General features: G+C 59.9%; 215 protein-coding genes, 1 tRNA gene and 2 riboswitches (1 of these 218 only partly in view). Of the genes, 138 read left to right on the top strand and 78 right to left on the bottom strand.

All coding sequences use genetic code 11. The annotated features are described in order from the left end of the window. The first annotated feature begins 129 nt into the window (after nucleotides 1–129). The 3 genes from AC1DF8_RS08885 (at nucleotide 130) to AC1DF8_RS08875 (ending at nucleotide 3,732) form a co-directional block, all read left to right on the top strand. Nucleotides 130–1,059, top strand: coding sequence for a sugar ABC transporter substrate-binding protein (locus tag AC1DF8_RS08885; protein ID WP_478152995.1), 930 nt, complete (start codon nucleotides 130–132; stop codon nucleotides 1,057–1,059). A 69-nt stretch (nucleotides 1,060–1,128) separates the two neighbouring features. Beyond that, the gene (locus AC1DF8_RS08880) at nucleotides 1,129–2,670 is read left to right on the top strand and encodes a sugar ABC transporter ATP-binding protein (RefSeq protein ID WP_478152993.1); all 1,542 of its coding nucleotides are present in this window, start codon (nucleotides 1,129–1,131) and stop codon (nucleotides 2,668–2,670) included. Between the two features lie 36 nt (nucleotides 2,671–2,706). Beyond that, on the top strand, nucleotides 2,707–3,732 hold the full coding sequence (locus tag AC1DF8_RS08875) for an ABC transporter permease (RefSeq protein ID WP_029869141.1): 1,026 nt from the start codon (nucleotides 2,707–2,709) through the stop codon (nucleotides 3,730–3,732). A 53-nt stretch (nucleotides 3,733–3,785) separates the two neighbouring features. Here the strand turns inward: AC1DF8_RS08875 and AC1DF8_RS08870 are convergent, their stop codons facing one another. Further along, nucleotides 3,786–4,337 (bottom strand): NUDIX hydrolase, encoded by a 552-nt coding sequence (locus tag AC1DF8_RS08870; protein ID WP_112544865.1) that lies wholly within the window; start codon nucleotides 4,335–4,337, stop codon nucleotides 3,786–3,788. 211 nt (nucleotides 4,338–4,548) lie between these two features. Here AC1DF8_RS08870 and AC1DF8_RS08865 point away from each other — a divergent pair, with 211 nt between their 5' ends. The 8 genes from AC1DF8_RS08865 (at nucleotide 4,549) to AC1DF8_RS08830 (ending at nucleotide 11,537) form a co-directional block, all read left to right on the top strand. Next, nucleotides 4,549–5,607, top strand: coding sequence for a dipeptidase (locus AC1DF8_RS08865; protein WP_112544864.1), 1,059 nt, complete (start codon nucleotides 4,549–4,551; stop codon nucleotides 5,605–5,607). A gap of 44 nt (nucleotides 5,608–5,651) precedes the next feature. Next, complete coding sequence (locus AC1DF8_RS08860; RefSeq protein WP_478152990.1) at nucleotides 5,652–7,292, top strand: ABC transporter substrate-binding protein; 1,641 nt, start codon at nucleotides 5,652–5,654, stop codon at nucleotides 7,290–7,292. Nucleotides 7,293–7,313: 21 nt separating this feature from the next. Continuing rightward, the gene (locus tag AC1DF8_RS08855; RefSeq protein ID WP_478152989.1) at nucleotides 7,314–8,381 is read left to right on the top strand and encodes an ABC transporter permease; all 1,068 of its coding nucleotides are present in this window, start codon (nucleotides 7,314–7,316) and stop codon (nucleotides 8,379–8,381) included. Continuing rightward, complete coding sequence (nikC, locus tag AC1DF8_RS08850) at nucleotides 8,378–9,313, top strand: nickel transporter permease (protein WP_478152988.1); 936 nt, start codon at nucleotides 8,378–8,380, stop codon at nucleotides 9,311–9,313. The genes AC1DF8_RS08855 and nikC overlap by 4 nt, the downstream gene beginning before the upstream one ends. Continuing rightward, entirely contained in the window at nucleotides 9,310–10,143 is an 834-nt protein-coding gene (locus tag AC1DF8_RS08845) for an ABC transporter ATP-binding protein (protein WP_478152986.1), read from the top strand. The genes nikC and AC1DF8_RS08845 overlap by 4 nt, the downstream gene beginning before the upstream one ends. Continuing rightward, nucleotides 10,140–10,889: an ABC transporter ATP-binding protein gene (locus tag AC1DF8_RS08840; RefSeq protein ID WP_478152984.1), complete on the top strand. Its 750-nt coding sequence runs from the start codon at nucleotides 10,140–10,142 to the stop codon at nucleotides 10,887–10,889. Before AC1DF8_RS08845 ends, AC1DF8_RS08840 begins: the two co-directional genes overlap by 4 nt. Nucleotides 10,890–11,051: 162 nt before the next feature. Then, nucleotides 11,052–11,240: a hypothetical protein gene (locus tag AC1DF8_RS08835; RefSeq protein WP_478152982.1), complete on the top strand. Its 189-nt coding sequence runs from the start codon at nucleotides 11,052–11,054 to the stop codon at nucleotides 11,238–11,240. Nucleotides 11,241–11,372: 132 nt separating this feature from the next. After that, nucleotides 11,373–11,537, top strand: a complete 165-nt coding sequence (locus tag AC1DF8_RS08830) for a hypothetical protein (RefSeq protein WP_167669464.1) — start codon at nucleotides 11,373–11,375, stop codon at nucleotides 11,535–11,537. A gap of 78 nt (nucleotides 11,538–11,615) precedes the next feature. On the opposite strand, the gene AC1DF8_RS08825 is transcribed toward AC1DF8_RS08830, so the two are convergent. Next, entirely contained in the window at nucleotides 11,616–11,876 is a 261-nt protein-coding gene (locus AC1DF8_RS08825) for a hypothetical protein (RefSeq protein ID WP_478152979.1), read from the bottom strand. 217 nt (nucleotides 11,877–12,093) lie between these two features. Here AC1DF8_RS08825 and AC1DF8_RS08820 point away from each other — a divergent pair, with 217 nt between their 5' ends. The 4 genes from AC1DF8_RS08820 (at nucleotide 12,094) to AC1DF8_RS08805 (ending at nucleotide 23,372) form a co-directional block, all read left to right on the top strand. Next, nucleotides 12,094–20,631, top strand: coding sequence for a glycoside hydrolase family 94 protein (locus tag AC1DF8_RS08820; RefSeq protein WP_478152977.1), 8,538 nt, complete (start codon nucleotides 12,094–12,096; stop codon nucleotides 20,629–20,631). A gap of 81 nt (nucleotides 20,632–20,712) precedes the next feature. Beyond that, a complete protein-coding gene (locus AC1DF8_RS08815) occupies nucleotides 20,713–21,942 on the top strand; it encodes an OpgC family protein (RefSeq protein WP_478152975.1) in 1,230 nt (409 codons plus the stop codon). Nucleotides 21,943–22,175: 233 nt separating this feature from the next. Beyond that, nucleotides 22,176–22,946 carry a 2-keto-4-pentenoate hydratase gene (locus AC1DF8_RS08810; protein ID WP_478152973.1) on the top strand — a complete coding sequence of 257 codons (771 nt, stop codon included), beginning with the start codon at nucleotides 22,176–22,178 and terminating at the stop codon, nucleotides 22,944–22,946. Nucleotides 22,947–23,132: 186 nt separating this feature from the next. Next, nucleotides 23,133–23,372 carry a hypothetical protein gene (locus AC1DF8_RS08805; RefSeq protein WP_113204291.1) on the top strand — a complete coding sequence of 80 codons (240 nt, stop codon included), beginning with the start codon at nucleotides 23,133–23,135 and terminating at the stop codon, nucleotides 23,370–23,372. A gap of 134 nt (nucleotides 23,373–23,506) precedes the next feature. On the opposite strand, the gene AC1DF8_RS08800 is transcribed toward AC1DF8_RS08805, so the two are convergent. Continuing rightward, nucleotides 23,507–25,270: a glucan ABC transporter ATP-binding protein/ permease gene (locus AC1DF8_RS08800; RefSeq protein ID WP_478152971.1), complete on the bottom strand. Its 1,764-nt coding sequence runs from the start codon at nucleotides 25,268–25,270 to the stop codon at nucleotides 23,507–23,509. 317 nt (nucleotides 25,271–25,587) lie between these two features. Between AC1DF8_RS08800 and AC1DF8_RS08795 the strand changes: the two genes are divergently transcribed. The 3 genes from AC1DF8_RS08795 to AC1DF8_RS08785 all read left to right on the top strand — a co-directional run bounded on the left by AC1DF8_RS08795 (nucleotide 25,588) and on the right by AC1DF8_RS08785 (nucleotide 30,651). Further along, the gene (locus AC1DF8_RS08795; RefSeq protein WP_112544853.1) at nucleotides 25,588–26,328 is read left to right on the top strand and encodes a LuxR family transcriptional regulator; all 741 of its coding nucleotides are present in this window, start codon (nucleotides 25,588–25,590) and stop codon (nucleotides 26,326–26,328) included. A gap of 119 nt (nucleotides 26,329–26,447) precedes the next feature. After that, nucleotides 26,448–29,912: a pyruvate carboxylase gene (gene pyc / locus AC1DF8_RS08790; protein ID WP_478152969.1), complete on the top strand. Its 3,465-nt coding sequence runs from the start codon at nucleotides 26,448–26,450 to the stop codon at nucleotides 29,910–29,912. 166 nt (nucleotides 29,913–30,078) lie between these two features. Further along, entirely contained in the window at nucleotides 30,079–30,651 is a 573-nt protein-coding gene (locus tag AC1DF8_RS08785; protein ID WP_477995764.1) for an NADPH-dependent FMN reductase, read from the top strand. A 42-nt stretch (nucleotides 30,652–30,693) separates the two neighbouring features. Here the strand turns inward: AC1DF8_RS08785 and AC1DF8_RS08780 are convergent, their stop codons facing one another. The 4 genes from AC1DF8_RS08780 to AC1DF8_RS08765 all read right to left on the bottom strand — a co-directional run bounded on the left by AC1DF8_RS08780 (nucleotide 30,694) and on the right by AC1DF8_RS08765 (nucleotide 34,109). After that, on the bottom strand, nucleotides 30,694–31,455 hold the full coding sequence (locus tag AC1DF8_RS08780; RefSeq protein ID WP_112970739.1) for an amino acid ABC transporter ATP-binding protein: 762 nt from the start codon (nucleotides 31,453–31,455) through the stop codon (nucleotides 30,694–30,696). After that, nucleotides 31,452–32,132: an amino acid ABC transporter permease gene (locus tag AC1DF8_RS08775; protein ID WP_112970740.1), complete on the bottom strand. Its 681-nt coding sequence runs from the start codon at nucleotides 32,130–32,132 to the stop codon at nucleotides 31,452–31,454. The genes AC1DF8_RS08780 and AC1DF8_RS08775 overlap by 4 nt, the downstream gene beginning before the upstream one ends. A gap of 103 nt (nucleotides 32,133–32,235) precedes the next feature. Further along, nucleotides 32,236–33,009 (bottom strand): amino acid ABC transporter substrate-binding protein, encoded by a 774-nt coding sequence (locus AC1DF8_RS08770; RefSeq protein ID WP_112970741.1) that lies wholly within the window; start codon nucleotides 33,007–33,009, stop codon nucleotides 32,236–32,238. A gap of 152 nt (nucleotides 33,010–33,161) precedes the next feature. Continuing rightward, the gene (locus AC1DF8_RS08765; RefSeq protein ID WP_477995762.1) at nucleotides 33,162–34,109 is read right to left on the bottom strand and encodes a DMT family transporter; all 948 of its coding nucleotides are present in this window, start codon (nucleotides 34,107–34,109) and stop codon (nucleotides 33,162–33,164) included. Nucleotides 34,110–34,240: 131 nt separating this feature from the next. Here AC1DF8_RS08765 and AC1DF8_RS08760 point away from each other — a divergent pair, with 131 nt between their 5' ends. The 3 genes from AC1DF8_RS08760 to ispG all read left to right on the top strand — a co-directional run bounded on the left by AC1DF8_RS08760 (nucleotide 34,241) and on the right by ispG (nucleotide 37,614). Next, nucleotides 34,241–35,017, top strand: coding sequence for a DeoR/GlpR family DNA-binding transcription regulator (locus AC1DF8_RS08760; RefSeq protein WP_478153154.1), 777 nt, complete (start codon nucleotides 34,241–34,243; stop codon nucleotides 35,015–35,017). Between the two features lie 61 nt (nucleotides 35,018–35,078). Further along, nucleotides 35,079–36,272, top strand: coding sequence for an MFS transporter (locus AC1DF8_RS08755; RefSeq protein ID WP_477995760.1), 1,194 nt, complete (start codon nucleotides 35,079–35,081; stop codon nucleotides 36,270–36,272). A gap of 94 nt (nucleotides 36,273–36,366) precedes the next feature. Continuing rightward, nucleotides 36,367–37,614 carry a flavodoxin-dependent (E)-4-hydroxy-3-methylbut-2-enyl-diphosphate synthase gene (gene ispG, locus AC1DF8_RS08750; RefSeq protein ID WP_029869171.1) on the top strand — a complete coding sequence of 416 codons (1,248 nt, stop codon included), beginning with the start codon at nucleotides 36,367–36,369 and terminating at the stop codon, nucleotides 37,612–37,614. A 21-nt stretch (nucleotides 37,615–37,635) separates the two neighbouring features. Here ispG and AC1DF8_RS08745 read toward each other — a convergent pair whose 3' ends face one another. Further along, nucleotides 37,636–38,550, bottom strand: coding sequence for a polyprenyl synthetase family protein (locus AC1DF8_RS08745; protein ID WP_477995758.1), 915 nt, complete (start codon nucleotides 38,548–38,550; stop codon nucleotides 37,636–37,638). A gap of 134 nt (nucleotides 38,551–38,684) precedes the next feature. Here AC1DF8_RS08745 and mtgA point away from each other — a divergent pair, with 134 nt between their 5' ends. The 5 genes from mtgA to AC1DF8_RS08720 all read left to right on the top strand — a co-directional run bounded on the left by mtgA (nucleotide 38,685) and on the right by AC1DF8_RS08720 (nucleotide 41,793). Continuing rightward, a complete protein-coding gene (mtgA, locus tag AC1DF8_RS08740) occupies nucleotides 38,685–39,422 on the top strand; it encodes a monofunctional biosynthetic peptidoglycan transglycosylase (RefSeq protein WP_113144953.1) in 738 nt (245 codons plus the stop codon). A gap of 95 nt (nucleotides 39,423–39,517) precedes the next feature. Beyond that, nucleotides 39,518–40,240, top strand: a complete 723-nt coding sequence (locus tag AC1DF8_RS08735; RefSeq protein ID WP_477995756.1) for a DUF1868 domain-containing protein — start codon at nucleotides 39,518–39,520, stop codon at nucleotides 40,238–40,240. Between the two features lie 12 nt (nucleotides 40,241–40,252). Next, on the top strand, nucleotides 40,253–40,900 hold the full coding sequence (locus AC1DF8_RS08730; protein WP_477995754.1) for a glutathione S-transferase family protein: 648 nt from the start codon (nucleotides 40,253–40,255) through the stop codon (nucleotides 40,898–40,900). Nucleotides 40,901–41,055: 155 nt separating this feature from the next. Continuing rightward, nucleotides 41,056–41,241, top strand: a complete 186-nt coding sequence (gene rpmF / locus AC1DF8_RS08725) for a 50S ribosomal protein L32 (protein ID WP_003543812.1) — start codon at nucleotides 41,056–41,058, stop codon at nucleotides 41,239–41,241. 144 nt (nucleotides 41,242–41,385) lie between these two features. Beyond that, entirely contained in the window at nucleotides 41,386–41,793 is a 408-nt protein-coding gene (locus tag AC1DF8_RS08720; protein ID WP_112970746.1) for a hypothetical protein, read from the top strand. Here AC1DF8_RS08720 and phaR read toward each other — a convergent pair. Beyond that, nucleotides 41,788–42,360, bottom strand: a complete 573-nt coding sequence (phaR, locus tag AC1DF8_RS08715) for a polyhydroxyalkanoate synthesis repressor PhaR (RefSeq protein ID WP_112544842.1) — start codon at nucleotides 42,358–42,360, stop codon at nucleotides 41,788–41,790. The two genes, AC1DF8_RS08720 and phaR, sit on opposite strands and share 6 nt — an antisense overlap. A gap of 233 nt (nucleotides 42,361–42,593) precedes the next feature. On the opposite strand from phaR, the gene AC1DF8_RS08710 reads away from it, so the two are divergent. Together AC1DF8_RS08710 and phbB are read left to right on the top strand one after the other, a co-directional pair. Next, a complete protein-coding gene (locus tag AC1DF8_RS08710) occupies nucleotides 42,594–43,775 on the top strand; it encodes an acetyl-CoA C-acetyltransferase (protein ID WP_477995752.1) in 1,182 nt (393 codons plus the stop codon). A 65-nt stretch (nucleotides 43,776–43,840) separates the two neighbouring features. After that, nucleotides 43,841–44,566 carry a beta-ketoacyl-ACP reductase gene (gene phbB, locus AC1DF8_RS08705; RefSeq protein ID WP_112544840.1) on the top strand — a complete coding sequence of 242 codons (726 nt, stop codon included), beginning with the start codon at nucleotides 43,841–43,843 and terminating at the stop codon, nucleotides 44,564–44,566. Between the two features lies 1 nt (nucleotide 44,567). Here phbB and AC1DF8_RS08700 read toward each other — a convergent pair whose 3' ends face one another. The 4 genes from AC1DF8_RS08700 to AC1DF8_RS08685 all read right to left on the bottom strand — a co-directional run bounded on the left by AC1DF8_RS08700 (nucleotide 44,568) and on the right by AC1DF8_RS08685 (nucleotide 45,536). Beyond that, nucleotides 44,568–44,693 (bottom strand): hypothetical protein, encoded by a 126-nt coding sequence (locus AC1DF8_RS08700; RefSeq protein ID WP_281413437.1) that lies wholly within the window; start codon nucleotides 44,691–44,693, stop codon nucleotides 44,568–44,570. Between the two features lie 67 nt (nucleotides 44,694–44,760). Beyond that, nucleotides 44,761–44,907, bottom strand: a complete 147-nt coding sequence (locus AC1DF8_RS08695; protein ID WP_477995749.1) for a hypothetical protein — start codon at nucleotides 44,905–44,907, stop codon at nucleotides 44,761–44,763. Between the two features lie 192 nt (nucleotides 44,908–45,099). Further along, nucleotides 45,100–45,354, bottom strand: a complete 255-nt coding sequence (locus tag AC1DF8_RS08690) for a glycine zipper domain-containing protein (RefSeq protein ID WP_112544839.1) — start codon at nucleotides 45,352–45,354, stop codon at nucleotides 45,100–45,102. Nucleotides 45,355–45,380: 26 nt separating this feature from the next. After that, nucleotides 45,381–45,536, bottom strand: coding sequence for a DUF3309 family protein (locus AC1DF8_RS08685; protein WP_007825451.1), 156 nt, complete (start codon nucleotides 45,534–45,536; stop codon nucleotides 45,381–45,383). Nucleotides 45,537–46,394: 858 nt separating this feature from the next. Here AC1DF8_RS08685 and AC1DF8_RS08680 point away from each other — a divergent pair. From AC1DF8_RS08680 to AC1DF8_RS08660, 5 genes are all read left to right on the top strand, one after another. Then, nucleotides 46,395–49,526, top strand: a complete 3,132-nt coding sequence (locus AC1DF8_RS08680) for a helicase-related protein (protein ID WP_112544838.1) — start codon at nucleotides 46,395–46,397, stop codon at nucleotides 49,524–49,526. A gap of 2 nt (nucleotides 49,527–49,528) precedes the next feature. Continuing rightward, nucleotides 49,529–49,933: an RNA-binding S4 domain-containing protein gene (locus AC1DF8_RS08675; protein ID WP_112544837.1), complete on the top strand. Its 405-nt coding sequence runs from the start codon at nucleotides 49,529–49,531 to the stop codon at nucleotides 49,931–49,933. Nucleotides 49,934–50,129: 196 nt separating this feature from the next. Further along, complete coding sequence (fdxA, locus tag AC1DF8_RS08670) at nucleotides 50,130–50,468, top strand: ferredoxin FdxA (RefSeq protein WP_029868974.1); 339 nt, start codon at nucleotides 50,130–50,132, stop codon at nucleotides 50,466–50,468. A gap of 397 nt (nucleotides 50,469–50,865) precedes the next feature. Then, on the top strand, nucleotides 50,866–51,438 hold the full coding sequence (locus AC1DF8_RS08665) for a CarD family transcriptional regulator (protein WP_007825443.1): 573 nt from the start codon (nucleotides 50,866–50,868) through the stop codon (nucleotides 51,436–51,438). A 379-nt stretch (nucleotides 51,439–51,817) separates the two neighbouring features. Beyond that, nucleotides 51,818–52,681: an RNA polymerase factor sigma-32 gene (locus AC1DF8_RS08660; RefSeq protein WP_029868975.1), complete on the top strand. Its 864-nt coding sequence runs from the start codon at nucleotides 51,818–51,820 to the stop codon at nucleotides 52,679–52,681. A gap of 53 nt (nucleotides 52,682–52,734) precedes the next feature. Here AC1DF8_RS08660 and AC1DF8_RS08655 read toward each other — a convergent pair whose 3' ends face one another. Both AC1DF8_RS08655 and AC1DF8_RS08650 read right to left on the bottom strand, forming a co-directional pair. Beyond that, nucleotides 52,735–54,279, bottom strand: coding sequence for a M48 family metalloprotease (locus tag AC1DF8_RS08655; protein ID WP_477995747.1), 1,545 nt, complete (start codon nucleotides 54,277–54,279; stop codon nucleotides 52,735–52,737). A gap of 382 nt (nucleotides 54,280–54,661) precedes the next feature. Continuing rightward, nucleotides 54,662–56,203 carry an MDR family MFS transporter gene (locus AC1DF8_RS08650; protein ID WP_113209759.1) on the bottom strand — a complete coding sequence of 514 codons (1,542 nt, stop codon included), beginning with the start codon at nucleotides 56,201–56,203 and terminating at the stop codon, nucleotides 54,662–54,664. 115 nt (nucleotides 56,204–56,318) lie between these two features. Here AC1DF8_RS08650 and AC1DF8_RS08645 point away from each other — a divergent pair, with 115 nt between their 5' ends. The 6 genes from AC1DF8_RS08645 to AC1DF8_RS08620 all read left to right on the top strand — a co-directional run bounded on the left by AC1DF8_RS08645 (nucleotide 56,319) and on the right by AC1DF8_RS08620 (nucleotide 61,427). Beyond that, nucleotides 56,319–56,846 (top strand): MarR family winged helix-turn-helix transcriptional regulator, encoded by a 528-nt coding sequence (locus AC1DF8_RS08645; protein WP_112544834.1) that lies wholly within the window; start codon nucleotides 56,319–56,321, stop codon nucleotides 56,844–56,846. 93 nt (nucleotides 56,847–56,939) lie between these two features. Next, nucleotides 56,940–57,605, top strand: a complete 666-nt coding sequence (locus AC1DF8_RS08640; protein WP_477995746.1) for an OmpW/AlkL family protein — start codon at nucleotides 56,940–56,942, stop codon at nucleotides 57,603–57,605. A 60-nt stretch (nucleotides 57,606–57,665) separates the two neighbouring features. Continuing rightward, a complete protein-coding gene (locus tag AC1DF8_RS08635; protein ID WP_246715627.1) occupies nucleotides 57,666–58,322 on the top strand; it encodes a thiamine diphosphokinase in 657 nt (218 codons plus the stop codon). Nucleotides 58,323–58,325: 3 nt separating this feature from the next. Further along, complete coding sequence (locus AC1DF8_RS08630; protein ID WP_477995745.1) at nucleotides 58,326–60,149, top strand: ABC-F family ATP-binding cassette domain-containing protein; 1,824 nt, start codon at nucleotides 58,326–58,328, stop codon at nucleotides 60,147–60,149. A gap of 102 nt (nucleotides 60,150–60,251) precedes the next feature. Further along, on the top strand, nucleotides 60,252–60,650 hold the full coding sequence (locus tag AC1DF8_RS08625) for a VOC family protein (RefSeq protein WP_112544830.1): 399 nt from the start codon (nucleotides 60,252–60,254) through the stop codon (nucleotides 60,648–60,650). 147 nt (nucleotides 60,651–60,797) lie between these two features. Further along, complete coding sequence (locus AC1DF8_RS08620) at nucleotides 60,798–61,427, top strand: hypothetical protein (protein WP_183889032.1); 630 nt, start codon at nucleotides 60,798–60,800, stop codon at nucleotides 61,425–61,427. A 52-nt stretch (nucleotides 61,428–61,479) separates the two neighbouring features. Here AC1DF8_RS08620 and AC1DF8_RS08615 read toward each other — a convergent pair whose 3' ends face one another. Further along, nucleotides 61,480–63,321, bottom strand: a complete 1,842-nt coding sequence (locus tag AC1DF8_RS08615; RefSeq protein WP_112544828.1) for an ABC transporter ATP-binding protein/permease — start codon at nucleotides 63,319–63,321, stop codon at nucleotides 61,480–61,482. A gap of 147 nt (nucleotides 63,322–63,468) precedes the next feature. Continuing rightward, nucleotides 63,469–63,546, top strand: a riboswitch (SAM riboswitch). Nucleotides 63,547–63,593: 47 nt separating this feature from the next. On the opposite strand from AC1DF8_RS08615, the gene metA reads away from it, so the two are divergent. The 6 genes from metA (at nucleotide 63,594) to AC1DF8_RS08585 (ending at nucleotide 69,491) form a co-directional block, all read left to right on the top strand. Further along, on the top strand, nucleotides 63,594–64,517 hold the full coding sequence (metA, locus tag AC1DF8_RS08610) for a homoserine O-acetyltransferase MetA (protein WP_112544827.1): 924 nt from the start codon (nucleotides 63,594–63,596) through the stop codon (nucleotides 64,515–64,517). A gap of 140 nt (nucleotides 64,518–64,657) precedes the next feature. After that, entirely contained in the window at nucleotides 64,658–65,680 is a 1,023-nt protein-coding gene (locus AC1DF8_RS08605) for an aldose epimerase family protein (RefSeq protein ID WP_112544826.1), read from the top strand. Nucleotides 65,681–65,796: 116 nt separating this feature from the next. After that, nucleotides 65,797–66,570, top strand: coding sequence for a GntR family transcriptional regulator (locus tag AC1DF8_RS08600; protein WP_477995743.1), 774 nt, complete (start codon nucleotides 65,797–65,799; stop codon nucleotides 66,568–66,570). Next, nucleotides 66,567–67,598, top strand: a complete 1,032-nt coding sequence (locus AC1DF8_RS08595) for an SIS domain-containing protein (protein WP_477995742.1) — start codon at nucleotides 66,567–66,569, stop codon at nucleotides 67,596–67,598. The genes AC1DF8_RS08600 and AC1DF8_RS08595 overlap by 4 nt, the downstream gene beginning before the upstream one ends. Next, nucleotides 67,598–68,749: an N-acetylglucosamine-6-phosphate deacetylase gene (gene nagA / locus AC1DF8_RS08590; protein ID WP_477995741.1), complete on the top strand. Its 1,152-nt coding sequence runs from the start codon at nucleotides 67,598–67,600 to the stop codon at nucleotides 68,747–68,749. Before AC1DF8_RS08595 ends, nagA begins: the two co-directional genes overlap by 1 nt. Before the next feature lie 13 nt (nucleotides 68,750–68,762). After that, the gene (locus AC1DF8_RS08585; protein ID WP_113206121.1) at nucleotides 68,763–69,491 is read left to right on the top strand and encodes an SIS domain-containing protein; all 729 of its coding nucleotides are present in this window, start codon (nucleotides 68,763–68,765) and stop codon (nucleotides 69,489–69,491) included. Nucleotides 69,492–69,602: 111 nt separating this feature from the next. On the opposite strand, the gene efp is transcribed toward AC1DF8_RS08585, so the two are convergent. Beyond that, the gene (efp, locus tag AC1DF8_RS08580) at nucleotides 69,603–70,172 is read right to left on the bottom strand and encodes an elongation factor P (protein ID WP_112544821.1); all 570 of its coding nucleotides are present in this window, start codon (nucleotides 70,170–70,172) and stop codon (nucleotides 69,603–69,605) included. A gap of 149 nt (nucleotides 70,173–70,321) precedes the next feature. On the opposite strand from efp, the gene epmA reads away from it, so the two are divergent. The 9 genes from epmA to AC1DF8_RS08535 all read left to right on the top strand — a co-directional run bounded on the left by epmA (nucleotide 70,322) and on the right by AC1DF8_RS08535 (nucleotide 83,133). Continuing rightward, the gene (gene epmA, locus AC1DF8_RS08575) at nucleotides 70,322–71,386 is read left to right on the top strand and encodes an EF-P lysine aminoacylase EpmA (RefSeq protein ID WP_183849613.1); all 1,065 of its coding nucleotides are present in this window, start codon (nucleotides 70,322–70,324) and stop codon (nucleotides 71,384–71,386) included. Then, entirely contained in the window at nucleotides 71,383–72,435 is a 1,053-nt protein-coding gene (locus tag AC1DF8_RS08570) for a lysine-2,3-aminomutase-like protein (RefSeq protein WP_113115455.1), read from the top strand. Before epmA ends, AC1DF8_RS08570 begins: the two co-directional genes overlap by 4 nt. Nucleotides 72,436–72,699: 264 nt before the next feature. Next, nucleotides 72,700–72,951, top strand: a complete 252-nt coding sequence (locus AC1DF8_RS08565; protein WP_112544818.1) for an acyl carrier protein — start codon at nucleotides 72,700–72,702, stop codon at nucleotides 72,949–72,951. Continuing rightward, on the top strand, nucleotides 72,951–74,132 hold the full coding sequence (locus AC1DF8_RS08560) for an acyl-CoA dehydrogenase family protein (RefSeq protein ID WP_113206123.1): 1,182 nt from the start codon (nucleotides 72,951–72,953) through the stop codon (nucleotides 74,130–74,132). Before AC1DF8_RS08565 ends, AC1DF8_RS08560 begins: the two co-directional genes overlap by 1 nt. Nucleotides 74,133–74,136: 4 nt before the next feature. Continuing rightward, a complete protein-coding gene (locus AC1DF8_RS08555; protein ID WP_477995738.1) occupies nucleotides 74,137–75,045 on the top strand; it encodes an amino acid--[acyl-carrier-protein] ligase in 909 nt (302 codons plus the stop codon). Nucleotides 75,046–75,053: 8 nt separating this feature from the next. Beyond that, nucleotides 75,054–76,016, top strand: coding sequence for a DUF1839 family protein (locus tag AC1DF8_RS08550; protein WP_477995736.1), 963 nt, complete (start codon nucleotides 75,054–75,056; stop codon nucleotides 76,014–76,016). Nucleotides 76,017–76,032: 16 nt separating this feature from the next. Then, entirely contained in the window at nucleotides 76,033–78,507 is a 2,475-nt protein-coding gene (locus AC1DF8_RS08545) for a glycoside hydrolase family 2 protein (protein ID WP_477995735.1), read from the top strand. Between the two features lie 46 nt (nucleotides 78,508–78,553). After that, complete coding sequence (locus tag AC1DF8_RS08540; RefSeq protein ID WP_478153152.1) at nucleotides 78,554–79,732, top strand: glycosyltransferase family 4 protein; 1,179 nt, start codon at nucleotides 78,554–78,556, stop codon at nucleotides 79,730–79,732. 89 nt (nucleotides 79,733–79,821) lie between these two features. After that, nucleotides 79,822–83,133, top strand: a complete 3,312-nt coding sequence (locus AC1DF8_RS08535; protein WP_477995733.1) for an oligosaccharide flippase family protein — start codon at nucleotides 79,822–79,824, stop codon at nucleotides 83,131–83,133. Between the two features lie 15 nt (nucleotides 83,134–83,148). Here the strand turns inward: AC1DF8_RS08535 and AC1DF8_RS08530 are convergent, their stop codons facing one another. From AC1DF8_RS08530 to AC1DF8_RS08520, 3 genes are all read right to left on the bottom strand, one after another. After that, complete coding sequence (locus AC1DF8_RS08530) at nucleotides 83,149–84,315, bottom strand: glycosyltransferase family 4 protein (protein ID WP_477995731.1); 1,167 nt, start codon at nucleotides 84,313–84,315, stop codon at nucleotides 83,149–83,151. A 103-nt stretch (nucleotides 84,316–84,418) separates the two neighbouring features. Continuing rightward, on the bottom strand, nucleotides 84,419–84,655 hold the full coding sequence (locus AC1DF8_RS08525) for an Lrp/AsnC ligand binding domain-containing protein (RefSeq protein WP_112545015.1): 237 nt from the start codon (nucleotides 84,653–84,655) through the stop codon (nucleotides 84,419–84,421). 70 nt (nucleotides 84,656–84,725) lie between these two features. Continuing rightward, the gene (locus AC1DF8_RS08520) at nucleotides 84,726–85,634 is read right to left on the bottom strand and encodes a LysR family transcriptional regulator (RefSeq protein WP_477995730.1); all 909 of its coding nucleotides are present in this window, start codon (nucleotides 85,632–85,634) and stop codon (nucleotides 84,726–84,728) included. Nucleotides 85,635–85,739: 105 nt separating this feature from the next. Between AC1DF8_RS08520 and hglS the strand changes: the two genes are divergently transcribed. From hglS to AC1DF8_RS08490, 6 genes are all read left to right on the top strand, one after another. After that, nucleotides 85,740–87,146: a 2-oxoadipate dioxygenase/decarboxylase HglS gene (gene hglS / locus AC1DF8_RS08515; protein ID WP_477995728.1), complete on the top strand. Its 1,407-nt coding sequence runs from the start codon at nucleotides 85,740–85,742 to the stop codon at nucleotides 87,144–87,146. Nucleotides 87,147–87,215: 69 nt separating this feature from the next. Then, nucleotides 87,216–88,499: an NAD(P)/FAD-dependent oxidoreductase gene (locus tag AC1DF8_RS08510; RefSeq protein ID WP_477995727.1), complete on the top strand. Its 1,284-nt coding sequence runs from the start codon at nucleotides 87,216–87,218 to the stop codon at nucleotides 88,497–88,499. Between the two features lie 25 nt (nucleotides 88,500–88,524). Then, nucleotides 88,525–90,063 (top strand): L-piperidine-6-carboxylate dehydrogenase, encoded by a 1,539-nt coding sequence (amaB, locus tag AC1DF8_RS08505; protein ID WP_477995726.1) that lies wholly within the window; start codon nucleotides 88,525–88,527, stop codon nucleotides 90,061–90,063. 205 nt (nucleotides 90,064–90,268) lie between these two features. Next, complete coding sequence (locus tag AC1DF8_RS08500; RefSeq protein ID WP_477995725.1) at nucleotides 90,269–91,294, top strand: iron ABC transporter substrate-binding protein; 1,026 nt, start codon at nucleotides 90,269–90,271, stop codon at nucleotides 91,292–91,294. A gap of 63 nt (nucleotides 91,295–91,357) precedes the next feature. Next, nucleotides 91,358–93,025, top strand: coding sequence for an ABC transporter permease (locus tag AC1DF8_RS08495; RefSeq protein ID WP_183881170.1), 1,668 nt, complete (start codon nucleotides 91,358–91,360; stop codon nucleotides 93,023–93,025). Further along, the gene (locus AC1DF8_RS08490; protein ID WP_112970766.1) at nucleotides 93,022–94,059 is read left to right on the top strand and encodes an ABC transporter ATP-binding protein; all 1,038 of its coding nucleotides are present in this window, start codon (nucleotides 93,022–93,024) and stop codon (nucleotides 94,057–94,059) included. The genes AC1DF8_RS08495 and AC1DF8_RS08490 overlap by 4 nt, the downstream gene beginning before the upstream one ends. 2 nt (nucleotides 94,060–94,061) lie before the next feature. Here the strand turns inward: AC1DF8_RS08490 and AC1DF8_RS08485 are convergent, their stop codons facing one another. The 10 genes from AC1DF8_RS08485 to AC1DF8_RS08440 all read right to left on the bottom strand — a co-directional run bounded on the left by AC1DF8_RS08485 (nucleotide 94,062) and on the right by AC1DF8_RS08440 (nucleotide 107,102). Continuing rightward, complete coding sequence (locus tag AC1DF8_RS08485; protein ID WP_477995724.1) at nucleotides 94,062–95,393, bottom strand: glucoamylase family protein; 1,332 nt, start codon at nucleotides 95,391–95,393, stop codon at nucleotides 94,062–94,064. Between the two features lie 255 nt (nucleotides 95,394–95,648). Then, nucleotides 95,649–97,487: an ABC transporter ATP-binding protein gene (locus tag AC1DF8_RS08480; protein WP_183849593.1), complete on the bottom strand. Its 1,839-nt coding sequence runs from the start codon at nucleotides 97,485–97,487 to the stop codon at nucleotides 95,649–95,651. Between the two features lie 52 nt (nucleotides 97,488–97,539). Further along, nucleotides 97,540–98,295 carry a DUF1028 domain-containing protein gene (locus AC1DF8_RS08475; RefSeq protein ID WP_477995723.1) on the bottom strand — a complete coding sequence of 252 codons (756 nt, stop codon included), beginning with the start codon at nucleotides 98,293–98,295 and terminating at the stop codon, nucleotides 97,540–97,542. A gap of 2 nt (nucleotides 98,296–98,297) precedes the next feature. Then, nucleotides 98,298–100,082: a gamma-glutamyltransferase family protein gene (locus AC1DF8_RS08470; protein ID WP_477995721.1), complete on the bottom strand. Its 1,785-nt coding sequence runs from the start codon at nucleotides 100,080–100,082 to the stop codon at nucleotides 98,298–98,300. A gap of 21 nt (nucleotides 100,083–100,103) precedes the next feature. Next, nucleotides 100,104–100,988: an ABC transporter permease gene (locus AC1DF8_RS08465; protein WP_112545695.1), complete on the bottom strand. Its 885-nt coding sequence runs from the start codon at nucleotides 100,986–100,988 to the stop codon at nucleotides 100,104–100,106. Continuing rightward, entirely contained in the window at nucleotides 100,985–101,932 is a 948-nt protein-coding gene (locus AC1DF8_RS08460; RefSeq protein WP_112545694.1) for an ABC transporter permease, read from the bottom strand. Before AC1DF8_RS08460 ends, AC1DF8_RS08465 begins: the two co-directional genes overlap by 4 nt. Nucleotides 101,933–101,995: 63 nt before the next feature. Beyond that, a complete protein-coding gene (locus tag AC1DF8_RS08455; protein ID WP_477995719.1) occupies nucleotides 101,996–103,504 on the bottom strand; it encodes an ABC transporter substrate-binding protein in 1,509 nt (502 codons plus the stop codon). Nucleotides 103,505–103,584: 80 nt separating this feature from the next. Next, nucleotides 103,585–104,310 (bottom strand): FadR/GntR family transcriptional regulator, encoded by a 726-nt coding sequence (locus tag AC1DF8_RS08450; protein ID WP_113115443.1) that lies wholly within the window; start codon nucleotides 104,308–104,310, stop codon nucleotides 103,585–103,587. 207 nt (nucleotides 104,311–104,517) lie between these two features. Further along, nucleotides 104,518–105,960, bottom strand: coding sequence for a M81 family metallopeptidase (locus AC1DF8_RS08445; RefSeq protein WP_477995717.1), 1,443 nt, complete (start codon nucleotides 105,958–105,960; stop codon nucleotides 104,518–104,520). Between the two features lie 8 nt (nucleotides 105,961–105,968). Then, entirely contained in the window at nucleotides 105,969–107,102 is a 1,134-nt protein-coding gene (locus AC1DF8_RS08440) for an ROK family transcriptional regulator (protein WP_113013329.1), read from the bottom strand. A gap of 387 nt (nucleotides 107,103–107,489) precedes the next feature. On the opposite strand from AC1DF8_RS08440, the gene AC1DF8_RS08435 reads away from it, so the two are divergent. Further along, complete coding sequence (locus AC1DF8_RS08435; protein ID WP_477995715.1) at nucleotides 107,490–109,178, top strand: ABC transporter ATP-binding protein/permease; 1,689 nt, start codon at nucleotides 107,490–107,492, stop codon at nucleotides 109,176–109,178. 91 nt (nucleotides 109,179–109,269) lie between these two features. Here AC1DF8_RS08435 and AC1DF8_RS08430 read toward each other — a convergent pair whose 3' ends face one another. The 4 genes from AC1DF8_RS08430 to AC1DF8_RS08415 form a co-directional block, all read right to left on the bottom strand. Beyond that, nucleotides 109,270–110,589: a glucoamylase family protein gene (locus AC1DF8_RS08430; RefSeq protein ID WP_112545714.1), complete on the bottom strand. Its 1,320-nt coding sequence runs from the start codon at nucleotides 110,587–110,589 to the stop codon at nucleotides 109,270–109,272. 95 nt (nucleotides 110,590–110,684) lie between these two features. Then, complete coding sequence (locus tag AC1DF8_RS08425; RefSeq protein ID WP_477995713.1) at nucleotides 110,685–113,147, bottom strand: phosphoketolase family protein; 2,463 nt, start codon at nucleotides 113,145–113,147, stop codon at nucleotides 110,685–110,687. Nucleotides 113,148–113,227: 80 nt separating this feature from the next. Then, nucleotides 113,228–113,899 (bottom strand): CBS domain-containing protein, encoded by a 672-nt coding sequence (locus AC1DF8_RS08420; RefSeq protein WP_477995712.1) that lies wholly within the window; start codon nucleotides 113,897–113,899, stop codon nucleotides 113,228–113,230. Between the two features lie 340 nt (nucleotides 113,900–114,239). After that, nucleotides 114,240–114,314, bottom strand: a tRNA-Gly gene (locus tag AC1DF8_RS08415). Nucleotides 114,315–114,572: 258 nt separating this feature from the next. Between AC1DF8_RS08415 and AC1DF8_RS08410 the strand changes: the two genes are divergently transcribed. From AC1DF8_RS08410 to AC1DF8_RS08395, 4 genes are all read left to right on the top strand, one after another. Then, the gene (locus AC1DF8_RS08410) at nucleotides 114,573–115,082 is read left to right on the top strand and encodes a prolyl-tRNA synthetase associated domain-containing protein (RefSeq protein WP_113013498.1); all 510 of its coding nucleotides are present in this window, start codon (nucleotides 114,573–114,575) and stop codon (nucleotides 115,080–115,082) included. Nucleotides 115,083–115,138: 56 nt separating this feature from the next. Then, entirely contained in the window at nucleotides 115,139–116,110 is a 972-nt protein-coding gene (gene trxA / locus AC1DF8_RS08405; RefSeq protein ID WP_112545686.1) for a thioredoxin, read from the top strand. A gap of 102 nt (nucleotides 116,111–116,212) precedes the next feature. Continuing rightward, a complete protein-coding gene (locus AC1DF8_RS08400) occupies nucleotides 116,213–116,884 on the top strand; it encodes an LON peptidase substrate-binding domain-containing protein (RefSeq protein WP_477995710.1) in 672 nt (223 codons plus the stop codon). Between the two features lie 8 nt (nucleotides 116,885–116,892). Further along, a complete protein-coding gene (locus AC1DF8_RS08395) occupies nucleotides 116,893–117,081 on the top strand; it encodes a Trm112 family protein (protein ID WP_112545684.1) in 189 nt (62 codons plus the stop codon). A 9-nt stretch (nucleotides 117,082–117,090) separates the two neighbouring features. On the opposite strand, the gene AC1DF8_RS08390 is transcribed toward AC1DF8_RS08395, so the two are convergent. Beyond that, complete coding sequence (locus AC1DF8_RS08390) at nucleotides 117,091–118,305, bottom strand: ubiquinone biosynthesis hydroxylase (RefSeq protein WP_477995707.1); 1,215 nt, start codon at nucleotides 118,303–118,305, stop codon at nucleotides 117,091–117,093. An 84-nt stretch (nucleotides 118,306–118,389) separates the two neighbouring features. Here AC1DF8_RS08390 and tesB point away from each other — a divergent pair, with 84 nt between their 5' ends. The 6 genes from tesB to AC1DF8_RS08360 all read left to right on the top strand — a co-directional run bounded on the left by tesB (nucleotide 118,390) and on the right by AC1DF8_RS08360 (nucleotide 125,933). After that, nucleotides 118,390–119,274 carry an acyl-CoA thioesterase II gene (tesB, locus tag AC1DF8_RS08385; RefSeq protein ID WP_113013325.1) on the top strand — a complete coding sequence of 295 codons (885 nt, stop codon included), beginning with the start codon at nucleotides 118,390–118,392 and terminating at the stop codon, nucleotides 119,272–119,274. 213 nt (nucleotides 119,275–119,487) lie between these two features. Then, entirely contained in the window at nucleotides 119,488–119,838 is a 351-nt protein-coding gene (locus AC1DF8_RS08380) for a P-II family nitrogen regulator (protein ID WP_007814595.1), read from the top strand. Between the two features lie 28 nt (nucleotides 119,839–119,866). Next, entirely contained in the window at nucleotides 119,867–121,300 is a 1,434-nt protein-coding gene (locus AC1DF8_RS08375; protein WP_112970783.1) for an ammonium transporter, read from the top strand. Nucleotides 121,301–121,538: 238 nt separating this feature from the next. Next, nucleotides 121,539–124,211, top strand: coding sequence for an FtsK/SpoIIIE family DNA translocase (locus AC1DF8_RS08370; RefSeq protein WP_477995706.1), 2,673 nt, complete (start codon nucleotides 121,539–121,541; stop codon nucleotides 124,209–124,211). A gap of 135 nt (nucleotides 124,212–124,346) precedes the next feature. Beyond that, nucleotides 124,347–125,030, top strand: coding sequence for an outer membrane lipoprotein carrier protein LolA (locus tag AC1DF8_RS08365; protein ID WP_112545679.1), 684 nt, complete (start codon nucleotides 124,347–124,349; stop codon nucleotides 125,028–125,030). 99 nt (nucleotides 125,031–125,129) lie between these two features. Next, on the top strand, nucleotides 125,130–125,933 hold the full coding sequence (locus AC1DF8_RS08360) for an exodeoxyribonuclease III (protein WP_112545678.1): 804 nt from the start codon (nucleotides 125,130–125,132) through the stop codon (nucleotides 125,931–125,933). Nucleotides 125,934–125,939: 6 nt separating this feature from the next. Here the strand turns inward: AC1DF8_RS08360 and AC1DF8_RS08355 are convergent, their stop codons facing one another. Both AC1DF8_RS08355 and AC1DF8_RS08350 read right to left on the bottom strand, forming a co-directional pair. Continuing rightward, nucleotides 125,940–126,395: a cyclic nucleotide-binding domain-containing protein gene (locus tag AC1DF8_RS08355; protein WP_112545677.1), complete on the bottom strand. Its 456-nt coding sequence runs from the start codon at nucleotides 126,393–126,395 to the stop codon at nucleotides 125,940–125,942. 1 nt (nucleotide 126,396) lies between these two features. Beyond that, nucleotides 126,397–127,080 (bottom strand): response regulator transcription factor, encoded by a 684-nt coding sequence (locus AC1DF8_RS08350; RefSeq protein WP_112545676.1) that lies wholly within the window; start codon nucleotides 127,078–127,080, stop codon nucleotides 126,397–126,399. 141 nt (nucleotides 127,081–127,221) lie between these two features. Here AC1DF8_RS08350 and AC1DF8_RS08345 point away from each other — a divergent pair, with 141 nt between their 5' ends. Then, entirely contained in the window at nucleotides 127,222–127,770 is a 549-nt protein-coding gene (locus tag AC1DF8_RS08345) for a L,D-transpeptidase family protein (RefSeq protein WP_477995703.1), read from the top strand. A 146-nt stretch (nucleotides 127,771–127,916) separates the two neighbouring features. Beyond that, a complete protein-coding gene (locus AC1DF8_RS08340) occupies nucleotides 127,917–128,747 on the top strand; it encodes an aldo/keto reductase (RefSeq protein ID WP_477995701.1) in 831 nt (276 codons plus the stop codon). Between the two features lie 83 nt (nucleotides 128,748–128,830). On the opposite strand, the gene leuC is transcribed toward AC1DF8_RS08340, so the two are convergent. The 9 genes from leuC to ffh form a co-directional block, all read right to left on the bottom strand. Continuing rightward, on the bottom strand, nucleotides 128,831–130,240 hold the full coding sequence (gene leuC / locus AC1DF8_RS08335; RefSeq protein ID WP_112545673.1) for a 3-isopropylmalate dehydratase large subunit: 1,410 nt from the start codon (nucleotides 130,238–130,240) through the stop codon (nucleotides 128,831–128,833). Nucleotides 130,241–130,483: 243 nt separating this feature from the next. Beyond that, nucleotides 130,484–131,302: an amino acid ABC transporter permease gene (locus AC1DF8_RS08330; protein ID WP_113013320.1), complete on the bottom strand. Its 819-nt coding sequence runs from the start codon at nucleotides 131,300–131,302 to the stop codon at nucleotides 130,484–130,486. Nucleotides 131,303–131,319: 17 nt separating this feature from the next. Then, on the bottom strand, nucleotides 131,320–132,117 hold the full coding sequence (locus AC1DF8_RS08325; RefSeq protein WP_112545671.1) for a basic amino acid ABC transporter substrate-binding protein: 798 nt from the start codon (nucleotides 132,115–132,117) through the stop codon (nucleotides 131,320–131,322). 147 nt (nucleotides 132,118–132,264) lie between these two features. Then, nucleotides 132,265–132,801: a 50S ribosomal protein L19 gene (gene rplS, locus AC1DF8_RS08320; RefSeq protein ID WP_112545670.1), complete on the bottom strand. Its 537-nt coding sequence runs from the start codon at nucleotides 132,799–132,801 to the stop codon at nucleotides 132,265–132,267. Between the two features lie 199 nt (nucleotides 132,802–133,000). Next, nucleotides 133,001–133,702: a tRNA (guanosine(37)-N1)-methyltransferase TrmD gene (gene trmD / locus AC1DF8_RS08315; RefSeq protein WP_477995699.1), complete on the bottom strand. Its 702-nt coding sequence runs from the start codon at nucleotides 133,700–133,702 to the stop codon at nucleotides 133,001–133,003. Nucleotides 133,703–133,707: 5 nt separating this feature from the next. Next, a complete protein-coding gene (gene rimM / locus AC1DF8_RS08310; RefSeq protein ID WP_112545711.1) occupies nucleotides 133,708–134,277 on the bottom strand; it encodes a ribosome maturation factor RimM in 570 nt (189 codons plus the stop codon). Nucleotides 134,278–134,403: 126 nt separating this feature from the next. Next, nucleotides 134,404–134,772 carry a 30S ribosomal protein S16 gene (gene rpsP, locus AC1DF8_RS08305; protein ID WP_112545668.1) on the bottom strand — a complete coding sequence of 123 codons (369 nt, stop codon included), beginning with the start codon at nucleotides 134,770–134,772 and terminating at the stop codon, nucleotides 134,404–134,406. 48 nt (nucleotides 134,773–134,820) lie between these two features. Continuing rightward, entirely contained in the window at nucleotides 134,821–135,141 is a 321-nt protein-coding gene (locus tag AC1DF8_RS08300; RefSeq protein ID WP_112545667.1) for a chorismate mutase, read from the bottom strand. A gap of 16 nt (nucleotides 135,142–135,157) precedes the next feature. After that, on the bottom strand, nucleotides 135,158–136,741 hold the full coding sequence (gene ffh, locus AC1DF8_RS08295) for a signal recognition particle protein (RefSeq protein ID WP_112545666.1): 1,584 nt from the start codon (nucleotides 136,739–136,741) through the stop codon (nucleotides 135,158–135,160). Nucleotides 136,742–137,228: 487 nt separating this feature from the next. On the opposite strand from ffh, the gene AC1DF8_RS08290 reads away from it, so the two are divergent. The 6 genes from AC1DF8_RS08290 (at nucleotide 137,229) to AC1DF8_RS08265 (ending at nucleotide 142,630) form a co-directional block, all read left to right on the top strand. Continuing rightward, a complete protein-coding gene (locus AC1DF8_RS08290) occupies nucleotides 137,229–137,456 on the top strand; it encodes a hypothetical protein (protein ID WP_183881184.1) in 228 nt (75 codons plus the stop codon). 168 nt (nucleotides 137,457–137,624) lie between these two features. Then, a complete protein-coding gene (gene dapF, locus AC1DF8_RS08285; protein ID WP_477995697.1) occupies nucleotides 137,625–138,527 on the top strand; it encodes a diaminopimelate epimerase in 903 nt (300 codons plus the stop codon). Continuing rightward, on the top strand, nucleotides 138,524–139,798 hold the full coding sequence (gene mtaB / locus AC1DF8_RS08280; RefSeq protein ID WP_113204329.1) for a tRNA (N(6)-L-threonylcarbamoyladenosine(37)-C(2))-methylthiotransferase MtaB: 1,275 nt from the start codon (nucleotides 138,524–138,526) through the stop codon (nucleotides 139,796–139,798). The genes dapF and mtaB overlap by 4 nt, the downstream gene beginning before the upstream one ends. 15 nt (nucleotides 139,799–139,813) lie before the next feature. Next, entirely contained in the window at nucleotides 139,814–141,343 is a 1,530-nt protein-coding gene (gene ftsY / locus AC1DF8_RS08275) for a signal recognition particle-docking protein FtsY (RefSeq protein ID WP_477995694.1), read from the top strand. Between the two features lie 58 nt (nucleotides 141,344–141,401). Next, on the top strand, nucleotides 141,402–142,046 hold the full coding sequence (locus tag AC1DF8_RS08270; protein ID WP_477995692.1) for a septation protein A: 645 nt from the start codon (nucleotides 141,402–141,404) through the stop codon (nucleotides 142,044–142,046). After that, nucleotides 142,043–142,630 carry a DUF2585 domain-containing protein gene (locus tag AC1DF8_RS08265; protein ID WP_112545660.1) on the top strand — a complete coding sequence of 196 codons (588 nt, stop codon included), beginning with the start codon at nucleotides 142,043–142,045 and terminating at the stop codon, nucleotides 142,628–142,630. The genes AC1DF8_RS08270 and AC1DF8_RS08265 overlap by 4 nt, the downstream gene beginning before the upstream one ends. On the opposite strand, the gene AC1DF8_RS08260 is transcribed toward AC1DF8_RS08265, so the two are convergent. The 5 genes from AC1DF8_RS08260 to ccmA are packed head-to-tail and all read right to left on the bottom strand — an operon-like array spanning nucleotide 142,627 to nucleotide 145,515. Beyond that, complete coding sequence (locus tag AC1DF8_RS08260; RefSeq protein ID WP_112545659.1) at nucleotides 142,627–143,235, bottom strand: DsbE family thiol:disulfide interchange protein; 609 nt, start codon at nucleotides 143,233–143,235, stop codon at nucleotides 142,627–142,629. The genes AC1DF8_RS08265 and AC1DF8_RS08260 overlap by 4 nt on opposite strands. Then, a complete protein-coding gene (gene ccmD, locus AC1DF8_RS08255) occupies nucleotides 143,232–143,402 on the bottom strand; it encodes a heme exporter protein CcmD (RefSeq protein WP_112545658.1) in 171 nt (56 codons plus the stop codon). Before ccmD ends, AC1DF8_RS08260 begins: the two co-directional genes overlap by 4 nt. 2 nt (nucleotides 143,403–143,404) lie before the next feature. Then, complete coding sequence (locus AC1DF8_RS08250; protein ID WP_113204331.1) at nucleotides 143,405–144,166, bottom strand: heme ABC transporter permease; 762 nt, start codon at nucleotides 144,164–144,166, stop codon at nucleotides 143,405–143,407. Between the two features lie 48 nt (nucleotides 144,167–144,214). Then, nucleotides 144,215–144,874: a heme exporter protein CcmB gene (ccmB, locus tag AC1DF8_RS08245; RefSeq protein WP_112545656.1), complete on the bottom strand. Its 660-nt coding sequence runs from the start codon at nucleotides 144,872–144,874 to the stop codon at nucleotides 144,215–144,217. Next, complete coding sequence (gene ccmA, locus AC1DF8_RS08240; protein WP_477995689.1) at nucleotides 144,871–145,515, bottom strand: heme ABC exporter ATP-binding protein CcmA; 645 nt, start codon at nucleotides 145,513–145,515, stop codon at nucleotides 144,871–144,873. Before ccmA ends, ccmB begins: the two co-directional genes overlap by 4 nt. Nucleotides 145,516–145,775: 260 nt before the next feature. Between ccmA and acnA the strand changes: the two genes are divergently transcribed. The 3 genes from acnA (at nucleotide 145,776) to AC1DF8_RS08225 (ending at nucleotide 150,114) form a co-directional block, all read left to right on the top strand. Beyond that, nucleotides 145,776–148,466 carry an aconitate hydratase AcnA gene (acnA, locus tag AC1DF8_RS08235; protein ID WP_112545654.1) on the top strand — a complete coding sequence of 897 codons (2,691 nt, stop codon included), beginning with the start codon at nucleotides 145,776–145,778 and terminating at the stop codon, nucleotides 148,464–148,466. Nucleotides 148,467–148,698: 232 nt separating this feature from the next. Continuing rightward, nucleotides 148,699–149,439 carry a DUF1223 domain-containing protein gene (locus tag AC1DF8_RS08230; protein ID WP_112970795.1) on the top strand — a complete coding sequence of 247 codons (741 nt, stop codon included), beginning with the start codon at nucleotides 148,699–148,701 and terminating at the stop codon, nucleotides 149,437–149,439. Between the two features lie 273 nt (nucleotides 149,440–149,712). Continuing rightward, a complete protein-coding gene (locus tag AC1DF8_RS08225) occupies nucleotides 149,713–150,114 on the top strand; it encodes a DUF2794 domain-containing protein (protein ID WP_477995686.1) in 402 nt (133 codons plus the stop codon). A 6-nt stretch (nucleotides 150,115–150,120) separates the two neighbouring features. Here the strand turns inward: AC1DF8_RS08225 and AC1DF8_RS08220 are convergent, their stop codons facing one another. The 4 genes from AC1DF8_RS08220 to AC1DF8_RS08205 all read right to left on the bottom strand — a co-directional run bounded on the left by AC1DF8_RS08220 (nucleotide 150,121) and on the right by AC1DF8_RS08205 (nucleotide 154,945). Then, nucleotides 150,121–150,678, bottom strand: coding sequence for an N-acetyltransferase family protein (locus AC1DF8_RS08220; protein WP_477995685.1), 558 nt, complete (start codon nucleotides 150,676–150,678; stop codon nucleotides 150,121–150,123). A gap of 111 nt (nucleotides 150,679–150,789) precedes the next feature. Continuing rightward, the gene (locus tag AC1DF8_RS08215; protein WP_113013307.1) at nucleotides 150,790–151,518 is read right to left on the bottom strand and encodes a Bax inhibitor-1/YccA family protein; all 729 of its coding nucleotides are present in this window, start codon (nucleotides 151,516–151,518) and stop codon (nucleotides 150,790–150,792) included. Between the two features lie 179 nt (nucleotides 151,519–151,697). Continuing rightward, nucleotides 151,698–154,241, bottom strand: coding sequence for an ABC transporter permease (locus AC1DF8_RS08210; RefSeq protein ID WP_477995683.1), 2,544 nt, complete (start codon nucleotides 154,239–154,241; stop codon nucleotides 151,698–151,700). Continuing rightward, the gene (locus AC1DF8_RS08205; protein WP_477995682.1) at nucleotides 154,238–154,945 is read right to left on the bottom strand and encodes an ABC transporter ATP-binding protein; all 708 of its coding nucleotides are present in this window, start codon (nucleotides 154,943–154,945) and stop codon (nucleotides 154,238–154,240) included. Before AC1DF8_RS08205 ends, AC1DF8_RS08210 begins: the two co-directional genes overlap by 4 nt. Before the next feature lie 73 nt (nucleotides 154,946–155,018). On the opposite strand from AC1DF8_RS08205, the gene AC1DF8_RS08200 reads away from it, so the two are divergent. Together AC1DF8_RS08200 and thpR are read left to right on the top strand one after the other, a co-directional pair. Continuing rightward, the gene (locus AC1DF8_RS08200) at nucleotides 155,019–155,663 is read left to right on the top strand and encodes an arylesterase (protein WP_477995680.1); all 645 of its coding nucleotides are present in this window, start codon (nucleotides 155,019–155,021) and stop codon (nucleotides 155,661–155,663) included. Between the two features lie 68 nt (nucleotides 155,664–155,731). Continuing rightward, nucleotides 155,732–156,325 (top strand): RNA 2',3'-cyclic phosphodiesterase, encoded by a 594-nt coding sequence (gene thpR, locus AC1DF8_RS08195; RefSeq protein WP_112545646.1) that lies wholly within the window; start codon nucleotides 155,732–155,734, stop codon nucleotides 156,323–156,325. On the opposite strand, the gene AC1DF8_RS08190 is transcribed toward thpR, so the two are convergent. Further along, nucleotides 156,232–156,732, bottom strand: a complete 501-nt coding sequence (locus AC1DF8_RS08190; protein ID WP_477995679.1) for a low molecular weight protein-tyrosine-phosphatase — start codon at nucleotides 156,730–156,732, stop codon at nucleotides 156,232–156,234. The genes thpR and AC1DF8_RS08190 overlap by 94 nt on opposite strands. Nucleotides 156,733–156,766: 34 nt before the next feature. Between AC1DF8_RS08190 and AC1DF8_RS08185 the strand changes: the two genes are divergently transcribed. Continuing rightward, on the top strand, nucleotides 156,767–157,072 hold the full coding sequence (locus tag AC1DF8_RS08185) for a 4a-hydroxytetrahydrobiopterin dehydratase (RefSeq protein WP_112545644.1): 306 nt from the start codon (nucleotides 156,767–156,769) through the stop codon (nucleotides 157,070–157,072). Nucleotides 157,073–157,123: 51 nt separating this feature from the next. Beyond that, entirely contained in the window at nucleotides 157,124–157,516 is a 393-nt protein-coding gene (locus tag AC1DF8_RS08180; protein WP_477995676.1) for a YkvA family protein, read from the top strand. Nucleotides 157,517–157,598: 82 nt separating this feature from the next. Here AC1DF8_RS08180 and AC1DF8_RS08175 read toward each other — a convergent pair whose 3' ends face one another. Continuing rightward, on the bottom strand, nucleotides 157,599–158,159 hold the full coding sequence (locus AC1DF8_RS08175; RefSeq protein WP_112545643.1) for a sigma-70 family RNA polymerase sigma factor: 561 nt from the start codon (nucleotides 158,157–158,159) through the stop codon (nucleotides 157,599–157,601). Nucleotides 158,160–158,496: 337 nt separating this feature from the next. Here AC1DF8_RS08175 and AC1DF8_RS08170 point away from each other — a divergent pair, with 337 nt between their 5' ends. The 5 genes from AC1DF8_RS08170 (at nucleotide 158,497) to AC1DF8_RS08150 (ending at nucleotide 163,348) form a co-directional block, all read left to right on the top strand. Beyond that, nucleotides 158,497–159,012 (top strand): invasion associated locus B family protein, encoded by a 516-nt coding sequence (locus AC1DF8_RS08170; RefSeq protein WP_029868777.1) that lies wholly within the window; start codon nucleotides 158,497–158,499, stop codon nucleotides 159,010–159,012. A 260-nt stretch (nucleotides 159,013–159,272) separates the two neighbouring features. Further along, nucleotides 159,273–160,508: a dual-specificity RNA methyltransferase RlmN gene (rlmN, locus tag AC1DF8_RS08165; protein ID WP_477995674.1), complete on the top strand. Its 1,236-nt coding sequence runs from the start codon at nucleotides 159,273–159,275 to the stop codon at nucleotides 160,506–160,508. A gap of 94 nt (nucleotides 160,509–160,602) precedes the next feature. Further along, nucleotides 160,603–161,556: an ABC transporter substrate-binding protein gene (locus tag AC1DF8_RS08160; protein WP_029868779.1), complete on the top strand. Its 954-nt coding sequence runs from the start codon at nucleotides 160,603–160,605 to the stop codon at nucleotides 161,554–161,556. A gap of 122 nt (nucleotides 161,557–161,678) precedes the next feature. Further along, nucleotides 161,679–162,557, top strand: coding sequence for an ABC transporter permease (locus tag AC1DF8_RS08155; RefSeq protein ID WP_477995671.1), 879 nt, complete (start codon nucleotides 161,679–161,681; stop codon nucleotides 162,555–162,557). Then, entirely contained in the window at nucleotides 162,554–163,348 is a 795-nt protein-coding gene (locus AC1DF8_RS08150) for an ABC transporter ATP-binding protein (protein WP_477995669.1), read from the top strand. Before AC1DF8_RS08155 ends, AC1DF8_RS08150 begins: the two co-directional genes overlap by 4 nt. 23 nt (nucleotides 163,349–163,371) lie before the next feature. On the opposite strand, the gene AC1DF8_RS08145 is transcribed toward AC1DF8_RS08150, so the two are convergent. Further along, the gene (locus AC1DF8_RS08145) at nucleotides 163,372–164,013 is read right to left on the bottom strand and encodes a LysE family translocator (RefSeq protein WP_029868782.1); all 642 of its coding nucleotides are present in this window, start codon (nucleotides 164,011–164,013) and stop codon (nucleotides 163,372–163,374) included. A gap of 86 nt (nucleotides 164,014–164,099) precedes the next feature. Continuing rightward, on the bottom strand, nucleotides 164,100–164,951 hold the full coding sequence (locus AC1DF8_RS08140; RefSeq protein WP_477995667.1) for an SDR family NAD(P)-dependent oxidoreductase: 852 nt from the start codon (nucleotides 164,949–164,951) through the stop codon (nucleotides 164,100–164,102). Nucleotides 164,952–165,140: 189 nt separating this feature from the next. Here AC1DF8_RS08140 and AC1DF8_RS08135 point away from each other — a divergent pair, with 189 nt between their 5' ends. Beyond that, entirely contained in the window at nucleotides 165,141–166,364 is a 1,224-nt protein-coding gene (locus tag AC1DF8_RS08135; protein ID WP_029868784.1) for an argininosuccinate synthase, read from the top strand. Nucleotides 166,365–166,504: 140 nt separating this feature from the next. After that, nucleotides 166,505–167,146 (top strand): LysE family translocator, encoded by a 642-nt coding sequence (locus tag AC1DF8_RS08130; RefSeq protein WP_029868785.1) that lies wholly within the window; start codon nucleotides 166,505–166,507, stop codon nucleotides 167,144–167,146. Here the strand turns inward: AC1DF8_RS08130 and AC1DF8_RS08125 are convergent, their stop codons facing one another. Next, a complete protein-coding gene (locus AC1DF8_RS08125) occupies nucleotides 167,147–167,593 on the bottom strand; it encodes a hypothetical protein (RefSeq protein WP_029868786.1) in 447 nt (148 codons plus the stop codon). A 204-nt stretch (nucleotides 167,594–167,797) separates the two neighbouring features. Between AC1DF8_RS08125 and AC1DF8_RS08120 the strand changes: the two genes are divergently transcribed. The 4 genes from AC1DF8_RS08120 to ppa all read left to right on the top strand — a co-directional run bounded on the left by AC1DF8_RS08120 (nucleotide 167,798) and on the right by ppa (nucleotide 173,255). Next, nucleotides 167,798–169,885: a M3 family metallopeptidase gene (locus AC1DF8_RS08120; protein WP_477995664.1), complete on the top strand. Its 2,088-nt coding sequence runs from the start codon at nucleotides 167,798–167,800 to the stop codon at nucleotides 169,883–169,885. Nucleotides 169,886–170,044: 159 nt separating this feature from the next. Continuing rightward, nucleotides 170,045–171,865, top strand: coding sequence for a translational GTPase TypA (typA, locus tag AC1DF8_RS08115; RefSeq protein WP_112545634.1), 1,821 nt, complete (start codon nucleotides 170,045–170,047; stop codon nucleotides 171,863–171,865). A gap of 198 nt (nucleotides 171,866–172,063) precedes the next feature. Then, the gene (locus tag AC1DF8_RS08110; protein ID WP_112545633.1) at nucleotides 172,064–172,570 is read left to right on the top strand and encodes a GNAT family N-acetyltransferase; all 507 of its coding nucleotides are present in this window, start codon (nucleotides 172,064–172,066) and stop codon (nucleotides 172,568–172,570) included. A gap of 148 nt (nucleotides 172,571–172,718) precedes the next feature. Beyond that, complete coding sequence (gene ppa / locus AC1DF8_RS08105; RefSeq protein WP_112545632.1) at nucleotides 172,719–173,255, top strand: inorganic diphosphatase; 537 nt, start codon at nucleotides 172,719–172,721, stop codon at nucleotides 173,253–173,255. A 58-nt stretch (nucleotides 173,256–173,313) separates the two neighbouring features. Here the strand turns inward: ppa and AC1DF8_RS08100 are convergent, their stop codons facing one another. Beyond that, nucleotides 173,314–173,625 carry a DUF167 domain-containing protein gene (locus AC1DF8_RS08100; protein ID WP_477995661.1) on the bottom strand — a complete coding sequence of 104 codons (312 nt, stop codon included), beginning with the start codon at nucleotides 173,623–173,625 and terminating at the stop codon, nucleotides 173,314–173,316. Then, the gene (locus AC1DF8_RS08095) at nucleotides 173,622–174,011 is read right to left on the bottom strand and encodes a YggT family protein (protein WP_112545630.1); all 390 of its coding nucleotides are present in this window, start codon (nucleotides 174,009–174,011) and stop codon (nucleotides 173,622–173,624) included. Before AC1DF8_RS08095 ends, AC1DF8_RS08100 begins: the two co-directional genes overlap by 4 nt. Nucleotides 174,012–174,076: 65 nt before the next feature. On the opposite strand from AC1DF8_RS08095, the gene AC1DF8_RS08090 reads away from it, so the two are divergent. After that, nucleotides 174,077–175,321 (top strand): MFS transporter, encoded by a 1,245-nt coding sequence (locus AC1DF8_RS08090; protein ID WP_112970811.1) that lies wholly within the window; start codon nucleotides 174,077–174,079, stop codon nucleotides 175,319–175,321. Here AC1DF8_RS08090 and AC1DF8_RS08085 read toward each other — a convergent pair. The 6 genes from AC1DF8_RS08085 to hemC all read right to left on the bottom strand — a co-directional run bounded on the left by AC1DF8_RS08085 (nucleotide 175,302) and on the right by hemC (nucleotide 181,142). Beyond that, entirely contained in the window at nucleotides 175,302–176,054 is a 753-nt protein-coding gene (locus AC1DF8_RS08085; RefSeq protein ID WP_112970812.1) for a glutamine amidotransferase, read from the bottom strand. The genes AC1DF8_RS08090 and AC1DF8_RS08085 overlap by 20 nt on opposite strands. Then, the gene (locus AC1DF8_RS08080; protein ID WP_112545627.1) at nucleotides 176,044–176,529 is read right to left on the bottom strand and encodes a tellurite resistance TerB family protein; all 486 of its coding nucleotides are present in this window, start codon (nucleotides 176,527–176,529) and stop codon (nucleotides 176,044–176,046) included. Before AC1DF8_RS08080 ends, AC1DF8_RS08085 begins: the two co-directional genes overlap by 11 nt. A gap of 17 nt (nucleotides 176,530–176,546) precedes the next feature. Continuing rightward, on the bottom strand, nucleotides 176,547–178,154 hold the full coding sequence (locus AC1DF8_RS08075) for a heme biosynthesis protein HemY (RefSeq protein ID WP_113206165.1): 1,608 nt from the start codon (nucleotides 178,152–178,154) through the stop codon (nucleotides 176,547–176,549). 2 nt (nucleotides 178,155–178,156) lie between these two features. Further along, on the bottom strand, nucleotides 178,157–179,431 hold the full coding sequence (locus tag AC1DF8_RS08070) for a COG4223 family protein (protein ID WP_477995658.1): 1,275 nt from the start codon (nucleotides 179,429–179,431) through the stop codon (nucleotides 178,157–178,159). 68 nt (nucleotides 179,432–179,499) lie between these two features. After that, complete coding sequence (locus AC1DF8_RS08065) at nucleotides 179,500–180,207, bottom strand: uroporphyrinogen-III synthase (protein WP_477995656.1); 708 nt, start codon at nucleotides 180,205–180,207, stop codon at nucleotides 179,500–179,502. 5 nt (nucleotides 180,208–180,212) lie between these two features. Next, nucleotides 180,213–181,142, bottom strand: a complete 930-nt coding sequence (gene hemC, locus AC1DF8_RS08060) for a hydroxymethylbilane synthase (protein ID WP_477995654.1) — start codon at nucleotides 181,140–181,142, stop codon at nucleotides 180,213–180,215. A gap of 72 nt (nucleotides 181,143–181,214) precedes the next feature. Between hemC and tsaD the strand changes: the two genes are divergently transcribed. From tsaD to AC1DF8_RS08035, 5 genes are read left to right on the top strand one after another with little or no spacing between them, the layout of a single operon-like run. Beyond that, a complete protein-coding gene (gene tsaD / locus AC1DF8_RS08055) occupies nucleotides 181,215–182,312 on the top strand; it encodes a tRNA (adenosine(37)-N6)-threonylcarbamoyltransferase complex transferase subunit TsaD (RefSeq protein WP_477995652.1) in 1,098 nt (365 codons plus the stop codon). After that, nucleotides 182,309–183,292 (top strand): NAD(P)H-dependent glycerol-3-phosphate dehydrogenase, encoded by a 984-nt coding sequence (locus AC1DF8_RS08050; RefSeq protein WP_477995650.1) that lies wholly within the window; start codon nucleotides 182,309–182,311, stop codon nucleotides 183,290–183,292. The genes tsaD and AC1DF8_RS08050 overlap by 4 nt, the downstream gene beginning before the upstream one ends. A gap of 9 nt (nucleotides 183,293–183,301) precedes the next feature. After that, the gene (locus AC1DF8_RS08045; RefSeq protein ID WP_113209722.1) at nucleotides 183,302–183,595 is read left to right on the top strand and encodes a YciI-like protein; all 294 of its coding nucleotides are present in this window, start codon (nucleotides 183,302–183,304) and stop codon (nucleotides 183,593–183,595) included. A 5-nt stretch (nucleotides 183,596–183,600) separates the two neighbouring features. After that, on the top strand, nucleotides 183,601–184,032 hold the full coding sequence (locus AC1DF8_RS08040; protein WP_037101755.1) for an EVE domain-containing protein: 432 nt from the start codon (nucleotides 183,601–183,603) through the stop codon (nucleotides 184,030–184,032). Nucleotides 184,033–184,038: 6 nt separating this feature from the next. Next, on the top strand, nucleotides 184,039–184,686 hold the full coding sequence (locus AC1DF8_RS08035; RefSeq protein ID WP_477995647.1) for a class I SAM-dependent methyltransferase: 648 nt from the start codon (nucleotides 184,039–184,041) through the stop codon (nucleotides 184,684–184,686). Here the strand turns inward: AC1DF8_RS08035 and AC1DF8_RS08030 are convergent. Next, nucleotides 184,683–185,177, bottom strand: coding sequence for a hypothetical protein (locus AC1DF8_RS08030; RefSeq protein ID WP_477995646.1), 495 nt, complete (start codon nucleotides 185,175–185,177; stop codon nucleotides 184,683–184,685). The two genes, AC1DF8_RS08035 and AC1DF8_RS08030, sit on opposite strands and share 4 nt — an antisense overlap. Before the next feature lie 302 nt (nucleotides 185,178–185,479). Between AC1DF8_RS08030 and sdhC the strand changes: the two genes are divergently transcribed. The 19 genes from sdhC to AC1DF8_RS07935 all read left to right on the top strand — a co-directional run bounded on the left by sdhC (nucleotide 185,480) and on the right by AC1DF8_RS07935 (nucleotide 204,302). After that, on the top strand, nucleotides 185,480–185,872 hold the full coding sequence (sdhC, locus tag AC1DF8_RS08025) for a succinate dehydrogenase, cytochrome b556 subunit (protein WP_112545617.1): 393 nt from the start codon (nucleotides 185,480–185,482) through the stop codon (nucleotides 185,870–185,872). 11 nt (nucleotides 185,873–185,883) lie between these two features. Further along, complete coding sequence (gene sdhD, locus AC1DF8_RS08020) at nucleotides 185,884–186,264, top strand: succinate dehydrogenase, hydrophobic membrane anchor protein (protein WP_112545616.1); 381 nt, start codon at nucleotides 185,884–185,886, stop codon at nucleotides 186,262–186,264. A gap of 7 nt (nucleotides 186,265–186,271) precedes the next feature. After that, nucleotides 186,272–188,113, top strand: coding sequence for a succinate dehydrogenase flavoprotein subunit (gene sdhA, locus AC1DF8_RS08015; protein ID WP_477995644.1), 1,842 nt, complete (start codon nucleotides 186,272–186,274; stop codon nucleotides 188,111–188,113). A gap of 15 nt (nucleotides 188,114–188,128) precedes the next feature. Beyond that, nucleotides 188,129–188,908 (top strand): succinate dehydrogenase iron-sulfur subunit, encoded by a 780-nt coding sequence (locus tag AC1DF8_RS08010; RefSeq protein ID WP_112545614.1) that lies wholly within the window; start codon nucleotides 188,129–188,131, stop codon nucleotides 188,906–188,908. Beyond that, nucleotides 188,905–189,729, top strand: coding sequence for a nucleotidyltransferase domain-containing protein (locus AC1DF8_RS08005; RefSeq protein WP_477995643.1), 825 nt, complete (start codon nucleotides 188,905–188,907; stop codon nucleotides 189,727–189,729). Before AC1DF8_RS08010 ends, AC1DF8_RS08005 begins: the two co-directional genes overlap by 4 nt. Before the next feature lie 137 nt (nucleotides 189,730–189,866). After that, on the top strand, nucleotides 189,867–190,373 hold the full coding sequence (locus AC1DF8_RS08000; protein WP_112970822.1) for a protease inhibitor Inh/omp19 family protein: 507 nt from the start codon (nucleotides 189,867–189,869) through the stop codon (nucleotides 190,371–190,373). A 48-nt stretch (nucleotides 190,374–190,421) separates the two neighbouring features. Continuing rightward, a complete protein-coding gene (gene zapE / locus AC1DF8_RS07995; RefSeq protein ID WP_477995641.1) occupies nucleotides 190,422–191,585 on the top strand; it encodes a cell division protein ZapE in 1,164 nt (387 codons plus the stop codon). Between the two features lie 174 nt (nucleotides 191,586–191,759). Next, a complete protein-coding gene (gene mdh, locus AC1DF8_RS07990; RefSeq protein WP_477995639.1) occupies nucleotides 191,760–192,722 on the top strand; it encodes a malate dehydrogenase in 963 nt (320 codons plus the stop codon). Between the two features lie 36 nt (nucleotides 192,723–192,758). Further along, nucleotides 192,759–193,952 (top strand): ADP-forming succinate--CoA ligase subunit beta, encoded by a 1,194-nt coding sequence (sucC, locus tag AC1DF8_RS07985; protein WP_112545612.1) that lies wholly within the window; start codon nucleotides 192,759–192,761, stop codon nucleotides 193,950–193,952. Between the two features lie 8 nt (nucleotides 193,953–193,960). After that, nucleotides 193,961–194,452, top strand: coding sequence for a DUF1579 family protein (locus tag AC1DF8_RS07980; RefSeq protein WP_113115403.1), 492 nt, complete (start codon nucleotides 193,961–193,963; stop codon nucleotides 194,450–194,452). Between the two features lie 13 nt (nucleotides 194,453–194,465). After that, nucleotides 194,466–195,368 (top strand): succinate--CoA ligase subunit alpha, encoded by a 903-nt coding sequence (gene sucD, locus AC1DF8_RS07975; RefSeq protein WP_477995636.1) that lies wholly within the window; start codon nucleotides 194,466–194,468, stop codon nucleotides 195,366–195,368. A 167-nt stretch (nucleotides 195,369–195,535) separates the two neighbouring features. Then, nucleotides 195,536–198,520 carry a 2-oxoglutarate dehydrogenase E1 component gene (locus AC1DF8_RS07970; RefSeq protein ID WP_112545609.1) on the top strand — a complete coding sequence of 995 codons (2,985 nt, stop codon included), beginning with the start codon at nucleotides 195,536–195,538 and terminating at the stop codon, nucleotides 198,518–198,520. 18 nt (nucleotides 198,521–198,538) lie between these two features. Continuing rightward, the gene (locus AC1DF8_RS07965) at nucleotides 198,539–198,856 is read left to right on the top strand and encodes a YciI family protein (RefSeq protein WP_112545608.1); all 318 of its coding nucleotides are present in this window, start codon (nucleotides 198,539–198,541) and stop codon (nucleotides 198,854–198,856) included. Nucleotides 198,857–198,887: 31 nt separating this feature from the next. Further along, nucleotides 198,888–200,138: a 2-oxoglutarate dehydrogenase complex dihydrolipoyllysine-residue succinyltransferase gene (odhB, locus tag AC1DF8_RS07960; protein ID WP_183889121.1), complete on the top strand. Its 1,251-nt coding sequence runs from the start codon at nucleotides 198,888–198,890 to the stop codon at nucleotides 200,136–200,138. Nucleotides 200,139–200,153: 15 nt separating this feature from the next. Then, nucleotides 200,154–200,894, top strand: coding sequence for a DUF4241 domain-containing protein (locus tag AC1DF8_RS07955; RefSeq protein ID WP_477995633.1), 741 nt, complete (start codon nucleotides 200,154–200,156; stop codon nucleotides 200,892–200,894). A gap of 14 nt (nucleotides 200,895–200,908) precedes the next feature. Next, the gene (locus AC1DF8_RS07950) at nucleotides 200,909–201,421 is read left to right on the top strand and encodes a hypothetical protein (protein WP_477995632.1); all 513 of its coding nucleotides are present in this window, start codon (nucleotides 200,909–200,911) and stop codon (nucleotides 201,419–201,421) included. Continuing rightward, nucleotides 201,418–202,170 carry an SDR family oxidoreductase gene (locus AC1DF8_RS07945; RefSeq protein ID WP_477995630.1) on the top strand — a complete coding sequence of 251 codons (753 nt, stop codon included), beginning with the start codon at nucleotides 201,418–201,420 and terminating at the stop codon, nucleotides 202,168–202,170. Before AC1DF8_RS07950 ends, AC1DF8_RS07945 begins: the two co-directional genes overlap by 4 nt. Before the next feature lie 125 nt (nucleotides 202,171–202,295). Further along, on the top strand, nucleotides 202,296–203,699 hold the full coding sequence (lpdA, locus tag AC1DF8_RS07940) for a dihydrolipoyl dehydrogenase (protein WP_477995628.1): 1,404 nt from the start codon (nucleotides 202,296–202,298) through the stop codon (nucleotides 203,697–203,699). Between the two features lie 102 nt (nucleotides 203,700–203,801). Continuing rightward, nucleotides 203,802–204,302, top strand: coding sequence for a cytochrome b/b6 domain-containing protein (locus AC1DF8_RS07935; protein ID WP_113144886.1), 501 nt, complete (start codon nucleotides 203,802–203,804; stop codon nucleotides 204,300–204,302). Nucleotides 204,303–204,308: 6 nt separating this feature from the next. Here AC1DF8_RS07935 and AC1DF8_RS07930 read toward each other — a convergent pair whose 3' ends face one another. Beyond that, a complete protein-coding gene (locus AC1DF8_RS07930; protein ID WP_477995626.1) occupies nucleotides 204,309–205,385 on the bottom strand; it encodes a TraB/GumN family protein in 1,077 nt (358 codons plus the stop codon). A gap of 87 nt (nucleotides 205,386–205,472) precedes the next feature. Beyond that, a complete protein-coding gene (locus tag AC1DF8_RS07925; RefSeq protein ID WP_113206178.1) occupies nucleotides 205,473–206,408 on the bottom strand; it encodes a tyrosine recombinase XerC in 936 nt (311 codons plus the stop codon). 143 nt (nucleotides 206,409–206,551) lie between these two features. Here AC1DF8_RS07925 and AC1DF8_RS07920 point away from each other — a divergent pair, with 143 nt between their 5' ends. From AC1DF8_RS07920 to AC1DF8_RS07875, 10 genes are all read left to right on the top strand, one after another. Further along, complete coding sequence (locus tag AC1DF8_RS07920; protein WP_113013279.1) at nucleotides 206,552–207,496, top strand: GNAT family N-acetyltransferase; 945 nt, start codon at nucleotides 206,552–206,554, stop codon at nucleotides 207,494–207,496. Nucleotides 207,497–207,521: 25 nt separating this feature from the next. Beyond that, entirely contained in the window at nucleotides 207,522–208,667 is a 1,146-nt protein-coding gene (locus AC1DF8_RS07915; RefSeq protein ID WP_477995623.1) for an AAA family ATPase, read from the top strand. Between the two features lie 54 nt (nucleotides 208,668–208,721). After that, nucleotides 208,722–210,938 carry a primosomal protein N' gene (locus AC1DF8_RS07910; protein ID WP_477995622.1) on the top strand — a complete coding sequence of 739 codons (2,217 nt, stop codon included), beginning with the start codon at nucleotides 208,722–208,724 and terminating at the stop codon, nucleotides 210,936–210,938. 78 nt (nucleotides 210,939–211,016) lie between these two features. Further along, nucleotides 211,017–211,406 carry an AGROH133_08824 family phage infection protein gene (locus AC1DF8_RS07905; RefSeq protein ID WP_112970837.1) on the top strand — a complete coding sequence of 130 codons (390 nt, stop codon included), beginning with the start codon at nucleotides 211,017–211,019 and terminating at the stop codon, nucleotides 211,404–211,406. 255 nt (nucleotides 211,407–211,661) lie between these two features. Then, nucleotides 211,662–212,228: a F0F1 ATP synthase subunit delta gene (locus tag AC1DF8_RS07900; RefSeq protein WP_113013275.1), complete on the top strand. Its 567-nt coding sequence runs from the start codon at nucleotides 211,662–211,664 to the stop codon at nucleotides 212,226–212,228. Next, nucleotides 212,228–213,757, top strand: coding sequence for a F0F1 ATP synthase subunit alpha (gene atpA / locus AC1DF8_RS07895; protein WP_112545595.1), 1,530 nt, complete (start codon nucleotides 212,228–212,230; stop codon nucleotides 213,755–213,757). Before AC1DF8_RS07900 ends, atpA begins: the two co-directional genes overlap by 1 nt. 27 nt (nucleotides 213,758–213,784) lie before the next feature. After that, nucleotides 213,785–214,669 (top strand): F0F1 ATP synthase subunit gamma, encoded by an 885-nt coding sequence (locus tag AC1DF8_RS07890; RefSeq protein WP_112545594.1) that lies wholly within the window; start codon nucleotides 213,785–213,787, stop codon nucleotides 214,667–214,669. Between the two features lie 23 nt (nucleotides 214,670–214,692). After that, complete coding sequence (gene atpD, locus AC1DF8_RS07885; protein ID WP_112545593.1) at nucleotides 214,693–216,129, top strand: F0F1 ATP synthase subunit beta; 1,437 nt, start codon at nucleotides 214,693–214,695, stop codon at nucleotides 216,127–216,129. Next, nucleotides 216,129–216,368, top strand: a complete 240-nt coding sequence (locus tag AC1DF8_RS07880) for a hypothetical protein (protein WP_112545592.1) — start codon at nucleotides 216,129–216,131, stop codon at nucleotides 216,366–216,368. Before atpD ends, AC1DF8_RS07880 begins: the two co-directional genes overlap by 1 nt. Then, the gene (locus AC1DF8_RS07875) at nucleotides 216,368–216,775 is read left to right on the top strand and encodes a F0F1 ATP synthase subunit epsilon (protein ID WP_477995619.1); all 408 of its coding nucleotides are present in this window, start codon (nucleotides 216,368–216,370) and stop codon (nucleotides 216,773–216,775) included. The genes AC1DF8_RS07880 and AC1DF8_RS07875 overlap by 1 nt, the downstream gene beginning before the upstream one ends. Before the next feature lie 159 nt (nucleotides 216,776–216,934). Here AC1DF8_RS07875 and AC1DF8_RS07870 read toward each other — a convergent pair whose 3' ends face one another. From AC1DF8_RS07870 to AC1DF8_RS07840, 7 genes are all read right to left on the bottom strand, one after another. Continuing rightward, a complete protein-coding gene (locus tag AC1DF8_RS07870) occupies nucleotides 216,935–217,672 on the bottom strand; it encodes a sugar transferase (RefSeq protein WP_477995617.1) in 738 nt (245 codons plus the stop codon). Nucleotides 217,673–217,855: 183 nt separating this feature from the next. Further along, nucleotides 217,856–219,046 (bottom strand): acyltransferase family protein, encoded by a 1,191-nt coding sequence (locus AC1DF8_RS07865; protein WP_477995615.1) that lies wholly within the window; start codon nucleotides 219,044–219,046, stop codon nucleotides 217,856–217,858. Between the two features lie 65 nt (nucleotides 219,047–219,111). Further along, a complete protein-coding gene (locus tag AC1DF8_RS07860; protein ID WP_113204431.1) occupies nucleotides 219,112–220,119 on the bottom strand; it encodes an ABC transporter substrate-binding protein in 1,008 nt (335 codons plus the stop codon). A gap of 7 nt (nucleotides 220,120–220,126) precedes the next feature. Then, nucleotides 220,127–220,882, bottom strand: a complete 756-nt coding sequence (locus AC1DF8_RS07855) for an ABC transporter ATP-binding protein (protein WP_477995613.1) — start codon at nucleotides 220,880–220,882, stop codon at nucleotides 220,127–220,129. Then, nucleotides 220,879–221,670 (bottom strand): ABC transporter permease, encoded by a 792-nt coding sequence (locus tag AC1DF8_RS07850; RefSeq protein ID WP_477995611.1) that lies wholly within the window; start codon nucleotides 221,668–221,670, stop codon nucleotides 220,879–220,881. The genes AC1DF8_RS07855 and AC1DF8_RS07850 overlap by 4 nt, the downstream gene beginning before the upstream one ends. A 13-nt stretch (nucleotides 221,671–221,683) precedes the next feature. Further along, nucleotides 221,684–222,292 carry a YkoF family thiamine/hydroxymethylpyrimidine-binding protein gene (locus AC1DF8_RS07845; RefSeq protein ID WP_112970841.1) on the bottom strand — a complete coding sequence of 203 codons (609 nt, stop codon included), beginning with the start codon at nucleotides 222,290–222,292 and terminating at the stop codon, nucleotides 221,684–221,686. Beyond that, a riboswitch (TPP riboswitch) is annotated at nucleotides 222,283–222,396 on the bottom strand. (Overlaps the previous gene by 10 nt.) 188 nt (nucleotides 222,397–222,584) lie before the next feature. Then, nucleotides 222,585–223,160, bottom strand: a complete 576-nt coding sequence (locus tag AC1DF8_RS07840; protein WP_112970842.1) for an NADPH-dependent FMN reductase — start codon at nucleotides 223,158–223,160, stop codon at nucleotides 222,585–222,587. Between the two features lie 81 nt (nucleotides 223,161–223,241). Between AC1DF8_RS07840 and soxR the strand changes: the two genes are divergently transcribed. The 6 genes from soxR to AC1DF8_RS07810 all read left to right on the top strand — a co-directional run. Next, nucleotides 223,242–223,706 (top strand): redox-sensitive transcriptional activator SoxR, encoded by a 465-nt coding sequence (gene soxR / locus AC1DF8_RS07835; protein ID WP_477995609.1) that lies wholly within the window; start codon nucleotides 223,242–223,244, stop codon nucleotides 223,704–223,706. Nucleotides 223,707–223,793: 87 nt separating this feature from the next. Continuing rightward, nucleotides 223,794–224,564: an SDR family oxidoreductase gene (locus tag AC1DF8_RS07830; protein WP_112970843.1), complete on the top strand. Its 771-nt coding sequence runs from the start codon at nucleotides 223,794–223,796 to the stop codon at nucleotides 224,562–224,564. 101 nt (nucleotides 224,565–224,665) lie between these two features. Further along, complete coding sequence (locus AC1DF8_RS07825; protein WP_112545583.1) at nucleotides 224,666–225,007, top strand: ArsR/SmtB family transcription factor; 342 nt, start codon at nucleotides 224,666–224,668, stop codon at nucleotides 225,005–225,007. Between the two features lie 71 nt (nucleotides 225,008–225,078). Next, nucleotides 225,079–225,972: a LysR family transcriptional regulator gene (locus AC1DF8_RS07820; RefSeq protein WP_112545582.1), complete on the top strand. Its 894-nt coding sequence runs from the start codon at nucleotides 225,079–225,081 to the stop codon at nucleotides 225,970–225,972. 137 nt (nucleotides 225,973–226,109) lie between these two features. Beyond that, on the top strand, nucleotides 226,110–226,589 hold the full coding sequence (locus AC1DF8_RS07815; RefSeq protein ID WP_112545705.1) for a formate dehydrogenase subunit gamma: 480 nt from the start codon (nucleotides 226,110–226,112) through the stop codon (nucleotides 226,587–226,589). After that, nucleotides 226,586–226,873, top strand: the 5' portion of a protein-coding gene (locus AC1DF8_RS07810; RefSeq protein ID WP_477995606.1) for a formate dehydrogenase beta subunit. 1,269 nt of this gene lie beyond the right edge of the window; the window shows 288 of its 1,557 coding nt (coding positions 1–288); its start codon is at nucleotides 226,586–226,588; its stop codon lies beyond the right edge, outside the window. The genes AC1DF8_RS07815 and AC1DF8_RS07810 overlap by 4 nt, the downstream gene beginning before the upstream one ends.

Genomic DNA, 226,873 nt, shown 5'->3' with positions numbered 1-226,873 from the left:
CGGTTTGTTTGTTCCGTTTTAACGGAACCGCCACGGGAGGGGCGGCATGGGATTGAGGTTCGCAGACGGATGTCTGGGACCCCGGCGTGAGGAGGGTGCAGCCGGGCACCGCTTTGTGGAGGAAATGCAATGAAAAGATTTATCCTGGGCACCGCGATGGCGCTCGTCCTGTCGACGACCGCACATGCGGAAACCGTTGGCGTTTCGATGGCGAAATTCGACGACAACTTCCTGACCGTTCTGCGCAACGGCATGACCGATTATGCAAAGACGCTGAATGGCGTCACCCTGCAGGTTGAAGACGCGCAGAACGACGTTTCCAAGCAGCAGAGCCAGATCCAGAATTTCATCGCCTCCAAGGTCGATGCAATCATCGTCAACCCTGTCGATACCGATGCGACGACGGCAATGTCGAAGCTCGCTGCCGATGCCGGCATTCCGCTGGTTTACGTCAACCGTCAGCCGGTCAACGTCGACACGCTGCCCGAAAAGCAGGCTTTCGTCGCTTCCAACGAACAGGAATCCGGCACGCTGGAAACCAAGGAAATCTGCCGTATTCTCGGCGGCAAGGGCAAGGCCGTCGTTATCATGGGCGAGCTTTCCAACCAGGCTGCGCGCATGCGCACCCAGGACGTTCATGATGTCGTCAAGACAGACGAATGCAAGGGACTGGAGATCGTGGAAGAGCAGACGGCCAACTGGGATCGTACCCAGGGCGCCGACCTGATGACCAACTGGCTCTCCAGCGGCATCGAGTTCGATGCCGTGATCTCCAACAACGACGAAATGGCGATCGGCGCCATCCAGGCGCTGAAGGCAGCCGGCAAGGATATGACCAAGGTCGTCGTCGGCGGCGTCGACGCCACGCAGGACGCGCTTGCCGCAATGCAGGCCGGCGACCTCGACGTCACCGTGTTCCAGGATGCCGCGGGCCAAGGCAAGGGCGCGCTCGACACGGCACTCAAGATTGCCAAGGGCGAAAAGGTCGAGAAGAAGGTCTACATCCCCTTCCAGCTCGTCACGCCTGCCAACGTCAAGGACTTTGTCTCCAAGAACTGAGGCGAACGCCAAGCAGGATGCGGGTTCTGCCCGCATCCTTTCAGCCTGTCCGTATCCGGAGGAGATGATATGGTCGTCAGCCCGTCAACCATGGCCGCCGTGCGCGCAAGCGGCGCAGTTCCGAATGCGGAATATCTCTTGAGCGCAGAGGGCGTTCGCAAGGAATTTCCGGGGGTCGTCGCGCTCGACGATGTGCAGTTCCGGCTGAAGCGCGCTTCCGTGCATGCGCTGATGGGTGAAAACGGCGCCGGCAAGTCGACTCTGATGAAAATCCTCGCCGGCATCTACACGCCCGACAAGGGCGATATCCGCCTGAAAGGGGCGGAAATCCGGTTGAAATCTCCGCTCGATGCGCTGGAGAATGGGATCGCCATGATCCATCAGGAGCTGAACCTGATGCCGTTCATGACGGTTGCAGAAAATATCTGGATTCGCCGCGAGCCCAAGAACCGCTTCGGTTTCGTCGACCACGGCGCGATGCATCGCATGACCGAGGCGCTGTTTGCCCGGCTCAATATCGCGATCGATCCCGATATCGAGGTCCGCTACCTCTCGGTCGCAAACCGGCAAATGGTCGAGATCGCCAAGGCAGTTTCCTACAATTCCGACGTCCTCATCATGGACGAGCCGACCTCGGCGCTGACGGAGCGCGAGGTCGAGCATCTTTTCCGCATCGATCGCGACCTGAGATCCCAGGGCATCGGCATCGTCTACATCACCCACAAGATGAACGAGCTCTTCGAGATCGCCGACGAGTTCTCCGTGTTCCGTGACGGCAAATATATCGGCACGCATGCCTCCACTGATGTCACCCGCGACGACATCATCCGCATGATGGTCGGCCGCGAGATCACCCAGATGTTCCCGAAGGAAGAGGTGCCGATCGGCGAGGTGGTACTGTCGGTGAAGGACCTCAGCCTGTCCGGCATCTTCCGCGACGTTTCCTTCGAGGTGCGTTCGGGCGAAATCCTCGGTGTGGCAGGCCTCGTCGGCTCCGGCCGATCGAATGTCGCCGAAACGCTGTTCGGCGTGACACCGGCAAGCTCCGGCACGATCGAGCTTTTCGGCAAGCAGGTACAGATCACTTCGCCGACGACAGCGATCCGCAATCGCATGGCTTTCCTCACGGAAGATCGCAAGGATACGGGCTGTCTTCTGATCCTCAACGTGCTCGAAAACATGCAGGTCGCCGTGCTGCACGACAAATTCGTCAAGGGCGGCTTTGTTCAGGAAGGCGCGATTGAGGAAACCTGCGAGGACATGGCGCGCAAGCTGCGTGTCAAGACCCCGACCCTCTATGAGCGGGTCGAGAACCTCTCGGGCGGCAATCAGCAGAAGGTGCTGATCGGCCGCTGGCTGCTCACCAATCCGAAAATCCTGATTCTCGACGAGCCGACACGCGGCATCGATGTCGGGGCCAAGGCGGAAATCCATCGGCTGGTCACGGAAATGGCGCGCAACGGCGTCGCCGTCATCATGATCTCTTCGGAGATGCCCGAGGTTCTCGGCATGAGCGACCGTATCATGGTGATGCACGAGGGGCGCGTCACCGGTTTTCTCAATCGCGACGAAGCAACGCAGATCAAGGTGATGGAACTCGCCGCGCAGTGATTGCGCGTGACAACGATCGCCAAAGGGAGGTTTGACATGACTATCAAGGCAGCAGAGGGTACAGCACCCCTCGCAACCCGGCCGAGACGGCGGCGTGTGCCGCCGGAACTCAGCATCTTCCTCGTGCTGGTCGGTATTGCGCTCGTTTATGAAATTCTCGGCTGGATCTTTATCGGCCAGAGCTTTCTTCTGAACTCGCAGCGCCTGACGATCATGATCCTGCAGGTCTCCGTCATCGGCATCATCGCTGTCGGCGTCACCCAGGTCATCATCACCGGCGGCATCGATCTTTCGTCGGGCTCGGTCGTCGGCATGACGGCGATGATCGCAACCAGCTTCGCCCAGTCCTCTACCTGGGGACGAGCCGTCTTCCCCTCGCTGACCGACCTGCCCGCTCTCGTGCCGATCATGATCGGCCTGCTGATCGGGTCGGCTGCCGGTCTCATAAATGGCGCGCTCATCGCCTATACGAAGATCCCTCCCTTCATCGCAACGCTTGGCATGTTCGTTTCGGCGAGAGGCGTGGCGAAGTGGTATACGAAGGGGCAGCCGGTTTCCGGGATCACCGAGCAATTCCATTTCATCGGAACCAAGGCGTGGCCCGTCGTCGTTTTTCTGGTTGTTGCGCTGATCTTTCACATTGCGCTGCGCTACACCCGCTACGGCAAGTTCACATACGCCATCGGTGCGAACCCGCAGGCCGCGCGCGTCTCGGGCATCAATATCGAGGCGCATCTCGTCAAGGTTTATGTGATTGCGGGATTGCTTGCCGGTCTTGCCGGTATTGTTACGGCGGCTCGCGCTGAAACCGCCCAAGCCAGCATGGGTGTCGGATATGAACTCGACGCGATTGCCGCGACCGTCATCGGCGGCACTTCGCTCACCGGCGGCGTCGGACGCATCACTGGCACCGTCATCGGTACCGTCATTCTCGGCGTCATGACGTCAGGCTTCACCTTTCTCAGGATCGACGCTTACTACCAGGAAATCGTCAAGGGCGTCATCATCATCGCGGCCGTCGTTATCGACGTCTACAGGCAGAAGAAACGAACCAAGCACTGAACCGGGAAAAGGGGGCTTCGGCCCCCTTCACTGTTTATGGAGAACGGCTGTGGTCACAACGAAGGATCCAGGGCTCCGGATATCTTCAGATGGTGCACGAGTTTCTGGCGATCCCCCAAAATCATCTCGGGAGGGATATCGGCCGGATAGAAGAGATCGATTTCCAATCCCTCGGCGAGAGCGTCATCTGTCGGTCCGGGCAATTGTCTCTCACCTATGCGCGCTTCGAAGACCGCAAGCAGGAAGTCGAAGGTTTCGCCTTTCGGTGAAATAAACTTTTTTCGCTCGAGTTCGATCAGATCCACGCGATCCAGGGAAACGCCAATCTCCTCTGATATCTCGCGGCGAAATGCGACCGAAAAATCCTCGCCTTCTTCGACCGTTCCACCCGGCAGGGACCAGCCCGCGTGCATGCCGCTTCTCTTCGCGAGGACGATTTGACCGCTGGCATTGTGGATGATGCCGATCGCTCCGCCCCGCGCCCGTCGGGAAAAGTGCTTGTGTTTCTGTGCCTCAAAATCAGCTTCCGGTAGGGGCTGATCGGTCGCCGTCAGCCTGGCATTCGGGTGTCGTCGAGTAAGCGCGTGGAAAATTTCCTCACTCATGGAGTTCTTTCAGATCATTGGCAGAAAAGACTGTCTGCGCTGATTGAGGCTGCGGACCGCAGCATGCAAGGTATCTGCGGCGCCGCCGGTTTGCATCGCAAAAATGCATGGTTTCCACATTGCGCATTTGTAAAAAAAGAGGTGGCGCTTTCTGTCAGCTTTTCTATTGTTGCCGCTTCGGTCCGCCCGTTCGGGCAGTGCAGGAAAGCAGATGCAACTCGTATTCGACGGTCATAACGACGTTCTCCTTCGACTCTGGTCCCATGCGAAAGACGGAAGCGATCCGGTCGCGGAATTCGCAAATGGTACGACGGCAGGCCATATAGATGCCATCAGGTCTAAGGCTGGCGGTCTGGCGGGTGGCCTTTGTGCCATTTACGTTCCATCGGGCGATCTCGTGTTTGCCGATCCTGATGTGAACGGCCACTATGCGACGCCGCTTGCTGCTCCCCTCGACCCGCTGCCCTCGCTTGCTATCGCCACGGAGATGGCGGCGATTGCGCTCAGGCTCGACCGTGCCGGCGCCTGGCGGCTCTGCCGAACGGTGAAAGATATCCGCAAGGCGATGGCATCAGGCGTTTTTGCTGCTGTCCTGCATATCGAGGGCTGTGAAGCAATTGGCGCCGATCTCGCTGCTCTGGATGTTTTTTATGCTGCCGGGTTGCGTTCGCTCGGCCCGGTGTGGAGCCGGCACAATATCTTCGGGCATGGCGTGCCCTTTGCCTTCCCGAGCTCGCCGGATACGGCGCCGGGTTTGACGGAAGCCGGCTTCGCGCTGGTGCGCGAGTGCAACCGCCTCGGCATCATGATCGATCTTGCCCATATCACCGAGAAGGGTTTCTGGGATGTGGCGGAGACGAGCGACCAGCCGCTCGTCGCCAGCCATTCCAACGCCCATGCTCTGACACCGGTCGCCCGCAACCTCACCGACAGGCAGCTCGACGCGATCCGTGAGCGTCGCGGTCTTGTCGGTGTGAACTATGCGACGGCAATGCTTCGTCCGGATGGCCGCTCCGATGCCGATACGCCGCTTTCCGACATGATCCGCCATATCGATTACCTCGTGAACCGGGTCGGAATCGATTGCGTGGCGCTCGGTTCGGACTTTGACGGTGCTACCATTCCGGAAGAAATCGGTGATGCCTCGGGCAACCAGAGGCTGATTGCCGCTCTCCGGCAAGCTGGCTATGGTGCGGAGGACTTGACCAAAATGGCCAGCGAAAACTGGCTTCGCATTCTGGCTTCGGCGTGGAGGGAAGAGGACGCCTGAGACCAAATAATACTTAGTAATCAATCAAAACAGGGGAACAAACCATGATGATTACCAAACTGAACCGTAGCTTCCGCCTTCTTTCCGCAGGGGCGGCCCTTTCGCTCCTGATGGTAGCAGCGCCTGCTGCCTTCGCAGAGACGCCGAAGGACACGCTCGTCGAAGGTTTCGCCATCGACGACATCATCTCGATGGATCCGGGCGAGGCTTTCGAGCTTTCGACGGCCGAGGTTACCAGCAACACCTACAGCCTGCTTGTTCGTCTCGACATGAACGACACCTCGAAGATCAAGGGTGACCTCGCCGACAGCTGGACGGTTTCCGATGACGGCCTGACCTACACCTTCAAACTGAAGCCGGATCTGAAGTTTGCGTCCGGCAATCCGATCACCGCCGAAGACGTTGCCTGGTCCTTCGAGCGCGCCGTGAAGCTCGACAAGAGCCCGGCCTTCATTCTCACGCAGTTCGGCTTGACTGGCGACAACGTCGCCGAGAAGGCCAAGGCTGTCGACCCGACCACCTTCACCTTCACTGTCGACAAGGCCTATGCGCCGAGCTTCGTGCTGAACTGCCTGACGGCAACGGTTGCTTCGGTCGTCGACAAGAAGCTGGTGGTGGACCATGTGAAACCGGTCACGGTCGATGCCGATCACAAGTACGACAACGATTTCGGCAATGACTGGCTGAAGACGAATTATGCCGGTTCCGGCGCTTACAAACTGCGTGAGTGGCGCGCCAACGAAGTTGTCGTCATGGAGCGCAACGACAATTATTACGGCGAGAAGGCAAAGCTTAACCGCGTCATCTATCGCTACATGAAGGAAAGCTCGGCTCAGCGGCTGGCGCTCGAGGCCGGTGATATCGATATCGCCCGCAACCTCGAGCCCAATGATCTCGACGCTGTTGCCAAGAACGCAGATCTGGCGACGACCAATGCGCCGAAGAGCACCGTCTATTACGTCAGCCTCAACAGCAAGAACGAGAACCTGAAGAAGCCTGAGGTCCAGGAAGCCTTCAAGTATCTCGTCGACTATGACGCGATCGGTGCGACCCTCATCAAGGGCATCGGCGAAATCCACCAGACCTTCCTGCCGACCGGCCAACTTGGCGCATTGAACGAGAACCCTTACAAGCTCGACGTTGCCAAGGCGAAGGAGTTGCTTGCCAAGGCCGGCCTGCCGGACGGTATCTCGGTCACCATGGACGTGCGCAACACGCAGCCGGTCACCGGTATTGCCGAATCCATGCAGCAGACGCTCGCCCAGGCCGGCGTGAAGATGGAGATCATCCCCGGCGACGGCAAGCAGACGCTGACGAAGTACCGCGCCCGCACGCACGACATGTATATCGGCCAGTGGGGCTCGGACTATTTCGACCCGAACTCCAACGCCGATACCTTCACCTCCAATCCGGACAATTCCGACGCGGGCACGGTGAAGACCCTTGCATGGCGCAATACCTGGGAAGCGCCCGAGCTTGACAAGGAAACCAAGGCTGCCCTGCTCGAACGTGACGCCGCCAAACGCGCCGGCATGTACGAGGACGTGCAGAAGAAGTTTCTCGCCAACAGCCCCTTCGTCATCATCTTCCAGCAGATCGAAGTGGCCGGCTATCGCAAGAGCCTTAAGGACTTCAAGTTGGGTCCAAGCTTCGATACCAACTATGTAGGCCCGATCTCGAAGTGATGAGCCGGTCAGGCTGATCCAGTGAGTATTGTCGAAACAAGACAGGAGGCGCGGCCCCGCAAGGGCCGTGCACTCTCCTTCGCAAAGGCGTTGGGGCGTTTCCTCTTCGCCGCAGTCACCACCTATCTCGGCCTTCTGGCCGTCACCTTCTTCATCGGCCGCGTCGTGCCGATCGATCCCGTGCTCGCCATACTCGGCGATCGCGCGCCGACCCATGTCGTGGAGCGCGTTCGCCGCGAGATGGGATTTGACCTGCCGCTTTACGAGCAGTTCTACGTCTATCTGAAAGGCATTCTCTCCGGGGATTTCGGCAATTCCGTCCTGACCACCAATCCGGTCATGGTCGATATCCGCCGCGTTTTCCCCGCTACGCTGGAGCTTGCGACCGTCGGCACGATCATCGGTTCGGTCATCGGTGTCCCGCTTGGCGTACTCGCTGCCGTGCGCCGCGGCAGCATTGTCGATCAGATCGTGCGCGTCATCGGGCTTGTCGGATATTCGGTGCCGATCTTCTGGCTGGCGCTGATCTCGCTCGTCGTCTTTTATGCGCAGCTGCGCTGGGTGGCGTTCCCTGGTCGCATCGACATCGTCTACGAATACAGCTTCACCCCGGTTACCGGCTTCTACCTTCTCGACAGCGCCTGGCAGGGCCAATGGGATGTCTTCTACGACGTCTTCCGTCACATCATCCTGCCGGCCTCGCTGCTCGGTTATTTCTCGCTCGCCTATATCAGCCGTATGACCCGCAGCTTCATGCTGAACGAGCTGTCGCAGGAATATGTGGTGGCGGCCCGCGCGAAGGGACTTTCGGAAACGCGGGTGATCTGGGGCCATGCATTGAGGAATGCGGCGGTGCCACTCGTGACGGTGATTGCGCTTTCCTATGCAGGCCTGCTTGAGGGCTCGGTGCTGACGGAGACGGTCTTTTCCTGGCCCGGGATCGGCTTCTACATCACCAACTCGTTGCAAAGCGCAGATATGAACGCCGTGCTCGGCGGCACGATCGTCATCGGCACGGTTTTTGTCGGCATCAATCTCATTTCCGATCTTCTCTATCGGATACTCGACCCGAGGACGCGAAACCGATGACGGTTCCGACCACGCCTTCCACGCCGATCAGCCGCCGTGAGTGGCTACTGTCGGATCGACCGCAGTCGCGCACGCAGGCCCGGCTCGGCCGCGCCTATGTTACCTGGCGGCAGTTCACCGCCAACAGGCTCGCCGTCGTCGGTCTGCTCATCATTTTGGCGCTGCTGCTTGTCGCTGCTTTTGCCGATGTCATCGCCACGCATAATCCGGTCATGGGGGACTTGAAAAATGCCCGCCTGCTGCCGCCCGGCAGCGCCGGTTATCTGCTCGGCACCGACGACCAGGGTCGCGATATCTTTTCGCGCGTCGTCTACGGCTCCAGGCTGACGCTCCTCGTCGTCGTGCTGGTCGCCATCATTTCCGCGCCGATCGGACTCATCGTCGGTACGGTATCGGGTTATGCGGGCGGATGGGTGGATGCGACGCTGATGCGCATCACCGATATCTTCCTTGCCTTTCCGAAGCTCGTGCTGGCGCTCGCCTTCGTCGCGGCCCTCGGGCCTGGCATCCAGAACGCCATCATTGCGATCGCCATCACCTCCTGGCCCCCTTATGCGCGTATCGCCCGCGCCGAGACCCTGACCGTGCGGCGGTCCGACTATATTTCGGCGGTCAAGCTCATGGGCGCCTCGCCCCTGCGCATCATTGTGCGGCACATCATGCCGCTCTGCATTTCCTCGTTGATCGTGCGCGTGACGCTCGACATGGCCGGCATCATCCTGACGGCCGCCGGCCTTGGTTTCCTCGGTCTTGGCGCTCAGCCGCCGCTGCCGGAATGGGGCGCGATGATTGCTTCCGGCCGCCGCTTCATCCTCGACCAATGGTGGGTCGCGGCCATGCCCGGCATCGCCATCCTCGTCGTCAGCCTCGGCTTCAATCTCCTGGGTGACGGCCTGCGCGATGCGCTCGATCCGAAGGAGGCTGGTCAATGAGTTCGCTTCTAACCGTGAAAAACCTGCGCGTCAGCTACCCGACCCGGACCGGCGTCATCGAGGCCGTGCGTGGTGTCTCCTTCACGCTCGGCAAGGAGCGGCTGGGCATCGTCGGCGAATCCGGCTCCGGCAAGTCGCAGACCGGCCGCGCCATCATGGGCCTGACGCCGAAGCACGGTGTCGTCACCGCCGACACACTGGATTTCAGCGGCATCGATCTGCTGAAGGCATCGGCGGCCGAACGGCGCAAGCTGCGCGGCAAACGTATCGCGATGATCCTGCAGGATCCGAAATATTCGCTCGATCCGGTCATGACCATCGGCAAGCAGATTTGCGAAACGCTGCGCACGCATGAGAGGATCGGCAGAGGCGAGGCGCGACACCGTGCGGTCGACATGCTGGAAGCGGTGCAGATCCGCGATCCCCATCGCGTCTTTGATCTGTATCCCCACGAAGTTTCGGGTGGCATGGGTCAGCGTGCAATGATCGCGATGATGCTGATCGCCGGGCCGGAACTCCTGATCGCCGACGAGCCTACCTCGGCCCTCGACGTAACAGTCCAGCTCGATGTGCTGAGGATCATGGACCGGCTGGTGTCCGAGCGTGGCATGGGATTGATTTTCGTCTCTCACGACCTGAGGCTCGTTTCCTCCTTCTGCGACCGCGTCATCGTTATGTATGCTGGCCGCATTGTCGAAGAGATAGCCGCATCTGAGCTTCGCAATGCGAAGCATCCCTATACGCAGGGCTTGTTGAACTGCATGCCGCAGATCGGTGAAGATCGGCATCCGCTGCCGGTCCTTGACCGTAAGCCGGAGTGGGCAGCATGAGTACAGCGCTGTCTGCAGACCATCTCGGTGTCGTCTATGACCATTTCCATGCGTTGAAAGACGTGAGCGTTTCCATCGAGAGCGGCGAATCCTTTGGCCTCGTCGGTGAGTCCGGCTCGGGCAAGTCGACGCTGCTGCGCGCGGTCGCCGGGCTTGCGCCGGTCAGCGAGGGAACGATCCACATCCATGGCGAGGTGCTTAAAGGCTCGAAGCGAAGCAGAAGCTTCTACCGAGGCGTCCAGATGGTCTTTCAGGATCCCTATGGCTCGCTGCATCCCCGCCAGACGGTCGACCGGCTGCTTCTGGAGCCGCTCGCCATCCACGGTATCGGCGACGGCGAGAAGCGCATTGCCAGGGCGCTCGACGAGGTCGGGCTCGGCAACGGTTTTCGCTTCCGCTACCCACATCAGCTTTCCGGAGGCCAGCGGCAGCGCGTGGCGATCGCCCGCGCCCTGATCGTCGAGCCGTCGATCCTGCTGCTCGATGAGCCGACGTCGGCGCTCGACGCCTCCGTCCAAGCCGAAGTCCTCAACCTTCTGGAACAGATCCGCCGTGACAGGAAACTGACCTTCGTCATGGTCAGCCACGATCTCGGGGTCATCGCCCACATGTGCGAGAGGCTTGCCGTGATGCGCGGTGGCGCTGTTGTTGAACGGCTGACATCGGCCGAACTTGCCGCCGGGAGCGTTCACGAGGAGTACACGCGAAATTTGATGATCGCGAGCAAGGGTTTCGTGAAGGCTTGAAAGCCAATGTTTTCAAGCCTTTGAAAAACCTCGCACGGCATCGGCGTTAAGGATAATGTTTTCCTAAAACACGACCATTCGACTAGACTATTGACAGCTGCCTTGGTTCTGTCATGATCCCGTTAACGACCGTTAGCTTTCGTGATCGATGGAGGTTGAGGCATGTTCTTTCTCGGTGGGATGACCATGGGTTACCTCGATCCTCCGGTTAAGGCCGAGCGGAGGGATACCTCCTCCGTGACCATACCGGCGGAAAAGGATCGCCGGTTGATCGAAGCATCCCCCAATGCACCCCAGAGCGATGGCGCCGTTGAGCGCTCCTGGATCTGGGCATGGCGCACGCTCTGCTGAGCTGACGCCTGGGTGGATTTTCTCTTCCGTCTGCTCTGGACGGAATTTTATCTCTACCTACCTTATAGGGAATATAAGAATATAAATGCGAGCCAGCAATTCGGCCGCAAAACAAACAGACGGAGGCGACACATGGCAAATCTGGGTATTTCGCATACTCACGTGAACCAGTACGGATCCGTACCGGCGAAGAAGCCGGTCACCACGCGGCACAGAATCCAGACCGCGATCCATGCAACACTTTTCACGGCGGCTTTCCTTTTCGTCGTCGCCATGGTTTGCGGCGTCGTCGGCTGATGCCGGCACGTCCTCGAGCGCCACTCTGATGGTGCTCGTCTGATCGAGCATATGTCCGTCCGGAACAATTAGGATGCATCAGCATTCTCCTGACACTTCGGTGTTCATAGGAGAATGGTCATGAAAGGCATCCTGCTGTGGTTGCTCGGTATACCGATCCCCATCATCATCCTTCTTTACCTGTTCCACGCAGTCTAGCCCATTGCCGAAAGTAGGCGTGGGGCGCGGATCGTGCCGGGAACGCCGCGCAGGCGCATGGATATGTCCATGCGCCTTTTTCATGCCGACGGCGGAAAGCGCGAGATGGTCATTGCCTTGATTTATTTCGATCGTGTCCAAGTTTCCCCAGTGGCTTCGCAGGGGCGTCGGATAGCCATGACCATCCGCAAAGTCATGCCATGGAGCCGGACGATTTATCGCCGAAAACTGTGCGAACCGTCTGATGATCCTGCTTTTGCCGGCCGTCGAAGATGACTGACCCGTTCATGCGACAGTCATCGCAAGCAGTGCAGACCTAGCCAAAATCGCAGAGTTGTTTGGATCCAGAACCGAACCCATGAACATTTCCAGCCCGTCTCCAAGCGTGTCGCGCGAGTCCGACAAGAAGCAGATCGACCAAGGCGACTCGATCCGCTCGACCTATCTGTCCAACGAAGACATCAGGGTGCTGGGCGAAGATGTAGCCCGCAATGCCGTCAGCGCGCTGCCTGCCTTCGCACGTTTCGACTTCTTCGCGCGCAACAGGGAGAACGAGAAGGAAATCCTGCGCGTCTACCGCACGACCGCAACCGATGTCGAAGCCGGGGAGACGATTACGCCAGCGGCCGAATGGCTGCTCGACAACCATTATATCATCGAAGAGGCCATTCACGAGGTCCGCCGCGATTTCCCGCGCCGCTTCTATCGCGAACTGCCGTTGATGAAGGTCGACGGTGTCGGGATTCCACGCACGCTTGTCCTCGCCTGGCTCTATGTCGCCCATACCCACAGCACTGTCTCAGAGGAAAGCCTGACGGCGCTGGTCGAAGGCTTCCAGCAGCATGAGACGCTGAAGATCGGCGAGCTTTGGGCTTTGCCGACGCTGGTACGCTTCGTGCTCGTCGAAAATCTCCGGCGTATTTCGAGCCGCGTCGAGCGTAGCCGCCGCCTGCGCCGCCGTGCCAATGAGGCCGCGGACGAGCTGGTGCGCCTTGCCGACACGGCAAAGGCCGCTGCCTATCTGAAGACGCTCGAAGAGTTTGCCGAGGACAATACGTTTTCGACGCAGTTTCTCTATCGCATGCGTGATGGCTCGCGGACTTCGAGCCTCGCCCTTTCCTGGCTCGATGAGCGGCTCGAAAAACTTGGTCGTGACAGCGAAGAAACGCTGATGGCGGAACACAGCCGGCTTTCTTCCGGCAATGTCATGATGGGTAACATCATCCGCAGTCTGCGGGAGATAAACGATGCGGACTGGTCCGTCTGGGTCGAGCAGGTCAGTCATGTCGACAGGCTGCTCTGGGATCATTCGGATTATGGCGATCTCGATTCCGGCTCGCGCAATACTTATCGCAAACAGATCGAGAAGCTTGCCATGCACTCGCCGCTGAGCGAAGTGGAAATCGCCAAGCTTGCCGTGGACATGGTCGCGGAATCGAGGCTTTCCGATGAGCGACCACTGCAGCAGCCAAATGTCGGCGAGTTCATAGCAGGCACTCAACGCCTGAAGCTCGAGGCGCGCGCAAACTATCGTCCAACGCTGTCGCAACGTCTCGCCCGCTCGGTGCGAAAGTTCAACTGGATGGCTATCGCCGTTCCGATCGTGCTCGTCACCATCGCCGCCATGACCGTCATTGGAAGCTTCATGGTCAGTGCCGGCATGGGGCCGATTGAAATCGCCTTGCTGCTGATCCTCTTCTCGCTGCCCGCTTCCGATGGAGCGAGCGGCCTGTTCAATACGGTCCTCTCTTTCTTCGTCACGCCGGCGCGGCTTGTCGGCTATGAATTCAAGCACGGCATTCCCGATGATGCACGCACGCTCCTCGTCGTGCCGTGCTTGATTTCCAATCGCGATAGTGTCGACGAGATGGTACGCAATCTCGAGGTCCACTATTTCGCCAATCCGCGGGGTGAGATCTATTTTGCGCTGCTGAGCGACTGGCCGGATAGCGAGGTTGAGGAAACTTCGGCCGATCTTGAAGTGCTGGAATATGCGCGTCGAGAAGTCGCCAATCTCTCGGCCCGTTATGCCCATGACGGCAAGACGCGCTTTTATCTGCTGCACCGCCGCCGCCTCTATAATCCCTCCGAAGGCGTATGGATGGGCTGGGAGCGCAAGCGCGGCAAGCTGCACGAGCTGAACCTGCTATTGCGTGGTGATCGCGATACGACCTATCTGCCGGGCGCCAACACCGTCCCGGCTGATGTCGAATATGTCATGACTCTCGATGCCGATACGCGCCTGATGCGTGACAGCGTCACTAAACTCGTCGGCAAGCTCCACCACCCGATCAATCGCCCTGTCATCGACCCGGAAAGCGGACGCGTCGAAAGCGGCTATGGCATCCTGCAGCCGCGCGTCACGCCGTCACTGACGACAGGCAAGGATGCGTCGGTCTTTCAACGCATCTTTTCGATCAATCGCGGCCTCGATCCCTATGTATTTACGGTTTCGGATGTCTATCAGGATCTTGTCGGGGAAGGCACGTTCACCGGAAAAGGCCTCTATCACGTCGACGCCTTCGAGGGTTCACTGAAGGGGCGGATCGAAGAGAATTCGGTGCTCAGCCATGATCTTCTCGAAGGTTCGATGGCGCGTTGCGCGCTCGTCACAGATCTCGAACTCGTCGAGGACTTTCCCATACGCTACGAAGTCGAGACCTCGCGCCAGCACCGCTGGGCGCGGGGCGATTGGCAGCTCCTGCCTTACCTTTTCAATCCGAAATACGGCGTCACCGCGCTTGGGCGCTGGAAAATGTTCGACAATCTGCGTCGGTCGCTGACACCGATCGCCTGGTTTCTTGCATCAGTGCTCGGCTGGTATCTGATGGGGCCTTTCGGGGCATTGATCTGGCAGATCCTTTTGATCTTCTGCCTGTTTGTGGCCCCGACCCTGTCGCTCATCAGCGGCATCATGCCGCGCAGCAGCGATACAGTCGCCAGCGCCCATCTTTATACTGTCTGGTCGGATATCGCTGCCGCCAACGCTCAAGTGGCTTTGCGCATCATCTTCATCGCCGACACCGTCTGCATGACGGTGGATGCGATCGGCCGATCACTCTACCGCCTCTTCGTCAGCCGCAAGCTACTCTTGCAATGGCGTACCGCTGCCAGTGTCGGGGCCGGGAAGCAGGGCACCATCCTCTCCTATTACAGAGCGATTTGGCACGCTCCGGTTCTGGCGATTTTGTCGGTCGCCCTCGCCGCATTGTCCGGCAGTGACTCTTTCCTTGTCGGCATTCCGTTCGCGCTGCTCTGGATCTGTTCGCCGGCTGTCGCCTGGTATGTGAGCCAGTCGGCCGAGACGGAAGACCGGCTCGACGTGCCGGATGCGGTTTCCAGCGAGTTGCGCAAGATCGCGCGCCGCACGTGGCGCTACTTCGAGACTTTCACGACGGCGGAGCAGAACTATCTGCCGCCCGACAACGTGCAGGAAACGCCCCACGTCATCGTCGCGACGCGCACTTCGCCCACAAATATCGGCGTTTATCTGCTGTCCGTCATTTCGGGACGCCATTTCGGATGGTTCTCCTTCCATGAGACGATCGAGCGCTTGGAGCAGACCATCTCCACGGTCGACCGCATGGAGAAGTTCCGTGGCCATCTTTTCAACTGGTATCACACCGATACGCTTGAGGCGCTTGCACCGCGTTATGTCTCTGCAGTCGACAGCGGCAATCTCGCCGGTCACCTGATTGCCATTTCCTCAGCGTGCCGCGATTGGGCGGAAGCGCCTTCGGCGCATGTCCAGGGCAATCTCGACGGTGTGGGTGACACCGTCGGCATTCTCGGTGAAGTGCTGGCCGACCTGCCTGATGATCGCAAGACCGTGCGGCCGTTGCGTCGCCGTCTGGAAGAGCGCATAGCCGGCTTCCAGAATGCGCTTGCCGCCGTCAAACGCGAGCATGAATTTGCCTCCATCCGTGTGATCAACCTTACGGTCCTGGCGCGCGACATTCAGAACCTCGCCGGCAACCTGCATCACGAAGTGAAGGCGAAGCAGACGGAAGAAGTCACGGCCTGGGCGGTGTCGCTGGTCAAGGTCTGTGAGGCACATATCGCCGACAGTACCTTCGACCTTTCCAATATCGATGCATTGCGGCCCCGCCTGGTAGCGCTCCGCGACAAGGCTCGCGATCTCGCCTTTTCGATGGATTTCGGCTTTCTGTTTCGTCCGGAGCGTCGCCTTCTGTCGATCGGTTACCGCGTGGAAAGCGGCGAGCTCGATGCGGCATGCTATGATCTTCTGGCTTCGGAATGCCGTCTTACCTCGCTCTTCGGTATCGCCAAGGGCGATCTGCCGACGGAGCATTGGTACAAGCTCGGCCGCCAGGTCGTACCGGTTGGTGCTCGTGGCGCGCTGGTCTCCTGGTCCGGCTCGATGTTCGAATATCTGATGCCGCCACTCGTCATGCAGGAGCGCGGTGGAGGCATCCTCAACCAGACCAATAATCTCGTCGTTGTCGAGCAGATGAACCATGCCCGCAAGCTCGGCACACCGTGGGGCATCTCGGAAGCGGCCTTTAATGCCCGCGACCGCAACCTCAACTATCAGTACACGAACTTCGGCGTGCCGACGCTTGGCCTGAAGCGCGGTCTCGGCCACAATGCCGTCATCGCACCCTATGCTTCGCTGCTCGCCAGCCAGTACTATCCGGAAGCATCGCTCGAAAACCTGCAAAGGCTTCGCAAGCTTGGCGCTCTCGGCAAGTTTGGCTTTCACGACGCCGTCGACTTCACGCCGACCCGCGTACCCGAGGGCAAGAAGTGTGCGGTCGTCTACAATTACTATGCCCACCACCACGGCATGTCGATCGCGGCTGTCGCCAACGTTGCCTTCAACGGCCACCTGCGTGAACTCTTCCACTCTGATCCGGTCATCGAAGCGGCTGAACTGCTGCTGCAGGAAAAAGCACCGCGCGACATTCCGGTCATGAGCGGTAAGGATGAATCCAATACGCCTGCCAGCATCCAGGACGATCTGATGCGCCCCGTGATCCGCAAAGTCGACGATCCGGCTTCGCGCGAACGAGAGCTCGTTTTCCTGTCGAACGGTCATTATTCCCTGATGTTGACGGCAACAGGTGCGGGTTACGCCCGTTGGAACGGCCTATCCGTTTCCCGTTGGAAGCCAGATCCGACCGAAGACCGCTGGGGTAATTTCATTTTCCTGCGCGATACGGCGACCAATGAATGGTGGTCGGCGACAGCGGAGCCGAAGAGCGTGGAAGGTGAGGCGGTCAGAGTGGAATTTGCTGACGAGAAGGCCGTGTTCACAAAGGTTCTTGGCGAGCTCCTGAGTGAGGTCGAATGTATCGTTGCCACCGAGCATGATGCGGAGGCCCGCCGCCTGACATTGTTCAACATGGGTGCCGAAGATCGCTTCATCGAAGTAACCTCCTATCTGGAGCCGGTCATCACGTCCGACGAGACGGACAACGCGCATCCGGCTTTCGCTCGCATGTTCGTCAGAACGGAGATCGATAAGCGCGGTGATGTCATCCGCGCCGAGCGAAACAAGCGTGATCCGAACGAACCGAACATGAGTATCGCGCATCTTATCGTCGACAACGCCGGCGACACCCGTCACACCGAATTCGAAACCGAGCGGCGGGCGTTCATCGGTCGTGGCCGCAGCCTTTCGAATGCCGCTGCCTTTGATCCGGGTGTCCGCCTTTCCGGCACTGACGGTTTCACGCTGGATCCCGTCCTGTCGTTGCGCCGGACAGTGCGCGTGCCGGCCGGCAAGAAGATCAGCGTGATCTTCTGGACGATTGCAGCACCTGATCGTGCCGAGGTGGACAAGGCCGTCGAACGCTACCGCCACCCGGATGCCTTCAATCATGAGCTCATCCAGGCCTGGACGCGCACACAGGTGCAGATGCGCCATGTCGGTGTCAGCTCGCAGCAAGCGGTAGCATTCCAGCATCTCGGCCGTCATCTCGTCTATCCCGACATGCAGCTTCGCGGCGACTACGGCGCCGTCAGTGCGGGCATGCAGTCGCAGTCGGCGCTCTGGCCGCTGGCAATTTCGGGCGATTTCCCGATCTTCACGCTGCGCATCGATGACGACATGGATCTTGAAATCGCCCGCGAAGCGCTGCTGGCGCAGGAATATCTGCGTTCGCGCGGGGTGGCCGCCGATCTTGTCATCATGAATGAGCGCGCCTCGTCCTATGCGCAGGATATGCAGCACGCTCTCGACGCCATGTGCGAGAACGTGCGGCGCCTCGGGCAGGCCGACGGGTTGCGTCAGCATATTTTTGCGGTCCGCAAGGACTTGATGGAAGACAGTACCTATGAGGCGCTGATCGCCGCCTCACGCGTGACGCTACATGCAAAGAACGGCAAAGTGGTCGACCAGATCAACCGTGCCCGCGTCCTGTCTGTGCCCCTTAAGGAAATGCCGGAGATCGCGGAAAAAGCCGAGCGTGCCCTAACGCCGGTCAAGCGCATACCGCCACTGTCGGCTCCGTCCGTCAAGACCGTTGCCATCGAGGACGAGGGCGATCTCGACTTCTGGAACGGTATCGGCGGCTTTGCCCGCGACAGCAATGAATATGTCGTGCGCCTGCCGGGTGGACAGGTAACGCCGCAGCCTTGGATCAATGTCATCTCGAACGAGCGGTTCGGCTTCCATGTATCGACGGAAGGTGCCGGTTTCACCTGGAGCGTCAATTCGCGCGATTACCAACTCACTCCCTGGTCGAATGACGCAGTCATCAACCGTCCCGGCGAGGCTCTCTACCTAACGGATCTCGAAAGTGGCGCGGTTATGACGCCATTTGCGGGCCTTTCCCGTCGTAACGATATTCGTTTCGAAGCGCGTCATGGTCTCGGTTATTCCACCTTCTCCACCACGCAGCACGAGATCGCGCTCGAGGTGACGCAGACCGTAGATCGCGAAAAGCCGGTGAAGCTGCAGCGCCTGCGCCTGCGCAACGCCGGTTCTGCAAGCCGCAAGCTCAGGCTCTACGCCTATGTCGAATGGATCCTTGGGAATAATCCGCAGAAGACCGCTTCTTTCATCCTGTCGAAACTTGACGAGGAGACAGGGGCGCTGTTTGCGACGAACCCCTACAGCATCGACTATTCGGGTCGCACCGCTTTCTTCGCCGCAAGCGAGACGATTTCGAGTTTCTCGGCAAGCCGTCGCGAGTTCATAGGCAGAAGCGGGAGGATTGAGGCGCCTGTTGCCGTGACGACAGCTACCGCCCTTTCCGGCTCGGTAAGCCTCGACGGCGATCCGGCGGCGATCCTTGCGATCGATATCGAACTCGGCGCCGGCGAGGAGCGCAACATCACTTTGTTCCTGGGTGATGCCTCCACCGAAGAGGATGCTCGCACCCTGCTTACCAATATCAGAGAGTCCTCGTTCGATGAGGCGGTGAAGGCAAACCGGGATTTCTGGCAGGAATTCACCGGCAAGCTGCAGATTTCGACGCCGGATCAGGGCATGAACAAGCTCATCAACATCTGGCTGCCCTATCAGAGTCTCGGCTGCCGCATCATGGCCCGCACGGCCTTTTACCAGGCAAGCGGAGCCTTCGGCTTTCGTGACCAACTGCAGGATGCGCTGGCCTTCGTGCTGCAGGAGCCTGAGCTTGCACGAAGACAGATTATCAATGCGGCCTCCCGACAGTTCCGCGAGGGCGACGTGCAGCACTGGTGGCTGCCGGGGACTGGAGCTGGCGTACGCACCACTATCTCCGATGATGTCGTTTGGCTCGCCTATGCGGTTGATCATTATTGCCGCGTCAGTGGCGACAAGAGCGTGCTCGACGAACAACTCGCTTTCCTCGAAGGTCCGGCGCTGCTGGAAGGCCAACATGACTCATTCTTCAAACCTGAACTATCCGAGGATACGGCAAGCATATATGAGCATACAGCTCTGGGGCTCGATCTTGCCATCGCCCGCAAGGGGACGAACGGCCTGCCGCTCTTCCTCGGCGGCGACTGGAACGATGGGATGAACCGTGTCGGCATCGACGGCAAGGGTACGAGCGTCTGGCTCGGCTGGCTGCTTGCCGGCACGCTGCGCTCCTTCATTCCTTATGCCGAGGAGCGGGGCGACAAAACCCGTGTCGAGCGTTGGAACGCGCATCTCGTCGACCTCAAAAAAGCGCTCGAAACCGTTGCCTGGGACGGCGACTATTATCGTCGCGGCACTTTCGACGACGGTACGCCGCTCGGCTCGAAGGAGAGCCTGGAATGCCAGATCGATTCGATCGCACAATCCTGGAGCGTGCTCTCAGGTGAAGGTGATCCAGGGCGGGCTGCCAAGGCGATGGATGCGTTGCTCGATCGGCTGGTTGACGAAGATGCCCGGATCATTCGCCTTTTCACACCGCCTTTTGAAAGATCGCTGAAGGATCCAGGCTATATCAAGGCCTATCCGCCCGGCGTTCGCGAGAATGGTGGCCAGTATACGCATGCCTCGACCTGGGTGGTCATGGCGCTGGCGGAATTGAAGCGGGGCGACGATGCCTTGCGCTGTTTCCAGATCCTCAACCCGATCACCCATTCGCTGAATAAGGCGGCCGCCGAACGCTATCGCGTCGAGCCATATGTCGTGGCGGCCGATGTCTATGGACATGCCCCCTATGTCGGGCGCGGCGGCTGGACCTGGTACACCGGCTCGGCCGGATGGCTCTACCGCGCGGCTGTGGAAGGTATCCTCGGTATCCGGCTAAAGGGTGGACAACTTTTTGTGAACCCGTCGCTCCCTTCCAATTGGGACGGGTTTGCGGCAGAGATCGAACGCGACGGAAGCAAATACCGCATTTCGGTCTCAAAAGCGTCCAATGCTGGCGGCTACAGTGTGTCGATAGACGGCAGCGAAGTCGCCAATCCCCAGGAGGGATATCCGGTCGGGCAACAGCAATCTCCAAGCTGATTTTCCGGCGATTCGTGCGGCCAAACGGGGAACCCTTTTGGCCGGCGTAGCGTTTGCAAAACGGATAACAGGAGAGACACCATGGCAGGTATGCCGACCAAAGCCATTGGCGCCCAACGAACTTCCATGTCAGTAGCGGCGTCCAAGCGTGATACGAGGCTCGACGTCATTCGTGGTCTTGCACTCATAACGATCTTCATCAATCACGTTCCCGGGCAAATTTTCGAATATATTACGACCAAGAATTTTGGTTTTTCAGATGCCGCCGAAGCCTTCGTGCTGATCTCCGGCATCGCAGTCGGCCTTGCCTATGGTTCGCGCTTCAAGGCGGGTAAGCGCCTGGAGGTGGCGATCAAGGCGGCAAAGCGTGCGTTCACACTTTATCTTGCCCATATGATCACCACTTTCGTGACGCTCGCGCTCTTCATCTGCGGCGCCTGGCTGTTTCACCGGCCGGGCCTGTTGGTCGAGATCAACATTCTGGCGGTGCTCATGAACCTGAAGGAGGGCATTCCAGCGCTGCTCCTGCTCGGCCATCAGATCGGCTACAACAATATCCTGCCGATGTACGGTGCGCTTATGCTGATGGTGCCGCTGATCCTGCTTCTGAACGAGAAAAGCACGTTGCTGGCGCTTGCCGTTTCCGGAACGGTCTGGCTTCTTGCAGGTATCTATCAGATCGCGCCGCAGAACATGCTGTTCGAGGGAGACTGGTTCCTCAATCCCTTCTCCTGGCAGTTCCTTTTCACGATCGGCATCGTCTCGATGATGCATATAAAGCGCGGCGGCACGCTTCCCCACCATCCGCTGCTTTTCGCGTTGTCGCTGGGCTATGTCGTGCTCTCTTTCATCTGGGTGACGGCACGTCTCTGGGATCTCGGCAACTATCTGGCCGCGCTTGGCCTGCCTGCAGTGCTGACCGGTTTCGACAAGACATTTCTGTCGTTGCCACGTCTTCTGCACATACTGGCGCTGGCCTATCTGGTGATCAACATTCCAGCGGTGTCACAGGCTTTCCGTCGCCCGGCCGATCACCCGCTGACAATCCTCGGCCGCCACTCGCTGAACATCTTCGTCGCCGGCACCATCCTTGCAATGGTCGGCCAAGTGCTGCTCTACATCACCAATCGCGACCAGATCATCGGCCCGATCTTCGTGCTTGCCGGCATCGCAGCGCAGTTCGCCTATGCCTATTATCTTGAATACAAGCGCGAACAGGAAAAGGCCCGGCCACTCGCCGGCGGCGCCATCCCGGTGCCGGTCCACGTCAACCGCACCGTGGATACTTACGGCCACAACAAACGGAAATAGGCAAGGCTTCCTGGGGTCTGAATAAGCCGGCAGTCGAGAGGCTGCCGGTTCGATGCAGACGGCCACGGGCCTGCCGCGAGACGCGTGCAAGGCTACGATAGAAACCGTGATGACGATCCCTCGGCGATCACTATGAGATTTTGATTTTTTCGCTGTTCATCAGGAATGGAACGGCTACGAGCCTCGATCCATCTTTGCTCCCAAAGGCAATGCCAATGATAGGGAGCACGACGATGTACTTCGAACTCAAGGACGCCACCGCCGACATTCTCGCCAAGAGCCGTTGGCGCAACGAGCTCTGCGACCTTCCGCTTGACCTGATCTCCTCCGAACGTGAAGCTTACGACATTCAGGCGATTGCGCAGGATGCGCTGGGCTTTGAGCGCAAGGGCTATGCGCTTGTCGGCACCAGCGAGGAATCGCGCCGCGTCCTCGGCCTTGAGAGGCCGATCTACTCCGAGATTCCCGCTTCCGCTCTGCTTGCCGCTACCAAGGAATTCCGGCTTCCGACCGGCACAATCGGTGTCCAGTGCGAACTGGTTTTCAAGATGTTGCGGGCCTATCCGGAGGCCGGAGAACCGATCAATCTCGATACTGCTGCCGACGCCGTGCTCGACTGCCGGCCGGCCATCGGCATCCTCGGGCGGCGGACGCGGCGTGTCTTCGTGGGAGACAACGCCGCGATCGCCGATTTCGGCCTGCATGTCGCGACCATCTGTGGTGATCATACCGGAACGTTGTCGCCCGCTGACTTTGCTGCCATCGAGATTACGACTTTCCTATTCAAGCAGACGGTCTTTGCCGGGACAGCAGCTTCAGTCATGGGCAATCCGCTCAATGCGATTGCCTGGCTGGCAGATCGGCTCTCTGCAAACGGCAGGCAGCTTCAAGCCAACGATATTGTCGCCACGGGATCGTGCACCGCCATTCTCCAGGTCTGGCCCGGCCAGCATCTGGCCGCCGATTTCGGGCCACTTGGACAGGTCGAATGCATCTTCGGGTGACACTCACTTCAATCTGAAAGGACAGATCATGAGGCCGCAGCGAAAGCCATTCGTTGTCGAGATCAAGAAGACGAAACAGTTTGTCCGCAAGCCCGCTTCGACTGAGACTGGACGGGTAGATGCCGTGCTGCACGCGGGAACCAAGACGACCGCGAGCACGATCATCCGGGGCGGGGGCCGGTCCTGATGGTCAGCCGTAATGTCCCACACGAATATTTCCTGATAGACGCGGCCAAGACTGACGGCCCTGTGGTCGGCCATCTTCGCGGCAAACCGATTTCCGCTCTGGTTATAGACAGGAACGGCAGCCGCTACCGCTTCGTCGGCGTCGCTGCGAGAGACGGCAGCGGCAGACTGGATGTCCTGTCTCTCAAGCAGGGTGAATGGATCGTCGCGCCCGATCTTGTCTATGAAGAGGCAGCCTAGGTCAGCTCGGTACTGCGATCGGCGTCGCATATGACGAGTGGGCCTGACGTCAGTGTTTCACGTGGAATTCCAGCCAACAAAAAAGCCGGAAGAGCGATGCCCTTCCGGCTTTTTGTCATTCGCTTGCGAGCCGATCAGGCTGCTTCCGTCGCATGAGCCTTGCGGACTTCGTCGTCCGTCAGGATGCCACTGGCTCGGAGCAGAGCAGCGAAGCGGCCGTTCGAATGGCTAAGCTCATCGAAGCTGCCGTGCTCGACGATGCGGCCATTGTCGAGGAACAGCACCATATCCGCCTCGCGGACCGTCGAGAGACGGTGAGCGATGATGAAGGTGGTGCGGTTCTGGCGCAGGTTGTCGATTGCGGCCTTGACGCGCGCTTCCGTCTCGACGTCGAGAGCGGAAGTCGCCTCGTCCAGCACCAGGATCGGCGCATCCTTGAGGATGGCGCGGGCAATCGCAATACGCTGGCGCTCACCACCGGAGAGCTTGTTGCCGCGCTCGCCGACATGGGTTTCGTACTGTTCGTCGCGATTCTCGATGAAGTCGGCAGCGGCAGCGGCTTCTGCGGCACGGCGCATATCCTCTTCCGAAGCGTTCTCGCGGCCGAGGCGGATGTTGTCACTGATCGAGCGGTTCAGCAGGCCTGCGTCCTGGAAGACGGTAGCGATATAGCGGCGCAGCGACTTGCGCGTGACCTTGCTGATATCATGGCCGTCGACGAGGATCTGGCCGCCCTGCGGGTCGTAAACGCGCTGGAGCAGGTTGACGAGCGTCGTCTTGCCGGCGCCGGTCGGGCCGACGATCGCAACCGTCTGGCCGGCCTTCACCTTGAAGGAGACGTTGTGCAGGCCCTGCGAGCTGTTGGCGAAGCCGAAGGAAACGTCGCTGAACTCGACATCGCCCTTGACGTCCTTGATCTCACCGTTGCCGGCCGGTTCCTCGCGTTCACGAACGGAATCTTCCAGATTGTAGAAATCTTCCAGCTTCGAACGGGCTTCGAAGATCTGCGTGGCGAACTGGCGCATCAGGTCAAGGCGGGCGATCAGCAGGTTGGCAAAGCCGATGAAGGCAATGACGTCGCCGACACGCAGTTCGCCGTTCTGAACAAGCACGGTGCCAATGACGAGCACGATCATCATGGCGATCGTGGAGGCCATGCGGTTCAGCGCGCTCGCAAGCGCCCACCAGTCGAGCACCGGATACTGCGCCTGCAGCAGGCGGTCGGCAAAGGACTTCAATGCACGCGTTTCAGCATCGATGCGGTTATAGCTATGCAGCACCGATACGTTACTGATGGAATCGCTGACGTGGCCGAAGACGGTATGATAGTGGTTTTCGACCGAAGCCTGGCCGTCCTTGGTGCGGCTCATGACCACGCGGCCGATGATCCAATAGGCGATACCGAGTACGATCAGGACTGCGGAGAGGCGCAGATCCATGGACATTGCAGTCGGGATGAGCAGGCCAAGCGCAATGACCGTCGAAAGATGGTTGCGCATGAATTCCAGCCACAGGCCGAACAGGGTTTCACAAGCGCGCAGCAGCGTATGCAGCGCGTTGGATGTGCCCCGCTGGTGGTGCCAGGAAAGCGGCATGGAGATGATGCGACCGAAAGCCTCCGTCAGAAGCGTTGCGCGGCGGCCATGGGCCAGCCTGTCGGCTTCACGCGCCACGAGAACGAAAGCTATGGTGTTGAAGACGGCAAATGCCGCCCACATCATCAGGATCGGCTTGACTTCACCCTTGCCGGAAATCGCGTCGATGATACGACCGAACAGGATCGGCTCGGCGATGGTGATGGCCGCCAATACGATATTCGCGATAACGACGAGGGATACGCGGAGCTTGTAGGCGCCAAGATAGCGCAGAGCCCTTGCATAGACCTTGAATAACGACACGTCGGGACCTCTTTTGCATCTGCGAAAAACGGGATGGTGCGATGCTACAGAAATCTACCTGAACCGACGATTAACAGGATATTCAGGTTTGGGATCCGGCTTCGAAATTTGCCTTCTGGCGCAGTCGCCAGTGCGATAACTGGCCATAGTTTCGAAATTGTTGCTTAGGCTTAGATCGTAACAATTTGCGCTTGCATTACCTGGAGCGTCTAGCGCACCATCCAGTTTGTGAACTGTAATTTTTTGTAAAGACCGTTCAGTGGCGGGTTATCAAGGCCTGCTCCGGCGGCCTCATTGGTCCGGGCAAGGGGCATTTTGTGCAAATTCATTCTTTAATTCAATTGCTTGTCACTCTAGAGGAACATTCCGACAGCGAACGTGCTGTCGATGAACTCGACAAGGTGATCCGCGCGAGCGGATTCGATTTCTATGGGCTGCTTCGCCATCCCAAGCAGGGAGACAACCCATGGAGTGTGACTATGGCCAGTCGATGGCCGGACAGGTGGTCACACGTTTATGCGGTAAAAAAATATGTGCTCGTCGATCCGACCGTGCGGTATCTTGCTCGCGCGCAACGGCCCTTCCGCTGGCGTGACAGCATGGCTGCCTTTCGTGATGATCCGCATCAGCGCCGCATGGAGCAGATGATGGTCGACGCCTTCGGCCATGGTCTGGAAGACGGCTATGTGTTCCCGATCTACGGACGAAACGGCATCCTCGGCAGCCTCAGCCTCGCTGGCAAGCCCGTGGAGTTCTCACCAGCGGAAATCTCCCTTTTCGAGGCGATTGCCCGCAAGGCCTTCTGGCGGCTGCTCGATCTGCAGGGAGAGGCCGCAGCACTGGAAACGGTGCCGATAACCGATACGCAGCTGACCCGGCGCGAAATGGAAATCCTGCATTATCTCGCCGAAGGCATGACCTCGATGGAAATCAGCAAACATCTGAAGATCTCCAACCATACGGTCGACTGGTACATGAATGGCCTGCAGGATAAGCTCAGGGCCAAGAACCGGCAGCAGGCCGTGGCACTTGCTTTCCGATATGGTCTGATTACCTGAGATCTGGAGAAATTCTATTTCCTCGAGATGAGGGAAATTGAACTTTCTGTAACAGCACGTTAAGAATTCTCTTCGCGGGTGCAGCATTGCCCGTTTTTTCGTGCTTTGAGGAGAGTACATTGCCCATATCGAAGATCCTTGTCGCCAACCGTTCCGAAATCGCCATCCGCGTCTTCCGCGCGGCCAATGAGCTCGGAATAAAAACGGTCGCGATATGGGCTGAGGAAGACAAGCTAGCGCTGCACCGCTTCAAGGCCGACGAGAGCTATCAAGTCGGCCGCGGCCCGCATCTTTCCCGCGATCTCGGACCGATCGAAAGCTACCTTTCGATCGACGAAGTGATCCGTGTTGCCAAGCTTTCCGGCGCTGATGCCATTCATCCCGGCTACGGCCTGCTTTCGGAAAGCCCCGAATTCGTCGATGCCTGCAACGCTGCGGGCATTACCTTCATCGGTCCGAGGGCCGATACGATGCGTCAGCTCGGCAATAAGGTGGCGGCACGCAACCTTGCCATTTCCGTCGGCGTTCCCGTTGTTCCGGCGACCGAGCCGCTGCCGGACGACATGGCGGAAGTTGCCAAGATGGCCGGTGTGATCGGCTATCCCGTGATGCTGAAGGCATCCTGGGGCGGCGGTGGCCGTGGCATGCGCGTCATCCGCTCCGAAGCCGATCTGGCCCGCGAGGTAACGGAAGCCAAGCGCGAGGCGATGGCCGCATTCGGCAAGGATGAGGTCTATCTCGAAAAGCTCGTCGAGCGCGCTCGTCACGTCGAGAGCCAGATCCTCGGCGACACACATAACAATGTCGTGCATCTCTTCGAGCGCGACTGCTCCATCCAGCGCCGCAACCAGAAAGTCGTCGAACGCGCCCCTGCGCCATATCTTTCGGAAGCGCAGCGTCAGGAGCTTGCTGCTTATTCATTGAAGATCGCGCAGGCGACCAACTACGTCGGCGCCGGCACCGTGGAATACCTGATGGATGCCGATACCGGCAAATTCTACTTCATCGAGGTCAATCCGCGCATCCAGGTCGAGCACACAGTCACCGAAGTCGTCACCGGCATCGATATCGTCAAGGCGCAGATTCATATCCTCGACGGCTTTGCGATCGGCACTGAGGAATCCGGCGTGCCGAAGCAGGCGGATATCCGGCTCAACGGCCACGCGCTGCAGTGCCGTATCACGACGGAAGACCCGGAGCACAATTTCATTCCGGATTACGGCCGCATCACCGCCTATCGCTCGGCATCGGGCTTCGGTATCCGTCTCGATGGCGGCACCTCCTATACGGGCGCGATCATCACGCGTTACTACGATCCGCTGCTGGTGAAGGTGACGGCCTGGGCGCCGAATCCGCTGGAAGCCATTTCGCGCATGGACCGCGCACTGCGTGAATTCCGTATCCGTGGCGTTGCTACCAACCTGACCTTTCTCGAAGCGATCATTACGCATCCGAAGTTCAGGGATAACAGCTATACGACCCGCTTCATCGACTCGACGCCCGAACTTTTCCAGCAGGTCAAGCGTCAGGACCGCGCCACCAAGCTTCTCACCTATCTCGCCGATGTCACCGTCAACGGCCACCCGGAAGCAAAGGACCGCCCGCGCCCGTCGGAGGGCGCTGCCAATCCGATCGTGCCCTATATTGATGGCGGCAAGATCCCCGATGGCACGAAGCAGCTTCTCGACCAGCTTGGCCCGAAGAAATTCGGCGAGTGGATGCGCGAGCAAAAGCAGGTGCTGCTGACGGATACGACAATGCGCGACGGCCACCAGTCGCTGCTCGCCACCCGCATGCGCACCTATGACATTGCCAAGATTGCCGGCACCTATGCGCATGCGCTGCCGAACTTGCTATCGCTGGAATGCTGGGGTGGCGCCACCTTCGACGTCTCGATGCGTTTCCTGACCGAGGATCCGTGGGAGCGCCTGGGGCTGATCCGCGAGGCGGCACCGAACCTGCTTCTGCAGATGTTGCTGCGTGGCGCAAACGGCGTCGGCTACAAGAACTATCCCGACAATGTCGTCAAATACTTCGTCCGTCAGGCCGCCAAGGGCGGCATCGATCTCTTCCGCGTCTTCGACTGCCTGAACTGGGTGGAGAACATGCGCGTGTCGATGGATGCGGTGGCTGAGGAGAACAAGCTCTGTGAGGCAGCGATCTGCTATACCGGCGATATCCTCAATTCGGCCCGCACGAAATATGACCTGAAATATTATACGGACCTTGCCGTCGAGCTCGAAAAGGCCGGCGCACATATCATCGCGCTGAAGGACATGGCAGGTCTTCTGAAGCCGGCCGCGGCCAAGGTGCTGTTCAAGGCGCTGCGCGAAGCGACCAGCCTGCCGATCCATTTCCACACGCATGATACGTCAGGCATTGCCGCGGCCACTGTTCTGGCAGCCGTGGATGCCGGCGTCGATGCTGTCGATGCGGCGATGGATGCGCTTTCAGGCAATACCTCGCAGCCCTGCCTCGGCYCTATCGTCGAAGCGCTGCGCGGTTCCGAGCGGGATCCGGGCCTCGATCCGGAATGGATCCGCCGCATCTCCTTCTACTGGGAAGCAGTTCGCAACCAGTATGCAGCCTTCGAGAGCGATCTGAAGGGCCCAGCATCGGAAGTCTACCTGCACGAAATGCCGGGCGGTCAGTTCACCAACCTCAAGGAACAGGCTCGTTCGCTGGGGCTCGAAACCCGCTGGCACCAGGTCGCCCAGGCTTATGCCGATGCCAACCAGATGTTCGGCGATATCGTCAAGGTAACGCCATCCTCCAAGGTCGTTGGCGACATGGCGCTGATGATGGTGAGCCAGGACCTGACGGTCGCCGATGTGGTCAGCGCCGAGAAGGAAGTTTCCTTCCCGGAATCGGTCGTCTCCATGCTGAAGGGCGATCTTGGCCAGCCGCCGTCAGGATGGCCGGAAGCGCTGCAGAAGAAGGCTCTGAAGGGTGAACAGCCCTATACGGTGCGCCCCGGATCGCTGCTTGATGATGCCGATCTCGATGCGGAGCGCAAGACTATCGAGACCAAGCTGGAACGCGAAGTCAGCGACTTCGAGTTCGCCTCCTATCTCATGTATCCGAAGGTGTTCACCGATTTCGCGCTGGCTTCGGACACTTATGGCCCCGTGTCGGTTCTGCCGACGCCTGCCTACTTCTACGGTCTCGCCGATGGCGAAGAGTTGTTTGCCGATATCGAGAAGGGCAAGACGCTCGTCATCGTCAATCAGGCAATGAGCGGCACCGACAGCCAGGGCATGGTCACCGTCTTCTTCGAGCTCAATGGCCAGCCGCGCCGCATCAAGGTGCCGGATCGGGCCCATGGTGCTTCGGGCGCTGCTGCCCGCCGCAAGGCGGAGCCGGGCAATGCTACCCATGTGGGTGCGCCGATGCCAGGCGTCATATCACGCGCCTTCGTTGTACCGGGCCAGGTCGTCAGTGCCGGTGACGTACTCGTCTCCATCGAGGCGATGAAGATGGAAACGGCACTGCATGCGGAGAAGGACGGGACCGTTTCGGAAGTCCTCGTCAAGGCCGGCGACCAGATCGATGCCAAGGATCTGCTCGTCGTCTACGCGGGATGAGCTCGGAACGGGCGACCGTTTCCGCGATCACCCGAAAGTGTGCGATCAGCCGATCAAAAAGCTGATTTTTCGATAAGTTAGCAGCCTTCTCGCCTTGTCGGGCGGGGAGGCTTTCTCATAGACTTCGGCTCCCCTCACCGCCCCCAAGACCAATCAGGATCATTTCATGAGCAAGTTGAAGATTGCCGTCATCGTCGGCAGCACGCGTATTGGCCGTTTTGCCGAGCATCCGGCCAATTGGATCGCCGAGCTCGTCGGCCAGCGTTCCGATCTCGAAGTCGAAGTTCTCGATCTTCTCGACTACCCCATGCATTTCTTCGGCGAAGAGCGCGCAACTACGGCGGAAAGCGAAACCGCCGAGCGTTGGAAGAAGAAGCTGCGCGAATTCGAGGGCTTCATCTTCACGGTCGCCGAATATAACCATGCTCCGACGGCCGTTCTGAAGAACGCGATCGATCTCGGCGAATTCATCCAGAAGCCGGTCGGCTTCGTCGGTTACGGCGGCGTCGGCGGCGCACGCGCCGTCGAGCAGCTTCGCCTGGTCTTCGTCGAAATGAGTGCAGCTTCCGTCAGGACGGGGGTTCACATCGCGTTCAGCGAATATCTTGCCGTTCTGAAGGAAGGCAAGAGCCTCGGCGATTACGCGCATCTGAATGAAGCCGCCAAGAACCTGCTCGATCAGCTGACCTGGTGGGGCAATGCGCTGAAGGCAGCGCGTGCCGTCGTTACGTCCGCCTGATCGGAATTCCGTATGCCGGGATGCTCACATCCCGGCATTGGCTCAGATATCGTAGGTATGAGCGGCGTTGATGGTGGAGATGAAGCGCTTGGTGCGTTCCTTCTCCGGTGTATTGAAGATCGCCCTGGCGCTGCCGGTTTCGACCACACTACCGGCCTCGAGAAAAACCACGTCATTGGCGATCTTGGAGGCGAGGCGAAGATCATGGGTCGCCATGACCATGGTCGTGCCCTCGCGGGCAAGCTGGCCCAGCACGTCTACTACTTCGGCCGAAAGTTCCGGATCGAGCGCGGATGTCGGCTCGTCACAGAGCAGGACACGCGGTGACGGCGCAAGCGCGCGGGCGATTGCCACGCGCTGCTGCTGGCCGCCGGAGAGTGTCGAGGGCCAGGCGTCGGTCTTGTGCGCCATGCCGACCTTGGTCATCAGCTCCATGGCGCGTTCGCGCGCCCTTTCCTTTGGCCATTTCAGGACCGTGACCAGACCTTCCATGACGTTTTCGATCGCCGTCTGATGCGGAAACAGCTGAAAGTTCTGGAACACCATGCCGGTCTGGCGACGGATCTTCTGGATCGCCTGCCAGCCGACACGCTTGCCGGGCGTGAAAGAGAGCGTTTCTTCGCCGAGGCGGATGGTGCCGACGGTGGGGATCTCCAGGAGATTGATGCAGCGGAGCAGGGTGCTCTTGCCGCCGCCGGAGGGGCCGACGAGGGCGGTGACGCTGCCTTCAGGGATGCGGATACTGATATCCTTCAGGATGACCGCGTCGCCGAAGCGCTTTTCGATATTGGAAAGCTCGATCATGCATTTGCCTCCAGCATCCCACCATAACGCGCGAAGCGGCGCTCCAGCCGCTGCTGCAGCGCCGAGAGTACGGAGCTCAAGGCGAGATAGATCAGCGCCGCTTCAATATAGAGGATCAGCGGTTCGTAGGTGGTCGCGACGATGCGCTGGGCGGCCTGGAAAAGCTCCGGCACGGTAATGGCGGCAGCGAGCGAGGTGTCCTTCACCAGCGAGATGAAGGTATTCGAGAGCGGCGGCACTGCGACACGGGCGGCCTGCGGCAGGATGGTGCGGCTCATGGCCTGGCGCCAGCTCATGCCGATCGAATAGGCTGCTTCCCATTGACCCTTCGGCACGGAAGAGATGACGGCACGGATGATTTCGGAGCTGTAGGCGCCGATATTCAGCGTGAAGCCGATGAGTGCTGCCGGAAAGGCGTCAAGCAGGATGCCGATGCTCGGCAGGCCGTAAAAGATCACGAAGAGCTGGACGAGCAGCGGCGTGCCACGGATGACCCAGACATAGAAGCGGGCAATGGCTGCAACGGGTCCAGGGCCGAACAGGCGGGCAATCGCAGTGATCAGGCCCAGGATCAGCCCAAAGGCGAAGGAAAGCAGAGTGAGGGGAATGGTGAAGATCAGCCCAGCCCAAAGGAGCGAGGGAAGCGATTCCGCCATCAGTTGGAGCCAGTGCGGCAAGGGCGTATCCTCAAGAAAAGATGCGTCCGGCGAGGGTTCGCCGGACGCTTTTCATGCAGCTATAAAGGATATGGCGGCGGCGGGAAACCGCCTGTGTCGCGACTTACTTGGAAACGTCCTGACCGAAATACTTGTCAGCGATCTTCTTGTAGGTGCCGTCGGCCTTGATGTCGGCGAGCGCCTTGTTGATCGCTTCGACCAATTCCGGTTCGCCCTTGCGGATGATGATGCCGGAGTAATCGGCATTTTCCTGCTGAGCGACGATCTTTACGGGAGCGTCCGGCTTGTGCTTCTTGAAGTCGAGGAAGGAGAGGCTGTCGTTGATCGTTGCGTCGGCGCGCTTTGTCAGCACGAGCTGGATCGACTGGTCGAAACCGTCGGTGCCGACAAGTTCTGCGCCGGCTTCGGTCGCCAGCTTGCCGAAGTTGCTGGTCAGCGACTGGGCGGACTTCTTTCCCTTGAGATCGGCAAAGGACTTGATGCTGTCGTCGCCGTCGCGGACGATCAGAACGGCCTTGGAGGCGATGTAAGGCTCGGAGAAGTCGTATTTCTGCTTGCGCGCATCGGTGATGCCGACCTGGTTGATGACCGTGTCGTAGCGGTTGGCGTCGAGGCCGGCGATCAGACCGTCCCACTTGCCCTCGACGAACTGGGCTTTAACGCCGAGCTTGGCAGCGACCGCTTCGCCGATCTCCACGTCGAAGCCAACCAGCTTGCCGCTTTCGTCATGATAAGTGAACGGGGCGTAGGTGCCTTCCGTCCCGATCTTGAAGACACCGGCAGACTTGATGGCGCTGAGGTTTTCACCTGCATGGGCGGGAATAAGGGCTGCGGCCTGAATAAGGGCTGCTGCGGCGACGGTTTTCAACCAGTTCATTGTTCTTTCCATCCTTGGGAAAAGCTGTTCGGATGGCGATACATCGCAGAAAATTGCGGCGACGGAAGCGTAGAAAACTGCAAATAAAAGCGGCAACTGCGAATATTTTTCTCAAGCAGTCGTTCTGGTCCCGAATTCCGCAGAAACCGGTCTCAGGCCGCGACGCGGCGGCGCAGTTTTTCGCTGACGATAATGATGAAACCCGCGCCAAGGATCATGATCGCTCCGACGATAACGTTGTGCGTCGGAATGTCGGCCCAGATCAGATAGCCAAGGATGAAGGCCCAGACGAGCGATGTATATTCGAATGGTGCAAGCACCGAGACCGGTGCCTGACGCATGCCTTCAAAGAGGGCGAATTGGGCACAGCCGGCCACGACACCGGTGCCGACGAGCAAGCCGAGTTGCGTCAAGGTTGGTGTCTGCCAGGTGTAGACGACAGCGGTGCCTGTCATAATGAGAAAGAAAACATTGGAGACCACAAGCTGGATGATTGTCTTTTCATGCAGCGAGGTCTTGCGCAGCAGCACCATGGCGGAGGCCCAGAGTACGGCTGCCTGCAGCGCCAGATAGACGGACCAGGAGATCGTGAGGCCGGCGGGATTGCACGCAATGAGAACGCCCACGAAGCCGATGCCAACGGCGAGCCAACGCGCGGGTGTCACCTCTTCTCTCAGGATGAACCAGGCAAGTACGGTGCCGACGACGGGAGCGGCGTAATAAAGTGTGGTGACTTCAGCGAGCTGCAGATGGCTTGCGGCGGTATAATAGGAAAGCCACGCGCAAAGCAGCAGAATGCTTCGGGCGATCATCGGCTTGATGATCGGTGACGTAATTGTCTTATGGACAAGCTGCCCGCGGCCATAGGCGAGGCAGCCGACGAGAATGGTTAGGCTGCGGAAAAACAGGATCTGCCAGACGGGAATGCTCGCCGTCAAAACCTTGACGATCGCATCATGGAAAGTGAACGCCATGTAGGCTGATGTCGTGAGCACAATGCCCAGGCTGATGGAGTTTTTCACGGAGAAGTACCAGAGGCGGGTAACGCCGGCGGGAATCGAGGATGCCCGATCGATAATCCCGCCCTCGGAGGCGGTCAATATGCGAGATTTCGCCTGTCGGCGGCACTTTGTTTCAGAGCGTCAGAAAATGTGTGGCTGTGCATGTTGCATGCATGATTATCAGTGTTTATGCATGATTTCAGATTCTGAGAAATTGATCCGGTATGAACATGCAAGATTTCCTGTTGCGGGAACGCCAGACTGTGATTTCCGAGCGGCTCAAGACGCATGGTCGGGTGCTGGCCGCAGAATTGGCGCTCGAATTCGGCGTCTCGGAGGATACGGTGCGGCGCGACCTTCGCGAGATGGCTGCAGCAGGGCTCTGCGAGAGGGTATATGGCGGAGCCTTGCCGATTTCGCCGGCGCACGGAAGCCTGACCCAGCGCATGCGCTTTGCCACTGAGCGAAAGCAGGCACTGGCGCGTGCTGCTGCGGAGGAAATCGTCGCAGGGACGACGGTGTTCTTTGATGCGGGCAGCACCAATCTGGCGATTGCCAACGCTTTGCCGACTGATCTTGCGCTGACGGCGGCAACCAATGCCCCGGCGATTGCTGCCGCGTTGATCGAGAAGCCCGGTGTCAATGTCATCCTGATCGGTGGTCTGGTGGATCGCCAAACCGGCGGTTCGCTTGGCGCCAAAGCATTGCGGGACATGGAGCAGCTGGCACCCGATCTCTGCATCCTGGGCGCCTGCGGCGTCGATATCGAGGCGGGATTAACGACATTCGGCTTCGAGGATGCGGAGTTCAAGAGATTCGCCACCTCTAGAAGCAAGCGGGTCATGGTCGCTGCGACATCGGAAAAATTCGGCACGGCTGCACCACACAGCGTCCTGCCGGTCGCTCATTGCGAATGCCTCATCGTCGAGCACGATGCGGATGCCACCATGCTTCGGGAATACCGTGCACGCGGGTGCCGGACGATCATTGCGGACAAGACTGCCTGAGGCCGTTCCGCCTGTTATGGGGATCGGGCACGCATGCCCGATCAAGAGGAAAGACAAGGAAATGGATAGTAGCGTGGGTGCAGTGCCGAGGGCACGGAGCGGCTTCATCACCAAGAGCAGAGCGGCGGTCTCGCTGCTCTTTCTCATGAATGGTTTCGTCGTCGGCTGCTGGGCGCCAAAGATTCCCGACTTTGCCGAGCGGCTGGGACTGACCAAGTTCGAGCTTGGGCTGATGATCCTCGTCTTCGGTATAGGCTCGCTGGTCATGATGCCGATCGCCGGTGCGCAGATCGCCAAACATGGTTCGCGCGTTGTCGTGCGGGTGCTGGCCCTCTGCGTGCTGCCGCTGCTTCTGGCGCTGACGCTTGCACCGAACGTCATAACCGGGGCGATCTCGCTCTTCCTTTTCGGCGGTTTCATCGGGGCAATGGACGTGGCGATGAATGCCAATGCCGTGGCAGTGGAAAAATCCATGCGCCGCGCTATCATGTCGTCCTGCCACGCTTTCTGGAGCCTCGGCGGCTTGATCGGGTCCGGCCTCGGCGGCCTGGTGATTTCCAAACTCGGTATTCTTGGTCACGCGGAACTGGCAACCGTGCTTGCCGCGATCTTCGTTGCTATCGCATGGCCGATGATCCTGGCCGACCCGCCGCATCCCGAAGACAAGAAGGAAAAGACGCGGTTGCCGATGGTGCCGCTCCCTTGGCTGCTCGGTCTGATGGCCTTGTTCTGCATGGTACCGGAAGGCGCGGTGCTCGACTGGGGTGCGCTTTATCTCCGGCAGGAAATGGACGCATCGGTCGCGCTGTCCGGCCTCGGCTTTGCGGCCTTCTCGGCGACCATGGCGATCATGCGCTTTGCCGGCGACCTGGTCCGCGATCGTCTCGGTGGTGTGAAGACGCTGCGTATCTGCACGCTGTTCGCGATTGCCGGTATGCTGCTTGCAAGCCTTGCGCCTGACGCCGAGATCGCCATCCTCGGCTTCGCACTCTGCGGCATCGGTATTTCCAACATGGTGCCGATCGCCTTTTCGGCAGCGGGCAACATCCCCGGCTTGAAGCCTGGCATTGGTATCTCCGTCGTCACGACCATGGGCTATTCCGGCATGCTGGTGGCGCCCTCGGTAATCGGCTTCGTCGCCGAGCATGTGGGTTTTGCTGCCGTCTTTATGGCGCTGCCGGTGCTGCTGCTCGTGGTTCTCGCATTCTCCAAACTTGCGCATTATGCCGACGGTGTCTCGGGTGGCGGCCACTGAGCCGCCTCCAAACAAAAGTGATATACGGGGCGGTTGACAAGCTCGCGGGCTTGATCCACCTGAAAGGCTCTGTTTTCCGCGTGTAGAGCTCTTCATGTCTGCTTTCGATTTCGATCCGAAACCGCGCCGCGCCTCCGTTGCTGTCGAGGTCGGCGGCGTCATTGTCGGCGGTGGCGCGCCGGTCGTCGTGCAATCCATGACGAACACCGATACGGCTGACGTGGATTCTACCGTCGCCCAGGTGGCCGCACTTCATCGTGCAGGTTCGGAGCTCGTCCGCATCACCGTCGATCGCGACGAAAGTGCTGCCGCCGTGCCGAAGATCCGCGAGCGCCTCTTGCGCCTCGGCATGGATGTGCCGCTGATTGGCGACTTCCACTATATCGGCCACAAGCTGCTTGCCGATCATCCGGCCTGTGCCGAAGCACTGGCGAAGTACCGCATCAATCCTGGTAATGTCGGCTTCAAGGACAAGAAGGACAAGCAGTTCGCCGAAATCATCGAGATGGCGATCCGCTATAACAAACCAGTGCGCATCGGCGTCAATTGGGGTTCGCTGGACCAGGAACTGCTGACGCAGCTGATGGACAAGAACCAGGCCGAGGGTTCGCCGCTTTCTGCCCGGCAGGTGACGCATGAGGCGATCGTGCAATCGGCGCTACTGTCGGCACAGCTTGCCGAAGAGATCGGCCTGCCGCGCAATCGTATCATCCTGTCGGCCAAGGTCAGCCAGGTTCAGGACCTGATTGCCGTCAATTCCATGCTCGCCGAACGCTCAAACCATGCGCTGCATCTCGGCCTGACCGAAGCGGGCATGGGCACCAAGGGCATTGTCGCATCCTCGGCCGCCATGGGCTATGTGCTGCAGAATGGCATCGGCGATACGATCCGCATTTCGCTGACGCCGGAGCCGAATGGCGACCGCACCCGCGAGGTTCAGGTGGCGCAGGAACTGCTTCAGGTCATGGGCTTCCGTCAGTTCGTGCCCGTCGTTGCGGCCTGTCCCGGTTGCGGGCGTACGACCTCGACGGTGTTCCAGGAGCTCGCACAGAACATCCAGAACGACATCCGCAAAAACATGCCGATCTGGCGTGAGAAATATCCGGGCGTGGAAGCGCTCAATGTCGCGGTCATGGGCTGCATCGTCAACGGACCGGGTGAAAGCAAGCACGCTGATATCGGTATCTCGCTCCCCGGCACCGGAGAGACGCCGGCTGCCCCCGTCTTCATCGACGGCAAGAAGGCCCTGACGCTGCGCGGCCCGAATATTGCTTCGGATTTCGAAGCCCTCGTCATCGACTATATCGAGAAGCGCTTCGGCCAGAAGACAGCAGCGGAATAATCACTCCGCCTTTCATCAGCCTCAGCTCTTGCGCTCGGCTATGAAGTGGGCCGCCGTAATCAATAATGCGGCGTGCTCGCCATAGGGGGCGAGCAGTTCTTCCGCGTCCTCGACATGCCGGCGCAGCTGTTTTTCTGCCCATTCCATGCCGTGAAGCGCCACGAGCGTTCCCTTGCCGCGCGCCGCATCCTTGCCAGTCGCTTTGCCCATGGTCATGGAATCGGAAGTCAGATCGAGAATATCGTCGGCAAGCTGGAAGGCGAGGCCGATTTTCTCACCGAAGCGGCGTAGGCGCTGACGGTTCTCTGCAGATGCTCCGGCGATGATGGCGCCGGCCTCGCAGGCAAAGCGGATCAGCGCCCCTGTCTTCATCGCCTGCAGGCGGACGATGCCTGCTTCGTCCGGCGCCTGCTTTTCTGCGGCAAGATCGAGCGCTTGGCCGCCGGCCATTCCGCCGAGACCGGCCGCGCGGGCAATTGCCAGCACGAGTTCCGTCTTGCTGCGGTCCGGTAGATCGGTTTCCGGTGCGGCGATGATGTCGAAGGCGTAGGTCAATAGACTGTCGCCGGCCAGAATGGCAGTCGCTTCGTCGAATTTGATGTGTACGGTCGGCTTGCCGCGGCGCAGATTGTCATCATCCATGGCCGGCAGGTCATCGTGAACAAGCGAATAGCAATGGATGCACTCAAGGGCCGCACCGACGCGCAGCGCCGCCTGCCTGTTGCCGCCGAGAAGCGTGGCGCTTTCGACGACAAGAAAAGGACGCAGTCGCTTGCCTCCGTTGAGCACTGCATAGTGCATGGCATTCCGCAGCAGGTCCGGGCGGGCAATCTCATGAGGTAACACGGCGGGAGAGAGCAGGAGATCGAGCAGCGCCTCGATCTCGGCGGCGCTGTTTTTCAACCGTGTCTCGAATGTTTCCCGTTTGGCGTCCATGCGCGCTCTTTGGCACGGCGGAATGGCTGCTGGCAACGGAATTGTCGATCACTGAGCCAAGATTTCCGCTGCACTCTGGCAATGCGGGTTTTCAGGCGGTATGACAGCGAAGAGGGCGAAAACGGACTGGGACATTGGATATAGCGCCGCAGACAGAGGAGAGCGTCGAGGCGCCGGTTCGCCGGCGCTGGCTTGGAGACCGCCAGGTGCTGAAACGCGTTGTTCTTACCGTTCTGGCGGTGCTGCTTTTGCCCTATGTGCTGATTTTTATCTATCTGCTGCCCTTCATCCATCCCGTTTCGACGCTGATGCTGCGTGATCTGGTGCTTCTGCGCGGTTACGACCGGCAGTGGGTGTCGATCGACGACGTTGCGCCCGTTCTCGTGCAGTCGGTGATGATGTCGGAAGACGGGCAGTATTGCTTCCACGGCGGTGTCGACTGGGACGAGATGCGCATGCTGGTCGAAGACACGCTGAAGGGCCAGGAGACGCGCGGCGGCAGCACGATCCCCATGCAGACTGCGAAGAACTTGTTCCTCTGGAACAGCCGCTCCTTCATCCGCAAGGGATTGGAATTGCCGCTGGCTGTCGGTTCCGACTTCGTCTGGTCGAAGCGACGGCTGATGGAGATCTATCTCAATATCGCCGAATGGGGGCCGGGCATCTACGGCATCGAGGCGGCGGCACAGTATCACTTCAAGGTGCCTGCCTCGAAGCTGACACGCCGGCAGGCATCGCTGCTTGCGGTTTCGCTGCCGAACCCGATCGACCGCAACGCCGGAAAACCCGGGCGAGGGCTGCGCAGGCTCGCGGCGATCATCGAGCGGCGGGCGCAGGGTTCGGGCGATTACATCAAGTGCATCTATGAATGATATCAGAACTTGTCGTTGGAAGCGGCAAGCGTCATCTGACATTCTTGGTTCTGCCATATGGGCGATGCATCAGCAACCAAAGCCCCGAGTCGCCCATGAGATCTACGACGCTTTCGCCCGAGCTTCTCCACTATTCGAAGACGCACAATCCCGCTCCGCCAGTGCATCTCGGCTCCCGCTACCACAAACTCGGGGGCTTCCTGCCGGAGCAGGGCAACACGATTGTCTGCCATCCCCCGAGGAGCTCACAAACGCTGCAGGTGCTCATCGAAGCGCGTGAGAAATATCTGGCGATGCCGGAGGCCGCGCAATTCATCTTCACGCCGATTACCAGTCTCCATATGACGCTTTTCGAAGGCGTGATCGAGACCGGCCGCAAGAAGAACCACTGGCCCGATGACATTCCACACGATGCGCCGATCGATGACATGACGGAGCTCATGGCGGCGCGGCTCGAAGGCTTCACGATGTTCGATCCCTTCAAGGTGGCAATCGTCGAAGCTCGTCCGTCCGGCCTGCTTCTCGAGGGGGCGACAGAGGGTGACCGCAAGGTGATGCGCGCCTGGCGCGACGCATTCGCAAATCTCCTGGGTTATCGTCAGCCCAACCATGAGAACTATAAGTTCCATATGACTTTTGCCTACCCGATCGAGCGGCTGGAAGACGAGGCGCTGCCGCGCTGGCAGGCGATGCTTGACGAGGTGACAGATCATATCCGCACCAGGGCGCCTGTGCTGGAGCTCAATCCGCCCGCCTTCTGTGTGTTCGAGGATATGAACCACTTCCACGAAGTGCTGATTTTCGATTTCGAATCCTGACAGGAAAACACCATGGACAAGCTGACGCTTTACATCGCCAACAAGAACTATTCTTCCTGGTCGTTCCGGCCGTGGATGGCGCTAGCGGGCGTCGGCATTGATTTCGAGGAGGTGTTGATCCCCTTCGACTATCCTGGTGGTAATCCCAACATCAAGGCGGTCTCGCCGAGCGGCCATGTGCCCCTGCTGCAGCATGGTTCCCTTAAGATCTGGGAATCCTTCGCGATCATCGAATATGTGGCCGAGCTTTATCCCGAAGCAGGATTGCTGCCCGGCGATCGTGCCGAGCGGGCGCTTGCCCGCTCGGTTTCCATGGAGATGCTTTCGAGCTTCCGGGCATTGCGCAGCGCCTGCCCTATGAATATCCGCCGGCCGAAGGGTAAAATCGCGCTTCCCGACGGGGTTTCCGCCGATATCAGCCGTATCGAGACGATCTGGCGCGATCTTCTGCAGAAATCCGGTGGGCCGTTCCTCTTCGGTGAATTMAGCGGGGTGGATGCGATGTTTGCGCCTGTCGTCAACCGCTTCGATATCTATGATCTCGTCAGTAGTGCCGATATACTGCCTTACATGAATGCGATGAAGGCGCATCCCGCCTGGCGGAAGTGGGAAGAATCTGCCCGTGCAGAGCCGTGGATCGTCCCGGAAGACGAAGTCTGAGCGGAGAATCAGAGGCATCGCAAAAAATACATATGGGGACTGGTCAAGGCGGCCCCTTGCATGTATAAGCGCGCAAAATTCCGAAATCGCGACATGTCCGTTTCGGCCGCCAGTCTGGCCGTGGATATGTTTTGCCCGCAAGTGGAGTAAGAGAAATGGCTGTACCGAAGAGAAAAACGAGCCCATCCAAGCGCGGCATGCGCCGTTCGGCCGATGCACTGAAGGCTCCGACCTATGTCGAAGACAAGAACTCCGGCGAACTGCGCCGCCCGCACCATATCGATCTGAAGACCGGTATGTACCGTGGCCGTCAGGTTCTGACGCCGAAGGAAAGCGCATAATTCTTTATGCGGCTTGTCCGATGAAGTTTTGAAGGCCGGCTCAACGCCGGCCTTTTTCTTTTCGAGATATTATAATCTTCGGTGTCTTGAAGTGAGACGCTGATATCAGGCAGTATTCCCGCGAGATCGGGGAGATATTTCTGCATGATTAACACAATACCGCTGATGGTTATTCCATTTATTCTTTACAATCTGGCGATGTTGGGCCTGATGGGGGGTGGCGGCATTCCGTCGCTCCAGCATGACGTGATCGTACTGTCGATGCTTTCGGGCGCAATCTGGAGCATGGCGCTCGGCGACCTCTTTATCGTCGTGGCGCTCGTCGTCCTCTTCTTCGAGATCCTGAAGGCAACCCGGAATGGTTCCGGCAACCTCATCAACCATATGCTGTCGATGTTGGTCTTCATCGCCTTCCTGGTCGAGTTTCTCCTCGTCCAGGACGCGGCGACCCAGGTCTTCTTCATCCTGATGACCATTGCGCTGATCGATGTGATTGGCGGCTTTGCGGTATCGATCCGCAGTGCCAACCGGGACGTTTCGATCGGCCTATAGGCTGTCGAGCTTGTTCTGTAGCGCGCGAAGCTGTTCCTTCAGCTCATCGATGTCCTTGGCCTCCGCCTTGCGGGTTTCCTTGGGCGGCGGCGTCATGAAGGGCGAGAACATCTGCATGGCCTGCTGAAACATCTCGGTATTTCGGCGGACCTGATCTTCGACCATCTGCATGGGAAGCTGCAGGTTCTTGCCGAGCGGTGTTTCGCCAAAGGCGCGGTTTACCTGCTCGCGGATCTGTGACTGCTGCTCCGTGAAGGCGCGCATGGAATGTTCGAGGAAGCTCGGTACGACCATCTGCATCTGGTCGCCATAATAGGTGATCAGCTGACGCAGGAAAGAGATCGGAAGCAGCGTGTTGCCGGTCTTCGATTCCTGCTCGAAAATAATCTGGGTCAATACCGAATGCGTGATGTCGTCACCGCTTTTGGCGTCCTGAACGACAAAATCCTCCCCCTTCTTCACCATCTCCGCCAGGTCTTCCAGCGTCACATAGGTGCTGGTGCCCGTATTGTAGAGGCGGCGATTGGCATATTTCTTGATTACGATCTGACCCTCAGTCTTCGCCATATCAGTCTCCCAAACCCCGTCTGATTGTATGGATACTCCCCCGCCAGAGACTGTAGACGCAAAAGAAGGGCGGTGACAATCTCTTTGTGCGATGCGGCAAGCCCTTTCCCTGTACGGATAAATCCATTCGAGGGCGCTGCAGCAAAAGGTGGAACGGTGTTGGCATTTGACTTGCGCCTGCAGCTTTGTCAGTTTCCACTTATATGTGTGACGAGAAACGAGGAAACCACCCCATGAGCAGTTCATCCGTCGTCATCGCCTCTGCAGCGCGCACCGCTGTCGGTTCCTTCAACGGTGCTTTCGGCACAATTCCCGCTCACGAGCTCGGCGCAGCCGCCGTCAAGGGCGCGCTCGAGCGGGCAGGTGTTTCCCCTGAAGATGTGGACGAGGTCATTCTTGGCCAGGTCCTGCAGGCCGGCGAAGGCCAGAACCCCGCTCGTCAGGCAGCAATGAAGGCAGGCGTTCCCAAGGAGGCGACGGCCTGGAGCGTCAACCAGCTCTGCGGTTCAGGTCTGCGTGCCGTTGCCCTCGGCATGCAGCAGATTGCGCTCGGTGATGCGAAGATCATCGTCGCCGGCGGTCAGGAATCCATGTCGATGGCGCCGCATGCGGCGCATTTGCGCGGCGGCGTGAAGATGGGCGACATGAAGATGATCGACACCATGATCAAGGATGGTCTGACCGACGCCTTTTACGGCTATCACATGGGCGTTACCGCCGAAAATATCGCACGCCAGTGGCAGCTTTCGCGTGACGACCAGGACCAATTCGCCGTCGGCTCGCAGAATAAGGCCGAAGCCGCGCAGAAGGCTGGCCGCTTCAAGGACGAAATCGTTCCCTTCATCATCCAGGGCCGCAAGGGTGACGTAACCGTTGATGCAGACGAATATATCCGCCACGGCGCGACGCTGGAGGCGATGACGAAGCTGCGGCCGGCGTTCGACAAGGACGGCACGGTGACGGCGGCAAATGCCTCCGGCCTCAACGACGGCGCTGCTGCAGCCGTCCTGATGAGCGAAGCGGAAGCGTCGCGACGCGGCATCCAGCCGCTCGCCCGCATCGTTTCCTGGGCAACAGCAGGTGTCGATCCCCAGGTCATGGGCACTGGCCCAATCCCTGCTTCCCGCAAGGCGCTGGAAAAGGCCGGCTGGTCTGTCGCCGACCTCGACCTTGTCGAGGCCAATGAGGCCTTTGCGGCCCAGGCCTGTGCCGTGAACAAGGATCTCGGATGGGATCCTGATATCGTCAACGTCAATGGCGGTGCGATCGCGATCGGTCATCCAATCGGTGCTTCGGGTGCCCGCGTTCTCAACACACTGCTCTTCGAGATGAGGCGCCGCGGCGCCAAGAAAGGCCTTGCCACATTGTGCATCGGCGGCGGCATGGGCGTCGCCATGTGCTTCGAAGCAATGTAAATAGCACACGATGTATGTTCATCGAGTGCGACTGAGGGCGAGTTGACAACAAGAGGGAGCGAAGCATGAGCAGAGTGGCTTTGGTCACTGGGGGTACGCGCGGCATTGGCGCGGCGATTTCGATGGCTCTAAAGAATGCCGGCTACAAGGTTGCTGCCAACTATGCCGGCAATGATGAAAAGGCCAAAGCATTTCATGGCGTTACCGGCGTACCCGTCTTCAAGTGGGACGTCTCAGACTATGTTGCCTGCGGCGAAGGCATTGCAAAGGTCCAGGCCGATCTCGGCCCGGTCGAAATCCTCGTCAACAATGCCGGCATCACTCGTGATGCTATGTTTCACAAGATGACGGCCCAGCAGTGGCACGAGGTGATCAATACCAACCTCACCGGCCTCTTCAACATGACGCACCATGTCTGGAGCGGCATGCGCGACCGCAGCTTCGGCCGCATCGTCAATATCTCCTCCATCAACGGCCAGAAGGGCCAGATGGGGCAAGTGAACTATTCTGCCGCGAAAGCGGGCGACCTCGGATTTACCAAGGCACTTGCCCAGGAAGGGGCGGTCAAGAATATCACCGTCAATGCTATTTGCCCCGGCTATATCGGGACGGAGATGGTGCTTGCGGTGCCCGAAAAGGTACTGAACGAGAAGATTATTCCGCAAATTCCGGTCGGGCGCCTCGGCGAACCCGAGGAGATCGCGCGCTGCGTGACCTTCCTCGTTTCCGACGATGCCGGCTTCATTACCGGTTCGACTTTGACCGCCAATGGCGGTCAGTTCTTCGCCTGAATTATTTCTTGTGGCTGTGAGCGTAGTTGCTCGGGAAACTGCCGGTTCCGTCATAGGGGCCGGCAGATGCTCCATAGGCGGCAAGCACAATGGTGATGAGGGCGGCGATCGCGATGATCCTGTTCATGGTGATGTCTCCCCGCGGATGAGCGCTCGGATAGTTGCCGTCCGCGGCTTCGGTTTCGTTGATGCTGTCAGGCGTTTGGATTGCGCCGTCTATTGGCTCTGACGGGCACTTGCTGAATGGCGCGGTCGTGGCTGCGGAGAGCGGCGATTGCCATCGTCAGGAAGGCTGAGGCGATTAGGATAGCGACGGCGGAATTCAAGAAAATCGGGGCCATGGTAAGCGCTCCTTTCCATTCGCGGGCGGCACATGCTCTGCCGGCGATCTTGAAAGGAATATGGGCTCAGGTCTGCCAGGGCGGTAGATTTGACTTCAGCGACCGATTGTCAACGCCGCGTTGACGACAATAGCGGGCAACAAAAACGGGCGCCGAAGCGCCCGTCCAAAAATTCCGATGGGCCAGGATCGATCAGCGGCAACGCGCTTCGTAGCGGCGACCGTAACGGTCGCGATAGATGCAGTAACCCTGGCGTTCGACCGAATGGCCGATCAGCGCGCCTGTCAGACCGCCGGCGACTGCGCCAACTGCCGCGCCACCCCAGCTGTTGGTGACAGCGCCACCGATGATTGCGCCCGTGCCGGCGCCAATCGCCGTGCCCTGCTCCGTCGGAGTGCAGGATGCGAGAGCGCCAATGAGAGCGCAGCTAAGGATGATCTTCTTCATGTCTAAACTCCCCAGGTTATCGGCCTTTAAATTCGGCCCATCAGCACAAGAATGATAATGATGACGAGAACTAACCCCAAACCACCTGAAGGTCCATAGCCCCATCCGCGGCTATAACCCCAATTCGGCAAGGCGCCGACCAATAACAGTATAAGGATAATAAGAAGTATCGTGCCAAGCATGGTATTTGTCCTGCCTCATCCTCATTTCGACTGGACTAGAAACCCACATCGGCGAATTTTGTTCCCGGCTAAGCTCTCAGAATATCACGGCGGCGTTATCAGCTGTTGCAACGGAAGCCGACTTTAGCCGGTTTCGTGGAAAGCAAGTCGGCGAAATGCCATCGGACATTTTCTAAGTATGGTTAAAAATATCTTTTAATACAATATGTTGCGGTGAACAAAGCGGGAAAATGGAGATGTCTCCGATTCGTCAGCGATTCGTTCCGGCTTTGATCGGCCATGACCTTTACCGGATCGTCGGCACCGGCCGGTTTAATGCTCCGTAAATTTGGCATGTAAAAGATTAATGGCTTCCGGCGGTCCGGAGTGGCCATAGCAAATCCGGAATCCGTATCTTGGGATCGGTGCGAAAATGCGCACAAGATCTCGCCGTGAACGAAAAGGGAAAGCCTCGACTTTAGCGATTCGTCTCCGGTTCGTTCCGGCTTTGGTCGAAGCGTTAATTTCAGGCTTGACCTTTGCGCCTTTACGATTCGGCAACAAGCGTTAACGGCAGCTGCCGCCACCAGTCCTCAGGTAATGCTGCAGATTCAGTATCTAGTGTAAAAAAGCGATTCAAAATCAATACTTAGCCGTGAACAAAAGCTGAATCAGCCGGAGTCAGCGATTCGTCTCCGATTCGTTCTCAAGCTGTTCCGAATCTTAAATCAAGGACTTAGCGGGCTGTGACTTCTGTGCTCAATCCAAAGTCTATTTCAAATCCGCCCTTGCGTTTGGAGCTTTGGCTGTCCATGTGTTCTTTGCCTCATCCGAAGCTCCGACTTGACCCTGGGCGCTATCGCCTCACTTGCATGGACCATGACCCTGACTTCGCAGCCGATGATACTGAGCGGGCGCGGTGTGACCGCGGTGCTCGGACCGACCAATACCGGCAAGACCCATTATGCAATCGAACGCATGGTGGCGCATGGCACTGGTGTGATCGGCCTGCCGCTCCGATTGCTGGCGCGTGAGGTCTATACGCGCGTGGTCGAAAAGGTCGGCGCCCAGAACGTGGCGCTGGTGACCGGCGAAGAAAAGATCTCGCCGCCGAACGCGCGTTTTTCCGTTTGTACAGTCGAGGCGATGCCGCGGGAAACCAAGGCTGCCTTCGTCGCCATCGACGAAGTGCAGCTTGCGGGCGATCTCGAGCGCGGTCACATCTTTACGGACCGGATCCTGCATCTGCGCGGCCGCGAGGAGACGCTTCTATTGGGCGCCGGCACCATGCGGCCGATCCTGCAGCAGCTCCTGCCGGGAATTACGGTCACGGAGCGGCCGCGGCTTTCTCATCTTCTCTATGCCGGGCAGAAGAAGATTACTCGGTTGCCGCAGCGTTCGGCGATCGTCGCTTTCTCGGCCGATGAAGTTTATGCGATCGCGGAATTGATCCGGCGCCAGCGCGGCGGTGCGGCCGTCGTGCTCGGAGCGCTCAGCCCGCGTACCCGCAATGCCCAGGTAGCGCTTTATCAGGCGGGCGACGTCGAATATCTCGTTGCGACCGATGCGATCGGCATGGGCCTCAATCTCGATGTCGATCATGTGGCCTTCGCGCAAGACCGGAAGTTCGACGGCTATCAGTTCCGTAATCTCAATCCAGGCGAACTCGGCCAGATCGCCGGCCGCGCCGGTCGCCATGTGCGTGATGGAACCTTTGGTGTTACCGGCCAGGTTTCACCCTTCGACGAGGAGCTCGTGCAGCGCATCGAGGGCCACGAGTTTGACAACGTCAAGGTTCTGCAATGGCGGACCAAGGATCTCGATTTCTCGACGATACAATCCCTGCGGGCAAGCCTTGAGACCGGTCCCCGCGTGCCGGGCCTGACGCGGGCGTTGCCCGCTGTCGACCAACAGGCGCTTGAACATTTGTCGCGTTATCCGGAAATCGTCGACCTCGCCAATACGCCTGCGCGGGTCGAAAAGCTCTGGGAGGCTTGCGCTTTGCCGGACTATCGGCGCATAACGCCTGCGCAACATGCCGATCTTATTTCTACCCTCTTTTCCGATCTGGTGCGCTATGGCACGGTGAATGAGCAGTTTCTCGCCGAACAAGTTCACCGTTCGGATCGGACAGATGGAGAAATTGACACGCTTTCGGCGCGAATCGCGCAGATAAGAACCTGGACCTATGTATCGAATCGGCCCGGCTGGCTTGCCGATCCGACACACTGGCAGGAAAAGACGCGGGAAATCGAAGATCGATTGTCCGATGCGTTACATGAAAGGTTGACGAAACGCTTTGTTGATCGCAGGACATCTGTGCTCATGAAGCGCCTGAGAGAGAATGCGATGCTGGAAGCTGAAATCAGTGTGAATGGCGATGTCTTTGTTGAGGGACATCATGTGGGGCAGTTGACCGGGTTCCGCTTTACGCCTGTCGGTGGAACGGACGGGCCGGACGCCAAGGCGGTTCAGGCTGCGTCGCAAAAGGCGCTTGGGCTCGAATTCGAAGCTCGCGCCGCGCGCCTGCATGCCGCGGGCAATGCCGATCTGGCGATCGGCTCGGATGGACTCGTGCGTTGGCTCGGCGATCCCGTTGGCCGTCTTTCGGGCAGCGACCATGTGATGCGTCCGCGCGTCATCCTGCTTGCCGACGACCAGCTTACGGGCAACGCGCGCGACCATGTCGCCGCCCGTATCGAACGTTTCGTCAATCATCATATCAGCACGGTCCTGAAGCCGCTCGACGATCTGTCGCGTGCCGAAGACCTGCAGGGTCTTGCCAAGGGGCTTGCCTTCCAGCTCGTCGAGAATCTCGGCGTGCTCTTCCGCCGCGACGTGACGGAAGAAGTGAAGTCTCTGGATCAGGATGCGCGCGCCTCCATGCGTCGCTATGGTATCCGCTTCGGCGCTTATCATATCTTCGTGCCGGCGCTTCTGAAGCCGGCACCGGCAGAGCTCATCACCCTGCTTTGGGCGCTAAAGAACGATGGCCTCGACAAGGCAGGTTACGGCGACCTCATTCCGGTGCTCGCTGCCGGCCGCACCTCAGTGGTCACGGATCCGAGCTTCGAGCGCATGTTCTACAAACTGGCGGGCTTCCGTTTCCTCGGCAAGCGCGCCGTGCGCATCGATATTCTCGAGCGTCTGGCCGACCTCATCCGTCCGCTCCTGCAATGGAAGCCGGGTCAGGGCACGCGCCCGGAGGGCGCATATGACGGTCGCCGCTTCACGACGACGACGGCGATGCTGTCTATTCTCGGCGCGACGCTGGAAGATATGGAAGAGATCCTGAAGGGTCTCGGCTACCGCGCCGATGCCGTGAAGGCTGAGGAAGCGGCCGCGTTCCTTGCAACACAGGATGCATCATCTGCTCCGGCGGCGACGGCGGAACCCGCGGCAGAAGAAACGGCTGAAAAGGCCGACCATGACGACGCAGACGGCGCTTCGGAAGAAACGCCGGTCGTCGAAGCTGCACCTGTGGCCGCGGAAACGCCTGCTGTCGCCGAAGGTTCGGCAGAAGCCGGCGAGACCGAGGCTGCAGAACCGAAGCCGGTTCTCCTGTGGCGCCTCGGTGGCCGCAACGAGAACCCGCGGCAGGCCCGCGGCCACGGCGATCGCCGTGGCGGACAGAGCCAGGGCCAAGGCCAGGGTCAGGACCGCGGTGAGCGCAACAATCGCCGTCAAGGTGGTGAAGGCGGCGAGGGCCGGGACGGCAATCGCAATCAAAACCGCAACCGGGATGGCGGCAATCGCGACGGCAACCGGGACGGCGGCAATCGTGATGGGGGCAGGCCTCAGAACGCGCGTAATGACCGCAACGAGCAGCGCGGCGATCGCCAGGACCGTGGTGACCGCAAGGATCGCGGTGATCGCAATGACCGTAACAACAATCGCGGCAATTCGCAGCCGCTGCGCTTCGAAGCCAAGCCGCCGCGCAAGGAGAAGCCGATCGATCCGGATTCACCCTTCGCCAAGCTTGCAGCTCTCAAGGAGCAGATGAAGAAGTAATCATGGGCGCAGAGACACAGCCAGGAAGCGGTTCGCGCCAGCGCATCGACAAATGGCTGTTCTTCGCGCGCATGGTGAAATCGCGCTCGCTGGCGCAGAGCCACATCCAGTCCGGGCACGTTAGCATTAACGGTACGCGCTGTGGGCAGCCGAGCCAAACGGTCAAGGTAGGCGATCGGGTGGAGCTGACGCTGGAGCGAAGGGACGTCATTCTCATCGTTCGCCTGCCGGGCGACCGGCGCGGACCCTATGAGGAGGCGAAGCTGCTCTATGAGGATCTGTCGCCGCCTCCGGATGAGGCAAAACGCCTCACCCCCTATGAGCAGGCCATTCGGGCCACCGGCTCCGGAAGACCGACGAAAAAGGAACGGCGCGCAATTGACAGGCTTATGTCGGATGAGGATTAGAAAACTCTTCCTGCCGTGGGCTTTTCGAAGATCGTTTGTCCTTGAAATCCTGCCGTAAAGTCGATACGTCACACACAACCTGCCGGGTAGCGTGCTTGCCTCCCAAGCCTGTACACGCTTTATCTCCGGCTTGGGGGACAGGCGCGACGTTCCAGGTTGCCCGGCCCCGCCCGCATGGAAAATCCTGGAGTTCTTCATGACCTATGTCGTGACCGACAATTGCATCCGCTGCAAATACACCGATTGTGTTGAAGTCTGCCCTGTCGACTGTTTCTACGAGGGCGAGAATTTCCTCGTCATTCATCCCGACGAGTGTATCGACTGTGGCGTTTGCGAGCCGGAATGTCCCGCTGAGGCGATCAAGCCCGATACCGAGCCGGGTCTCGACAAATGGCTGAAGATCAACGCCGAATATGCGAGCATCTGGCCGAACATCACGGTCAAGAAAGAGCCGATGGCCGAGGCCAAGGAACTGGATGGCGAGGCTGGAAAATTCGAGAAATACTTCTCGGAAAAGCCTGGCAGCGGCGACTGAAAATCGCGGCGTGCACTGCTGTTGAAACCGGGTTCAGCGGCAGGTTAAACGTTTCAGATTACGCGTGAGTCACATGGAGGCTATGTGTTGCCGACATGACTCACGTTAAGCAAATTATTGATTTCCTCATATTTTTGTGATACGTTCACCACACTGTTCCATTTGTGGCATGACGCATGCCCAAAACCATCACGAAAGTAAAACAAATCCGCACGCGGTTTCCGTGACATATCAATAACTTGAGCTGTCGGATCCCAAGATCGCGCGCAAGGAGAGCTTTTGCTTCTGTCTGGTGGAACCAGAGTGAAGTCACCCGACGGATTTAACCGTCTCATCCGGGCCTGACTGACCCGGCTCCGGCCGCCGCCGGAAGCGTAACAGGGAGTTTTTGATTAGAATGACCACCCAGCAGAAAAAACCTTCTACCGCACGTCACGGCTTCAAGACTGGTGAATCGATCGTGTACCCCGCACACGGCGTCGGTACCATCACGGCTATCGAAGAGCAAGAAGTCGCCGGCATGAAGCTTGAACTTTTCGTCATCGATTTCGAAAAGGACAAGATGCGTCTGAAGGTTCCGGTCGCGAAAGCCATGAGCATCGGCATGCGCAAGCTTTCCGAGACCGATTTCGTCGAGCGCGCTCTCAAGGTCGTGCAGGGCAAGGCTCGCGTCAAGCGCACCATGTGGTCCCGCCGCGCCCAGGAATATGATGCCAAGATCAATTCCGGCGACCTGATTTCCATCGCAGAAGTCGTTCGTGACCTCTACCGTGCTGAGAACCAGCCGGAGCAGTCCTATTCCGAGCGCCAGCTTTATGAAGCAGCTCTCGACCGCATGGCTCGCGAAATCGCTGCCGTCAACAAGATGTCTGAAACCGAAGCTGTTCGCCTCGTCGAGACCAACCTTAACAAGGGTCCGAAGCGTGGCAAGGTAATCGAGGAAGACGACTCGCAGGACGAAGCCGCTTGATAGAGCTTTGTTTTTGCTGACAAAAAAACCCGGCCTTGGAGCCGGGTTTTTTATTGGAACTTTTTTGCCGTTGCGACGTTCATACACAGTAATGCGGACTCACCAGAGCTCATGAAGCTCGGTCTGAAGCCGCTGGAGCTGTCAGCGTTCGATGAGGAGCGGATCATGATTTCCAGAATTTGCCTTTGCGGCAACCTCAAGAAACAGATCCAACCCTGCCGTCTTGCCGGCACATGAAGAGAGATAGGGCCTCCTCCTGAAAAGTCCAGGAGGAGGCCTTTATGCATTCAAGACCCTGTTTTGCTCTGGTGCAGTGATGTTCCGGAAACGGTGTTTGCTTGTTCATTTTTAGGCACGTGGCCCATTTAGGAGAGCGATTATGAAGAACATGTCTGCAGATCGGCGCATGATCAAAATAGCAATGGCGGCTCCCTATCTTGCCCGTGAAGAAGAGCACAATCTGGCGATCCGCTGGAAGGATCACGAAGACCGGGGCGCTCGCAACCAGATTGCCATGGCGCATATGCGCCTCGTCATTTCCATGGCAGGCAAGTTCCGCAATTTCGGCCTGCCGATGAGTGACCTCGTACAGGAAGGTTATGTCGGGCTTCTGGAGGCAGCAGCTCGTTTCGAACCGGCACGCGATGTTCGCTTTTCCACCTATGCAAGCTGGTGGATCCGCGCCTCGATCCAGGACTATATCCTGCGCAACTGGTCGATCGTGCGCGGTGGCACGAGTTCGGCTCAGAAGGCGTTGTTCTTCAATCTGCGCCGTCTGCGCGCCAAGCTCGCCAAAGGCGATACGCAGCTGACGCTGCAATCCATTCATCAGGAAATTGCCGCTGCTCTCGGTGTCAGCCTCGCCGACGTGCAGACCATGGATGCGCGCCTTTCTGGAAACGACGCCTCGCTGCAGGCGCCTTCCGTTTCGGGTGATGCCGACAGTGCCGAGAAGATGGATTTCCTCGTCAGCGACGAACCGCTGCCGGATGAGCAGGTCTCCAACATGATCGATGGCGAACGTCGCCGGATCTGGCTTGCATCTGCCCTCAAGCATCTCAACGAGCGTGAAATGAAGATCATCAGCGCGCGCCGGTTGGCCGAAGACGGGGCGACACTCGAAGAACTCGGCGCTGACCTTGGCATTTCCAAGGAGCGCGTGCGCCAGATCGAAAGCAGGGCGATGGAAAAGCTTCGTACAGCACTCGTCAGCGCCGATCCGCACATGGCAGCCTATGCCTGACCAGTAATTACTCCCCAGCAGCACAGACTGGCCCGGTATAAGCCGGGCCTTTTTTATTCGGAGATGATCTTCACGCGGTCGCCAGGAGAAACGGCAGCGCCCGTCGGCAGGGCGTTGATCAGCTTGAAGAGATCGAGCTTGCGATCGGTGCCCATCATGCGGGAGGCGAGCGTAGTAATATTGTCGCCGGGGCGGACCGTGACCACCCGCACGCGCAGGGGTTTCAGCGAAGCGGCCTCATCCGGCGTCATACGGCGGAAGCTCGTGCGCAGAACGTTTGCCGTCGGCTCCAGTGAAGGGTTTCCCTTCGGCACTGCTGTCAGAAAGCGGAAGATCTGGTTGTTGTTTCTGATGACAGTGACGTCGAAGTCCCAGCGGTCGGCAGTGGCGCGCGCGGTCGCAGCCTCCATGCCATTGACGTTGATCGGCTGGATGGTCGAAGGATCGAGGCCGGTAACCCAGCCGCTGGAAATGTAATTCGTCAGGCTCTGGTTCTGGTTGTCCGCCACACCGTCAAAGCGGATGGCGATATCGTTCGGGCCGGTTGCCATGACGGCCTCGACCTTGTTGTCGATGCTGAAGTCGGGCGGCACGTCAAAGCGGATGCCGAGGCCGCCGTGCAGGAATGTCTGGCCGCGCACATATCCCTCTTCCGGGCTGTCGCCATAGAGAAGGCCATCAATGCCATCGAGATAGTAGTTACGGCCCTTGTCGCCGACCGAGCCCTCCTGGCCGAAGGCGCGGGCATGGCTGCGGGCAAGCTCGATGCGCTGGGCGGAGTTCGGATGGCTCGACAGGAAGTCCAGGCTCTGGTCGGCCTCGGGATCGACCGACATGAAGCGGCTATAGGCAGCCATGGAATCAAGGAATCGGGCTGCGGCATAGGGATCATAGCCGGCTTCGCCGAGCATGCGTACACCGATAACGTCTGCCTGCAGTTCCTGCTGACGGGAGAATGCGGCGAGACGCAGCTTGCCGCGGGCAAGCGCCTGTTTGCCGGCTATATCACTCGATAGCACTTCAGCGACGACGCGGCTGGCGATGACTTCCGCCTCTTCGCGCTTTTGCCGTTCGATGCCGTGGTTTGCAGTGACGTGGCCCATTTCGTGCGACAGCACGGCCGCGACTTCCGAGGCGTCGTTGGCGAGCGCCAGCAGGCCGCGGGTGACGTAGAGATAACCGCCTGGCAGCGCGAAGGCGTTGATGGCGGGTGAATTCAGGATGGTGATACGGTAGGACTGGCTCGGATTTTCCGACACCGCCGTCAATGCGCCGGCGATGCGGGCAACAAGACGTTCGGTCTTGGCATCCTTGTATTCGCCGCCATAGCTCGCAACGATGCGCGGATGCTCGCGGGCGCCCATGGCGGCCCGCGGGTCATTCTTCTGCACTTCATCGACGATTTGCGGATTGGACGAAGGACCGACGGTCGGCTGATAGGATTGTTCGATCAGCGATTCGCAGCTGTTCAGTGCGACTGCACAGGCCGACAGCAACAGAAGACGGCGCCCCCAACGGAGCGGCACAAAAATGGCATCACTGGAAAGCGCGGGCGATTTCCACGTCGTCATGCTGTCCAGTCTGTCTCTCCGCACCATCTTAAGTCGCCGGTCTGCCGCGTCTTCGGGCCGGCCGTTGCCAGGAAAATTCAATAGGCTTCCGCCTCGGTTCTCGCACTGCACAATCGGCCCATCCAAGTCTTTGCTGTAGCCGATTTCCGCATGGGTTGCATAGCGAGACTCTATCTAAATGTGGCGCCGTTGCATTTCGGCAATGCCTCGCTTGTCGAGGCACTTCTGGCTCCGATGAAATTATGGCGAAAGTTCCATCGCAAGTGCAGATTCCGGCCGCACTGCGGAAAAAATCGGTCAGTACGGCGACCGATACGGGCAACTATAACGCCTGCGCGAAGAATGCAATTAATGGTTGCTCTGATTTGACTGAGTTGAGCAGACTCAGGGCCGGTCGTGCGCCTCCTGCTTATTCCGCAGCTTCGGCGGTGGCGCTGGCCGGGCTGGCCTTCTGTTCTCCGGCGCGGGGCAACTGTACAGGCTTCAGCATGATGGCGGCGACCAGACCGATCAAAGCAATGCCGCACGAGGTCATGAACAGCGGCGAGAAGGCGGAGGCATAGGCGTCTGCCACGGCCTGACGGCTGGCGTCGGGAAGCGCTGCCATCATTTTCGGTGTCAGTTCCTCGATATTGGCTACACCCGGTATGGAGGAGCCGAGTCTGCCGAGCTGCGATGCAATGATCGCACCGTAGATGGAGATGGCAATCGATGCGCCGCCCATGCGCGACAGCGTCACCGAGCCGGTCGCAGCACCCACATCGCGGGCCGGTGCGGCGTTCTGAACGCCGATGACTGGAACCTGCTGGGCAAGACCGATGCCAATGCCGTGCAGCAGCATGATCGCGCCGATGAAGACAATCGGCGTACCGGCATGAACCTGAGAGATCAGCGCAAAGGCGATGGCGCTGCAGGTCATGCTGGCGATCGCAAAAGGCTTGTAGCGGCCGGTCTTCGAAATGATGCGGCCGGCATTCAAAGAGCCGACGACGAGACCGCCCGTCAGCAGGATGAAGAGCAGACCAGCGCCCGAGGGTGTTAGACCCGTCGTCGTCTGCAGGAAAAGGGCGAGGTAATTGACCATGCCGATGGCAATGCCACCACCCATGATCGAGATCACCAGCAGCAGACTGAACGTGGAATTGCGGAAAAGCGGCAGCGGCACGATCGGCTCCGACGCGCGGCGCTCGACGAAAACCCAGGTGATGGCGCAGATCACGCCGAAGGTGACGATGCCGATGCTCTGCGGCGAGATCAGCGCACCGAAAAGCTCGCTGCTGTCGGTCGCAAGTACGATGCTGGTTGTCGTCAGCGCCAGCAGGAGCGCGCCGGCATAGTCGATCTTCGGTCGGCGATGCGGCTTGCGGTAGGGCAGCATGAAGGCAAGGCCGGTAAGCACGATGAAGCCAATCGGGACATTGACGAGGAAAATCGAGCGCCAACCGAAGAGATCGCTCATCGTGCCTCCGAGGACCGGGCCGATCGCGCCTGAAGCCATCAGTACAAGGCTGGAATAGCTTTGATAACGGGCGCGTTCGCGTGGCTCGAAGAGGTCGGCATTGACGGCGAAGATCGAAACCATGATGCCGCCGCCGCCGAAACCTTGAAGCACGCGCGCAGCGATCAACGTGTTCATGGATACAGCGAGACCGCAGACCGTCGACCCGATCGTGAAGATCGCGATTGCCGTCATCATCACATATTTGCGGCCGAAGAGATCACCGAGCTTGCCATAAAGAGGCATAACGGCACTCAATGAAAGCAGATAGGCCGAACCGACCCAGCCGAAGCGATCCAGGTGACCGAATTCGCCGACGATGGTCGGCAGTGCGGTCGACACGATCTGATTATCCAGCGTGGCCATGAACATGGCGGTCATCAGGAAGAAGAAGAGGATGAGCCGTCGACGAGGATCCGTTACGAGCGGTGCGGGGGTGAGTTGCATATCCATCGGATGCCATTTTCATTAGGTCGGCTTTTTATGTGCTAATGTCATGTATTTGTCAATGGCACGTTATTGACATTGGCATATTTTAATTTTGATTCCCGTCTGATATGGTTCCGTCATGAATGAAACCTTGACCAAGACAAGAACGACTGAGCTTGATGATCCTTCCATGGATAGCGTGCCGCGCATCGGCCGCACCATGACACGCATGCGCATGATGACGGGCCGCCGGCTGATTGGCCGGCTGGCGATTCAGAGCGTGGCGCCCGATCTGGAGCTCTCGCATCTCGATGTGCTCGATGCCGTGAGGCGGGCTCAGGCAAACGGCGAAGCAACCGTTGGTGCCATTGCCGAGACGCTGCGCATCGATCCATCGCGGGCGAGCCGGGTCGTGTCGGACATGGTCGGCCGCAACGTCCTGCGCCGCGAGGCCTCACAGGCGGATGCACGACGGATCGTCGTCGTCATGACGCCGGTCGGGCAGAATTTGCTGGCAGAAATCCAGGCTCAGAAACTCGCCTTCGTTTCCGAAGTCGTGCGGGACTGGCCACAGGAAGAAATCGACAGCTTCTCGCGGCTGTTCGAGAAATTCATCGGCGGCTACGAGACGATATTCCTTTCCCGCGACAAGGATACGCCGGGCTGAAGAAAATAGTCCGGGCGTTTGATCTCGCTCAAGCTGACCCGTCCGAGGCAAGCCTAAGTCTCTCCCCGTTCGACGAGATCAGGAGAGATTCACATGAAACATCATCAGCTTCGGCTGCGGGGTATTTTCGCCACCATCGTTTTCGTGTCCTTCGGGCATGCGGCGCTTTCCGCCGATCTGGCGCCTCCATCGGCCGCTGTACAAAGCGCATGGCAGATACGCCTGCGTGCGCTCGGCGTGATCACGCGCGACAATGGTTCGGTCGATGGCATTTCCGGATCCGGTCTGTCCTATTCGGACACAGTGGTTCCGGAAGTGGATATCTCCTATTTCTTCACCGACAATATTTCGGCGGAGCTCATTCTCGGCACGACCTATGCCAATGTGCAAGGCGAAGGCTCGATTGCCGGCCTCGGAGAAATCGGCAAGGCGTGGCTTTTGCCGCCAACGCTGACGCTTCAATATCATTTTACCGATTTCGGTGCCTTCCAGCCCTATCTCGGTGCCGGTGTGAACTATACGGTCTTCTACAACCAGTCCGGCAAGAGCGCCGACAGGCTCGACGTGAAGAACACGTTCGGCGTGGCGCTGCAGGCGGGCTTCGACTACATGTTCGATGAACACTGGGGGGCGAACCTGGACGTGAAGAAGATTTTCCTACGCCCGGATTTCGATGCGACAGTCGGCGGCGCCGATGTCAGCGGCAAGGCAAAACTCGATCCCTGGCTGATTGGCGCCGGTGTAACCTACCGCTTCTAAACTGAAGGCGCCGGATTCGCGCCGCCTCTTCCCCTTCACCCCCCGTTTGCGCTATGGGCAATGCCCATGAGCCAATCCACCTTCACCATCCTGCTCGGCGGGGCACTCAGCCTGACGGATCGTCTGCGTGACGCCGTGCGGGACAGCCGCTTCATCGCGGCTGACGGCGGCATGCGCCACGCAGCGGCGTTGGGGGTGGTGCCAGAATTATGGGTTGGCGATTTCGATTCCACACCGCCGGATCTCGACGGTGCATTTCCTGACGTGCCGCGCCAGCCCTATCCGGCCGCAAAGGCCGCGACTGACGGTGAAATCGCCGTCTCCGCGGCGATCGATCGTGGCGCCAAACGCCTGATCCTTGCCGGCGCCCTGGGTGGCGAACGCTCCGACCATGCGCTTCAACATTTGCTATACGGCGTCGAACTGGCCCAGGAGGGCTTTGACGTCCTGCTCACGTCGGGCAGTGAGGAGGCAGTGCCTTTGCTTCCCGGCTCGCTGGAGATCGATCTTCCCCAAGGCAGCCTGTTTTCCGTGCCAGGTTTCAGCGAATTGAAGGGCCTATTCATAGAGAATGCCCGCTATCCGCTCGCGGACTTCCATTTGCCCTTCGGCTCGTCGCGCACCATTTCCAACGTGGCGGAGGGCCCTGTGCGCTTTTCGCTCGCCAGCGGCAGGGCCATCGTGCTCGCGCGGCCTTATGATCTTTCCGGAGTCTGATACTTGGCGCCCCCCATTCTGAAACTTGACGACATCTTCCTAAGCTTCGGCGGGACACCGCTCTTGGCAGGCGCCGCCCTGCAGGTGGAAGCCGGCGACAAAATCTGCCTTGTCGGCCGCAACGGCTCGGGCAAATCGACGCTTTTGAAGATCGCTGCCGGCCTCGTCGATGCCCAGTCGGGCGACGTTTTCCGCCATCCGGCGTCGACGGTGCGCTACCTGGAGCAGGCGCCGGATTTCGCCGGTTTCCAGACTGTGCAGGCCTATGCCGAGGCTGGGCTTGGACCGGGCGACGATCCCTATCGCGTTACTTACCTGCTATCGCATCTCGGACTGACCGGAGAAGAGGACCCGAATAACCTTTCCGGCGGTGAGGCGCGCCGCGCGGCCCTCGCTCGCGTGCTGGCGCCGGAGCCCGATATCCTGCTGCTTGACGAGCCGACCAACCACCTCGACCTGCCGACCATCGAATGGCTGGAAGGCGAGCTGCAGAAGACGCGCAGTGCGCTGGTCCTGATATCGCATGACCGTCGCTTCCTCGAAAAAGTCTCGACGGCGACAGTTTGGCTGGATCGCGGCACATCGCGGCGGCTCGACAAGGGCTTTGCGTTTTTCGAAGCCTGGCGCGATCAGGTGCTGGAGGCGGAAGAGCTGGAACAGCACAAGCTCGGCAAGGCGATCGAACGTGAGGAGCACTGGCTGCGCTACGGCGTAACCGCGCGGCGCAAGCGCAATATGCGCCGCCTCGGCGAATTGCAGACGATGCGCGCGCAATATCGCGGTCACAAAGGGCCGCAGGGAACGGTCCAGGCGAGTGCTTCCGACGCGCAGGAATCAGGCAAGTTGGTCATCGAAGCGGACAAGATCACCAAGAGTTACGATGACAGGCCGATCGTCACGCCATTTTCGATCCGCGTGCATCGTGGCGATTGCATCGGTCTCGTCGGGCCGAACGGCGCCGGCAAGACGACGCTCCTGAAGATGCTGACGGGACAGCTTTCGCCTGACAGCGGCACGGTGAAACTCGGCACCAATCTCGAAATCGCCACCCTCGACCAGAAGCGCGAGGATCTGAATCCTGACGATACGCTTGCCAATTACCTGACGGACGGGCGCGGCGAGAATCTGCTGGTCAATGGCGAGCAGCGGCATGTGACCGGCTATATGAAGGAATTCCTGTTCCAGCCGGAGCAGGCGCGCACGCCGATCAAGAACCTCTCCGGCGGCGAGCGCGCCCGGCTGATGCTGGCGCGCATCCTGTCACGACCGGCAAACCTGCTCATTCTCGACGAACCGACCAACGACCTCGACATTGAGACGCTGGATCTGCTGCAGGAGATCGTCACGGGCTTTGTCGGCACCGTCATCCTCGTCAGCCACGATCGCGATTTCCTCGACCGCACGGTGACCTCGACGATTGCACCTGCCAATCCGGAAGCACCGGATGGGCGCTGGATCGAATATGCCGGCGGTTATTCCGACATGCTGGCACAGCGCAAGGGTGCGGCCGAGGAGCGTAGGCGGGCCGAGAAAGCGGCGGAAAAGCCGAAGGCGCAGGAGGCTGCGGCTGCCGCTCCTTCGGCTTCAAAGGGCAAGCTCTCCTATAAGCAGAAATTCGCGCTCGAAAACCTGCCGAAGGAAATGGCCAAGGCGGAAGCGGAGATTGGCAAGCGGGAGGAGAGGATGGCTGATCCGAACCTCTTCACCAAGGATCCGGCGGCCTTCAATCGGCTGGCTGCCGAGATGGAGAAGCTGCGCGAAAGTCTGGTCAAGATGGAAGAGGAATGGCTGGAACTCGAAATGTTGCGCGAGGAACTGGAAGGCTGATCCGAAAAAATTCTTCCGTTTGTCGGATCGGGTGGTTTTCGTCCGTCCTTGAGCAGAACGTGATCAACGGCATGGCGCCGTTACACCAAAGGGAGATTTTTCATGCGCATGATTTTCGTGAACCTGCCGGTCAAGGATCTCGTCAAGTCGAAGGAATTCTTCTCGGCGCTCGGCTTTTCCTACAATCCGAATTTTACCACTGACGATGCCGCCTGCATGATCGTCGAGGAAAATATCTATGTGATGCTGCTGACCCACGCCCACTTCCAGCAGTTCATCGAAGGCGATATCGCCGATACGTCGAAGGGTAAGGAAGTCCTAACCTGCCTTTCGGCCGGCAGTCGCGGCGAAGTGGATGACTACTTGAAAAAGGCATTAGCGGCCGGCGGCAAGCCCTGGAAGCCGATCCTCGATATGGGGCCAATGTATGGATGCAGCTTCCAAGACCCCGACGGCCATGTCTGGGAAATCATGTATATGGATATGTCCGCGGCCGGCTGAGGCGGTCTCTGCGGACTCGGGCAACGATCGGTTTGCCGGGGTCCGCTCCCTCACTTTTCCTTGATTCGCACGTGTCGCGACACGCGGCATACACTGCTTTCCGGCAGCCGGGGATTGTGCCGATCAATGGCGATAAGGAAGAGTCACATGTCTCGCAAATCCTATACCAGAATAATCATGGCGCTTGCAGCCAGCAGCTTCCTCGTGCTTGGCCTTTCGCAGGCGGCGAGTGCGCAGGAAAGCCAGCGCTTGCGCGTGCGGGGCACGATCGAGAGCCTCAACGGCGATACGCTTGTCGTCAAGACCCGCGAAGGCAGCGATGCGACGGTTGCGCTCAAATCGGGCTGGAAAGTCGCCGGTATCAAAAATGCATCGGTCGACGACATCAAGGTCGGCGATTTCGTCGGAGTTGCCTCGCTGCCGAAAGGCACCGGTCCCGATGGTGCCATCGAAGTACTGATCTTCCCCGCGTCGATGAAAGGCACCGGAGAAGGCAACCGTCCGTGGGATCTGCAGCCGAATAGCTCGATGACGAATGCGACCGTCAGCAACGCGGTGAAGGCCGTCGATGGACATACGATCACGCTGACTTATCAGGGCAAGGAAAAGACCGTCTCGATTGCCGACGGCACGCCGATCGTCACCTTTGCTCCGGCGACGAAAGCTGATCTGAAGCCGGGTGCCGGTGTCATCGTCATGGCGGAAAAGGCAGCCGACGGCGCCATCTCGGCTTCGCAGGTCACCGTCGGCGTGAATGGTGTGACGCCGCCAATGTGAGCTCGTCCGGAGCTCCCGGACACCAAACGCCGCACATTTTGCAGGAATTTTGCTAGAGCGCCGGGGCAGGAGCTGCCGCGGCGCTCGATCCGGCAGCAGTTGCCGCTGATTGCTCCTCCGGTTTGGAAGGCAATGCCTGCAGGTGCAGCGTGCGCGGATGCAGTGCCTCCATATAGGTTTCTGAACGGCCGATATAGATCATGCTGGTCTCCGGCATGGTGGTGAGCAGCCTGGTCATCGTGTGCTGCCATTCGGGCTCCATGCCTTCGAGCACTTCGTCGAAAACGACCCAGCGCGGCTTCACCAGCAGCAGGCGGGCAAAAGCGATTGCCTTCTGCTCATCGGCATCGAGAAGCTTGTCCCAGCGTGCGCGGCTATCAAGGCGGGCTACAAGCGAATGCAAGCCCGCAGCCTCAAGCGCGGCTTCGATGGCCGTCCTATCAAAGGCCTCGGGTTTTCCCGGGAAAGCGATTGCCTCGCGCAGCGTGCCGCCCGGTACATAGGCAACCTGGGGGATGAACAGAATGTCGTCAATCGGGGGCAGGCCGATCGTGCCCTTGCCGCAGGGCCAAAGGCCTGCCATGGCCTGGAAGAGCAGGCGGCGGTTCACGCTGTGATCGCCGTTGATCATGACCTTTTCCCCGGCCTTGATCACCACGTCCGTCTCACGCAAGCGGAAGCCGCCGCAATCATCGATCTCCTCGCCAAGCTTGGCGACGATGACGATATCCTTCAGAGTCAACGTATCAGGTGCGGTTTTCTCATAGACGATGGAATCCTTCAAATCGAAGCCATCATCCATCTCCTGAAGCGCCTGGCGGAAGTCGGTGACACGCATCAATGTCGCGCGCCATTCGGCGATCGGGCCGAAATTCGCTACATACCAGCGCAACGCGGTATTGACCTGGTTGAACGCGCCGACCGACATCATCAGCTGCCCGAAGGTCAGGCCGCCGGAAAAATAAGCGGGCGCGGCGACGATGATCGGAATGACGATGACCAGCCAGCCATAGCCTGCCGAAACCCAGGTCAGGTTGGTATTGGCCATGGCGAGCCGCTTGATGACCGCGAGAACGTTGCTGATATCGTTGTTGATCCGCTTGCGCTCGTTCTCTTCGCCGCGCGCTACTGTGATCGCCGGCATGTTTTCGTTGGCATGCATCAGCGCAAAGCGCAGCTCGGCTTCCTTGGAAAACCGGTCGGCATTGAGCTTGACGAGCTTGCGGCCGACGACCTGGCTCAATACCGAGGCCGATGCAGCATAAAAGATTGCCGCCCAGACCATATAGCCGGGGATGGTGAAGTTGTAGCCGCTGATCCGGAAGATGAAGCCGCTCGAAAGCTCCCACAACACGCCGATGAAGCTGACGAGCAGAATGGTCGACTGCAGGAGGCCAAGGGCGAGGTTGGTCGTGCTTTCAGCGAGATTGCGAGAATCTTCGTGCAGGCGCTGGTCGGGATTAACGCCGAGGATGCCGATGGTGGAGAGTTTGAGGGCACGCTTGCGCTCCAGCCACTGATCGACGAGATCTCGCGAAAGACCTTCGCGCATGTAAAGGGCCGTCATCTGGTTCAGCCATGCCTGCAGCACGTTGAGCAGCAGCAGCGCACCGGCAATCATCGCGAAGACTTCGAGCTGGCGGAAAAACTCGCCAAGATCACGACGCTCGAGGGAATCGTAGAAAGGGGCGTTCCATTCGTTGAGGATCACCTGTCCATAGGCGGTCGCCAGGATGATGACCACCAGCAGGATCGCAAGCGCGACGACCTTGCCGCGGACCTGCGAATTCCAGAATGCGGAGAACATTACTCCGAGCCGATATGTCAGGCTGAGATCGTATCCCACCCGGTCCTGATTCTGGATGCCCTTCCCCCCTTTGACGTCAGTTTTCATTATTTTTTCCAAAATCGCCCATCACACCATTAATACCATGGGGGCGTTACTGGTCCATCAACAGATTCCACCACCCATAAAGAAAGCGTGATGGATTGGACAGTTGTTCTTATTGACAGTTGATTCGCGGGCGCACTGGCGTTAATTATGATGTCTCGTGGTGATTTGGCCGGCCGGCTTGCAGCCACGTTAAATAAGTCGCTAAAGGGCCGCGTGCGGACCGGTAGCGATTCTTTCGCCGCCGGTTTTTTATTTTGATCGAGTTGACCGCAATGCCCATCAAGATCCCCGATACGTTGCCAGCCTTCGAAACCCTCGTCAACGAGGGCGTGAGGGTGATGACCGAAACGGTGGCGATCCGTCAGGATATCCGCCCGCTGCAGATCGGGCTGCTCAACCTCATGCCGAACAAGATCAAGACAGAAGTGCAGATGGCGCGCCTCGTCGGCGCTTCGCCGCTGCAGGTGGAATTCTCGCTGATCCGCGTCGGCAACCACAAGGCCAAGAATACGTCTGAAGAACATCTGCTCGCCTTCTACCAGACCTGGGAGGAAGTGAAGCACCGCAAGTTTGACGGCTTCATCATCACGGGCGCGCCAATCGAGACGCTGCCTTACGAGGACGTTACCTATTGGAAGGAAATGCAGCAGATTTTCGACTGGACGCAGACAAATGTCCACTCGACCATGAATGTCTGCTGGGGCGCGATGGCGGGGATCTATCATTTCCACGGCGTGCCGAAGTATGAACTGAAGGAAAAGGCCTTCGGCGTTTACCGCCACCGCAATCTCAAGCCGTCTTCCGTTTATCTCAACGGTTTCTCCGACAATTTCGAGGTTCCGGTGTCGCGCTGGACCGAGGTGCGCCGGGCCGACATCGAGAAGATCGACGGCCTCGAGATCCTGATGGAATCGAGTGAGATGGGTGTCTGTCTCGTGCACGAGCCGAAGGGTCGCCGGCTTTATATTTTCAATCACGTCGAGTATGATTCCACGTCTCTCTCGGACGAATATTTCCGCGACGTGAATGCCGGCGTGCCGATCAAAATGCCGCACAACTATTTCCCGCATAACGATCCGGCGATCGCGCCGCAGAACCGCTGGCGCAGCCATGCGCATCTGCTTTTCGGCAACTGGATCAACGAGATCTACCAGACGACATCCTACGATATCGAAGAGATCGGCTCGGACATCTGAGCGTCACCAGTCAGGTTTAGAAATGACGCCGTCGCATTTCTGCGGCGGCGTTTTGTTTTCCGGCCCTGCCCGGTTGCGGTTTGCGGCGAATGGGGGCRGGTTCCGGTTCCTGAATCCTAGGGATGGAGTGAGCGTCGATCATGGCGGACAAATTGGAACGGGAAGTTTTCGGACAGACGAAGGACGGAGAGACCGTCCATCGTGTCGTCATCCGCGGCGGCGGACTGACGGTCAAGGTATTGAGCTGGGGCGCGGTCATCCAGGATGCGCGGCTGGAGGGTCATGACGCACCGCTCGTGCTCGGCTTCGAGGATTTCGAAGGCTATCTTGCTCATTCGCCCTTCTTCGGCGCGACGCCGGGACGCTGTGCAAACCGTATCGGCGACGGAAAGTTTTCGCTCGACGGCAAGAACTACCAGCTCGAACTGAACGAGAAGGGCGTTACGCATCTTCACGGCGGCAGCAACAATATCGGTACACTTGTCTGGACGATCGTCGAGCACGAGAGCGACCGTGTCGTGCTGAAGATCGTCGATCCTGATGGTCGCGCCGGTTATCCCGGCAACTGCACGATCCAGGCGACCTATCGCGTGCATGGCAACGGCGAGCTTTCTGTCAACTACGAGACGGTGACGGATAAGCCGACGATCGCCAATGTCTGCCAGCACTCCTATTTCAATCTCGACGGCCGGGACGATGCACTGGCGCATGACATCATGATCGCCGCCGACCACTACCTGCCGACCAACGAGAAGCAGATACCGACCGGCGAGATCCGCTCCGTCGAGGGCACCGCGTTCGACTTCCGGGTGATGGCGCCGATGAAGCGTTTCGACGGTCAGGAGCAGGCGCTCTATGACCATAATTTCTGCTTCTCGCGCGAGCGCACGGCCAAGCGCTCGGTCGTGCTTGCCCGCAGCCTGCACTCCGGCGTCTCGCTGGAGGTGCGCACGACCGAGCCGGGCGTACAGTTCTATGCCGGTTTCAAACTCGGTGTGCCGGTGCCTGGTCTTGGCGGCCGCAAATATGGTCCTTTCGCCGGCTTTTGCCTCGAGACGCAGATCTGGCCTGACGCCATCAACCATGCGGGCTTTCCGAACGCGGTTCTGCGTCCCGGTGAGGTGCTGCGGCAGGAAACGGACTACATCTTCACGAAGAGCTGAGCTCAGCCTTCCGGCCTAGATCAATGAAACCCTCGCGGTGTCTCGCGAGGGTTTTTCTTTTTCGGCGGAATGAATCTGCTTGCCGATTGGTTCTAAATAGGTTCTATTGTGTGTCCATGGATAGAACCAGTCTGATAGCGGAACTGAATGGCCGTGGGCTGCGCGACGAGGCGGCGACTGGACCGCTTTACAAGCGGCTGGCACAGGCGCTCACCGGTCTCATCCAGGAAGGTCTGCTGAAACCCGGAACAGCGCTGCCCGGCGAACGCGACCTGGCGGAAGCCCTGAAGCTTGGCCGGGTGACGGTTCGGACAGCCTATCGCGACCTCATGACATCGGGCGCGCTGGAATCGCGCCATGGCAGCGGCACTTTCGTTTCCAGCAGGGTGGAGCGCATGGAGCAGTCGTTGTGGCGGCTTTCCTCCTTCTCCGCGGACATGCGCTCGCGCGGGCGCTCGCCGGCGGCGAAGATCCTGTCGCGCACCATCAACAATCCCTCCCCGGAAGAATCCTTCCTGCTTGGTCTCGGTGTGGATGAGCCGGTTTTGCGGCTCGATCGCCTTCGTCTGGCCGACGGGCTGCCGCTTGCGATCGAACGCGCCGTCGTGCCGGTCAAATTTCTCGCCGAGGATGCCGGCGGCGAAGGCTCGCTCTATGATGCGCTTGCCCAGAGCGGCCACAAGCCGGTGCGCGCCATGCAGCGCCTGACCGCCGTCACGCTCGATCCTTCATCGGCGGCTATTCTTGCCGTGAAGGCCGGTGCGCCGGCGCTTCTGATCGAACGCGTTTCACGCCTGGAAGACCAGCGTGTCGTCGAATACACCCGCTCGCACTATCGTGGCGACGCCTATGACTTCGTTGCCGAATTGAGAATTGGAGATGACCTATGAGTGAGAACCAGTCGCTGATGCTGCAGGAAGCGGGCCAGTCGCCCGAGGTGGTCGCCACCCTGCTCGAAAAGGAAAAGCCGGCCTTCGCCGAAATCGCCCGGCTGTTCTCGTCCGCTCGCCCGAGCGTCGTGACGACGGCGGCGCGCGGTTCTTCCGACCATGCCGCGACCTTCTTCAAATATCTGTTCGAGATTACTTGCGGCGTGCCGGTCGCCTCGATCGGCCCGTCTATCGCCTCTGTTTATAACGCGCCCCTGCATCTGAAGGGCGGCATCCATTTCACCGTCTCACAGTCGGGCGCGAGCCCTGACATCGTGGCGCTGCAGGATGCGGCCAAGAAGGGCGGCGCAACGACGATTGCCGTGGTCAACGTCACGGACAGCCCCCTTGCGAACCAGGCCGATATCGTGCTCGGCCTCAATGCCGGCGCCGAAAAGAGCGTTGCAGCGACCAAGTCCTTCATTGCATCTGTCGCAGCCCTCACCGGCGTGACGGCTGCGATCGGCAGCAAGGCCGATCTGCAGGCGGCGCTCGAAAAACTGCCGGCCGCACTCGCTGCGACATCGGGCATCGATACGGCTGCTGCCGAGGACGTTCTGTTCAACGCCGCCTCGCTCTATACCGGCGGCCGCGGCACGGCTTTCGCCGTTGCTCTCGAAGCTGCGCTGAAGGCCAAGGAGACAGCCGGCCTTCATGCCGAAGCCTTCTCTCTTGCGGAACTGATGCACGGGCCGATGCGCCTGGTGCAGCCGGGCTTCCCGATCGTCGGCTTCGTGCCTGAAGATGCGGCCTTCGACAACAACGTGAAGGCCCTCGATCGGCTGCAGAAGCTCGGCGCTACCACCGTGCCCTTCTCGACGAAGCCTCTTGCCGGCGTTAATCTGCAGGTTCCGACGACCGGCAACGGTCTCGTTGATCCCCTGGTTTCGCTGCTCGTCTATTACCGTCTGATCGAGTCCGTCACGCGTCGCAAGGGTTTCGACCCCGACAAGCCGGCAAACCTGCTCAAGGTGACGGAGACCGTCTGATGCCCCACAAGATCTTCACCGGCGCTCGTATCTTCGATGGCGAACGCTTCCATGACGAGCGGGCGCTGATCGTCAAGGACGGACGCGTCGAGGCGATCGTCGGCCTGAATGATCTGCCCGAGGGCGATGTCGTGACATTGGCAGGCGGCGTGCTATCTGCCGGTTTCATCGATGCGCAAGTCAATGGCGGCGGCGGCCGTATGCTGAACGACGAGCCGTCGCCGAACTCGATGTACATGATTGCCGACGGACATCGGCCGTATGGAACGACGGCGCTGTTGCCGACGCTGATTACCGATACGGCAGAAGCGACGGCTGCCGCGATCGCGGCGGCAAAGGTAGCGGTGAAGACGAACCGGGGCGTTGCCGGCCTGCATCTCGAAGGTCCGCATCTGGCGCCGGCGCGCAAGGGTGCGCATCTCGCCGAGCTGATGCGTCCGGTCGAAGACAGGGATGTCAAATCCTTCATCGCCGCGCGCGAGGAAATCGGCACGCTGCTCGTCACCATGGCCGCGGAGCAGGTGACGGTTTCCCAGGTGCGCGAACTCAGCGAAGCCGGGGTCATCGTCAGCATCGGCCATTCCGACAGCACGAGTGAGGCAGCCGAAGCGCGTTTCGATGCGGGCGCACGTGGTGTCACGCATCTTTTCAACGCCATGAGCCAGCTGGCGCACCGCGCGCCGGGTCTTGTTGGTGCCGCGATCGATCATCCGTCCGTCTGGTGCGGCATCATTGCCGATGGACATCACGTCGATCCGAAGGCGTTGCGAACGGCACTGCGTGCCAAGCGCGGCGAAGGCAAGCTTTTCTTTGTGACTGATGCCATGTCGCTGGTCGGTTCCGAGATGGATACGTTCACGCTGAACGGCCGTACCGTGCGGCGCGAAAGGGGCGGTTTCTGCTCCAAACTCGTGCTGTCGGACGGCACGCTGGCGGGTTCGGATGTCGATATGGCTTCGACGATCCGTTACGGCGTCACCTATCTGGAGCTGACGCTTGCCGAAGCACTGAGGATGGCGACGCTGTATCCGGCGCGTTTCCTGAAGCTTGCCGATCGTGGTCAGCTCTCGCCGGGCGCGCGCGCCGATCTCGTGCATTTCACCGATGCGATAGAAGTGACGGCAACCTGGCTCAACGGCGAAATGGCGTGAAGGAGAGTGGCCGATGACTGACATTACGGACGCCTATTTCACCAATCTCATCGGCCGGCTTGAGGAGCTGAAGCGGGCGCTTGCCGCGCCGATGGCGCAGGCTGCCGCTGTAATCTTTGAGGCGGCCCGTGGCGACAAGCGCGTCTATGTCTTCGGCACCGGCCATTCGCATATGCTGGCGGAAGAGGTGCATTATCGGGCTGGCGGGCTCGCCTTCACGGTGCCGGTTCTCGTCGGCTCGGCCATGCTGCATGAGGGGGCGGTCATCAGCTCGGTCTATGAGCGCACGCAGGGCCTGGTGCGGCCGATGCTGGAGCGCTACGGCATGCAGCCGGGCGATGTCATCATCATCGCCTCCAATTCGGGTGTGAATGCCGCGCCGATCGAGGCGGCCGACTATGCGCGCGAGATCGGCGCAAAGGTGATAGCCATTACCTCGATCGCCTATTCGACGGCGATTGCCAATGGGCGCCGGCGGCTTGCCGATGTGGCCGACGTGGTTCTGGATAACGGGCTGCCGCCGGGTGACGCCGTCCTCGATCTCGAAGGCACGGGTCTTCGTGTCGGTCCGGTGTCTACGGCGGTCGGGGTGACGGTCATCAACGCCATCTTCGCAGATGTTGCTTCGCAGCTTTCGAAATCCGGTGACGCGCCCGTCTATCTCAGCGCCAATATGCCGGGTGCCGCTGAGATCAATCAGAAGCTGGTGAAGAAGTACCGGCCGCGTAATCCTCATCTCTGAGCAAAGAGGCCGGCATGTTGCTGGCCTATTTGCTGTCTCGCCATCGGGCAAAAATGAAAACGGCCCGAAGCGGTTGCCTCAGGCCGTTTTAAACTCTGAAAACTGATGCAATCAGTCCTTGGCGCGTTCGACGTAGGAATTGTCTTCCGTCGCGATGACGACGCGGGTGCCGGCATCGATATGCGGCGGGACCGAGGTGCGGATGCCGTTCGAAAGCATGGCCGGCTTGTAGGAAGAAGAGGCCGTCTGGCCCTTGACGACCGGTTCGGTCTCGACGATCTCAAGCGTGACGTGACGCGGCAGTTCCAGCGCCAGCGGATTGCCTTCGTGGATCGACAGGATGCAGGTCATGCCCTCCTGGAGGTAAGCCTTCTGGTCGCCCATGGTTTCGGCGCTGACGACGACCTGGTCGTAGGTGGCCGGGTTCATGAAGTGGAAGCCTTCGCCATCTTCGTAGAGGTACTGGAAATTGACGTCTTCCACGAAGGCGCGCTCGACCTGTTCGGTCGTACGCCAGCGTTCGGAAACCTTCACGCCGTCGACGATGCGACGCATGTCGACCTGGGTGACCGGCGTGCCCTTGCCCGGGTGGAAATTCTGAGCCGTGAGAACGACGTAGAGCTTGCCGTCGACATCGAGAACGTTGCCCTTGCGGACCGAAGAGGCGATGACCTTGACCATAAGACTTCCTTGTAAGTCGGCTTTCGGCGTCGTAGAGGACAGTCAGAATAGTCCTGAAGACGCAAAATGTTTTTTCTTCGGGGCGGCACTAACCTAAAATCGCGGAAATAGCCACCCCATCCCCGCCGAATCCGGCAAGGAAGCGTTGTATGAACCTCACGAGCGCCAAGGCGTCTCCCTGGTGGACACCATCAGTGCATGCCGATCGCCGTCCGTTCCTTATCGGGCGCAACGCGATCCAGTCAGCGCTGCGGGGTTATTTTGCTCGTGAGGACTTCATCGAGGTCGATACGGCGACGCTGCAGGTGTCTCCCGGCAATGAGGCGCATCTGCATGCCTTTGCAACGCAGGCGTTGACGACGGACGGACAGGCTGCGCCCTTTTACCTACACACATCGCCGGAATTTGCCTGCAAGAAGCTTCTTGCCGCCGGTGAAGAACGCATTGCCTGCTTTGCGCATGTCTACCGCAACCGCGAGCGCGGGCCGCTGCACCATCCTGAGTTCACTATGCTCGAATGGTATCGGGCGGGTGAAAGCTATGAGAGCCTGATGATGGATTGCGTGCGCATGCTTGCGCTCGCTGCCGAGACGGTCAAGACCGCAATGCTTGCCTATCGCGGGACCGAGTGCGATCCCTTCGCCGGGCCGGAGCGTATCAGCGTCGCAGAAGCGTTCGCCCGCCATGCCGGCATCGATCTTCTGGCTTCTGTATCTGCTGACGGCTCGACCGATCGCGCGCATCTTGCCGCCGAAATGCGGCGGATCGGCATGCGCGTTGCCGATGACGATCATTGGGCCGATCTTTTCAGCCGGGTACTGGTGGAAAAGGTTGAGCCGCATCTCGGCTTCGGCCGCGTCACCATTCTCGACGAATATCCTGTTTCGGAAGCGGCTCTCGCGCGACCTTCGGCAGGCGATCCGCGCGTGGCGGAGCGCTTCGAGCTCTATGCTTGCGGCGTCGAGCTTGCCAACGGCTTCGGGGAACTGACCAATGCCGCCGAACAGCGGCGGCGTTTCGAGATCGAGATGAGCGAGAAGATGCGCGTCTATGGCGAGACCTATCCGCTCGACGAGGATTTTCTGGCTGCGCTGGCGATCATGCCGGAAGCGAGCGGCATCGCGCTCGGCTTCGACCGGCTTGTGATGCTGGCGACGGGAGCGTCGCGGATCGATCAGGTGCTCTGGGCGCCTGTTGCGGAGTATGGCCGATGAACGTCTTGCGGCCGATCAAGAGTGTCGACGATCTCGTCAGGTCAGGCCTGATCGAGGACGCTGAGCGACTGGCGCTCGATGAGGTTGCTGCCCGCTATGCCATTGCGCTGACGCCTGCCATGGCAAGATTGATCGATCATGCCGATCCGGCCGACCCGATTGCCCGGCAGTTCGTACCCGACGCCGCGGAACTGGTGACCACGCCGGAGGAACGGGCCGATCCTATCGGCGACCATGCGCATAGCCCGGTGGAAGGCATCGTGCATCGCTATCCGGACCGCGTGCTGTTGAAAGCCGTGCATGTCTGCCCGGTCTATTGCCGCTTCTGCTTCCGGCGCGAGATGGTGGGGCCGCAGGGGCTCGGCACTCTCGAGCCGGCGGCATTGGCTGCCGCCTTCGACTATATTCGCGGCCACAGCGAGATCTGGGAGGTGATCCTGACCGGTGGCGATCCGCTGGTGCTTTCACCACGTCGTCTCGGCGACATTCTAAGCGAGCTTGCGGCAATCCAGCATGTAAAAATCGTGCGTTTCCACACGCGGGTGCCGGTTGTCGACCCGCAGAAGATCAATGGGGCGCTGATCGCCGCACTGAAGGCGAGCGGCAAGACAGTTTATGTCGCGCTGCACGCCAACCATCCGCGCGAGCTGACTGCGGAAGCGCGCGCCGCCTGTGCCCGTCTTGTGGATGCCGGCATCGTCATGGTCAGCCAGTCGGTGCTTCTGAAAGGCGTCAACGATGATCCCGATGTTCTGGCGGAACTGATGCGAGCCTTCGTCGAGGCGCGGGTGAAGCCCTATTACCTGCACCATCCGGATCTTGCGCCCGGCACCAGTCATTTCCGCCTGTCGATAGAGGAGGGGCAGAAAATCGTCTCCTCGCTTCGCGGTCGTATCTCCGGTCTTTGCCAGCCCACCTATATTCTCGATATTCCCGGCGGCTACGGCAAGGCCGTGATCGGCGAAAGCGCCGTGCAGGCAACCGGCGAGGGTTGCTATTCGATTTCGGACTATCGTGGCAACGAGCATCCCTATCCGCCCGCAGATTGACGTAGCAGCGGGCTCCTGGCGTACCATTTCTGCACTTCGCACGGCTTGAGCGACTTGCTGCCCGATTTCTCGGGCTATATCAAACTATTGATAGAAATGAAGTATTAGGCCCCAACTAAGCATAATCCGTAAAATGCAAAGTATGAGTCTTAGTCATATTTAACTAATTATATTAGCGGAATGTTCTGTTTTCCGCACTAAAAGCACTCCCATGAAAAGGCGATGCATGCCGGCTCAGGATCATGAAAATCTGGAGTGAATGGGATGAACAAGACAGTCCGCGACCTCGTAGCCAAGTTCGGTAAGCTTCCTGTGCCCGTTGATCAGGTTGCCGACGATGCGGATCTCTACGCCGCGGGTCTGACGTCCTTTGCTTCCGTGCAACTCATGCTCGGCATCGAAGAGGCCTTCGACATCGAGTTTCCCGATAATCTCCTGAACCGCAAGTCCTTCGCGAGCATCTCGGCGATCGTCAAGACGGTCGATCTCATCCAGGATAGCCGAAAGGTCGCCTGATGAATTTCCCGGTCAAGATCACGGAAGACAGCCTGGTCGCAAGGGCTGCCCGCGTCGCCGAAATTGCGGCAAGACATGCGGATGCCGTCGATTTCGAAGGCCGGTTCCCGCAGGAAGCCGTCAACGCGATGAAGGCCGAGCGGCTGCTCGGTATCCAGATCCCCCGCCATCTTGGCGGCGAGGCTGCTTCCACGACCGATATTGCCGAATTGTGCTCGATGCTCGGCCAGGCCTGCGCGGCAAGCGCGATGGTCTTCGCCATGCACCATATCAAGCTTTCGAGCCTCGTCGAACACGGCGTCGACAGCGAGTGGCATAGCGCCTTCATGCGCCGTATCGCCGCCGAACAGCTTCTGATCGCTTCCGCCACCACCGAAGGGGGGATCGGCGGCAACCTGCGCAACAGCATCTGCGCGATCGAAATCGACGGCGATATCTGCAGGCTGCAAAAGGACGCGACCGTCATTTCCTATGGCTCGCATGCCGACGCTATTCTCATCACTTCACGCAGCCATCCGCAGGCCGCCTCTTCCGATCAGGTCCTGACCGCCTTCCTGAAAGATCAGTACACGCTCGAAAAGACGCATGCCTGGAACACGCTCGGCATGCGCGGTACCTGCTCCGACGGCTTCCTGTTCAAGGGCGAAGCACCGGCTAAACAGATCCTGCCCAAACCCTTTGCTGAGATTGCTGCCCAGTCGATGCTTGCCTCTTCGCATCTGCTCTGGAGCGGCGTGTGGTATGGTATCGCGGTTGACGCCGTTTCCCGCGCGCAGGCTTTCGTGCGCGCTGCTGCCCGCAAGTCTCCCGATGCTACCCCGCCCGGCGCGCTTCGCCTCGCTGAGGTTTCCAACCTCCTGCAGATGGTGAAGTCGAATGTGGTTGCCGGCCTCAAGGCCTATGAGGACGCCAAGGCTGACGGCGACAAGCTTTCCTCGATGGGCTTTGCCGTGGCGATGAACAACGTCAAGATCGCCTCCTCGGAAACGATCCTGGAGATCGTCAATCATGCCATGCTGATATGCGGCATCATGGGCTACAAGAACGGTACGCCCTTCAGCCTCGGGCGCCATCTGCGCGATGCGCATTCGGCGCAGCTCATGATCTCGAACGACCGCATCCTCGGCAATACGTCGAGCATGCTCCTTGTCCATAAGCAGGACACTAGCCTACTGGGGTAAAGCCATGGATATGCAGACTTCGTTTCTGGACCGGCTCTTCGAGTCCGGCCTGCTGATCGATACCGGCGTTGACGGTCTTTATGGCCGCAGCGGCCAGTTCGAAGACGTCATCGCCGCTTTCGAACGGCTGATCGACAGGTTCGGTGGCGCCGATGGCGCCGAAGCGATGCGTTTCCCGCCCGGCATGAACCGTGCGCTCTTCGAAAAGAGCGGCTACATGAAGAGCTTCCCGCAGCTTGGCGGCACGGTGCACAGCTTCTGCGGCAGCGAACTCGACCATATGAGCCTGCTGCAATGCATGGAAGTCGGCGAGGACTGGACCAAGGATCAGAAGGCAACCGATATCGTTCTGACGCCGGCCGCCTGCTACCCGCTTTATCCGACAGTTGCCAAGCGCGGCAACCTGCCGGCCAAGGGTGGCCTCTTCGATCTCCAGTCCTACTGCTTCCGCCACGAACCCTCGAAGGATCCGGCCCGCCAGCAGCTTTTCCGCATGCGCGAATATGTCTGCATGGGCACAGAGCAGCATGTGACCGATTTCCGTCAGAGCTGGATGGACCGCGGCGTCGAAATGATGAAGCAGGTCGGCCTCGATGTGACGATCGATGTTGCCAACGACCCGTTCTTCGGCCGCGCCGGCAAGATGATGGTCAACAACCAGCGCGACCAGAACTTGAAGTTCGAGCTGCTGATCCCGATCACCTCGTCGGCAAACCCGACCGCGTGCATGAGCTTCAACTACCATCAGGACTCTTTCGGTGTGAAATGGGGCCTGAACCTCGAAGATGGCAGCGTGGCTCACACGGCTTGCGTCGGCTTCGGCCTCGAGCGCATCGCGCTCGCGCTCTTCCATCACCACGGCCTCGACGTCAAGGAATGGCCGGCCAGCGTACGGAAAGTCCTGTGGGGCTGAGCGGTTCCATGACCTCGGTTTTTGCGGGTATCGATCCCGATACCTACAAGCCGCATGCGCTGCATTCCGGCGAGCGCATGTGGCCGGAGACCAATTGTTATATCGATCTCTGGATCGAGGTGCTCTCGACTTTCGGCGTCGTACCCGAAGCGATGCTCGGCTTTACGCTGACGCAGGATTTCGAGGGCGACCAGTTCACCTTCTTCAAGGTACCGCTGGAGGATCTCGAAGCGCTCTATGGCATCCGCACCACCGAACTTGCGATCTATGACCGCGTGGAGCGGCATGCCGAAGTGCAGATCGCCCGCGGGCGGCTCTGCCTGATCGAGATGGATTCCTTCTATATGCCGGATACGCGGGGCACCGCCTACCGGCAGGAGCACGGCAAGACCACGGTTGCGATCAACCGGCTGGACTTTGCCGGCAAGCGCGTCGACTATTTCCACAATGCCGGTTATTTCCGTATCGAGGGCGAGGATTTCGACGGGCTGTTCCAGTCGCATCTGACAGCTGAGGATGCGCCATTCCTGCCCTATACGGAATTCGCCAAGTTTCCGGAGCAGCCAGTAGGTGAAACGCATCTGCGTGAGGTTTCTCGCCGACTCCTTCACTTCCATTTCGCCCGCCGCCCGGGTGCCAATCCAATCCGCGCCTTTGCAGAAGTCTTCCCGCTGCAGGTTGAAGCGGTGGCTGATCGGCCCTTCGGCTTCTTCCACAAATATGCCTTCAACACGCTCAGACAGGTGGGGGCGAATTTCGAATTAGCGGCCGATCATCTGACCTGGCTTTCGGCCGGCGAGTTCGGGGTCGCGATCGAGGAGGCACGCCGCATCTCGGAGGTGGCGAAGTCTGTTCAGTTCCAGCTGGCGCGTGCTGTCACCCGCCGCAAGTTCGAGCCGTTGAAAGCGGCCCTTGATCCGGCTGCCGATGCATGGGATTCGATGATGGCATCGCTCGCGGAGCGGGCCTGAAGCCGGAGATCTGACCATGCGGGGGCGGTTGGCAAGCATAGGGGCTGAGGAAAGCCTTCTTACCGAAGGCTGGAATCTGGTTCTGACCGAGCCTGATGCTTGTGCGACGCCGCACGATATCCATCTGTCGGCGCAGTTCATTCCGGCATCCGTACCGGGCACTGTCGCAGCTGCGCTGGAAAGAGCCGGGCTTTTCGATCGGGAAAATCCTCAGGCGCTCAACACCAGGGACGCCTGGTATCTGACCCGCCTCTTCGATGCGGAGCTGGGCGAGGCGCTCCTGCGTTTTCAGGGGCTGGCGACGATCTGCCATGTTTTTCTGAACGGCGTTGAGATCCTTTTCTCCGAGAGCATGTTCACCGCCCATGAAATACCGGTGACGCTCGCAGGCGGTGATGAACTGGCGCTCTGCTTCCGGGCGCTCGCCCCGCGCCTTGGAGAACCCGGACCGCGAGCCCGCTGGCGCCCGCAGATGATCACGCCGCAAGGGCTCAAGAACGTCCGCACGACGCTGCTCGGGCATATGCCCGGCTGGTGCCCGGAGATCCATGCGGTCGGGCCATGGCGGCCGATCTCGCTCGTGCGCCGAAGCGTTGCCTCTGTCGACAATGTCACGGTGCGTGCCGTTCTGGAGGAAAACGGAACAGGACGGCTCAGCGTTTCTCTTCATGCCGATGGCGAAGAGCCTGTGATGCTGCTGCGCTGCGCCGGTATCGAGCAGGGTTTCGAGAAGATCGGTGACAGGCATTATTCGGCAATCCTCAAGCTGCCCGAGGTCGAGGCCTGGTGGCCACATACGCATGGCGCGCCGCATCTCTATGATGTGACGCTGGTTCTTGACGGCGAGGAACAGTCGCTCGGCAGGACGGGATTTCGGCGTATCGAGGTCGACCACGGCGCTGACGGCAGTGATTTCGCGCTTTGCGTCAACGGCGAACGGATCTTCTGCCGTGGCGCGGTCTGGACGACAGCCGACATAGCGCGACTGCCAGGCGAGCGTGCCGATTATGAGCCCTTCCTGCGGCTTGCTGCCGAGGCCGGCATGAACATGATCCGCATCGGCGGGACCATGGCCTATGAGACGCCGGAATTCTTCGCGCTCTGTGACGAACTTGGGCTGATGGTCTGGCAGGACTTCATGTTCGCCAATTTCGACTATCCGAAGAACGACAAGGCCTTTATCGGCCATGTGCATGCCGAGGTGGAGGAATTCCTCCACGGCGTACAGCTTTCGCCGTCGCTCGCCGTGCTCTGCGGCGGCAGCGAAATCCACCAGCAGGCGGCGATGTTCGGCCTGCCCTCGGATTTCTGGAGCGGGCCGATTACCGACGAGATCATCCCGGCGATCTGCCAGCGCATGCGGCCTGACGTCCCTTACGTGCCGAATTCGCCTTATGGCGGAGCGATGCCCTTTTCGCCCAATGCGGGCGTCACGCATTATTACGGCGTCGGCGCCTATATGCGGCCGCTTGAGGATGCGCGCCGCGCGGAGGTGCGCTTTGCGGCGGAAAGCCTCGCCTTCGCGCATGTGCCACAGCAGAAGACCTTGCAACGGCATCTCGACGTGCCCTCAGTTCACAGTCCGCTCTGGAAAGAGCGGGTGCCGCGCGACCGCGGCGCTTCCTGGGATTTCGAGGATGTCAGGGATTTCTATCTCGGGCTTCTCTATGATGTCGACCCCGCGAAGCTTCGCCGTGAAGATCCCGAACGTTATCTCGACCTGTCGCGCGCCGTCACAGGTGAGGTGCTGGAGGAAACCTTTGCCGAATGGCGGCGCAAGGGATCGACCTGCAATGGCGCGCTTGTCTGGACCCTGCAGGATCTGTTGCCGGGTCCCGGCTGGGGCGTGATCGATTCCACTGGCGAGCCCAAACCTGTCTGGCATGCGATGCGCCGGGCCTTCCGTCCTGCGCAGGCAGTCTTTACGGACGAGGGGACGAATGGCCTCTATGTCCATGTCATCAATGAAACCGACAAGGTCGTGGCTCTCGAACTCGACGTCGCCTGCCTCCGTGAGGGGCGCCAGCAGGTCGCGAGCGGTAGCAAGGCCTTCAATCTCGATCCAAGAAGCGTGGAGCGGATTGCCTGCACCGATCTCTTCGGCGGCTTCTTCGATGCCACTTATGCCTTTCGTTTCGGTGCGCCATCGCATGACGTCAGCGTTGCGTGGCTGCGCTCGGCGATGGACGGCGCCCTGCTGGCGCAGGCTTTTCATTTCCCGCGTGGCCGGGCGAAAGCCTTCCACGACCCGACGATCGAGGCGTCCTTCCTGCGTGAGGGCGATGATTGGTTTATCACGCTTACGACCGACAGGCTTGCCCAGTCGGTGCATATCGACGTCGAAGGCTACCGGGCCGAAGAGGACTGGTTCCATCTGGCGCCAGGCCCTGCCAAGCGAGTGAAGCTCATCGCCGCTGCGGGCATTGATCGCGATGCATTGCCGGCAGGCGAAATCAGGAGCGTCGGCGCCTTGCGCCGTTTCGCGCTTTAGGGACCAGGGAGCGGTCATGACGATCAGGGTGCAGGCGGAAGAGGCTTTGCGGGGCGTCTATCGAAGCGTGCGCGGGCATCTGTTGCAGCGGCTGATTGTCAAATCGCGGCTTGCCTTCAATCCGCGCCGACCGGTCGAGATCGTCGGTTATCTGTCGATGGCGGCAGGTGTGGGCGAATCCGCACGGCTTTGCGCTGCCGCGCTCTCCCAGGCAGGCCGTGAGATCATGCTTGCGGATGTCAGCACACATCCGGACGAAGGCAAGCTGGTCGAATGGACGTCCGAGCAAATCTCCGGCGGGCAGCCCGGAAGCCGCATATGGCATCTCAATCCGCCCATGCTGCCGCGCGCGATCCTGAAGAAAGGTCTCGGCAATTTCACCCGTGCCTTCAATATCGGCTATTGGGCCTGGGAGCTGGAAATTGTGCCGGCGGAATGGCGCAATGCCATGCATTATATGAACGCTGTCTTCGTTCCCTCGGAATTCACCAGGCGGGCAATCGCGCCACATACGACTGCGCCTGTCATTGTCGTGCCGCACCCGGTGACCGAGCGGCCGGCTGCTGACGGCATCAGGCAGAAGTTCGGGATTGCCGAGGATGCTTTCCTCGTATCGTTCGTCTTCAGCGCCGGTTCCTCGATCAACCGCAAGAACCCGCAGGCGGCGATCAAGGCCTTCAGGCTCTTCAGCGCCGAATGCCCCCATGCCTTCCTGCTGATGAAGGCGAGTGGCAATCCGGTCCGGGACGAGGCACTTCGCGCGCTCATGCAGTCCGTGGAAGGCGACCGCAACATCAGGATCGTTACCGACAATCTGGCGAGTTCGGAGATCAACGGCATCATTCGCGATTCCAATGCCTATCTTTCGCTGCATCGTTCGGAGGGTTTCGGCCTGACGGTGGCTGAAGCGATCATGCATCACACGCCCGTCATCTCGACCGCTTGGTCAGGCACGGCTGATTTCTGCGATCCCGGCAATACATGGCTGGTCGAGCCATCGCTTATTCCCGTCGTCGACAGCCATCCGGAATTTGCCGATCTCACGAATGCCGTCTGGGCCGATCCTTCACCCGCGACCGCGGCGGCGCATTTGAAGAGCATCTATTCCAATCCCGAGGCTGCGAAGCAGAAAGCAGAGGCGGCGCGGACCTATCTGGTGCGCCACCTCGCCGAGCATAGTTACGACAAGGCGCTTTCACGGCTTTCTGCGATGCAAGCGAGCTAAGCTGAGCGCTTTACTCCCCTTTATTTTAACATTTCCAATTTAGTGATGACTTGTTTTCGGCCGCGGTGCGGCTTCTGGCGGATGGACGGATGTCGAAGGGCATTATTGCAAATTCGGTGATGAATGCGGCGGCGGGCATGCTGCTTCTGGTAACGGGGTTCGTTTCCTCGATCATAACCGCGCGTCTGCTCGGTCCGGAGGCGAACGGCATCGTTGCCTTTTCGCTCTGGCTCGTCGTCACGGGTGCCTCGATTGCCGAACTCGGCTCCAGCATCACGCTGCTGAAGACGCTGCCGCAGCTTTCGGCACAGGGCTACAGTTTCGAGCAACGCAGGGGGTTTGCCTCGATCCTGGTCGCCTTCATGGTCTGTTCCACGTTGGTGCTGCTGGGGCTCTACGCCCTGTTCTTCCTGACATCGGAGGAAATGCACTGGGCCGACACCGCGCCGTCTGTGGCGCTTGTGACAGGTATGCTCTTCTTCATCCAGGCGATCGGCTCCTTCGTCAAATTCTACCTGATCGGTGAAAAACGGCTCGGCACGTTCTTCCAGCTGACGCTGATCGTCTCGGTTTTCCAGCTTGCGGGCGTGGCGGTCGGTGCCGTCTTCTACGGGGTGGAGGGCGTGCTCGTCGGCTATGCGCTCGGCCAGTTGGTGCTTTTCGTTGCTACTTTGCCGATTCTTTTTGCCCGGCGCGATCGCTGCGGCGTATCGCTCAAATATCTGGCCTCGTCTTCCGTGATCCTGTCGATGCAATTCATCATCGACTCGATCTTCCTCAATCGTATCGAACTGCTTTTCCTGCAGCAGTTCTGGTCGGTGGAAATGGTCGGCTTCTATGCGGCGGGTCTGTCGATCGCCAATATAGCGTTGCAGCTTCCGATCCAGATGAGCGGCAGCCTGCTGCCCTATTATTCGGAACGGCGGCATACCAGCGCCGACTCGAAGTTTCCGGTCGAGGCCTTTGCAGCCGTCATCCGCAGCATGGCCTATATCGTGCTGCCCATGAGCCTCGGGCTCGCCGCAATCTCCAGCGAACTGGTGCACGTGGTCTTCGGCGAAGCCTTCGACCGAAGCGGCGGAGTTGTTGCGCTGCTTGCGCTTGTCGCGCCAGCCTACACGCTCATGCAGGTTCTCAGCCTATACCTGCTTTCAATCGACAAGGCCAATGTACGGTTGAAAATCAGTGTGATAGGTGGCCTTCTTATGGTAGTGGGTTGTTTACTCATCGTACCTAGGCTGGCCGCCGAGGGTGCTGCACTTGTGCGCATCGCCGTATTTGTTGCGATGTCGGTAATGATGGTCAGACAAACGGGCTTCGGAACTCAGCTTTCGGGTCTTTATCTCAGCCTTGCGAAGATTGCGCTTGCGGCGGTATTTTGTGCTTGCGGCGCCATCACTGCGCTTGAGCTCATCCAGGGTCCGATCGGTCTTATTGCTGCGATGATCGCCGGCGCGTTTGCTTACTTCGCTGCGTTGAAAGTCCTCCGTGCCGTTCCGGTCGAAGATATCCAGGTGCTACGCTCGATCCTCGACAAGATACCGGCTCTCCTGCAGGGACCAGCAAGGCGTGTCGTCAATTTCATCTCTACGCCGACCCCCGAACGTGGGGAGAAGAAGCCTGATAACGAAGAGTTCTCGCGCGAGCCGGCCGAAGGTGCCGGCCGTGCCGCTGCCCTTCCTGTTGTGTTCGACGGGACGATCGGTCTCTTCATGCCGGAAAAGGCTGATGTTGAAAAACGCTCGGCTGCCGTTCTTTTCGTGAGCCCCTGGGGCTTCGAAGAAATGTGCACGCGGAAATTCTATCGCGTCGCGGCGGAGCATTTCTCTGACATTGGCGTGCCGAGCCTGCGTTTTGACTATACGGGGACGGGTGACGCGCTCGATTTCGGCGATCAGGCACCCGGTCTGGAAATCTGGAAGAATTCCATCCGCGCGGCAGCTTCAAAATTGAAGACGCTCAGCGGTTGCTCGCAGATCATTCTTGTCGGCCAGGGTCTTGGCGGCACGCTTGCTCATCTGACCGGCCACACGATCGAGGGCGTCGACAGTATCGTGCTGCTTGCGCCTGTCCTCAGCGGCAGGGGGCATCTGCGCGAAATCAACATGTGGTCGCGGATCATTCATGCCGACCTCGGTCTCGGCAAGGAGCATGCGCAAAGCGCCCAGGTTCAGATCGCCGGCCTGAGCCTGCCGGACACGATTGCTGCCGAAATCGGCAAACTCTATATCGGTTCGCCGCAGGAGCTTGCGGCGCCGAATTACCTTATCCTCGAACGCCCGGCTCGGGTTGACGACACGAGTTTCGCTGACGCCCTGAAGGCACTCGGCGGCAATGTCGAGCAGCGCGTTTTCGAAGGTTATGACGAGCTGGTCACGAACCCGCTCTTTGCCAAGACGCCAATGGCAGTCATCAAGCTGCTTGCCGAATGGCTTGTCGAGACAACCGCGCCCGCCCCGTCCGTCGGTCACTCTTCGCAGGAGGTTGAAAACCGGCCGCTCGCAGGTGACGGTTTTGAGGAGATCCCGGTTCGTTTCGGCGCCTTCCAGCATCTGATCGGCGTCGTCAGCCGGCCGCAGGGCGAGATCAAGGGCAACGCCGTGCTCTTCATGTCGACGGCCTATGACCGCCATGCAGGCTGGGGGCGGACGACTGTCGATATGGCGCGCGAGCTCGCTCGCCAGGGCGTCGTTTCGCTGCGCTTCGATTCTGCCAATGTCGGCGACAGCGTTCCGCGTCCGGATGCCCCGGAACAGGTTCTCTATTCAGTGACACAGACGGACGATGCACTGGCCTCCATCGATTTGCTGGAAAGCTTCGTCGCCGGCCCGATCATGGTCGCGGGTCGCTGCAGCGGCGGTTATGTGGCTTTTCGCGCGGGTATCGAGGACGAGCGCCTGAAGGCGATCGTTTCCATCAATCCCTTTGTTTACTACTGGGATCCGGAAATGCCGGTGCGGCGCGAGCATGTTGTCTCGGTTCCACGCAGCGTCGACGATTACGGCCAGCGGATGATGCGGCTCGACACGGTCAGGCGGCTGTTCCGCGGGGAGGTCGATGTTTTCGCTGCTCTGCAGAATATCTTTATCGCGGTCGGCCGCCGGCTTTCGCCGCGCATCGCGCCGCTTGTGGAACTCATTCCGGGCCGTCGTCATATCGCACGCCAGGTGCGTCAGTCTTTTGCGGCGCTTGGCAAACGCAAGGTGCCGCTGACGCTGATCTACAGCGAAGGCGATGTCGGTCTCGACCACATGTATTTCCACTTCGGTCCGCGTGGCCACAAGTTCGCCCGGCATCCGAACGTGCGTCTGGTGATGCTGCAGGATGCAGACCACAATCTGACGCCGCCGGAATCGCGCAAGCTGGTACTGGACGAGATCGTCCGGCTGGCGAAAGCCTAGGAATTTCCGGATCTTTTAAGTGGCAATGCCGATTGAGCGGTAGAGGTCGATATAACGGTCCGCAACGGCATCCCACGAATAGGCGTGGGCGGCCTGCATGAGGCTCTCCCGCAAGGACGAACCCTCGACGGTGACGTCGCGATAGGCTTTCTCGATCGCATCCGCCGCGAGTTCCGGCTTCGTGAAGTCGGCAAGGATGATTTCCTCATGCCGTCCTGCGAGCGCGCGATAGGCCTCGTTGATGTTGAGGACCGGCTGCAGGCCAGCGCTCATCGCTTCCAGCGCAACGATGCCGAAGCCTTCATATTCCGATGCCGAAGCCATGAGTGATGCCTTGGCAATGATGCCGCGGATCGCGTGATTGTCCGGCGAAATGGTCAGGGTTACGGATGCTTCCAACGATCTTGCGGCAATCTCCCGCCTGACGTCAGCAGCATCAAGATCGGATTCGGCGCCGACAACGTCCAGATGCCAATCGGAATTGCGTTTTACGAGTGCTGCCATCGCATCCAGCAGAAGATCGAGCCGTTTGTTTACCGAGAAGCGCCCGATCGTGATGATGCGTCGCTCGGGCGTGCGCGAGGCGGCATCGGCGAATTTGCCGATGTCGGCGCCATTCTCGATGGTCATGCCATCGGGAATGATCTGGATGAACTGGCTGAGGTCCGACGCGCTGCAGCAGACGACGCGGCGATAGGCGATCGCCGAGAAGCGTGTCAACGTTCGGAACCATATCTTCTTGATAACAAGGAATTTCTTCGTATGAAAGAAACCGCCATGGGTCGTGACGACCATGGGCCTGCGGTGCAAAAGCCTGCCCCAAGCGAGGGCGTCGAAGAAGAAGTCGATCGCATGGACATGGATAAGATCGGCGTCTCCGATATGGCGGAAGACCTGTGGTGCTATCGGATAGCGGCTGCTGCCGGACCAGGGGATACGAACAACCTCGATGCCGTCGATGGTTTCGCGCGCCGGAAGCTTGTCGTCGGGAGCGGTGAAGAGGGAATCAAGCGTGACAACGCGGACGCGGTATCCGCGTTTCAACGTTTGCCGGGCAAGATTGGCGACCACATCCTCAAGGCCGCCACGGTTGGGCAGAAACTGCCGTACGACGTGCACGATGAGGGGCGCAGCTTTCGGCTGCGGGATGTTCTCGACGGTCTCTACCACGGAGAGGGACATTTCCCACCTGTTCTCTATGGGAATGACCAGCCATACCGAGCCTTAAGGTGCGGTATATGAGGAAGTGACCCTTCCGGCTTTATTGGGGGGATGGTTAATCGCTTCAGAATGCCTTGAAGGTCAATGTCGTCAGCGAGCGTACGATGCCGGAGATATTGGCGATGTTGTCGTTGATGAACTTGCCGATATCCTGGCCTTCCTCGATGTAGACCTTGAGCAGCAGGTCGTAGTTGCCTGATGTCGAATAGAGCTCCGAGACCAGCTCGGTCTTGTAGATGGCGTCGGCGACCTCGTAGGTCTTGCCGGGCGCGCATTGGAGCTGGACGAAAATCGGCTTCATGGGAATTTCCTGCATCGAATTCTGATGGCACGCATAATGGTCGAAAGCGCGTCCGCGATGCAAGCTTTCCTTACGCCTTGGGACCCGAATGGGCTTCGGAGACGATCCAGTCGCGGAAAGCGGCAAGCGGGGCGTAATCGGCACGCTCCGGCGGAAAGGCGAGATAATAACGCTCGCGGCTCTCCATCTCGCGGTCGACGGCAGCAACGAGATCGCCGCGCTCCAGCTCATCCTGGATGAGGAAGGTTGGCAGAAGGGCGACGCCTAGGCCGGCAATGGCCGCCTGTGCTGCGGTGGCAAACTGGTCGAACAGCATGCCATGCACGCTTTCGAAGGCAACGCCGTTATCGGCAAACCAGCGCTCCCAGGCGTCGGAACGGGTCGTCAGATGCAGAAGCGGCACCGAGAGCAGATCTTCCGGCCGGGTGATCTCATTGCGCTTGAAGAAATCGGGACTGCAGGCAGGCAGCGTGCGCTCCGACATCAGAAAGGCGAGTTCGGCGCCCGGCCAGTGCGGATGGCCGAAGTGGATGGCTGCATCGATGGAATCGAGACGGAAATCGAAGGAGGAGAGCCGGGTGACGAGGTTGATCGTGACACCGGGGTTGGCACCAAGAAAACGGCCCAGGCGTGGCGCCAGCCAGCGTGTGCCGAAGGTTGGCAGGATCGCAAGGTTCAGCGTGCCGCCGTGCGGGTTGGCGCGCAGGTTCAGCGAGGCGCTGGAGATGCGTCGCAGCGCTTCCCGGATTTCGCGGGCATAGGCATCGCCGGCAAGGGTAAGGCGCACGGTCTGGCGCTCGCGCAGGAACAGTTCTACCCCAAGATGTTCCTCAAGCGCCTTGATCTGGCGGCTGACGGCGCTCTGTGTCAGGTCAAGCTCGCGGGCGGCAGATGTTACGCTGCCGGTGCGGGCGACCGCTTCGAAGGCGGCAAGATGAGCAATCGATGGCAGAAAGCGCCTTGGTGCAAGCATGATCATTCCATTTTAGAATGAGCTGTTTCCGAAACGTCGATATTCACGGGCTAAGAGCCCTTGTAAAGAACTTCATCCTGCAAAATCGGAATGAACGCGGAGTTTTCTTCAATGCCCGGCGCTTTCGTCTCCACGGACCGCATCCGTTCGCTTTTCACCGAAGCCATGTCACAGATGTACCGGACGGAGGTGCCGCAATACGGGACGCTGATCGAGCTTGTGGGGGAGGTCAACGCCGAAGTCCTCGCGAAAGACCAGGAACTTAGCGAGCGGCTTCGGCGTGCAGGTGAGCTCGAGCGCATCGATGTCGAGCGCCACGGTGCGATCCGTCTCGGAACGGCTGAGGAACTCTTCACCATCCGACGGCTCTTTGCCGTTATGGGCATGCAGTCGGTCGGTTATTACGATCTCTCGGTCGCCGGTGTTCCCGTGCATTCTACCTGCTTCAGGCCTGTCGAAGAAAAGGCGCTGAACGTCAATCCGTTCCGTGTCTTTACCTCGCTGTTGCGGCTGGAATTGATCGAGGACGCGGAATTGCGCGCCGAAGCCGCTGATATCCTGGCCAAGCGGCAGATCTACACGCCCCGCGCCATCAAACTCATCGAGCAGCATGAGAAGGCTGGTGGACTGACGGAAGCGGAAGCTGCAGAATTTGTCGCCGAGGCGCTGGAAACCTTCCGCTGGCATGGCGAGGCAACCGTCAGTGCCGAGACCTACAAGCGCCTGCATGACGCACACCGCCTCATTGCCGATGTCGTCAGCTTCAAGGGCCCGCATATCAACCATCTCACTCCGCGCACGCTCGATATTGATGAAGTGCAGCGGCGCATGCCGGAGCGCGGCATCACGCCGAAGGCCGTCATCGAAGGACCGCCGCGGCGCAGTTGCGATATCCTGCTCCGGCAGACGAGTTTCAAGGCGCTGGAAGAGCCGATTGCCTTCACGGATGCTGCCGGCACGAAGGCAGGCACGCATACGGCTCGATTTGGCGAGATAGAACAGCGTGGCGTTGCGCTGACGGCCAAGGGCCGCGTGCTCTACGATCGTTTGCTCGCCTCGGTGCGCGGCGAAGTGCAGGTCGGCGCATCCGGGGCCAAGGCCGGTGACTATGGCGTCGAGCTCGCGGAACGATTCAAGGCATTGCCGGACGGTTGGGACGAGTTGCGGCGCGAAGGACTGGCCTTCTTCCACTATTCGGCGACGCCTGAAGGTCTTGCTGCGAAGGGCCAATTGCCGTCCGATCCGGAGGCCCTGATCGCCAAAGGTTATCTGCGTTTCGATCCTGTCATCTACGAGGATTTCCTGCCCGTCAGCGCGGCCGGTATTTTCCAGTCGAATCTCGGCACGGACCAGCAGCAGAATTATGCGACACGTTCGAACAGGGCGGCTTTCGAGGAGGCGCTTGGCGCCGACGTGCAGGACGAGCTCGCGCTTTATGCCGAGCGGCAGGCCGCATCGCTTGATATGGCCATGGAAGAGCTCGGCCTTTCGGGCCTGAAGCTGAAGACGGTCGCCTGACAACAGGCCGCTTCCGCAGGGGCGGGAGCGGCGCTAGAGTACCGATTTCGATCCAGACTGGACTGTCCGATGCTCAATGATCCGCGCTCCCACGGCCTATGGGAAAAGACTGCTCCCCAGCCACCCGTCGCGTCTGCACTGTCAGGTGCCGTTGATGCCGATGTTGTCATTGTCGGCGGCGGCTATACCGGCCTTTCTTCCGGCCTGCATCTGGCCGAGGCAGGATCGCGGGTTGTGCTCCTGGAGGCGAAGGAGATCGGCTTCGGCGGCGCAGGCCGCAATGTCGGGCTCATCAATGCCGGCATGTGGGTCATGCCCGATGATCTGCCCGGGGTGCTCGGCCCCGTCTATGGCGAGCGGCTGCTCGACCTGCTCGGCAATGCACCGCGGCTGGTGATGGAGCTGATCGAAAAGCACGGGATCGCCTGCGAGCTCGAAAAGCAGGGTACGCTTCATTGCGCCGTCGGCGCCGATGGTCTGAAGGAAGTCGAGGAGCGCTTCAAGCAGTGGTCGGTGCGAGGTGCGCCTGTCGCACTGCTCGATGCCGATGAGACTGCAAAACGCATTGGCACGAATGCCTACGCCGGCTCGCTGCTCGACATGCGGGCCGGCACGCTGCAGCCGCTTGCCTATGCGCGCGGGCTGGCGCAGGCTGCCCAAAAGGCGGGCGTTGCGCTGCACACGGCAAGCTCCGTCATTGCGACCGAGCGGCAAGGCAGCCGGTGGGTGGTGAAGACGGAGCATGGGCAGGTAACGGCTGATTGGATCATCGTGGCGACGGATGCCTACAGCACCGGCCCGTGGGAACAGGTGCGCAACGAACAGGTATTTCTGCCCTATTTCAATTTCGCCACCGTCCCACTCGGCCATAATCTGCGTCAGTCGATCCTGCCCAATCGCGAGGGCGTATGGGATACGAAGGAAATTCTCTCGTCTTTCCGGATGGATCAGGCCGGCCGACTCGTCTTCGGCAGCGTGGGCGCTTTACGCAACACCGGCCTGTCCGTGCACAAGGGCTGGGCCAAGCGCGCGCTCAAGCGGCTCTTCCCCGAGATCGGCGATGCCGAATTCGAGTGCGAATGGTACGGGCAGATCGGTATGACTGACAACGCCCTGCCGCGTTTCCATAAATTCGCCCCCAATGTCATCGGCTTTTCGGGCTATAATGGCCGCGGGATTGCGCCCGGCACGGTGTTCGGCCGCACCTTGGCGGAGCATATCCTTGGCCGGATTGGCGAAGCGGATCTGCCTTTGCCGCTGACCGACCCCCGTGAGCAGAGCTTCCGCGCGCTTAGGGAACTATGGTACGAAGCCGGCGCTCAGGTCGCCCATTTCGCCGATGCCCGTTTCTGAGAACAACAAGACTGGAACCACGACAATGAACATCGCCGTCCTCGATCTCGCCACCGAAACTGCCAAGCTGCTCGCCGATCTCGGCGTCGATGCCAGGAGCTATACGGGCGGCACGCTGTCCGTCACCTCGCCGATCACAGGCAAGGAAATCGGCAAGCTGAAGGAGCATTCCGTCGCCGACGCCAAGGCGGCGATCGATGCGGCACACAAGGCTTTCCTCGAGTGGCGGGCCGTTCCGGCTCCGAAGCGCGGCGAGCTGGTCCGCCTGCTCGGCGAGGAACTGCGCGCTTCCAAGGTCGCGCTCGGCCGCCTGGTTTCGATCGAAGTTGGAAAGATCACCTCCGAAGGTCTCGGCGAAGTACAGGAAATGATCGATATCTGCGATTTCGCCGTCGGTCTTTCCCGCCAGCTTTACGGGCTGACGATTGCTACCGAGCGGGCCGAGCACCGCATGATGGAAAGCTGGCATCCGCTTGGCGCCATCGGTATCATTTCGGCCTTCAACTTCCCGGTTGCCGTCTGGTCGTGGAATGCGGCTCTCGCCCTCGTCTGCGGCAATTCCACCGTCTGGAAGCCTTCCGAAAAGACGCCGCTGACGGCTCTTGCCGTGCAGGCCCTGTTTGAGAGGGCGTTGAAGCGTTTCGTCGCCGAAGGCGGCAAGGCACCGGCAAATCTCTCTACTCTGTTGATCGGCGGCCGCGAGATCGGCGAAGTGCTGGTCGACCATCCGAAGATCCCGCTGGTTTCGGCCACCGGCTCCACCGCCATGGGCCGCGCCGTCGGCCCGCGCCTGTCGCAGCGCTTTGCCCGCGCGATCCTGGAACTTGGCGGCAACAATGCCGCGATCGTCTGCCCAACGGCCGATCTCGACCTGACGCTGCGCGGTGTTGCCTTCGCGGCCATGGGCACGGCCGGCCAGCGCTGCACGACGCTGCGCCGTCTCTTCGTGCATGAGAGCGTCTATGACCAGCTCGTTCCGCGGCTGAAGAAGGCCTATGGCTCCGTGACGATCGGCAATCCGCTGGAAACCGGTACACTGGTCGGCCCGTTGATCGATGGTCAGGCCTTCGAGAAGATGCAGACGGCCCTCGGCCAGGCAAAGGCTGCCGGTGGCGCCGTCGTCGGTGGTGAGCGTGTCGACAATGGTTCGGCAGAAGCCTTCTATGTTCGCCCCGCGCTCGTCGAAATGCGGGAGCAGACCGGCCCGGTGGAGCACGAAACCTTCGCACCGATCCTGTACGTCATCAAGTACAGCGATTTCGATGCCGTGCTGGAACTGCACAACGCTGTCCCACAGGGCCTGTCGTCCTCGATCTTCACCAACAATATGCGCGAAGCGGAAACCTTCCTCTCCTCGCGTGGCTCGGATTGCGGAATCGCCAACGTCAATATCGGTCCATCCGGTGCTGAAATCGGCGGAGCCTTTGGCGGGGAGAAAGAGACGGGCGGCGGCCGTGAATCGGGTTCGGACGCCTGGAAGGCTTACATGCGCCGTTCCACCAACACCATCAATTACGGCAAGACCTTGCCGCTGGCGCAGGGCGTCAAGTTCGACGTCGAATAAGCTGACGCATTGGAACCACAAAAGCGACGCCTCACCGGCGTCGCTTTTTTTAACGAAATCCGGATTTATTCCCTGCGAAGATGAAAAATTGAGTCAAGATAATGTGATGATTTTTTTGACTTCGAAACTTGAACTATCCAGTCAACAAAAATATACGCCTGCCATCACCCTTGGGAGCTCGGGTGACATCGCCACGGAGGCCATCATGAAAATTGCTCTTAATCGTCTTTCCGGCGCGTTCGCGCTTGCCGCTTCACTTCTCGCCGCCACCGCGCTCGCAGGCAGCGCCTATGCGCAGGAGTCTGAAGGTATCGTCGTTTACAATGCCCAGCACGAAAGCCTGGGCCGTGAATGGATCGACGCCTTCACCAAGGAGACCGGCATCAAGGTCACCATGCGCCAGGGCAGCGACATGCAATTCGCAAACCAGATCATCCAGGAAGGCGATGCTTCACCGGCCGACGTATTCCTGACGGAAAATTCGCCGGCGATGACGCTGGTCGACGGTGCCGGCTTGTTTGCGCCGATCGAGCAGGACACGCTGGATCAGGTTCCCGAGCAGTATCGACCGGCTGACGGCATGTGGACCGGCATTGCTGCCCGCACCACGGTTTTCGCCTATGACAAGACGAAGCTGACGGAAGACAAGCTGCCGAAGTCGATGCTCGACCTGCAGGATCCGGCCTGGAAAGGCCGTTGGGGCGCGGCTCCCGCCGGCGCCGACTTCCAGGCCATCGTTGCCGCTCTGCTGCAGCTGAAGGGCGAAGACGCCACCAAGGCCTGGCTAAAGGGTCTCAAGGACAATGCCACGCCTTACAAGGGCAACAGCGTCGCCATGAAGGCGGTCAATGCCGGCGAAGTCGAAGGCGCGATCATCTATCACTACTACTGGTTCGGCGATCAGGCCAAGACCGGCGAAAACAGCAAGAATGTCGGCCTGCATTATTTCAAGAACCAGGATCCGGGCGCTTTTGTTTCCGTTTCCGGCGGCGGTGTCCTGAAGTCCACGCAGCACATGAAGGAAGCTCAGGCTTTCATCAAGTATCTGACCAGCAAGGCCGGTCAGGCGGTTCTCAAGGATGGCGATTCCTATGAATACGCCGTCGGCAAGGACGCCGCTTCCAACGACAAGCTCACTCCGCTTGCCGACCTTGACGCGCCGAAGGTCGAAGCCTCGACGCTGGACAGCAAGAAGGTCGTGGAGCTGATGACGGCCGCCGGCCTCATCTAACCTTTCTGCCGCAGGCTTCTGCCGGCCAAAACTATTGCTTTTGGCTCAAGAAAACCTTAGGGCATGACGAAATCCGGCAACCGCTCTTCAAAAGCGGTTGCCTTCCTTTTTCAGCGTGTGAAGGCATCGGCCTTGCTGCAGGACAATAGATTGCTTGCATCCGGCAAGAAGGCGCCGGTGACGCCAGGGGCCGCGCGAATGAGTTTGCCGCGCGGACGCATGCCGCACGCTTCCGTCGTTCTCCTCGCCTCCATCGTCGCGGTCTTCAGCCTTGTGCCGCTCGGCTTCATTGCCTGGGTGACCTATGATGTCGGCTGGGAAACGGTGAAGACGCTGGTTTTCCGCCCGCGCGTCGGCGAGCTTCTCGTCAATACGGTTCTCCTGGAATCGATCACCATTCCGCTATCGATCGTGCTTGCCGTCACCCTCGCCTGGCTGACGGAGCGGACGGACATCCCTTTCGCACGGTTCTGGGCATGGCTGGCGATCGCCCCGCTCGCCGTGCCGGCCTTCGTGCATTCCTATGCCTGGGTGAGCCTGCTTCCGGGCATGCGAGGGTTGCAGAGCGGCGTCTTCGTTTCGGTGCTCGCCTATTACCCTTTTCTCTACCTGCCGGTTGCCGCCGCCCTTCGCCGGCTTGATCCGGCAATCGAGGATGCTGCGGCCTCGCTTGGCCTTGATCCATGGCGCGTCTTCTTCCGCACGATCCTGCCGCAGCTGCGCCTTGCCATCTGCGGCGGCTCGCTGCTGATCGCGCTGCACTTGCTGTCGGAATACGGCCTGTTCGTGATGATCCGCTTCGACACGTTTGCAACCGCAATCGTCGACCAGTTCCAGTCTTCCTACAACAGCCCGGCTTCCAACATGCTCGGTGGCGTGCTCGTCGCCTGTTGCCTGTTCCTGCTCGGCCTCGAGATCCTGTTGCGCGGCAATGAGCGATATGCGCGCGTCGGCTCCGGTTCGGCGCGCCCCGCCGATCGCCGCCGGCTCGGCTGGTTCGTGGCGCCTGCCTTGGCACTGCCGATCATCCTCGCAGTGCTGACGCTCGGCGTGCCGCTGATTACGCTCGGTCGCTGGCTTTATCTCGGTGGGCTCGGCATCTGGCGTCTCGAGGTCGTGAGCGCCTTTGTGCAGACGATCGTTCTCGCCATTGCCGGCGGCGTGCTGACGACAATCGCCGCTGCCCCCATGGCCTGGCTCTCGGTGCGCGCGCCGGGCCGCCTCCAGCGTATTCTCGAAGCCTGCCACTATTATGTCGGTTCGCTGCCGGGCGTCGTCGTGGCGCTCGCGCTGGTTTCCATCACCGTCCGGCTTATTCTGCCGCTCTACCAGACCTTTGCAACGCTGCTCGTTGCCTATGTGCTGCTGTTCCTGCCGCGCGCCATGGTGGGCTTGCGCGCCAGTATCGCGCAGGCGCCTGTCGAGCTGGAGCGCGCCGCAATGGGACTTGGCCGCACGCCGGGACAGGCAGTGCGCCAGATCACCATGCGTCTTGCAGCGCCTGGAGCTGCCGCCAGCATGGCCCTTGCCGCGCTCGGCATCACCAATGAATTGACGGCCACGCTGATGCTGTCGCCGAACGGCGTCGATACACTCGCGACGAAATTCTGGTCGCTGACCAGCGAGATCGATTATGTCTCGGCAGCACCCTACGCCTTCATGATGGTCGTGTTGTCGCTGCCGCTCACCCTCATGCTCTATGCCCAATCGAAACGGACTGCCGGCCAATGACGCTGCTTACCATCGACACTATCAGCAAGCGTTATGGCCCAGTTCAGGCCCTGAAGGATATTTCGCTCGAAGTTCAGGCAGGCAGCCGCACGGCGGTCGTCGGTCCCTCCGGTTCCGGCAAGACGACGCTGCTGCGCATCATCGCCGGTTTCGAACAGCCTGATGTCGGCCGGGTGATGCTCGATGGCGAGGTGCTCGCCGACGGGCCGGCCTGTGTTCCCGCCCACAAGCGCGGCATCGGCATCGTTTCGCAGGATGGCGCTCTCTTTCCGCATCTGAGTGTCGCTGAAAATATCGGTTTCGGTTTCGAGCGCGGGGCGCCCGATCGCGAAAAGCGTATTCGCGACCTTCTGGAAATGGTGGAGCTGGAAAACAGCATGCTGGATCGCCGGCCGCATCAGCTTTCCGGCGGCCAGCAGCAGCGTGTGGCGCTTGCCCGCGCTCTCGGTCGTCGTCCGCGGCTCATGCTACTCGACGAACCCTTTTCCGCGCTGGATACAGGCCTTCGGGAAAACATGCGCAAGGCGGTTGCCCGCGTCCTGCAGACGGCTGGCATCACCGCGGTTCTCGTGACCCATGATCAGGGCGAGGCCCTCTCCTTTGCCGATCAGGTTGCGGTACTGCGCGAGGGCAAGCTGGTGCAGGCCGGCACGCCGCAGACGCTCTATCTCAAGCCGCGGGATCGCGAGACGGCGCTTTTCCTTGGTGATGCGGTGATGCTGCCCGCTATCATCAAGAACGGCTTTGCCGATTGCGCGCTTGGCAGTGTGCCGGTTGAGGGGGCCCATCAGGGCAAAGCGGAAATCATGTTGCGGCCGGAGCAGATCCGTGTCGTCGTCGACGAGGCCAACGCGAAATACGGCGGGCGTGTCGTGGATGTGGAATTCGGCGGCGCGACCTGCACGGTGGCAGTGTCGCTTGCGGCTGTCGCCCTGCCGCCGATCCTGATCAAGACATCAAGCGTGGCATTGCCGACGCGAGGCGATCTCGTTCGCCTCGATATCGCCGGCAAGGCGCATGTCTTCGTGCGGTAAGTTCAGCCCGCCTTCAGAACCAGCTCTTCGGATCCCTCACCGGCCAGCCAGCCACCGGTAAAGCCGGCACGCTCGAGACCGAGACGGATGACCGGATTCTTGCGCATCAGCTTCCAGATGAAGTCGGAGCGGTCGTTCTCGACCGTCATGACGAGGAGGCCTTGGTCGATAGCCACGGTGCGGTCGTCGACCCAGCCTTCCGGCCGCTTGGTCTGGACCGTCGGGTTGAAGCCGCCGGGGAAGCCGCCTTCCAGAAGCAGGTTCGGATAGGTGGTCAGCAGAGCCTTGGTGCCATCGAGGGCGGCCTGCCGGTCGTAGGGCAGGCAGCCGAGTGGCGCCCAGGGTGCGATCGTGCCGTCATCGGGGCCGAGCGGAGCACCGCGTGCTGCATAACCCAATACTTTCGGGCTACGGCCACCGCGCATGCGGCGTGTCGGTGGCGGGCCATCGCAGGCCGTGAAGCCCCAGATGTCCTTGCTATAGCCGACGAACTGACCGGGATTGCGTTCCGCATAATCGCGCTGGACGTTGATGACGACCTGCGTATTACGGAAATAATCCCAGTTCCGCTCGGCCATCGGCTTGTCCTGGATGCCGCGGAAATCGATCCAGGCATGGGAGAAGAGATGAATGAAGAGCGGGCCGGCATAGAGATAGGGCTGTTCGTTGAAGATCATCCACGAATAGCTTGCCGTGAAGGCATCGTAAGACGACTGCGGGATCGGATGCGTCGGCGATGCCAGCGCCAGCGTATAGAGGATGATCGCCTCGTCGAAACCGTGATAGCGCCAGCGCAGGAAGCCGGAAGAAGGCTTCCAGCCCATCGAGATGCAATCGCCCTTGTTCAGAGCCCAGCGCCAATCGACGCGCTCGTAGATGAATGTTGCGAGCGCGCGGATTTCGGTCTCGGTTTGATCCTCGCCGTCGAAATATTGGGCGRCGGTCAGGATGCCTGCAATGAGCAGAGCAGTGTCGATCGTCGAAAGCTCGCTATTCCAGGCGCGGTTGCCGGTATCCACGTGCAGGAAGTGATAGAAGAAGCCGCGATGTCCGGTCGCGTGACGTTCCGTACCCTGCTTGGCATTGGCGAAGAAATGCAGCGTATTGAAGACGCGCTCGGCGGCTTCCTCACGGCTGATCCAGCCGCGTTCCACACCAACGGGATAGGAGGAAAGCCCGAAGCCGACCGCGGCGATGCTTGCCGGCACGCCAGGGATCGAGGTATCCGGCACGAGGCCGTTTTCGGGATTGGAATATTTCAGGAAATACTTGAACGCTGAGTGCTGCAGCCTGTCGACTAGCGCGGCATCAATGTCTTCAATCCGTTGCAGCATGTGCTCCTGCCCAACTGTTTGATCGCCCCATGCTTCAACATGGTGGCTGTCCCCATGCAAATCAAACCTTTTTGATTCGCAGGGATAAGAGATCACAAACGGCCGCAGTTGGCGTTAATAATCGTCAGTGAAATAATATCTGGAATAAATAATATAAGCGATGCAGCAAAATGGATTAACCGCACCCCCTCGGATGCTATCCACTTCCTGCAATACTTGCGCTCTTTGGCCGTCGCCTAAACCTCCCGGACTAGCTCAAGCGGCTTGCTCTAGGCGCACCAGATGGCCTGCAGCGACCTCGCGATATTGACGCTTGGGCGGAATATAACCCACAGGGCGGACCGGGCTTTTCAATTCGTCGGTGCCGAGGTTGCGGCGGATCCCGCGGCGAGCAGGATCCGGCACGGGCACAGCCGCCATCAGCTTCCTGGTATAGGGATGCTGGGGATTGCGGAAGAGCTCTTCGCGCGGACCGATCTCGACGATCTCGCCGAGATACATGACCGCGACGCGATGACTGACTCGTTCGACCACCGCCATGTCGTGAGAGATGAAGAGGAAGGCGAGGTTCAGGCTCTGCTGCAGATCCATCAGGAGATTGCACACCTGCGCCTTGATGGAAACATCGAGTGCCGACACGCTCTCGTCGGCGACGATCACCTTCGGGTCGAGCGCAAGGGCACGGGCGATGCAGATGCGCTGGCGCTGGCCGCCCGAAAACTCGTGCGGGTAGCGCTTCATCATATCGGGCTTCAGGCCAACTCGTTCGAGCAGGTCGGCAGCCTTTTCACGGGCCTGGGCGCGGGTGCCAAGCCCGTGTTCGGTGAAGGGCTCGGCGACAGCGGCACCGATTGTCATACGCGGATTGAGGCTCGCGAAGGGGTCCTGGAAGATCATCTGGATGCTGCGGCGCATATTGCGCAGGCTGACCGCATCGAGGTTCAGGACATCATAGCCATCAAGGCTGACGGAGCCTGCATTTGGTTGCACCAGACGGGTGATCGAGCGGCCCGTCGTGGATTTGCCGCAACCGGATTCGCCGACGAGCGACAGGGTCTCGCCCTGAAAGAGCTCGAAGGAGACGTCCTCAACAGCATGGATGGCGCCGGTTCTGCGGCCGAAGAGACCGCCGCGAATATCGAAGCGGGTGACGAGGTTCTTCACTTCGAGGATCGGCGTCTTTCGGCGATCGACGGTTTCGGCGACTTCCACCGGATCGCATCGTTCGCCGGTCATCGTGTCGACGACGGGGAAACGCAGCGGCCATTTGCGGCCATCCATCGAGCCCAGGCGCGGCACGGCGGAGAGCAGGGCACGCGTATAGGGGTGTTTGCCGCGATTGAAGATATCGTCCGTCGTGCCGGTTTCGACAGCTTCGCCGCGATACATGACGATGGTGCGGTCGGCGATCTCGGCGACCACACCCATGTCATGGGTGATGAAGAGAACGGACATGCCCTCTTCTTCCTGCAGCACTTTGATGAGATCGAGGATCTGGCCCTGGATGGTGACGTCGAGCGCGGTGGTTGGCTCGTCGGCAATCAACAGCTTGGGCCGGGAGGCGAGCGCCATGGCGATCATGACGCGCTGGCGCATGCCACCTGAAAACTGGTGAGGATATTCGTCGAAACGGGATGCGGCATTGGGAATGCGTACCTTCTCGAGAAGGCGGATTGTTTCGGCGCGCGCGTCGGCTTTGCTGATATCACCATGGCATGTCAGCGCTTCGGAAATCTGCCGGCCGATGGTGAAGATCGGGTTCAGGCTGGTCATCGGCTCCTGAAAGATCATCGCGGCATCCTTGCCGCGCACGGCCCGCATCTCCCGATCAGAGAGGGAGAGGACATCGCGGCCGGTCAACGTGATGCTGCCTTCGACGCGGCTTGAGCCCTTGGCGAGCAGGCGCATGATGGAAAGCGAGGTGACGCTTTTGCCGGAACCGCTCTCTCCGACGATGGCGACCGTTTCCCCCGGCATGACATCGAAGGAGACATTACGAACAACCGATCTCCATTCGCCATCGGAGAGAAAGGAAGTTGTCAGGTTCCGGACGGAAAGGACCGGAGAGACGGATGCTGCAGGCTGATCACTCATATCGTTCCCGTGTTCTTTTTGTGCCGGAGGCAGGTTCTTTGCCGGAGAGGCTTCAGGTCTTCAAAGGCGTGGCAAGTGAGGCGGACGGTCGTCCTTTCGCAATGCGCGCGGCTTCCAGCGCCGCGATCTTTTCATCGATCTCGCGCCTGTCGATCATTCCATTGGGATTGGCCTTCGTCGCCATCGTCTCGGCAACGTGCATGTAGCGTTCCTGCGCTACTGCATAGAGCCGGCGCAATTCCGCGAGCGGATCGGGATGATCGTCTGCCCTGATGCTGAGCCAGGGATAATCCTGATCACGGTGGACGAGGAGGGCGGCAGACTGTTTGCCACGCTTGTCGCCACCGGCATCCTCGCCGGCCTGCATGGATTCCAGCAGGCGCTCGATGAAAGGCTTGTCCATTGCCTTCTTGTAGGTCGCAAGCGTCTCGGCGACGACTTGAGGACCTGCCAGCATATTGCCGGCGACGGAAACATTATCGTCGACCAGGTGACCGGCCCAATCGATGCATTTGGCGCCGGTGAAGGCCGCGTTGCGGCCCTGGGCATCGATCAGATGAAGCTGGCGCTGATCGTGGCCGGCGTCACGGCCGGTCAGTTCGGCGATGATCTCATCCGGCGCCTTGCCCTCGGCAAGCATGGCAAGCCCGTCGGTGCCGTAGAGCGGGCTGACGAAGGCCTGGGTGGCGACCGCGCCGATAGCGCCGCGGATATGCGGCACCAAGCCGCCGACCGCAAAGAAGCGGGTAGCGACGGCAATGCCGAGATAGCCTGTGCCGGGATCACGGGCGACGATGGACCATGTCATGCCTATCTCCCGATCGCATAGGCCTGCATGAGGCGTGGCGTTGCAGCGGCACGCAGCAGTCCATCTGCATCGCGGCGCGCGGCGGTCAGGCGGCCGATAGTCCAGGGGTCGGATACTGTGAGCGCGTGGCCGCGGGCGCGCAGGCTCTCGAGCACGTCGGCGCTGAAATTGCCTTCCACCATCAGGCCGCCCGGCTCACGTGTGCGCGGATAGAAGGAGCCAGGGAAATGCGAAGTGTGGAAGAGCGGCTGGTCGATCGCCGCCTGCAGGTTCATCTTGTGGTGCACATAACGCAGGAAGAAGGAAAGCTGCCACTGTTCCTGCTGGTCGCCGCCGGGGGTACCGAAGGCGAGTGTCGGCCGGCCTTCGTAGAGGGCAAGTGAGGGCGTCAGCGTCGTGCGCGGGCGTTTGCCGGGAGCGAGCGATGTCGGCAGGCCGGGCTTCAGCCAGAACATCTGGGCGCGCGAATTCAGGCAGAAGCCAAGACCCGGGATGATCGGCGAGGACTGCAGCCAGCCGCCCGAGGGCGTGACAGACACCATGTTGCCTTCGCGGTCGATGACGTCGATATGAACAGTGTCGCCGCGCTTTTCCCTCAGGTGCGCCATGGTCGGCTCGTAGACGGCGCCGGTCTTGGAATCGGCGCCGAGCATGTCCATCGTCACATCGTATTGCTGCTCGAAGTCGGGCAGCTTCCCGGGACGCAGGTCGAAGGAGGCCTCGTCTGTGATGAGTTTGCGGCGGGCGGCGGCGTAGGTGTCCGACAGAAGCTGATCGAGCGGCACCTCGGCGAATTTGGGATCACCATAGTAGATCTCTCGATCGGCGAAGGCGAGTTTCATGGCTTCGGTCACGGTATGGACGAAGTCGGCTCCATCAGGCGCCATTGCGGCGATGTCCATGCCCTTGAGGATCGACAGGGTCTGCAGGAAGACCGGACCCTGGCCCCAGGGGCCGATCTTGGCAACCGTCCAGCCGTGATAGTCGTAGGTCTGCGGTTCTTCGATCGTTGCCGACCAATTCGCCATGTCGTCGGCCGTCAGCACCGCCTTGTGGCTGTTGCCGCTCGCATCCATCACTTCGGCGGTCTTCACGTAGTTTGCGATCTTTTCGGCGACGAAACCGCGGTAGAAGGCGTCGCGGGCGGCTTCAATCTGGGCCTCGCGACCCTGCTTGGCTTCGGCCTCGGAAATGATGCGCTTCCAGGTCTCGGCCAGAACCGGGTTCTTGAAGTTGGAATTGGGTTCGGGAACGGAACCTCCGGGTACCCAGGTTTCGTAGGAGGTCGGCCATTCCTTTTCAAAGAATTCGGCAAGACCCTTGATGGTTGCGGAGACGCGCGGCAGCAGCGGATGGCCGTTTTCGGCGTAATAGATCGCCGGTTCCAGAACGTCACGCACGCTCAGCCGGCCGTAATCGCGTAGCATCAGCATCCAGCCATCGAAGGAGCCGGGAATGACAGTTGCCAGCAGGCCGTCGCCTGGGATCAGTTTCAGGCCCTCGGACGTATAGTGTTCGATAGTGGCGCCGGCGGGCGCAGGACCTTGGGCACAGATAACCTCGACCTTGTCCTTTTTCTTGGAATAGATGATCGCCGGCATGTCGCCACCCGGGCCGACGAGATGCGGCTCCAGGATCTGCAATGTGAAGCCGGTAGCAACCGCCGCATCGAAGGCGTTGCCGCCCTTTTCCAGGATGCTCATGCCAACGGCGGAAGCGATCCAGTGCGTTGAGGTAACGACGCCGAATGTGCCCAGAATTTCGGGGCGGGTCGTGAATACGGTCATTTCATATGTCCTTTCGAGAGGTCATGCTTCGCGCGGATCGAGCGCATCGCGCAGGCCGTCGCCCAAGAGATTGAAACCGATAACGACGAGGAAGATGGCAATGCCTGGCCACATCGCCATCCACGGTGCCTGGCTCAGGAAGTTCTTGGCAACGTTCAGCATCGAGCCCCAGCTTGGAGCCGGTGGCTGCTGGCCGAGACCGAGGAAGGAGAGACTGGCTTCGGCGATGATCGCGGTTGCGATCGTCAACGTCGCCTGTACGAGGATCGGCGCGAAGACATTTGGCAGGATGTAGCGGGTGATGATGCTGGAGTGACGCAGACCGATGGACCGCGCACCTTCGATGTATTCCTCGGTCTTGACCGCCAGCACTTGCCCGCGCGTCAAGCGCACGAAGATCGGCATGGCCGAAAGGCCGATCGCGATCATCGCATTGCTCAGGCTCGGGCCAAGAAAGGCCGCGAGCGCAATCGCGGTGATCAGGAAAGGCATTGCCAGAAAGGCTTCGGTAATGCGGGAAATGATCATGTCGATCCAGCCACCGAAATAGCCTGAGATCAGGCCAAAGGGTACGCCGATGAGGACGGCAATCGCTACGGAAAAGACGCCCGCCATCAACGAGGCCTGGGCGCCCCAGATCATTCGGGAGAGGATGTCGCGACCGATGTCGTCCGTGCCGAGCCAGTGGGCGGCCGACGGGGCCTTGCGGATCGTCGACCAGCTTGTGGCATTCGGGTCGGGGAGCGGCAGGAGTGGCGCGATGATGGCAAGGATTGCGAAGAAGGCGATGATGGCGAGGCCGACGAGCGCGCCTTTGTTGGCCTTGAGCTTGCGCCAAGCGCGGCTTGGCGAGCGTTGCTCGGTCGAGACAACGGGTGTGGCCGCGACTTGATCGATGGCGGTCATAGCGAAGCCCTCATGCGCGGATTGAGGAGAACGTAGAGGATGTCAGCCACGAGGTTCATCAGAATAAAGCCGATCGCCGTGCAGATGACGACGCCCTGGACGACGGCGTAATCGCGATTGAAGACGGCATCGACAATAAGCTTGCCGAAACCGGGAATGGTGAAGATCTGCTCGGTGAGAACCGCACCAGCGAGCAACTCGCCGAAGAGCAGGGCGCTGAGCGTTACGATCGGCAATACGGCATTGCGAAAACTATGCTCCAGCACCACCGAACTCTCCGGCAGCCCCTTGGCGCGGGCCGTGCGGATATAATCAGCGCTCAGGACGCTCAGCATGGCCGAACGGGTGTGGCGCATCAAGGTGGCGGCGAGCGCATTGCCGAGCACGAAGGAGGGCATGATCATGGTTTCGATCGAGCGCAGCGGATTGGAGAAGAAGGGCTCGTAACCCGAAGCCGGAAGCCAGCCGAGGTTCACCGAGATCAGCAGGATCAGCATGATGCCGAGCCAGAAATTCGGGATCGACAGGCCTGAGAGAGCGATGATGTTGGCGAGATAATCGATGATCGTGTTCTTCTTGACGGCTGCCAGAATGCCCATCGGCACGCCGATCACGAAGGCGAAGATCATCGACATGATCGCGAGCTGAATGGTGACCGGCAGTTTCTCGGCCACGAGCTCGAGAACCGGCTGGTTGGTACGCAGTGATATGCCGAGATCGCCCTGAAGCGCGGAGCCCAGCCAGTAGAAATACTGATAGGGAACAGGGTCGTTAAGATGATATTTTTCCCTCAGGAATTCCAGCACCTGCGGATCGCGCTCTTCGCCGGCCATGGCCAGAACCGGGTCGCCCGGCAGAAGTTTCTGCAGGGAGAAGACGAAGACCGAAATGATCAGCAAAGTTGGAATGGCGACCAGCAGCCGCTTGGCGATGAACCTGTACATAGGCGCTCCGATACCATCAGCGGTACGCGGCGACAGGCGCCGCGTACCTGACGCGTGTGGCTGTCAGCCTTCCTTCTTCACCCCGACGAGGCGGATCATGCCGTCGGGAGAAGCAACGAAGCCGGTGATGTTCTTGTGCAGCGCCCAGATCCAGGACTGGTGGCCAATGAAGATGATTGGCAAATCGTCGTTGAGGATTGCGGTCGCGGCATCGTATTTCTGCTTGCGCACGGAGTCATCCGTGGACTGGCGCGCTTCGGTCAGAAGCTTGTCGACGTCAGCGTTGCAATACTTGCTGTCGTTCAGGCCGGCGCCGCAGGTGACGAACTGCTGGATATTGCCATCGGGATCGACGCGGCCGGACCAGTCCGAGCGGCTGAGCTGGTAGTTGCCCGCGGTCTGCTCATTGAGCAGGGTCGCAAATTCCGTCGCTTTCAGGCTGACATCGAAACCGGCTTCGGCAACCATCGACTGGATGATCTGCATCATCTGCATCGTGACCGGGCTGTTCGGAACCTGCATTTCGACCGGCACACGGTCGAAGCCTGCAGCCTTTACAAGGGCCTTCGCCTTTTCGACGTCACGAGCGGGTACCGGGACATCCTTGTCGAACCAGGGGCTGCTCGGCGGGAAAGGCTGGTTACCAGCAACGCCCGTGCCTTCGAAAACGATCTGCATGGCGGCATCACGGTCGATTGCCAGCGAGAAGGCCTGGCGCAGGCGCTTGTCCTTGCCGATCGGATTGTCCGCACGCGCGCCATTGCCGACATTGGCATAGATGCCGAGCCAGCCGGTGTTGACAACATCCTTGTAGACGAGGTTGGCGTCGCTCTTGACCGTCTCGGCGTCGGTGGCGGCCAGGCGTTCGATCATGTCGAGATCGCCCGAGCGCAGATTGGCCAGGCGTACGGTCGAATCCGGGATCGGCAGGTAGGTCAGCTTGTCGATGAAGACATTGTCCTTGTTCCAGTAGCCCTGGAACTTCTCGAGCACGATACGGTCCTGTTGGACACGTTCGACAAATTTGAACGGGCCGGCGCAAACAGGATGGTCGCCGAACTTCGCGCCGAGTTCCTTTGCAGCCTTCGGCGAGACGATCATGCCCGCGCGGTCAGAAAGCTGGGCGAGCAAGGTGACATCTGGGCTCTTCAGCGTGAACTTGACTTCATATTCACCTGACGCCTCGACCTTCTGCACGGAGCTCAATTCGCTCTTGCGACGCGATTCCGGCAGGGTCATGTTGCGCTCGATGGTGGCGACGACGGCTTCGGCGTTAAAGGGCGTTTCGTCCTGGAACTTCACGCCCTGGCGGAGCTTCATCGTGAGCTCCTTGCCGTCAGCCGACCAGTTCCATTCGGTTGCGAGCTGCGGCACGATCTTCAAGTCCGGCGAGACGTCAACGAGCTTGTCGCACATGGCGGTATAGACGATGCGACCGACGAAGGTGCGCGACTGTGCGGGATCGAGCACGTCGGCGTCGTCCTGGAGGCCGATCTTCAGTTCGACCGCGAAAGCGGGAAGCGCAAAAAGCGCTGCTGCTGCGGCGGTCGTCAGCAATTTGGCGAGTTTCATTCCATTCTCCTCTTTTATGTTTTTGTTTCACGTCTGTCGTGTCGAGCCGGCGGTTATCTCTGCCGTGCCGATTTCTCCGCTCAGCTGGGCTCCTTCTCGGCCACCAATTCGCCATGGTCGAGAGAGGTGATGCGGATGAGGCTTTCCTGCAGCGTCAGCAGGTGTTGGCGCATGGCTTCGCCGGCCTTTCCTGGGTCACGCGCGGCGATAGCGTCGACGATGGCCGTATGCTGGCCATGGGTGACTTCGCGCGTGCGGCTGGCGCTGCGGGCGCGCTCGCGGATCGCCTGCCAGGCTTCGTCCTGGCGCACGCGATTGATGACGTCGAAGATCGTGAGAAAGAATGAGTTGCCGGCGCATTGGGCAATCTGGCGATGCAGCGCGCCATCCCAGAGTTCGCGGCCGTCGGCGTCCGTGCTTTCGTAGATCTTTTTCACCAGATCATACATGCGCTCTATATCGGCTGCCTTGGCGCGTATGGCGGCAAGCTGTGCGAGCTGCGGCTCGACGCGCAAGCGCACTTCCATGATCTCCATGAGATCGGTGTCGGCGATGATGGAATCGACATGGTTGCTCCAGCCATCCGGCCGCTTGCCGGCAAAGGTGCCGGAGCCTTGCCGGCGCCAGATGCGGCCTTCGGCTTCCAGTACTTCCAGTGCACGGCGGACGGAGCGGCGACTGACCCCGAGGATTTCGGAGAGCGTACGTTCGGTTGGCAGCTTGCCATCGGCATCGAGACTATCCGACTGCAGGAGAGCCCTCAGCTTCTCCAGCGCATAGTTCGAATTGCCTTGTGCTTCGTCCATGGCCGTCTGAACCAATTTGATATTGGTTCAATGCAAACCAAATCCATTGCATCGTCAAGCGCTTTTTTGTGCAGATAAATACCTGCACGTTTTTTGATCGCATCGCGCAGATTTAGAGCAGACATAAGGAGTGGATGCACGTTTTCCTGCGTGCTGGATGCTGAGCAAGCCCCGATACCAAAAATCAATTGGTTCGCTTGTCGTGGTTCAGCGGTTCGTGGAGCGCGCGGAAAGGAAGGCCTGCGGGTCGAAGCTGAAATCCTTGTCGAAAGGATAGGTCGGGTGCGCTTTGCGCAGGCGCGGAAGTCGCTCGACGAACTGATCGACAACGCCGGGGGACAGTGCCATGAGGCTCGGATTGGCAATCGGCGCGATTTCCGGCGACAGGTAGCCTGACTTGACGACAACGATGCTTGCCGTGCGCGGATCGAGCCCGAGGCGGGTGAAATTGACGATATTGTGGTAGGGGCGGCGCTTGGCCGAGAGGACCAGATCGATGCCGCCGATGGAGACGACGGCCTGGCGGTCGGTAGCGTCGGTGGTCTCGTGCAGGAACTTCACCGTGAACTGTCCCGTCACCGGCTTGCTGTCTTTGGCATCGAGCGAAGCGCCGACAGTCAGCTCCAGCGTCGTACCGATACCCGCCGCATAACATCTCTCCGTTGCTGCCTTGTCGGCGATGCCGGCAAAAACCACACCGGTGGCGCCTCTTGCGATCAGCTCGGCCAGTACGTCCGCTCGGTCGCCGACGCCGCCGCCGGTCGGATTGTCTCCGGATTCGGCGAGCACGACGGGGCCGGTCGGGCTGGTGATCGCCTTGGCGACGCATTCCTCGACCGAACCGGTTTCGCAGCCGAAGACGAATTCTTCGCGCACATCCCAATAAGCCTTTGCCAGACGTTTTGCCTCGCGCTCCAGTATCGCGCGGTCCGTGYCGGTCATGATGGCGGCAGCCGTGGCCCGCGGCTCGTCGGCCCAGACATAGCCGACCATCAGCGAGGCATCCCAGACGCCGTCCAGCGCATCGATGCCGGGCAGTTCGGCATAAAGGCTCTTTGCCGGTTGATCGACGGTGCTGGTGCGTTCACCCGGCAGGACGACCGGGATCGGCGCCCAGAGTAGGGTGGGTTTTTCCCCCGTCTTCAGGCTCTTCACCAGCATGGAGACAGAGCGGCGCATCGTTTCTTCGACATCGATATGCGGCGCAGTGCGGTAGGTGGAATACATGTCGAGCGCGTCGATGATGCGCTGGGTAACATTGCCATGCAGGTCGTAACTTGCCGAGACCGTACAATCATCGCCAACGAGCGCACGGGCTGCGCTGATCCAGTCGCCTTCCGCATCTTCCATGCCTTCGACATACATGGCGCCATGCATTGCCAGATAGAGTCCGTGGAGCGGCAGGAGCGGCTTCAAGCGCTCCAGGAATTCAGCCTTGAAGGCTTCGTAGGTGTGACGGGCGACAGGGCCGCCGGCAATGGCGCGGGCATGGATCGTCGGCAGGAATTCAGCCTCGTAATCCTTCAGAAAGGCAAAATAGGGGGCTGCCAGCAGGTCCTCGCCGCGTACCACCCGGAAGTCTGCCTCTTGGTTCAGGACGGGGTTGTACGTGCTGCATTCAATGTGAATGCCACCGACAGCGATGCGCATGGGAAACCTCAGCTTATATTGGGACCAATCAGAAAATTGTGAGCGGCAATGCTGGCTGCGCCGCGCGACCAGACGTCGCTATCCACGCGACGGGTGCGGATCGGGGTCTGACCTGCATAACGCGGAAGAACATTGGCTTCGATCGCCTGCTGCACGACCGTGCCGAACAGGCCGTCGAACGAGCCGTCGACATGGGTCACCAGGATCATGCCCGGGTCGTTCATCTGGATCAGGTGCGAGATAGCAAGGCCGAGGGCTGCGCCGGCCTTGTGGATGATGGAGATCGCCTCGGCTGTGCCGAGCGAAGCTTCCGCTTCCAGATCGGAGAGTGACGTGCATTTCAGGCCGGCGGCCCGCGCCATCTCCTTGATCGCCTTCATGGAGGCGATCGTATCCAGGCAGCCGCGCTTGCCGCAGCGGCAGGGGGCGCCGCCGGGCTCGATCGTCGCATGAGCGATTTCGCCCGCACCGCCATGATTGCCGCGATAAAGCCTGCCGTCGATGACGTGGGCGCAGCCGATGCCGTCTCCGAGCGACACGACCGAGAAATTCGGGGTGTCGCGAGCAATGCCGAAGAGCTTTTCGCTGACAGCAACCGCCTTGGCATCGTTCTCGATAAAGGTATCGACGCCGCTTGCGTGGCGGATGATTTCGGCAAGCGGCACATCCTGCCAGCCGAGCAGGGTCGACTGTACGCAGGTTGCCTGCCTTTCATCGACGAAGCCCGATAGCGCCACACCGATGCCGGCCAGTTTCGAGCTTGCCTGAGGATGGGCCCTGAGGATTTCCGGCAGGCCATAGGCGATCGCGTTGGCAATGACCTTGGGATCCCGGGAGTAGGGCAGCTGCTGACGGGCGATGATGTTGCCGTTAAGATCGCTGAGGATCATCGGGGCCGGATCTTCCAGAAGCGAAATGCCGATGAAGAACGCGCATTCCGGTTTCAGGTCGAGCAGCACGGAGGGCCGGCCCTGACCGTAGACGGTTTCCGTCTCGTGCAGAACGCCGCGATCAATGAGCTCGCGGGCAATGCCGCTCATCGCCGCTTTGCTGAGCCCGATCGCAGAGGCAAGATCGGTCCGGCTGAGGGGACCGGACTCACTTATGACCCGCAGAAGCTCGCGCTGCGATGAATTGAACATAAAAATCCTGATCCTGTCGCCCGTGATCTCACACTGACAATAAGTTCACAAAATGAACTAATCAACTGAAATAAATTACGAAAAATTGATCAAGCCATCGATTGGCCGGTTTCAAGAATCAACGACAGAGTGAACCAATGGAAATCATTCGCAAGAGATTTGTTCGCACGCCAATTCATATTGAGCTGTGCCGTCGCTGGAGCGCGGACATCAAACGGCCTGGTGGGTTGAACGTCGGCGCGATCTGCTTGAGACGCGAAATAGCAAATAGATGCAGCGCGTAACATATCGCGCTGGTTCGGTCGCCCTCGCGCGCCATCCTGACGTCTCTCCGTCGCCTGCATTTCACGCTATAATTCGTTCCAGGGGTAAGCGGGGGAGACGAGCATGGGCCAGCAGGAAATTCCGCTCAGGGTGACGGCAATACGGTTCGTCCGCGCGATCAAATTGTTCATGACATCCGATGTCGCCGGGAGCGCCCGGTTCCTGCTTGTCTCCCTGATTGTTCTTTTTGGCAGTATTAGTGCTTTGAATGTCGTCAACAGTTTCGTCGGGCGGCACTTCATGACTGCGATCGCGGAACGGCAGACTGCCGAATTTGTTCGCCAGGCTATCCTCTACACTGGCGCTTTTGCTGCTTCGACGATCGCGTCGGTGATTGCCCGCTTTGCCGAAGAGCGACTGGCCTTGCTTTGGCGAGAATACCTCACCCGTCGTGCGGTCGGCGTCTATATGGCCGACGGTACTTTCTACCGGCTCGGCGTTCAGGGCAAAGTCTCCTATCCTGATCAGCGGATTGCCGAAGATATCAAAGCGTTTACGACGACGACGCTCTCCTTCCTGCTCATGCTGCTCAGCAGCGTGCTGACGGTCTTCACCTTTTCGAGCGTCTTGTGGCTAATCAGCCCGCTTCTTTTCTTCACGGCTGTTATCTACGCGGCTTTCGGATCGTTTATGACGATCGTGTTGGGGCGGCCCTTAATCAACTTGAACTATAATCAGCTCGACAGTGAAGCCGCCTTCCGGTCCGGGCTGATCCAAGTTCGGGAAAACGCAGAATCAATCATGGTCGAGGGCTCACAGCAACGCCACGCAGATCGGCTGCTGAGGCAGTTTGATAGCCTTGCCACTAACTTCAGGCGGATCATTGGCATCAATCGCAATGTCGGCTTCTTCGCCACCGGCTACAACTGGATGATACAGATCATTCCGGTCGTCATTATCGCGCCGGCCTTCATGCGCGGTGACATAGAATTTGGCGTCATCACGCAGTCGGCGGCAGCATTTGCCATGCTTGTCGGTGCATTCTCGTTTATTGTCGCACAATTCAACTCGATCTCGAACTTCGCGACCGTCGTCGCGCGTATCAGTTCCTTTTTGGAAGCGGTCGAGGAGACCCGCCGCCAGTCCGATCACAGTGTCGAACTCATCGAGGCTGAAGGGAACCTTGGCTATGAACGCCTGACGCTGACGTCGCGGACAGGAACGGTACTGGTGAAGGATTTGTCCCTTGTCATCCCGCCCGATACACGAGTGATCGTTGCCGGAGAAGACGATGCTGCGGGCGCTGCTTTGTTTCGGGCCACGGCAGGACTGGGTACACCGGGGACTGGGCGCATCGTCAGCCCACCTCGTCAGCATGTGCGGTTTCTCGGCCAGCGGGCCTGTGCGGGTCCGGGAACTCTCCGCCAGATTCTTGCGCCACCGAAGCGCTCGATCGAGACAACGGATGAGCAAATCCTGGCTTTGCTGAGAGATCTCGGCCTTGCACACGATTTGACACTCAGCGACCTGGATAGCGAGCAGGACTGGTCCACATTGCTGTCACCGCGCGAACAGCAACTCGTCATACTTGCAAGCGCAATCATAGCCGCTCCGTCACACATTGTTCTGGAAAAGGCCGATACCATTTTCGGTCACGAGCTTCTGCTCGCAATCCTCGGGCTCTTGGCTGAAAGAAGGATCGCGTGCGTCAACTTCGCCGAGCCGGGTGCGCCGCGCTCGGCCTACGATGCAGTTCTCGAATATGGTTCTGACGGCTCCTGGACGTGGACCGATCAAAAACAGAAGGCCTGACTGCAACGCAGTTGAAGACCTGAGCCGCCCAAGACCTATCGTTCACGGCAAGTCCGTTGCGCGTCGGGAAGCTCGGGCGACTGTACGGCCGTCACAACCAGCCGCCTGAGAACCCTGCTCGTCTTAGTCCGACGACCACCGGCTCGCATCGACGCATAATGTTCCACAGCAAGCCGGTTCGATAGTTTTCGATCATCAGGACGACGGGGCCTTGGTCGATCCCGAAATGGTAGGGGCTGACCCACCACCCTTCGTTCCTGTCTTCCATCGCAAAGGTCTGGTTGAAGGATGGCCTGAAGCCATAAAGGCGCGTCATGCCAAGCTGCATTCGAGCGAAATTTCGTACCGTCGGGATGACGATTTCCGGAGCGAATGGCAGTGAGGCGACCACGGCCCAGGGAGATACGGTTCCGTCATCCGGCCCATAGGGTGCGCCGCGCGCAACATAGTCGAAGAATTCCCTGTCGATCCCATCGACAGTCCGCTTCGTCCAACCCGGCCCGTCACTTGCCGTGAAACCCCAGCAATGTTCGCCGTAGCCTTTGAAGTTCAGCGGATTGCGGATTGCGTATTCCTGCTGAACGAAAGTGGCGTGGCGGCTGTTGCGAAAATAGTCGCTGTCATGCTCGCGCATGAATTCGTCGCGAATTTCACGGAAATCGATCCACATATGCGAGAGCTGGTGTGTAAAGAGCGGCCCGGAATAAAGTAGTTCGCGACCGAAGATATTCCGCCATTCGTAGCTCTCGGTATACGCTTTGAAGCTTTCCGGAGGCAGCGGGTGGCTCGGTGAGCCCAGACCAAGAATGTAAAGAAGCAGGCCTTCGTCATAGCCGCGCCAACGATAGGGAATGAAGCCGTTTTCCGGTCGCCAGCCGTGGGTAAGCGTGGCGCCGTTGTCGCGCGCCCAGTTCCAGTCCACGCGCTCGTAGAGCGACATGGCAAGTGCGCGTACCTTCGCCTCGTCCTCGGTGTCCGCATCGAAATATGCCGCGACGGTCAAAGCGCCGGCGAAGAGAAAGGCAGAATCGATCGTCGACAATTCGCACTGCCAGACCCGCCGTCCCGTTTCGATGTCCAGGAAATGGTAGAAAAAGCCCTTGTAACCTGATGCGTCCGGTTCCGGCCCTTGATGGCAGGAGATCAGGAATTCCAGTCGCCGCCGGGCGATCTTGGCGGCAAACTCACGAATGACGATACCGCGTTCCACGACGACGGGAATGGTGGCAAGCGCCATACCTACAGCCGCAATGCTTGCCGGGGCGCCGGCCTGCGTCTTGTCGCGCACCAACCCGTTATCCGGATTCGTGCATTGCAGATAGTAGAGCAACGTCGTGAACTGAAGGCGACCGAGATCTTCATCCGTCGGCATCCGGTTCAGTTCGGGATCGGTGGACAGCAGTTCCGACATCATAAGCAAACCGAGGAAGTCAGATGGTTTCGTCGAGCATCCGGAGGCGCCTCTGATCGGACGCCTGCCGGCATGATTTGTGCGCAACGTGTCGTCTAGGCATTGTCTCCCTCAGTGGAGGTCGCTGCCTTCACTTTTCCCGTGCTCTTGACGCCCCATGTCCAGCCGCTGATCTGCGGCATGTCATCGCCATGCGCCTCGATATATTGCCGGTGCTCGATCAGCCTGCCGCGGATTGCCTGCTTGAAATAGGCCGCACGGGCTCCGAGCTGTGGCAGCCGATCGATGACATCCTCAACGAGATGAAAGCGATCGAGCTGGTTCAGAACGACCATGTCGAATGGGGTCGTGGTCGTTCCCTCTTCCTTGTATCCCCGGACATGCAGATTTTTGTGGTTGGTTCGCCGGTAGGTCAGCCGGTGGATCAACCAGGGATATCCGTGGAATGCGAAGATGATCGGTTTGTCCTTCGTGAAGAGCGCATCGAAGTCGGGATCCGAAAGCCCGTGGGGATGTTCGCTCGAGGGCTGCAGCTTCATCAGATTGACGACATTGATGACGCGCACCTTCAGATCAGGAAGGTGCTCACGGATCAGTTGCACAGCGGCGAGCGTCTCCAGCGTCGGCACATCGCCGCAGCAGGCCATGACGACATCCGGTTCCGAGCCGCGATCATTGCTTGCCCATTCCCAGATGCCGAGACCTTCGGCGCAATGTTTGATCGCCTCATCCATCGTCAGCCATTGCGGTGCCGGCTGCTTGCCTGCGACAACGACGTTCACATAGTTGCGGCTGCGCAGGCAATGATCGGTAACGGACAGGAGCGTATTGGCATCCGGCGGTAGATAGACCCGGATGACCTCCGCCTTCTTGTTGATCACGTGGTCAATGAAGCCCGGATCCTGGTGAGAGAAGCCGTTATGATCCTGCCTCCACACATGCGAACTCAGGAAATAATTGAGCGATGCGACCGGCCGTCTCCAGGGAATGTGGTTGCACACTTTCAGCCATTTGGCGTGCTGGTTGAACATCGAGTCGATGATGTGAATGAAGGCTTCGTAGCAGGAGAAGAAGCCATGCCGCCCCGTCAACAGATAGCCTTCGAGCCAGCCCTGGCATTGATGCTCGCTTAACACCTCCATGATGCGTCCGTCGGGCGACAGGTGATCGTCCTCTGGATAAATCTCGGCCATGTAGCAGCGATCCGTCACTTCCAGCACGTCCTGCCAGCGATTGGAATTGTTCTCATCAGGGCTGAACAGCCGGAAGTTCTTGCTGTTAAGATTGAGCTTCATCACATCGCGCAGGAACTTGCCCATGACACGAGCGGATTCCGCGGTCACCGATCCGGGTTTGGGCACCGAGACGGCATAATCGCGGAAATCCGGCATCTTGAGGTCGCGAAGCAACAGGCCGCCATTGGCGTGCGGATTATCGCTCATCCGTCTATGTCCTGCCGGCGCCAGCGAGGCCAATTCAGCTCGCAGCCTGCCTTCGTCATCGAAAAGCTCTTCGGGTCTATAGCTCTTCATCCAGTGCTGAAGCACCTTGATATGCTCCGGCTTGTCCATGTCGCCCATCGGGACCTGGTGCGAGCGCCAGTAGTCTTCGCATTTCTTGCCGTCGATTTCGGCGGGGCAGGTCCAGCCCTTCGGTGTGCGGAAAACGATCATCGGCCACGCCGGACGGCGGGCAATCTTCTTATCCCGCGCTTCTGCCCAGATCTTCTTGATCGTCGCGACGGCAGTATCCATGGCTTCGGCAAGCTGCTGCTGTACCTGATCGGGCTCATGGCCCTCCACGAAGAGGGGTGCATACCCCATGCCCTCGAAGAATTTCATCAATTCTTCCTTGGGAATACGCGCAAGGAAGCAGGGATTGGCGATCTTGTAGCCATTGAGGTGCAGGATCGGCAGAACACATCCGTCGCGGGCCGGATTGAGGAATTTGTTGCCATGCCATCCGGTGGCAAGAGGGCCGGTTTCGGCCTCGCCGTCACCGACGACGCAGGCGACGATCAGGTCAGGATTGTCGAAGGCTGCACCATAGGCATGGCTGAGCGCATAACCGAGTTCGCCACCTTCATGGATGCTCCCCGGTGTTTCCGGAGCGACGTGGCTCGGGATGCCGCCTGGAAAGCTGAACTGTTTGAACAGCCTTTTCATGCCCTCTTCGTCCTGGGCAATATTCGGGTAGAATTCGCTATAGGTTCCCTCCAGATAGGCATGCGCAACGAGCGACGGTCCGCCGTGGCCAGGGCCGATCACATAGATCATGTTGAGATTGTCGCGCTTGATCACCCGATTGAGGTGCACATAAAGCATGTTCAGGCCGGGAGACGTTCCCCAATGGCCGAGCAACCGCGGCTTGATATGCGCGCGCGCCAGAGGCTTTTTGAGCAGGGGATTGTCGAGCAGATAGATTTGTCCGACCGACAGATAGTTCGATGCCCGCCAGTAGGCATCCATCAGGCGGAGTTCCTCGGACGAAAGCGGTGCTTTTCCATGCGCTGCCGCCGAGGCGGTTTTTTTCATCACTGCCGTTTCAGGTGAAGCCATCTGAGTCTCCGATCAAAATGACATTGCTGAATTCGCCGGCCCGCTTCGGGCCGGTGCAGTCTCCGGTCGTTACGGCTGCACTATTGAGGAGGAGATTCCGGGAAATGCTCCACCACGCCGCGGACACYGTTGACGCCCTCCGCCAGGATCCGCGCGGCCCTGCGGCGAGCTGCTGTCTCGAGGTTGCCCCAAAAATGCACGATACCGTCAGCCACCGTGACGGACAGATCCAATCCCTCCAGGCCGGTGTTTTCGCCGAGCCGAACGAGAATGCTGCGTCGAATCGCTTCGTCACCAGTTGCCGTATCGTCCGGCTTTGCCGAATAAATCACCTGCAGGAGATCGGCGCGGCCGACGATGCCGATCAGCTTGCCGGCCCGAAGAACCGGAATGCGCTTGATGTTGCGGTTCTGCATGAGCTCGGCAACACGGGAAAGGGGGGCATCTTCGTCGATCGTGATAGCGTCGGGTGTCATGACATCCCCCACTCTCCATGCGCATCGCTTAACGAAAGCGTTTGCCCTGTCGTCGGGACCAAGTTCCATGTTCGCATTCGGGGCGAACGCGCCGCTTGAGAGTTCCGTTCGACGGATCAGATCACCCTCGCTGATGACGCCTGCCAAACGCCCTTCATTGTCGACCACGGGAAGACCGCTCACCCGCTGGTCGGACATCAGCTTGGCCGCATGCCGAACGCTATTGTCAGGTGACAATGTGACGACCGCTGTCGTCATGACATCTTTGACAAGCATGTCGATCTAGCTCCGGCTACATTAAACTCATCTCGGCGATCTGGCAAAAATGTCTGCAACGCCTCTCGAGGCCGAACGATGTGAACCTCATTCGCCAGCGCCAGGAAAACCTAGCCAGATACTGGCGTGGTTTGCATTGAGTAAGATCAATCGGGCGCCGCAACTTGTACCGGGAGCGATAGCCGATAACGCGATGAGGAGTGATTTGGGCGGACGTTGTCAGGGAGATCGGCGTCGCCAATATCTCGCGAAGGCAGAAACGGACCGCCGGTGATGAAAACACCGGATGCATCACAAGATCATGTGACGCAACAGCACTTACCGACGTAAAAGGAGAAACTGGAGCGGGCGAAGGGATTCGAACCCTCGACCCCAACCTTGGCAAGGTTGTGCTCTACCCCTGAGCTACACCCGCTCAAATCCGCACCGGTCCGGGGTAGTAAGTAGCGGACCGTGGGCGCCACCTTGCGGCGACGGGCGCTATATCGCCCAAACGATTTTCAAATGCAACAGGGAAATGACGGAAAAACGAAGAAAAGTTCTGGCGGTGGAAAACAGGCTTCGAAAACGCCGCGAATGCAGGGCAAAGCGTCGGTCCTGATGATTGCCAAGCGCATGAGGCGGACGTAAGCAGACAGTCCAATCTGCTTTTCTCCTGTCTGACGGAATGACGATGACCGAAAACAAGCCCAGGACTCGCCAGGATCTTCTCGCTTTTCTCGATGGCCTCGGCATCGTCCACACGACCAAGGACCATGCACCAGTATTTACGGTGGCCGAATCGGTGGCGCTGCGGGACGAGATCCCGGGCGGCCATACCAAGAACCTGTTCGTGAAGGACAAAAAGGACCGTTACTTCCTGCTGACGGTGGAGGAAAATGCCGTTGTCGACCTCAAGCAGGTCCATACGCTTATCGGCGCTTCCGGCCGGGTCTCCTTCGGCAGGGCCGAGAAGCTGATGGAATATCTTGGCGTCGTTCCGGGTGCGGTTACCGCGCTCGGCGCGATCAACGATACCGGCAACGATGTCACTTTCGTGCTCGATGCGGATCTGATGCATGACGAGATCATCAACTGCCATCCGCTTTCCAATGACGCGACGACTTCGATTGCCAGCGCCGATCTGATACGATTCATGGAAGCGACAGGGCATAAGCCGCTTGTCTTGAAAGTGACGTCCTGACATACGATTTTAGCGCTATCAAAGACGCCGGCAGATCGGCGCGGCGGGAGATACCTATGAGCGGCAGCGACAATCCTTACAACGGTTCCTTCGGCAACCAGATGTCGGCAACGGCAAGTTATGGCGCAGTATCCCAGCCTGAGGCGGGCGGCAGCCATATCAAGGACACGACGACGGCGAATTTCGGGAAGGACGTCCTAGAGGAATCGCGCAATCAGCCGGTTCTGGTCGATTTCTGGGCGCCATGGTGCGGCCCGTGCAAGCAGCTGACACCGGTTCTGGAAAAGGTCGTCAATGAGGGTCAGGGCCGCGTCAAGCTGGTCAAGATGAACATCGACGATCATCCCTCAATCGCTGGCCAGCTCGGCATCCAGTCCATTCCGGCCGTCATCGCCTTCGTCAACGGCCGTCCGGCCGACGGCTTCATGGGTGCGGTGCCCGAAAGCCAGGTTCGCCAGTTTATCGATCGGCTCGCAGGTCCTGCGGATGCCGACCAGACTGCAGAGATCGAGGCTTATCTGACGCAGGCTGGCGAATTGCTCGCTGCCGGAAACATCAATGAAGCGGGCCAGCTTTATGGTGCCGTCATGCAGGCCGATCCGGAAAATGCCAAGGCTCTCGCCGGCATGGCCGAATGCCTGATCGCAGCCGATCAGCACGGTGAGGCCCGCCAGATGCTGAGCGAGCTGCCGGAAGAGCTTGGCAAGGATGCCGGCATCCAGGCGGTCCTGAAGAAGCTCGACCAGATCGAAGAGGCCCGCAAGCTCGGCGATCCCGTCGCCCTGGAGCGCGAGCTGGCATCGAACCCCGATCATCACGAGGCTCGGCTGAAGCTTGCCAAGATCCTCAATGTAGAGGGCAGGCGTGAGGAGGCGGCTGAACACCTCCTCACCATCATGCGCAAGGATCGTGCCTTCGATGATGACGGTGCGCGTCGCCAGCTTCTGCAGTTCTTCGAGGTCTGGGGCTTCAAGGACCCGGCGACCGTTTCTGCCCGCCGGAAGCTGTCCTCGATCCTGTTTTCCTGAGTTTGCCGCATCCACCCTTGCGTTTTTGCGCAAGGGCACCACATTTCTCGTGAGGACGGGCGCCGAAGATGCGCCCGCCGAAAGAGTGCGGGACTAGTCTTCATGCAAGTCGGCAATGCGAGATACCTGAAGCCCGGCGATCTACCGGATGAAATTGCAGTTTTTCCCTTGACCGGCGCGCTTCTCCTGCCCGCCGGCCAGTTGCCGCTCAATATCTTCGAGCCGCGTTATCTTTCGATGTTCGATTCCGCCCTGACTGGAAACCGTCTGATCGGCATGGTGCAGCCGGCACACGGCGAGCATGAAGACAAGACGCATGCTCCGGAGCTTGCGGCTGTGGGTTGCCTCGGCCGGATTACCTCTTATGCCGAAACCGGTGACGGGCGTTATATCGTCTCGCTGACGGGCGTCTGCCGCTTCCGGCTGCTGGAGGAGCGATCGCATGGCCAGCCGTTTCGCAGCTTCCGTATCGCGCCGTTCATATCGGATCTTTCTGCCGAGGATGAAGAAGAAGCCGTCGACCGCGGCGCGCTGCTGACGGCCTTCAAGGCCTATCTCGACGCCAACAAACTCGAGGCGGACTGGGAGAGCGTGGAGCGGGCTAGCAACCTTACCCTCGTCAATTCGCTTGCCATGATGTCGCCATTCGGCCCGGCCGAAAAGCAGGCGCTGCTGGAAGCGCCGGACCTCAAGACGAGAGCGGAAACCCTGATCGCCATCACCGAAATCGTGCTTGCCCGCGTCTTTGGCGATTCCGATACCGTGCTGCAGTAGAGGGCGGGATGGACGAAAAACTCAGTCGGGTCGATCCCAAGCTTCTCGAACTTCTCGTCTGCCCGCTCACCAAGGGGCGGCTTTCCTACGACCGCGAGCATAATGAGCTGGTCTCGGAAAAGGCGCGTCTTGCCTATCCGATCAGGGACGGCATTCCGATCATGCTGGTCTCGGAAGCCAGAAGCCTCGAAGACTAAGCTTCAGCTCTAGATCGCCTCACCTGCGAGCAGCTTCGGATTGTCCTTGGCAGTCGTTCCTGCCGCCTGGCCGATGAAGAAGGACTTCAGGCGGGGCAGGCGATCGACAATGCCGAGGCCGAAATCGCGGGCGATGCGGATCGGCGTCGCGTCATTGGAAAACAGCCGGTTCAATACGTCCGTGGTGACGCCCATGCGGAACGTGTCGAAACGGCGCCAGCTCTGGTAACGCTCCAGGATGTTGATGGCGCCGATATCGAGCCCAAGGCGATCAGCTTCCACGATGGTTTCAGCAAGGGCGGCCACATCCTTGAAACCGAGATTGAGACCTTGGCCGGAGATCGGGTGAATGCCGTGTGCGGCATCGCCGGCAAGCGCAAAGCGCGGGGCGACGAAGGAGCGGGCGAGTGTGAGACCAAGCGGGAAGGCGCGCTTGCCGCCGACTACCTTGAGGGGGCCGAGTTTGTGACCGAAGCGGCGTTCCAGTTCCTCCTCGAAAACCAGATCGTCGGCGGCAACAAGGCGGTTTGCGTCATTTGTCCGCTCGGTCCAGACCAGCGACGAGCGGTTGTTGCGCAGCGGCAGGATGGCAAAGGGGCCGGATGGGAGGAAATGTTCTTCGGCGCAGCCGTGGTGCGGGCGCTCGTGCTCGACGGTGGTGACGATGCCTGATTGGCCGTATTCCCAGGTCACTGTCTTGATGCCGGCAAAATCGCGCAGCCTGGAACGTACACCGTCGCAGGCAACCAGCAGGCGCGATTGCAACGCGCTGCCATCGGACAGGCTGACTTCGATATCGATATCGCTCGTCTTCAGGCCGGTGGCGCTCAGGCCATGGCGGATCTCGATGCCGAGCCGCTCGCAGGCGCTGCGCAGGGCGCCGACCATAACAACATTCGGGATCATGTGGGCAAAGGGCCGGCCATCGGCAACTTCGCCGTCGAAGGTCAGGAAGATCGGGCGAACAGGATCGGACATCTTGGAATCTGTCACGATCATCTTGGTGATCGGCTGAGCCTCCGGCTGGATCTCGTCCCAGATGCCGAAGACTTCGAGCATCTTCGTTGCGGCCGCGATAATGGCGGAAGCGCGCATATCTTTCTTCCAGGCATGTTCGGGAGCGGCCTCGACGACCGCGACAGCGAGATGCGGCGCTGCCTGCTTGACCGCCACGGCCACGGACAGGCCGACATAACCTCCGCCTACAACCAGCATGTCCAGCATAGCCCGCTCCTCTTACTTTCTGCGATCAGATGCGATCTATATAGAGCATCAGGTTACCACTTCCTACCGCCGGGAGCCGAACAAATGACGGAGCAAACGGGCAAGTCCACCGCCATGGAAACATTGATTTCGACGCTCGATATCGAGCCGATCGAGGTCGATATCTTCCGCGGCCGTAGCCCGCAGGTGGGGTGGCAGCGGGTGTTTGGCGGGCAGGTGATCGCGCAGGCGCTGATGGCGGCGCAGCGCACTGTGGACGGCGACCGGTTCATTCACTCGCTGCATGCCTATTTCATGCGTCCTGGCGACCCCTCCGTGCCGATCATCTACCAGGTCGAGCGCATCCGGGATGGGGCGAGCTTCAACACACGCCGGGCCGTCGCGATCCAGCACGGCAAGGCGATCTTCGCGCTCTCCGCCTCATTCCAGGTGGAAGAGCCGGGATTCCACCACCAGATCCCGATGCCGCCAGTGCCGATGCCGGAAACGCTGCTCGGCGAACAGCAGATCAAGGAGCAGTATCTTGCTCACGCTCCGGCGGCGGTGCGCAAATATTGGGAGCGCGAAAGGCCGATCGAAATCCGTCCGGTCTCGCTCAAGCACTATTTTACGCGTGAGAAGCTCGAACCGCGGCAGGACGTCTGGGTTCGCGCCACCGGGCCGGTGCCGGACAGCAGGCTCTATCAGGCTGCGGTGCTTGCCTATCTCTCGGACATGACGCTGCTTGATGCATCGCTGCATGCCCACGGAACGTCCATCTTCGACCAGAACCTGCAGGTTGCGAGTCTCGACCATGCCATGTGGTTCCACCGTCCCGACAAGCTCGATGACTGGCTGCTCTACACGCAGGACAGTCCGTCGGCTTCGGGCGCACGGGGATTGACCCGCGGCAGCCTGTTTACCCGATCCGGCGTCCTGATCGCGTCGGTGGCGCAGGAGGGCCTGATTCGGAAAAAGGCAAATGAATAAATAGTGTGCATCTTTATAAATTTGCGCATTATTTGTGCGCTTATTGGCCAATCATTTGCCTGTTTATTGGCGTCTTCAATTATAGTCTTTATATTTCAATAACTTATGTCGTTGTCACGAATCTGGCACGCCCTTTGAATGTCTATCGCCGGTCGCTGGTCAGGAAACCGTCAGCGGCAAGGAGAGTCGGCTCCGCGCCGAGGATAACGAAGGATGGGAAACCAGATGAAAATTGTGATGGCCATTATCAAGCCGTTCAAGCTCGATGAGGTCCGCGAAGCCCTCACGGCGATCGGCATCCAAGGCCTGACTGTGACCGAAGTGAAGGGCTACGGTCGTCAGAAGGGGCACACTGAAATTTATCGCGGCACTGAATATGCGGTCAGCTTCCTGCCGAAGCTCAAGATCGAAATCGCGGTCGCATCGGAGATCGTCGACAAGGCGGTCGAGGCCATCGCAGCATCTGCCAAGACCGGCCAGATCGGTGACGGCAAAATCTTCGTCTACTCGATCGACCATGCCGTGCGCATCCGTACGGGCGAGACCGATTCAGAAGCGCTGTAAAGAACGGCAGATCAAGGAGCCATTTCCAATGTCAATTTCGAAGTTTTCCTCCAACATCGCACGGATAGGCGCCCTTTCGGCCGCCCTCCTGGCGCCGGTCGTCGCTTTCGCGCAGGAAGCCGCCCCGGCCGCCGCCGATGCTGCAGCCGCTGCTGCTCCGGCCATGACGATGGATAAGGGCGACAATACGTGGATGCTCATCTCCACGGTGCTCGTTCTGCTGATGACCATCCCGGGCCTTGCGCTGTTCTACGGCGGTCTCGTCCGCGCCAAGAACATGCTGTCGGTGCTCATGCAGGTCTTCATGATCACGGCTGTCGTCATGATCATCTGGGTCACATACGGCTATTCGCTCGCCTTCACCGATGGCGGCTCGCTGAACAGCTTCGTCGGCGGCTTCTCCAAGGCTTTCCTGGCCGGCGTCACACCGTCTTCGCTGGCTGAAACCTTCACGAAGGGTGTAGCCATTCCGGAACTCACCTTCATCTGCTTCCAGATGACCTTCGCCTGCATCACGCCGGCCCTGATCGTCGGCGCCTTCGCCGAGCGTATCAAGTTCTCGGCTGTCATGCTCTTCGTCATCCTGTGGGTCACCTTCGTCTACTTCCCGATGGCGCATATGGTCTGGTTCTGGGGCGGTCCGAGCGCTTACACTGCTCCGGCGGGCTTCATTTACTCGCTTGGCGCGATCGACTTCGCGGGTGGCACGGTCGTTCACATCAATGCCGGTATCGCTGGCCTCGTCGGCGCTATCATGCTCGGCAAGCGCACGGGCTATAAGAAGGAAATCATGGCTCCGCACTCCATGACCCTGACCATGGTTGGTGCCTCGCTCCTGTGGGTCGGCTGGTTCGGTTTCAACGCGGGCTCCAACCTAGAAGCCAACGGCTATGCATCGCTCGCCATGATCAACACCTTCGTCGCAACGGCTGCTGCCGCTGTTTCCTGGTGCATTGTTGAAAGCTTCTCTCGCGGCAAGGCTTCCATGCTCGGTGCTGCTTCTGGTGCCGTCGCCGGTCTCGTCGCCGTCACCCCGGCAGCCGGTTTTGCCGGCCCGATGGGTTCGATCGTTCTTGGCCTCATCGTCTCGCCGGTCTGCTACTTCTTCGTCGATGTCGTGAAGAACAAGTTCAACTATGACGACTCGCTCGATGTTTTCGGCGTCCATTGCGTTGGCGGCATCTTTGGCGCCATCGGCACCGGCATCCTCGTCAACCCGGCTCTCGGCGGCGCTGGTATCGTTGACTATGGGACACCGGACTTTGCGGCAACCTATCTCGGCACCGGAGCTCAGGTATTCAAGCAGCTTCAGGGCGTTCTGGTCACGCTCCTGTGGTCGGGCATTGGCTCTGCGATCCTCTACAAGATCGTCGATGTCATTATCGGGCTGCGCGTTTCGGTCGAAGCCGAGCGCGAAGGTCTTGACCTCGCAACGCACGGCGAAGCTGCCTATCACGCCTAATCAATGGGTTTGCGGCGCCCGGCACAAGGGCGCCGCCGAACAGCCCGTCGCGGCCTATCTAACCATAAGCCGCTCTTGGCCCGGACCCCTCAAGGTTCGGGCCCTTTTCTTTTTAGCGATCCGGCATATGCATGGTTAACATCGCTTTAACCCTACTTTGATTAGGTAGAGCGGACGCATTTGGCGCAGCGAAGCATTGGCGATTCGCGTGCCCCCAGGCATTGGACGGGTTTGACATATGGCAAGAAGCACGTCGCCGGCGATGGACGGCCGTCCTGACCGGTTCTCCTTCTCGGCATTCATGCTGCGACAGATCCAGGCTCTCGCCGGCTTTGCGGTCTTCCTCGTCTTGGCGCTCGCGGTTGCAGCGCTTGCGACATGGAACGTCACCGATCCCAGCTATTCCTACGCCACCGGCAACCTGCCGACCAACATTCTCGGTTATAGCGGCGCTGCCTTTGCGGATGTCGCCATGCAATTCCTTGGGCTTGCCAGTGTCGTTTCGATGCTGCCGATCGTCGCCTGGGCGCTGGCGCTGATATCCGGCCGCCGCATCAGCCGCATTCCGGCGCGCGCCGGTGCCTGGCTTCTAGGCACCGTACTTTCCTCCGCCGTCATCGGCTGTTTTCCACCGCCGCTCACCTGGCCGATCCCGAATGGCATCGGCGGCGTCATAGGTGACATGATCCTGCGTTTTCCGGCACTCTTCGTCGGCGCCTATCCGACCGGTGTCTTCGCAACCGCCATCGGCTGCATCTTCTCTGTCCCGACGGCGTGGATGATGCTCTTTGCGGCCGGTATCGTCGGCCGCAGCGAGCTCGATGAAGAGGACGAAGAAGAGGATTATGTCGAGACGCGCAGCAAGGTGCGTGTCGTCGGCGACGAGGATGAGGACGACGATGGATCCCGCTGGATGGCCTTTAGCGGTGCGATGACGCATGCCTGGTATATGAACCAGGCGCGTTTCCGGCGGCTCTTCGGCATGGGACCGCGCAAGCGGCGCCAGAGTGACTTCGAATCGCCCTATGATTTCAACGATGACGAATTCGGCACGTTGAACGAACCGGTGCGCGCCAAGCCCGCAGCGCGTGGCGAGCGCACGGATCCTTCCATGGAGCCGCGTGCCGTATCCGCCCGCCGCGTCGTTTCTGCGCCTTCCATCTCGCTGAATGACGATGAGGACGAGGATGACGATCCGCCGTTCGATACCGACTTGCCTCCGCGTCCGGCCGATATCCTGCCAGATGACGATGATGACGACTGGATGATCCGCGCGCCGGCCAAGTCGGCCGGCAAACCCGAGCCGCGCGTCATTCCCGCTTCATCTCGTCCGAAGCCCGGCGCCCGCGTCGAACGCGAGGCGCAAGGCTCGTTCATCCGGCCGGAGGGCTTCCAGCTTCCCTCCATGCATCTGCTTGCCGAGCCGAAGAATGTGGTGCGCGATTCCACACTCTCGGCTGATGCACTGGAGCAGAATGCCCGCATGCTGGAAGGCGTGCTCGAGGATTTCGGCGTCAAGGGCGAGATCATCCACGTTCGCCCCGGCCCCGTCGTCACGCTCTACGAACTGGAACCGGCACCCGGCATCAAGTCATCCCGGGTCATCGGTCTTGCCGACGACATCGCCCGCTCGATGAGTGCGATTGCTGCCCGCGTCGCCGTCGTGCCAGGCCGCAATGCGATCGGCATCGAGCTGCCAAACCAGTCACGCGAGACCGTCTATCTGCGCGAGCTCGTTGCCTCGCGTGATTTCGAAAGCTCCAAGGCGAAACTCGCCATGGCGCTCGGCAAGACGATCGGCGGCGAGGCCGTGATCGCCGATCTTGCGAAGATGCCGCATCTGCTCGTTGCCGGTACCACCGGCTCGGGCAAATCGGTCGCCATCAACACGATGATCCTGTCGCTGCTCTACCGCATGACGCCGGAGCAGTGCCGTTTGATCATGATCGACCCGAAGATGCTGGAACTCTCCGTCTATGACGGCATTCCGCATCTGCTTTCGCCTGTCGTCACCGATCCCAAAAAGGCTGTCGTTGCGCTGAAATGGACCGTCCGCGAGATGGAAGAGCGCTATAAGAAGATGTCGAAGATCGGCGTTCGTAATATCGACGGCTTCAATACGCGTGTCGAGCAAGCACTTGCCAAGGGGGACACGATCTCGCGCACGGTGCAGACCGGCTTCGACCGGCAGACCGGCGAGGCGGTCTACGAGACCGAGGAATTCGATCTGCAGCCGATGCCCTATATCGTCGTCATCATCGACGAAATGGCCGACCTGATGATGGTCGCCGGCAAGGATATCGAAGGCGCCGTGCAGCGTCTTGCCCAGATGGCGCGTGCGGCCGGTATTCACGTCATCATGGCAACGCAGCGCCCGTCAGTCGACGTCATCACCGGTACGATCAAGGCGAACTTCCCGACCCGCATCTCCTTCCAGGTCACGTCGAAGATCGACAGCCGCAYGATCCTCGGCGAGCAGGGCGCCGAGCAGCTGCTCGGCATGGGTGACATGCTCTACATGGCCGGTGGCGGTCGCATCCAGCGTGTCCATGGTCCGTTCGTATCCGACGTCGAGGTCGAAGAGATCGTCTCCTATCTGAAGACGCAGGGCTCGCCGCAATATCTCGATGCCATCACTGCTGATGACGACGAGGATGGTGATTATGGTGGCGGTTCGGCCGGCACCGCAAATCTCGCCGATTCGGAGGATCCCTACGATCAGGCCGTTGCCATTGTCTTGCGCGACGGAAAGGCCTCCACTTCCTATGTTCAGCGCAGGCTCGGCATCGGTTATAATCGTGCTGCTTCGCTGATTGAACGCATGGAGCAGGAGGGCATTATCGGCCCTGCCAACCATGCCGGAAAACGCGAGATTCTCGTGCCCACGGACGGGGATATTCTCGACCGCTGATACAGGAAAATTTTGCGGCGCCGCCCGTCCGACGGAAACCCTGGGCCGTGTAATCCGTTACCTTTCACCGGGCGATCGCGGCGCCTTGAAGACGCCGCCTTTCGGCGGCATGCAGATCGCATACAGGAGGTTCATATGACCAACTCCGCATCCATTTTTTCCGGCCTGCCGGTAAGCCGCCGCGACGTCCTTGGCGTCTTTGCCGCTGCGGCCGTTGCAAGCGCCGTCCCGTTTCCCGCTCTCGCTCAGGTCGCACAGGCGGCCGCACCCGCTGGCAACAACGCTACGGCACAGGCGATCGCCGATCATTTCTCCGCCGTTGCCACGATGCAGGGCGAGTTCGTCCAGTTTGGTCCTCGGGGTGAACAGACTGGTGGCAAATTTTTCATCGAGCGTCCCGGCAAGCTGCGCTTCAACTATGACGATCCGTCGCCGATGCGCGTCATTGCCGACGGCAGGAATGTCGCGATCGGCAACATTAAGCTGAAGACCTGGGATCTCTATCCGCTTTCCAAGACGCCGCTCAGCCTGTTGCTTGCGCCGCGTATTGACCTTTCTGCCGGCATGGTGAAGGGCGTGAAGCAAGAGTCCGATCTGACGACGATCTCGCTCGGCAACAATACGGTGTTCGGCAACTCGACCATCACCATGATGTTCGACCCGAAGACCTATGACCTGCGCCAGTGGACGATCACCGATAATCAGGGCAAGGATACGTCGGTCATGATCTTCAACGTAAAAACCGGCATGGCCTTCGACGAGCGCGTCTTCCGTGTGCCCTACGAGGATATCAAGGGCACCTCGGCGAACCGCGACTGATCCTTTTCGGTTGATCGCCGGCCGCTTTTGCCTGTGGCCGGTTTTCTCGCTTGCACCTTTGCTCTAAAGCCTTTTCAGAGGGATCTGAAAGGGCATGGCATGAGCTTTTCCATTACCACCTGGAACATCAATTCGGTGCGGCTGCGCATGCCGATCGTCGAGCAGTTGGTGCTGAAGCACCGGCCCGACATTCTCTGCCTGCAGGAAACGAAGGTTACGAACGATCTCTTCCCGTTGGCACCGCTGCGCGCCATGGGCTACGAGCACATCATCATCCACGGCCAGAAGGGTTATCATGGCGTCGCGATCGCTTCCCGCGTGCCGCTGACCGAGGATCACCGGCAGGATTACTGCAATGTCGGCGATGCACGCCACATCTCGGCGGTCTTCCAGCGCGGCAACCGGCGCATCCGCCTGCATAATTTCTATGTTCCTGCCGGCGGCGACGAGCCGGACCGCACGATCAATCCGAAATTCGGCCACAAGCTCGATTTCATCGAGGAGATGAAGAACCTCAAGGCGAGCGCCGAGCCGAACACATCTGCCATCCTTGTCGGCGATCTCAATATCGCGCCGCTTGAGCATGATGTCTGGTCGCATAAGCAGCTTCTGAAGATCGTCAGCCATACGCCTGTCGAAACCGACGGGCTGCTCGAGGTGATGAAGCGCGGCGGCTGGCATGATCTCATGCGCCAGCACGTGCCTGCGAATGAGAAGCTTTATACCTGGTGGAGTTACCGCGCGAAGGATTGGGAAGCTGCCGACAAGGGCCGGCGTCTCGACCACATCTGGTCCTCGCCCGACCTTGGCCCGCTTCTGCAGCGCATCGAGGTGCTGAAGGAAGCACGCGGCTGGGACCGGCCGTCCGACCATGTGCCGGTGACCGTGCATCTTAATCTCTGAGACGCTTCAACTGAATCGGTGAAATTGGCTTGCGGCCTGCGCCGCAAGATCGGCAATGCTATCGCGGATGCGGTTTTCGATAATGCGTGCCGCCGAGGGATATTCTTCGATTAGGCGATGGAACAGGGCCCGCGTGATGCGAATGATGCCGGTATCTTCGCGCGCGATCGCAGTGAATTTGCGCTCTACCTGCGTCACCAATGCAAGTTCCGATATCAGCGATCCGGATTCGGCAATGGCTTCGGTCCGCCCCATGCCATCCGAGCCCGTCACGCTGAGTTCGAGACTGCCGCTGGTGATCACATAAGCACTTTCGGCGGGCGAGCCCTGACGGAACAGCATCTGCCCGGCCGCAATCACGCGACGGTCCGCGCCGAAGGCAATAAGGCGCAGCTGGTCGTCGTTCATGTCCTTGAACAGCGGCAGCTGCGCCAGCAGGAGGATATCGTCGGAAAGAGACATTCTACGGGATAATCTTGTAGCCGCCGTTTTCCGTCACAAGGATCTCGGCGTTGGATGGATCCCGCTCGATCTTCTGGCGCAGACGGTAAACGTGGGTTTCCAGCGTGTGCGTGGTGACGCCGGAATTGTAGCCCCAGACCTCTTCCAGCAGCACGTCGCGGGTGACCACCTTCTGTTCGGCGCGGTACAAGTACCGAATGATCGCCGCTTCCTTTTCCGTCAGGCGGATCTTCTGGCCGTTATCGGTGGTCAGCAGCTTCTGGCTCGGCTTGAAGAGATAGGGACCAACGGTGAAAGTCGCATCTTCGCTCTGCTCGTGCTGACGAAGCTGCACGCGGATGCGGGCAAGCAGCACGGCGAAGCGGAAGGGTTTGGTGATATAATCGTTGGCGCCGGCCTCAAGGCCGAGGATCGTGTCGGAATCCGTGTCATGGCCGGTCAGCATGATGATCGGCGCCTTGAAGCCGCCCTTGCGCAACAGCTTCACCGCCTCGCGCCCGTCCATATCGGGCAGGCCGACGTCCATGATCAGAAGATCGACAGGGTTGGAGCGGGCGGCCTGGACGCCCTTGCCCGCGGTCGCTTCCTGCAGGACCGTGAATTCCTCATACAACGACAATTGCTCCGTCAGCGTCTGGCGAAGGTCGTCGTCGTCATCCACCAGAAGAATGGTGCGTGCGGTCATGCGGGTGCGTCCTTGCGTTGGTCAGATACTCCTACGCCAAATTCCACATTTGGCAAGGATTGGCGATCTGCTGCTGTTGCTGCCTAAGGCTTCATATGGTTTCAATCGAAGCCCAAGGCAATTCAAGAACATGCGAGAAAAATGGAAAAAGCAAGGCGAGAGCGAAACGGCAAGCCTCCTACGCTCGTTGTGCGTGCCGCTCCGGGCAAAAAGAGCAGGGCTATCATCCGTTGCGGCCCGCTTGCCCTGCCTGCCGCTATCGGCCGCAGCGGCCGGACCGTGATCAAGCGGGAAGGTGACGGGGCAACGCCGATTGCTGCCATGCGACTTCTTTACGGTTTCAGGCGCGGCGAACGAAACGGGCATCTTCCCTCGGAATTGCCGATCCGGCGCATCCGCACCGATATGCTGTGGTGTGATCAATCGGACGATCCAAACTACAACAGGCTGGTGAAGGCGCCGTTCAAGCCGAGCCATGAAGAGATGAGGCGTGAGGACGGGCTCTACGACATCTGTCTGGTGCTCGACTGGAACATAACCACCCGGGCGCGCAATCGCGGCTCGGCGATCTTTTTCCATCTCATCCGGCCCGGATATGAGCCGACTGCGGGCTGCGTTGCGATCAGCGCCCGCGACATGCGCCGTCTTCTGCCCCATCTCAGAAAGGGAACGATCGTCCGCGTTCTCTGATTGTATTGCCGACAACCTGTCCTATATGGATTTTTGACCGGACGCGAGGGCTTCGATGTGTCCAGGGAAAACCGCTTCGCGGCTTCAATTCGTGCCCCATTCAATTCATGTCTTTGGCCAATTCTTCAAACTTCCGGAGATCTACTGTGACCACTCAGCCCATCATTACTTTTCACGACGGACACTCCATTCCACAGGTCGGTCTTGGCGTCTGGCAGACGCCGCAGGATATCGCTGCTCCGACCGTGCGCACCGCACTTGCCGCAGGTTACCGYCAYATCGAYACGGCGTCCGGCTACGACAAYGAASAGGGCGTYGGCGAAGGCMTCCGCTCCTCCGGAACCGATCGCAAGGATATCTTCGTCACCACGAAACTGCGTAATACCGACCAGGGCTACGACAATGCGCTGCGTGCCTTCGAGGTCAGCCTGAAGAAGCTCGGAACCGATTATATCGATCTCTATCTCATCCACTGGCCGTCGCCGCACCGTGGGCTTTATCGCGAAACCTGGAAAGCTTTCGTGCGGCTGCGGGAAGAGGGCCGCGTACGATCCATCGGAGTTTCCAACTTCTATCCCGACCATCTCGATCACATCGTCGGCGATACAGGTGTGGTTCCTGTTATCAACCAGATCGAGCTGCATCCGGACTTCCAGCAGAAGGCCGCCCAGGAAGCCCACAAGAAACTGAACATCGTCACGGAATCCTGGAGCCCGCTCGGCCAGGGCCGCTTCATTTCCAACCCGGTCATCGGCAAGATTGCTGCCAAGCATGGCAAGACGCCTGCGCAGGTCATCATTCGCTGGCACATCGATACCGGCCTTGTCGTCATTCCGAAGTCGGTGACGCCCTCGCGCATCGAGGAGAACTTCAATGTCTTCGATTTCAAGCTTGATGGTGAAGACATGGCAGCGATTGCCAAGCTCGATAGCGCCGGCGCTCGCATGGGTCCGGATCCGTACACGGCGACGTTCTAAGCGCCGTCTTCTCAGCTTCGCGCAATTAAGAAAGCCCGGCGCTCGCGCGCCGGGCTTTTGTCATGTCCGATGGGCCAGAAAGATCAGTTCCACTCGCGGATATCGACGAAGTGGCCAGCAATCGCGGCTGCGGCGGCCATGGCCGGCGAGACGAGATGGGTGCGGCCCTTGAAGCCCTGGCGGCCTTCAAAGTTACGGTTCGAGGTCGATGCGCAACGCTCGCCCGGCTTCAGGCGGTCGTCGTTCATGGCGAGGCACATGGAGCAGCCCGGTTCACGCCAGTCGAAACCGGCTGCCTTGAAGATCTTGTCGAGGCCTTCCTGCTCCGCCTGTTCCTTCACGAGGCCGGAGCCCGGAACGATCATGGCGTTGACGGTCGAGGCGACGGTCTTGCCTTCAACGACCTTGGCGACAGCGCGCAGGTCTTCGATGCGGCCGTTGGTGCAGGAGCCGATGAAGACACGGTCAATGCTGATATCAGTCATCGGCGTGCCCGGCTTCAGGCCCATATAGTCCAGCGCACGCCACTTGGAGGCGCGCTTGGTTTCGTCCTGGATATCGTCCGGGTTCGGAACGATGCCCTGTACCGAAATTACGTCCTCGGGCGAGGAGCCCCAGGAGACGATCGGCGGCAGTTCGGCAGCGTTGAGCGTGACGACGCGGTCGTAATGAGCGCCTTCGTCGGTCTTCAGGGTCTTCCAGTAGGTGATCGCCTGCTCGAGCGCTTCGCCCTTCGGCGCGCGCGGCTTGCCCTTGATATATTCGAAGGTGATCTCGTCAGGCGCGATCAGGCCGGCGCGGGCGCCGCCTTCGATCGACATGTTGCAGATCGTCATACGGCCTTCCATCGACAGCGCGCGGATTGCTTCGCCGGCATATTCGATGACGTAGCCGGTGCCGCCGGCAGTGCCGATCTCGCCGATGATGGCAAGGACGATATCCTTGGCGGTAACACCCGGCGGCAGCTGGCCGTCGACCTGCACCAGCATGTTCTTGGCCTTCTTCTGGATCAGCGTCTGGGTGGCAAGAACGTGCTCGACTTCAGACGTGCCTATGCCATGAGCCAGCGAGCCGAAGGCGCCATGCGTGGAGGTGTGGCTGTCGCCGCAGACGATCGTCATGCCCGGCAGAGTGAAGCCCTGTTCCGGTCCGATGATGTGGACGATGCCCTGGCGCTTGTCGTTCTCGGAATAATATTCGACGTTGAATTCGGCGGCATTCTTGGCGAGCTGCTCGACCTGAATGCGGCTTTCCTCGTTCTTGATGCCGAGATGGCGGTCAGCGGAGGTCGGAACGTTGTGGTCGACGACGGCAAGCGTTTTTTCCGGCGCGCGAACCTTGCGGCCGGTCATGCGCAGACCTTCGAAAGCCTGCGGCGAGGTAACTTCGTGGACCAGGTGACGGTCGATGTAGAGAAGACAGGTGCCGTCAGGCTGTTCGTCTACCAGGTGGTCGGCCCAGATCTTGTCGTAAAGGGTACGCGGTGCGCTCATGGCTAATCGTCCGTTTTGGCTGGAGCGTGGAATAAAGGATGTGGCGGAGAGGCTCCGCAGGCCGTCATTCGATCAACGAAGTCGGCTGTTGAGCGCACCGGAAACGGAGGCAAAGAAACGTGCCGGCAGGCGATAATGGTCCTGCAGCACGAAAATATGCGCACCGATGCATCTGAACTTGGATTCCATGGCGCTGGATATAGCGATTTTTGATCGAAACGGCAATTCGAATCGTCACGCGCTCTAGCGCCGCGGCATCTGCTTCATCTTCTTCTCGATCCGTCGCAGGAAGAGCGACAGACCGATCGTCAGGATCAGATAGATGTAGGTGACGATCGAATAGGTCTCGAAGAAGCGAAATGAGCCAGAGGCATAAACCTTGCCCATCTGCGTGATGTCGGCGACTCCGAGAACGGAGACCAATGATGAATCCTTTACCATCGAGACGAAGTCGTTCGAAAGCGGCGGAAAGATCACCCGGATCGCCTGCGGAAAGACGACGAGACGGAAGCGGCGGTAACGCGACAGGCCGAGCGACTTGGCCGCCTCGATCTGGCCGATATCGACCGACTGGAAGCCGGCGCGGAAGATTTCGGCGATGAACGAGGAATAACCGATCATCAGGGCAATGATGGCGCGCCACATGAGCGACAGATCACGCACGAGGATAGGCTCGGCAATACCTGCCTGCACCAGGGGTGTGATCAAGAAATTATAGGCTGCGACAACACCCGGCGCACCGACGAAGGCTATATAGAAGAGCAGCACGAGGATCGGAATGCCTCGAATGATCTCGATATAGAAGCGGGCGATCTGGCGCAGTACGATATTGTCGGAGAGACCCAGCAGCGCGATGCCCAGACCGAGCACGGTCGCCAGCACAAAGGCGACGAGCGTCACGAACACGGTAATACCGGCACCATTCACGACGGTCCGGAAGACCTGCGCGTAGATATCGTTGGTAACGATGACGACTGCGAGAACGATGCCGATCAGAACAAGGACGACCAGCCACCAGGGACGGTCGTCCTTTTCGTGTCGCGGGGATGGGGGTAACGCCATCTGCGATCGCTCGGGGACTATTGGCCCATCTTGTAGTCGAGGAACCACTTCTTGTTGAGCGCATCAAAGGTGCCGTCTGCCTTCAGGTCGGCGATGGCGGCATTGACGGGGGCGACAAGATCGGAGCCCTTGGGGAAGATAAAGCCGAAGTCTTCGGTGCCGAGCGGTTCGCCGACGACCTTCAAACCGCCATTCGAGGAATCGACATAACCCTTGGCAGCGACGCTGTCGGTCAGGACCAGATCGACGTCACCGGTCTTCAGGGCCTGTACGGTCGCACCGAAGGTTTCAAAGAGTTTGATGCGCGGGTTCTGTTCGTTGCCGTCGAGGATTTCGTAGACGGCGGTATAGAAAGGCGAAGTGCCGGGCTGGGCGCCGATCAGGCCATCGCTGAGGGCGCCGAAGCTTTTGGCGTCAGTGAAGCGCTTTTCGTCGCCACGAACCAGCATGAACTGCTGCGAGCGCATGTAGGGGTCGGAGAAGTCGACCTTCTGCTTGCGGTCGTCCTTGATGGTGATGCCGGTCATGCCGATATTGTACTGGCCGTCGGACACGGCCTGGATCATCGCGTCCCAGCTGGTGTTCTGGTACTCGACCTTGAAATTCAGCCGCTTGGCGATCTCGTTCATCGCGTCATATTCCCAGCCGATCGCCTTGCCGGATTTGGGATCGACAAACTGCAGCGGCGGATAAGCATTTTCCGTCACCACGACAACTGTCTTGCCGCCGAGGTCCGGCAGGCTGGCGGCGAAGGCTGCGAGCGGCGAAAACATGACGGCGGTCAGGCCGGCAAGAACGGTGCGGCGAAAGAACATAATGTGGCTCCCCAATATTTGAGTGGCAGAATTGTCATGGAAGATGTGCTCATGGCAAGGCTGCAGGCATCGCCGACCCGCGCAAAAAAGAAAAGGCGGCCCAAAGACCGCCTTCCCCATGCAATGATTTTCGCTTTCGCGAGAAGCTTACTCAGCCGAACCTTCAGCAGCGGCTGCTGCTTCTGCGGCGGCCTTTGCTTCAGCGGCTTCGGCTGCTGCCTTCTCGGCGGCGAGAGCCTGCGCTGCTGCAACCTTTTCAGCTTCGATCCGTGCCTTTTCCTCGGCAAGGGCCTGACGCTCTGCATCGTTGAGCTTGCGGGCGCGGGTGCCGGTGTTCTCGACGATACGAGCGGACTTACCGCGACGGTCGCGCAGGTAGTAGAGCTTGGCGCGACGGACCTTACCGCGGCGAACGACTTCGACGCTTTCGATCAGCGGGGAGTAAACCGGGAATACGCGCTCGACGCCTTCGCCGTAGGAGATCTTGCGGACCGTGAAGTTTTCCTGCAGGCCGCCGCCGGAGCGGGCGATGCAGACGCCTTCATAGGCCTGAACGCGGGTACGGTTGCCTTCCGTGACCTTCACGTTGACGCGGACGGTATCGCCCGGGGAAAATTCCGGAAGCGTGCGCTTGGCTTCGATCTTGGCGGCCTGTTCGGCCTCAAGCTGCTGAATGATGTTCATCGTCTTAACCTTTGGTTATTCTGAAACAGCCAGAGCGCTCACACTGTCCTTCGGTCTATGCCTCCGGAGTTTGCCCTTGCGAGCGGGAGCGGGTTCGCCATTCTTTGTTTGCTGGCAGACAGGGTTAAACCCCATTTCCGCGTGCGCCAATACACGAAAGACTTCCGCTTGTCATCCCTTGGGCGACAAATTTATGAAATCAGCCGCCTTTTCCGGTCTTCTGCGCTGCAAGAAGATCGGGGCGTCTTTCCTTCGTCAGGGAGACGGCCTGTTCGTGGCGCCATTTCTCGATCGCGCCGTGATTGCCCGACGTCAGGATCGCCGGAATCTCACGGCCTTCCCATTCCTGCGGACGGGTATAGTGCGGATGTTCCAGCAGCCCGCCTTCGAAACTTTCATGCAGGCCTGAGAGGTCGTTGCCCATGACGCCCGGCAGGATGCGGACGATCGCGTCAAGCACGATCAGCGCCGCCGGCTCGCCGCCTGACAGTACGTAATCGCCGATCGAGACTTCCTCGAGCTCGCGCGCGTCGATTACCCGCTGGTCGACGCCCTCGAAACGGCCGCAGATGATGATAACGCCATCGCCGGCTGCCAGTTGCCGCACACGCTCCTGCGTCAGCGGCTTGCCGCGCGGGGTCATCAGCAGTCTCGGGCGGGTGTCGTTTTCAGAGGTGCTGTCGATGGCGCGGGCGAGTACGTCGGGCTTCAGCACCATGCCGGCGCCGCCGCCAGCAGGCGTGTCGTCGACGGTGCGATGCTTGTCAGTGGCAAAATCGCGGATCTGCACGGCATCAAGCGACCATTGTCCGCGCTCTGCCGCCTTGCCTGCGAGAGAAAATCCCAGATGACCCGGAAACATTTCCGGGTAAAGTGTCAGAACGGTCGCCCGGAAAGCCATGGCGCCTACTTCTTTTTCTTCGGCTTGGCGGGAGTGAGGCCCTTCAGATCATCGGGATCGTCGATGAGGCCGGCGGCAAGCGGATCAATGAGCAGCTTGCCGGCTTCGAGGTCGATTTCAAGCACGGAGGCTTCCGAAAAGGGGATCAGCACTGGACGCTTGCCGGGGCCTTTGAGTTCCAGAAGATCGCCGGCGCCGAAATCGAAGACTCCGGTCACGGTGCCGTAACTGATGCCCTGATCGTCGAAGGCTTCGAGCCCTTCCAGATCGGCATAGAAGAACTCGTCGTCCTCCAGTTCCTCGTCCGACAGGTTGTCGCGTTCGATGTAGAGTTCCAAGCCGTTCAACGCCTCGGCGGCGTTGCGGTCGTTGACGCCGCGGAAGCGGACGACGACCATATTCTTCATCTCGCGCAATTCGAGAACCTCGAAAATGCGCCCATCCATGCTGTGCAGGTGGCCATAATCGCCGAGCGCGGTCGGGTCGGCCGTGTAGGCTTTTACACGCACCTCGCCGCGAATGCCCTGGGCGCCACCGATGGTCGCCATCAGCACCGGGTTTTCAAGCTTGGTCATGGGGTCCTTCATTCGAACGCAGGCAAGAAGCCGAGATCACGCTTCTCATAAACGAAGTGCGCGGGAATGGAAACGAAAACGGGCGGCATGTCGCCATGCCGCCCGTTCAGATGGGATCGAAACCGATTATTCGGCGGAAGCAGCAGCTTCAGCGGCGTCAGCAACCTTCTGAGCCTTTTCGGCAGCGCGCTCCTGAGCCTTCTTGCCCGGCTTTGCCTTTTCCGGGTTGTTGCGGGTTTCGCGCTTGGAGATGCCGGCTTCGTCGAGGAAGCGCAGAACGCGGTCCGTCGGCAGGGCGCCCTGATCGAGCCAGTGCTTGATCCGCTCGCCGTTCAGCTGAACGCGCTTTTCATCGTCCTTGGCGAGCATCGGGTTCCAGGAACCGAGGTTCTCAAGGAAACGGCCGTCGCGCGGGCTGCGCGCATCGGCGAGAACGACGTGGTAGTACGGGCGCTTCTTGGAACCACCGCGTGCGAGACGAATTTTCAGTGCCATGTTTTTACTCCTTAGGCTTTTCTTGAGCCGCTTCGTTGAGCGGCATGGTTATCGGGCTGCGGCGCTCTGTTCAGCGTGGTCCGCAGCGATCTGCTCATGATGCCGGATGACTTCCTTGATGACGAAGTTCAGGAACTTCTCGGCGAAATCCGGATCCAGATGCGCATCTTCGGCAAGCTGACGAAGACGCGTGATCTGGTATTCCTCGCGCGCCGGATCGGCCGGCGGCAACTTGTACTTGGCCTTCAGCACGCCGACCTCTTTGGTGCAGCGGAAGCGTTCGGCCAGGATATGAACGAGTGCCGCATCGATATTGTCGATCGACTGGCGGTAGCTCGAAAGCTGGGCTTTGACGTCTGGATCAATCATGGGGCAGGCGATCCTTTCACTTCTTCTTCGGCAATCCGGGCAGGCCCGGGAAACCACCACCGAGGCCCGGCAGCTTCGCGCCGCCAAGACCGGGCAATCCGCCCGGCAAGCCTCCGCCTAGACCGGGCATACCCCCACCCGGCTTTCCGAGACCCGCGGCTTCTGCCTGCTTCTGCAGCGCTTCAAGCTGCTTCGGGTCGATATTCGAGAGATCGGGCATGCCGCCCATGCCGCCGAGGCCCCCCAGCCCCATCTTGCCGGCAAGGCCGCCCATCATCTGCTTCATCATGCCGCCTTTGCCCTTGCCGCCCATCATCTTCATCATGTCGGCCATCTGCCGATGCATCTTCAGAAGCTTGTTGATGGCAGCCGCATCCGTACCGGAGCCGGCAGCGATGCGCTTCTTGCGCGAATGCTTGAGCAGGTCGGGATTGGCGCGCTCGGCCTTGGTCATCGACTGGATGATGGCGATCTGGCGGCCGAACAGCTTGTCGTCCAGGCCGGCAGCGGCCATCTTGTCCTTCATGCCGGCCATGCCGGGCATCAGGCCCATGATGCCGCCCATGCCGCCCATCTTCTGCATCTGACGCAGCTGGTCGGCGAGGTCGTTCAGGTCAAACTTGCCCTTGGCCATCTTGGCGGCCATGGCAGCCGCCTTTTCGGCGTCGATGTTTTCTGCAGCCTTCTCGACGAGCGAGACGATGTCGCCCATGCCGAGGATACGGTCGGCGATACGACGGGGATGGAATTCCTCCAGCTCGCCCATTCGTTCGCCGACGCCGATCAGCTTGATCGGCTTGCCGGTGACGGCGCGCATGGAAAGGGCCGCACCGCCGCGGCCATCGCCATCCATGCGGGTCAGCACAAGGCCGGTGATGCCGACACGCTCGTCGAAGCTGCGAGCGAGGTTCACGGCGTCCTGGCCAGTCAAGCTGTCGGCGACCAGCAGGATTTCGTGCGGGTTCGACTTCTTCTTGATATCGGCCATTTCGACCATCAAGGGTTCATCGATATGGGTACGGCCGGCGGTGTCGAGAATGACGACGTCATGGCCGCCGAGCCTGGCTGCCTGAACGGCGCGGGCGGCGATATCGGTCGGAGACTGACCGGCAATAACGGGCAGGGTGTCGATGTTTGCCTGAGCGCCGAGCTGGCGAAGCTGCTCTTGCGCTGCCGGGCGGCGCGTGTCGAGCGATGCCATCAGCACCTTCTTCTTCTCGCGCGTCGTCAAGCGATTGGCGATCTTTGCCGTGGTCGTCGTCTTACCGGAGCCCTGCAGGCCGACCATCATGATGACGACCGGGGCGGCTGCATGAAGGTCGACACCGACACCTTCGCCGCCGAGCATCTCGATCAGTTCGTCATGGACAATCTTGACGACCATCTGGCCTGGCTTGATCGACTTCAGGATCTCCGCGCCGACAGCCTTTTCACGCACACGATCGGTGAAGGAGCGCACGACTTCCAGCGAAACGTCGGCTTCCAGAAGCGCACGGCGAACCTCGCGCAGCGCTGCGGAAACATCACTTTCCGAAAGCGCGCCACGGCCTGTCAGTCCATTCAGGATGGAACCAAGACGGTCCTGGAGGTTCTCAAACATCGGCTCTTCCTTGATACGTTTCGGGGAGATTTGGGATGTCCCGAACGTCGTGCTTTTCCTTGACGAAAACAAGACGCAAAGCCAAAAAGCACCCGAGGGCGCGACGCGCTGTCGGGTGTTGACCTCCGGAATCCAATGTCCCGGTCGGCGGCTCGGAGTCTTTTACTCGTCGCGTATTTGGGGCGATAAACAGGAAAGCTGCGGGAAAGTCAAGGCGAATGCGTCCGGCGGCGCCGTGGCGGGCTTTTTCCAAACCCGAACGGTAGGCGTGGTGCGGGATAAGACGCCATGCGACCGGTCGCGACGACGGAAGTATATATCTATATATACTAACATATCCACCTTGGAATTCACCGATGTCTGGTAGAATATTTCTATCGCAGACCCGAATTCGCTCTAAAAGCCAGTTGCAAAATATTCCGCTTCTGATTCTACTTTCTACTTAAGTAAATTCTGTAAAATGATTCGTGAATATCCTTGATGTCGAATGAATCGGCGGAGATATCAAATGATAAACCCAGATATAGAAAGCTGGGCGCTGGCACGCGCCCATAATATAGTTCTGAAGGAAGGCCTGAATCTGGCGAAGGCGGCGCAGGATCTGGATCGCAAACGGTCTCGCTTGTTGGTCTATGAGCTCAGAAAGGTCATTACTGCCGCTATTGTTGAAGCGCATGCGGCGTCCCTCAGTTCCGACGGCCCGGCGGCGCGCTAGATCCGGATACTGTCTGGTTTCCATAGCTTGGCTTTGCCGTATCCGGCCTGATTTCGCGGACTTCGCCGTTGCGCGTAAGAAGAAGGACGAAGCTCGCCTGGCGCTCACCCACTGGTAATCCCTGAGCATTTCCGCCATATACAGCCGAAACGCAGCGGAAACAGTCAGATGAGCAAAACGGTCGAATTCGCGAAGATGAACGGGCTTGGCAACAAGATCCTGGTCGTCGACATGCGCGGGCGGAGCGACAGGGTGGCGTCACAGGCTGCCATCGCGCTCAATGCCGATACCGAGACGCAGTTCGACCAGATCATGGCGATCCATGATCCAAAGGCGGATGGCACCGATGCCTATATCGACATCCTCAATTCCGACGGATCCAAGGCGCAGGCCTGCGGCAACGGAACTCGCTGTGTCGTGCAGGCGCTCGCCACCGAGACCGGCAAGAAGGCTTTCACCTTCCAGACGGTTGCCGGCATCCTGAATGCCGTCGAACATGAGGACGGCACGATATCCGTTGACATGGGGCGGCCGGTCTTCGACTGGAACCGGATCCCACTTGCGGAAGAATTCCACGATACGAGCCGTATCGAACTGCAGATCGGGCCGATCGATAATCCTGTCCTGCATTCGCCCTCGGCCCTGTCGATGGGCAATCCGCATGCGATCTTCTGGGTCGATCGCGATCCCATGAGCTTCGATCTCGAACGGTTCGGTCCGCTGCTTGAAAACCACCCGATCTTTCCGGAAAAGGCCAATATCACGCTGGCGCAAGTCATCTCGGACTCGGCGCTGCGGACACGCACCTGGGAGCGGGGTGCGGGGCTGACGCTTGCCTGCGGTTCGGCCGCCTGTGCATCTGCCGTCAGTGCGGCGCGTACCGGCCGCACCGGTCGCAAGGTGACGATCGACGTCGCGTCCAGCCCGATCCGCCAGCCACTGACGATTGATTGGCGCGAAGACGACCATGTCGTCATGACCGGCCCTGCCGAATGGGAATGGTCCGGCACGGTCGACCCGACGACCGGCTCATGGTCACGCGATGCGGTACCCGGAGCGGAAGTGCGGTGAGCGGCGTCGAGGTCATTACCTTCGGCTGTCGTCTCAATATCTATGAATCCGAAGTCATGAGATCGCAGGCCGAAGCGGCCGGGCTCAACAATGCCATCCTGGTCAACACCTGCGCTGTGACCGGCGAGGCCGTGCGTCAGGCCCGTCAGGCGATCCGCCGCGCGCGTCGCGACAATCCACATGCCCGCATCATCGTTACCGGTTGTGCCGCCCAGACCGAAAAGCAGACCTTTGCCGAAATGGCGGAGGTCGATGCCGTGCTTGGCAACGAGGAGAAGCTGAAGGCAGCCTCCTATCGTGCGCTTCCGGATTTCGGTGTTTCAGCCGAAGAGAAGCTGCGCGTCAACGACATCATGAGCGTGCGCCATACGGCGCCACAGATGGTGAGACATATAGACGGTCATGTCCGGGCCTTCATCCAGGTGCAGAATGGATGCGATCACCGCTGCACTTTCTGCATCATCCCCTATGGTCGCGGCAATTCGCGTTCCGTGCCAATGGGTGCAGTGGTCGATCAGGCGCGCAACCTCGTCGACAGCGGTTATCGCGAAATCGTGCTGACCGGGGTCGATGCCACGAGTTATGGCGCCGATCTTCCGGGTGAGCCAACGCTTGGGCTGCTCGCAAAGACGCTCCTGAAGCAGGTGCCTGATATTCGTCGACTGCGACTGTCTTCCATCGACAGTATCGAGGTCGATCGGCATCTCATGGATCTGATCGCAGACGAGCCGCGCTTCATGCCGCATCTGCATCTTTCCCTGCAGCATGGCGACGACATGATCCTCAAGCGCATGAAACGCCGACATCTCCGGGCCGACGCTCTGCGTTTCATCGAAGACGTGCGCCGGCTGCGGCCGGAGATCAGCTTTGGCGCGGACATGATCGCCGGCTTCCCGACAGAGACCGAAGATATGTTCGAGAATTCTGTGCGGCTGGCCGAAGAAGCCGAGATCGCGCATCTGCATGTCTTTCCCTATAGCCCGAGAGCCGGCACACCTGCCGCGCGCATGCCGCAGCTCGATCGCGCTCTCATCAAGGATCGCGCCGCCCGGCTGCGCGCCACTGGACAGATGCTGCACCAGCGCCATCTGGACAAGATGGTTGGAACGCGGCAGTGGCTGCTGGTGGAAAACAACGGTCTTGCGCATACGGAAAACTTCACGCTCGTCACGGTTCCCGGTCTTCGCCCGCGCGATATCGTCGAAGTGAAGATCACCGGCCACAATGGCAAGTATCTTGATATGCAATTGACGGCTGCTGCGGCAGCCTGACTTCACGGACAACTCATGGCGCTCAGTTTCATCAAAAAGGTCTTCACCTTCGGCAAGCCGACGGACGAGCCCGTGCCGGAGGCCGTGGAAAGGGAGCTGGAGCCGCGCTCGCGTGACGAAGATCTGCCGCTTGCTGCCGATCCAGTTCTTGCCGAAGAAATGGAAACCGCCGGCGGTCCGGCCGCAGATGTCGGGCAGGATGGCGCGATGGACCCGGAGCCCGTTGAGGCCGAGCCGGAATTACTGCCGCCCGTCGATGATCTGGGTGACATGGGCGTCGTACCTTTGTCTCTTCTAGAGGCGGAAGCGGAAGCAAATGCCGATGACGATGCATCGGCGCCCTCCTCTGTCGTCTTGGATCATCTCCCCCGCACGGAGGGAGATCGTTTTGAGGATGCCGCTGCCCCTGTAGAGGAAGGCCGGGTCGACCCCACGGAGGTGTTCCCGGAAGAGATTCCTGTTCGAGACGCGCAGGAGGCTCCGCTTGAGGTAGAGCCAAGTTCCCGATCCTTGCCAGAGGGGGAAGGTATCGTGTCCGACGAACAAGTCGCGGACCCTGTTCTTCCCAAAGGCTTCGCCACCGGATCCCTCGCCGAACCCGAGCCTCTGGTCACTCCGCAGCCGAGGCTTTCGTGGTTTCAGCGCCTGCGCAATGGTCTGGCGCGGACCTCCTCGCAGCTTACCGGTCAGATTGCAGCACTCTTCACCAAGCGTAAATTGGATGACGACACGCTGCAGGATCTCGAAGATCTGCTGATCCAGGCCGACCTCGGCGTCGAGACTGCAATGCGCGTCACCGATACGCTCGCTTCCGAACGTTATGGCAAGGACGTCACCGGCGAGGATGTGAGCCGCATCATGGCAACCGAAATCGCCAAGGTGCTGAAGCCCGTCGCCAAGCCCCTGCAGCTCGATCTGTCGCACAAGCCGCATGTCATCCTTGTTGTCGGCGTCAACGGCACCGGCAAGACGACAACGATCGGCAAGCTTGCGGCGAAGCTCTCTGGTGCTGGCCTCAAGGTGATGCTGGCCGCCGGCGATACATTTCGCGCCGCTGCCATCGAGCAGCTGAAAATCTGGGCCGATCGCACCAAATCCGAATTCATCGGTACCAAGCTCGGCGCGGATGCGGCGGGCCTTGCCTATGATGCGTTCGAGCAGGCAAAGGCCAGGAAATGCGATGTTCTGATCATTGATACGGCTGGGCGCCTGCAGAACAAGGCGGAGCTGATGGCAGAACTGGAGAAGATCGTGCGCGTGCTCGGCAAGCTTGACCCCGATGCGCCACACACTGTTCTCCAGACACTGGATGCGACGACGGGCCAGAATGCGCTCAATCAGGTCGAGATCTTCCGCAATATCGCCGGTGTCAGCGGGCTGATCATGACCAAGCTTGACGGCACGGCGCGCGGCGGCATTCTGGTGGCGATCTCCGCCAAGCACAAGCTGCCGGTCTATTTCATCGGTGTCGGGGAAGGGGTGGACGATCTCGAACCGTTCGAGGCCGAGGATTTTGCGCAGGCTATTGCCGGCATCGGCCAGTGATGCCACAGATTAGCCGTTGATGGCTTGCATGCATTGCAAAAAGCAGGTTTGAAAGAGCATGACGACTGAAAGCGATATTACTCCGAGCGCCGCAGACCGGCATCATCCGCTTCTGAAACTGGCGCTGGAACTCGGGCCGCTTATGGTCTTTTTCTTTGCCAATCTGCGTGGGGAATGGCTCGTCGCCCGTTTTCCGACGTTAGCTGAGCTCGGCGGTCCGCTCTTCGTGGCGACCGGGCTTTTCATGGGAGCAACCATTCTCTCGCTGGTGGTTTCCAAGGTCGTGCTCGGCCATCTGCCGATCATGCCCTTCGTTTCCGGCATCGTCGTGTTGATCTTCGGTTCGCTGTCGATCTGGCTGCAGAATGAAACCTTCATCAAGATGAAGCCGACGATCGTCAATGCGCTTTTCGGCTCTACCCTGCTTGGCGGTCTCGCCTTCGGCAAGTCGCTGCTCGGTTATGTCTTCAACGCGGCCTTCCAGCTCGATGCGGAAGGTTGGCGCAAGCTGACGATCCGCTGGGGCATCTTCTTCCTGTTCCTTGCGGTGCTGAACGAGGTCGTCTGGCGTAATTTCTCTGACAATTTCTGGATCGCCTTCAAGGTCTGGGGCACGATGCCGATCACCATCATCTTCACCATGGCGCAGATGCCGCTGGTGCTGAAGCACAGCATTTCCACCGAGGCTGAAAGCGAGAAGTGACTGTCATCGACGGCGCCGACCGGTCACGGCATCAGATCTTCTGGTTTTCCGCCTGTTTCGCGGTTCTGATCCTCCAGATCATTGCCGAATATATGATGGGCCGGGTGCCGATCTGCACTTGCGGCTACATCAAGCTGTGGGAAGGCACGGTCAATTCCAGCGGCAATTCCCAACATCTGTCCGACTGGTACACGCCGTCGCATATCATCCATGGCTTCCTGTTTTACGGGCTGGCGCATCTCGTGCTTCGCGGCAAGCCGCTTGCGGCGCGCCTGTTTCTAGCCGTTGTCATCGAATCCGGCTGGGAGCTTCTGGAGAATTCGCCTCTGATCATCGATCGCTACCGAACCGCGACGATCTCGCTCGATTACTATGGCGACAGCATCATCAATTCGGCGATGGATACGATCTTCATGGCCGTCGGCTTCTTTTTCGCTTCAAGAGCGCCGGTGGCGTTGACGGTGGCAATCGCGATCTTCTTCGAGATTTTCACCGGCTACGTGATCCGCGACAATCTCACGCTGAACGTGATTATGCTGATCTGGCCCGTCGAGGCGATCAAGATATGGCAGGGCGGCGTCTAGGAAACAGGCTTGCCCAGCGCCTTTTCGATTGCTGGAAAGAGGCCTTCCCTGAGGCTGATATCGTCGAAGGGGCCGACACGCTTATAAATGATCGTGCCGTCAGGTGCGACGAGATAGCTCTCCGGAATGCCGTAGACACCCCAGTCGATCGCCGCCTTGCCGTTCGGATCGATGCCGATGGCGTGGTAGGGATTGCCGAGCTCACCGAGGAAACGCAAGGCGTTCTCGTTCTTATCCTTGTAGTTGATCGCGACGATGTTCAGTCGCCCGTCCTCGGCAAGCTGCTTGAGAAGGGGATGCTCGTCACGGCAAGGGATGCACCAGGAGGCAAAGACGTTGACGAGTGTGAGCTTGCCCTTGATTGCCTCATCCGTCAGTGCCGGCAGGTTGGAGCCCTCGAGCGGCGGCAGGTTCAGTGACGGCGCCTTGGTACCGATCAATGCGGAGGGGATTTCGGCGATGTTCTTGCCATGGAAATCCTGGTCGTAGAGCATTTTAGCCGCCGTTGCGGCGATGCCGCCGAAGACGACGAGCGGGATCAGTGCAAAAGCATAGCGGCTGAAGCCGCCGCTCCTCGGCCTACTTTCTTGCGGGGTTTCGGTCATTCGGCGTCCTTCGGTCGGGCGGAACGGCGGCGGATGCCGGCGGCTTCGAGTGCTGCCAGTTCCTTCTGACGCGCGCGCCCGTCAGCCCAGGTCCAGAGCGTCACTGCAAGTGTCACCAGTGCGGCGAAACCATAAGAGCCGTAGACGTAGAAAGCGTAGGAACCCACCGCTATTCCTCCCGGTTTGCCATACGCGCGGCCATGCGACGCTGGGAGGCGATACGGCGTCGCCAGATCTCGTTTCTCATTGCCATCAGATGCAGCGTGAAGAAGAGCAGGGTGAAAGCAATCGCCATGACCAGCAGCGGGCGCAGGAATTCCGGATCGATTGCTGGTCCGTCGAGGCGCAGAACGCTTGCCGATTGATGCAGCGTATTCCACCAGTCGACCGAGAACTTGATGATTGGAATGTTGACGAAGCCGACGAGGATGAGGATGGCAGTGACGCGAGCAGCCTTGGAAGGCTCGTCCATGGCGCGGTTGAGCGCGATCAGGCCGAGATACATCAAGAAGAGAATAAAGACGGACGTGAGCCGCGCATCCCAAACCCACCACGTACCCCACATGGGTTTGCCCCAGAGGGAGCCGGTAACCAGCGCAAGCAGGGTGAAGGCGGCGCCGAGTGGAGCGGCAGCCTTGGCCGCAACATCGGCCAGCGGATGGCGCCAGACCAGCGTGCCGATCGCCGAAATGCTCATGATCGTGTAGCACATCATGGAAAGCCAGGCGGAGGGAACGTGCACATACATGATGCGTACCGTTTCGCCCTGCTGGTAGTCGCCTTCGGTCGAGAAACTCAGATAGAGGCCGATGATGAAACAGAGGGCCGTGATGCCGGCCAGCCATGGAATGACGCGCGATGCCAGCGCCAGAAACCGCGTCGGGTTGGCGAGATCGCTGAATTTGCTGATGGCAAGGCTCGTTTCGCTCATATCCGCTTCCTTACCTTGATCCGCTGGGAGCCGCAATCGAAGCGCGGATCAATCCGCCGTGTTTCTAAGTGCCAGTGCGGCGGCAGCCGGGCCTATCACCGCAAAGAAGAGTGTCAGGGCAATGAGTATCAGAAACGGCGGCAGAAAGGGTGACGGTCCAACCACTGCCGCGTAGGTGGCGCTGACACCGAAGATCAGCACTGGGATCGTCAGCGGCAGGATGAGTACCGAGACCAGCAGTCCGCCTCGGGGCAGCGCGACGGCAACGGCTGCACCGACGGCACCGATGAAGGTGATTGCCGGCGTGCCGACGAGGAGGGTGAGCATGGTGGCGCCGATCGCCGTCTCATTCATATTCATGAAGAGCCCGAGCAGCGGCGAGGCAATGACCAGCGGCAGGCTGGTTGCCGTCCAGTGCGCGGCGCATTTGACGAGCACCGTCAGAACCAGGGGTGTGTCCTGCATCAGCATCAGGTCGAGTGAGCCGTCGTCTCGCTCCGCCTGGAACAGGCGATCGAGCCCGAGAAGGGCGGCGAGCAGTGCGCCAATCCAGACGATGGCAGGCCCGATGCGCGAGAGAAGCGCCAGATCAGGGCCGACACCGAAGGGAATGACAGCAACGACAGTAAGGAAAAAAAGAATGCCGATGAGCGCGCCGCCGCCGGCGCGAACGGAAAGCTGGAGGTCGCGGAGAAAGAGGGCGATCATCCCCACACTCCCTGCTCGACGCCGGCAAAGCCGGCCATTCTCATTTCCCTGGCCCTTTCCAGTCCAAGAGGTTGATGCGTCGCGGCGACGACAATCCCGCCTTCCGTCAAATGCGCTTCGATCAGTTGCGCAAACAGCCTGTCCGCATTCGCATCCAGCGCTGCGGTCGGCTCGTCCAGGATCCAGACTGGGCGATGGGAAACCAGAAGCTTGGCGAAGGCGAAGCGGCGCTGCTGGCCGGCTGAGAGGTAGCCGAAGGGCAAGTGCGTGATGCCGGACAGGCCGACGGCTTCCGCGGCCTCTTCGGTGCCCAGGCCAGTTCTCGTGCCAGAACCCAGGAAGGATCGCCAGAAATCCAGATTTTCTGCAACCGTAAGTTCCGTCTTCATGGCATTCCGATGGCCAAGGTAGTGGCTCGCTTCGGCCGCCGGACGACTTTCGCCGGCTGGCGAATCACTGACTGTAACGGAGCCTTTTTCGGGCCTCAAAAGACCGGCCACCACGCGCAATAAAGTGGACTTTCCCGATCCGTTTTTGCCTGTCAGGATCAGTGCCTCGCCGGGATGCAAGTGAAAGGAAACGTTAACGAAAATCAGATCTTCCCCGCGCCGGGCCGCCAGATTTTCAGCGATGAGATGCATGCATCGGCTCTTTCTTCGTTGGCGCTCTCAGGCGGGCTCAAAAAATGTCCAATTTTGACCTTGTCGCTATGGCAAGTCTTTACGAAATTATCTATAAGACCTGCAACCACGCCAGCGGTCGGCGTGAATATCATCCTTGCGCCGAACTTGAGGTTTCTCCTCACGTGCGGACAGCGGAAATGGCCGTACCCGCATCCTGATGTGCATTAAGTGCATAGGCGTTCGCACGACTGTGTTGGCTATCAGAAACGGGGTCTCTCGTGTCTAAATCTCTTGACAGTTTCAATTGTCGGTCCACGCTTTCCGTTGGTGGAAAGGACTACGTCTACTACAGCCTGCCGAAGGCTGAGGCAAACGGCCTGCCCGGCGTTTCGAAGCTCCCTTATTCGATGAAGGTGCTGCTGGAAAACCTGCTGCGCTTCGAAGACGGCCAGTCGGTCACCAAGGAGCACATCCTCGCCGTCGCCGAATGGCTGAACAACAAGGGCGCCGTCGAGAACGAGATCGCCTATCGCCCGGCGCGTGTGCTGATGCAGGACTTCACCGGCGTTCCCGCCGTCGTTGACCTTGCCGCAATGCGCGACGCGATGGTTTCCCTCGGTGGCGATCCGGAAAAGATCAACCCGCTCGTTCCCGTCGACCTCGTCATCGACCATTCCGTCATTGTCGACGAATTCGGCACGCCGCAGGCTTTCGCTAAGAATGTCGAGCTGGAATACCAGCGCAACGGCGAGCGTTACCGCTTCCTGAAGTGGGGTCAGCAGGCGTTCAAGAACTTCCGCGTCGTTCCTCCGGGCACCGGCATCTGTCACCAGGTCAATCTCGAATATCTCGGCCAGACCGTCTGGACGAAGGAAGAGGACGGCGAGACGATCGCCTATCCCGACACCTGCGTCGGTACCGACTCGCATACGACGATGATCAACGGCCTCGGCGTTCTCGGCTGGGGTGTCGGCGGTATCGAAGCTGAAGCCGCCATGCTCGGCCAGCCGGTTTCGATGCTGCTGCCTGAGGTTATCGGCTTCAAGCTGACTGGCAAGCTCAAGGAAGGCGTCACCGCGACCGACCTCGTTCTGACCGTCGTGCAGATGCTGCGCAAGAAGGGCGTCGTTTCCAAGTTCGTCGAATTCTTCGGCCCGGGCATGGACAACATGCCGCTCGCCGACCGCGCGACGATCGGCAACATGGGTCCGGAATATGGCGCAACCTGCGGCTTCTTCCCGGTCGATGGCGAAACCATCAACTACCTCACGATGTCCGGCCGTACGCATGACCGAATCGCACTCGTCGAAGCCTATTCCAAGGCACAGGGCATGTGGCGCGATGGCGACGGTTCCGACCTCGTCTTCACCGACACCCTGGAACTCGACCTCGGCGACGTCGTTCCCTCGATGGCCGGCCCGAAGCGTCCGGAAGGCCGCATCGCACTCGAAAACATCGCCACCGGTTTCGCCGGCTCGATGGATGCCGACTACAAGAAGCCCGGCCAGCTCAATAACCGCTATGCGGTCGAAGGTACGGATTTCGATCTCGGCCATGGTGACGTGGCGATTGCCGCCATCACCTCCTGCACCAACACGTCCAACCCGTCGGTTCTGATCGCTGCCGGCCTTCTCGCCCGCAACGCCGTTGCCAAGGGCCTTAAGACCAAGCCGTGGGTCAAGACCTCGCTTGCTCCCGGATCGCAGGTCGTCGGCGAATATCTCGCCAAGTCCGGCCTGCAGGCCGATCTCGACAAGCTCGGCTTCAACCTCGTCGGCTTCGGCTGCACGACCTGCATCGGCAATTCCGGTCCGCTGCCGGCACCGATCTCCAAGACGATCAACGACAAGGGCCTGATCGTTTCCGGCGTGCTCTCCGGCAATCGCAACTTCGAAGGCCGTATCTCGCCGGACGTTCAAGCGAACTACCTCGCTTCGCCGCCGCTGGTCGTCGCCTACGCGCTCGCCGGCACGGTGCAGAAGGATCTGACCAAGGAGCCGATCGGTGAAGACCAGAACGGCAACCCGGTCTATCTGAAGGACATCTGGCCGACGTCGCACGAAGTGCAGGACTTCATCCAGAAGTACGTCACCCGCGAACTCTACGAAACGAAGTATGCCGACGTCTTCAAGGGCGACGAAAATTGGCAGGCCGTTCAGGTTCCTCCGGGCCAGACCTATGCCTGGGACGACGATTCGACCTACGTCCAGAACCCGCCGTACTTTGTCGGCATGGGCAAGAAGGGCACCGGCACATCCGACATCAAGGGTGCACGTGTTCTCGGCCTCTTCGGCGACAAGATCACCACCGACCACATTTCTCCGGCCGGTTCGATCAAGGCTGCGTCGCCGGCAGGCGCCTACCTGCTCGGCCATGACGTCGCCGTCGCCGACTTCAACCAGTACGGAACGCGCCGCGGCAACCATGAAGTCATGATGCGCGGCACCTTCGCCAATATCCGCATCCGCAACTTCATGCTTGGCGCGAACGGCAAGGAAGGTGGCTACACCATCCACTACCCGTCCAAGGAAGAGACCTCGATCTACGATGCGGCCATGCAGTACAAGGCCGAGGGCGTTCCGCTCGTCATCTTCGCTGGCGTGGAATATGGCAATGGCTCGTCGCGTGACTGGGCTGCGAAGGGCACGAACCTGCTCGGCGTCAAGGCCGTGATCGCCCAGAGCTTCGAGCGCATTCACCGTTCGAACCTCGTCGGCATGGGTGTCATCCCCTTCGTCTTCGAAGAGGGCACGACCTGGCAGAGCCTCGACCTGAAGGGCGACGAACTCGTCACCATCGAGGGCCTCGAAAACATCAAGCCGCGCGAAAAGAAGATCGCCAAGATCACCTATGCCGACGGCACGGTGAAGGACGTTCCGCTGGTGTCGCGCGTCGACACGCTGGACGAGGTTGTCTACCTCAACAATGGCGGCATCCTGCAGACGGTTCTGCGCGATCTCGCAGCCTGATTTTTAAGATACTTGACTGATAATGACCGCCGGAGAGCAATTTCCGGCGGTTTTTCTTTGCGCAAAACAGGTCGGTATCACCGCTCACGCCGATGTGTTTCAGCAGCCTGCGGCCTGGGGCTTCGTCTCACCCGTTCGTGACTTTGCGTTTGGAGCCGGAAGGATTATTCGTACGTTCATATCTCAGAGCCGGCGGTCAGGATTGCCGGCACTGAAAAAGAGGTGCTGGTGAATGTCCCCGCGTTTTATGATCCCGCTGATCGTCGGGCTTGCTTTTGCAGGTCCTCTCATGGCCGAAGACGGCACGCCGAAAGGCGTCGTCGAACTGTTCACGGCGCAGGGCTGCGCCTCCTGTCCGCCTGCCGATGCTGCATTCCGCAAGCTCGTCAGCCAGGGCAACGTCATCGCGCTCGCCTATCATGTTGACTATTGGAATTATCTCGGCTGGGCAGACACGTTGAGCTCGAAGGAAAATACCGAGCGGCAGTATGGCTATGCCCGTATGATGGGGCGCAGCAACGTCTATACGCCCCAGGCTATCGTCAATGGCCGGGACCATCTCGCAGGTGCCGATCTTGCCGGTATCAACGGCAAGATAAATGGCTATGCCAACGATGGCAAAGGCCTGACCGTGCCTGTCAGCGCCCACATGCGTGGCGACGAAATGGAGATCAAGCTGGGTGCGGGCCAGGGCAAGGCCAATGTCGTCATGGTCTATTTCGACAAGGAAAAAACGATCGACGTCGAGAAGGGCGAAAACAGCGGCCAGAAGATCTCGTACCTCCACAGTGTCACCGACGTGGAGACCGTCGGCATGTGGGATGGCAAGGCCACAACGCTCACTCTGCCGGCGAGCGTCATGGAAAAACCGGATCTCGAGGGATCAGCGATTCTCTTGCAGTCTGTGACTGACAACGGCGATCCGGGAGCGATCCTCGGCGCGACGGTCGTCATGGCAGGAAAAAATATATAAGGATTTCATTCGCTTGCGGATGAAAGTTAGGCGGCCCGGCAAAGCGTATTCGGGGCTGGGGTTAAGGTCGATACGCTCCGCCGGGCCCTTTGGCGCGCTGGCGCCAAACTGGAGCCTATAGTTCTCTTGCAAATGAGGCGCTGTTTTGTCTGAATTGCGGCACCGCCGAGAAAGCCGGTTTCGTCCCCAGTGTGATAGTCGGCGCCCTTGCAATTTGTCGTGGCTCGGGCAAACTGTCACCCTCCTGTCACACGTGGAGGTCTTGGGAGTCTGATGACAGATACGCCGGATTTGCGACACGGCGAAAGCCGCTCCGTCGACAATAGCTCTTCAACCGTCGTTGATCTCAAGGAATACAGACAAAACAAGGACCCGATGCCGGTGACATTTCACCGGCGGGAACTCGACCAGATTCTGTGGATCTACGGCCGCATGGTCGGCGAGGGCGAGTGGAAAGACTACGCGATCGACCATACCAGGGAGAAGGCGGTATTCTCCGTCTTCAAGCGTTCAGGCGAAATGCCGCTCTTCCGCATCGAGAAGAACCCTAAGCTTGCCGCCAAGCAGGGCGCCTATTCGGTGGTAAACTTCAACGGCGTGATCCTGAAGYGCGGCCACGAACTTGGGCCTGTTCTGAAGGTTTTCGACAAGTCGCTGAAGCTCGTCGACAAATAGGCCATATCATCCCTTGATCAGGGTGCCTGGATAGGCCTCGGGATCGGGATGGGTTTCTGTTCCTTCGCCAAGCCTGCGCTGCATCAGCATCGTATCCAGCCAACGGCCGTGCTTGTAGCCGGCACCTTTCATCAGACCGATCTCTTCGAAACCCAGCGACCGGTGAAGCGCGATCGATGCCGCGCTCGCGCCGCCGATGACGGCTGTCATCTGGCGGAAGCCAGAGACGGTGCAGCGTGAAATCAGCTCTCCGAGGAGCAACTTGCCGATGCCCTTTCCGCGCGCCTCCGTGCCGAGATAAATCGAATCCTCGACCAGCCAGCGATAGGCCGGACGGGTGCGGAATGCCGATGCATAGGCATAACCGAGCAGCGTTCCGTCCTCGGCCGTTGCGGCAATATAAGGATAGGACTGCTCCCTGATAGCGCAGTAGCGGGCCGTCATTTCCGCTTCGGTCGGGGGCACGATCTCGTAGCTCGACGTGCCGTTCAGTACGGACTCGCGATAGATTTCGGTAATGGCAGGAAGATCGGAGGGAAGAGCGTCGCGCAGGAGAGGGGGCATTTCGGATCGATCGGCACGGTTGGATGACAGCCCACGTTGAAGCATTCCAGCGAGGTGCCCGCAACAAAAAAGGCGGCCGAAGCCGCCTTTTCGTGTTTCAGTCCAGCCTGCTTACTTGCGGTTGCCCATGAACTGCAGCAGGAACATGAAGAGGTTGATGAAGTCGAGGTAGAGCGTGAGGGCGCCCATGATGGCCTTGCGACCAGCGACGTCATAACCGTCTGCTTCATAATACATTTCCTTGATCCGCTGGGTATCGTAGGCGGTGAGGCCTGCGAAGATCAGCACGCCGATCACGGAGATTGCGAACTGCAGGGCCGACGAAGCCAAGAAGATGTTGACCAGCGAAGCGATGATCAGGCCGAAGAGACCCATGATCAGGAACGAGCCCATCGCCGACAGGTCACGCTTGGTCGTGTAGCCGTAGAGCGACAGCGCACCGAAGGACGCGGCGGTCACGAAGAAGGTCTGCGTGATGCTCGACTGCGTGTAGATCAGGAAGATCGACGACAGGGAGAGACCGACCAGTGCAGCATAGACCCAGAAGGTTGTCTGAGCCGCAGCCACGCTCATGCGGTTAATGCGGAAGCTCAGGAAGAAGACCGCCGCAAGAGGCGCAAGGATCACAACCCAGCGCAGGGGCGACTGGTACAGGACCTGGCCGAACTGGGTGAGCTGGCCGTCCTGGACGGCGAAGGTAAATGCGAAATAGGCGGCCAAACCAGTGATCGCCAGACCCAGCGCCATCAGGTTGTAGACCTTGAGCATATAAGCGCGGAGGCCTTGATCAATCACTTCGCCGGTTTGTGCACGGCTTTGGTAGTTACGAAGATCAGCCATAGTTTCCTCTTACAAGCTCCGATGGAAATACGGTGTCGGGTTTACGACCCGGGCGCCGCTGCGGAGCTTCCAGCATGCCTGCTGACAATATGAGGCTTTCGCCCTTTTCAAACAAGGCCTTTGCAATCTGCCGCTCGGTTAAATCGCCGTAAGGTGAAGGGATTTAAGCCCCTTGCCCGTCACAGCTCGCGCAAAACGGGTGCCGCCTTCTGCCCGAGGATGCGCCAGGTGCCGATCAGGCCGATGCCGACGGTCAATACAAGGGCGGTGACAAGCGTGAGACCCGCGACATCAGGCATGAAGCTGGAGGGCAGGCGCATGATGCGACTGACAATGAACCAAGCAGCGACACCGCCGGCAAAGAGCGCGAAAATCGCAGTGGCAACACCAAGGATGAGATATTCGTAGCTGAAGGCACGGATCAGCATGGCCCTCGTCGCGCCAAGCGTTTTCAGCACCACAGCATCATGAGTGCGCGCTCGATTTCCGGCGGCAAGTGCGCCGGCCAGCACGAGAACGGAGGCGATGAGTGCAACGGATGCTGCAGCGCGGATGGCGGTCGCAAGCTCGCCGACCAACTGGTTGACGATATCGATCGCGTCCTTGACACGCACGCTGGTGATGGTCGGATAGGCATTGGTCACGGATTTCAGGATCGCAGCGTCCTCCGCCTCGGTCGAGGCAGGGTCGGTCAGTGTCGCCAGCCACGCATGCGGGGCACCACGGAAGGTGTTCGGCGAGAAGACCATCACGAAGTTGATCGACAGCGATTCCCACTCGACCCGCCGCAGATTGGCGATCTTGGCCGTGATGTTGCGGCCGAGGACATTGACAGTCACGGTATCGCCGATCTTCAGCCCGAGTTCATGCGCTTCTTCCGCGGAAAAGGAAACGAGCGGCTCGCCACTGTAATCCTTTGGCCACCATTGACCTTCGACAAGTGTCGAATTTTCCGGCGCGCTTTCCTCGTAGGTGATGCCGCGGTCGCCGTTGAGCACCCAGCGGCCGGCCGCCGGAACATTCATCTTGGTCACGTCCTGGCCGTTAAAGGCGATGATGCGGCCGCGCAGCATCGGTACTTCCACCAGTTTGCCATTTGGTGATCGGGTGTGGATCAGGTTGCGGAAGGTATCGAGTTCGGAGCCCTGGATATCAACGAAGAAGAAATTCGGCGCGCCTTCATTCATGCGGCCGGTCAATTGCTGGCGCAGATTGCCGTCGATCAGCGTCAGCGTCACGAGCAGCGCAAGGCCGAGACCGAGCGAGAGAACGACGGAGGGCGTCAGTGCTCCGGGGCGATGGATGTTGCCGATCGCCAGCCGCAGCGCCGGCGAGTTCACGCGCGGGCTTCTACGCGCCACCCAGGCGATCAAAGCCGCGACCAGCCGCAGGATGACGAAGGCGAAAATGATGGCGCCGACAAAAACCACAGCGATGAAGCGATCATAGGCGGTAAAGATGGCGAGGCCTGCGAGTGCTGCCATGAAGAGCACGGCCAGCAGCACATAAGGCCAGGAGGGCAGGCGGCGTGCCTCGAAACCCTGTTCGCGGAAGAGTGCGGTTGCCGGCACCTCGCGCGCATGGCCGAGCGGCAGGATGGCAAAGGCAAGCGTCGTGAGCATGCCGAAGAGGGCCGCAAGAAGCAGAGCGCCGGGATAGAGCGTCGGATCGGTGGAAACCGGCAGGAACTGGGCAAGGAACTGCGCAGCCAGCATTGGTGACAATGCCCCGAACACGAGACCGATCAAGATGCCGGCAGCCGCGATAATGCCGATCTGGAAGAGATAGATCCAAACAACGACGGCGGCGGGCGCGCCCAGGCATTTGAAGGTGGCGATCGTCGTTCGCTTGGCATCAAGGAAGGCGCGAACCGCGTTGGCGACGCCGACGCCGCCGACGATCAATGCGGTGAGGCCGACCAGCGTGAGGAACTGCGAGAAGCGGGTGATGTTTTCCGTCAGTGACGGGGCGGCGCGATCGCTGGTCCGGATCGACCAGCCGGCTGACGGGAATTCCCTGGTGGCGCGCGCCTGGATGCCGCTCATCGTGCTGCGGTCTTCCAGCTTGATCTTGTAGACATGCTCCACAAGGCTGCCCGTCTGGATCAGGCCCGAAGCCTGCAGTGCGTTTCGGCTTATGAGCATGCGAGGGGCGAAGCCGAAACCTTCCGAGAGCGCATCGGGCTCGGTCTTGACCGTGCCTGTGATGCTGAGCTTGACGTTGCCGAGCAGCAGTTCGTCGCCGATCTGCAATCCCAACCGCTCCAGCAACAGCGGCGCAACGACCGCGCCGTATGTGYCGCCTTCTCCTGACAGCAGGGAGGAGAGCGGATAATTCGGCTGCGCTTCAAAAGTGCCGTAGAGCGGATAGGCACCGTCGACGGCCTTCACCTCGACCAGCGCCTGATCCGAACCATCGGGCTTGCGGGCCATTGAGCGCAGACCGGTGGAAACGGAGACCTCGCCGAGGCCGCGGAGGAAATTCATCTCCTCTGGCGTGGCTTCGCGGTTGTTGAGCTCGAAGCGGACATCACCTGCCAGAAGCTCCTGCCCCTGCGAAGCGATCGTATCGGTGATCGATTGCGAGACCGAGTTGACGGCAGCGATTGCGGCGGTGCCGAGTGCGATGCAGGCGAGGAAGATGTAAAAGCCCTTCAGGCCGCCGCGCAGCTCGCGCAGGGCCAGACGGAAGGCGAGCGAGATATGCGGCGTGACGATCGTCATGCAATCGCCGCCTCGGACTGGCGGACGGCGCTGTCGCCCTCGATGCGTCCGGAGCGGACGCGGATCTGGCGCGAGCAGCGATTGGCGAGACCAATATCGTGGGTGACGAGCAGCAAGGTCATACCGCGTTCGGCCTGTTTGGAAAACAGGAGATCAGCGATCTGCCGTCCGGTATCGGTATCGAGATTGCCGGTTGGTTCGTCGGCGATCAGCAGGGCAGGTGACGGCGCGAGCGCACGGGCGATTGCAACACGCTGCTGTTCACCGCCGGAGAGCTGACCAGGATAGTGGTTCAGACGTTCGGCGAGCCCCACGGATGCCAACTCACGGCGAGCGATCTCGAAGGGATTGGGTACATTGGCGAGCTCGAGGGGGACGGCGACATTTTCCAGCGCCGTCATATTGGCGATCAGATGGAAGGACTGGAAGACGATGCCGATGTTGCGGCCGCGGAAATCGGCGACCTGATCCTCGCTCAGCGTGTGCAGGGGCGTATCGTTGATATTGATTTCGCCGCTGTCGAGTTTCTCAAGGCCTGCAAGCACCATCAGCAGCGTGGACTTGCCGGAGCCCGAGGGGCCGACGATACCGACGGATTCGCCGGCGCTGATCTCCAGATCGATGCCTTTCAGCACATGCACGGAGGCAGCAGCATTACCGAGCGTCAAATCGGCGTGTTTCAGATCGATGATGGTTTTGGCCAACAGAAATCGCCCTATATAAGTTCCGTAACCGAATGGCCGCATAACGGCACCTAGCCAATCTAGGGAAAGCATTATGAGATTTAAAGTTGCCGCCCTTCACTTCGCTGTCATCGTCTTCTCCCTGATTTTCTCGACGGTTGCGCAAGCACGCACGGTCAATCTGGTCGGTTTCGGCGACAGCCTGATGGCGGGCTACCAGCTGCCGCCGGGCGACGGCTTTCCTGAAAAGCTGCAGGCGGCTCTGAAGGCCAAGGGGATCGATGTTTCGATCACCAATGCCGGCGTCTCGGGCGACACAACCACGGGCGGGCTTGCGCGAATCGATTGGTCCGTTCCTGACGGAACCGATGGGGTGATTCTCGAACTCGGGGCCAATGATGCGCTTCGCGGCATCCCTCCGGATCAGAGTGAAAAGAATCTCGACCAGATGATAAGCCGGTTAAAAGAGCGCGGCATTGCGGTATTGCTTGCCGGCATGATGGCACCGCCGAACATGGGTGCGGACTATGCCGAACGCTTCAACCCGATCTACCAGAAACTTGCGGAAAAACATGGGGTTGAACTCTATCCATTTTTTCTCGACGGCGTGGTCCTGGATGCTGGCCTGAAACTCGACGACGGCATGCATCCCAACGCCAAGGGGGTGGACGTTATGGTGGAAAAGATGGAACCAGCTGTCACGAAATTCGTTGGAACGATTTCTTCTGTGAAGAAATAGGGGCTTGCACAGGTTTGTAATGCGTGATTCCGTGTGAGCACCTGCAAAAGATTCGGGGAGTGCTCGTTATGCCGAGACTATTTACCGCCCTCGAAATTCCGCGCAATGCGGCGATGAGCCTGTCATTGTTGCGCGGTGGTCTTCCCGGAGCTCGATGGATCGATGTGGAGAATTACCACATCACACTTCGCTTCATCGGCGATGTCGACGGACGCACGGCAGACGAAATCGTCGAGCGCCTCGATCGTATCGACCGGCCGGAATTCCAGCTCCGGCTTGAGGGCATCGGCTCCTTCGGCTCCAAAAAACCCCATTCGATCTGGGCGGGAGTTTCTCCTTCGCCGGAAATGTACGCCCTGCAGGGCGAGATCGAGCGGATCTGCCAGCGTATCGGCCTGCCGCCCGACCCGCGCAAGTTTACGCCGCATGTCACCCTTGCCAGGCTGAAATATTCCCGTGTCGATGATGTCGTCCAGTACCTCGCCGGCCGCGGCAACTTCCAGACCTCGACCTTCACCGTACCGCGCTTCGTGCTTCTGTCGTCGCGCGAATCGGTTGGCGGCGGACCCTACCTCACCGAGGAGGTGTTCCCACTCCACGAACCGCTGATGGCACCGAGCCTCTCGACCAGCGTGCTGCAGCCACTGAAGAGCCTGGCATAAACGAACTCGAAGTCTTCCCGGTCGCCATAATAGGGATCGGGAATATCTTCCCCGGTGTCGAGCGCGAAATCGCCGAAAAGGTGGATATTTTCCCGGTCGGGGGAACGCCGGCGCAGTTCAGAGACATTCGACCGGTCCATGGCGAGGATCAGATCGAAATCGTCAAAATCCTCGAGCAATATCTTGCGGGCGCGTTGCCCGGAAATGTCGATGCCATGTGCGCTTGCGGCGGCGATCGAGCGTCGGTCGGGAAGTTCTCCCTGATGCCAGCCGCCGAGGCCGGCGGAATCGACGCGGAACGCATCGCCAAGGCCTGCCTCATCCGCGATATGGCTGAATATTCCCTCGGCAAGTGGAGAGCGGCAGATATTGCCCATGCAAACAAAGAGGATGCTGATACGTTTCATCTGAGAACCTGGCGAAGGATGGAAGGAGCATGGCATGAAAAGGGAAAAGCTGGAAAGACCGGTGATCAGCCAATTGCTTGGCGAGCTCAAGGGCTGGACGCTCGATGATGCGGCGGGCTCGATTTCGAAGACGTTCAAATTCGGCAGCTTCGTCGAAGCTTTCGGCTTCATGGCCGAATCGGCACTTGCTGCGGAAAAACTCAACCATCATCCGGAATGGTTCAACGTTTATTCCCGAGTCGAGGTCAAGCTCAACACGCATGATGCCGGCGGGCTGACTGAGCTGGATTTCAAGCTTGCAAAGGCCATGGACAAGGCTGCAGCGCCGCGAGTTGATTGAAACGGTTTCGGTCGTCACCATATGTTCGGAGCGACCACAAGGGATATCGGGATGGACGAGGTCAAATACGGAGAAATCCTGTTGCCGGGCGACGAGGATACGCAGAACCRTCGTGAAAAGACGGTGCGGCAGAAATTCTGGCCGACCTTTCGCCGTGCCGTACGTCAAATTCCATTCTCACGCGATGTGGTTGCCGGTTTCTATTGCGCGCTTGATCCGCAGACGCCAACCAGGGTGCGCGGCGTTCTCCTGGCAGCGCTTGCCTATTTCGTCATGCCGGTCGATATCATCCCCGATATCTTTGCCGTAATCGGCTTTTCGGATGATGTCGCCGTCCTGTCGGCAGCCTTTGCCATGGTGAGGGGCAATATCCGGCCAAGCCATTACGAGGCGGCCGATCGCGTTCTCGCCGACCGTTCCGAAGACGGGATGAAGACGATTTAAATCGCGTCCCGATTTTTCAGATGCGCCTGCTCCGCCGGACCCTTGTTTTGACGCCTGTCGTCATCGCAAACCGCCGCACGCTTCAGACCTCTTCCCGCTCCAGCAGGTTTCTCAGCTTGCCGAAGGCGAGCCTGATGCGCGATTTTACCGTGCCGAGTGGCAGGCCGGTCGCGTCAGCGATTTGCGAATGCGACTGGCCAAGAAAGAAGGCAGCCTGGAGAAGTGCCCGCTGCTCCTCGGGCAATTGACTGACGGCGTCGCGCACCTGCGCGTCGCGATCGTCATTGGCGACGATTTCGTCGGCACGCATTTCCTCGGGCGGCTGCAGCGTCGGATCCTCGCCATCGAGAACACGAACCCGGGCGCGGCGCTGCTGATCGATGCGACGGTTCCGCGCGATGCGGAAAAGCCAGGTGGAAAGCGAGGAGCGGCTGGGATCGTAGAGAGCGGCCTTGTGCCAGAGAACGATCATGATCTCCTGAACCAGTTCCTCTGCCTCGCCTGATGTCATCTTCTGGCGCATCAGCCATGATTTCAGGCGCGGTGCGAAATAGTCGAACAGAACGGAGAATGCGGACTCGTCGCGCTGATCGGCAACGGCCTTTGCGAGGGCAGCGAAACGCTGTCTTTCCTCGGCATCCATATCCCCTCACGCACTCCCTACGACACAGATTTCGTCCTGAATTTCCACACCTTAATGAGGTACAACGGATTTGAGAAAGGTCAAACTCTTGCCTGAATCTTTGTGTCTTAAATTCACCCGAACCGATGGCTCAGCCCATCACGACAGAGCGTGACACAGGCGCCGCTGTCGGGTTCAGACGTTAACGGTCGGGCGAAAATGAAACAGGCAGATACAATTCGCAGCCATTGTTGACCATTTGGTAACCTGAATTAAGTCAAAATAAAGCAGATCGTGATTATGCGCCGCCCGCAATGATCGCTTCGGGCCTTGAACCGCAAGAACCGGCAGGAATTCCATGTTCGTAAAAAGTATCGTATCCGCTTTCGCCCTCACAGTTGCTATGACCGGAGTGGCGGCAGCGCAGCAGGCGGCAGCAGCACCGACCCGCATCCAGCAGTTCCAGGCATGGGGCGCCTACTCCTACAAGTCAGGTGCATCCACCGTCTGCTACGTGCTTTCGGTACCGACTGCAAAGCAGCCGGCAAGCGTCGACCACGGCGACAATTTCTTCATCGTGTCGCAGCGCCCAGGCCAGAACATCTCCTATGAGCCGCAGGCTATGATGGGCTATTCGCTGCAGGAAAACTCCAAGGTAAATGTTGTCATCGACAACAAGACCTTCGTGATGTTCACCAAGGACAAGGCTGCGTGGGTCGAGAACGCCGCGCAGGAGCCGGCGCTCGTCGCAGCCATGAAGACGGGCCATTCGATGACCGTCAACGCTGTCTCGCGCAAGGGCACCGGCACGTCCTACAGCTATTCGCTCTCTGGTATTTCGGCTGCACTGAAGCAGATCGAAAGCTGCAAGTAAGTTCGATTGCTTGAGGCAATGTTTCGAAGGCCGGCCTTGCGCCGGCCTTCGTCGTTTCCATCTATAGGGACGCCTCCATCTCTCGTGACGCGGGTCTAGTGACGTGGAGGCAAATTGATGCTAAAGCGGCGCGCAACTGCGGAAGGATGGCGAATTCATCGCCGCTCCGCCCATTCATTTCTGCAATCATGCGTCACCGGCCCCGTAAGTCTTCCGGCTTTCCGGGATGGTTGCCATGTTGAGTTCGGGATTAGAAGATTATGTCCGTTATGGATGCGATGACCGTTGCCAAGCCCGCCGGACGGGCGCCTCTCGGTACTGAGCTTGCGCCAAAACCCTCGCTGATCGGATTGACGCGCGAGGAAATGGGTACGGCGCTGCGCGAAAAAGGTGTGCCGGACAAGCAGATCAAGATGCGTGTCTCGCAGCTCTGGAACTGGATCTATGTGCGCGGCGTGTCCGACTTCGACCACATGACGAATGTCGCCAAGGACATGCGCGAGATGCTGAAGCAGCATTTCACCATCGCCCGGCCCGAAATTGTCGAAGAGCAGATTTCCAACGACGGCACGCGCAAATGGCTGTTGCGTTTTCCGCCGCGGGGTGCCGGCCGTCCGGTCGAGATCGAGGCCGTCTATATTCCCGAGGAAGGGCGCGGCACGCTCTGCATTTCCAGCCAGGTCGGCTGCACGCTCACCTGTTCCTTCTGTCACACCGGCACGCAGCGGCTGGTTCGCAACCTCACAGCCGAGGAAATCCTCTCCCAGCTTCTGCTCGCCCGTGATCGGCTCGGCGATTTCCCTGACCGCGACGTGCCTGTCGGCGCCATGGTGCCGTCGGAAGGCCGCAAGGTCAGCAATATCGTGATGATGGGCATGGGCGAGCCGCTCTATAATTTCGATGCCGTCAAGCAGGCGCTGCTGATCGCGACGGATGGTGAWGGTCTTTCACTGTCCAAGCGCCGTGTAACGCTTTCCACGTCTGGTGTCGTACCCGAGATCCTGCGCACCGGCGAAGAAATCGGTGTGATGCTGGCGATCTCGCTGCATGCGGTGCGTGATGACCTGCGCGACATTCTCGTGCCGATCAACAAGAAGTATCCGCTGAAGGAACTGATCGAAGCCTGCCGGAACTATCCCGGTCTTTCGAATGCGCGGCGCATTACGTTCGAATATGTGATGCTGAAGGACGTCAATGACAGTCTGGAAGACGCCAAGGGGTTGATCCAGCTCCTGAAGGGCGTGCCGGCGAAGATCAACCTCATCCCCTTCAACCCCTGGCCGGGCACGAACTATCAGTGTTCCGACTGGGCGCAGATCGAGAAATTTGCCGATTTCATCAATTCGGCGGGTTACGCTTCGCCGATCCGCACGCCGCGCGGCCGCGATATTCTCGCTGCCTGCGGTCAGTTGAAGTCGGAATCCGAACGCATGCGCAAGACCGAGCGTCTTGCCTTTGAAGCCATGATGATCGCCAACCACGGCGCAGACGACTGATCAGCAAGTTTGATCGTCGCAACAAATCTCTGCGATTGATTAACGGGGGCGCTTTTTCTAAAAGTGCCCCCAAAATCATTGTGGAGGACACCCCATGCGTTCAATTCTTCTGGCCTGTGCCGCAACTTTGGCCCTTACCCTACCGGTCAAGGCCGCCGACGTCACGGTTGCCGTCACCGCAATCGTCGAACATCCGGCGCTCGATGCTGCGCGCAAAGGCGTGCTCGATGCGCTGACTGCTGCCGGCTATAAGGAAGGCGAAAACCTCAAATTCGTCTTCGAATCCGCGCAGGGCAATCCGGCAACGGCAGCCCAGATCGCCCGCCAGTTCGCCGGTGACGAGCCCAACGTGATCGTGCCGATCTCCACGCCGTCGGCCCAGGCCGTCGTTTCCTCGACGCGCGATATCCCTGTCGTCTTCACCGCCGTTTCCGACCCGCTCGGCGCGCAACTCGTCAAGAACATGGATAAGCCGGGCGGCAACGTGACGGGGCTTTCCGACATGTCGCCGGTCGGCGAACACATCGCGCTCATCAAGGAAATCCTGCCTAATGTGAAGACGATCGGCTACCTCTACAATTCCGGCGAGGCCAACTCGGTCTCGCTTCTGGCGGCACTGAAGGCTGAAGCCGAGAAGGCCGGCATCACCGTTGTTGAATCGGCTGCGACGAAGTCCGCCGAAGTGCAGGGCGCTGCCCGCGCGCTCGTCGGCCGCGCCGATGCGATCTATATCCCGACCGACAATACGATCATCTCGGCGCTGGAAGGTGCGGTTGCCGTTGCAGAAGAAAGCAAGCTGCCGCTCTTCACCGCCGATACGGATTCCGTTTCTCGCGGCTCGATCGCAGCGCTTGGCTTCAATTACTATGATGTCGGCAAGCAGACCGGCGAGATCGTCGTTCGCGTGCTGAAGGGTGAAAATCCCGGTGATATCGCGGTGAAGACCGCGGCCGGCAGCGATCTCGTCATCAACAAGGCAGCTGCGGCCAAAATGGGTGTCACCCTGCCGGAAAGCGTTGTCTCGCGCGCCAACAAAGTCATCGAATAATCGACTGTCGTTCCAAGGTCTTAGCTACGATCAGCCGCTCCCGTTTGCACGGGGGCGGCTGAATATATTAAAAGGCTCCCGTTTCGCGACGGGCGGAACGGAAACAAAAGGGGCTGAAAGCCTTGAGCCAAATTGCATTCTGGGGGGCCGTCGAGCTCGGTCTGGTTTATTCCTTCGTCGCGCTCGGCGTCTATCTTGCGTTCCGCGTTCTCGATTTTCCGGATCTGACGGTGGACGGTTCGTTCCCGCTCGGCGCAGCCGTGACTGCGGTGCTGATCATCGCCGGCGTCAATGCGTGGCTCGCAGCACTGATCGCGATGGCAGCGGGGGCCGGAGCCGGAATGGTGACGGCGCTCCTCAATGTGCGGTTCAAGATCCTCAACTTGCTCGCCTCGATCCTGACGATGATCGCGCTCTTCTCGGTCAATCTACGCGTCATGGGCAAGCCGAATGTCGCGCTCATCAATGCCGATACGATGATCAGTCCCTTCTTCGGGCATGGGCTCAGGGATTTCTACGTTCGGCCGCTCTTCGTCGGCACCCTCGTCGTTATCACCGTCATCGTCGTTTGGCGCTTCCTTGAAAGCGATGCCGGGCTTGCGATGCGCGCGACCGGCGCCAATGCCCGCATGGCCCGCGCCCAGGGTGTCGATACCAGCCGGCAGATCTATCTGGGCATGGCGATTTCCAATGCGCTGGTGGCGCTTGGCGGCGCGCTGTTTGCGCAGACCAACGGATTTGCGGACGTCACCTCGGGTGTCGGCACCATCGTCGTCGGCCTTGCTGCAGTCATTATCGGCGAGACGCTGCTTGGGCGGCGGGGGCTGCTGATTGCGCTTATCGGATGCGTGTTCGGCTCGATCATCTACCGCATCGCCATCCAGCTTGCGCTGTCGAGCGACGTCATCGGCCTGCAGGCCTCCGACCTCAATTTCGTGACGGCGGTTCTCGTGACTGTCGCGCTCATTCTTCCCCGCCTTCGCGGAGGTGCCGCATCATGATCAGCGTCAAGGACATCAAGGTTGTTTTCGGGCGTGGCACGCCGCTGCAGAAACAGGCGCTGAACGGCGTCAGCCTGACAATCGAGGAAGGCTCTTTCGTCACCGTCATCGGCTCCAATGGCGCCGGCAAATCGACCCTGCTCGGTGTGCTCGCCGGTGATGTCATCCCGAGCGAGGGCTCGGTTCTGATCGGCAAGACCGACGTGACGCGCAAGTCTACATCGGCCCGCGCCGGTCTGGTGGCACGCGTTTTCCAGGATCCATTGACCGGAAGCTGCGGTGCGCTGTCGATCGAGGAGAACCTCGCTCTGGCCGCCCGGCGCGGTGAAAAGCGCGGGCTTGGCGCAGCTCTCGGTGGAAGCCGCCGCGACTATTTCAAGGAGCGGATCGCCGAGCTTAATCTCGGGCTGGAAAACCGGCTAAGAGACCGTATGGACCTGCTGTCCGGCGGTCAGCGGCAGGCCGTTTCGCTCGTCATGGCGACGCTTGCCGGCTCCGAAGTGCTGTTGCTCGACGAGCATACGGCAGCGCTCGATCCCGGTATGGCCGAGTTCGTCATGAACCTGACGCAGAAGATCGTTTCCGAACGCAAGCTGACGACCATGATGGTGACGCATTCCATGCGTCAGGCGCTGGACTACGGCCACCGCACGATCATGCTGCATGGCGGCGAGATCGTGCTCGACGTGGCTGGGGACAACAGGAAGAACCTGCAGGTCGAAGATCTGATCGCCATGTTCCGCAAGATGCGTGGCCAGACGCTCGACGACGATGCGCTGMTGATCGGTTAGGCCGACAGCGTGCTGATCATTGATCAGCGCGCCTGTGTGAGCAGGATCTTGGCGGCGAAGACCGAGAAGACGCCAGCGAAGGTATAATCCATGCCGCGCAGCACCTTCCTGTTGCTCTGCAGCCAGCTCGACAGCCAGTCGGCAGCCATGACGACAGCCGCGTTGACCGGCATTCCGACCAGGATGAAGCAGAAGCCGAGGAAGAGCAGCTTGTGCGTCACGGCGGGATCACTCGCATCGACGAACTGCGGCAGGAAGGTCATGAAGAAGATGATGACCTTCGGGTTCAGCAGGTTGACCCAGAAGCCCGAGGAAATGTTCGAAAGGATCGTGCCCCTTGGGCCTTCAACCTTAGCGACGGTCAGCTTCGAGCCGTAGCGGATTGCCTGCACTGCCAGCCAGAAGAGATAGGCGGCGCCGCCGGTCTTCAGGATCAGGAAAGCGGTCGGAGAAGCGGTGATCAAAGCCGATATGCCGAAGGCGACCAGCATCGTGTGCACGACGATGCCGAGGCTGGTGCCAAGAACAACGAAAAGGGCTGCCTTCTTGCCCTGTGCCAGCGCACGGCTGATCGACAAGGTCATGTCAGGGCCGGGGGTTGCCGCCAGCAACAAAGTGGCGGCGGCGAAGGCAATAAGCGTCGGAAAACTTGGCAGGAACTCCATGGTATACTCTGAAAGCCGGAGAAAGATCCGGCGATCTCTTACGCGGCTTTCAGAAATTTACCAATCAAACCTTGTGATGGCACCGATTACTTCTGTTCGAGATAGGCCTTGAATTTGTCAGCGTAATCCTTGTGCCAGCGTGACAGCGGCGGGCGGTTCTCGATGATATCGCCCATCGCCCAGGCCATGCGGCGTTCATCGACAGGACGGGCTACGTCGTTATCGGGGCATAGGATGTAGAAATCGCCGCGCTCCAGGCTTTCGACCATGAAATCGACCGTCTGTTCTGGCGTCCAGGCCGCGGCAGGCTTTTCCTGGCGATCGCCTTTGGTGAGGCCGGTAAAGACGAAGCCGGGGATCAGCAGATGCGCGGAAATACCAGCACCCTCGATATTGCGCAGTTCATGCTCGAGCGCTTCAGTGAAGACCTTCACACCGGCCTTGGAAACATTGTAGGCGGGGTTGCCAGGCGGGGTGGTGATGCCCTGCTTGGAGCCGGTATTGATGATAAGGCCGGGTTCGTTATGAGCTATCATGCCCGGGCCGAATGCCCTGACGCCGTTGACGACGCCGAGAAGATTGACCGCAAGAATATTGTCCCAGCCGGCCTGCGGGCTGAAGATCGAGGTTTCCGGGCCGATGCCGGCATTGTTCATCAACACATGCACGCGGCCGAAGCGCTGGATGACAGCGCGCTCGAGGGCTTCGATCTGCTCCTTCTGCGATACGTCGGTCTCGACAGCCATCACATGCTCCTGGCCCGCGATCGCCTCCAGTTCGGCGCGGGCGCTGGCGAGCCTGTCGCCACCGAGATCGGCGATCACGACGCTCATGCCGGCCCTGGCGAAGTATTTTGCGGCGGCAAGGCCGATGCCGGATGCGCCGCCGGTGATGACGGCAACATTGGATTGTTTGAAAATGTCTTGAATATTCGTCACGGGACTGGCCTCTCCTCGGAGCATTGTTCGGACGGTGCCGAATATGGGCTCTGCTTTTGCGCTGTCAAACCTTATCGGGGTACCGCTGGCGCCTCGTTGCCCTTGCGTCACGCGCCAATCTCGCTAAAAGTGCCGCGATACCGGGCTTTGCGGGTGTGCCGCGGCCTTCATGCAACGGACCTCATCATCATGGCATCATACAAAGACGTGAAGAAAGTCGTGCTCGCTTATTCGGGCGGTCTCGATACCTCGATCATCCTGAAGTGGCTGCAGACCGAACTCGGCGCTGAAGTCGTGACCTTCACCGCCGATCTCGGCCAGGGCGAAGAGCTGGAGCCGGCGCGCAAGAAGGCCGAGATGCTCGGCATCAAGGAGATCTATATCGAGGACGTGCGCGAAGAATTCGTGCGCGATTTCGTCTTCCCGATGTTCCGCGCCAATGCCGTCTATGAAGGTGTCTACCTGCTCGGCACGTCGATTGCCCGTCCGCTTATTTCCAAGCACCTCATCGATATCGCCCGCAAGACCGGCGCCGACGCGATCGCACATGGCGCGACCGGCAAGGGCAACGACCAGGTTCGCTTCGAGCTTTCTGCCTATGCGCTGAACCCAGACATCAAGATCATCGCGCCGTGGCGCGACTGGTCCTTCAAGAGCCGTACCGATCTGCTCGAATTCGCCGAGAAGCACCAGATCCCGGTTGCCAAGGACAAGAAGGGTGAGGCTCCCTTCTCGGTTGACGCCAACCTGCTGCACTCCTCTTCCGAGGGCAAGGTTCTGGAAGACCCGGCGCAGGAAGCGCCGGAATATGTGCATATGCGCACCATCTCCCCGGAAGCTGCGCCCGACAAGGCCACGACCATCAAGGTTGGTTTCCGCAAGGGTGATGCCGTCTCGATCAACGGTGTCGAGATGTCGCCGGCAACATTGCTCGCGACCCTCAACAATTATGGCCGCGACAACGGTATCGGTCGCCTCGATCTCGTCGAGAACCGCTTCGTCGGCATGAAGTCGCGCGGCGTCTACGAGACCCCCGGCGGCACGATCCTCCTCGCGGCGCATCGCGCGATCGAGTCGATCACGCTCGACCGTGGCGCGGCACACCTCAAGGACGAGCTGATGCCGCGTTATGCCGAGCTCATCTATTACGGCTTCTGGTTCTCGCCGGAGCGCGAAATGCTGCAGGCCCTCATCGACAAGAGCCAGGAACATGTCGAAGGCGAAGTGACGCTGAAGCTCTATAAGGGCAATGTCATGGTAACCGGCCGTGAGAGCGAAAAATCGCTCTATTCCGACAAGCTTGTCACCTTCGAAGACGATCAGGGCGCCTACGACCAGAAGGATGCCGCCGGCTTCATCAAGCTCAATGCGCTGCGTCTTCGCACGCTCGGCAAGCGTAACCTGCAGAAGTAACGCTCGTCAGACCGATCCGAAAGAGCCCGCCGGCCCCGCCGCGCGGGCTTTTTTCTTTCCCGGCTTATACACCGTTGACGAGTGTCTTGACGGGACGAGGTCATGGCATAAGCTGCACCGGTTACCATCGGAGCCTTTCCATGCCGCTTTCCCTGCTTGTCGGCGCCTTTCTGGCGGCGCTTTTCTATGTGCTCATCCCCGGTCCGGCTTTCCTGCAGCTTCTCGGTATTGGCGCCGGGCAGGGTCGCAAGGCGGGCGCCTTCTTCATGATGGGGCATCTCGTCGGCGATCTCGTCTGGTCGGGTCTGGCGCTGGTTGCGATTGTCGGCGCCAAGACGATCGGCACGTTCGTTTTCGACCTGCTGGGGCTTGCCTGCGGCTTCTATCTCGCCTGGATCGGCTGGAGCGCCGTCAATGCGAAGCCGAAGGCCGAGGGACAGGCGCTGCTCGTCGTGGAGCGGCCGTTCCGCCGCGGACTGATTTTCGGGGTCACCAACCCGAAGGGCTATCCGGTGGCGCTCGCCACGTTCACGGCGCTGGTCGCAGGCTCTGCAAGTGCGCTCGACTTTCAGGCCCTGCCGATGCTGCTCAGCGTGTCCTTCGTCGGTTTCATCACGGCCGACATCATCCTGATCGGGATCATCGGTGCCGGCGTCGTACGCCGCTTCTACCGCGCCCATGAAAGGCTGATCGTACGTTGCTCGGGCGTGCTCTTCATGGGTTTCGCCGTTCAGGCCCTGTGGCATGCCACGCCTGGTCTGCTCGGTTGGCGGAAAGCCTGATCAGGTCTCGCTGGCAAGGAAGCCGACGACTGATCTCAGCGTCTGAACCTCATTCGGGTCGCCAATCGACATGGCGATCTGAAGCTGGTCCTTGTAGTAGTCCAGGAAGTTGAAACTGGTGCCGTCGGTGACATTGGACAGATCGATGACGTTGCCGAGCGGATCGATCGCGTGCATGGGCAATGGTTCGGATATTGCGGCAAAGGTACTCTGATCAATCAAGCCATTGTCAAGGCTCTGACGGGCATAGCTGCGCAATTCGCCTGCACTGACGGCCGTGAAATCGATCGCCTGGCGATTATCAAAATCTTCGATCTGGAATGAGCCTTGAGCAATGCCGTGCTTAGGCTCGATTACAATATCAGCGGTCTTCGAACTTTTTGCGTTATTGTTTGTATTATTTTTGAATAGCAAACTCTGAGAAGACCGCAGGGAAAAAATTTCCATGCGCATGTCCTCTTACTTGAAGATAAGGGGAAACTAGCGTCTCGAGCCGATTCGCGTCAATCGTTAACGATTGGTTAATTTTTATGTATCAATTCTTGCCCACAAGAATTAGCCGGGCGGACAAAAGTCACGGCCGGCCACATATCAATTCCGTGGCGACCTTCCTATATTATTGATCCACTTGCCGGCATAAAGGACTTTCATATGTCTTCTTCCACTCAATTCAATCAGGCACTTGTCAACTGGAATGGCCTTCATGGCCTGCCGCGTTTTGACGCCATTGCCGATAGCGATTTTGCCGCGGCCTTCGAGGCCGCGCTCGCCTTGCACGAAAGAGAGATCGACGCGATCGCCGGCAGCAAGGAAGAGCCGAGTTTCGACAATACAGTCGTCGCACTCGAGATTGCCGGGGATGAACTATCGCGTATTTCCTCTCTCTTCTGGAACCGGGCCGGCGCACATACCAATGATGTCATTCAGGCGCTGGAGCGGGATATTTCGCCGAAAATGTCCCGGCATTACTCGAAGATCGGCATGAATGCCGACCTCTTCAAGCGTATCGACGCACTCTGGGAAAAGCGTGAAAGCGTCGGCTTGACGCTGGAGCAGACACGCGTGCTGGAGCGGCATTGGAAAGGCTTCGTCAAATCAGGCGCCAAGCTGCCAAAGGCGGAGCAGGAGAAACTTGCTTCGATCAACGAAAAGCTTGCCGGCCTCAGCACCGGCTTCGGACAGAACGTACTTGCCGACGAAAAGGGGTGGTCGCTGATCCTCTCCAGCGAAGAGGAACTTGCCGGCATTCCCGATTTCCTGCGCGACGCAATGGCAGCTGCTGCCCGCGAGCGCGGCGAGGACGGCAAATATGCCGTAACGCTGTCACGCTCGATCATCGAGCCGTTCCTCACTTTCTCCGAGCGCCGGGACCTTCGCGAGCAGGCGTTCAAGGCCTGGGTGGCGCGTGGTGAAAATGTTGGCGAGACGGATAACCGCGGCATTATCAGAGAGACCCTTGCGTTGCGTGACGAGGTGGCGAAGCTTCTCGGCTACGCCAACTTCGCCGAGCTGAAGCTCGACAACACGATGGCGAAGACGCCAGAGGCCGTGAATGACCTGCTGCGCGCCGTCTGGGCAAGGGCGGTGAAGCGCGCTCACGAGGAAGAAGCGGATATCGCCGCGCTGATCACCGCGGAAGGCAAGAACCACGACGTCATGCCGTGGGACTGGCGTCACTATGCGGAGAAGATCCGGGCGCAGCGGTTCAATTTCTCGGAAGCGGAGCTGAAGCCCTATCTGCAGCTCGAAAAGATCATCGACGCCTGCTTCGACGTTGCTGGTCGCCTGTTCGGCATTCATGCCGTCGAGAAGAAGGGCGTTGCCGCCTATCACCCGGACGTCCGGGTCTTCGAGATTCGCGACCGGGACGACAAGCTCGTCGCGCTTTTCCTCGGCGACTATTTCGCCCGCAGCTCGAAACGTTCGGGCGCCTGGATGAGCTCCTTCCAGTCGCAGCACAAGCTGACGATGAAGAACGGCCACCATGGCGAGCTGCCGATCATCTACAATGTCTGCAATTTCGCAAAGCCCGCGGAAGGAAAGCCGGCGCTGCTTTCGCTCGACGATGCGCGTACGCTGTTCCATGAATTCGGCCATGCGCTGCACGGCATGCTCTCCAACGTCACCTATCCCTCGGTATCGGGTACGGGGGTTTCGCGCGATTTCGTCGAGCTTCCTTCGCAGCTCTACGAGCACTGGCTGACGGTTCCTGCCATCCTCAAGGAATATGCCGTGCATTTCGAAACCGGAGAGCCGATGCCACAGGCGCTGCTTGACAAGGTGCTTGCCGCCCGCACCTTCAATTCCGGCTTCAACACCGTGGAGTTCACCTCTTCGGCGCTGGTCGACATGGCCTTCCATACGCGCGACAAGGTGGAGGATCCGATGGCCGTTCAGGCCGAGGTGCTCTCGGAGATTGGCATGCCGAAATCGATCGTCATGCGTCACGCCACGCCGCACTTCCAGCATATCTTCTCCGGCGGTTATTCGGCGGGCTATTATTCCTACATGTGGTCGGAAGTGCTCGATGCCGATGCCTTCGCCGCCTTCGAAGAGACGGGCGATGCCTTCAACGGCGAAATGGCCGCAAAGCTTCGGAACAATATCTACTCCACGGGCGGCTCCGTCGATCCGGAAGACGCCTACAAGGCTTTCCGCGGCAAGCTGCCGAGCCCGGACGCGATGCTGGTCAAAAAGGGCCTTGCGACCTTCGAGGAATTGACAGGCAGTGACGCTTAAGACAGTTTGATGACATAGAGCAAAGCGGCATGGTGATAGCCATGCCGCAGCTTTCGCGTGCCACCCCCTTTCGCAATCGCGAAAAAAACGGTATGAGCGCGCCAAACATAAATGGCGCGTCCACTAAGCGTAGCGCCCCAGCCTCAGAGATTATGACAAATGGCACTTCGCAACATCGCGATCATCGCGCACGTTGACCATGGCAAAACGACCCTCGTCGACGAACTCCTGAAACAGTCCGGTTCGTTCCGCGAGAACCAGCGCGTTGCAGAGCGCGTGATGGACTCGAACGACCTCGAAAAGGAACGCGGCATCACCATTCTCGCCAAGGCAACCTCGGTGGAATGGAAGGGTGTCCGCATCAACATCGTCGACACCCCCGGCCACGCCGACTTCGGCGGTGAGGTCGAGCGCATCCTGTCGATGGTGGATGGTGCGATCGTTCTGGTCGACTCTTCCGAAGGTCCGATGCCGCAGACGAAGTTCGTCGTCTCCAAGGCGCTGAAGGTCGGCCTTCGCCCGATCGTCGCGATCAACAAGATCGACCGTCCCGACGGCCGCCATGAAGAAGTCATCAACGAAGTCTTCGACCTCTTTGCCAATCTCGACGCGACCGACGAACAGCTCGACTTCCCCATCATGTATGGTTCGGGCCGCGACGGCTGGATGAACGTCAATCCTGAAGGCCCGAAGGACGAAGGTCTTGCGCCGCTTCTCGATCTCGTGCTCAAGCACGTTCCGGAACCGAAGGTCGAAGAAGGCCCGTTCCGCATGATCGGAACGATCCTTGAAGCCAACCCCTTCCTCGGCCGCATTATCACCGGCCGTATCGCATCGGGCTCGATCAAGCCGAACCAGGCCGTCAAGGTTCTGGGCCAGGATGGCAAGCTGATCGAAACTGGCCGTATCTCCAAGATCCTCGCGTTCCGTGGTATCGAGCGTCAGCCGATCGAAGATGCGCAGGCAGGCGACATCGTCGCGATCGCCGGCCTGTCCAAGGGTACTGTCGCTGATACGTTCTGCGATCCTGCCGTCTCAGAAGCCATGAAGGCGCAGCCGATCGATCCGCCGACCGTCACGATGTCCTTCATCGTCAACGACAGCCCGCTGGCGGGCACTGAAGGCGACAAGGTGACGAGCCGCGTCATCCGCGACCGTCTCTTCAAGGAAGCCGAAGGCAACGTCGCCCTGAAAATCGAAGAAGCCGAAGGCAAGGATTCGTTCTACGTGTCCGGCCGCGGTGAACTTCAGCTCGCCGTTCTCATCGAAACCATGCGTCGCGAAGGCTTCGAGCTCGCCGTGTCGCGTCCGCGCGTCGTGATGCACAAGGATGAAAGCGGCCAGGTTCTCGAGCCGATCGAAGAAGTTGTCGTCGACGTCGACGAAGAGCATTCCGGTGTGGTCGTGCAGAAGATGTCCGAGCGCAAGGCCGAGATGGTCGAGCTGCGTCCGTCAGGCGGCAATCGTCTTCGCCTGCGTTTCTACGCACCGACGCGCGGCCTCATCGGCTACCAGTCGGAGTTGCTGACCGATACGCGCGGCACGGCGATCATGAACCGCCTGTTCCACGACTACCAGCCCTACAAGGGCGTGATCGGTGGCCGCGTCAACGGCGTGCTGCTCGCCAACGGTTCCGGCGAAGCCGTCGCCTATGCGATGTTCAACCTGGAAGACCGCGGTCCGATGATCATCGAGCCGGGCGAAAAGGTCTATGCCGGCATGATCATCGGCATCCATTCGCGCGACAACGACCTTGAAGTGAACGTCCTGAAGGGCAAGCAGCTCACCAACATCCGCGCCGCCGGCAAGGACGAAGCCGTGAAGCTTACCCCGCCGATCCGCATGACACTCGATCGTGCTCTTTCCTGGATCCAGGACGACGAGCTGATGGAAGTGACGCCGAAGAACATTCGCCTGCGCAAGATGTATCTCGACGCCAACGACCGCAAGCGTTTCGAAAAGTCGAAGGCAGCTCTCTAAGAGCCTCGCCTATTCCTTTAAAACCCCGGCCTTCGCGCCGGGGTTTTTTATTGTGCGCTGCGTCGATTCCGTCTTGTGACAATCGTTAAAAAAGCGTTAAATTTTCTCTGTCGTCCACATATCAAGTCTGTGGGCAATCGATCACGATGCGGCTGCCGCATATGGTTAATTGCCTCCGGCAGGACCAGAGTAAGCGTTATGAAGACGTTGTCGATCGATGTCCGGCGGGCTGAACCGCATGATGCCCGAGCCATTTCGGAAGCCCACCGGCTTTCATGGCAGCATACCTATGCCGGCATCATTCCGCATCGTGCTCTGACGCAGATGATCGAGCGCCGCGGCGAAAACTGGTGGCGCAAGGCGACGCGCGGTCCGGCGACATTGCTTGTTCTGGATGTGGCAGGAACTGTGGCGGGTTATGCGACCCTCGGCCTCAATCGCGCTCGCGCATTGCCTCAGGAAGGCGAAATCTACGAGCTTTATCTGCGCCCGGAGTATCAGGGTATCGGCCTCGGAAAATTGCTTTTCGGTGAAGCCCGGCGGTTGCTGAAATCTCTCGGCTGTAACGGTATGGTCGTCTGGTGCCTGGAAGAAAATGAGACCGCAGCCGGCTTTTATCGCGACCATGGCGGTGTCGATTTCTGCGAAGGCATGGAAAATTTCGACCATAAGCAGATCAAAAAGATCGGCTTCATCTGGAACTGATTGCGGTACCGCAGTCGCTGCATCTTTCATTAGAAAAATTATATATTTTGACGCCCGCGCGCATTAAGCATTGCTTGCGAGGCATGTTGCGTTGCGTCATGAAACCGATTAACTGGCTTCGAGCAATTCAACCTCCCGGGAGTTTCCTATGCGCATCGACGCCGTTTCAATCGGTAAGAATCCACCTGAAGACGTCAACGTTATCGTCGAGGTTCCGGTCGGCGGTCATCCGATCAAGTATGAAATGGACAAGGAAGCCGGCACGCTGGTCGTTGACCGTTTCCTCTATACGCCGATGACCTACCCGGGCAACTACGGCTTCGTGCCGCATACGCTTTCCGAAGACGGCGACCCGATCGACGTGCTGATCGCCAGCACCCGTCCGCTGGTTCCGGGCTGCGTTATCAACGTGCGCCCCATCGGCGTTCTGAAGATGGAAGACAATTCCGGCAAGGACGAGAAGATCATCGCCGTCCCTTCGCCGAAGCTGACGATGCGTTATGACAAGGTGAAGGATTATACCGATCTTCCGGACATCACGCTGAAGCAGATCGAGCATTTCTTCGAGCACTATAAGGATCTGGAGCCTGGCAAGTGGGTGAAGATCTATGGCTGGGGCGACTCCAAGGAAGCAGGCGAGCTGATCCTCGAAGCCATCGAGCGCGCCAAGAAAGAAAAGGCCTGATTCCGGCCTTTGCGTAATTGCGGATGCAAAACCGCTGCACATCTTTGCCGGAATTGCTCTAGCCGAGTAGTGTTTCGAGCTTGTTGATCAAATCCTCCGGATCGCCATCGATCCGGAGGATTTTTTTGCGCGACGTATCGCCGGCAGCAAGGCTGACCAAGGACTTTGCAATACCCAAAGACTTGGCGACGAGCGCTATGAGGGCCTTGTTGGCTTTTCCCTTTTCCGGGACGGCGGTGACACGCGCCTTCAAGAACATGCCGCCTTCGCCATCTGGTTCGATACCGTCGATGGCATTCTGCCCGCCATTCGGCGTCAGCCTTACGGCAAGACGGACGTGATCACCGGAAAGCCTCCAGGGACGGCTCAAACGACCAGCGAAAATAGGAAAGGCTTGATCGGGTTGTTGAGTATGGCCTGTATGAACAGGATGATCAGCAACAGAACGATCGGAGAGATGTCGATGCCACCCAGATTGGGCAAAAAGCGGCGTATCGGCCGCAATGCAGGTTCGGTGGCGTTATAGAAGAACATACCCAGTTGGCTGACAAACTGGTTATGCGAATTGATGACATTGAATGCGTACAGCCACGAGAAAATGGCGCTGGCAATGATCACGTACCAATAGAGGTTCAAAGCCACATTGATAATCAAAAAAATGGCTTCAAGAATTCCCGCCATTACCGTCTCCAGTTCGTTGTTGACAGATATGTAGACATTGGCGATTAAACGAGCAAGGGCCGTGTGGAGACGCATGGCAAATCATGTTTAACGGGCCGCTTCGCAGGCAATTCTGCGCCCGCTCTCTCGGAAAAAGCTTCATGTCGCTTTCGCCCACCGGAGACCGTTTTGCCGCGTTCCGGCATCCGTCCTACACCCGCTTTTTCTTCGCGCGGTTTCTGCTTTCCTTCTCGCAGCAGATCGTCAGCGTCGCCGTCGGCTGGCAGATGTATGACCAGACCGGCAGCGCCATTTATCTTGGCCTGATCGGGCTTGTGCAGTTCCTGCCGTCTCTCGCGCTGATCCTAGTCACCGGTTCGGTGGCCGACCGGCACAATCGCCGTGCGATCGCCTCGATCTGCTCGCTTGTCAGCGCGCTCTGCACGCTTGCGCTCCTGGGGATGACGATTACCGGCAGCTTTTCACCAATTCCGGTTTTCGCGGTGCTGCTGATCTTCGGCATAGAACGCGCCTTCATGACGCCTGCCGTGCAGTCGCTTGCGCCGAACCTCGTGCCGGAGAAGGACCTTTCGAACGCGATCGCCTGGAATTCCTCCTCATGGCAGCTTGCGGCCATCACCGGCCCCGTGCTCGGCGGTCTGCTTTACGGCGTCAGCGCTTCGACGGCCTATATGGTCGCAGTCATCTTTTCTGCGCTGGGCGCGATCCTGCTCTACACGATCCCGAAACCGCCGCAGAAGACGACGGGTGAAGCCAAGAACTGGGACATGATCCTCGGCGGTTTCCGTTATATAAGGGAAGAGAAGGTGGTGCTTGGGGCCATCTCGCTGGATCTCTTCGCCGTTCTCTTGGGCGGCGCCACCGCGCTGATGCCGATCTTTGCGCGTGATATCCTGACGCTCGGGCCCTGGGGCCTCGGCCTGCTGCGTTCGGCGCCGGGCGTGGGCGCCATCATCATGGCGATCTTCCTTGCCGCCTATCCGCTGAAGCACAAGGCCGGCCTGTATATGTTCATCGGCGTGGCGATTTTCGGCGTTGGTACTATCGTGTTCGGATTCTCGACCAATACCGAGGTTTCCATCGCAGCGCTCGCGATCATGGGCGCTGCGGATATGATTTCCGTCTATGTTCGCGAGAGCCTGATTGCGCTCTGGACGCCGGACCATCTGCGCGGTCGCGTAAACGCCGTCAATATGGTGTTTGTCGGCGCGTCCAATGAGCTCGGCGAGTTCCGAGCGGGCACCATGGCCTCGGCCTTTGGTGCGGTTCCGGCCGTCATCATCGGCGGGGTCGGTACGCTTGCGGTCGCTGCGCTCTGGGCAAGCGGCTTTCCGAAGCTCAGGAAGATCGATACGCTCGACGCGCCTATACGAGAAGCGCCCTAGTCGTCCTGGCCATGGTCGGCTTGCCTTCGAAGACGACATCGAGAAATTCGTCGAGCCAGGCTCTCAGCGGCGCATCGAACAACATGCGGCCTTCGAGATGTTCGCGTCCTTGCTGTGCATTCGGCAGGATGAAGCGATGGGCGCCGTGCACGACCCAGCGGTGCATCATCACCCGCGTCAGCTCCGCATGGAATTGCAGGCCCCAGGCGTTGCCATTGTAGCGGAAAGCCTGGTTGGGGTAAGCGTCGCCGGATGCCAGCAGCTCGGCGCCATGCGGCAGTTCAAATCCTTCCCGGTGGAAGTGATAGACCATCTTCGGCCAGCGCATCAGCAGCCGGCCCTTCTCCGTCGTATGGAGTGGATACCAGCCAATCTCGGTAGACCCGTCGCAATTGGCCGCGACCTTGCTGCCGAGTTGGCGCGCCAGCATCTGTGCGCCGAGGCAGATGCCGAGATAGGGACGGTTTTCCCTGAGGGGGATTTCCAGCCAGTCGATCTCCGCCTTGACGAATTCATCGGGATCGTTGGCGCTCATCGGGCCGCCGAAGACCACTGCACCCGCATGGTCGTCGAGCGTCGAGGGCAGCCGGTCGCCAAGCACGGGGCGCCGGATATCGAGGTCGTAGCCTTTCTCGACAAGAAGTTGGCCAACACGGCCGGGGCTTGAGCGCTCCTGATGAAGAATGATGAGAATGGGACGCTTGTCGCGTCTCACTATCCTGTCAGTCGCCATCGTCCTGCACCACCTGTGCGTTTGTCACTCGTGCCGCCGCCTCCTGCCGCTTCTGAATACGCTCACGAGAGGACACCCCCAGGAGATCGGCGATCCGCCAGATCACATGGTCTTCCATCTCGCTGCGCTCGCCGTCGGCATAGACGATATCCCAGAGAATGCCGATCAGCTCCAGACGCTGCTCGGTATTGAGATGTCTCTTTAGATCGGAGGTGAAGCGGAAATAATCAACTGCCGTGCTTTCGGCTTCCAGCCCCGCGGCCATCAAGGCGTCGAGCTGTTTGCCGTCGAGCGCGTATTGCTCCTTCAGAAGCTTGCGCAGCCGCTTCTTCTCGCTGTCCTTGATCTGGCCGTCGGCCTCCATGACCTGCATACAGAGCGCGGCCACCGCGATGCGAGGGTCATCGGGCGCAAAGCCTGATTTCGGGCGGTCGGCGGTCAGATTTTGGAAGAATGCCTGAAAGCGTTCGAACATGCGGTTTTTGTTCCATTTCAGAAAAGGCGGAGTCGCGTCTTGGTTTCCGGCTCCATCTTGGGATCGCGCACGCCGGGGTCATCCGGCAGGCCACCAAAGAAGGGCTTTGGTTCAGACGCAGCAGGAGCCGGTCGGGAGGTGGACGGTTCATTGGCTTTTGCCGGTGTAGGGGCCGGAGGTGCTGGCCGCACGGCTTCCGCAATCGTTGCGGCTCGTTCCAGCTCGATAATGCGGTGGTCGTTGACCACGCTTTCCGGCCGGGTATGGCGCAGCGGCGGCAAGGTCTTCAGCGCCGTTTCGATCGGGGCGGTCGACCCTTCCTCGACTGGTCCTTCGAGCTGGCCGAAAGGTGCCTTCCACTCGAAGGCGTCGAGACGACCGGTCACCGGCGAGACCGGCAACCATTTGTCGGAAACGAAACCATCGGCAACCCAGGCCGGATCGCGCGGCGCTTTCAGCGCCTGTGCCAGCCAATGGCGCACGCGACCCTGATCGCCGGTCTCTGCTTCCTCGATGTCTGCAAGCAGCAGAAAGGCTGCCTCGCGGGGTTCGATACGGGCGGCTGCTTCCGCCTTGGCACGCGCCTTGGCGAATTGCTGTGCATCGAGTGCGGCCTGTGCGACGACGAGGAGAGATTCGACATTGTTCGGCCGCATGCCTTCCAGCCGCTCGGCGCGCTTCAGGCGATCGAGTGTCGAATCGCCGCTGCGGGCGCGGACATAGACGCGACCGATCTCGGGATGTGGCGCGGCCTTCCATGCCTGTTCGAGAATGGAGGCAGCCTTCCGTATGCCGTTCTCGCGGAACAGCGCCTTTGCGGCGATAAGCGCGGCGGGCACGAAATCGGCTGAAAGCTTCAGCGCCTGGAGGGCATCGTCACGAGCGCCGGCGGCATTGCTTTCCAGCTTGTCATCGGCGCGCGCCGTCAGCAGCACTGCATGCAGACGGTTGGCCTCCGCCTTTTCGACAACCTTGGCGGCCTTCTGCTGTTCCAGCAGGCGGATGGCGTCGTCCCAACGGCCGGACTGGCTGCGATATTCGAGCGTTGCCTGTGCTGCCCACGGCAGGTATGGCGCATTGTCGGCCGCTTTTTCCGCGTATTGGCGGGCTGCTTCGTTTGCGCCGAGACGCCTGGCCTCCAGGTAAAGGCCCCGCAAGCCAAGCTCCCGAGTCTCCGGATCGTTGGCCATCGCTTCGAACTTGGAGCGTGCCTCGTCGTAGCGGCCTTCGATGAGCGCCGCCTGTGCTTCCAAAAGATTGATCAGCGGTTCCTGATCGGCGCGGATAAGACCGCGCGAGCGGGCCGCCATCTTGCGGGCGAGCAGGGCATTGCCGGCGCCAGCTGCAATGAGGCCGGTCGACAGCGCCTGGTAACCGCGGTCGCGTTTACGGGCGCGAAAGAAGCGCGTCACCGAGTGCGGAGAGGTCCATATCAGTCGGACGAACCACCAGGCCACCATGACGGCAGCGATCAGCGCAATGATGGCGCTTGCCGCCACGATCAGCTTGGTCTGGTAGATCTGGCCTTCCCAGATCAGCGACAGATCGCCGGGACGATCGGCAAGCCAGGAGAAACCATATGCGAGAACGAGGACGAGGAGCGCGAAGATAACCAGGCGGACCATACTCATCCTTCCTTGCCGGTGCCGGAAACGGCCTTCGAGAGAGCGCCGCCAACGAGATCCTCGACGCGGATACGAGCTTCGAGCGACTGCTTGAAGGCGGCGGAAGCCTGCTTGGCAGCAGCAGGCAGGCTGTTCCATTCAGTGGCTGCACCGGGCAGATCGCCGTTCTTCACCTTGTCCTCCATGCGCGCGGCGATCGCCTCAACGCTTTCGCCTTCGACATTTCCGACGGGGCGGACCGAAACCAGGGATTTGGCGCTCGACATCAGCCGGTCGGACCAGCTCTGGTTGGGATCGGGCTGGTTGACGGACTCGACGATCGCTGCGGCAACATCGGGAACCTGACGGATGAGCTCGGCGCGGGAGGGCACGCCGGTTTCGGCAAAGCCGCGCAGATCGGTTGCAGCGGGATCATCGGGTGCTACGCCGGCAAATGTATCGAGTTCGGCGATGAAAGGGCCGCCGCGGTCGATCGCGGCCTTGAGCGCTGCGGCTGCGATAGCCCGGGCGACGGCGACGTCTTCGCGCGGTTCGTTCAGCTTCTTTTCGGCTTCGGCGAGCCGGCTGGAAAGATCGGCGCCGTTGGAGGCCTGTTGTTCGGTGGTCTGCGTAAGGCTCGTCTTCAACTGCTCGATCTGAGCAGTCAGATCTGCAATCTTCTGGTTGAGCGCTTCAACACCGCCAGGCTCGGTCGATGTGCCCGATGCCGGTGTCTGGGGAGCCGCTTCGAGAGCGGCGACGCGCTTTTCGAGAGCACTTGTATCGGCGGCCGGCGGCGGATTGGCGGCAAGGCTTGCGACCGATTGCTTGAGCCCTTCGATCTCGCCGGCGAGATCGGCCATATCGGCTGAATTCGTCTGCGAGGTGGAGGAACCCGGCAGATAACCGGCATATTGAATGGCTCCGGCGCCGAGCAGTGCGACAAGGCCGCCGAAAATGCCCGCGGCGATCAGACCCGAAGTGACCGCTCCCTTCTGCGGCGGCGGCGGTTGCAGCGGTTCCGAGAGCGGGGGTTCCTTGGAGAAGGATCCATCCTGCGCGCCGGCGGCGCGTTCGCTCTCGTGTTCGGACAGCGGTTCACCCGCGGCTTCTGCGGCGGAGACGGCCTCGGCGACAGGCGTATCATCGATGGCTTGTGTGGCTTCTTCAGCAGGCTTTTCAGGATCAGTCGCCGAGGCGAAGTCCTGCGCGTCCAGGTCAATCGTGACCGGCTTGTCGGAGCTCTTCGAGTGGCGTGGCGGATTTCCCGATACCATGAGGTCCTCATTATCCTGCATTGCAACGAAACTAGACAGGGACGGCAGTTAAGGGAAGAGGTTAGATCAAATTTGGGCGGCTAAAGCCTTCAAAGCAGCGACAAAAGGCTTTTTTCATCCGGCATCGGCGAAATCTCCAAGGCTGTGCTCAAAAGAGATGGAACAGCTTCCGCTACAGTGTTGCTGAGACAAATGAGACGGATTTTCGGCAGCTGCAATAAAAGGGACTCTACCTGCGGGATCTGAAAGAAATTTGCGGCCGTTTGACGGGAGTAGAAAAGAACAGCATCAGGAGGATTGCGCGTGAGGAAGGTGGCGACCGTCCCGGGGGCGAGAGCGATAGATTCCATCCGGTAACATTCTGCCACTGAGAACTGACGCCCCAGCTCGGTCAGCCGCGTCTCGAAGGCCTCGGCACGCGGAAGGCCGGCGAGATAGACAAGCCCGCCGGTATTGTTTGCCGCGATCAACTCGGCCAGTTCGCGGCCGCTGCCGGACGACGTCGTGACGGAGCGGAATCCCAGCTTGCGGGCCTCCTCAGCCGTCGTCTGGCCGACGGCAAAGAGACGGCGCGAAAGGTGGGGTGTCAGCGCGTCATCCAGAGATTGTAGCGTGCGCACCGCCTCCGCGCTCGTTATCGCTATCGCCCCAGTGGTTGTTTCCAGAGCCTGAAGAGCGGCTGCCGCATCGTGAATGGGACGGGTCAGCGGCAGCAATAGTGGCTCGTGGCCTAGCTCGCGTAAACGTTGAGCGGTTCGCTCGCCCGAATGTGCCGGACGGGTGACGAGCACTCGCATGCCGGCTAGCTCCAGTCCTCAAAGAAGCTGCTTCCTGCTCTTGCGCGGACATCCTGTCCGGCGCGGGTGCCGAGTGCAGCGGCATCGCGGCGATTGCCATCTATGGTGATCGCATGCTGATGGCGGCCGTCAGGGGTAATGATGAGACCCGAGAAACGGATCTGATCACCCTCGCAGATGGCGTAACCGCCAATTGGCGTGCGACAGGAGCCATCGAGGGCGGCAAGGAATGCGCGTTCGCAGGAGACCGTGTCGAAGGTCGGCGGATCGTTGATCGGCGTCAGCAGTTCGTCGATCCTGTTGTCGCCGATACGGCTCTCGATACAGATTGCGCCCTGTGCGGGTGCCGGCGGGAAGCTATCGGGGTCGAGGATATCGGTGATCACCTCGACCTTGCCAAGACGCTTGAGGCCCGCAAGCGCCAGAAGCGTCGCGTCGACCTGACCTTCCTGCAGCTTGCGCAGGCGCGTGTCCACAAGGCCGCGGAAAGTGATGACGTTGATATCCGGCCGCATGCGGCGAATGAGCGCCTGACGGCGAAGCGAGGATGAGCCGACGGTTGCGCCATGGGGCAGGTCGATCAGCTTCGGAGCGGTGCGGCCGACGACCGCGTCGCGAATGTCTTCACGCGGCAGATAGGCCGAGAGACAGAGACCTTCTGGCAGGTTGGTCGGCATGTCCTTGCTCGAATGCACGGCAAAATCGAGATCGCCGGCTGTAAGCTGCTGCTCGAGCTCTTCCGTGAAAAGTCCTTTGCCGCCGATCTCGGCCAGCGAACGGTCGGTAATGCGGTCGCCCTTGGTCGTCAGAACGACGATTTCGAACATTTTCTCGGGGAGATTGTGGGCTGCCATCAGCCGATCGCGGGCTTCGTGCGCCTGTGCGAGCGCCAGCGGGCTGCCGCGCGTGCCGATACGGAAAGGTTTTGTTTGCATCCGCTTTGTTCCGTTGTTACCGGAGTTCTCGTAAACAGGTTTAACCCCTATCGCAATCAACGAACAGATTTCATGGCTCCCTTTCTGCGCATCCTCGGCATCGAGACAAGCTGCGACGAGACCGCCGTTGCGGTCGTCGAGCGCGATGCCGAAGGCCGCTCCAATGTCCTGTCGGATGTCGTTCTTTCCCAGCTCGACGAGCATAGCGCCTATGGTGGCGTGGTGCCGGAGATTGCGGCCCGCGCCCATGTCGAAGCGCTGGACGAGCTGATTGACGAAGCCCTGAAGCGCGCCAATGTGTCGCTCTCGGATGTCGACGCGATTGCCGCGACATCGGGGCCTGGCCTGATCGGGGGGCTGCTTGTCGGGCTGATGACCGGCAAGGCGATCGCCAAGGCGGCGGGCAAACCCCTTTATGCCGTCAACCACCTGGAAGGCCATGCGCTGACGGCGCGGCTGACGGATGGTCTTTCCTTTCCTTACTTGATGCTGCTCGTTTCCGGCGGCCATACGCAGCTCATCCTCGTGCGCGGCATCGGCGAGTACGAGCGTTGGGGCACGACGATCGACGATGCGCTGGGCGAGGCTTTCGACAAGACGGCGAAACTGCTCGGCCTTCCCTATCCCGGCGGGCCGGCGGTGGAGAGGATGGCGCAGGGTGGCAATGCCGACCGTTTCAATTTCCCGCGGCCGCTCGTTGGCGAAGCGAGGCTCGATTTTTCCTTCTCGGGCCTGAAGACGGCCGTGCGTCAGGCCGCGACCGAGATCGCGCCACTGACGGATCAGGATGTCGCCGATATCTGCGCCTCCTTCCAGAAGGCGATTTCCCGCACGATGAAAGATCGCATCGGCCGCGGCCTGCAGCGGTTCAAGGCGGAATTTCCGGACCTTCCCGAAAAGCCGGCGCTGGTGGTGGCCGGCGGCGTCGCAGCGAACCAGGAGATCCGCAGCACGCTTCAGGCGCTCTGCGACAAGAATGGCTTCCGTTTCATCGCGCCGCCTCTTCACCTCTGCACCGACAACGCCGTGATGATTGCCTGGGCCGGACTTGAGCGCATGGCGAAGGGAGTAGTGCCAGACGATCTCGATGTGCAGCCGCGCTCGCGGTGGCCGCTCGATTCCAAGGCCGGAACCGTGCTCGGATCGGGAAAGCGGGGAGCCAAGGCATGAGCGAACGGATCGCTGTGGTCGGATCGGGAGCTTTCGGTACGGCGCTTGCATCCGTCATCGCGCTCACTGGGCGCAATTCGGCAATTCTCGTCGGCCGCGATCCCGCGCTGATCGAAGATCTCAGGTCGGAACGGCTTCATGACGCTGTTCTGCCTGGCATCCCACTGCCGGAAACGCTGGAATTCTCCGCTGAGGCAGATGCGATCGCCGACGCGGGCATCGTCCTCTTTGCCATGCCGTCACAAGCGCAGGCAGACGCCGCTCGGCAATATGGTCCTTATCTGGCCAAGGATGCCGTCCTGGTCACCTGCGCAAAGGGCATCGAAAGGCAAACAGGCGCGCTATTGACTGACATGCTGGAGCGGGAATTGCCCGATCATCCGGTTGGCGTTCTCTCCGGCCCGGGCTTTGCCGCCGATATCGCCAAGGGGCTGCCGACGGCCATGGCCATCGCCGCGGCCGACATGCAGGTTGCCGAGCGGCTGGCACAGGCGATCTCCGGCCGCACTTTCCGCCTCTATGCCTCGGCAGACCGCATCGGTGTGCAGCTTGGCGGTGCGTTGAAGAATGTGCTGGCGATTGCCTGCGGTATTGTCGAAGGCGCCGGCATTGGCGATTCGGCGCGCGCGGCATTGATTGCCCGCGGGCTTGCCGAGATGTCGCGCTTCATCGTCGCCGAGGGCGGCAATGCCGATACGGCGCGCGGGCTTTCCGGCCTTGGCGATCTGGTGCTGACGGCAACCAGCCATCAGTCGCGTAACCTGCGTTTCGGCATTGCGCTCGGACGCGGCGAAAAGGTCGATCCTTCGCATGGCGAGTTGGTGGAAGGGGCCTTTGCTGCTGCAGTTGCCTCGCGACTTGCCGAGGAGCTCGGCGTCGAGATGCCGATTACCGACGCGGTTTCCGCGATCATCGACGGCAGGCTCGGCATACCCGAAGCCATCGAACAATTGATGACACGTCCGATTACGACCGAATAGGAGACAGACATGCTTTTCGCCCTTCTCTGCAAGGACAAGCCCGGCCATCTCAATGTGCGCATGGAAACGCGCGCGACCCATCTGGATTACCTGAACAAGCTGAATGCCGAAGGCAAACTTGCCATGGCTGGCCCGTTTCTCGATACGGAAGGCAAGCCGAATGGCAGTCTCGTGATTGTCCATGCCGAAACGGCTGATGATGCCACGGCGCTCGGCGCTGCCGACCCCTATGCATTGGCCGGCCTTTTCGAAAGCGTCGAGGTGAAGCCCTTCAACTGGGTCTTCAACAAGCCGGAGGCTTGAGGGCGATGGCGCATTGGCTTTATAAATCCGAGCCCGCGGCCTGGTCCTGGGAACAGCAGAAGGCGGCCGGCGAGAAGGGCACAGAATGGACCGGTGTGCGCAACTACCTTGCGCGGAACAACATGCGGGCCATGCAGATCGGCGACAAGGGTTTCTTCTACCATTCCAATGACGGGCTGGAGATCGTCGGTATCGTCGAAGTCTGCGCCCTCTCGCATCCGGATTCGACAGCGAAGGGTGACGATCGCTGGGATTGCGTCGATATCCGCGCCGTCATGGACGTGCCGAAGCCGGTGACGCTGAAGGACATCAAGGCAAACGAGAAACTGTCCAAGATGTCGCTGGTCACCTCGATGCGGCTTTCCGTGCAGCCGGTGACCGACGACGAATGGGCCGAGGTCTGCCGCATGGGCGGTTTCGACAACCCGCCGCGCTGAGCAGCTTTGAAAACTGACCCGGAAACCTTCATCCGCGCCAATACCAGCCTGCTTGCGCCGTCGCATGTGCCGGAAATCCAGCTTTATCTGGCCAGCGAAGCTCATGAGCTCTGGCTGAAAACGGAAGAGGAGCTGGAGGCGATCGGCCTGCCGCCGCCTTTCTGGGCCTTTGCCTGGGCGGGTGGTCAGGGGCTGGCGCGCTACCTTCTCGATCAGCCCGAAACGGTCAAAGGAAAGCGCATACTGGATTTCGCGAGCGGTTCCGGATTGGTGGGAATTGCCGCAAGCAAGGCTGGCGCGGCCAAGGTGACGGCCTCCGATATCGATCCGTGGTCACAGACGGCGGTGCGGCTGAATGCGGCCGCCAATTCGGTCTCGCTGGACTTCAACGAGACCGATTTGATTGGTCAGAACGTCGATGCCGATGTGGTTCTCGCAGGCGACGTTTTCTACGACAAATCCTTCGCCGGGGCGCTCGTGCCTTGGTTCGAGACGCTCGCGGCCGAGGGCAAGGACGTGCTGGTCGGCGATCCCGGGCGCACCTATTTGCCAAGGGATAGGCTGGAATTCTGCGCCGTCTATGAAGTGCCCGTCACCCGGGCGCTTGAAGACAGCGAGGTCAAGAAGACGACTGTCTGGCGGTTCAGACCTTAGGGTCTGATGACGCAGACATTGGCTTCATAAGAGCAGGGATCGTCGGCGATGCCGACATCGATCACCTTGGCCTTCGGGGCAAGGTTGCGCTCCGGCCCGGCCAGACGATAGTACCCGTCGCCGCCGACATAGGTCCCGCCATCCGTCTGATAGGCATAGGACGATCCGGCGTAGACGCCGTTGCTCCCGTAATTCTGATCATAATTCTGGGGCTGGGATGTGATGACGACGATGTTGTTGCGGCCGTAACGGCTTGTCCCCGGATAGTTGAACTGCCTGAGAAAAGGGGTGCGCGGGCGATAGCGGATGACGTTGTCACGTGTGAAATGCAGGCCACTGTCCCAGTGTGTGCGCCTGCCGAGGAAGACGCCGTCATTAAAGCCGTTGTGGCGCGGAAAGTGATGATCGAAGTGGCGTTCTCCAGCTGCGGCTGGCAGTGCTGCCAGCACCGCGATAAGAGCAAGGGCGGTCTTGGGCAGACTGGGAAACATGGACCAAACTCCGAAACGCTAACAAATCGTTAACGCCAGATTGCGCCAAAAGGCCGATGTTGTCCACGCAGGTGTGCAGTCAGGTTAAAAATAGAGCGAAAGAGACGAGTTTCGCGGCCGTGAAAACTTCCCGGTAACGCGAATCGATTAAATTAAAAGCAGGCAGCAATTATGCTTGTCGTCAGGGGTTTCGGTGATTAAACGTCGAGATTGATGCAACGCACACAGAATTTTGTCATTCGTGTGGTTGACTGAGAATGCCCCTGACATCAAGGGCAAAGAGAAGACGCCGCGAGGTTCTGATGGCGAATGTGACAAACCGGCCCCTGTCGCCGCATCTGCAAATTTACAAGCCAATCCCCACCATGGTCATGTCGATCGTTCACCGTATCACCGGTGGCGCTCTCTATTTCGGCACGCTGCTGATTGCCTGGTGGCTGATCGCGGCCGCCACCGGCCAGGCCTATTACGACTGGGCCAACTGGGTGCTTGGCAGCATTATCGGCAAGCTTGTCCTGCTCGGTTACACCTGGGCATTGATCCACCACCTGCTCGGCGGCTTCCGCCACTTCATGTGGGACCTTGGACATGGCTTCGAGAAGGAATTCTCGACCAAGCTCGCAATCGCCAATATCATCGGATCGCTCTGTCTGACCGTGCTGGTCTGGGTGATCGGCTTCATCATTCGCTTCTGAAGGTCGCACTCATGGATATGCGCACTCCTCTGGGCAAGGTTCGCGGCCTCGGCTCCGCCAAGGAAGGCACCGATCATTTTTGGCGCCAGCGCCTGACGGCCGTCGCCAATGTGCCCCTCATCATCTTCTTCGCCATCTTCATGATCGTCTATGCCGGCGCGCCTTATGCCGACGTGGTTCGAGCACTGTCGAACCCGTTCGTCGCCGTCATCATGGGCCTGATGGTCATCTCCGGCACCATCCATATGAAGCTCGGCATGCAGGTCATCATCGAGGACTACGTTCACGGCGAGATCGGCAAGTTGCTGCTGCTGATGCTGAATACGTTCTTTGCGGTGCTGATCGCAGGCCTCTGTCTCTTCGCCATTCTGAAAATCGCATTCGTAGGATAACCGTATCATGGCAACGTCTTCACCCGCTCAGAATGGGAAGGCCTACACCTATGTCGACCATTCCTATGACGTGATCGTCGTCGGCGCCGGCGGCGCCGGTCTGCGCGCCACGCTCGGCATGGCCGAACAGGGCTTCCGCACGGCCTGCATCACCAAGGTATTCCCGACCCGCTCGCACACGGTTGCCGCCCAAGGCGGTATTGCCGCCTCGCTGCAAAACATGACGCCCGATAGCTGGCAGTGGCACCTCTACGATACCGTCAAGGGTTCCGACTGGCTCGGCGACGTCGATGCCATGCAGTATCTGACCATGGAAGCGCCGAAGGCGGTCTATGAGCTCGAGCATTACGGCGTGCCCTTCTCGCGTAACGAGGAAGGCAAGATCTACCAGCGCCCGTTCGGCGGTCACATGCAGAATTTCGGCGAAGGCCCGCCGGTACAGCGCACCTGCGCCGTTGCCGACCGTACCGGCCATGCCATCCTTCATACGCTTTACGGCCAGTCGCTGCGCAACAACGCCGAGTTCTTCGTCGAATACTTTGCGCTTGACCTGATCATGTCCGACGACGGCAGCCGCTGCACCGGCGTTGTCGCCTGGTGTCTCGACGACGGCACGATCCATCGCTTCGCCGCCAAGATGGTGGTGCTGGCGACCGGCGGTTACGGTCGTGTCTATTTCTCGGCAACCTCTGCCCATACGTGCACCGGTGACGGCGGCGGTATGATCGCGCGTGCGGGCCTGCCGCTGCAGGACATGGAATTCGTGCAGTTCCACCCGACCGGCATCTACGGCTCAGGCTGTCTGATCACCGAAGGCGCTCGTGGCGAGGGCGGCTACCTCGTCAACTCCGAAGGCGAGCGCTTCATGGAGCGTTATGCGCCGTCGGCCAAGGACCTCGCCTCGCGCGATGTCGTTTCGCGCTGCATGACGCTGGAAATCCGTGAAGGCCGCGGTGTCGGCAAGAACAAGGACCACATCYTCCTGCATCTCGACCATCTCGATCCGGCCGTGCTGCATGAGCGCCTGCCGGGTATTTCCGAGAGCGCAAAGATCTTCGCCGGCGTCGATGTGACCCGCGAGCCGATCCCGGTTCTGCCGACCGTCCATTACAATATGGGCGGTATTCCCACGAACTATTGGGGTGAGGTGTTGAACGCCGACAGCTCCAACCCGGAACGTATCATCCCCGGCCTGATGGCCGTCGGTGAAGCCGGCTGCGCCTCGGTTCACGGCGCAAACCGTCTTGGCTCCAACTCGCTGATCGACCTCGTGGTCTTCGGCCGTGCTGCGGCGATCCGTGCTGGCGAGATCATTGATCGCGACGCACCGGTGCCGGCGCTGAACAAGGCTGCCTGCGACAAGATCATGGACCGTTTCGACGGCCTGCGTTACGCCAGTGGCGGCACGCCGACGGCGGTGCTGCGCGAGAAGATGCAGCGCGCCATGCAGGAAGACGCAGCCGTGTTCCGCACCCAGGAATCGCTGGAATCCGGCTGCCGCCGTCTTTCGGAAATCTGGGGCGAACTCAAGGACATCAAGGTCACCGACCGCTCGATGATCTGGAATTCCGACCTCGTCGAGACGCTGGAACTGCAGAACCTGATGGCAAACGCCATCACGACGATCTACGGCGCCGAAGCCCGCAAGGAAAGCCGCGGTTCGCACGCCCGCGAAGACTACACGTCAGGTCCGTTCGCAGGCCGCGACGACGTCAACTGGCGCAAGCACACGCTGGCCTGGGTGAACGAGGCGGGCGACGTGAAGCTCGACTACCGGCCTGTCCACACCGACCTCATCGCAGACGGCATCGATCCCCACAAGATCGAGCCGAAGGCCCGCGTATACTGATCAGAGGAACCTGACATGGTTGAACTCGCTCTCCCTAAAAACTCCCAGATGCGCGAAGGCAAGGTGTGGCCGAAGCCGGCGGGTGCCAAGAACACCCGCGAGTTCCGCGTCTATCGTTGGAGCCCGGATGACGGCCAGAACCCGTCGATCGACACATTCTACATCGATGTCGATGATTGCGGACCGATGGTTCTCGATGCGCTTCTTTACATCAAGAACAAGATCGATCCGACGCTGACGCTGCGCCGTTCCTGTCGTGAAGGCATCTGCGGTTCCTGCGCGATGAACATCGACGGCACGAACACGCTCGCCTGCACCAAGGGGATGGACGACATCAAGGGCACGGTGAAGATCTACCCGCTGCCGCATATGCCTGTCGTCAAGGATCTGGTTCCCGATCTCAGCAATTTCTATGCGCAGCATCGTTCGATCGAGCCTTGGCTGAAGACGGTTTCGCCGACGCCAGCCAAGGAATGGAAGCAGAGCCACGAAGACCGTCAGAAGCTCGACGGCCTCTATGAGTGCATTCTCTGCGCCTGCTGCTCGACCTCCTGTCCGAGCTACTGGTGGAACGGCGACCGTTATCTCGGACCGGCCGTCCTGCTCCAGGCCTATCGCTGGCTGATCGACTCCAGAGACGAAGCGACCGGCGAACGCCTCGACAATCTCGAGGATCCGTTCCGCCTTTATCGTTGCCACACGATCATGAACTGCGCGCAGACCTGCCCGAAGGGGCTGAACCCGGCCAAGGCGATCGCCGAAATCAAGAAGATGATGGTTGAGCGTCGCGTGTGAGTGCTGACGCTTCAGCCGGCATCGAAGGTTTTGATCCCGAGGCGGTCGCCGAAATCCGTTCGCGGCTTGCCTCTGTCAAACAACAGGGTATCCGCATCGGTTTTGCGATCGAAAGCGGAAGCCGTGCCTGGGGCTTTCCCTCACCCGACAGCGATTATGATTGCCGTTTCGTCTATGTCCGTCCGGTCGCCGACCATATCGGACTGATCTCGCATCGGGATGTGATCGAGTTTCCGATCGTTGGTGATATCGACACTGGCGGTTGGGATCTGCGCAAGGCGCTGCTGCTCGCCCTCAAAGGCAATGCCGTTGTCGTCGAATGGGTAAAATCGCCAATCGCTTATGAAGAGGAGCCCGGATTTCGCAGCCGTCTTTCCAACGTGCTTGACGAGATCATGTTGCCGCCGAAGGTCGCGCTGCACTATGTCGGTCTGCTGCGCAGTCACTGGCAGACACATGGGGACGGTCCGATAAGGCTCAAGAAGCTGCTTTATGCGATCCGTCCGGCAATTGCGCTCGAATGGATGCACTCGAATGGGTTTCAGAAACTGCCGCCGATGAACATGATGCAATGTCTGGCCGCAGTCACCATCGATGAGGACTTGCGCAAGGCGATTCATGAATTGGTGATCGTCAAAGGCCAGACGCGCGAGATGGGCGAGGGCCTGCCGCCCAAGCGCATCCAGTCCTTTCTCGCGGCATCAATTGAGCGTTATCAGGACCTCGCCGAGCAAATCAAACTTGATCAGGGAGCGGACGCCCGGGCACAACACCTTGCTGACATATTTTACCAGCAAGAAGTCCGGCGAGCGGTTGGTTGAATTGTGCCGGCTTCGCCATAGGTGTCTCGAAGGCTGATTTGTATTGTGCTGACTTGATTAACCAAAGTGAAATACGGTAATTCGAACCCAGAATTGAAATATCTCTGCGGTTGAGGCGGACATTCGGGAGCTTGATGATGCAGTTGCGATATGTGGTGACGGGTCTAACGGCCGCTCTGGCCTTGGCGGGATGCCAGCGCACCTCATATGATTACAGCAGTAACAGTGCGCCTCCGCCGCTGACGGCGCAGCCGGTACCTTCCGTACAGGGCGGCCAGCTGCCTCCTCCGGCCGGGCAGTTTCCTGCCGCCCCGACCTCGACGGCGCCGATGGCGGGTGTCCAGCCCGGTGGTGCTGCACCAGCGACTTCGCTTGATGTCACCAAGGAATCGATGGTCGGCAGCTGGCGTGTCAACGGCACCTGCGACATGTTCCTGACGCTCACCAATCTCGGCAGCGGATCGCGCGGCGGTACGCGCGGCTGCGTTGGCGAGTTGACGGCCATGGGCTCCTGGGAAGTGTCCGGCAAGCAGGTTCTGCTCAAGGACCGCAGCGGCAACCAGATCGGTTCCGTCTACAAGGTCGCCGACAACAGCTTCAATGGCCAGACCTCGACCGGGCAGCCGATCACCCTCAGCCGGTAAGTCAGTCCGGCGGGGTTCCGCCGGTTACGCATAGGCGGACAAGCCCTCATGCAGCCAATGCCAGACTATTCGCTCAGCGTCACCGAGCAGCTCAAATCGCTGACCGCATCGGGGACGTTGCAGGTTGATTCTGCCCAGATGGATGTGGCCAAGTGCCTCGACCGGATACTTGCCGCTCTCAAGCAGAAGCGGCCTGCGGCCAAGAGCAGCGCACTCGGTTGGTTATTCGCATCCAAGAAGAAGGCGGAGGCCGGCATCAAGGGCCTCTATATCCATGGCAGCGTCGGGCGCGGCAAGACGATGCTCATGGACATGTTCTTCCAGATGGCGCCATGCCGGAAAAAGCGGCGCGCGCATTTTCATGAGTTCATGGCCGATGTGCACAATCGCATCGCCGCCCATCGGCAGAAGCTGAAGAACGGCGAAACGAAGCAGGCCGATCCTATGCCGCCTGTCGCCGCCGCTCTTTTCGAGGAAGCGGAGCTGCTCTGCTTCGACGAATTCACCGTCACCGATATCGCCGATGCGATGATCCTGTCGCGGCTGTTTTCCGAGCTTTTTGCGCGCGGCTGCGTGCTGGTGGCGACCTCGAATGTCGAGCCAGACAATCTCTACAAGGATGGCCTCAATCGCGGGCTCTTCCTGCCCTTTATCGATCTCCTGAAGAAGCATGTCGAGATCGTCACGCTCGATTCGCCGACCGATTACCGGATGGAGAAGCTGAACAGCCAGCCAGTCTATCTCGTGCCGATCGATGAGCGCACCGACATGGCGATGGATGCGTCATGGACGCAGGCGCTGCACGGCCGCAAGGCCTTGCCGACGGAGATCGCTATGAAGGGACGAGCGATCGATGTGCCGCTCGCCGTCGATCGCATGGCGCGCTTCTCCTTCTCGGATCTCTGCGAAAAACCGCTGGGCGCTGCCGATTTCCTGGCCATCGCCGAGCGCTTCGATACGATCTTCCTTGATCACATTCCCTTGCTAGGCCCTGAAAAGCGGAACCAGATCAAGCGCTTCATCATTCTGATCGATACGTTCTACGATCACGGCGTCCGCCTTTGCGTTTCCGCTGCCGCCATGCCTGAAGATCTGCTCGCCGAAAGGCGCGGAACCGAAGGTTTTGAATTCGATCGCACGGTGTCTCGCCTTTTCGAAATGAGAAGCGCCGAATATCTCGCAGCGCATCATCAACAGCGGGCTGCCGAGTAACACTTTGGTGACAATTGATCTTACGTTTACGTAAGAATTTTAATATCTAAACGATTGAAATTGCTGCACCAAAAATAATGCATTGCCATTTTTTGGCTTTAGGTCTATGCGATTGCGACATTGGGCGATGCCCGCGCGTCGCCCGACGGATTTTGATCGCAAAGGAAAAGCGAAATGGCGCGTAACAAGATCGCACTCATCGGTTCTGGCATGATTGGTGGCACGCTGGCGCATCTCGCCGGCCTGAAGGAGCTGGGCGATATCGTTCTCTTCGACATTGCCGACGGCATTCCCCAGGGCAAGGGTCTCGATATCGCACAGTCCTCCCCGGTCGAAGGCTTCGACGCCAACCTGACCGGCGCCAGCGACTATTCCGCCATCGAAGGCGCTGACGTCTGCATCATCACTGCCGGTGTTCCGCGCAAGCCGGGCATGAGCCGCGACGACCTTCTCGGCATCAACCTCAAGGTCATGGAGCAGGTCGGCGCCGGCATCAAGAAGTATGCCCCGAACGCTTTCGTGATCTGCATCACCAACCCACTCGACGCCATGGTCTGGGCGCTGCAGAAGTTCTCCGGCCTTCCGGCCAACAAGGTCGTCGGCATGGCCGGCGTTCTCGACTCCTCGCGCTTCCGTCTTTTCCTCGCCAAGGAATTCAACGTTTCCGTTCAGGACGTCACGGCCTTCGTTCTTGGCGGCCACGGCGACACGATGGTGCCGCTCGCCCGCTATTCGACCGTCGGCGGCATTCCGCTGACCGACCTCGTCACGATGGGCTGGGTCACCAAGGAACGCCTCGAAGAAATCATCCAGCGCACTCGTGACGGCGGCGCCGAAATCGTCGGCCTTTTGAAGACCGGTTCGGCCTATTACGCTCCGGCTGCTTCTGCGATCGAAATGGCTGAATCCTACCTCAAGGACAAGAAGCGCGTTCTGCCCTGCGCTGCTCACCTGACCGGCCAGTACGGCGTCAAGGACATGTATGTCGGCGTTCCCACCGTTATCGGTGCCGGTGGCGTCGAGCGCATCATCGAGATCGATCTCAACAAGACCGAGAAGGAAGCCTTCGACAAGTCCGTCGGCGCTGTCGCCGGTCTTTGCGAAGCCTGCATCAACATCGCGCCCGCTCTCAAGTAATCGGTGCGCTGACGTTATCGAAATAGGGATAAACCCATGAACATTCATGAATATCAGGCCAAGGCTCTGCTGAAGGGCTATGGCGCGCCGGTCGCGCAGGGTGTGGCTATCCTCAAGGTTGAAGAAGCCGAGGCTGCCGCCAAGTCGCTTCCCGGTCCACTTTATGTGGTCAAGAGCCAGATCCATGCGGGCGGCCGCGGCAAGGGCAAGTTCAAGGAACTCGGCCCGGATGCCAAGGGCGGCGTTCGTCTCGCCAAGTCGATCGACGAAGTCGTTGCTCATGCCAAGGAAATGCTCGGCAATACGCTGGTGACCGCACAGACCGGTGAAGCCGGCAAGCAGGTCAACCGCCTCTATATCGAAGATGGCGCCGACATTGCCCGCGAACTCTATTGCTCGCTCCTGGTCGACCGCTCGGTCGGCAAGGTGGCCTTCGTGGTATCGACCGAAGGCGGCATGGACATCGAAGCTGTCGCCCACGACACGCCTGAGAAGATCCACACGATCGCGATCGATCCGGAAGCAGGCGTTACGGCTGCCGACGTTGCCGCGATCTCGAAGGCGCTGCAGCTCGATGGCGCGGCCGCAGAAGATGCCAAGACGCTCTTCCCGGCGCTCTACAAGGCGTTTGGCGAAAAGGACATGGCCCTGCTCGAGGTCAATCCGCTGATCGTCATGAAGGACGGCCATCTGCGCGTCCTCGATGCCAAGATGTCTTTCGACGGCAACGCTCTTTTCCGTCATGACGACGTCAAGACACTACGCGACGAGACGGAAGAAGACGCCAAGGAAATCGAAGCCTCCAAGTGGGATCTCGCCTACGTGGCGCTCGACGGCAACATCGGCTGCATGGTCAACGGTGCTGGCCTTGCCATGGCGACGATGGACATCATCAAGCTCTACGGCAAGGAGCCGGCGAACTTCTGCGACGTCGGCGGTGGTGCCGGCAAGGAGAAGGTTGCTGCGGCCTTCAAGATCATCACGGCAGACCCCAAGGTCGAAGGCATTCTCGTCAACATCTTCGGCGGCATCATGAAGTGCGATGTAATTGCCGAGGGCGTCATTGCCGCGGTCAAGGAAGTCGGTCTCAAGGTTCCGCTCGTCGTGCGCCTCGAAGGCACCAATGTCGAGCTCGGCAAGAAGATCCTGAACGAGTCGGGTCTGGCGATTACGGCTGCCGACGATCTGGATGACGCGGCCAAGAAGATTGTCGCTGCGATCAACGGTTGAGAACGGCCATGGCTTCCCAGTCCACGCCCAGTGCTGCTCATTTCCGCCTGGAGGCCTTTGCCGGCCTCTGGGAAGGGGAAGAGCATGTCGCGGCTTCGGCCTGGACGAAGGAAGGCAAAGCCAGCGCTTCGCTCTCTGGCGAGGCGCTATTCGGCGGCTTCTTCGTCGAGCAGTCCTACCGCCAGATGCGTGACGGAGAAATTTCCTTCGAAGCCCGCAATGTTTTTGGCTTCGACGGTTCGGACCAGAGCTACAAGCTCTACCAGTTCGACAGCGTCGGTTTTGCTCCGCCCTCACCGGCTTCCGGCGCGTGGAATGGCAATGAACTGGTGCTGATGAAGGCTTCGCCGCGCGGCAGACAGCGCACCGTATTCACATTTGAAAATGAAGACTGCTACCGGATGGGCGTCAGCTTTTCGCCTGCAGGCAGCGATACTTGGCAGGAGGTCGTCAGCGGCACCTATCGTCGCGCGTCCCTCACGTCTTCCAACCTCTCCTAAACAAAGGCCTCGCATGTCCATTCTCGTCAACAAAGACACCAAGGTTCTGGTTCAGGGCCTCACCGGCAAGACCGGCACGTTCCACACCGAACAGGCGCTCGCTTACTACGGTACGCAGATGGTCGGTGGTATTCACCCGAAGAAGGGTGGCGAAACCTGGACCGGCTCCAAGGGCGAAAGCCTGCCGATCTTCGCAACTGTTGCCGAGGGCAAGGAAAAGACCGGCGCCAAGGCGTCCGTCATCTATGTTCCGCCGGCAGGTGCCGCCGATGCGATCATTGAAGCGATCGACGCCGAGATCCCGTTCATCACCTGCATCACCGAAGGCATCCCGGTCATGGACATGGTTCGCGTCAAGGCCCGCCTCGACCGTTCCAAGTCGCGCCTGCTCGGACCGAACTGCCCGGGCATCCTGACGCCGGAAGAATGCAAGATCGGAATCATGCCGGGCTCGATCTTCCGCAAGGGTTCTGTTGGTATCGTTTCCCGCTCGGGAACGCTGACCTACGAAGCCGTCTTCCAGACTTCCAATGAAGGTCTCGGCCAGACGACGGCTGTCGGCATCGGCGGCGACCCGGTCAAGGGCACCGAATTCATCGACGTGCTCGAAATGTTCCTGGCCGACGAAGCCACGACCTCGATCATCATGATCGGCGAAATCGGCGGCTCGGCCGAAGAAGACGCGGCACAGTTCCTCAAGGACGAAGCCAAGAAGGGCCGCAAGAAGCCGATGGCCGGCTTCATCGCAGGCCGTACCGCGCCGAAGGGCCGCACCATGGGCCATGCCGGTGCTGTGGTTTCCGGCGGCAAGGGCGACGCGGAATCGAAGATCGCGGCAATGGAATCGGCAGGCATCAAGGTGTCGCCATCTCCGGCTCGCCTCGGCAAGACGCTGGTTGAAGTCCTCAAGGGCTAATCCAACTTATATACCCCGGGCGGAGGAGCGGCATCCCGGCCTCCGCCCGGCTCTTCATTTCAAAGCGGATGCGCCGCGGACAGGCGGCAATCGGAATGCGGCAGCCGGCGATGAAGCCGGCAAATTCATCTAAGTCAGGAGGCGGGCGGAAGCGTCCGCGTAACACCATGGCACGGCAAGAAGCCAACGAGCAATTTCAGATCACCTCGTTTTTGGATGGCGCCAACGCTGCCTATATCGAGCAGCTCTACGCCCGTTATGAAGACGATCCCAACTCGGTAGACGACCAGTGGCGGTCTTTCTTCAAGGCGCTTGAAGAAGACCCCGCTGATGTGAAGAAGGCGGCCAAGGGCGCTTCCTGGCGCAAGAAGAACTGGCCGCTGCAGGCAAGCGGCGATCTGGTCTCGGCGCTGGATGGCGACTGGGGCATCGTCGAAAAGGTCATCGAGACCAAGGTCAAGGCGAAGGCCGAAGCCGCTGGCCAGCCGGCAAATGCAGCCGATGTGCTGCAGGCGACGCGCGATTCCGTCCGCGCCATCATGATGATCCGCGCCTATCGCATGCGTGGCCACCTGCATGCCAAGCTTGATCCGCTCGGCATCGCCGCCCCGGTGGATGATTATCACGAGCTTGCGCCTGAAAATTACGGTTTCACGGCTGCAGACTACGATCGCAAGATCTTTATCGACAACGTGCTCGGTCTCGAATACGCGACCATTCGCGAGATGATCGAGATTCTCGAGCGCACCTATTGCTCGACGCTCGGCGTCGAATTCATGCATATCTCCAATCCGGAAGAAAAGGCATGGATTCAGGAACGTATCGAAGGTCCGGATAAGGGCGTTGCCTTCTCGGCCGAAGGCAAGAAGGCGATCCTCGCCAAGCTCGTCGAAGCCGAAGGCTACGAACAATTCCTCGACGTCAAGTTCAAGGGCACCAAGCGCTTCGGCCTCGACGGCGGTGAATCGCTGATCCCGGCGCTCGAACAGATCCTGAAGCGCGGCGGCCATCTCGGCCTCAAGGAAGCCGTATTCGGCATGGCCCATCGCGGTCGTCTGAACGTGCTCTCCCAGGTCATGGGCAAGCCGCACCGCGCCATTTTCCACGAATTCAAGGGCGGCTCCTACGCGCCTGACGAAGTCGAAGGTTCTGGCGACGTGAAGTACCATCTCGGCGCTTCCTCCGACCGCGAATTCGATGGCAACAAGGTGCACGTCTCACTGACGGCAAACCCGTCGCATCTCGAAATCGTCGACCCTGTCGTCATGGGCAAGGCCCGCGCCAAGCAGGACATGAGCGCTACGGTATGGGACGGCGATATCATCCCGCTGTCCGAGCGCGCCAAGGTTCTGCCGCTCCTGATACACGGCGACGCGGCCTTTGCCGGCCAGGGCGTCATTGCCGAAATCCTCGGTCTTTCCGGTCTTCGCGGCCACCGCGTTGCCGGTACGATGCACGTCATCATCAACAACCAGATCGGCTTCACGACGAACCCGGCCTTCTCGCGCTCGTCGCCCTATCCGTCCGACGTTGCCAAGATGATCGAGGCGCCGATCCTGCACGTCAACGGCGACGATCCGGAAGCCGTCGTCTACGCAGCCAAGATCGCGACCGAATTCCGCATGAAGTTCCACAAGCCTGTGGTGCTCGACTTGTTCTGCTATCGCCGCTACGGCCACAACGAAGGCGATGAGCCGTCGTTCACGCAGCCGAAGATGTACAAGGTCATTCGCGGCCACAAGACGGTTCTGCAGCTCTATGCTGATCGCCTCGTCCGCGAAGGCCTGCTTACGGACGGCGAAGTCGAAAAGATGAAGGCCGACTGGCGCGCGCATCTCGAGCAGGAATTCGAGGCCGGCCAGCACTACAAGCCGAACAAGGCCGACTGGCTGGACGGCGAGTGGTCGGGCCTGCGCACGGCAGACAATGCCGACGAACAGCGCCGCGGCAAGACCGCCGTGCCGATGAAAACGCTCAAGGATATCGGCCGCAAGCTGTCGGAAATTCCTGATGGCTTCAACGCGCACCGCACGATCCAGCGCTTCATGGAAAACCGCGCCAACATGATCCAGAGCGGCGAAGGCCTCGACTGGGCGATGGCGGAAGCACTTGCTTTCGGCTCGCTCGTCGTCGAAGGCCATAAGATCCGCCTCTCCGGTCAGGATTGCGAACGCGGCACCTTCTCGCAGCGCCATTCGGTTCTCTACGATCAGGAAACTGAAGAACGCTACATCCCGCTGGCAAACTTGTCGCCGACGCAGGCCCGTTACGAAGTCATCAACTCGATGCTTTCGGAAGAAGCCGTTCTCGGCTTCGAATACGGCTATTCGCTCGCTCGTCCGAATGCGCTGACACTCTGGGAAGCCCAGTTCGGCGACTTCGCCAACGGTGCGCAGGTCGTGTTCGACCAGTTCATCTCGTCCGGCGAACGCAAGTGGCTGCGCATGTCGGGTCTCGTCTGCCTGCTGCCGCACGGCTATGAAGGTCAGGGTCCGGAACATTCGTCGGCCCGTCTGGAGCGCTATCTTCAGCTTTGCGCTGAAGACAACATGCAGGTCGCCAACGTCACGACGCCGGCGAACTACTTCCACATCCTGCGCCGGCAGCTGAAGCGCGACTTCCGCAAGCCGCTGATCCTGATGACGCCGAAGTCGCTGCTGCGCCACAAGCGCGCGGTCTCGACGCTTGCCGAAATGGCCGGTGAATCCTCCTTCCACCGTCTCCTGTGGGACGATGCCGAGGTCATCAAGGACGGCCCGATCAAGCTGCAGAAGGACGCCAAGATCCGTCGCGTCGTCATCTGCACCGGCAAGGTCTATTACGACCTTCTGGAAGAGCGTGAAAAGCGCGGCATCGACGACATCTACCTGCTGCGCATCGAACAGCTCTATCCGTTCCCGGCCAAGGCGCTCATCAACGAGCTGTCCCGCTTCCGGAACGCGGAAATGGTCTGGTGCCAGGAAGAGCCGAAGAACATGGGCGCCTGGTCGTTCATCGACCCGTATCTGGAATGGGTTCTTGCTCATATCGATGCGAAGTATCAGCGCGTTCGCTACACCGGCCGCCCGGCCGCCGCTTCGCCGGCAACGGGCCTGATGTCCAAGCACCTGTCGCAGCTCGCAGCATTCCTCGAGGATGCGCTGGGCGGCTAACAAAAAAGGGGAAGCGCGATGGCATATTTCTTCATGAAACTTGTGCCGCCGCGCTCCACGTTCCCGCACGACGGGACCGGGGAGGAGATGGCGGCGATGAAGCGCCATGCCGAATATTGGCACCAGAACGCTCTTGCGGGATCGGCGATTGCCGTCGGCCCCGTCTTCGCGGGCGAAGGGGCATTCGGCATCGCGGTCGTCGAGGCTGCGGACCAGGCGGCGGCACAGGCGCTTGCCGATGCCGACCCGATCGTCTCTTCCGACCTCGGTTTCCGTTTCGATGTCTCGCCAATGCCCTCAATCATTCTCCGGCCGCAAGCCGGGACCGCTATCTAACACGATAACAAGCACAATCAGGATTTGAACAATGGCCACAGAAATCCGCGTTCCAACACTCGGTGAATCCGTCAGCGAGGCAACCGTCGGCACCTGGTTCAAGAAGGTCGGCGACGCCGTCAAGGCTGACGAGCCCATTCTCGAGCTTGAAACCGACAAGGTGACCATCGAAGTTCCGGCGCCGGCATCCGGCACGCTCTCGGAAATCGTCGCCCAGGCCGGCGAGACGGTTGGTCTCGGCGCGCTTCTCGGCCAGATCGCCGAAGGTGCGGCCGCCGCCGCTGCGCCCGCTGCCGCCGCCCCGGCTGCAGCACCTGCAGCTCCGGCCCCGACGCCGGCTGCTCCGGCAGCAGCTGCCGCTGCTCCCGCCGCGTCGGTATCGTCCATGCCGCCGGCTCCGGCTGCGGCAAAGATGCTCGCAGAAAACAATCTGTCGGCAGAGCAGGTCGATGGCAGCGGCAAGCGCGGTCAGGTTCTGAAGGGTGATGTCATCGCTGCCGTCGCCAAGGCTGCCGCCACTCCGGCCGCTGCTGCTCCGGCGGCACCCGTTGCCGCGCGCGGCCCGTCGACGGTCGAAGATGCTGCCCGCGAAGAGCGCGTGAAGATGACGCGCCTGCGCCAGACGATCGCCAAGCGCCTGAAGGATGCACAGAACACGGCTGCCATGCTGACCACCTATAACGAGGTGGACATGAAGGCCGTCATGGACCTGCGCAACAAGTACAAGGATGTCTTCGAGAAGAAGCACGGCGTGAAGCTCGGCTTCATGGGCTTCTTCACCAAGGCCGTGACGCATGCCCTGAAGGAACTGCCGGCCGTCAATGCCGAAATCGACGGCACCGACATCATCTACAAGAACTACTGCCACGTCGGCATGGCCGTCGGCACGGACAAGGGCCTCGTCGTCCCGGTTATCCGCGACGCCGACCAGATGTCGATTGCCGAAGTCGAGAAGGAACTTGGCCGTCTCGCCAAGGCAGCTCGTGACGGTTCGCTCTCGATGGCCGAAATGCAGGGCGGCACCTTCACCATCACCAATGGTGGCGTTTACGGTTCGCTGATGTCCTCGCCGATCCTCAATGCACCACAGTCGGGCATTCTCGGGATGCACAAGATCCAGGAACGTCCGGTCGCCATCGGCGGTCAGGTCGTCATCCGCCCGATGATGTATCTGGCGCTCTCCTACGATCACCGCATCGTTGACGGCAAGGAAGCCGTGACCTTCCTCGTGCGCGTCAAGGAAAGCCTGGAAGATCCGGAACGTCTGGTTCTGGACCTCTAAGCGGAGCGATCTGCCATGCGAGACCGGATCATGCGAGCGGCAGGCGCAGCATTCTGTGCCATGGTTGCCTTCATGCCGGTCTCGGCTCTCGCTTTCGACGTGAACAAGGCGAGCAGCAATTTCGACCTCGTGTCGCTTAGCGATGCGGAGCTTTCCGCACGCTCTCTCAAGACGGTTGATATGGGCAATGTCGAGCTCACGTCCGGCCATATCGTCGCCGCTGATCCGCTGGCGCAGCCGGACCGGCCGGCCTTCGCAAGAACGGTTCCTGCAGGCGACTATCCGGTGCGGCTCTATGAGGCTTTCGGGCGTGTTGCCGCCGCCAGCATGCGTTTCGGCGAAGGCAAGCCCGATCATTGGGAGCTTGCGACCGTTCCCGGTCAGGATATCGCGACGCTCAAGGATGACGAGATCTTCGGCTACCCCGTCGATGCAGGCCTCGGCAGCTACATGGATGCCGATACACTCGATCTGATCGGGGAGCGCGAGCAACAGGTGCAGACCCAGAAGCCCGATTCCGACGCGAATTACTATAACGACGTGCTCGCCCCGGAGCTTGATGCCAACAAGGGTGTCTATGCCCTGCACCGACCGGTAGCCGGAAAGAAGGGCAATGTCGCGATCTTCTGGAGCGGCTCGGGCGACGGCTTCTATCCGGTGTTCTGGGGTATGGACAAGGAAGAGCATCCACTGGTGCTGCTGACGGATTTCCAGGTCATCGAAAACGCCGACGGGCGCAGAAAGCCGAACTTATAATGAGTGGGGAGCACATGGCGACGAAACGGAAAGGTCTGGCAGCGATCGTCATCGCCGCACTGTCCTGCGCGCCAGTTTCCGCCACCGCTGCCGAGTGCAAGCAGGCCAGCGCGATCTATGGAGATCGTGATGGTGCCTATGAACTGCGCTTTTCGCCCATTACCTCCGAGGCCATGACCTCGACCCATCAGTTCAAGCTCAGCGCCTTGAAGAGCCCGGTCGTCATGAATGGCTATGTCATGTCTTCCGACGATCCGGAGCGGACCATGGGCATGGTGATGTTCAACTGCCCGGATGGCGATGTCACCGGTGCCGATCTCGATGCCTGCATGGTCTGGCAGGGCTTCGTTTATCGCGCAAGCGCCAATGGCGGGCTCGATAATCTTCAATCCGGCGACAGCCCGGCGGCGGAGAAGATCGTCTTTCCCGGCCTCGGCCCGGCGATACGCCAGTCTTCGGCTTGGGGTGACGGCAAGGCAAAGGTCGCGCCGTGGGATGTTCTCGATTTCAAGGGATGTGCACAATGACTGATGGTCCCGTTCTGCTCGTGACCGGCGGCAGCCGCGGCATCGGTGCAGCCGCTTGCCTGGTTGCTGCCCGCCATGGCTGGCGTGTTGCGGTGAACTACGCCTCGAACGAGGATGCGGCAAATGCCGTCGTTTCAGAGATCAAGAAGGCCGGCGGCGACGCGATCGCGATCAGGGGTGATGTCGGCAATGCCGCCGATATCGTCTCGATGTTCGAGGTGGTCGACAAGCATTTTGGGCGACTGGACGGGCTGGTGAACAATGCCGGCATCGTCGACTACACCGCGCGTGTCGATGAAATGTCGGCCGATCGTCTCGAACGGATGATGCGGATCAATGTAACCGGCTCCATCCTTTGTGCCGGTGAGGCGGTGAGGCGCATGTCCTCCAGGCATGGCAGGCAGGGCGGCGTGATCGTCAATATCTCCTCGATGGCGGCTGTCATTGGCGGGTCCACACAGTATGTCGACTATGCCGCCTCCAAGGCAGCTATCGACACCTTCACGATCGGACTTTCCAGGGAAGTCGCGGCCGAAGGCATCAGAGTGAATGCGATCCGCCCCGGCATCATCGAGACGGATATCCATGCCTCCGGCGGGCAGCCGGACAGGCCCAAAGACATGGCTTCATCGATCCCGATGAAGCGAGCCGGAGAGGCGGAAGAGGTGGCCGATGCAATCGTCTACCTGCTGTCGCCGTCGGCATCCTACATAACAGGCGCGATCCTCAATGTGAGCGGCGGGCGCTAAAGCACGTCGCGCAAAAGTGCGCAGCGGTTTTGCGGTAACGACATGCGACAACAAGAGCTTAAAGCGCGGCAAGCGAATCTGAAAGATCGCGACACGCTTTAATCAATAACGTAAAGGGAAAAGCAATGTCCTATGATGTGATTGTTATTGGAACCGGCCCCGGCGGCTATGTCGCGGCAATCAAGGCCGCGCAGCTCGGCCTCAAGGTCGCAGTCGTGGAAAAGCGCGCGACCTATGGCGGCACCTGCCTGAATGTCGGCTGCATTCCATCCAAGGCATTGCTGCACGCTTCGGAAATGTTCCACGCAACACATCACATGGAAGAGCTCGGCATCGAAGTCGCTGCTCCGAAGCTCAATCTCGACAAGATGCTGGCGCACAAGGATGCGACCGTGAAGTCCAACGTCGACGGTGTTGCTTTCCTCTTCAAGAAGAACAAGATCGATGCGTTCCATGGCACCGGCAAGATCGTCTCCGCTGGCAAGGTTTCCGTGACCGCCGAAGACGGCTCAGTTCAGCAGATCGAGGGCAAGAACATCGTCATCGCCACCGGGTCCGACGTCTCCGGCATTCCGGGCGTGAAGGTCGATCTCGATGAGAAAATCATCGTATCCTCCACCGGCGCCATTGCGCTGGAAAAAGTGCCTGAAACGATGATCGTCGTCGGGGGCGGTGTCATCGGTCTCGAGCTCGGTTCGGTCTGGTCGCGCCTTGGCGCAAAGGTGACCGTCATTGAATTTCTCGACAAGATCCTCGGCGCGATGGATGCCGATGTCTCCAAGCAGTTCCAGCGCATGCTCGGAAAGCAGGGTATCGATATCAAGCTGAGCTCCAAGGTGACCGGTGTCGAAAAGGCTGAAAAGGGCGCCAAGGTGACGTTTGAGCCGGTCGCAGGTGGTGCGGCCCAGACGCTCGAAGCCGACGTCGTGCTGATCTCGACCGGCCGCATTCCCTACACGGCGGGCCTTGGTCTGGAAGAAGCCGGCGTCAAGCTCGACAATCGCGGCCGCGTCGAAATCGACGGCCACTTCAAGACTAATGTCGAGGGTATCTACGCCATCGGTGACGTTGTGAAGGGACCGATGCTGGCGCACAAGGCCGAAGACGAAGGTGTGGCGCTTGCCGAAATCCTCGCCGGCCAGCACGGCCACGTTAATTACGACGTCATTCCGAGCGTCGTCTATACGCAGCCGGAAGTCGCTTCCGTCGGCAAGACCGAGGAAGAGCTGAAGGCCGCCGGTATCGCCTACAAGGTTGGCAAGTTCCCGTTTACGGCAAACGGCCGTGCCCGTGCGATGCTGGCAACCGATGGTTTCGTGAAGATCCTGTCGGACAAGGAAACCGACCGCGTCCTCGGCGGCCATATCGTTGGCTTCGGTGCCGGCGAGATGATCCACGAGATTGCCGTGCTGATGGAATTCGGCGGTTCAGCCGAAGACCTCGGCCGCACCTGCCATGCGCATCCGACCATGTCTGAGGCCGTGAAGGAAGCAGCACTCGCCGCCTTCTTCAAGCCGATCCATATGTAAGATTAAATATCAGCAATCATTCATAATGCCGCTTGCCTTCGGGCGGGCGGCATTTTCATTTGGTAGGCAAGATCTGCCGACTATTTGATGAGAGACAAGAAAATGGGTGATCGTGTCGTTGTCGGTTACAGCCTCTCCCAACGGTTCCTCCACTGGGTGACCGTACTCCTGGTCCTCTTCAATCTTCTATTTCCTGACGGCATGAATACGTGGCGGCGGCTTGTCCGCCACGGCGGCACGCCGTCACCGGAACAGATCGCTTCAGCCAACATCCATGCCTATGTCGGTATCGCGATACTGATCGTGACGATCCTCAGGCTCGCCCTGCGCTTCGTGCAGGGTGTACCGCCTAAAGCTGCAGAGGAGCCGGCGATCTTTCGGCTCGCTGCGCGGCTGGTTCATGCGAGCCTCTATCTGTTGTTGCTCGCTCTGCCTGCTTCAGGCATTGCGGCCTATTATTTTGGTGTCGAGGCACTGGGCTCACTGCATGCTGACGTCCTGAAGCTCGTTCTCTGGATCGTCATCGTCACGCATGTCTTCGGCGCGCTGGTCCATCAGTTTTACTGGAAGACTGATGTATTGCGGCGAATGACTGCCGGCTAAAGGCGGTCAGTTAACCGCGGTGACGGTGAAGCCCTGCTGGCGCAGCAATTCGATGACGCCTTCCTTGCCCGGCAGGTGAAGGGCGCCGACGGCCATGAAGACGTTGCCGTTGGCGAGGATCGGTACGGCACGTTCGGCCATCACCTTGTTGCGGTCGAGGATGATGCGTTGCTCGAAGGCGGCATAATCGCTGTCTTCTTCGCTGCCTTCGGGCGTGACGGTCTTCAGCATGGGCATGGTCATGCCGATATCGCCGGAGAGATAGATGTCGGTCATGGTCTCCACAACATCATTCATCTTGGCTCCGAGTTCCAGGGTTTCGATCAGCGACTTCAGATGAAACTCGGTCGGCAGCTCGGCCATGGCCTGCAACTGTTCGGCCAGGGTTTCGAGCCCCTTGACCTGTTTACCCTCCGCGGCCGCATCGGCCGCGATCTTCTGGTCGAGAAACTGCACGCCCTTGGCCTTGCGGGCCATCTCACAGGCGGGAAGTGCGACGGCGCTTGCGATCATCCAGGGACGCATGCGCGAAACGGCCGAGAGCGGGATGCCGCGCTGCTTCAGTCCGTCCTCGAGGCGGGTATAGTCTTCGGGCGAAAGAAGCTTTTCGATAGTCGTGCCGTCCGTGAACATCATCAGGTCCGGCCTCATCAGAAGCGATGCAGTGGCCTTCTTCTCGTCGAGGATTTCGTCGGATTCAATGACGATCGTGTCGGCGCCATCATGGGCTTCCTGCGCGCGGGGCGGCAGGTTCAGGACGCGTGGATCGGTCACGTGCATGGTCCCGAGCAGCCAGGAGGGCTTAAGACCGGGCTTCTCGATCTTCCAGAAAATACCTTTGCCGTTCGGCGTGGCATCTGCCTCTTTCACCGCCTCGGCATAGCGGGCCGGCTCGTTCTGCCGCAGCTCGCTGAGAAGGTCCTTTCCGCCGCAGCTGTCTTCAGCGGCATCGGCCGGCGTGACCGAGAAGATGACTGCAAGCAATGCGGCGGCCAGCAGCATGTGAAAGGCGGCGATCAGCCAGAGCAGGATATTGCCCGACTGCGCGACATGGAAAGTGCGGTGGCCGATGGATATCGTCATGATGGTAATCCGGTCACATGTGCTTCAAGCCTGATGCTCTACGCCGGGCTTGCGCATATTCCTTTAAGAGACAGCGTTAACGAAGGCTTATGCGCGTGGATGCGCCCTATCATATACCTCCAGGAGCCTTGACGCATCGACGCCGGTATAGACCTGTGTGGTGGAAAGACTGGCATGGCCGAGCAATTCCTGGATGGTACGCAGATCGCCGCCACCGGCCAGCAGATGTGTGGCAAAGGAGTGGCGCAGCGCATGCGGGGTGGCAGTCTCGGGCAGGCCAAAGGCGCCGCGCAGCTTCTGCATGGCACGCTGAATAATCGCTGGCTGCAGTTTGCCGCCGCGGGAACCACGAAAGAGCGGCTCGCCTTCGTCAAGATGAATGGGGCAGAGCTGCCGGTATTTAGCGACAGCTTCAAAGACGACGGGCAGCAGCGGCACGAGGCGCGTTTTGTTGCCTTTACCGGTGATGCGCAGCGTGGTGGTGCCGGTCCTGACATCGGCGGGCGTCAGGTCGAGCGCTTCAGAAATGCGCAGGCCGCAGCCGTAAAGCAACGTCATGACGGCGGCGTCGCGCGCGGCAATCCATGGCTCGTCATGGAGCTGCGATTCATTGCTGACCGCGGTGATGGCCTGTTTGTCCGACAGGGGCTTCGGGAGAGATTTCGGTTGCTTCGGTGACCGCACGGCGCTCGCCCCTGCTGCATTGACGAGACCCTTCTTTTCAAGGTGACGCAGGAAAGAGCGAATGCCGGCGAGATTGCGAGCCACGGAACGGGCACCGGAACCTTCCTTGCGGCGGGCGGCCAGAAAGGCGCGGAAGTCTGCCGGGCGCAGCGCCTCGACGTCGCGCAGAGTCGTGGGGCCGCCGAGGTGACCGGTCATGAAGGTCAGGAACTGGCGTGTGTCGCGCTCATAAGCATCGAGCGTATGTCCGGAAAGACGGCGTTCGCGGGCCAGGTTTTCGAGCCAGGCACTGCGTTCCGTCATCAGGTGCGGATCGGCGATGATCAGGAGTTCATTCATGGCCAGGGCTCTTGAATTTGATTTCCATAATGCCAATTCTGGAACAGTGGCGTTATGGAATTGCTAATGCTTGCCAAACCCTTGTCATGTATCGATCATAATTCGCTGAGATAGCTTACAGCTCCTATAAGACAGGAATTTTTATGGCACGGCGCGACTCCATGACGGCTTTCGGACAGCTTGCGGAAGCGATCGCCCTGGTCTCACACGGAAAACCCGGCCATATCGTCGATACGCTGATTGCCGAGCGTGGACAGAAGATCGTCCGGCATCCGCTCTGGCCGGTCCTCCGGCCGTTTCTCTACACGCTGCTGCGCTATAACAGGGCGATCGAATTCGCCAGCGACGTTGCCAATATGCCGGGCTTTCAGTCGTTCGAATATATGAGCAACCTGCTGAAGCTCGACATCAACGTCACCAATGGCGAGCGCATTCCGGCGTCCGGCGGTTTCATCCTCGTCAGCAACCATCCGACCGGTATTGCCGATGGCGTGGCTGTCTTCGATCTCCTGAAGACGCGCCGGCCGGATATGATGTTCTTTGCCAATCGTGATGCGGTGCGCGTCAATCCGCGCTTTGCGGAAATAATCATTCCGGTCGAGTGGCGCGAGGAATTCAAGAGCAAGCTTAAGACACGCGAGACGCTGCAGTTGACCAACCATGCTGTGAAGGAAGGCAAGGCGACGGTGCTGTTTCCTTCCGGCCGCATCGCCTACTGGGCGAATGGAAGGCTGAACGAGCGGCCGTGGAAAACCTCTGCTGTCGGTCTCGCCCGCAAATACGGCCTGCCGATTCTTCCCGTTCATGTGACGGCGCGCAATTCCGGTCTGTTCTACTGGTTTGCCAAATGGTCGACCGAGTTGCGCGATATGACCGTCTTCCACGAGCTTCTGAACAAGAAGGGCGATCGCTTCGATTTCGTCATCGGCAATCTCATTCCTGCCGAACAGCTTGACGGCGACCTGACCGAGGTGACGAAGGCGCTGGAAAAGCTCACGGTCCACGATATGGCGGCTGATGGGAATGCGCAGTTCGTGCCCGTCTCCGCTCAGCCGTTGCGAGAGCCCGTTGCCGCCCATTCTTTTTAGCGTTGCTTTGCGCTAAAGCGAAGACATGCGTCTTCGCTCCATGTTTGCCAAGAATTACCGGTCGCTGCGCTCGATCCGCATGGATCTGGCGGACACCACGCTGTTCCTCGGCGAAAACGGCGCCGGCAAGTCCAATCTCTATCGAGCGCTGCAGCTCGTACAGGCGGCGGTTCGCGGGCGGCTGGGCTACGAACTAGCGGCAGAGGGCGGGATGTTATCGGCCCTCTGGTCAGGATCACGCCGCACGTCCGATGGGCCTGCTCGAATCCGTCTCGAGGTCGAGATCGTCGACGAGGAGCGCGCCGTCACATTCCGATATCATGTCGAGGCAGGGCTGCGTCCGCCGGCGGCGGCCGGATTCGCGCTGGAGCCGCAGATCAAAGCCGAAGAACTGTCCGTCGAAACCGGTCGACGCGCAGTGACGATGATGAGACGTGCCGGTCCTGGCATCTCCGTCCGCGACGCTGCAGGACGGATGCAGGATTATCCGGACGAAGCCCTGACCTCTGAAACCGCGATCGCGCTCCTTGGGGATGCCGGCCATTTCCCCGAGGTTGCCGCCTTCCGCCGCATTGTCAACAACTGGCGCTTCTTCCACGGTTTTCGTACCGACAGGGCGTCTCCGCTTCGCCACCCCTGTCTCCCGGTCACCAGCCCGATTCTGGATGAGGACGGATCCAATCTCGCCGCCGTCTTTGCAACGCTTGCACATATCCGGCAGGATACGGTCGAGCTTGACCGTATCCTGGCATCTGCGCTCGGTGGGGCGAGGCTTGTCGTGTCGGAACCGGGCGAGACGGCCGAGTTCGGGTTGATGCTTCCGGATTTTCCGCACCGCGTCTTCCATCCGCGCGAGCTGTCCGATGGCCAGATCCGCTTCCTCGGCCTTGCGGCCGCATTGCTCTCTTATCGTCTGCCGGCGCTCATCGCCCTGAACGAGCCGGAGGCGAGCCTGCATCCCGATATGCTCGTGCCGCTTGCCGATATGATCGCCGAAGCGTCGAAAAGCACTCAGGTCTGGATTGTCACCCATTCGGTGCAACTGGCCGAGGCCGTGCGCGAACGCTGCGGCGTTCGCCCGCGAAAGGTTATCCGCGAGAATGGCGCCACCTGGATTGAAGGCATGCGGCTGACGGGAGCGATCGCCGGTGAAGACGATGATGACGAATAAGCCTCATTGTCGGCGGGTTCCATTTTTCGGCCGTTGCGGGCATGGTCTGCCGCGATGAGCACAGATTCGTCCGATCTCTTTGGCGCGCTTTTCGAGGCCTCGCCCGTGAACCGCACGGTTCCGGTACTGGTGCCGATGCCGGCGCCAAGGCCCTATTCCTACTCGGTGCCCGATGGCATGGCGGTCGAGCCCGGCTCGGTCGTGCAGGTGCCGCTTGGCCCGCGCCAGGTGATCGGCGTCGTTTGGGATGGCGGTGAAGACGGCGTCGATCCGAAGAAGCTCCGACCCATCACCCATGTCTTCGATTGCCCGCCACTCAACAAGGAGATGCGGGATTTCATCGACTGGGTGGCCGCCTATACGCTTTCGCCGCCGGGACTTGTGGCGCGCATGGCGCTGAGGGCGCCGAATGCCTTCGAGCCGGAGCCGATGGTGGAAGGATTGCGCTTCGTCGGCGGCGAGCCGGAGCGGATGACGTCAGCGCGCGCCCGCGTGCTCGATACCGCTGCGGACGGGCTATCCTGGACACGCATCGGCCTTGCGCATGCTGCCGGTGTATCCACCAGCGTCGTCGATGGACTGATTGCGCAGGGCATTTTCGAGACCATCTTCCTGCCGCCGCCACCTGTCGTTGCCACCCCCGATCCGGATTTTATCGGCTCCCGCCTCGAGGGGCCGCAGAAGGAGGCGGCCAACGAAATCCTGGACGAAGTGCGCAAGGGGGAATTTGCGGTATCGCTGATCGATGGCGTAACGGGTTCCGGAAAGACGGAAGTCTATTTCGAAGCGATTGCGGAGACGCTGAGGCGGGGCAAACAGGTGCTGATCCTGCTGCCGGAAATCGCGCTTACTGCCAGCTTTCTCGAACGTTTCCAGGATCGGTTCGGTGCGAAACCGGCCGAGTGGCATTCCGATCTTGCACCGCGTATGCGTGAAAAGGTCTGGCGGCAGGCGGTGACAGGCGAGGTGCGGGTCGTGGCCGGTGCGCGCTCGGCGCTGTTTCTGCCTTTCGAGGATCTCGGCCTCATCATCGTCGATGAAGAGCACGATCCTGCCTACAAGCAGGAAGACCGCGTCTATTACAATGCGCGAGACATGGCGGTCGTGCGGGCGCGGATCGGCGATTTTCCACTGGTACTCGTTTCGGCGACGCCCTCGGTCGAAAGCCAGGTCAACGGCCAGAGCGGACGCTACAGCACGATCCATCTGCCGACGCGTTTCGGCGATGCCGCACTGCCCGACCTGCATCTTGTCGACATGCGGCGCCATGCGCCGGAGCGCGGCGGATTCCTGTCGCCGGTTCTGATCCGGGCGATCGGCAAGACGGTGGAGAAGGGCGAGCAGGCGCTGCTCTTTCTCAATCGCCGCGGTTATGCGCCGCTGACGCTCTGCCGTGTCTGCGGCCATCGTTTCCAGTGCCCGCAATGTTCGAGCTGGCTGGTGGAGCACCGGTTCCGTCGGCAGCTTCAATGCCATCAGTGCGGTTATTCCGAACCGACACCCGAAGCCTGCCCGGAATGCGGAACGCTCGACCATCTCGTCGCCTGTGGTCCCGGCGTGGAACGTATCGCTGAAGAAGTAGAACGACATTTTCCGGATGCGCGCACCATCGTGCTCTCGTCCGACATCATGGGCGGGGTGAAACGGCTGAGGCTGGAACTCGACGCCATCGCCAAGGGCGAGGCGGATATCGTCATCGGCACGCAGCTTGTTGCAAAGGGCCATAACTTTCCGCTGATGACACTGGTTGGCATCGTCGATTCGGATCTTGGCCTCGCCAACGGCGATCCGCGTGCTGCGGAGCGGACTTTCCAGCTTCTTTCGCAGGTCACTGGACGCGCCGGGCGAACCGGCCTCAAGAGCCATGGGCTGCTTCAGACCTATCAGCCGCAACATCCGGTCATGCAGGCCATCGTCTCCGGCGACGCGCGAGCCTTTTACGAACGCGAGATCAGCGAGCGCGAGCGCGCAATCCTTCCGCCCTTCGGCAGGCTCGCCTCCATCATCGTTTCAGCCGATACGCGGCACGATGCGGAAAACCATGCGCGCGGCATGCGCAATGCCGCGCCGCAGGTTGCGGGCATTTCCGTTCTCGGCCCAGCAGAGGCGCCGTTGGCGCTGGTGCGCGGACGCCATCGTTTCCGGCTGCTGATCCATGGGCGCCGGAACTCGGACATGCAGGCCTATCTGCGGGCAATGCTGTCGCAATCACCGAAGGAGCGAGGTTCGATTCAGGTGCAGCTTGACATCGATCCACAGAGCTTCCTGTAGATCGTTACAGTCTCAGCGTTTCCGGATGCCGTCGATCATGGCATAAACGCCGAATCAACTGGCGATTAGGGGCGCGGCATGGAATTCTACTTCCCGACGGAATTTAGCGAACAGCTTGCCTTTGGTGCCGCGGCTTTCACTGCACTTGCCGGCTTCGTCATCATGTTCGCGCCCGGTCTTGCCATGCGGGCTTTCGGGCTCGCACCGCGCGGCGAACGGCGCGAGGGCTTCGGCGAGATGCGGTCTATGGGCGGCCTCTATCTCGGCCTCGGCGTTGCCGCAATCATGCTGGCGCAGGACTGGACCTATCTGGCGCTCGGAGCGGCCTTCGCAATGGCGGCTTTCGCGCGCATTATTTCCATCCTGTCAGATAAGGGGAGCACGCTCCTCAACTATTTACTTCTGGTTGTGCAGGCGGCCGTGGCCGCATTGCCGTTGCTACACGTATTCGGCTTCCTGCAGGGCTGATCCAAAGCCGAAATTATAGCGTTTCGCGGGCCACTTCAGGACGTTTCAGTAATTTTGCTGACAGAAAATCATGCGAAACACGTATTCGGGCGTTACGCGTGTTGCGAGTCCCGATATCCTATGTTAGACGGACCCCGAATTTCGGAAGAAGCAAGAGGCTTCTCTTGCGATTTCTGGGGGAAATCAAAACGAATTCAAGATCATAGACTCGGCGCCCGTCGGAAGTCGGATTTTGAATTGAAATCAGGGAAATTTGTGCCCGTGGCAGACACGTCCCAGCTTACTTCTGGTGTTGCCGAGCGCTATGCCTCGTCGCTTTTCGAGCTGGCGCTCGAAGAAGGCGCGGTCGATAGCGTTACCGCTGATCTCGACCGTTTCCAGGTTATGCTGGACGAAAGCGAAGACCTGAAGCGCTTTGTGCTGAGCCCGGTCTTTTCCGCAGAAGATCAGCTCAAGGCGATCGTCGCTCTTAGCGAAAAAGCTGGCATCTCGGGCTTCTTTGCCAATTTCCTGAAGGTCGTGGCGCGTAACCGCCGCCTGTTTGCCCTGCCGGGCATGATCAAGGCCTTCCGCATCATTGCTGCCAACCAGCGTGGCGAAATTTCTGCCGAAGTCACTTCGGCCCATGCTCTCTCGGCAGAGCAGGAAAATGAATTGAAGGCGGCGCTCAAGGGCGTCACCGGCAAAGACGTGGCGATTGCTGTCACGGTTGATCCGTCAATTCTTGGTGGTCTGATCGTCAAGGTCGGGTCCCGTCAGATTGACACGTCTCTTCGTACCAAACTCTCTACCCTTAAGCTTGCATTGAAAGAGGTCGGCTGATGGATATCCGCGCTGCGGAAATTTCCGCAATTCTTAAAGACCAGATCAAGAACTTCGGCAAAGAGGCAGAAGTCTCGGAAGTCGGTCAGGTTCTCTCCGTTGGTGACGGCATCGCTCGCGTTTACGGCCTGGACAATGTTCAGGCTGGTGAAATGGTCGAGTTCCCCGGCGGCATCCGCGGCATGGCGCTCAACCTTGAATCCGACAATGTCGGTGTCGTTATTTTCGGCGCCGACCGCGACATCAAGGAAGGCGACACCGTCAAGCGCACTGGCGCGATCGTTGACGTTCCGGTCGGTCCGGAACTGCTCGGCCGTGTTGTCGACGCTCTCGGCAACCCGATCGACGGCAAGGGCCCGATCAATGCGACCCGCCGTTCGCGCGTCGACATCAAGGCTCCGGGCATCATTCCGCGCAAGTCGGTTCATGAGCCGATGTCGACCGGCCTCAAGGCCATCGACGCCCTCATCCCGGTTGGCCGCGGCCAGCGCGAACTCGTCATCGGCGACCGCCAGACCGGCAAGACCGCGATCCTGCTCGATGCCTTCCTCAACCAGAAGGCCATTCACGAGAGCGGTCCGGAAGGTGAGAAGCTTTACTGCGTTTACGTGGCCATCGGTCAGAAGCGTTCGACCGTCGCGCAGTTCGTCAAGGTGCTCGAAGAGCGCGGCGCGCTGAAGTATTCGATCATCGTTGCCGCGACGGCTTCCGATCCGGCTCCGATGCAGTATCTGGCACCGTTTGCCGGCTGCGCCATGGGCGAATATTTCCGTGACAACGGCATGCACGCGCTGATCGGTTACGACGACCTGTCCAAGCAGGCCGTTTCCTACCGCCAGATGTCGCTGCTGCTGCGCCGCCCGCCGGGCCGCGAAGCCTATCCGGGCGACGTTTTCTACCTGCACTCGCGTCTGCTCGAGCGCGCTGCGAAGATGAACGACGACCAGGGCGCCGGCTCGCTGACCGCTCTTCCTGTCATCGAGACGCAGGGTAACGACGTTTCGGCCTTCATTCCGACCAATGTGATCTCGATCACCGACGGCCAGATCTTCCTTGAAACCGACCTCTTCTATCAGGGTATCCGTCCGGCCGTTAACGTCGGTCTGTCGGTTTCCCGCGTCGGTTCCTCGGCTCAGATCAAGGCCATGAAGCAGGTTGCCGGCTCGATCAAGGGTGAACTCGCCCAGTATCGTGAAATGGCTGCCTTCGCCCAGTTCGGTTCGGACCTTGACGCTGCTACGCAGCGTCTGCTGAACCGCGGCGCACGCCTGACCGAACTCCTGAAGCAGCCGCAGTTCTCGCCGCTGAAGACGGAAGAGCAGGTCGCCGTGATCTTCGCGGGCGTCAACGGTTACCTCGACAAGCTGCCGGTCGCTCAGGTCGGCAAGTTCGAACAGGGCCTGTTGTCCTATCTGCGTTCGGAAGGCTCTGCCATCCTCGATGCGATCCGCACGGAAAAGGCTATCAGCGACGCGACGAAGGGCAAGCTCACTGCTGCTCTCGACAGCTTCGCCAAGTCTTTCCAGTAACGGGCCCTAGGTTAGGACGGATAACGGATGCCTTCACTTAAGGATCTGAAAAACCGGATCGCCTCCGTCAAGGCGACGCAGAAGATCACCAAGGCGATGAAAATGGTCGCCGCGGCGAAGCTTCGGCGTGCGCAGGAGGCGGCCGAGGCCGCCCGGCCTTACTCGCAGCGTATGAATGCGGTCCTGGCGAATATTGCCAAGGCCGTTACCGATGCGGACGGTGCCCCGGTTCTGATGACCGGCACCGGCAAGGACCAGGTGCATCTGCTCGTCGTCTGCACGGCCGAACGCGGCCTGTGCGGGGGCTTCAATTCGCAGATTGCGCGCTTTGCTCGCGATCACGTTCGCAAGCTGGTCGCCGAAGGCAAGACGGTGAAGATTCTCACCGTCGGCAAGAAGGGCTATGACATCCTGCGTCGCGAATTCGCGTCGTTGATCGTCGAGCGCAAGGAACTGCGCGAAGTCAAGAAGATCGGTTTCGAGAATGCCGACCAGATCGGCAAGCGCATCATCGAGATGTTCGAAGCCGGCGAGTTTGACGTCTGCACGCTGTTCTACTCCGAGTTCAAGTCGGTCATCAGCCAGGTTCCGACCGCACAGCAGCTCATCCCGGCCAAGGCTCCGGAAGCCGTTGCCGTAGATGAAGAGCATGCTGGTGCCGTTTATGAATACGAGCCGGATCCGGCGTCGATCCTCGACGAGCTGATCCCGCGCAACATCTCGGTCCAAATCTTCCGCGCTCTCCTCGAGAACGTCGCGGGTGAAATGGGCGCCAAGATGAGCGCGATGGACAATGCGACGCGCAATGCTGGTGAGATGATCAACAAGCTGACGTTGAGCTACAACCGTCAGCGTCAGGCTCAGATCACCAAGGAACTGATTGAAATCATTTCGGGCGCGGAAGCGCTCTGAGGTTAGGAAAAGAGGGTCAGAAAATGGCTGAGGCAGCTACCCCCAAGACCGGCTCTGTCGGCAGAGTCACACAGGTTATCGGCGCCGTCGTCGACGTTGCTTTCGAAGGCGAACTGCCGAAGATCCTGAACGCGTTGGAAACCGACAATAACGGCAACCGTCTGGTTCTCGAAGTTGCTCAGCACCTCGGCGAAAACGAAGTTCGTACCATTGCGATGGACTCGTCCGAAGGTCTCGTTCGCGGCCAGCAGGTTACCGATACCGGCGCTCCGATCTCGGTTCCGGTTGGCAACGAAACGCTCGGCCGTATCATGAACGTCATCGGCGAGCCGGTCGACGAAGCTGGTCCGCTGAACACCGCTCACAAGCGCGCCATCCATCAGGACGCTCCGGCTTATGTCGAGCAGTCCACGGAAGCGCAGATCCTCGTCACCGGCATCAAGGTGGTCGATCTTCTTGCTCCCTATGCAAAGGGCGGCAAGATCGGCCTGTTCGGCGGCGCAGGCGTCGGCAAGACCGTTCTCATCATGGAACTGATCAACAACGTCGCCAAGGCGCACGGTGGTTACTCGGTCTTCGCTGGCGTGGGTGAACGTACCCGCGAAGGCAACGACCTCTACCACGAAATGATCGAATCGGGCGTCAATAAGCATGGCGGCGGCGAAGGCTCGAAGGCTGCGCTCGTTTACGGCCAGATGAACGAACCGCCGGGCGCCCGCGCTCGCGTCGCTCTGACCGGTCTGACGGTTGCTGAACACTTCCGCGACCAGGGTCAGGACGTTCTGTTCTTCGTCGACAACATCTTCCGCTTCACGCAGGCTGGCTCGGAAGTGTCGGCTCTGCTCGGCCGTATCCCTTCTGCTGTGGGCTATCAGCCGACGCTCGCAACCGACATGGGGCAGATGCAGGAACGCATCACCACGACGACGACGGGCTCGATCACCTCGGTTCAGGCCATTTACGTTCCGGCCGACGACTTGACCGACCCGGCGCCGGCAACCTCGTTCGCCCACTTGGACGCAACCACGGTTCTGTCGCGCTCGATCGCTGAAAAGGGTATCTATCCGGCCGTCGATCCGCTCGACTCCACCTCGCGCATGCTCGATCCGCTGGTCGTCGGCGACGAACATTACGAAATTGCCCGTAAGGTTCAGTCGACCCTGCAGCGCTACAAGGCCCTACAGGACATCATCGCCATCCTGGGCATGGACGAACTGTCCGAAGAGGACAAGATCGCTGTTGCCCGCGCCCGCAAGATCGAACGCTTCCTGTCGCAGCCGTTCTTCGTTGCCGAAGTCTTCACCGGTTCGCCGGGCAAGCTGGTTGCTCTCGAAGACACGATCAAGGGCTTCAGGGGCCTCGTCAACGGCGATTACGACCACCTGCCCGAGGCTGCTTTCTACATGGTTGGCTCGATCGAAGAAGCCATCGAGAAGGCCAAAAAGCTCGCTGCCGCTTGATGAGCGACGCTCAGGACGAGATATTCTGCTGCGACACGCTCAAAAGTGTCGTGGCAGAGCTTCCTGAACCGGCCGCGCCGACCATCTACCGGGCCGATAATGGCGTGATGATGATGGTTGTCGGACTGGCTCAGACCGAGGAAGGTCTCGGTTATCTCGATCATGCGATGATGCACTGCCCGTTCTGCGGGACCAAATTGCAAGATGCAAAGGCCATAGCCGAGAAGGTAAGTCACTGATGGCTGACAATTTCAACTTTGAGCTCGTTTCGCCGGAGCGCCTGCTGCTGTCGGAGATGGTGACTGAGGTCGTCATTCCCGCCACTGAAGGTGAGATGACGGTCATGGCCCACCATGCCCCGACGATGACGACCATCAAGCCGGGCATCGTGAGTGTTCGTTCTTCTTCAGGCTCGAAGCAGGATTACGTTGTGTTCGGCRGTTTTGCCGACATCCTGCCGACGGGATGCACGCTCCTTGCTGAATCTGCCCTTCCGGTGGAGGAACTCAACAAGGACGAACTGACCCGCCGCATCGAAGCTGCGAAGCAGGAACTTGAGGATGTCGTGCATCATGAGCACAAGTCCAAGCTTGAGCATTTCATCATGGAAATGACCCGTCTGCAGGGTATGGTCGGTCAGGACTGATCGGTTCAGGTAGACATTCTGGATTGAACAAGAAAGCGGCCTTCAAGGCCGCTTTTTTTATCCGGAAACAAGATGCATTTATGCTGCAGCGTGCTGCAAAAACAAAAGGCGGTGTTTCGCCGCCCGCCTGATCGATCTGGTCTGTGGAAACTCGGTATCTCAGAAACCGGTGCCGCCGCGCAGCTCGGAGAGCAGCGTGCCAAGCAGGATCTTCATATCCAGCCAGAGGCTGAAATTCCTGATGTAATAGATATCGCTGGCGATGCGGGCGCGTGCCTCCGTCGGGCGTTCCGTCGGACCGCGCCAGCCGCGCGTCTGGGCAAGGCCGGTAATACCTGGCCGCATCAGATGGCGGTAATGATATTCAGGCACCAGTTCCTCGTAGAGCATACCGGCCGCGCGCATGTTGATGGCGTGGCAACGGGGACCGACGAGCGACATATCGCCCTTAATGACGTTGAGAAGCTGGGGCAGTTCATCGATATTGGTCTTGCGCAAGAAGGCGCCGATCCGCGTCACGCGCCGATCACCCTTGACGGTTTGTTCGACGCCGGTGGGATCGCAGAGATCCGCCCGCATGGAGCGGAACTTGTAGACAGTGATCTTGCTGCCCTTCCGCCCCCAACGAATCTGCCGGAAAAACACAGGCCCGCCATCGTCGATCACAATGAGGAGGGCGATCGTCAGAAGGACGGGGAACAGGATGATGAGCGCGCTCGTTGCGCCGAAAATGTCGAAAGCTCTCTTCAAGCCAAGCTGAAGCCAGCCTCCGCCATCCAATGAGGCAAAGCTTTCCGGCTGGCGAATATTGGAATTCGCTGCGTCGGGAGCCTTCATCTTCACTGTCTTTACTGAGAAAGCCGTGTCTTGAAGCTTATTTGAAGTAAACACGTTCATTAAGCAACGTCCGTGGAAATACTGGAATAGTGCGTCGCGCTGGCACAAATACATGGACCGGGTCGGTTTGTCACCCGCTTCTTTAATGTTTTCCTTACCCTAATTGAGCCAAATTTGGGAGTATTTCGAAATATGTCCCTGATATTTTTGGCTGGTTAGGAATTAACTATATTGCGTAAAGGCTTAATTCTTGCGCGTTATGCGTGCGGCGCGTCGTATTGCCTGCCGCTCGAGAGCGAAATAACTGAGGCTTGCGAGAAGAAAGACAATCGTCGTCGCAAGGGCACAACCAATAAGCCAATCGCGCAGGGGGTTGTCCTTACCGATCCCGAATATGGCCGGTGAGATCGTCTGCATCGTGGTCAGTACGATGTCCTGCCAGATGTAGATGCCGAAAGAGACGGTTGCCGTGAAGCGCACGAAGGCGTTGTCGAGCAACGCCGCAAGCAGGGTGGAGCGCGAGAGGGCAACGAGCGCAACCGCGGTCATGAGTGGGAACAGCGGAAAGACGTAAGGGATGCCGAGCCATCCATAGGCTTCCCACGGGCCTCCCGTCGAAAGCGGCAGCTGGAGGCCGGCGATGACCAGGCAGGCGAAGGCAATGATGTCGAACAGGATCTGACGCTTTCGCGGCAGTATCGTGTGAAGGCCTGCCGCGAGCGCACCGAGCGCAAAAATCGCGAAGAAACCGAAGGGATTGTAGTTTGGCATCCACTCCTTTGCGCCGCCCTGCATGCCATATTGCCAGCCACGATCAATCTCATTGGGAGGAACAAGCGTGCGGAAAGTCTCGTGGGCAAGCAGCGCCACAGCAATGATGACGAGCCAGGCAAGGCGCGTGATCAGCGGAGTGCGGCGTTTTTCCGGGATAGCGAAAAGCCAAAGGAAACCAAGCGGCAGCAGCACATAGCTCGTTACTTCGAAGGATATGGACCAGAGCGGGCCGTTGCCTTCGACAGGAAAGAAGGTGCGCCAGTGCCACTGGCTCATGAACAGGAGACCGCTCACATAACGCATGACGAGTTCCGGTGTCAGCGCATGCCCAAGCAATGTGATGCTGAGGATAAAACCTGCGGTCAAAGCTACCCAATAGCCGGGCACGACGCGGGCCGCTCGACGCAGCACATAGGTGCGCAGGTCAGGTATTGCATAACCGGCATCAAGGGAATGCCAGAACGGCAAGGCCAGCAGAAAGCCGCTGAGGATAAAGAAGATTGCGACGCCGAAATTGCCGAAGCGCAGGGCGGTCAGCGCCGGCTGAAACCCTTCGGTCTTGTTAAGGTCGATGCGCAGAACAAGGTGGTGGATGAGGACAAGCAGGCAAGCGGTTGCACGCAAGAAATCTGCTCCGGCTACCCGGTCCTGCTGCTGCATGTCACTCCCTCGCTCCTCGCCGGACTTTGCAGCGGAAAGCTGCTGCCGGCAAGGGCGGGGTCATCTCAGCCAAGCAGATCGTTCGTGTAATAGGCGGAAAAGTCGGGCTTTTCCTTCAGCGCCTCACCATTGGCATCGAGCAGGATGCCATGGTCGAATAGGAACGTGCCGATCGCTTCGGCCTTGGCCGCATCGATGATGCCGATCGCGCCGTTGTCACCCTTTAGGAAACGACCTTCGACCAGGGCCTTTTGCGATGCCTTGACCAGATCGGTATTCAGCAGCGCGCCGTTGCTGCCGGCAATCAGGAGATCACAGGCCTCGTCCTGATTGTCGACCGAATAGGCATAACCTTTGAGTGTTGCCTGGACAAAGGCGCGGGCATTTTTCGGATTGGCCGAAAGATAGGCATCGCTGGAAGCGATTGCGGTCGTCTGTTCGTCGGGAATTCCATGGTCGCTATAGCGCCAGCGTCCGACCTGCCGGTTCTCCAGCTGGGCGGCAATACCCTCCCAGGTGTAGATTTCCAGTGTAAAGTCCACCGCGCCGTTGTCGAGCGCCTCATAGGCCGAGGTGCCGAGCGTGACATTCTGGAAGGTGCCCTTGCCGCCGTCGTTGCGGATCATCGCAGAGACGAGTGCCTCCTCCCATGCGCCGCCAAAGCCGCCATAGGTCTTGCCATCAAGATCTTTCGGACTCTTGATATCGTTGCGGCCGCCCTTGAAGATCAACCTGCCGGTTTCCGTCTGCACGACGGCATAGACGAGTTTCACATCGGCGCCCGCGGCGCGCTGGGTAAAGGTCTCGATCTCTCCGCAAATCCCGAAATCGGCAACACCATTTGCGACCAACGTGCCGGCACTCGTATCGGCATAGGGCAGGATCTCGACATCGATGCCGGCGGCCTCATAGAAGCCCTTCGCCTTGGCGACATAGATGCCGATATGGTTGGTGTTCGGTGTCCAGTCGAGCGCGATACGCACCTTTGGGGAGGATTGCGCGAAGGCGGTGCGGCCGGCAAGGCTTGCGGCCATGGCGGCAAAAAGGGTCTGTCGGCGGGTGAGAAGCATCAGGACCTCCTCAGGTTCTTTGCGGATGCAGCAATGTTTGAAGAATTTCAGTTTCGATCGCCTGAGCGGCCGGGGAGCCGAGATCTGCAAGCGTCCGCGGTCTTGCGAGCGGCACCTTGAACTCCCTGATCACGGCAGCCGGACGGGCGGACAGCACATAGATACGATCGGACAGGAAGACGGCTTCCCGTACGTCATGGGTAATCAGCAGGGCCGTCCATCGATGACCGGTCCACATGCCCTGCAGCCATTCCTGCATCTGGGTGCGGGTTAGCGCATCGAGTGCCCCGAAAGGCTCGTCGAGCAGCAGCATGTCCTGCCGCTGGATCACCGTGCGCAGCAGGGCCGCACGCTGGCGCATGCCGCCCGAAAGGGCCGCGGGATAGTGATTTTCGAAGCCGGCAAGTCCGAAGCGTTCAAAGAGCGGGGCGGCCACGGCGCGCGCTTGGCTGCGGGGCATGCCGTGCACTTCGAGGCCGAGGATCGCGTTGTCGATGACGCTTCGCCACGGCATCAGCGCATCGCGCTGGGGCATGAAGGCGAATGCATGCGCGGCCTGCGAGAGCTGGATGCCGTCGAAGACAATCTCTCCCTTGTCGGCCTGCAGCGCCTGTGTCAGCAGCCGCAGGATCGTCGACTTGCCGGAGCCGGATGGGCCGACGATCGAGACGAATTCACCTCTGGCGATATGAAGAGAAATGTCCTTCAGCACTTCCATGCCGTCGAGGGATTTCGACACATTCTTCAGCTCGAGCATCGCGTTCATCGGCGTTTCTCCGCAGCGGATTGCCAGGGCATGACGAAACGCTGCACCGCCAGGGTGAGGCCGAAGAGGCAAAGGGTCAGAAGAGCGCTGACGACGACGGCGGCGAGGACGAGGTCGGGCCGGAAATTGTTCTTGGCGTTGAGGATATAGATCCCGAGGCCGCGCGCGGCGCCTGCATATTCGGAGAAGATGGCGCCGACCACGGCATAGGTGATCGAAATACGCAGGCCGGCAAAGAAGAAAGGCATGGCGGAAGGGAGCCGTGCCAGGCAGAAGATGCGCCAGCGACTTGCCTTCATGGAACTCAGAAGCTCGGCAATATCCCGGTCCGTCGCTTCATAGCCCTGAAGCAGGGCGACCAGCAGCGGAAAGAAGGTAACGAGAGCGACGAGCAGAAGCTTCGGCAGCAGCCCGAAACCGAACCAGAGTACGACGAGGGGAGCGATCGCGACCAGCGGCAATGTCTGGCTGACGATGAAGAGCGGCAGCAGCGCACGGCGCATGAATGGCACGAAATCCATCAGTACCGACGAGGCGAAGGCGAAGACGAGCGACAAAGCAAAACCGCCGAGCGTCGCGCCGAGCGTCGGCCAGGTGTTGTCGAGCAGCGCCTGCCTGTTCAGCCAGCCCTGTGTAAGGATACGCGAAGGTGAGGGCAGGATCGAGGGCTTGATGCCGGAGAGATCGACATAGAGCTCCCAGACAGCCAGGAAGGCAAGCATGGCGAGAATGGCGGGCAAGGCCCGCCTCAGTGGCGCAAATGTCGAATCCGGTTTCGATAGGGTCATGCCGTCAGGCGTCTCAGGCTTTGCTCGGGCTGTTCGCGGAGACCGTGATATCCAGTGTCACGTGACCTTCGGGATCGCCAAAGCGATAGAAAGCTTCATGGATGGTCGCGAAGATCGCGCCGGCGTCGCCGCGCAGCTTGGTGCAGAAATTCTTCGAGCGGTCGAATGTGCCCGAGCGCTTCAGGAAATCGATGCAGCCGTAAATCTCGTCCATATGGGTGCCAGTTCCCATGACATAGAGAGAAAATTGGGCCGCCGTTGGTTGACCAGTCTCGGTCGTATCCCTGACTGCTGCGATCGCGGCCTCCACGCGCTCGGCGAGCGGCTCGGAGCGGCTTGAGGACAGGCCGGCGCCGCAGATTGCATCATCCGGTTCGCCGGGGCAGCCGCGCGAGATCGCGGCGGACAATACGCAATGCTCGCCACTTGCGGCAGCCGAGACGAAGAGGTCGCGCATGGCGGCAAACAGCACGTCGGGCGGGCCGACCATCAGCGTGGAAATATCATCGGTTTCGATGCGAAGATGATCGCGATAGGGCTCGAGAGCCTTGATCGCGTCAAGGATGATGCCGACGAAATTGCCGGACATCGGATATAGAGACACTTGTGCGCCGGAAAACAATTGGACCTCGCTCCGCTGGCATTACCCAGATCAGCTTTAAAGGGTCCGGAGGCATGCGCCTCACATCTCAGCCCCGGCAATTCGGAGCTCCCCCGTGAAATTGTGGCGGAAGCTATCACCCGGCCTGCGGTACCGCAACCGTAAAATTCCTACCCGGCTATGCGGTCGCCAAGAGGCGCGTGCAGTTCAGGCGCACTTTGTAAGGTGCCCGAGGGGAAACACCCGGACGGAGGTCCTGTCCGGGTGTCCAGCCGGTCCGTACCTGCCAGAGACGGAGCCGGATGTCTTTGTCTCAGGCGGCGACGCCGGCATAGGGCGTGTCGCTGCGGGCGGCGACCAGGGCCTCAGTCCACCATTGCAGCTGGGACATCATTCGGGAAAGCCTGCGCAGAGCTTCCTGCGGATCCTGCAGCCGGCCCTCATTGTCGAAACGGCGCCAGGGGGAATTGAAACTCACGGCATCGCAGATCGTGACGGCGTGAAGCTCCGCAAAAACGAGGCGAAGTTGTTCGACTGCCCGCAATCCGCCGGATATGCCGCCATAACAGACGAAGGCGATCGGCTTTCCGTGCCAGGGTTCGGCGAAGAGATCGATGAGGAATTTCAGGGAAGCGGTGAAGCTGTGGTTGTATTCCGGGGTGACGAGGATGAAACCATCGGCCTGATGAAGCCTGTCCGCAAGCCGCCTTGCCTCCGGATGATGCGGTAAATGCTCTCGCGGCAGTGAAAATGCCAGCGGGTCGATGATGTCGATCTCGAATTGCGGAAAGCGGGCCAGCTCTCTTTCGAGCCACTTCACCACCCTGTCGCAGATGCGTCCCTCGCGCGTGCTGCCATAGATGACGGCAAGCCTCATGGGTTTGTGCATGCATTGCTCCTTCTTATCTCGGCTTTACGGCCTCGGGAGCGCAGTCTATAAAACCTAAACTAATATTGAGGTCAATGGGTCATGCAGCAGAATCCGGGATTCTCCTTGAGCAAACTTCTGACGGTGGGCGAGGTGGCAGAGCGCAGCGGACTTGCGGTTTCCGCCCTGCATTTCTACGAAGCGAAAGGGCTGATCTTCAGCATTCGCACCCGCGGCAACCAGCGGCGCTACGGCCGCGACGTGCTGCGGCGTCTCGGCATCATCAAGGTGGCGCAACGCGTTGGCATTCCGCTCTCTGAAATTCAGACTGCGTTCGAAACCCTGCCGCAGAGCCGTACGCCGACAGTCGAGGACTGGCAGAGGTTATCAAGGCTCTGGAAGGACAATCTCGATATCCGCATCAGGCAGCTCAGCCTGTTACGCGATCATCTGACGAGCTGCATCGGCTGCGGTTGCCTCTCTATCGACGCCTGCCCGCTGCGCAATCCCTTCGATGTACTTGGCAGACAGGGCGCCGGTGCGCGGCTGCTCGACCCGGGTGCCTAGATCTTCGAACTTTCTTTTGGCTGATGCCCGCATATGTTAGGCGTGATAGCGCAAGCGGCGGACCGGCCCGCAAATGAGGAGAACTTCGTGTTTCATCCCAAGTTATTCGAAAACCGCAATGTCGTCGTGACGGGTGCCGGCCGCGGTATCGGCCTCGAAGTTGCCCGACAGTTTCTGGATTGCGGTGCGCGCGTGCTTGTCCATACCGGGCGCGACGGGGAGCGCGAACTGCCGGATTTTCTGCTGACTGCCGAATCGGAACGCCGGGCCCTGCTTTTGCCGGCGGATTTCCTGCAGCAGGGCGGGGCTGCGAAGTTTGCGCAAGAGGCGCTCGATTTCTTCGACAAGGTGCATGTGCTGGTCAACAATGCCGGCACGATGCATGGGCGTTTTCCCGCCGGTGAACTGACCGATGCCGATTATGAGACCGTCGTGCGCCTCAACCAGACGTCGGTGGTGGAGCTCACCCGGGCCCTGCTTCCCGCGCTCCGGGCCGCGCAGGGTGCCGCCATCGTCAACACGGTCTCGATTTCCGCGATAACGGGCGGTAGTCCCGGTTCGGCGATCTATTCCGCATCAAAGGCCTTCGTCGCGACCTATTCGAAGGCGCTTGCCCGCGAGCTCGCGCCTGACGATATAAGGGTCAACTGCGTCTCGCCCGGTACGATCGATACCGATTTCCATGCACGCTATTCATCCCGCGAAAAACTGGAACAGACACGCAAGTCGATCCCGCTGCAGCGGCTCGGAACGTCGGAAGATTGCGCCCCGGCCTATCTCTTCCTGGCCGCGCCATCGTTGTCCGGCTACATCACCGGTCAGGTTCTGGAGATCAATGGCGGCCAGCTTATCTGCTGATTTGGTTGGACTTTTTTTGGTATTTGACGACTTTTGACCAATTCGCTTCTGCGAATATGATATTGTACTGATCTACCCTATTACCTCCTTCCGAGAAGCAAATGCCATTGCCTAAACCGAAGCTGGGCATGACCAGCCAGGACTTGCAGAAGCTTGCTGATAAAGCCCACGAGGCGAGTGATCTCCTGAAGGCGCTAGCCCATCAGACCCGGTTGCTCATCCTCTGTATCCTTTCGGAAGGGGAAAAAACGGTTGGCGAGATCGAGGATATCCTTGGTATACAGCAGGCTATGGTGTCTCAGCAGCTTGCGCGACTGAGGCTCGAAGGCCTCGTCAACACGCGTCGTGAAGGACGGCTCGTCTATTACAGCATGGGAAATGAAAGCGTTCTGGCTTTCCTCGAATCACTGTTCAGTCTCTTCCCGGTTGTTGAAAAGGTCTGAAGCCGCGGCTCTTGCGAAGCGGCCTTCAAGTCGCAAAGATAGGCCTCATCCCGAATTCGGCAGGAGGCCGGATGATCGACAAGCTGGAATTCTTCATCGCACTCGCCAACGAGAAACATTTCGGTCGTGCGGCAGAGGAATGCGGCGTTTCCCAGCCCACGCTCTCGGCCGCCATTCGCCAGCTTGAAGATCAGCTGGGGGTCATGCTGGTGCAGCGCGGCTCCCGCTTTCAAGGGTTGACGCCCGAGGGCCAGCGCGTGCTCGAATGGGCCCGGCGCATTGTCGGTGACACGCGTACCATGCGCGAGGAAATGCGCGCCGCCCGCACGGGTCTCTCCGGCCATCTGCGCCTGGCTTCCATTCCGACCGCGCTCGCCATGCTGTCGCGAATCACGACGCCCTTCCAGGAACGGCATCCCGACGTCACCTTCTCCATCGTCTCGCGCAATTCACTGCAGGTGCTGAGCATGCTCGAAAATCTCGAGATCGATGCCGGCATCACCTATCTGGAAAACGAGCCGCTCGGACGCGTCACCTCGGTGCCGCTCTATGCGGAACGCTACAATCTCATCACTGCCGCCGGCAGCCCGCTCTCGGATCGCGAGAGTGTGACGTGGCGTGAAGTGGGAGATCTTCGGCTTTGCCTATTGACGGCTGACATGCAAAACCGGCGTATCATCAACCGACATCTGGCCGAAGCAGGCGCGACAGTCCATCCGACGCTCGAATCAAACTCGATGATTGTGCTTTTTTCACATGTGCGGACCGGCCGCTGGGCGAGCATCATGCCGCATAACGTCGCGAAATCATTCGGGTTTCCTGTGGAGATCCGGATGATTCCGATCACCGAGCCGGAGGCGCACCATCTTGTTGGCCTTGTCGCTCCTTTTCGAGAACCTTTTACGCCGCTCGTCTCCGCCTTGTTGCACGAAGCAAGAACACTCGTTGAAGACGCCGAATTTTGATAGAAAAAAGCTATCAATCAACGAGACTGCTTTATTGATTGCGACCAGCTTCCCTGAGACAGTTCGACAGAATTCGCAATGACATGGGGAGTTTTGCGGTTTTCAAGGAATTCGCAGGTCGTAAGGGAGAGCTGCTGATGAACATACGTGTCGCTCAGGGCGATATCACCGGACGTATCCGCTCGATCGTTGACGATCTTCGATCCCTCGAAGGACCACTCCTTCCTATTCTGCATGAAATCCAGGAGCAGTTCGGATACGTGCCGCAGGAAGCCTTGCCGGTTATCTCCGAGGAGCTCAACCTTTCCCGCGCCGAGGTCCACGGCGTTGTCACTTTCTATCATGATTACCGCGATCATCCTGCCGGCCGGCACGTGCTGAAACTCTGTCGCGCCGAGGCTTGCCAGTCGATGGGCGGCGATGCACTGGCCGAGCGTATCAAAACCCTGCTCGGCATCGATTTTCATCAGACGACACTCGACGGCAGCGTCACGCTTGAGCCGGTCTACTGTCTTGGCCTCTGTGCCTGTGCGCCAGCCGCCATGCTGGATGGCGAAGTGCATGGCCGGGTCGATGGCGAACTGGCCGCTGAGCTCGTTGCGGAGGCACGTCGATGACTGTGAAGATTTATGTTCCGCGCGATGCCGCAGCGCTCTCGCTCGGGGCCGAGAAGGTGGCAACGGCGATTGCCCAGGAGATCGTCGCCCGCGGCCTTGATGCGACAGTCGTGCGCAACGGCTCGCGCGGAATGTTCTGGCTCGAGCCACTGGTTGAGGTCGAGGTTTTCGGGAAACGGATCGGCTATGGGCCGGTCAGGACGAAGGATGTCGCCGATCTCTTTGATGCGGGGTTGATGGAAGGCGGGATGCATGCGCTCTGTCTGGGGGAGGTCGAGGACCTC

The organism is Rhizobium sp. 05N49, from assembly GCF_056396805.1.
This window is presented reverse-complemented; position numbering and strand designations above follow the sequence as displayed.

Bases quoted from the DNA above. Each gene is read 5' to 3' on its own strand.
- AC1DF8_RS08885 (WP_478152995.1), top strand. From the start codon at position 130: ATGAAAAGATTTATCCTGGGCACCGCGATGGCGCTCGTCCTGTCGACG.
- AC1DF8_RS08880 (WP_478152993.1), top strand. From the start codon at position 1,129: ATGGTCGTCAGCCCGTCAACCATGGCCGCCGTGCGCGCAAGCGGCGCA.
- AC1DF8_RS08875 (WP_029869141.1), top strand. From the start codon at position 2,707: ATGACTATCAAGGCAGCAGAGGGTACAGCACCCCTCGCAACCCGGCCG.
- AC1DF8_RS08870 (WP_112544865.1), bottom strand. From the start codon at position 4,337: ATGAGTGAGGAAATTTTCCACGCGCTTACTCGACGACACCCGAATGCC.
- AC1DF8_RS08865 (WP_112544864.1), top strand. From the start codon at position 4,549: ATGCAACTCGTATTCGACGGTCATAACGACGTTCTCCTTCGACTCTGG.
- AC1DF8_RS08860 (WP_478152990.1), top strand. From the start codon at position 5,652: ATGATGATTACCAAACTGAACCGTAGCTTCCGCCTTCTTTCCGCAGGG.
- nikC (WP_478152988.1), top strand. From the start codon at position 8,378: ATGACGGTTCCGACCACGCCTTCCACGCCGATCAGCCGCCGTGAGTGG.
- AC1DF8_RS08845 (WP_478152986.1), top strand. From the start codon at position 9,310: ATGAGTTCGCTTCTAACCGTGAAAAACCTGCGCGTCAGCTACCCGACC.
- AC1DF8_RS08840 (WP_478152984.1), top strand. From the start codon at position 10,140: ATGAGTACAGCGCTGTCTGCAGACCATCTCGGTGTCGTCTATGACCAT.
- AC1DF8_RS08835 (WP_478152982.1), top strand. From the start codon at position 11,052: ATGTTCTTTCTCGGTGGGATGACCATGGGTTACCTCGATCCTCCGGTT.
- AC1DF8_RS08830 (WP_167669464.1), top strand. From the start codon at position 11,373: ATGGCAAATCTGGGTATTTCGCATACTCACGTGAACCAGTACGGATCC.
- AC1DF8_RS08820 (WP_478152977.1), top strand. From the start codon at position 12,094: ATGAACATTTCCAGCCCGTCTCCAAGCGTGTCGCGCGAGTCCGACAAG.
- AC1DF8_RS08815 (WP_478152975.1), top strand. From the start codon at position 20,713: ATGGCAGGTATGCCGACCAAAGCCATTGGCGCCCAACGAACTTCCATG.
- AC1DF8_RS08810 (WP_478152973.1), top strand. From the start codon at position 22,176: ATGTACTTCGAACTCAAGGACGCCACCGCCGACATTCTCGCCAAGAGC.
- AC1DF8_RS08805 (WP_113204291.1), top strand. From the start codon at position 23,133: ATGGTCAGCCGTAATGTCCCACACGAATATTTCCTGATAGACGCGGCC.
- AC1DF8_RS08785 (WP_477995764.1), top strand. From the start codon at position 30,079: ATGAGCAAGTTGAAGATTGCCGTCATCGTCGGCAGCACGCGTATTGGC.
- AC1DF8_RS08780 (WP_112970739.1), bottom strand. From the start codon at position 31,455: ATGATCGAGCTTTCCAATATCGAAAAGCGCTTCGGCGACGCGGTCATC.
- AC1DF8_RS08770 (WP_112970741.1), bottom strand. From the start codon at position 33,009: ATGAACTGGTTGAAAACCGTCGCCGCAGCAGCCCTTATTCAGGCCGCA.
- AC1DF8_RS08760 (WP_478153154.1), top strand. From the start codon at position 34,241: ATGCAAGATTTCCTGTTGCGGGAACGCCAGACTGTGATTTCCGAGCGG.
- AC1DF8_RS08755 (WP_477995760.1), top strand. From the start codon at position 35,079: ATGGATAGTAGCGTGGGTGCAGTGCCGAGGGCACGGAGCGGCTTCATC.
- ispG (WP_029869171.1), top strand. From the start codon at position 36,367: ATGTCTGCTTTCGATTTCGATCCGAAACCGCGCCGCGCCTCCGTTGCT.
- AC1DF8_RS08745 (WP_477995758.1), bottom strand. From the start codon at position 38,550: ATGGACGCCAAACGGGAAACATTCGAGACACGGTTGAAAAACAGCGCC.
- AC1DF8_RS08735 (WP_477995756.1), top strand. From the start codon at position 39,518: ATGAGATCTACGACGCTTTCGCCCGAGCTTCTCCACTATTCGAAGACG.
- rpmF (WP_003543812.1), top strand. From the start codon at position 41,056: ATGGCTGTACCGAAGAGAAAAACGAGCCCATCCAAGCGCGGCATGCGC.
- AC1DF8_RS08720 (WP_112970746.1), top strand. From the start codon at position 41,386: ATGATTAACACAATACCGCTGATGGTTATTCCATTTATTCTTTACAAT.
- phaR (WP_112544842.1), bottom strand. From the start codon at position 42,360: ATGGCGAAGACTGAGGGTCAGATCGTAATCAAGAAATATGCCAATCGC.
- AC1DF8_RS08710 (WP_477995752.1), top strand. From the start codon at position 42,594: ATGAGCAGTTCATCCGTCGTCATCGCCTCTGCAGCGCGCACCGCTGTC.
- phbB (WP_112544840.1), top strand. From the start codon at position 43,841: ATGAGCAGAGTGGCTTTGGTCACTGGGGGTACGCGCGGCATTGGCGCG.
- AC1DF8_RS08700 (WP_281413437.1), bottom strand. From the start codon at position 44,693: ATGAACAGGATCATCGCGATCGCCGCCCTCATCACCATTGTGCTTGCC.
- AC1DF8_RS08695 (WP_477995749.1), bottom strand. From the start codon at position 44,907: ATGGCCCCGATTTTCTTGAATTCCGCCGTCGCTATCCTAATCGCCTCA.
- AC1DF8_RS08690 (WP_112544839.1), bottom strand. From the start codon at position 45,354: ATGAAGAAGATCATCCTTAGCTGCGCTCTCATTGGCGCTCTCGCATCC.
- AC1DF8_RS08685 (WP_007825451.1), bottom strand. From the start codon at position 45,536: ATGCTTGGCACGATACTTCTTATTATCCTTATACTGTTATTGGTCGGC.
- AC1DF8_RS08680 (WP_112544838.1), top strand. From the start codon at position 46,395: ATGACCCTGACTTCGCAGCCGATGATACTGAGCGGGCGCGGTGTGACC.
- AC1DF8_RS08675 (WP_112544837.1), top strand. From the start codon at position 49,529: ATGGGCGCAGAGACACAGCCAGGAAGCGGTTCGCGCCAGCGCATCGAC.
- fdxA (WP_029868974.1), top strand. From the start codon at position 50,130: ATGACCTATGTCGTGACCGACAATTGCATCCGCTGCAAATACACCGAT.
- AC1DF8_RS08665 (WP_007825443.1), top strand. From the start codon at position 50,866: ATGACCACCCAGCAGAAAAAACCTTCTACCGCACGTCACGGCTTCAAG.
- AC1DF8_RS08660 (WP_029868975.1), top strand. From the start codon at position 51,818: ATGAAGAACATGTCTGCAGATCGGCGCATGATCAAAATAGCAATGGCG.
- AC1DF8_RS08655 (WP_477995747.1), bottom strand. From the start codon at position 54,279: ATGGTGCGGAGAGACAGACTGGACAGCATGACGACGTGGAAATCGCCC.
- AC1DF8_RS08650 (WP_113209759.1), bottom strand. From the start codon at position 56,203: ATGGATATGCAACTCACCCCCGCACCGCTCGTAACGGATCCTCGTCGA.
- AC1DF8_RS08645 (WP_112544834.1), top strand. From the start codon at position 56,319: ATGAATGAAACCTTGACCAAGACAAGAACGACTGAGCTTGATGATCCT.
- AC1DF8_RS08640 (WP_477995746.1), top strand. From the start codon at position 56,940: ATGAAACATCATCAGCTTCGGCTGCGGGGTATTTTCGCCACCATCGTT.
- AC1DF8_RS08635 (WP_246715627.1), top strand. From the start codon at position 57,666: ATGCCCATGAGCCAATCCACCTTCACCATCCTGCTCGGCGGGGCACTC.
- AC1DF8_RS08625 (WP_112544830.1), top strand. From the start codon at position 60,252: ATGCGCATGATTTTCGTGAACCTGCCGGTCAAGGATCTCGTCAAGTCG.
- AC1DF8_RS08620 (WP_183889032.1), top strand. From the start codon at position 60,798: ATGTCTCGCAAATCCTATACCAGAATAATCATGGCGCTTGCAGCCAGC.
- AC1DF8_RS08615 (WP_112544828.1), bottom strand. From the start codon at position 63,321: ATGAAAACTGACGTCAAAGGGGGGAAGGGCATCCAGAATCAGGACCGG.
- metA (WP_112544827.1), top strand. From the start codon at position 63,594: ATGCCCATCAAGATCCCCGATACGTTGCCAGCCTTCGAAACCCTCGTC.
- AC1DF8_RS08605 (WP_112544826.1), top strand. From the start codon at position 64,658: ATGGCGGACAAATTGGAACGGGAAGTTTTCGGACAGACGAAGGACGGA.
- AC1DF8_RS08600 (WP_477995743.1), top strand. From the start codon at position 65,797: ATGGATAGAACCAGTCTGATAGCGGAACTGAATGGCCGTGGGCTGCGC.
- AC1DF8_RS08595 (WP_477995742.1), top strand. From the start codon at position 66,567: ATGAGTGAGAACCAGTCGCTGATGCTGCAGGAAGCGGGCCAGTCGCCC.
- nagA (WP_477995741.1), top strand. From the start codon at position 67,598: ATGCCCCACAAGATCTTCACCGGCGCTCGTATCTTCGATGGCGAACGC.
- AC1DF8_RS08585 (WP_113206121.1), top strand. From the start codon at position 68,763: ATGACTGACATTACGGACGCCTATTTCACCAATCTCATCGGCCGGCTT.
- efp (WP_112544821.1), bottom strand. From the start codon at position 70,172: ATGGTCAAGGTCATCGCCTCTTCGGTCCGCAAGGGCAACGTTCTCGAT.
- epmA (WP_183849613.1), top strand. From the start codon at position 70,322: ATGAACCTCACGAGCGCCAAGGCGTCTCCCTGGTGGACACCATCAGTG.
- AC1DF8_RS08570 (WP_113115455.1), top strand. From the start codon at position 71,383: ATGAACGTCTTGCGGCCGATCAAGAGTGTCGACGATCTCGTCAGGTCA.
- AC1DF8_RS08565 (WP_112544818.1), top strand. From the start codon at position 72,700: ATGAACAAGACAGTCCGCGACCTCGTAGCCAAGTTCGGTAAGCTTCCT.
- AC1DF8_RS08560 (WP_113206123.1), top strand. From the start codon at position 72,951: ATGAATTTCCCGGTCAAGATCACGGAAGACAGCCTGGTCGCAAGGGCT.
- AC1DF8_RS08555 (WP_477995738.1), top strand. From the start codon at position 74,137: ATGGATATGCAGACTTCGTTTCTGGACCGGCTCTTCGAGTCCGGCCTG.
- AC1DF8_RS08550 (WP_477995736.1), top strand. From the start codon at position 75,054: ATGACCTCGGTTTTTGCGGGTATCGATCCCGATACCTACAAGCCGCAT.
- AC1DF8_RS08545 (WP_477995735.1), top strand. From the start codon at position 76,033: ATGCGGGGGCGGTTGGCAAGCATAGGGGCTGAGGAAAGCCTTCTTACC.
- AC1DF8_RS08535 (WP_477995733.1), top strand. From the start codon at position 79,822: ATGTCGAAGGGCATTATTGCAAATTCGGTGATGAATGCGGCGGCGGGC.
- AC1DF8_RS08530 (WP_477995731.1), bottom strand. From the start codon at position 84,315: ATGTCCCTCTCCGTGGTAGAGACCGTCGAGAACATCCCGCAGCCGAAA.
- AC1DF8_RS08525 (WP_112545015.1), bottom strand. From the start codon at position 84,655: ATGAAGCCGATTTTCGTCCAGCTCCAATGCGCGCCCGGCAAGACCTAC.
- AC1DF8_RS08520 (WP_477995730.1), bottom strand. From the start codon at position 85,634: ATGATCATGCTTGCACCAAGGCGCTTTCTGCCATCGATTGCTCATCTT.
- hglS (WP_477995728.1), top strand. From the start codon at position 85,740: ATGCCCGGCGCTTTCGTCTCCACGGACCGCATCCGTTCGCTTTTCACC.
- AC1DF8_RS08510 (WP_477995727.1), top strand. From the start codon at position 87,216: ATGCTCAATGATCCGCGCTCCCACGGCCTATGGGAAAAGACTGCTCCC.
- amaB (WP_477995726.1), top strand. From the start codon at position 88,525: ATGAACATCGCCGTCCTCGATCTCGCCACCGAAACTGCCAAGCTGCTC.
- AC1DF8_RS08500 (WP_477995725.1), top strand. From the start codon at position 90,269: ATGAAAATTGCTCTTAATCGTCTTTCCGGCGCGTTCGCGCTTGCCGCT.
- AC1DF8_RS08495 (WP_183881170.1), top strand. From the start codon at position 91,358: ATGACGAAATCCGGCAACCGCTCTTCAAAAGCGGTTGCCTTCCTTTTT.
- AC1DF8_RS08490 (WP_112970766.1), top strand. From the start codon at position 93,022: ATGACGCTGCTTACCATCGACACTATCAGCAAGCGTTATGGCCCAGTT.
- AC1DF8_RS08480 (WP_183849593.1), bottom strand. From the start codon at position 97,487: ATGAGTGATCAGCCTGCAGCATCCGTCTCTCCGGTCCTTTCCGTCCGG.
- AC1DF8_RS08475 (WP_477995723.1), bottom strand. From the start codon at position 98,295: ATGACATGGTCCATCGTCGCCCGTGATCCCGGCACAGGCTATCTCGGC.
- AC1DF8_RS08470 (WP_477995721.1), bottom strand. From the start codon at position 100,082: ATGACCGTATTCACGACCCGCCCCGAAATTCTGGGCACATTCGGCGTC.
- AC1DF8_RS08465 (WP_112545695.1), bottom strand. From the start codon at position 100,988: ATGACCGCCATCGATCAAGTCGCGGCCACACCCGTTGTCTCGACCGAG.
- AC1DF8_RS08460 (WP_112545694.1), bottom strand. From the start codon at position 101,932: ATGTACAGGTTCATCGCCAAGCGGCTGCTGGTCGCCATTCCAACTTTG.
- AC1DF8_RS08455 (WP_477995719.1), bottom strand. From the start codon at position 103,504: ATGAAACTCGCCAAATTGCTGACGACCGCCGCAGCAGCAGCGCTTTTT.
- AC1DF8_RS08450 (WP_113115443.1), bottom strand. From the start codon at position 104,310: ATGGACGAAGCACAAGGCAATTCGAACTATGCGCTGGAGAAGCTGAGG.
- AC1DF8_RS08440 (WP_113013329.1), bottom strand. From the start codon at position 107,102: ATGTTCAATTCATCGCAGCGCGAGCTTCTGCGGGTCATAAGTGAGTCC.
- AC1DF8_RS08435 (WP_477995715.1), top strand. From the start codon at position 107,490: ATGGGCCAGCAGGAAATTCCGCTCAGGGTGACGGCAATACGGTTCGTC.
- AC1DF8_RS08430 (WP_112545714.1), bottom strand. From the start codon at position 110,589: ATGTCGGAACTGCTGTCCACCGATCCCGAACTGAACCGGATGCCGACG.
- AC1DF8_RS08425 (WP_477995713.1), bottom strand. From the start codon at position 113,147: ATGGCTTCACCTGAAACGGCAGTGATGAAAAAAACCGCCTCGGCGGCA.
- AC1DF8_RS08410 (WP_113013498.1), top strand. From the start codon at position 114,573: ATGACCGAAAACAAGCCCAGGACTCGCCAGGATCTTCTCGCTTTTCTC.
- trxA (WP_112545686.1), top strand. From the start codon at position 115,139: ATGAGCGGCAGCGACAATCCTTACAACGGTTCCTTCGGCAACCAGATG.
- AC1DF8_RS08400 (WP_477995710.1), top strand. From the start codon at position 116,213: ATGCAAGTCGGCAATGCGAGATACCTGAAGCCCGGCGATCTACCGGAT.
- AC1DF8_RS08395 (WP_112545684.1), top strand. From the start codon at position 116,893: ATGGACGAAAAACTCAGTCGGGTCGATCCCAAGCTTCTCGAACTTCTC.
- AC1DF8_RS08390 (WP_477995707.1), bottom strand. From the start codon at position 118,305: ATGCTGGACATGCTGGTTGTAGGCGGAGGTTATGTCGGCCTGTCCGTG.
- tesB (WP_113013325.1), top strand. From the start codon at position 118,390: ATGACGGAGCAAACGGGCAAGTCCACCGCCATGGAAACATTGATTTCG.
- AC1DF8_RS08380 (WP_007814595.1), top strand. From the start codon at position 119,488: ATGGGAAACCAGATGAAAATTGTGATGGCCATTATCAAGCCGTTCAAG.
- AC1DF8_RS08375 (WP_112970783.1), top strand. From the start codon at position 119,867: ATGTCAATTTCGAAGTTTTCCTCCAACATCGCACGGATAGGCGCCCTT.
- AC1DF8_RS08365 (WP_112545679.1), top strand. From the start codon at position 124,347: ATGACCAACTCCGCATCCATTTTTTCCGGCCTGCCGGTAAGCCGCCGC.
- AC1DF8_RS08360 (WP_112545678.1), top strand. From the start codon at position 125,130: ATGAGCTTTTCCATTACCACCTGGAACATCAATTCGGTGCGGCTGCGC.
- AC1DF8_RS08355 (WP_112545677.1), bottom strand. From the start codon at position 126,395: ATGTCTCTTTCCGACGATATCCTCCTGCTGGCGCAGCTGCCGCTGTTC.
- AC1DF8_RS08350 (WP_112545676.1), bottom strand. From the start codon at position 127,080: ATGACCGCACGCACCATTCTTCTGGTGGATGACGACGACGACCTTCGC.
- AC1DF8_RS08345 (WP_477995703.1), top strand. From the start codon at position 127,222: ATGGAAAAAGCAAGGCGAGAGCGAAACGGCAAGCCTCCTACGCTCGTT.
- leuC (WP_112545673.1), bottom strand. From the start codon at position 130,240: ATGAGCGCACCGCGTACCCTTTACGACAAGATCTGGGCCGACCACCTG.
- AC1DF8_RS08330 (WP_113013320.1), bottom strand. From the start codon at position 131,302: ATGGCGTTACCCCCATCCCCGCGACACGAAAAGGACGACCGTCCCTGG.
- AC1DF8_RS08325 (WP_112545671.1), bottom strand. From the start codon at position 132,117: ATGTTCTTTCGCCGCACCGTTCTTGCCGGCCTGACCGCCGTCATGTTT.
- rplS (WP_112545670.1), bottom strand. From the start codon at position 132,801: ATGAACATCATTCAGCAGCTTGAGGCCGAACAGGCCGCCAAGATCGAA.
- trmD (WP_477995699.1), bottom strand. From the start codon at position 133,702: ATGGCTTTCCGGGCGACCGTTCTGACACTTTACCCGGAAATGTTTCCG.
- rimM (WP_112545711.1), bottom strand. From the start codon at position 134,277: ATGACCAAGCTTGAAAACCCGGTGCTGATGGCGACCATCGGTGGCGCC.
- rpsP (WP_112545668.1), bottom strand. From the start codon at position 134,772: ATGGCACTGAAAATTCGTCTCGCACGCGGTGGTTCCAAGAAGCGCCCG.
- AC1DF8_RS08300 (WP_112545667.1), bottom strand. From the start codon at position 135,141: ATGATTGATCCAGACGTCAAAGCCCAGCTTTCGAGCTACCGCCAGTCG.
- ffh (WP_112545666.1), bottom strand. From the start codon at position 136,741: ATGTTTGAGAACCTCCAGGACCGTCTTGGTTCCATCCTGAATGGACTG.
- AC1DF8_RS08290 (WP_183881184.1), top strand. From the start codon at position 137,229: ATGAATCGGCGGAGATATCAAATGATAAACCCAGATATAGAAAGCTGG.
- dapF (WP_477995697.1), top strand. From the start codon at position 137,625: ATGAGCAAAACGGTCGAATTCGCGAAGATGAACGGGCTTGGCAACAAG.
- ftsY (WP_477995694.1), top strand. From the start codon at position 139,814: ATGGCGCTCAGTTTCATCAAAAAGGTCTTCACCTTCGGCAAGCCGACG.
- AC1DF8_RS08270 (WP_477995692.1), top strand. From the start codon at position 141,402: ATGACGACTGAAAGCGATATTACTCCGAGCGCCGCAGACCGGCATCAT.
- AC1DF8_RS08260 (WP_112545659.1), bottom strand. From the start codon at position 143,235: ATGACCGAAACCCCGCAAGAAAGTAGGCCGAGGAGCGGCGGCTTCAGC.
- AC1DF8_RS08250 (WP_113204331.1), bottom strand. From the start codon at position 144,166: ATGAGCGAAACGAGCCTTGCCATCAGCAAATTCAGCGATCTCGCCAAC.
- ccmB (WP_112545656.1), bottom strand. From the start codon at position 144,874: ATGATCGCCCTCTTTCTCCGCGACCTCCAGCTTTCCGTTCGCGCCGGC.
- ccmA (WP_477995689.1), bottom strand. From the start codon at position 145,515: ATGCATCTCATCGCTGAAAATCTGGCGGCCCGGCGCGGGGAAGATCTG.
- AC1DF8_RS08230 (WP_112970795.1), top strand. From the start codon at position 148,699: ATGTCCCCGCGTTTTATGATCCCGCTGATCGTCGGGCTTGCTTTTGCA.
- AC1DF8_RS08220 (WP_477995685.1), bottom strand. From the start codon at position 150,678: ATGCCCCCTCTCCTGCGCGACGCTCTTCCCTCCGATCTTCCTGCCATT.
- AC1DF8_RS08215 (WP_113013307.1), bottom strand. From the start codon at position 151,518: ATGGCTGATCTTCGTAACTACCAAAGCCGTGCACAAACCGGCGAAGTG.
- AC1DF8_RS08200 (WP_477995680.1), top strand. From the start codon at position 155,019: ATGAGATTTAAAGTTGCCGCCCTTCACTTCGCTGTCATCGTCTTCTCC.
- thpR (WP_112545646.1), top strand. From the start codon at position 155,732: ATGCCGAGACTATTTACCGCCCTCGAAATTCCGCGCAATGCGGCGATG.
- AC1DF8_RS08190 (WP_477995679.1), bottom strand. From the start codon at position 156,732: ATGAAACGTATCAGCATCCTCTTTGTTTGCATGGGCAATATCTGCCGC.
- AC1DF8_RS08185 (WP_112545644.1), top strand. From the start codon at position 156,767: ATGAAAAGGGAAAAGCTGGAAAGACCGGTGATCAGCCAATTGCTTGGC.
- AC1DF8_RS08175 (WP_112545643.1), bottom strand. From the start codon at position 158,159: ATGGATGCCGAGGAAAGACAGCGTTTCGCTGCCCTCGCAAAGGCCGTT.
- AC1DF8_RS08170 (WP_029868777.1), top strand. From the start codon at position 158,497: ATGTTCGTAAAAAGTATCGTATCCGCTTTCGCCCTCACAGTTGCTATG.
- AC1DF8_RS08160 (WP_029868779.1), top strand. From the start codon at position 160,603: ATGCGTTCAATTCTTCTGGCCTGTGCCGCAACTTTGGCCCTTACCCTA.
- AC1DF8_RS08145 (WP_029868782.1), bottom strand. From the start codon at position 164,013: ATGGAGTTCCTGCCAAGTTTTCCGACGCTTATTGCCTTCGCCGCCGCC.
- AC1DF8_RS08135 (WP_029868784.1), top strand. From the start codon at position 165,141: ATGGCATCATACAAAGACGTGAAGAAAGTCGTGCTCGCTTATTCGGGC.
- AC1DF8_RS08130 (WP_029868785.1), top strand. From the start codon at position 166,505: ATGCCGCTTTCCCTGCTTGTCGGCGCCTTTCTGGCGGCGCTTTTCTAT.
- AC1DF8_RS08125 (WP_029868786.1), bottom strand. From the start codon at position 167,593: ATGGAAATTTTTTCCCTGCGGTCTTCTCAGAGTTTGCTATTCAAAAAT.
- AC1DF8_RS08120 (WP_477995664.1), top strand. From the start codon at position 167,798: ATGTCTTCTTCCACTCAATTCAATCAGGCACTTGTCAACTGGAATGGC.
- typA (WP_112545634.1), top strand. From the start codon at position 170,045: ATGGCACTTCGCAACATCGCGATCATCGCGCACGTTGACCATGGCAAA.
- AC1DF8_RS08110 (WP_112545633.1), top strand. From the start codon at position 172,064: ATGAAGACGTTGTCGATCGATGTCCGGCGGGCTGAACCGCATGATGCC.
- ppa (WP_112545632.1), top strand. From the start codon at position 172,719: ATGCGCATCGACGCCGTTTCAATCGGTAAGAATCCACCTGAAGACGTC.
- AC1DF8_RS08095 (WP_112545630.1), bottom strand. From the start codon at position 174,011: ATGCGTCTCCACACGGCCCTTGCTCGTTTAATCGCCAATGTCTACATA.
- AC1DF8_RS08090 (WP_112970811.1), top strand. From the start codon at position 174,077: ATGTCGCTTTCGCCCACCGGAGACCGTTTTGCCGCGTTCCGGCATCCG.
- AC1DF8_RS08085 (WP_112970812.1), bottom strand. From the start codon at position 176,054: ATGGCGACTGACAGGATAGTGAGACGCGACAAGCGTCCCATTCTCATC.
- AC1DF8_RS08080 (WP_112545627.1), bottom strand. From the start codon at position 176,529: ATGTTCGAACGCTTTCAGGCATTCTTCCAAAATCTGACCGCCGACCGC.
- AC1DF8_RS08075 (WP_113206165.1), bottom strand. From the start codon at position 178,154: ATGGTCCGCCTGGTTATCTTCGCGCTCCTCGTCCTCGTTCTCGCATAT.
- AC1DF8_RS08070 (WP_477995658.1), bottom strand. From the start codon at position 179,431: ATGCAGGATAATGAGGACCTCATGGTATCGGGAAATCCGCCACGCCAC.
- AC1DF8_RS08065 (WP_477995656.1), bottom strand. From the start codon at position 180,207: ATGCGAGTGCTCGTCACCCGTCCGGCACATTCGGGCGAGCGAACCGCT.
- hemC (WP_477995654.1), bottom strand. From the start codon at position 181,142: ATGCAAACAAAACCTTTCCGTATCGGCACGCGCGGCAGCCCGCTGGCG.
- tsaD (WP_477995652.1), top strand. From the start codon at position 181,215: ATGGCTCCCTTTCTGCGCATCCTCGGCATCGAGACAAGCTGCGACGAG.
- AC1DF8_RS08050 (WP_477995650.1), top strand. From the start codon at position 182,309: ATGAGCGAACGGATCGCTGTGGTCGGATCGGGAGCTTTCGGTACGGCG.
- AC1DF8_RS08045 (WP_113209722.1), top strand. From the start codon at position 183,302: ATGCTTTTCGCCCTTCTCTGCAAGGACAAGCCCGGCCATCTCAATGTG.
- AC1DF8_RS08040 (WP_037101755.1), top strand. From the start codon at position 183,601: ATGGCGCATTGGCTTTATAAATCCGAGCCCGCGGCCTGGTCCTGGGAA.
- AC1DF8_RS08030 (WP_477995646.1), bottom strand. From the start codon at position 185,177: ATGTTTCCCAGTCTGCCCAAGACCGCCCTTGCTCTTATCGCGGTGCTG.
- sdhC (WP_112545617.1), top strand. From the start codon at position 185,480: ATGGCGAATGTGACAAACCGGCCCCTGTCGCCGCATCTGCAAATTTAC.
- sdhD (WP_112545616.1), top strand. From the start codon at position 185,884: ATGGATATGCGCACTCCTCTGGGCAAGGTTCGCGGCCTCGGCTCCGCC.
- AC1DF8_RS08010 (WP_112545614.1), top strand. From the start codon at position 188,129: ATGGTTGAACTCGCTCTCCCTAAAAACTCCCAGATGCGCGAAGGCAAG.
- AC1DF8_RS08000 (WP_112970822.1), top strand. From the start codon at position 189,867: ATGCAGTTGCGATATGTGGTGACGGGTCTAACGGCCGCTCTGGCCTTG.
- zapE (WP_477995641.1), top strand. From the start codon at position 190,422: ATGCAGCCAATGCCAGACTATTCGCTCAGCGTCACCGAGCAGCTCAAA.
- mdh (WP_477995639.1), top strand. From the start codon at position 191,760: ATGGCGCGTAACAAGATCGCACTCATCGGTTCTGGCATGATTGGTGGC.
- sucC (WP_112545612.1), top strand. From the start codon at position 192,759: ATGAACATTCATGAATATCAGGCCAAGGCTCTGCTGAAGGGCTATGGC.
- AC1DF8_RS07980 (WP_113115403.1), top strand. From the start codon at position 193,961: ATGGCTTCCCAGTCCACGCCCAGTGCTGCTCATTTCCGCCTGGAGGCC.
- sucD (WP_477995636.1), top strand. From the start codon at position 194,466: ATGTCCATTCTCGTCAACAAAGACACCAAGGTTCTGGTTCAGGGCCTC.
- AC1DF8_RS07970 (WP_112545609.1), top strand. From the start codon at position 195,536: ATGGCACGGCAAGAAGCCAACGAGCAATTTCAGATCACCTCGTTTTTG.
- AC1DF8_RS07965 (WP_112545608.1), top strand. From the start codon at position 198,539: ATGGCATATTTCTTCATGAAACTTGTGCCGCCGCGCTCCACGTTCCCG.
- odhB (WP_183889121.1), top strand. From the start codon at position 198,888: ATGGCCACAGAAATCCGCGTTCCAACACTCGGTGAATCCGTCAGCGAG.
- AC1DF8_RS07955 (WP_477995633.1), top strand. From the start codon at position 200,154: ATGCGAGACCGGATCATGCGAGCGGCAGGCGCAGCATTCTGTGCCATG.
- AC1DF8_RS07950 (WP_477995632.1), top strand. From the start codon at position 200,909: ATGGCGACGAAACGGAAAGGTCTGGCAGCGATCGTCATCGCCGCACTG.
- AC1DF8_RS07945 (WP_477995630.1), top strand. From the start codon at position 201,418: ATGACTGATGGTCCCGTTCTGCTCGTGACCGGCGGCAGCCGCGGCATC.
- lpdA (WP_477995628.1), top strand. From the start codon at position 202,296: ATGTCCTATGATGTGATTGTTATTGGAACCGGCCCCGGCGGCTATGTC.
- AC1DF8_RS07935 (WP_113144886.1), top strand. From the start codon at position 203,802: ATGGGTGATCGTGTCGTTGTCGGTTACAGCCTCTCCCAACGGTTCCTC.
- AC1DF8_RS07930 (WP_477995626.1), bottom strand. From the start codon at position 205,385: ATGACGATATCCATCGGCCACCGCACTTTCCATGTCGCGCAGTCGGGC.
- AC1DF8_RS07925 (WP_113206178.1), bottom strand. From the start codon at position 206,408: ATGAATGAACTCCTGATCATCGCCGATCCGCACCTGATGACGGAACGC.
- AC1DF8_RS07920 (WP_113013279.1), top strand. From the start codon at position 206,552: ATGGCACGGCGCGACTCCATGACGGCTTTCGGACAGCTTGCGGAAGCG.
- AC1DF8_RS07915 (WP_477995623.1), top strand. From the start codon at position 207,522: ATGCGTCTTCGCTCCATGTTTGCCAAGAATTACCGGTCGCTGCGCTCG.
- AC1DF8_RS07910 (WP_477995622.1), top strand. From the start codon at position 208,722: ATGAGCACAGATTCGTCCGATCTCTTTGGCGCGCTTTTCGAGGCCTCG.
- AC1DF8_RS07905 (WP_112970837.1), top strand. From the start codon at position 211,017: ATGGAATTCTACTTCCCGACGGAATTTAGCGAACAGCTTGCCTTTGGT.
- atpA (WP_112545595.1), top strand. From the start codon at position 212,228: ATGGATATCCGCGCTGCGGAAATTTCCGCAATTCTTAAAGACCAGATC.
- AC1DF8_RS07890 (WP_112545594.1), top strand. From the start codon at position 213,785: ATGCCTTCACTTAAGGATCTGAAAAACCGGATCGCCTCCGTCAAGGCG.
- atpD (WP_112545593.1), top strand. From the start codon at position 214,693: ATGGCTGAGGCAGCTACCCCCAAGACCGGCTCTGTCGGCAGAGTCACA.
- AC1DF8_RS07880 (WP_112545592.1), top strand. From the start codon at position 216,129: ATGAGCGACGCTCAGGACGAGATATTCTGCTGCGACACGCTCAAAAGT.
- AC1DF8_RS07870 (WP_477995617.1), bottom strand. From the start codon at position 217,672: ATGAACGTGTTTACTTCAAATAAGCTTCAAGACACGGCTTTCTCAGTA.
- AC1DF8_RS07865 (WP_477995615.1), bottom strand. From the start codon at position 219,046: ATGCAGCAGCAGGACCGGGTAGCCGGAGCAGATTTCTTGCGTGCAACC.
- AC1DF8_RS07855 (WP_477995613.1), bottom strand. From the start codon at position 220,882: ATGAACGCGATGCTCGAGCTGAAGAATGTGTCGAAATCCCTCGACGGC.
- AC1DF8_RS07850 (WP_477995611.1), bottom strand. From the start codon at position 221,670: ATGACCCTATCGAAACCGGATTCGACATTTGCGCCACTGAGGCGGGCC.
- AC1DF8_RS07840 (WP_112970842.1), bottom strand. From the start codon at position 223,160: ATGCACAAACCCATGAGGCTTGCCGTCATCTATGGCAGCACGCGCGAG.
- soxR (WP_477995609.1), top strand. From the start codon at position 223,242: ATGCAGCAGAATCCGGGATTCTCCTTGAGCAAACTTCTGACGGTGGGC.
- AC1DF8_RS07825 (WP_112545583.1), top strand. From the start codon at position 224,666: ATGCCATTGCCTAAACCGAAGCTGGGCATGACCAGCCAGGACTTGCAG.
- AC1DF8_RS07820 (WP_112545582.1), top strand. From the start codon at position 225,079: ATGATCGACAAGCTGGAATTCTTCATCGCACTCGCCAACGAGAAACAT.
- AC1DF8_RS07815 (WP_112545705.1), top strand. From the start codon at position 226,110: ATGAACATACGTGTCGCTCAGGGCGATATCACCGGACGTATCCGCTCG.